217 protein-coding genes, 1 tRNA gene and 6 pseudogenes (2 of these 224 only partly in view) are annotated in these 223,866 nt (G+C 71.2%); 97 read left to right on the top strand and 127 right to left on the bottom strand.

Features of this window, described 5'->3' with window-relative positions; genetic code table 11:
- The 4 genes from OCT49_RS17095 to OCT49_RS17080 all read right to left on the bottom strand — a co-directional run.
- A protein-coding gene (locus OCT49_RS17095; protein ID WP_283852760.1) for an FtsW/RodA/SpoVE family cell cycle protein crosses the window boundary here: on the bottom strand, window positions 1-123 show its 5' portion. It extends 1,278 nt beyond the left edge of the window; 123 of the gene's 1,401 nt are visible here — the first part of the coding sequence; it begins with the start codon at window positions 121-123; the stop codon falls past the left edge of the window.
- 22 nt (window positions 124-145) lie between these two features.
- Entirely contained in the window at window positions 146-1,657 is a 1,512-nt protein-coding gene (locus tag OCT49_RS17090; protein WP_283852759.1) for a Stp1/IreP family PP2C-type Ser/Thr phosphatase, read from the bottom strand.
- A gap of 129 nt (window positions 1,658-1,786) precedes the next feature.
- Entirely contained in the window at window positions 1,787-2,302 is a 516-nt protein-coding gene (locus OCT49_RS17085; RefSeq protein ID WP_283852758.1) for an FHA domain-containing protein FhaB/FipA, read from the bottom strand.
- Between the two features lie 10 nt (window positions 2,303-2,312).
- The gene (locus OCT49_RS17080) at window positions 2,313-3,182 is read right to left on the bottom strand and encodes an FHA domain-containing protein (protein WP_283852757.1); all 870 of its coding nucleotides are present in this window, start codon (window positions 3,180-3,182) and stop codon (window positions 2,313-2,315) included.
- Between the two features lie 315 nt (window positions 3,183-3,497).
- Between OCT49_RS17080 and OCT49_RS17075 the strand changes: the two genes are divergently transcribed.
- The 4 genes from OCT49_RS17075 (at window position 3,498) to OCT49_RS17060 (ending at window position 7,142) form a co-directional block, all read left to right on the top strand.
- Window positions 3,498-3,580: transfer RNA gene (locus OCT49_RS17075), tRNA-Leu, on the top strand.
- 437 nt (window positions 3,581-4,017) lie between these two features.
- On the top strand, window positions 4,018-5,469 hold the full coding sequence (locus tag OCT49_RS17070; RefSeq protein WP_283852756.1) for a DUF2252 domain-containing protein: 1,452 nt from the start codon (window positions 4,018-4,020) through the stop codon (window positions 5,467-5,469).
- 187 nt (window positions 5,470-5,656) lie between these two features.
- Window positions 5,657-6,751: a J domain-containing protein gene (locus tag OCT49_RS17065; RefSeq protein ID WP_283852755.1), complete on the top strand. Its 1,095-nt coding sequence runs from the start codon at window positions 5,657-5,659 to the stop codon at window positions 6,749-6,751.
- A 46-nt stretch (window positions 6,752-6,797) separates the two neighbouring features.
- The gene (locus tag OCT49_RS17060) at window positions 6,798-7,142 is read left to right on the top strand and encodes a rhodanese-like domain-containing protein (protein WP_283852754.1); all 345 of its coding nucleotides are present in this window, start codon (window positions 6,798-6,800) and stop codon (window positions 7,140-7,142) included.
- 385 nt (window positions 7,143-7,527) lie between these two features.
- Here the strand turns inward: OCT49_RS17060 and OCT49_RS17055 are convergent, their stop codons facing one another.
- The 6 genes from OCT49_RS17055 to paaA form a co-directional block, all read right to left on the bottom strand.
- A complete protein-coding gene (locus OCT49_RS17055; protein ID WP_283855823.1) occupies window positions 7,528-8,715 on the bottom strand; it encodes an acyl-CoA dehydrogenase family protein in 1,188 nt (395 codons plus the stop codon).
- A gap of 110 nt (window positions 8,716-8,825) precedes the next feature.
- Window positions 8,826-9,884 carry a 2Fe-2S iron-sulfur cluster-binding protein gene (locus tag OCT49_RS17050; protein ID WP_283852753.1) on the bottom strand — a complete coding sequence of 353 codons (1,059 nt, stop codon included), beginning with the start codon at window positions 9,882-9,884 and terminating at the stop codon, window positions 8,826-8,828.
- Entirely contained in the window at window positions 9,885-10,391 is a 507-nt protein-coding gene (gene paaD, locus OCT49_RS17045) for a 1,2-phenylacetyl-CoA epoxidase subunit PaaD (protein ID WP_283852752.1), read from the bottom strand.
- Entirely contained in the window at window positions 10,385-11,086 is a 702-nt protein-coding gene (gene paaC, locus OCT49_RS17040; RefSeq protein WP_283852751.1) for a 1,2-phenylacetyl-CoA epoxidase subunit PaaC, read from the bottom strand. Before paaC ends, paaD begins: the two co-directional genes overlap by 7 nt.
- Window positions 11,083-11,373, bottom strand: a complete 291-nt coding sequence (paaB, locus tag OCT49_RS17035; protein ID WP_093548044.1) for a 1,2-phenylacetyl-CoA epoxidase subunit PaaB — start codon at window positions 11,371-11,373, stop codon at window positions 11,083-11,085. Before paaB ends, paaC begins: the two co-directional genes overlap by 4 nt.
- Window positions 11,370-12,401, bottom strand: a complete 1,032-nt coding sequence (gene paaA, locus OCT49_RS17030; RefSeq protein WP_283852750.1) for a 1,2-phenylacetyl-CoA epoxidase subunit PaaA — start codon at window positions 12,399-12,401, stop codon at window positions 11,370-11,372. Before paaA ends, paaB begins: the two co-directional genes overlap by 4 nt.
- A gap of 115 nt (window positions 12,402-12,516) precedes the next feature.
- Between paaA and OCT49_RS17025 the strand changes: the two genes are divergently transcribed.
- The 3 genes from OCT49_RS17025 (at window position 12,517) to OCT49_RS17015 (ending at window position 15,403) form a co-directional block, all read left to right on the top strand.
- Window positions 12,517-13,281, top strand: a complete 765-nt coding sequence (locus tag OCT49_RS17025) for a DUF5819 family protein (protein WP_283852749.1) — start codon at window positions 12,517-12,519, stop codon at window positions 13,279-13,281.
- Window positions 13,278-14,564 (top strand): HTTM domain-containing protein, encoded by a 1,287-nt coding sequence (locus OCT49_RS17020; protein WP_391725864.1) that lies wholly within the window; start codon window positions 13,278-13,280, stop codon window positions 14,562-14,564. Before OCT49_RS17025 ends, OCT49_RS17020 begins: the two co-directional genes overlap by 4 nt.
- Before the next feature lie 206 nt (window positions 14,565-14,770).
- Window positions 14,771-15,403, top strand: coding sequence for a TrmH family RNA methyltransferase (locus tag OCT49_RS17015; RefSeq protein ID WP_283855822.1), 633 nt, complete (start codon window positions 14,771-14,773; stop codon window positions 15,401-15,403).
- Between the two features lie 78 nt (window positions 15,404-15,481).
- Here OCT49_RS17015 and paaN read toward each other — a convergent pair whose 3' ends face one another.
- Complete coding sequence (gene paaN, locus OCT49_RS17010) at window positions 15,482-17,182, bottom strand: phenylacetic acid degradation protein PaaN (protein ID WP_283852747.1); 1,701 nt, start codon at window positions 17,180-17,182, stop codon at window positions 15,482-15,484.
- Between the two features lie 123 nt (window positions 17,183-17,305).
- Between paaN and OCT49_RS17005 the strand changes: the two genes are divergently transcribed.
- Window positions 17,306-17,899: a TetR/AcrR family transcriptional regulator gene (locus OCT49_RS17005; RefSeq protein WP_283852746.1), complete on the top strand. Its 594-nt coding sequence runs from the start codon at window positions 17,306-17,308 to the stop codon at window positions 17,897-17,899.
- 126 nt (window positions 17,900-18,025) lie between these two features.
- Here the strand turns inward: OCT49_RS17005 and OCT49_RS17000 are convergent, their stop codons facing one another.
- The gene (locus tag OCT49_RS17000) at window positions 18,026-18,532 is read right to left on the bottom strand and encodes an Lrp/AsnC family transcriptional regulator (protein ID WP_502963474.1); all 507 of its coding nucleotides are present in this window, start codon (window positions 18,530-18,532) and stop codon (window positions 18,026-18,028) included.
- A 264-nt stretch (window positions 18,533-18,796) separates the two neighbouring features.
- Here OCT49_RS17000 and pdhA (OCT49_RS16995) point away from each other — a divergent pair, with 264 nt between their 5' ends.
- The 7 genes from pdhA (OCT49_RS16995) to OCT49_RS16965 all read left to right on the top strand — a co-directional run bounded on the left by pdhA (OCT49_RS16995) (window position 18,797) and on the right by OCT49_RS16965 (window position 27,956).
- Window positions 18,797-19,960: a pyruvate dehydrogenase (acetyl-transferring) E1 component subunit alpha gene (pdhA, locus tag OCT49_RS16995; protein ID WP_283852744.1), complete on the top strand. Its 1,164-nt coding sequence runs from the start codon at window positions 18,797-18,799 to the stop codon at window positions 19,958-19,960.
- Entirely contained in the window at window positions 19,957-20,988 is a 1,032-nt protein-coding gene (locus tag OCT49_RS16990) for an alpha-ketoacid dehydrogenase subunit beta (RefSeq protein ID WP_283852743.1), read from the top strand. Before pdhA (OCT49_RS16995) ends, OCT49_RS16990 begins: the two co-directional genes overlap by 4 nt.
- Window positions 20,988-22,502, top strand: coding sequence for a dihydrolipoamide acetyltransferase family protein (locus tag OCT49_RS16985; RefSeq protein ID WP_283852742.1), 1,515 nt, complete (start codon window positions 20,988-20,990; stop codon window positions 22,500-22,502). Before OCT49_RS16990 ends, OCT49_RS16985 begins: the two co-directional genes overlap by 1 nt.
- 233 nt (window positions 22,503-22,735) lie before the next feature.
- Window positions 22,736-23,605 carry an NTP transferase domain-containing protein gene (locus tag OCT49_RS16980; RefSeq protein WP_283852741.1) on the top strand — a complete coding sequence of 290 codons (870 nt, stop codon included), beginning with the start codon at window positions 22,736-22,738 and terminating at the stop codon, window positions 23,603-23,605.
- 410 nt (window positions 23,606-24,015) lie between these two features.
- On the top strand, window positions 24,016-25,752 hold the full coding sequence (locus OCT49_RS16975; RefSeq protein ID WP_502963473.1) for a molybdopterin molybdotransferase MoeA: 1,737 nt from the start codon (window positions 24,016-24,018) through the stop codon (window positions 25,750-25,752).
- Window positions 25,710-26,846, top strand: coding sequence for a potassium channel family protein (locus OCT49_RS16970; protein ID WP_283852739.1), 1,137 nt, complete (start codon window positions 25,710-25,712; stop codon window positions 26,844-26,846). The genes OCT49_RS16975 and OCT49_RS16970 overlap by 43 nt, the downstream gene beginning before the upstream one ends.
- A gap of 123 nt (window positions 26,847-26,969) precedes the next feature.
- Complete coding sequence (locus tag OCT49_RS16965; protein WP_283852738.1) at window positions 26,970-27,956, top strand: NAD(P)H-quinone oxidoreductase; 987 nt, start codon at window positions 26,970-26,972, stop codon at window positions 27,954-27,956.
- 268 nt (window positions 27,957-28,224) lie between these two features.
- Here the strand turns inward: OCT49_RS16965 and OCT49_RS16960 are convergent, their stop codons facing one another.
- The 6 genes from OCT49_RS16960 to OCT49_RS16935 all read right to left on the bottom strand — a co-directional run bounded on the left by OCT49_RS16960 (window position 28,225) and on the right by OCT49_RS16935 (window position 36,075).
- Entirely contained in the window at window positions 28,225-28,773 is a 549-nt protein-coding gene (locus OCT49_RS16960; RefSeq protein ID WP_283852737.1) for a bacterial proteasome activator family protein, read from the bottom strand.
- 111 nt (window positions 28,774-28,884) lie between these two features.
- A complete protein-coding gene (locus OCT49_RS16955; RefSeq protein WP_283852736.1) occupies window positions 28,885-31,737 on the bottom strand; it encodes an FtsX-like permease family protein in 2,853 nt (950 codons plus the stop codon).
- Window positions 31,734-32,558, bottom strand: coding sequence for an ABC transporter ATP-binding protein (locus tag OCT49_RS16950; RefSeq protein WP_283852735.1), 825 nt, complete (start codon window positions 32,556-32,558; stop codon window positions 31,734-31,736). Before OCT49_RS16950 ends, OCT49_RS16955 begins: the two co-directional genes overlap by 4 nt.
- A 193-nt stretch (window positions 32,559-32,751) precedes the next feature.
- A complete protein-coding gene (locus OCT49_RS16945) occupies window positions 32,752-33,366 on the bottom strand; it encodes a PadR family transcriptional regulator (protein WP_283852734.1) in 615 nt (204 codons plus the stop codon).
- Window positions 33,367-33,483: 117 nt separating this feature from the next.
- Entirely contained in the window at window positions 33,484-34,359 is an 876-nt protein-coding gene (locus tag OCT49_RS16940; RefSeq protein WP_283852733.1) for a hypothetical protein, read from the bottom strand.
- 69 nt (window positions 34,360-34,428) lie between these two features.
- Entirely contained in the window at window positions 34,429-36,075 is a 1,647-nt protein-coding gene (locus OCT49_RS16935; RefSeq protein ID WP_283852732.1) for a protein kinase domain-containing protein, read from the bottom strand.
- A gap of 356 nt (window positions 36,076-36,431) precedes the next feature.
- Between OCT49_RS16935 and OCT49_RS16930 the strand changes: the two genes are divergently transcribed.
- On the top strand, window positions 36,432-38,066 hold the full coding sequence (locus OCT49_RS16930) for a protein kinase domain-containing protein (RefSeq protein ID WP_283852731.1): 1,635 nt from the start codon (window positions 36,432-36,434) through the stop codon (window positions 38,064-38,066).
- A 122-nt stretch (window positions 38,067-38,188) separates the two neighbouring features.
- Here OCT49_RS16930 and OCT49_RS16925 read toward each other — a convergent pair whose 3' ends face one another.
- The 3 genes from OCT49_RS16925 to OCT49_RS16915 form a co-directional block, all read right to left on the bottom strand.
- Window positions 38,189-39,190: a phosphotransferase gene (locus tag OCT49_RS16925; protein WP_283852730.1), complete on the bottom strand. Its 1,002-nt coding sequence runs from the start codon at window positions 39,188-39,190 to the stop codon at window positions 38,189-38,191.
- A 111-nt stretch (window positions 39,191-39,301) separates the two neighbouring features.
- Complete coding sequence (locus OCT49_RS16920; RefSeq protein ID WP_283852729.1) at window positions 39,302-39,829, bottom strand: PNPOx family protein; 528 nt, start codon at window positions 39,827-39,829, stop codon at window positions 39,302-39,304.
- Window positions 39,830-39,924: 95 nt separating this feature from the next.
- On the bottom strand, window positions 39,925-40,584 hold the full coding sequence (locus OCT49_RS16915) for a response regulator (protein WP_283855821.1): 660 nt from the start codon (window positions 40,582-40,584) through the stop codon (window positions 39,925-39,927).
- 340 nt (window positions 40,585-40,924) lie between these two features.
- On the opposite strand from OCT49_RS16915, the gene pdhA (OCT49_RS16910) reads away from it, so the two are divergent.
- The 8 genes from pdhA (OCT49_RS16910) to OCT49_RS16875 all read left to right on the top strand — a co-directional run bounded on the left by pdhA (OCT49_RS16910) (window position 40,925) and on the right by OCT49_RS16875 (window position 47,456).
- Window positions 40,925-42,265: a pyruvate dehydrogenase (acetyl-transferring) E1 component subunit alpha gene (gene pdhA / locus OCT49_RS16910; protein WP_283852728.1), complete on the top strand. Its 1,341-nt coding sequence runs from the start codon at window positions 40,925-40,927 to the stop codon at window positions 42,263-42,265.
- Between the two features lie 6 nt (window positions 42,266-42,271).
- Window positions 42,272-43,252 (top strand): alpha-ketoacid dehydrogenase subunit beta, encoded by a 981-nt coding sequence (locus OCT49_RS16905; RefSeq protein WP_283852727.1) that lies wholly within the window; start codon window positions 42,272-42,274, stop codon window positions 43,250-43,252.
- A gap of 10 nt (window positions 43,253-43,262) precedes the next feature.
- Window positions 43,263-44,774, top strand: coding sequence for a dihydrolipoamide acetyltransferase family protein (locus tag OCT49_RS16900; protein ID WP_283852726.1), 1,512 nt, complete (start codon window positions 43,263-43,265; stop codon window positions 44,772-44,774).
- Window positions 44,775-45,026: 252 nt separating this feature from the next.
- On the top strand, window positions 45,027-45,233 hold the full coding sequence (locus OCT49_RS16895; RefSeq protein ID WP_283852725.1) for a hypothetical protein: 207 nt from the start codon (window positions 45,027-45,029) through the stop codon (window positions 45,231-45,233).
- The gene (locus tag OCT49_RS16890) at window positions 45,217-45,741 is read left to right on the top strand and encodes a DUF6879 family protein (RefSeq protein ID WP_283852724.1); all 525 of its coding nucleotides are present in this window, start codon (window positions 45,217-45,219) and stop codon (window positions 45,739-45,741) included. The genes OCT49_RS16895 and OCT49_RS16890 overlap by 17 nt, the downstream gene beginning before the upstream one ends.
- Complete coding sequence (locus OCT49_RS16885; RefSeq protein WP_283852723.1) at window positions 45,725-46,561, top strand: Scr1 family TA system antitoxin-like transcriptional regulator; 837 nt, start codon at window positions 45,725-45,727, stop codon at window positions 46,559-46,561. The genes OCT49_RS16890 and OCT49_RS16885 overlap by 17 nt, the downstream gene beginning before the upstream one ends.
- A 142-nt stretch (window positions 46,562-46,703) precedes the next feature.
- A complete protein-coding gene (locus OCT49_RS16880) occupies window positions 46,704-46,934 on the top strand; it encodes a DUF397 domain-containing protein (RefSeq protein ID WP_283852722.1) in 231 nt (76 codons plus the stop codon).
- Between the two features lie 54 nt (window positions 46,935-46,988).
- The gene (locus tag OCT49_RS16875) at window positions 46,989-47,456 is read left to right on the top strand and encodes a hypothetical protein (protein ID WP_283852721.1); all 468 of its coding nucleotides are present in this window, start codon (window positions 46,989-46,991) and stop codon (window positions 47,454-47,456) included.
- Window positions 47,457-47,513: 57 nt separating this feature from the next.
- Here the strand turns inward: OCT49_RS16875 and OCT49_RS16870 are convergent, their stop codons facing one another.
- The gene (locus tag OCT49_RS16870) at window positions 47,514-48,026 is read right to left on the bottom strand and encodes an ATP-binding protein (RefSeq protein ID WP_283852720.1); all 513 of its coding nucleotides are present in this window, start codon (window positions 48,024-48,026) and stop codon (window positions 47,514-47,516) included.
- 243 nt (window positions 48,027-48,269) lie between these two features.
- Here OCT49_RS16870 and OCT49_RS16865 point away from each other — a divergent pair, with 243 nt between their 5' ends.
- Both OCT49_RS16865 and OCT49_RS16860 read left to right on the top strand, forming a co-directional pair.
- On the top strand, window positions 48,270-49,157 hold the full coding sequence (locus tag OCT49_RS16865; protein ID WP_283852719.1) for a helix-turn-helix domain-containing protein: 888 nt from the start codon (window positions 48,270-48,272) through the stop codon (window positions 49,155-49,157).
- Complete coding sequence (locus OCT49_RS16860) at window positions 49,154-49,336, top strand: DUF397 domain-containing protein (RefSeq protein ID WP_283852718.1); 183 nt, start codon at window positions 49,154-49,156, stop codon at window positions 49,334-49,336. The genes OCT49_RS16865 and OCT49_RS16860 overlap by 4 nt, the downstream gene beginning before the upstream one ends.
- A gap of 420 nt (window positions 49,337-49,756) precedes the next feature.
- Here the strand turns inward: OCT49_RS16860 and OCT49_RS16855 are convergent, their stop codons facing one another.
- Window positions 49,757-50,152 (bottom strand): hypothetical protein, encoded by a 396-nt coding sequence (locus OCT49_RS16855; protein WP_283852717.1) that lies wholly within the window; start codon window positions 50,150-50,152, stop codon window positions 49,757-49,759.
- 562 nt (window positions 50,153-50,714) lie between these two features.
- On the opposite strand from OCT49_RS16855, the gene OCT49_RS16850 reads away from it, so the two are divergent.
- From OCT49_RS16850 to OCT49_RS16830, 5 genes are all read left to right on the top strand, one after another.
- Window positions 50,715-51,470, top strand: a complete 756-nt coding sequence (locus OCT49_RS16850) for a DUF6879 family protein (RefSeq protein WP_283852716.1) — start codon at window positions 50,715-50,717, stop codon at window positions 51,468-51,470.
- Window positions 51,471-51,531: 61 nt separating this feature from the next.
- On the top strand, window positions 51,532-51,897 hold the full coding sequence (locus OCT49_RS16845) for a Scr1 family TA system antitoxin-like transcriptional regulator (protein WP_502963472.1): 366 nt from the start codon (window positions 51,532-51,534) through the stop codon (window positions 51,895-51,897).
- Between the two features lie 243 nt (window positions 51,898-52,140).
- Window positions 52,141-53,073 (top strand): class I SAM-dependent methyltransferase, encoded by a 933-nt coding sequence (locus OCT49_RS16840; RefSeq protein ID WP_283852715.1) that lies wholly within the window; start codon window positions 52,141-52,143, stop codon window positions 53,071-53,073.
- A gap of 120 nt (window positions 53,074-53,193) precedes the next feature.
- Complete coding sequence (locus tag OCT49_RS16835; RefSeq protein WP_283852714.1) at window positions 53,194-53,583, top strand: VOC family protein; 390 nt, start codon at window positions 53,194-53,196, stop codon at window positions 53,581-53,583.
- Between the two features lie 63 nt (window positions 53,584-53,646).
- Complete coding sequence (locus tag OCT49_RS16830; RefSeq protein ID WP_283852713.1) at window positions 53,647-54,279, top strand: hypothetical protein; 633 nt, start codon at window positions 53,647-53,649, stop codon at window positions 54,277-54,279.
- 64 nt (window positions 54,280-54,343) lie between these two features.
- Here OCT49_RS16830 and OCT49_RS16825 read toward each other — a convergent pair whose 3' ends face one another.
- On the bottom strand, window positions 54,344-55,243 hold the full coding sequence (locus OCT49_RS16825) for a D-alanyl-D-alanine carboxypeptidase family protein (RefSeq protein ID WP_283852712.1): 900 nt from the start codon (window positions 55,241-55,243) through the stop codon (window positions 54,344-54,346).
- Window positions 55,244-55,519: 276 nt separating this feature from the next.
- Between OCT49_RS16825 and OCT49_RS16820 the strand changes: the two genes are divergently transcribed.
- Both OCT49_RS16820 and OCT49_RS16815 read left to right on the top strand, forming a co-directional pair.
- Window positions 55,520-56,251 carry a GntR family transcriptional regulator gene (locus OCT49_RS16820; RefSeq protein ID WP_283852711.1) on the top strand — a complete coding sequence of 244 codons (732 nt, stop codon included), beginning with the start codon at window positions 55,520-55,522 and terminating at the stop codon, window positions 56,249-56,251.
- Window positions 56,248-57,558, top strand: coding sequence for an MFS transporter (locus tag OCT49_RS16815; RefSeq protein WP_283852710.1), 1,311 nt, complete (start codon window positions 56,248-56,250; stop codon window positions 57,556-57,558). The genes OCT49_RS16820 and OCT49_RS16815 overlap by 4 nt, the downstream gene beginning before the upstream one ends.
- Before the next feature lie 96 nt (window positions 57,559-57,654).
- Here the strand turns inward: OCT49_RS16815 and OCT49_RS16810 are convergent, their stop codons facing one another.
- A complete protein-coding gene (locus OCT49_RS16810) occupies window positions 57,655-58,479 on the bottom strand; it encodes a maleylpyruvate isomerase family mycothiol-dependent enzyme (protein ID WP_283852709.1) in 825 nt (274 codons plus the stop codon).
- Between the two features lie 172 nt (window positions 58,480-58,651).
- Between OCT49_RS16810 and OCT49_RS16805 the strand changes: the two genes are divergently transcribed.
- On the top strand, window positions 58,652-59,446 hold the full coding sequence (locus OCT49_RS16805) for a carbon-nitrogen family hydrolase (RefSeq protein WP_283852708.1): 795 nt from the start codon (window positions 58,652-58,654) through the stop codon (window positions 59,444-59,446).
- Between the two features lie 151 nt (window positions 59,447-59,597).
- On the opposite strand, the gene OCT49_RS16800 is transcribed toward OCT49_RS16805, so the two are convergent.
- Window positions 59,598-60,089: an LURP-one-related/scramblase family protein gene (locus OCT49_RS16800; protein ID WP_283852707.1), complete on the bottom strand. Its 492-nt coding sequence runs from the start codon at window positions 60,087-60,089 to the stop codon at window positions 59,598-59,600.
- A gap of 82 nt (window positions 60,090-60,171) precedes the next feature.
- Here OCT49_RS16800 and OCT49_RS16795 point away from each other — a divergent pair, with 82 nt between their 5' ends.
- Window positions 60,172-61,998 (top strand): NHL domain-containing thioredoxin family protein, encoded by a 1,827-nt coding sequence (locus OCT49_RS16795; protein ID WP_283852706.1) that lies wholly within the window; start codon window positions 60,172-60,174, stop codon window positions 61,996-61,998.
- Window positions 61,999-62,478: 480 nt separating this feature from the next.
- Here the strand turns inward: OCT49_RS16795 and OCT49_RS16790 are convergent, their stop codons facing one another.
- The 5 genes from OCT49_RS16790 to OCT49_RS16770 all read right to left on the bottom strand — a co-directional run bounded on the left by OCT49_RS16790 (window position 62,479) and on the right by OCT49_RS16770 (window position 70,482).
- Complete coding sequence (locus tag OCT49_RS16790; protein WP_283852705.1) at window positions 62,479-65,484, bottom strand: AfsR/SARP family transcriptional regulator; 3,006 nt, start codon at window positions 65,482-65,484, stop codon at window positions 62,479-62,481.
- A gap of 228 nt (window positions 65,485-65,712) precedes the next feature.
- The gene (locus OCT49_RS16785) at window positions 65,713-67,011 is read right to left on the bottom strand and encodes a M18 family aminopeptidase (protein WP_283852704.1); all 1,299 of its coding nucleotides are present in this window, start codon (window positions 67,009-67,011) and stop codon (window positions 65,713-65,715) included.
- Between the two features lie 127 nt (window positions 67,012-67,138).
- Entirely contained in the window at window positions 67,139-67,783 is a 645-nt protein-coding gene (locus tag OCT49_RS16780) for a hypothetical protein (protein WP_283852703.1), read from the bottom strand.
- 142 nt (window positions 67,784-67,925) lie between these two features.
- On the bottom strand, window positions 67,926-68,549 hold the full coding sequence (locus OCT49_RS16775; RefSeq protein WP_283852702.1) for a Uma2 family endonuclease: 624 nt from the start codon (window positions 68,547-68,549) through the stop codon (window positions 67,926-67,928).
- A gap of 106 nt (window positions 68,550-68,655) precedes the next feature.
- Window positions 68,656-70,482: an acyl-CoA dehydrogenase gene (locus OCT49_RS16770; protein ID WP_283852701.1), complete on the bottom strand. Its 1,827-nt coding sequence runs from the start codon at window positions 70,480-70,482 to the stop codon at window positions 68,656-68,658.
- 172 nt (window positions 70,483-70,654) lie between these two features.
- Here OCT49_RS16770 and OCT49_RS16765 point away from each other — a divergent pair, with 172 nt between their 5' ends.
- The 3 genes from OCT49_RS16765 (at window position 70,655) to OCT49_RS16755 (ending at window position 73,652) form a co-directional block, all read left to right on the top strand.
- A complete protein-coding gene (locus tag OCT49_RS16765; protein ID WP_148836880.1) occupies window positions 70,655-71,095 on the top strand; it encodes an SseB family protein in 441 nt (146 codons plus the stop codon).
- Between the two features lie 261 nt (window positions 71,096-71,356).
- The gene (locus OCT49_RS16760) at window positions 71,357-72,313 is read left to right on the top strand and encodes a pirin family protein (protein ID WP_283852700.1); all 957 of its coding nucleotides are present in this window, start codon (window positions 71,357-71,359) and stop codon (window positions 72,311-72,313) included.
- A 193-nt stretch (window positions 72,314-72,506) separates the two neighbouring features.
- Window positions 72,507-73,652, top strand: coding sequence for an AI-2E family transporter (locus OCT49_RS16755; protein WP_283852699.1), 1,146 nt, complete (start codon window positions 72,507-72,509; stop codon window positions 73,650-73,652).
- Between the two features lie 87 nt (window positions 73,653-73,739).
- Here OCT49_RS16755 and OCT49_RS16750 read toward each other — a convergent pair whose 3' ends face one another.
- A complete protein-coding gene (locus tag OCT49_RS16750) occupies window positions 73,740-75,896 on the bottom strand; it encodes an ATP-binding SpoIIE family protein phosphatase (RefSeq protein ID WP_283852698.1) in 2,157 nt (718 codons plus the stop codon).
- 274 nt (window positions 75,897-76,170) lie between these two features.
- Here OCT49_RS16750 and aspS point away from each other — a divergent pair, with 274 nt between their 5' ends.
- Window positions 76,171-77,994 carry an aspartate--tRNA ligase gene (aspS, locus tag OCT49_RS16745; RefSeq protein ID WP_283852697.1) on the top strand — a complete coding sequence of 608 codons (1,824 nt, stop codon included), beginning with the start codon at window positions 76,171-76,173 and terminating at the stop codon, window positions 77,992-77,994.
- A gap of 169 nt (window positions 77,995-78,163) precedes the next feature.
- Here aspS and OCT49_RS16740 read toward each other — a convergent pair whose 3' ends face one another.
- Both OCT49_RS16740 and OCT49_RS16735 read right to left on the bottom strand, forming a co-directional pair.
- Window positions 78,164-78,634 (bottom strand): hypothetical protein, encoded by a 471-nt coding sequence (locus tag OCT49_RS16740; RefSeq protein ID WP_283852696.1) that lies wholly within the window; start codon window positions 78,632-78,634, stop codon window positions 78,164-78,166.
- Window positions 78,635-78,677: 43 nt separating this feature from the next.
- Window positions 78,678-79,853 (bottom strand): amidase domain-containing protein, encoded by a 1,176-nt coding sequence (locus OCT49_RS16735; RefSeq protein WP_283852695.1) that lies wholly within the window; start codon window positions 79,851-79,853, stop codon window positions 78,678-78,680.
- Between the two features lie 530 nt (window positions 79,854-80,383).
- Between OCT49_RS16735 and OCT49_RS16730 the strand changes: the two genes are divergently transcribed.
- Both OCT49_RS16730 and OCT49_RS16725 read left to right on the top strand, forming a co-directional pair.
- The gene (locus OCT49_RS16730; RefSeq protein WP_502963471.1) at window positions 80,384-81,208 is read left to right on the top strand and encodes a L,D-transpeptidase family protein; all 825 of its coding nucleotides are present in this window, start codon (window positions 80,384-80,386) and stop codon (window positions 81,206-81,208) included.
- Between the two features lie 66 nt (window positions 81,209-81,274).
- Window positions 81,275-81,856, top strand: a complete 582-nt coding sequence (locus tag OCT49_RS16725; protein WP_283852693.1) for a Uma2 family endonuclease — start codon at window positions 81,275-81,277, stop codon at window positions 81,854-81,856.
- 69 nt (window positions 81,857-81,925) lie between these two features.
- On the opposite strand, the gene metG is transcribed toward OCT49_RS16725, so the two are convergent.
- Complete coding sequence (metG, locus tag OCT49_RS16720) at window positions 81,926-83,530, bottom strand: methionine--tRNA ligase (RefSeq protein WP_283852692.1); 1,605 nt, start codon at window positions 83,528-83,530, stop codon at window positions 81,926-81,928.
- A gap of 148 nt (window positions 83,531-83,678) precedes the next feature.
- On the opposite strand from metG, the gene OCT49_RS16715 reads away from it, so the two are divergent.
- Complete coding sequence (locus OCT49_RS16715) at window positions 83,679-84,332, top strand: response regulator transcription factor (protein ID WP_283855820.1); 654 nt, start codon at window positions 83,679-83,681, stop codon at window positions 84,330-84,332.
- Complete coding sequence (locus OCT49_RS16710) at window positions 84,329-85,543, top strand: sensor histidine kinase (RefSeq protein ID WP_283852691.1); 1,215 nt, start codon at window positions 84,329-84,331, stop codon at window positions 85,541-85,543. The genes OCT49_RS16715 and OCT49_RS16710 overlap by 4 nt, the downstream gene beginning before the upstream one ends.
- Here OCT49_RS16710 and OCT49_RS16705 read toward each other — a convergent pair.
- Entirely contained in the window at window positions 85,477-87,150 is a 1,674-nt protein-coding gene (locus tag OCT49_RS16705; RefSeq protein ID WP_283852690.1) for a VWA domain-containing protein, read from the bottom strand. The two genes, OCT49_RS16710 and OCT49_RS16705, sit on opposite strands and share 67 nt — an antisense overlap.
- Before the next feature lie 428 nt (window positions 87,151-87,578).
- Here OCT49_RS16705 and OCT49_RS16700 point away from each other — a divergent pair, with 428 nt between their 5' ends.
- Together OCT49_RS16700 and OCT49_RS16695 are read left to right on the top strand one after the other, a co-directional pair.
- On the top strand, window positions 87,579-89,180 hold the full coding sequence (locus tag OCT49_RS16700; RefSeq protein WP_283852689.1) for a hypothetical protein: 1,602 nt from the start codon (window positions 87,579-87,581) through the stop codon (window positions 89,178-89,180).
- Between the two features lie 103 nt (window positions 89,181-89,283).
- Window positions 89,284-89,685, top strand: a complete 402-nt coding sequence (locus OCT49_RS16695) for an RNA-binding S4 domain-containing protein (RefSeq protein ID WP_283852688.1) — start codon at window positions 89,284-89,286, stop codon at window positions 89,683-89,685.
- 138 nt (window positions 89,686-89,823) lie between these two features.
- On the opposite strand, the gene OCT49_RS16690 is transcribed toward OCT49_RS16695, so the two are convergent.
- From OCT49_RS16690 to OCT49_RS16680, 3 genes are all read right to left on the bottom strand, one after another.
- Window positions 89,824-90,075 (bottom strand): DUF2630 family protein, encoded by a 252-nt coding sequence (locus OCT49_RS16690; protein ID WP_283852687.1) that lies wholly within the window; start codon window positions 90,073-90,075, stop codon window positions 89,824-89,826.
- Window positions 90,076-90,144: 69 nt separating this feature from the next.
- Window positions 90,145-91,092, bottom strand: coding sequence for an NADP-dependent oxidoreductase (locus tag OCT49_RS16685; protein WP_283852686.1), 948 nt, complete (start codon window positions 91,090-91,092; stop codon window positions 90,145-90,147).
- Between the two features lie 302 nt (window positions 91,093-91,394).
- Entirely contained in the window at window positions 91,395-92,306 is a 912-nt protein-coding gene (locus tag OCT49_RS16680) for a hypothetical protein (RefSeq protein WP_283852685.1), read from the bottom strand.
- A 119-nt stretch (window positions 92,307-92,425) separates the two neighbouring features.
- Between OCT49_RS16680 and OCT49_RS16675 the strand changes: the two genes are divergently transcribed.
- A complete protein-coding gene (locus tag OCT49_RS16675) occupies window positions 92,426-92,839 on the top strand; it encodes a hypothetical protein (RefSeq protein ID WP_283852684.1) in 414 nt (137 codons plus the stop codon).
- A 77-nt stretch (window positions 92,840-92,916) separates the two neighbouring features.
- On the opposite strand, the gene OCT49_RS16670 is transcribed toward OCT49_RS16675, so the two are convergent.
- Together OCT49_RS16670 and OCT49_RS16665 are read right to left on the bottom strand one after the other, a co-directional pair.
- Window positions 92,917-93,558: a hypothetical protein gene (locus OCT49_RS16670; protein WP_283852683.1), complete on the bottom strand. Its 642-nt coding sequence runs from the start codon at window positions 93,556-93,558 to the stop codon at window positions 92,917-92,919.
- Entirely contained in the window at window positions 93,555-93,956 is a 402-nt protein-coding gene (locus tag OCT49_RS16665; protein WP_283852682.1) for a hypothetical protein, read from the bottom strand. The genes OCT49_RS16670 and OCT49_RS16665 overlap by 4 nt, the downstream gene beginning before the upstream one ends.
- Window positions 93,957-94,329: 373 nt before the next feature.
- Between OCT49_RS16665 and OCT49_RS16660 the strand changes: the two genes are divergently transcribed.
- The 3 genes from OCT49_RS16660 to OCT49_RS16650 are packed head-to-tail and all read left to right on the top strand — an operon-like array spanning window position 94,330 to window position 99,499.
- Window positions 94,330-98,181 (top strand): CHAT domain-containing protein, encoded by a 3,852-nt coding sequence (locus OCT49_RS16660; protein ID WP_283852681.1) that lies wholly within the window; start codon window positions 94,330-94,332, stop codon window positions 98,179-98,181.
- Window positions 98,178-98,840 carry a hypothetical protein gene (locus OCT49_RS16655; RefSeq protein WP_283852680.1) on the top strand — a complete coding sequence of 221 codons (663 nt, stop codon included), beginning with the start codon at window positions 98,178-98,180 and terminating at the stop codon, window positions 98,838-98,840. The genes OCT49_RS16660 and OCT49_RS16655 overlap by 4 nt, the downstream gene beginning before the upstream one ends.
- A complete protein-coding gene (locus tag OCT49_RS16650; protein ID WP_283852679.1) occupies window positions 98,840-99,499 on the top strand; it encodes an RES family NAD+ phosphorylase in 660 nt (219 codons plus the stop codon). Before OCT49_RS16655 ends, OCT49_RS16650 begins: the two co-directional genes overlap by 1 nt.
- Window positions 99,500-99,520: 21 nt before the next feature.
- Here the strand turns inward: OCT49_RS16650 and OCT49_RS16645 are convergent, their stop codons facing one another.
- From OCT49_RS16645 to OCT49_RS16630, 4 genes are read right to left on the bottom strand one after another with little or no spacing between them, the layout of a single operon-like run.
- The gene (locus OCT49_RS16645) at window positions 99,521-100,150 is read right to left on the bottom strand and encodes an FHA domain-containing protein (protein ID WP_283852678.1); all 630 of its coding nucleotides are present in this window, start codon (window positions 100,148-100,150) and stop codon (window positions 99,521-99,523) included.
- Window positions 100,147-102,333: an AAA family ATPase gene (locus OCT49_RS16640; RefSeq protein ID WP_283852677.1), complete on the bottom strand. Its 2,187-nt coding sequence runs from the start codon at window positions 102,331-102,333 to the stop codon at window positions 100,147-100,149. Before OCT49_RS16640 ends, OCT49_RS16645 begins: the two co-directional genes overlap by 4 nt.
- A gap of 55 nt (window positions 102,334-102,388) precedes the next feature.
- Window positions 102,389-104,062, bottom strand: a complete 1,674-nt coding sequence (locus tag OCT49_RS16635; RefSeq protein ID WP_283852676.1) for a hypothetical protein — start codon at window positions 104,060-104,062, stop codon at window positions 102,389-102,391.
- Window positions 104,059-106,455, bottom strand: a complete 2,397-nt coding sequence (locus tag OCT49_RS16630) for a protein kinase domain-containing protein (protein WP_283852675.1) — start codon at window positions 106,453-106,455, stop codon at window positions 104,059-104,061. Before OCT49_RS16630 ends, OCT49_RS16635 begins: the two co-directional genes overlap by 4 nt.
- A gap of 104 nt (window positions 106,456-106,559) precedes the next feature.
- Here OCT49_RS16630 and OCT49_RS16625 point away from each other — a divergent pair, with 104 nt between their 5' ends.
- Window positions 106,560-107,888: a macro domain-containing protein gene (locus OCT49_RS16625; RefSeq protein ID WP_283852674.1), complete on the top strand. Its 1,329-nt coding sequence runs from the start codon at window positions 106,560-106,562 to the stop codon at window positions 107,886-107,888.
- On the opposite strand, the gene OCT49_RS16620 is transcribed toward OCT49_RS16625, so the two are convergent.
- Window positions 107,863-108,567 carry a 4Fe-4S single cluster domain-containing protein gene (locus OCT49_RS16620; RefSeq protein ID WP_283852673.1) on the bottom strand — a complete coding sequence of 235 codons (705 nt, stop codon included), beginning with the start codon at window positions 108,565-108,567 and terminating at the stop codon, window positions 107,863-107,865. The two genes, OCT49_RS16625 and OCT49_RS16620, sit on opposite strands and share 26 nt — an antisense overlap.
- 497 nt (window positions 108,568-109,064) lie before the next feature.
- On the opposite strand from OCT49_RS16620, the gene OCT49_RS16615 reads away from it, so the two are divergent.
- From OCT49_RS16615 to OCT49_RS16605, 3 genes are read left to right on the top strand one after another with little or no spacing between them, the layout of a single operon-like run.
- On the top strand, window positions 109,065-109,787 hold the full coding sequence (locus tag OCT49_RS16615; protein WP_283852672.1) for a hypothetical protein: 723 nt from the start codon (window positions 109,065-109,067) through the stop codon (window positions 109,785-109,787).
- Window positions 109,784-110,788, top strand: a complete 1,005-nt coding sequence (locus OCT49_RS16610; protein WP_283852671.1) for a hypothetical protein — start codon at window positions 109,784-109,786, stop codon at window positions 110,786-110,788. The genes OCT49_RS16615 and OCT49_RS16610 overlap by 4 nt, the downstream gene beginning before the upstream one ends.
- Entirely contained in the window at window positions 110,763-112,517 is a 1,755-nt protein-coding gene (locus tag OCT49_RS16605) for a hypothetical protein (protein ID WP_283852670.1), read from the top strand. Before OCT49_RS16610 ends, OCT49_RS16605 begins: the two co-directional genes overlap by 26 nt.
- Before the next feature lie 107 nt (window positions 112,518-112,624).
- On the opposite strand, the gene OCT49_RS16600 is transcribed toward OCT49_RS16605, so the two are convergent.
- The 3 genes from OCT49_RS16600 to OCT49_RS16590 all read right to left on the bottom strand — a co-directional run bounded on the left by OCT49_RS16600 (window position 112,625) and on the right by OCT49_RS16590 (window position 115,035).
- Window positions 112,625-113,050, bottom strand: a complete 426-nt coding sequence (locus tag OCT49_RS16600) for a universal stress protein (protein ID WP_148831992.1) — start codon at window positions 113,048-113,050, stop codon at window positions 112,625-112,627.
- A gap of 216 nt (window positions 113,051-113,266) precedes the next feature.
- A complete protein-coding gene (locus OCT49_RS16595) occupies window positions 113,267-113,938 on the bottom strand; it encodes an FMN reductase (RefSeq protein ID WP_283852669.1) in 672 nt (223 codons plus the stop codon).
- Between the two features lie 5 nt (window positions 113,939-113,943).
- Complete coding sequence (locus OCT49_RS16590; protein ID WP_283852668.1) at window positions 113,944-115,035, bottom strand: LLM class flavin-dependent oxidoreductase; 1,092 nt, start codon at window positions 115,033-115,035, stop codon at window positions 113,944-113,946.
- Between the two features lie 176 nt (window positions 115,036-115,211).
- Here OCT49_RS16590 and OCT49_RS16585 point away from each other — a divergent pair, with 176 nt between their 5' ends.
- Window positions 115,212-115,352, top strand: a complete 141-nt coding sequence (locus OCT49_RS16585) for a DUF6126 family protein (protein WP_283852667.1) — start codon at window positions 115,212-115,214, stop codon at window positions 115,350-115,352.
- A 246-nt stretch (window positions 115,353-115,598) separates the two neighbouring features.
- Window positions 115,599-116,738 (top strand): Fic family protein, encoded by a 1,140-nt coding sequence (locus OCT49_RS16580; protein WP_283852666.1) that lies wholly within the window; start codon window positions 115,599-115,601, stop codon window positions 116,736-116,738.
- Between the two features lie 340 nt (window positions 116,739-117,078).
- On the opposite strand, the gene OCT49_RS16575 is transcribed toward OCT49_RS16580, so the two are convergent.
- A complete protein-coding gene (locus OCT49_RS16575) occupies window positions 117,079-117,285 on the bottom strand; it encodes a DUF397 domain-containing protein (protein WP_283852665.1) in 207 nt (68 codons plus the stop codon).
- Window positions 117,282-118,160, bottom strand: a complete 879-nt coding sequence (locus OCT49_RS16570; RefSeq protein WP_283852664.1) for a DUF5753 domain-containing protein — start codon at window positions 118,158-118,160, stop codon at window positions 117,282-117,284. Before OCT49_RS16570 ends, OCT49_RS16575 begins: the two co-directional genes overlap by 4 nt.
- A gap of 523 nt (window positions 118,161-118,683) precedes the next feature.
- On the opposite strand from OCT49_RS16570, the gene OCT49_RS16565 reads away from it, so the two are divergent.
- Both OCT49_RS16565 and trpS read left to right on the top strand, forming a co-directional pair.
- Complete coding sequence (locus OCT49_RS16565; RefSeq protein ID WP_283852663.1) at window positions 118,684-119,097, top strand: ATP-binding protein; 414 nt, start codon at window positions 118,684-118,686, stop codon at window positions 119,095-119,097.
- Between the two features lie 178 nt (window positions 119,098-119,275).
- Window positions 119,276-120,328 (top strand): tryptophan--tRNA ligase, encoded by a 1,053-nt coding sequence (trpS, locus tag OCT49_RS16560; RefSeq protein WP_283852662.1) that lies wholly within the window; start codon window positions 119,276-119,278, stop codon window positions 120,326-120,328.
- A gap of 144 nt (window positions 120,329-120,472) precedes the next feature.
- Here the strand turns inward: trpS and OCT49_RS16555 are convergent, their stop codons facing one another.
- Entirely contained in the window at window positions 120,473-121,051 is a 579-nt protein-coding gene (locus tag OCT49_RS16555; protein ID WP_283852661.1) for a 3'-5' exonuclease, read from the bottom strand.
- Between the two features lie 287 nt (window positions 121,052-121,338).
- Here OCT49_RS16555 and OCT49_RS16550 point away from each other — a divergent pair, with 287 nt between their 5' ends.
- The gene (locus OCT49_RS16550) at window positions 121,339-121,950 is read left to right on the top strand and encodes a beta/gamma crystallin family protein (protein ID WP_283852660.1); all 612 of its coding nucleotides are present in this window, start codon (window positions 121,339-121,341) and stop codon (window positions 121,948-121,950) included.
- A gap of 99 nt (window positions 121,951-122,049) precedes the next feature.
- On the opposite strand, the gene OCT49_RS16545 is transcribed toward OCT49_RS16550, so the two are convergent.
- The 5 genes from OCT49_RS16545 to OCT49_RS16525 all read right to left on the bottom strand — a co-directional run bounded on the left by OCT49_RS16545 (window position 122,050) and on the right by OCT49_RS16525 (window position 133,968).
- On the bottom strand, window positions 122,050-123,384 hold the full coding sequence (locus OCT49_RS16545; protein ID WP_283852659.1) for a hypothetical protein: 1,335 nt from the start codon (window positions 123,382-123,384) through the stop codon (window positions 122,050-122,052).
- Window positions 123,385-123,618: 234 nt separating this feature from the next.
- Window positions 123,619-125,616 (bottom strand): NAD-binding protein, encoded by a 1,998-nt coding sequence (locus tag OCT49_RS16540; protein ID WP_283852658.1) that lies wholly within the window; start codon window positions 125,614-125,616, stop codon window positions 123,619-123,621.
- A gap of 51 nt (window positions 125,617-125,667) precedes the next feature.
- Window positions 125,668-130,764, bottom strand: coding sequence for a DNA repair ATPase (locus tag OCT49_RS16535; RefSeq protein ID WP_283852657.1), 5,097 nt, complete (start codon window positions 130,762-130,764; stop codon window positions 125,668-125,670).
- Window positions 130,765-130,945: 181 nt separating this feature from the next.
- The gene (locus OCT49_RS16530; protein WP_283852656.1) at window positions 130,946-133,156 is read right to left on the bottom strand and encodes a flotillin family protein; all 2,211 of its coding nucleotides are present in this window, start codon (window positions 133,154-133,156) and stop codon (window positions 130,946-130,948) included.
- A gap of 131 nt (window positions 133,157-133,287) precedes the next feature.
- Window positions 133,288-133,968: a hypothetical protein gene (locus OCT49_RS16525; protein WP_283852655.1), complete on the bottom strand. Its 681-nt coding sequence runs from the start codon at window positions 133,966-133,968 to the stop codon at window positions 133,288-133,290.
- A gap of 264 nt (window positions 133,969-134,232) precedes the next feature.
- On the opposite strand from OCT49_RS16525, the gene OCT49_RS16520 reads away from it, so the two are divergent.
- Window positions 134,233-135,303 carry a PucR family transcriptional regulator gene (locus OCT49_RS16520; RefSeq protein ID WP_283852654.1) on the top strand — a complete coding sequence of 357 codons (1,071 nt, stop codon included), beginning with the start codon at window positions 134,233-134,235 and terminating at the stop codon, window positions 135,301-135,303.
- A 363-nt stretch (window positions 135,304-135,666) separates the two neighbouring features.
- Here the strand turns inward: OCT49_RS16520 and OCT49_RS16515 are convergent, their stop codons facing one another.
- The 6 genes from OCT49_RS16515 to OCT49_RS16490 form a co-directional block, all read right to left on the bottom strand.
- A complete protein-coding gene (locus tag OCT49_RS16515; protein WP_283852653.1) occupies window positions 135,667-136,122 on the bottom strand; it encodes a tellurite resistance TerB family protein in 456 nt (151 codons plus the stop codon).
- A 255-nt stretch (window positions 136,123-136,377) separates the two neighbouring features.
- Window positions 136,378-137,682 (bottom strand): cation:proton antiporter, encoded by a 1,305-nt coding sequence (locus tag OCT49_RS16510; RefSeq protein WP_283852652.1) that lies wholly within the window; start codon window positions 137,680-137,682, stop codon window positions 136,378-136,380.
- Between the two features lie 2 nt (window positions 137,683-137,684).
- Window positions 137,685-138,155, bottom strand: a complete 471-nt coding sequence (locus OCT49_RS16505; protein WP_283852651.1) for a cation:proton antiporter regulatory subunit — start codon at window positions 138,153-138,155, stop codon at window positions 137,685-137,687.
- A gap of 302 nt (window positions 138,156-138,457) precedes the next feature.
- A complete protein-coding gene (locus tag OCT49_RS16500; protein ID WP_283855819.1) occupies window positions 138,458-139,924 on the bottom strand; it encodes a flotillin family protein in 1,467 nt (488 codons plus the stop codon).
- Between the two features lie 158 nt (window positions 139,925-140,082).
- Window positions 140,083-140,592 (bottom strand): NfeD C-terminal domain-containing protein, encoded by a 510-nt coding sequence (locus OCT49_RS16495; RefSeq protein ID WP_283852650.1) that lies wholly within the window; start codon window positions 140,590-140,592, stop codon window positions 140,083-140,085.
- A gap of 106 nt (window positions 140,593-140,698) precedes the next feature.
- Window positions 140,699-141,184 carry a peroxiredoxin gene (locus tag OCT49_RS16490; RefSeq protein WP_283852649.1) on the bottom strand — a complete coding sequence of 162 codons (486 nt, stop codon included), beginning with the start codon at window positions 141,182-141,184 and terminating at the stop codon, window positions 140,699-140,701.
- A gap of 289 nt (window positions 141,185-141,473) precedes the next feature.
- Between OCT49_RS16490 and OCT49_RS16485 the strand changes: the two genes are divergently transcribed.
- The 3 genes from OCT49_RS16485 (at window position 141,474) to OCT49_RS16475 (ending at window position 144,545) form a co-directional block, all read left to right on the top strand.
- Entirely contained in the window at window positions 141,474-142,286 is an 813-nt protein-coding gene (locus OCT49_RS16485; RefSeq protein WP_283852648.1) for an alpha/beta fold hydrolase, read from the top strand.
- Window positions 142,287-142,380: 94 nt separating this feature from the next.
- A complete protein-coding gene (locus OCT49_RS16480) occupies window positions 142,381-142,653 on the top strand; it encodes a DUF1876 domain-containing protein (RefSeq protein ID WP_283852647.1) in 273 nt (90 codons plus the stop codon).
- 188 nt (window positions 142,654-142,841) lie between these two features.
- Entirely contained in the window at window positions 142,842-144,545 is a 1,704-nt protein-coding gene (locus tag OCT49_RS16475) for a SpoIIE family protein phosphatase (RefSeq protein WP_283852646.1), read from the top strand.
- 86 nt (window positions 144,546-144,631) lie between these two features.
- Here the strand turns inward: OCT49_RS16475 and OCT49_RS16470 are convergent, their stop codons facing one another.
- Genes OCT49_RS16470 through OCT49_RS16455 form a run of 4 tightly spaced genes read right to left on the bottom strand, consistent with a single transcriptional unit; the run spans window position 144,632 to window position 147,974 of the window.
- Window positions 144,632-145,480: a GNAT family N-acetyltransferase gene (locus tag OCT49_RS16470; RefSeq protein WP_283852645.1), complete on the bottom strand. Its 849-nt coding sequence runs from the start codon at window positions 145,478-145,480 to the stop codon at window positions 144,632-144,634.
- 47 nt (window positions 145,481-145,527) lie between these two features.
- A complete protein-coding gene (locus tag OCT49_RS16465; RefSeq protein WP_283852644.1) occupies window positions 145,528-146,841 on the bottom strand; it encodes an MAB_1171c family putative transporter in 1,314 nt (437 codons plus the stop codon).
- A 51-nt stretch (window positions 146,842-146,892) separates the two neighbouring features.
- The gene (locus tag OCT49_RS16460) at window positions 146,893-147,507 is read right to left on the bottom strand and encodes a toxin (RefSeq protein ID WP_283852643.1); all 615 of its coding nucleotides are present in this window, start codon (window positions 147,505-147,507) and stop codon (window positions 146,893-146,895) included.
- A gap of 8 nt (window positions 147,508-147,515) precedes the next feature.
- Complete coding sequence (locus OCT49_RS16455; protein ID WP_283852642.1) at window positions 147,516-147,974, bottom strand: hypothetical protein; 459 nt, start codon at window positions 147,972-147,974, stop codon at window positions 147,516-147,518.
- 835 nt (window positions 147,975-148,809) lie between these two features.
- Between OCT49_RS16455 and OCT49_RS16450 the strand changes: the two genes are divergently transcribed.
- Both OCT49_RS16450 and OCT49_RS16445 read left to right on the top strand, forming a co-directional pair.
- Window positions 148,810-149,361, top strand: a complete 552-nt coding sequence (locus OCT49_RS16450) for a VOC family protein (protein WP_283852641.1) — start codon at window positions 148,810-148,812, stop codon at window positions 149,359-149,361.
- Window positions 149,354-150,193: a MerR family transcriptional regulator gene (locus OCT49_RS16445; protein ID WP_283852640.1), complete on the top strand. Its 840-nt coding sequence runs from the start codon at window positions 149,354-149,356 to the stop codon at window positions 150,191-150,193. Before OCT49_RS16450 ends, OCT49_RS16445 begins: the two co-directional genes overlap by 8 nt.
- Before the next feature lie 194 nt (window positions 150,194-150,387).
- Here the strand turns inward: OCT49_RS16445 and OCT49_RS16440 are convergent, their stop codons facing one another.
- From OCT49_RS16440 to OCT49_RS16430, 3 genes are all read right to left on the bottom strand, one after another.
- The gene (locus OCT49_RS16440) at window positions 150,388-150,960 is read right to left on the bottom strand and encodes a GNAT family N-acetyltransferase (RefSeq protein ID WP_283852639.1); all 573 of its coding nucleotides are present in this window, start codon (window positions 150,958-150,960) and stop codon (window positions 150,388-150,390) included.
- Between the two features lie 218 nt (window positions 150,961-151,178).
- On the bottom strand, window positions 151,179-152,123 hold the full coding sequence (locus OCT49_RS16435; protein WP_283852638.1) for an alpha/beta fold hydrolase: 945 nt from the start codon (window positions 152,121-152,123) through the stop codon (window positions 151,179-151,181).
- A complete protein-coding gene (locus tag OCT49_RS16430) occupies window positions 152,120-152,830 on the bottom strand; it encodes a TetR/AcrR family transcriptional regulator (protein WP_283852637.1) in 711 nt (236 codons plus the stop codon). Before OCT49_RS16430 ends, OCT49_RS16435 begins: the two co-directional genes overlap by 4 nt.
- A gap of 47 nt (window positions 152,831-152,877) precedes the next feature.
- Between OCT49_RS16430 and OCT49_RS16425 the strand changes: the two genes are divergently transcribed.
- Both OCT49_RS16425 and OCT49_RS16420 read left to right on the top strand, forming a co-directional pair.
- Window positions 152,878-154,299, top strand: a complete 1,422-nt coding sequence (locus OCT49_RS16425; protein WP_283852636.1) for an amidase — start codon at window positions 152,878-152,880, stop codon at window positions 154,297-154,299.
- A 449-nt stretch (window positions 154,300-154,748) separates the two neighbouring features.
- Window positions 154,749-155,708: a MarR family transcriptional regulator gene (locus tag OCT49_RS16420; protein WP_283852635.1), complete on the top strand. Its 960-nt coding sequence runs from the start codon at window positions 154,749-154,751 to the stop codon at window positions 155,706-155,708.
- A 137-nt stretch (window positions 155,709-155,845) separates the two neighbouring features.
- Here the strand turns inward: OCT49_RS16420 and OCT49_RS16415 are convergent, their stop codons facing one another.
- Window positions 155,846-156,196 (bottom strand): winged helix-turn-helix transcriptional regulator, encoded by a 351-nt coding sequence (locus OCT49_RS16415; protein WP_283852634.1) that lies wholly within the window; start codon window positions 156,194-156,196, stop codon window positions 155,846-155,848.
- Between the two features lie 79 nt (window positions 156,197-156,275).
- On the opposite strand from OCT49_RS16415, the gene OCT49_RS16410 reads away from it, so the two are divergent.
- Complete coding sequence (locus OCT49_RS16410) at window positions 156,276-157,181, top strand: NAD(P)-dependent oxidoreductase (RefSeq protein ID WP_502963470.1); 906 nt, start codon at window positions 156,276-156,278, stop codon at window positions 157,179-157,181.
- Between the two features lie 163 nt (window positions 157,182-157,344).
- Here OCT49_RS16410 and OCT49_RS16405 read toward each other — a convergent pair whose 3' ends face one another.
- A complete protein-coding gene (locus tag OCT49_RS16405) occupies window positions 157,345-158,016 on the bottom strand; it encodes a hypothetical protein (protein ID WP_283852632.1) in 672 nt (223 codons plus the stop codon).
- Between the two features lie 498 nt (window positions 158,017-158,514).
- On the opposite strand from OCT49_RS16405, the gene OCT49_RS16400 reads away from it, so the two are divergent.
- Together OCT49_RS16400 and OCT49_RS16395 are read left to right on the top strand one after the other, a co-directional pair.
- Window positions 158,515-159,021, top strand: coding sequence for a DUF6624 domain-containing protein (locus tag OCT49_RS16400; protein ID WP_283852631.1), 507 nt, complete (start codon window positions 158,515-158,517; stop codon window positions 159,019-159,021).
- Between the two features lie 264 nt (window positions 159,022-159,285).
- A complete protein-coding gene (locus tag OCT49_RS16395) occupies window positions 159,286-159,888 on the top strand; it encodes a GNAT family N-acetyltransferase (RefSeq protein ID WP_283855818.1) in 603 nt (200 codons plus the stop codon).
- 253 nt (window positions 159,889-160,141) lie between these two features.
- Here OCT49_RS16395 and OCT49_RS16390 read toward each other — a convergent pair whose 3' ends face one another.
- Window positions 160,142-160,726: a DinB family protein gene (locus tag OCT49_RS16390; protein WP_283852630.1), complete on the bottom strand. Its 585-nt coding sequence runs from the start codon at window positions 160,724-160,726 to the stop codon at window positions 160,142-160,144.
- Between the two features lie 69 nt (window positions 160,727-160,795).
- Window positions 160,796-161,230, bottom strand: coding sequence for a redox-sensitive transcriptional activator SoxR (soxR, locus tag OCT49_RS16385; protein ID WP_283855817.1), 435 nt, complete (start codon window positions 161,228-161,230; stop codon window positions 160,796-160,798).
- A gap of 73 nt (window positions 161,231-161,303) precedes the next feature.
- Here soxR and OCT49_RS16380 point away from each other — a divergent pair, with 73 nt between their 5' ends.
- Window positions 161,304-162,740 (top strand): MFS transporter, encoded by a 1,437-nt coding sequence (locus OCT49_RS16380; RefSeq protein ID WP_283852629.1) that lies wholly within the window; start codon window positions 161,304-161,306, stop codon window positions 162,738-162,740.
- 399 nt (window positions 162,741-163,139) lie between these two features.
- A complete protein-coding gene (locus OCT49_RS16375) occupies window positions 163,140-163,505 on the top strand; it encodes a hypothetical protein (protein ID WP_283852628.1) in 366 nt (121 codons plus the stop codon).
- An 85-nt stretch (window positions 163,506-163,590) separates the two neighbouring features.
- Here the strand turns inward: OCT49_RS16375 and OCT49_RS16370 are convergent, their stop codons facing one another.
- The 3 genes from OCT49_RS16370 to OCT49_RS16360 form a co-directional block, all read right to left on the bottom strand.
- Window positions 163,591-163,785, bottom strand: coding sequence for a DUF397 domain-containing protein (locus OCT49_RS16370; protein WP_283852627.1), 195 nt, complete (start codon window positions 163,783-163,785; stop codon window positions 163,591-163,593).
- A 196-nt stretch (window positions 163,786-163,981) separates the two neighbouring features.
- On the bottom strand, window positions 163,982-164,194 hold the full coding sequence (locus OCT49_RS16365; protein WP_283852626.1) for a DUF397 domain-containing protein: 213 nt from the start codon (window positions 164,192-164,194) through the stop codon (window positions 163,982-163,984).
- A complete protein-coding gene (locus OCT49_RS16360) occupies window positions 164,194-165,030 on the bottom strand; it encodes a helix-turn-helix domain-containing protein (RefSeq protein WP_283852625.1) in 837 nt (278 codons plus the stop codon). Before OCT49_RS16360 ends, OCT49_RS16365 begins: the two co-directional genes overlap by 1 nt.
- 107 nt (window positions 165,031-165,137) lie before the next feature.
- Here OCT49_RS16360 and OCT49_RS16355 point away from each other — a divergent pair, with 107 nt between their 5' ends.
- Window positions 165,138-165,398, top strand: coding sequence for a hypothetical protein (locus tag OCT49_RS16355; protein ID WP_283852624.1), 261 nt, complete (start codon window positions 165,138-165,140; stop codon window positions 165,396-165,398).
- Between the two features lie 2 nt (window positions 165,399-165,400).
- Complete coding sequence (locus OCT49_RS16350; protein WP_283852623.1) at window positions 165,401-165,790, top strand: hypothetical protein; 390 nt, start codon at window positions 165,401-165,403, stop codon at window positions 165,788-165,790.
- 237 nt (window positions 165,791-166,027) lie between these two features.
- Here OCT49_RS16350 and crcB (OCT49_RS16345) read toward each other — a convergent pair whose 3' ends face one another.
- The 16 genes and pseudogenes from crcB (OCT49_RS16345) to OCT49_RS16270 all read right to left on the bottom strand — a co-directional run bounded on the left by crcB (OCT49_RS16345) (window position 166,028) and on the right by OCT49_RS16270 (window position 181,225).
- Window positions 166,028-166,402: a fluoride efflux transporter CrcB gene (gene crcB / locus OCT49_RS16345; protein ID WP_283852622.1), complete on the bottom strand. Its 375-nt coding sequence runs from the start codon at window positions 166,400-166,402 to the stop codon at window positions 166,028-166,030.
- Entirely contained in the window at window positions 166,399-166,845 is a 447-nt protein-coding gene (locus tag OCT49_RS16340) for a DUF190 domain-containing protein (protein WP_283852621.1), read from the bottom strand. Before OCT49_RS16340 ends, crcB (OCT49_RS16345) begins: the two co-directional genes overlap by 4 nt.
- Entirely contained in the window at window positions 166,842-167,252 is a 411-nt protein-coding gene (gene crcB, locus OCT49_RS16335) for a fluoride efflux transporter CrcB (protein WP_283852620.1), read from the bottom strand. Before crcB (OCT49_RS16335) ends, OCT49_RS16340 begins: the two co-directional genes overlap by 4 nt.
- Before the next feature lie 134 nt (window positions 167,253-167,386).
- Window positions 167,387-168,013: pseudogene (locus OCT49_RS16330) on the bottom strand (phosphoribosyltransferase); the annotation flags it as partial.
- Between the two features lie 141 nt (window positions 168,014-168,154).
- On the bottom strand, window positions 168,155-168,952 hold the full coding sequence (locus tag OCT49_RS16325; protein ID WP_283852619.1) for a VOC family protein: 798 nt from the start codon (window positions 168,950-168,952) through the stop codon (window positions 168,155-168,157).
- A gap of 112 nt (window positions 168,953-169,064) precedes the next feature.
- Window positions 169,065-169,829 (bottom strand): response regulator transcription factor, encoded by a 765-nt coding sequence (locus OCT49_RS16320; protein WP_283852618.1) that lies wholly within the window; start codon window positions 169,827-169,829, stop codon window positions 169,065-169,067.
- Complete coding sequence (locus OCT49_RS16315; RefSeq protein ID WP_283852617.1) at window positions 169,826-171,127, bottom strand: sensor histidine kinase; 1,302 nt, start codon at window positions 171,125-171,127, stop codon at window positions 169,826-169,828. Before OCT49_RS16315 ends, OCT49_RS16320 begins: the two co-directional genes overlap by 4 nt.
- A gap of 111 nt (window positions 171,128-171,238) precedes the next feature.
- Entirely contained in the window at window positions 171,239-173,470 is a 2,232-nt protein-coding gene (locus tag OCT49_RS16310; protein WP_283852616.1) for an MMPL family transporter, read from the bottom strand.
- A 435-nt stretch (window positions 173,471-173,905) separates the two neighbouring features.
- A complete protein-coding gene (locus OCT49_RS16305; protein ID WP_283852615.1) occupies window positions 173,906-174,538 on the bottom strand; it encodes a CAP domain-containing protein in 633 nt (210 codons plus the stop codon).
- Window positions 174,539-174,965: 427 nt separating this feature from the next.
- Entirely contained in the window at window positions 174,966-175,781 is an 816-nt protein-coding gene (locus OCT49_RS16300) for an enoyl-CoA hydratase/isomerase family protein (RefSeq protein ID WP_283852614.1), read from the bottom strand.
- Window positions 175,778-176,908, bottom strand: coding sequence for a cytochrome P450 (locus OCT49_RS16295; protein ID WP_283855816.1), 1,131 nt, complete (start codon window positions 176,906-176,908; stop codon window positions 175,778-175,780). The genes OCT49_RS16300 and OCT49_RS16295 overlap by 4 nt, the downstream gene beginning before the upstream one ends.
- 338 nt (window positions 176,909-177,246) lie before the next feature.
- Window positions 177,247-178,638, bottom strand: coding sequence for a cytochrome P450 (locus OCT49_RS16290; protein ID WP_283852613.1), 1,392 nt, complete (start codon window positions 178,636-178,638; stop codon window positions 177,247-177,249).
- A 134-nt stretch (window positions 178,639-178,772) separates the two neighbouring features.
- Entirely contained in the window at window positions 178,773-179,363 is a 591-nt protein-coding gene (locus OCT49_RS16285; protein WP_283852612.1) for a GTP-binding protein, read from the bottom strand.
- Window positions 179,338-179,712: a DUF742 domain-containing protein gene (locus OCT49_RS16280; protein ID WP_283852611.1), complete on the bottom strand. Its 375-nt coding sequence runs from the start codon at window positions 179,710-179,712 to the stop codon at window positions 179,338-179,340. Before OCT49_RS16280 ends, OCT49_RS16285 begins: the two co-directional genes overlap by 26 nt.
- Entirely contained in the window at window positions 179,709-180,119 is a 411-nt protein-coding gene (locus tag OCT49_RS16275; RefSeq protein WP_283852610.1) for a roadblock/LC7 domain-containing protein, read from the bottom strand. Before OCT49_RS16275 ends, OCT49_RS16280 begins: the two co-directional genes overlap by 4 nt.
- Window positions 180,116-181,225, bottom strand: a complete 1,110-nt coding sequence (locus OCT49_RS16270; protein WP_283852609.1) for an ATP-binding protein — start codon at window positions 181,223-181,225, stop codon at window positions 180,116-180,118. The genes OCT49_RS16275 and OCT49_RS16270 overlap by 4 nt, the downstream gene beginning before the upstream one ends.
- On the opposite strand from OCT49_RS16270, the gene OCT49_RS16265 reads away from it, so the two are divergent.
- Both OCT49_RS16265 and OCT49_RS16260 read left to right on the top strand, forming a co-directional pair.
- Window positions 181,226-181,417: a hypothetical protein gene (locus OCT49_RS16265; protein WP_283852608.1), complete on the top strand. Its 192-nt coding sequence runs from the start codon at window positions 181,226-181,228 to the stop codon at window positions 181,415-181,417. It abuts the gene before it with no gap.
- Between the two features lie 511 nt (window positions 181,418-181,928).
- Window positions 181,929-184,076: a bifunctional serine/threonine-protein kinase/transporter substrate-binding domain-containing protein gene (locus tag OCT49_RS16260; protein WP_283852607.1), complete on the top strand. Its 2,148-nt coding sequence runs from the start codon at window positions 181,929-181,931 to the stop codon at window positions 184,074-184,076.
- Between the two features lie 60 nt (window positions 184,077-184,136).
- Here OCT49_RS16260 and OCT49_RS16255 read toward each other — a convergent pair whose 3' ends face one another.
- Window positions 184,137-184,808 (bottom strand): TetR/AcrR family transcriptional regulator, encoded by a 672-nt coding sequence (locus OCT49_RS16255; RefSeq protein WP_283852606.1) that lies wholly within the window; start codon window positions 184,806-184,808, stop codon window positions 184,137-184,139.
- Window positions 184,809-184,963: 155 nt separating this feature from the next.
- Between OCT49_RS16255 and OCT49_RS16250 the strand changes: the two genes are divergently transcribed.
- The 6 genes from OCT49_RS16250 to OCT49_RS16225 all read left to right on the top strand — a co-directional run bounded on the left by OCT49_RS16250 (window position 184,964) and on the right by OCT49_RS16225 (window position 190,446).
- Entirely contained in the window at window positions 184,964-185,923 is a 960-nt protein-coding gene (locus OCT49_RS16250; RefSeq protein WP_283852605.1) for an alpha/beta fold hydrolase, read from the top strand.
- A gap of 130 nt (window positions 185,924-186,053) precedes the next feature.
- Window positions 186,054-186,383, top strand: coding sequence for an SCO4225 family membrane protein (locus tag OCT49_RS16245; protein WP_283852604.1), 330 nt, complete (start codon window positions 186,054-186,056; stop codon window positions 186,381-186,383).
- A gap of 241 nt (window positions 186,384-186,624) precedes the next feature.
- Window positions 186,625-187,404: a polysaccharide deacetylase family protein gene (locus tag OCT49_RS16240; protein WP_283852603.1), complete on the top strand. Its 780-nt coding sequence runs from the start codon at window positions 186,625-186,627 to the stop codon at window positions 187,402-187,404.
- A 133-nt stretch (window positions 187,405-187,537) separates the two neighbouring features.
- The gene (locus OCT49_RS16235; protein ID WP_283852602.1) at window positions 187,538-188,134 is read left to right on the top strand and encodes a hypothetical protein; all 597 of its coding nucleotides are present in this window, start codon (window positions 187,538-187,540) and stop codon (window positions 188,132-188,134) included.
- Between the two features lie 194 nt (window positions 188,135-188,328).
- Entirely contained in the window at window positions 188,329-188,628 is a 300-nt protein-coding gene (locus OCT49_RS16230; protein WP_283852601.1) for a hypothetical protein, read from the top strand.
- Between the two features lie 1,218 nt (window positions 188,629-189,846).
- Window positions 189,847-190,446, top strand: coding sequence for a hypothetical protein (locus OCT49_RS16225; protein WP_283852600.1), 600 nt, complete (start codon window positions 189,847-189,849; stop codon window positions 190,444-190,446).
- A gap of 390 nt (window positions 190,447-190,836) precedes the next feature.
- Here OCT49_RS16225 and OCT49_RS16220 read toward each other — a convergent pair whose 3' ends face one another.
- The 6 genes and pseudogenes from OCT49_RS16220 to OCT49_RS16195 form a co-directional block, all read right to left on the bottom strand.
- Window positions 190,837-191,055 carry a hypothetical protein gene (locus OCT49_RS16220; protein ID WP_283852599.1) on the bottom strand — a complete coding sequence of 73 codons (219 nt, stop codon included), beginning with the start codon at window positions 191,053-191,055 and terminating at the stop codon, window positions 190,837-190,839.
- 112 nt (window positions 191,056-191,167) lie between these two features.
- Window positions 191,168-191,827, bottom strand: coding sequence for an SMI1/KNR4 family protein (locus OCT49_RS16215; RefSeq protein WP_283852598.1), 660 nt, complete (start codon window positions 191,825-191,827; stop codon window positions 191,168-191,170).
- 362 nt (window positions 191,828-192,189) lie between these two features.
- Window positions 192,190-192,860, bottom strand: a pseudogene (locus tag OCT49_RS16210) (nucleotidyl transferase AbiEii/AbiGii toxin family protein).
- On the bottom strand, window positions 192,857-193,204 hold the full coding sequence (locus tag OCT49_RS16205; RefSeq protein ID WP_283852597.1) for a transcriptional regulator: 348 nt from the start codon (window positions 193,202-193,204) through the stop codon (window positions 192,857-192,859). Before OCT49_RS16205 ends, OCT49_RS16210 begins: the two are co-directional and overlap by 4 nt.
- A 363-nt stretch (window positions 193,205-193,567) precedes the next feature.
- Entirely contained in the window at window positions 193,568-193,969 is a 402-nt protein-coding gene (locus OCT49_RS16200) for a DNA-binding protein (RefSeq protein WP_283852596.1), read from the bottom strand.
- The gene (locus OCT49_RS16195) at window positions 193,966-194,214 is read right to left on the bottom strand and encodes a type II toxin-antitoxin system CcdA family antitoxin (RefSeq protein ID WP_283852595.1); all 249 of its coding nucleotides are present in this window, start codon (window positions 194,212-194,214) and stop codon (window positions 193,966-193,968) included. Before OCT49_RS16195 ends, OCT49_RS16200 begins: the two co-directional genes overlap by 4 nt.
- Window positions 194,215-194,749: 535 nt before the next feature.
- On the opposite strand from OCT49_RS16195, the gene OCT49_RS16190 reads away from it, so the two are divergent.
- Window positions 194,750-195,199, top strand: coding sequence for a helix-turn-helix domain-containing protein (locus tag OCT49_RS16190; RefSeq protein ID WP_283852594.1), 450 nt, complete (start codon window positions 194,750-194,752; stop codon window positions 195,197-195,199).
- A 20-nt stretch (window positions 195,200-195,219) separates the two neighbouring features.
- Entirely contained in the window at window positions 195,220-195,816 is a 597-nt protein-coding gene (locus OCT49_RS16185; RefSeq protein ID WP_283852593.1) for a VapC50 family PIN domain-containing toxin, read from the top strand.
- Between the two features lie 417 nt (window positions 195,817-196,233).
- Here the strand turns inward: OCT49_RS16185 and OCT49_RS39835 are convergent.
- Window positions 196,234-196,436 (bottom strand): annotated as a pseudogene (locus tag OCT49_RS39835) (cold-shock protein).
- A gap of 44 nt (window positions 196,437-196,480) precedes the next feature.
- Window positions 196,481-196,819: a MerR family transcriptional regulator gene (locus tag OCT49_RS16175; RefSeq protein ID WP_283852591.1), complete on the bottom strand. Its 339-nt coding sequence runs from the start codon at window positions 196,817-196,819 to the stop codon at window positions 196,481-196,483.
- A 913-nt stretch (window positions 196,820-197,732) separates the two neighbouring features.
- Between OCT49_RS16175 and OCT49_RS16170 the strand changes: the two genes are divergently transcribed.
- On the top strand, window positions 197,733-198,092 hold the full coding sequence (locus tag OCT49_RS16170) for a GvpU-like protein (RefSeq protein WP_283852590.1): 360 nt from the start codon (window positions 197,733-197,735) through the stop codon (window positions 198,090-198,092).
- A 113-nt stretch (window positions 198,093-198,205) separates the two neighbouring features.
- Here the strand turns inward: OCT49_RS16170 and OCT49_RS16165 are convergent, their stop codons facing one another.
- The 7 genes from OCT49_RS16165 to OCT49_RS16135 all read right to left on the bottom strand — a co-directional run bounded on the left by OCT49_RS16165 (window position 198,206) and on the right by OCT49_RS16135 (window position 203,521).
- Window positions 198,206-198,526 (bottom strand): SCO5918 family protein, encoded by a 321-nt coding sequence (locus tag OCT49_RS16165; protein WP_283852589.1) that lies wholly within the window; start codon window positions 198,524-198,526, stop codon window positions 198,206-198,208.
- Between the two features lie 57 nt (window positions 198,527-198,583).
- Window positions 198,584-198,937: a CBS domain-containing protein gene (locus OCT49_RS16160; RefSeq protein WP_283852588.1), complete on the bottom strand. Its 354-nt coding sequence runs from the start codon at window positions 198,935-198,937 to the stop codon at window positions 198,584-198,586.
- A 90-nt stretch (window positions 198,938-199,027) separates the two neighbouring features.
- On the bottom strand, window positions 199,028-200,533 hold the full coding sequence (locus OCT49_RS16155) for a DEAD/DEAH box helicase (protein WP_283852587.1): 1,506 nt from the start codon (window positions 200,531-200,533) through the stop codon (window positions 199,028-199,030).
- A 280-nt stretch (window positions 200,534-200,813) separates the two neighbouring features.
- A complete protein-coding gene (locus tag OCT49_RS16150; RefSeq protein ID WP_030323642.1) occupies window positions 200,814-201,017 on the bottom strand; it encodes a cold-shock protein in 204 nt (67 codons plus the stop codon).
- Window positions 201,018-201,861: 844 nt separating this feature from the next.
- Window positions 201,862-202,077 (bottom strand): DUF6243 family protein, encoded by a 216-nt coding sequence (locus OCT49_RS16145; RefSeq protein ID WP_283852586.1) that lies wholly within the window; start codon window positions 202,075-202,077, stop codon window positions 201,862-201,864.
- A gap of 203 nt (window positions 202,078-202,280) precedes the next feature.
- Window positions 202,281-202,679: a hypothetical protein gene (locus tag OCT49_RS16140; RefSeq protein WP_283852585.1), complete on the bottom strand. Its 399-nt coding sequence runs from the start codon at window positions 202,677-202,679 to the stop codon at window positions 202,281-202,283.
- Window positions 202,676-203,521 carry an IS5 family transposase gene (locus OCT49_RS16135; protein WP_283849872.1) on the bottom strand — a complete coding sequence of 282 codons (846 nt, stop codon included), beginning with the start codon at window positions 203,519-203,521 and terminating at the stop codon, window positions 202,676-202,678. The genes OCT49_RS16140 and OCT49_RS16135 overlap by 4 nt, the downstream gene beginning before the upstream one ends.
- A gap of 539 nt (window positions 203,522-204,060) precedes the next feature.
- On the opposite strand from OCT49_RS16135, the gene OCT49_RS16130 reads away from it, so the two are divergent.
- The gene (locus OCT49_RS16130; RefSeq protein ID WP_283852584.1) at window positions 204,061-204,483 is read left to right on the top strand and encodes an STAS domain-containing protein; all 423 of its coding nucleotides are present in this window, start codon (window positions 204,061-204,063) and stop codon (window positions 204,481-204,483) included.
- A gap of 463 nt (window positions 204,484-204,946) precedes the next feature.
- On the opposite strand, the gene OCT49_RS16125 is transcribed toward OCT49_RS16130, so the two are convergent.
- The 6 genes from OCT49_RS16125 to OCT49_RS16100 form a co-directional block, all read right to left on the bottom strand.
- Window positions 204,947-205,219: a hypothetical protein gene (locus tag OCT49_RS16125; RefSeq protein ID WP_283852583.1), complete on the bottom strand. Its 273-nt coding sequence runs from the start codon at window positions 205,217-205,219 to the stop codon at window positions 204,947-204,949.
- 36 nt (window positions 205,220-205,255) lie between these two features.
- On the bottom strand, window positions 205,256-205,522 hold the full coding sequence (locus OCT49_RS16120) for a hypothetical protein (protein ID WP_283852582.1): 267 nt from the start codon (window positions 205,520-205,522) through the stop codon (window positions 205,256-205,258).
- 106 nt (window positions 205,523-205,628) lie between these two features.
- Window positions 205,629-205,838 carry a hypothetical protein gene (locus tag OCT49_RS16115; RefSeq protein WP_283852581.1) on the bottom strand — a complete coding sequence of 70 codons (210 nt, stop codon included), beginning with the start codon at window positions 205,836-205,838 and terminating at the stop codon, window positions 205,629-205,631.
- A 4-nt stretch (window positions 205,839-205,842) separates the two neighbouring features.
- Complete coding sequence (locus OCT49_RS16110) at window positions 205,843-206,397, bottom strand: DUF5994 family protein (protein WP_283852580.1); 555 nt, start codon at window positions 206,395-206,397, stop codon at window positions 205,843-205,845.
- Window positions 206,398-206,613: 216 nt separating this feature from the next.
- Entirely contained in the window at window positions 206,614-207,822 is a 1,209-nt protein-coding gene (locus OCT49_RS16105) for a PP2C family protein-serine/threonine phosphatase (RefSeq protein ID WP_283852579.1), read from the bottom strand.
- Window positions 207,823-207,959: 137 nt separating this feature from the next.
- Entirely contained in the window at window positions 207,960-208,232 is a 273-nt protein-coding gene (locus tag OCT49_RS16100) for a hypothetical protein (RefSeq protein ID WP_283852578.1), read from the bottom strand.
- Window positions 208,233-208,479: 247 nt separating this feature from the next.
- Between OCT49_RS16100 and OCT49_RS16095 the strand changes: the two genes are divergently transcribed.
- The 3 genes and pseudogenes from OCT49_RS16095 (at window position 208,480) to trhA (ending at window position 210,847) form a co-directional block, all read left to right on the top strand.
- Window positions 208,480-208,992, top strand: a complete 513-nt coding sequence (locus OCT49_RS16095) for a DUF5994 family protein (protein ID WP_148836363.1) — start codon at window positions 208,480-208,482, stop codon at window positions 208,990-208,992.
- A gap of 255 nt (window positions 208,993-209,247) precedes the next feature.
- A pseudogene (locus tag OCT49_RS16090) lies at window positions 209,248-209,466 on the top strand (helix-turn-helix domain-containing protein); the annotation flags it as partial.
- A 595-nt stretch (window positions 209,467-210,061) separates the two neighbouring features.
- Window positions 210,062-210,847 carry a PAQR family membrane homeostasis protein TrhA gene (trhA, locus tag OCT49_RS16085; protein WP_502963384.1) on the top strand — a complete coding sequence of 262 codons (786 nt, stop codon included), beginning with the start codon at window positions 210,062-210,064 and terminating at the stop codon, window positions 210,845-210,847.
- Window positions 210,848-210,918: 71 nt separating this feature from the next.
- Here the strand turns inward: trhA and OCT49_RS16080 are convergent, their stop codons facing one another.
- From OCT49_RS16080 to OCT49_RS16050, 6 genes are all read right to left on the bottom strand, one after another.
- On the bottom strand, window positions 210,919-211,095 hold the full coding sequence (locus OCT49_RS16080) for a hypothetical protein (RefSeq protein ID WP_283852576.1): 177 nt from the start codon (window positions 211,093-211,095) through the stop codon (window positions 210,919-210,921).
- Between the two features lie 78 nt (window positions 211,096-211,173).
- Entirely contained in the window at window positions 211,174-211,329 is a 156-nt protein-coding gene (locus OCT49_RS16075; protein ID WP_283852575.1) for a DUF6131 family protein, read from the bottom strand.
- A 202-nt stretch (window positions 211,330-211,531) separates the two neighbouring features.
- Complete coding sequence (gene amaP / locus OCT49_RS16070; protein ID WP_283852574.1) at window positions 211,532-212,128, bottom strand: alkaline shock response membrane anchor protein AmaP; 597 nt, start codon at window positions 212,126-212,128, stop codon at window positions 211,532-211,534.
- 11 nt (window positions 212,129-212,139) lie between these two features.
- Window positions 212,140-212,808, bottom strand: a complete 669-nt coding sequence (locus OCT49_RS16065; protein ID WP_283852573.1) for a DUF6286 domain-containing protein — start codon at window positions 212,806-212,808, stop codon at window positions 212,140-212,142.
- A 421-nt stretch (window positions 212,809-213,229) separates the two neighbouring features.
- The gene (locus OCT49_RS16055; RefSeq protein WP_283852571.1) at window positions 213,230-213,457 is read right to left on the bottom strand and encodes a hypothetical protein; all 228 of its coding nucleotides are present in this window, start codon (window positions 213,455-213,457) and stop codon (window positions 213,230-213,232) included.
- A 36-nt stretch (window positions 213,458-213,493) separates the two neighbouring features.
- On the bottom strand, window positions 213,494-213,925 hold the full coding sequence (locus OCT49_RS16050) for an Asp23/Gls24 family envelope stress response protein (protein WP_283852570.1): 432 nt from the start codon (window positions 213,923-213,925) through the stop codon (window positions 213,494-213,496).
- A 97-nt stretch (window positions 213,926-214,022) separates the two neighbouring features.
- Here OCT49_RS16050 and OCT49_RS16045 point away from each other — a divergent pair, with 97 nt between their 5' ends.
- Both OCT49_RS16045 and OCT49_RS16040 read left to right on the top strand, forming a co-directional pair.
- The gene (locus OCT49_RS16045; protein WP_283852569.1) at window positions 214,023-214,799 is read left to right on the top strand and encodes a hypothetical protein; all 777 of its coding nucleotides are present in this window, start codon (window positions 214,023-214,025) and stop codon (window positions 214,797-214,799) included.
- 208 nt (window positions 214,800-215,007) lie between these two features.
- The gene (locus tag OCT49_RS16040; RefSeq protein ID WP_283852568.1) at window positions 215,008-215,652 is read left to right on the top strand and encodes a GAP family protein; all 645 of its coding nucleotides are present in this window, start codon (window positions 215,008-215,010) and stop codon (window positions 215,650-215,652) included.
- Between the two features lie 91 nt (window positions 215,653-215,743).
- On the opposite strand, the gene OCT49_RS16035 is transcribed toward OCT49_RS16040, so the two are convergent.
- Complete coding sequence (locus OCT49_RS16035) at window positions 215,744-216,790, bottom strand: DUF1254 domain-containing protein (protein WP_283852567.1); 1,047 nt, start codon at window positions 216,788-216,790, stop codon at window positions 215,744-215,746.
- 14 nt (window positions 216,791-216,804) lie between these two features.
- Between OCT49_RS16035 and OCT49_RS16030 the strand changes: the two are divergent.
- Window positions 216,805-217,041: pseudogene (locus tag OCT49_RS16030) on the top strand (tyrosine-type recombinase/integrase); the annotation flags it as partial.
- Window positions 217,042-217,089: 48 nt separating this feature from the next.
- On the opposite strand, the gene OCT49_RS16025 reads toward OCT49_RS16030, so the two are convergent.
- From OCT49_RS16025 to OCT49_RS16015, 3 genes are all read right to left on the bottom strand, one after another.
- Window positions 217,090-217,584 (bottom strand): zinc finger domain-containing protein, encoded by a 495-nt coding sequence (locus OCT49_RS16025; RefSeq protein WP_283852566.1) that lies wholly within the window; start codon window positions 217,582-217,584, stop codon window positions 217,090-217,092.
- Window positions 217,585-217,612: 28 nt separating this feature from the next.
- Entirely contained in the window at window positions 217,613-218,233 is a 621-nt protein-coding gene (locus OCT49_RS16020) for a hypothetical protein (protein ID WP_283852565.1), read from the bottom strand.
- A 625-nt stretch (window positions 218,234-218,858) separates the two neighbouring features.
- A complete protein-coding gene (locus tag OCT49_RS16015; protein WP_283852564.1) occupies window positions 218,859-219,494 on the bottom strand; it encodes a hypothetical protein in 636 nt (211 codons plus the stop codon).
- A gap of 594 nt (window positions 219,495-220,088) precedes the next feature.
- On the opposite strand from OCT49_RS16015, the gene OCT49_RS16010 reads away from it, so the two are divergent.
- Both OCT49_RS16010 and OCT49_RS16005 read left to right on the top strand, forming a co-directional pair.
- A complete protein-coding gene (locus tag OCT49_RS16010) occupies window positions 220,089-220,490 on the top strand; it encodes a hypothetical protein (RefSeq protein WP_283852563.1) in 402 nt (133 codons plus the stop codon).
- 82 nt (window positions 220,491-220,572) lie between these two features.
- On the top strand, window positions 220,573-221,031 hold the full coding sequence (locus OCT49_RS16005) for a hypothetical protein (protein WP_283852562.1): 459 nt from the start codon (window positions 220,573-220,575) through the stop codon (window positions 221,029-221,031).
- Between the two features lie 73 nt (window positions 221,032-221,104).
- Here the strand turns inward: OCT49_RS16005 and OCT49_RS16000 are convergent, their stop codons facing one another.
- Window positions 221,105-221,542 carry a hypothetical protein gene (locus tag OCT49_RS16000; RefSeq protein ID WP_283852561.1) on the bottom strand — a complete coding sequence of 146 codons (438 nt, stop codon included), beginning with the start codon at window positions 221,540-221,542 and terminating at the stop codon, window positions 221,105-221,107.
- Window positions 221,543-221,753: 211 nt separating this feature from the next.
- Here OCT49_RS16000 and OCT49_RS15995 point away from each other — a divergent pair, with 211 nt between their 5' ends.
- Both OCT49_RS15995 and OCT49_RS15990 read left to right on the top strand, forming a co-directional pair.
- On the top strand, window positions 221,754-222,245 hold the full coding sequence (locus tag OCT49_RS15995; protein ID WP_283852560.1) for a terminase large subunit domain-containing protein: 492 nt from the start codon (window positions 221,754-221,756) through the stop codon (window positions 222,243-222,245).
- A gap of 15 nt (window positions 222,246-222,260) precedes the next feature.
- The gene (locus tag OCT49_RS15990; RefSeq protein ID WP_283852559.1) at window positions 222,261-222,656 is read left to right on the top strand and encodes a terminase large subunit domain-containing protein; all 396 of its coding nucleotides are present in this window, start codon (window positions 222,261-222,263) and stop codon (window positions 222,654-222,656) included.
- Window positions 222,657-222,676: 20 nt separating this feature from the next.
- Here OCT49_RS15990 and OCT49_RS15985 read toward each other — a convergent pair whose 3' ends face one another.
- Window positions 222,677-223,105 (bottom strand): hypothetical protein, encoded by a 429-nt coding sequence (locus tag OCT49_RS15985; RefSeq protein ID WP_257543544.1) that lies wholly within the window; start codon window positions 223,103-223,105, stop codon window positions 222,677-222,679.
- A 61-nt stretch (window positions 223,106-223,166) separates the two neighbouring features.
- On the opposite strand from OCT49_RS15985, the pseudogene OCT49_RS15980 reads away from it, so the two are divergent.
- A pseudogene (locus tag OCT49_RS15980) lies at window positions 223,167-223,541 on the top strand (tyrosine-type recombinase/integrase); the annotation flags it as partial.
- Between the two features lie 307 nt (window positions 223,542-223,848).
- Window positions 223,849-223,866, top strand: partial view of an IS5 family transposase gene (locus OCT49_RS15975; RefSeq protein ID WP_283852558.1) — the 5' end (the start) only. It continues 822 nt past the right edge of the window; only the first 18 of its 840 coding nucleotides appear in the window; it begins with the start codon at window positions 223,849-223,851; the stop codon falls past the right edge of the window.

Raw genomic sequence — 223,866 nt, 5'->3', positions numbered from 1 at the left:
CCCGACGTTGGCGTAGGCGAAGACCGAGATGGCGACGGCGAAGCCCACCATCATCAGCTCGGTGTTGCGGCGGCTCGGCGCGTCGATCGCGCCGATCGTGGTCGTGTTGGTGACAACGCTCATGGTGCTGAAGGCCCCCTACGGCTTACTGCTTACCGCACTGCGGGACCAGCTTTTTCTCTTCCTCCGAGAGGCTGGGACCAGGAGCGGGAGTTTTGGTCGGCTTGGTCTTGTCGGTTTCGGACGTCTTGGCGCCACCGGAGGTCTTGGTGGCGTCCGAGTCCGTGCCCACGGCCTGGCCCTCGTCCGATCTGGCCTTCTCGGCGGCACGTCGCTCGGCGTTCTTCCGGCAGGCGGACGCCTGGACGGAGAGCTCGTCGATCTTCTCGCGGGCGGAGGCGAGGTTGCCTTCGGCGATGGTCGCCTCGACCTGCTTGCGCTGGTAGGACGGGAGGTACTTGAGTTCGATCTCGGGGTGGTCCTTCTCCACCTTCGAGAGCGAGATCCAGCCCAGTTCCTGGCTGATGCCGCGGAACAGCGCGACGTGGTCGTTCTTCGCGCCGACGTAGAACTGGTTCTGGGTCCAGCGGTAGCCGCCGTAGAGGCCGCCACCGACGACGGCGAGCGCCAGCACGGTGTAGAGGGACCTCTTGAGCCACTTGCGGCCGCCGCCGGGCTTCACGAAGTCGTCGTCGGTGTACGCGTCGAAGGAACCGTCCGGCATCCCGCCGTAACCGATGTCGTCACCGCTTCCGGGCGGGCCGAAGCCTCCGGCGGGCGGCGGGACGGGGCGGCCGAGGCCGGCCGCGCGGCCGGCCGGGGTCTGCATGGCGGCCGTGCTCTCGGCGGCGGTCATCTGCGCGGCCTGGTTCTCGGCGACCGCGCCGACGACGACCGGGGTGTCGTTGAGCTGCGCGGCCAGGGTGTCGTTGCTGTCGACGTCGAGGACGTCCGCGACGATGCAGGTGATGTTGTCCGGTCCGCCGCCGCGCAGGGCGAGTTGGATCAGTTCCTGGATGGTCTCCTGGGGGCCCTGGTAGCTGGCGAGGGTCTCCTCCATCGTCTGGTGGGAGACGACGCCGGAGAGCCCGTCGGAGCAGATCAGGTAGCGGTCACCGACCCGGACCTCGCGGATGGAGAGGTCGGGTTCGACGTGATCGCCGCTGCCCAGGGCGCGCATCAGGAGGGCGCGCTGCGGGTGGGTGGTGGCTTCTTCCTCGGTGATCCGGCCCTCGTCGACCAACCGCTGCACCCAGGTGTGGTCCTGGGTGATCTGGGTGAGCACGCCGTCGCGCAGCAGGTACGCGCGGGAGTCGCCGACGTGGACGAGGCCGAGGCGCTGACCGGTCCAGAGCAGGGCGGTGAGCGTGGTGCCCATGCCCTCCAGCTGGGGGTCCTCCTCGACCATCATGCGCAGCTGGTCGTTGGCCCGCTGGACCGCCGTACCGAGCGAGGTCAGGATGTCGGAGCCCGGGACGTCGTCGTCGAGCTGGACGAGGGTGGAGATCACCTCGGAGCTGGCGACCTCGCCGGCCGCCTGGCCGCCCATGCCGTCGGCGATGGCCAGAAGGCGCGGACCGGCGTAGCCGGAGTCCTCGTTGCCCTCCCGGATCATGCCTTTGTGCGATCCGGCGGCGAAGCGCAGGGAAAGACTCATGCGCACCTCTCCCGTCGGCTCGGGGTACAGCCGGTCTCGAGCCACACTGCCCACCCTCCGGTCGGGAGCCGGGCGGGGTCCGATGACCGTACCGCCGCGGCTCGCTCGCTCCGCTCGCTCATTGTCGTACTACTTCCGCAGCTCGATGACGGTCTTGCCGATTCGGATCGGCGCGCCCAGCGGAACAGGCGTCGGGGTGGTGAGACGGGTCCGGTCGAGATACGTGCCGTTGGTGGACCCGAGATCCTCGACGATCCACTGGCCGTCACGGTCGGGGTAGATCCTGGCATGCCTGCTGGACGCGTAGTCGTCGTCCAGCACGATCGTCGAATCGTGCGCCCGGCCCAGCGTGATGGTCTGCCCCTGGAGCGCCACCGTGGTGCCGGTGAGGTTGCCCTCGGAGACGACCAGCTTTGTGGGTGCCCCCCGGCGCTGGCGGCCGGACTGTTGACGCTGCTGCGGCGGTGCCGCGGCGTTCTGGCGCTGCTGTGGCGGTCGTGCGTCGTTCGCGGTGCGGCGTGAGCCGCGCTGTGTGACACGTGTTCCGAACAGATCACTGCGGATGACCTGGACGGCCACGATCACGAACAGCCACAGAACAGCCAGGAAACCTAGCCGCATGACCGTCAGGGTCAGCTCTGACATTGCCCCCGCTTCACCCTTCGGCTTGCCGGTAAACGATGGTGGTGCTGCCCACGACGATCCGCGAGCCGTCGCGGAGCGTAGCGCGGGTGGTGTGCTGCCCGTCTACCACGATGCCGTTGGTAGACCCGAGATCCTGGATCGTCGAGGGCGTTCCGGTCCGGATCTCACAGTGCCGACGCGATACGCCGGGGTCGTCGATCCGCACGTCGGCGTCGGTGCTGCGTCCCAGCACCAGCGTCGGGCGGGAGATCTGATGGCGGTTGCCGTTGATCTCGATCCAGCGTCGCACCTGCGCGTTGGGCAGGGGGCTGGGACCGGCCGGCGGGTGCCGGTCGGCGCTGGGCCTGCCCGCGCCCGGCGGCGGGGCCGCGGGCATGGGCGGGGCGGAGGTGGGCGGATAGCCGTAGCCGCCGCCGGGAGGTTGCGGGGACCGTCCCGGGCCGGGGTAGGGGGGCTGGCCGGGCTGGCCCTGCGCTCCCTGTCGGCTCTGGGGGTCCTGTGAGGAACTCGACGCCAGGGTGCGGCTGCGCACCCGGTAGAGCCCGGTGTCGAGGTCGTCGGCCTTCTCCAGGTGGACCTTGATGGGGCCCATGAAGGTGTACCGCTGCTGCTTGGCGTAGTCGCGGACCAGGCCGGAGAGCTCGTCGCCCAACTGACCGGAGTACGGGCTGAGTCGCTCGTAGTCGGGAGTGCTGAGCTCGACGATGAAGTCATTGGGGACGACTGTCCGCTCGCGGTTCCAGATCGTTGCGTTGTTGTCGCACTCGCGCTGGAGGGCTCCCGCGATCTCGACCGGCTGGACCTCGGACTTGAAGACCTTGGCGAAGGTGCCGTTGACCAGACCTTCGAGACGCTGCTCGAAACGCTTCATGACTCCCATGGGGCACCTCCTCCGTCGTAGTCGTCCCTGTACTGCTTACTGATCGTATCCACGCGTCGGGAAATCGGCTGGTTCCCCTTGTCTGCCCTGTGGATGAGTGTCACCTCTCACACGGATCGTAGAGGCGGCCTCCTCACAGTGTCCCGCACCCCGGGCACATACAGGAGGAGTGGGGGCGACCGCTCGGCGTTCCCGTTGCCCTCCTGGCGGTCGGCGAAACAACGGATGTGAATCCACCCTGTCCAGCGTGCTAATCTTCCGGATGTCGCCAGGCGATCGCACCAAACGGTGGGAGAGCCCGGAAACACCACTCTTGCGCGAGTGGCGGAACGGCAGACGCGCTGGCTTCAGGTGCCAGTGTCCTTAGGGACGTGGGGGTTCAAATCCCCCCTCGCGCACAAGGGAGAAGCCCCCCAGACCAACGGTCTGGGGGGCTTCTTCGTTCCCGGTCTCCATTGTTTCTGTTTCACGTGAAACGTCGGGTTCGGCGGGTGCTGGGTGGCTGTGAGGCTCAACAGGGCTTACGGGGTTTGTGGGGGTGTTCGTGGTCGGGGCGCCCGCCGAGTCGAAGCGGTGGAAGGCCGCCGCGGTTGCGATTGCGGTCTTGGCCGATCCGGGGCGGGCGACGAGGAAGAGACTGAGGTCGAGGCCGAGGAAGAGGAAGAGGCCGAGGAGGTCCCCTGTGTCTGACCAGGGCGGATGGTTGCCCACCGGTCGCGGATCAGGTTTTCCACAGGGGCAGACGGGTTTCGGCCCACGGAGATACCTTCGTCGGAATTGATCTGCGACAGGGCGAAGGGCCGGGAGCGCAGGGGAGCGGGGGAGGCTGCGCACCATGGGTGAAATCGAAGCGATCGTGCCGGTTCAGCGGGCCGCGGAGGGTGACCCGCGCATTCCGGGCGTGCCCGGATTCGCGCGGAGGGGGACCGGGGCGGGCGGGGGCGCGGCACGGTCGCCGCGGAAGGAGGGCAAGGCCCTGCGGGCGAGGGTGCCGAGGGCCTCGCACGCCTTCCTGGACCTTCCGGCCGGGCGACCCGACGCGGTGCGGGCGGTGGAGGAGTCGAGCAGGGGCAGGGTGGCGGCTCTCACTCCGATCCGGGTGGGCCGGATGGCGGCCACCCCCTTCGCCTTTCTGCGCGGGTCGGCCGGGCTGATGGCCCATGACCTGGTGGGCACTGCGGTCAGCGGGGTGGGCGCCCAGCTCTGCGGTGACGCCCACGCGGCCAATTTCGGGCTGTACGGCGATGCGCGCGGCAGCCTGGTCATCGATCTGAACGACTTCGACGAGACCGTGTTCGGCCCGTGGGAGTGGGACCTCAAGCGGCTCGCCACCTCGCTGGTGCTCGCGGGGCGCGAAGCGGGGGCGGACGAGGAGACCTGCCGGCGGGGGGCGTACGACACGGTGGGGGCGTACCGGCGGACGATGCGGCTGCTGGCCAAGCTGCCCGCGCTCGACGCCTGGAACGCCATTGCGGACGAGGAACTCGTCTCGCACACGGACGCCAGGGACCTCCTCGGGACCCTGGAGCGGGTTTCGGAGAAGGCCCGCAACAACACCAGCGCCCGTTTCGCGGCCAAGTCGACCGAGGACTCGGAGGACGGCGGGCGTCGCTTCGTGGACGCGCCGCCGGTGCTGCGGAGGGTGCCGGACGAGGAAGCCGCAGCGGTCGCGGCGGCGCTCGGGGACTACCTGGGCACGGTCTCCGAGGACCGTGTGCCGCTCCTCGCCCGGTACGCGATCCACGACGTGGCGTTCCGGGTGGTCGGCACCGGAAGCGTCGGTACCCGGTCGTACGTGGTGCTGCTGCTCGACCATCGTGGGGAGCCCCTGGTGCTTCAGGTGAAGGAGGCGCGGCCCTCCGTGCTGGCGCCGTACCTGCCGACTGTCGGGTTCGAGGTGCCGGAGGTGGCCCACGAGGGGCGCCGGGTGGTGCTCGGGCAGAAGCGGATGCAGGTCGTCAGCGACATCCTGCTGGGCTGGACGACCGTGGACGGCCGCCCGTTCCAGGTGAGGCAGTTCAGGAACCGCAAGGGCAGCGTCGACCCGGCGGCGCTGGCGGCCGACCAGGTCGACGACTACGGCCGGATGACCGGTGCGCTGCTGGCCCGCGCCCATGCGCACAGCGCGGATCCCCGGCTGATTGCTGGTTACTGCGGCAAGAGCGAGGAGCTGGACGAGGCCGTGGCGGCGTTCGCGGTGACCTACGCGGACCGTACGGAGGCGGACCACACGGAGCTGGTTCAGGCCATAGGTTCGGGGCGAATAGCGGCCGAGCTGGGCGTCTGAGAGGGCCGGGGCACCCGGCGACGGCCCGCGCGGGGCGCCGGGGGCGTCCGGTGGCGCGGTGGACGGCGCCCGGAACGTTCTGCGGCAGGTCCGAGGAGTGGCCGGGGCGGCAGCGGTTGCGTGTTCGAGGAGCGTGGAAGCCGACCACGTGTCCTCCGGGCGCGGCCCGTGGCCATACGCTGGACGGGTGACCCACGAAGCCGCCGGAGTGCCGACCACCCGGAACGACGATGACCGGCAGGACAACGACCGGCAGGACGGGCGGCATGCCCGGCACGAGGAGCACGTTTTGGACGAGCCGATCGAGGAGCAGGGCCGGCCGGACGGTTCCGGTTCGGGACCCGGTGCCGAGGACGGTACGGGCCCGGCGACGGGCGGCACCGGCGCCCTCGGCGGGGCGCCCGACGGGGTGGCTGCGGACACTGCTGGAGAGGCCGGGGCCGCAGGCGGCGACGGCCGGACCGGTGACGCCGCTGCCGACGGGGGCGTGGGCGACGCCGCTGCGGAGGAACGGCCCGAGGCCCGGCTCGCGAGGGCGGTCCGGGTGGCGGAGCAGGCGCTGATCGAGTTCGAGATCGCGGTGGAGACCTTCCGGGTCGAGGTCGAGAACTTCTCCCGGCTGCACCACCAGAAGCTCGGCCCCATGTACACCCGCCTCGACGAGCTCGACGCGCAGATCGCGGAGGCCCGCGCCGCCAGGACGGGCGACCCGGAGGACATCCGCAAGGCGCAGGAGGCGCGGGCGGTCGTGATGCCGATGCCCGGTGTCGACGAGCTGTTCCACGACTGGATCGACTCGGACGGGCTGTCCCCCGAGGCGGCGGCGATGCTGACCGAGCAGCCGGTGCGGCCGCCCAAGCGGGTCAGGCCGACCGAGGAGGCGCGCAGGCTCTACCGCGACCTGGCCCGCAAGGCCCACCCGGACCTGGCGCAGGACGAGACGGAGCGGGCCCGCAGGGACGAGTTCATCGCCCGGGTGAACGCCGCTTACGGGCGTGGGGACGAGGCCCTCCTGAGGGAGCTGGCGCAGGAGTGGGAGGCGGGCCCCGCACTGCCGGAGACGGAGCTCGGCGAGAGCGAGGAGCTCTACGCCCGGCTGAACTGGCTGACCCAGCGCAAGGAGCTGCTCACCGTGCTCGCGCAGGAACTGGAGGAGAGCGCGATCGGCGCCATGCTGCGGATGGCGCCCGACGACCCGGACCGGCTGCTCGACGAGATCGCCGAGCAGTTGCTGGGCGAGGTCGCGCAGCGCGAGGCCGAGCTGGCGGGCCTGGTGCAGTAGCGTTCCCGGTGACCCTGGAGCGTACGTACGAGAGAAGGCATGACCCATGAATTTCGCCCCGCTGCCCTCGGTGGACGTCGCGGCGGTTCCGGCGGACGGCTTCGTGCTGGACGTCCGGGAGGACAACGAGTGGGCGGCCGGACACGTCGAAGGCGCCCTGCACATCCCGATGAGCGACTTCGTGGCCCGCTACGGCGAGCTGGCCGAAGCGGTCGCCGACGGTCGGCGCGTGCATGTGATGTGCCGGGTCGGTGGCCGGTCCGCCCAGGTCACCCAGTACCTGGTGCGGCAGGGCGTCGACGCCGTGAACATCGACGGCGGCATGCTCGCCTGGGACGGTGCCGGACGCCCGATGGTTGCCGACGGCGAAAGCCCGGCCTTCGTGCTCTGAACCGGCCTGTCCGGCCCGTTCGGCTCGCTCGGCCCGTTCGGCTCGCTCGGCCTGTCCGGCTCGCTCGGCCTGTCCGGCTCGCTCGGCCTGTCCGGCCCGCTCGGCCTGTCCGGCTCGCTCGGCCTGTCCGGCTCGCTCGGCCTGTCCGGCTCGCTCGGCCTGTCCGGCCCGCTCGGCCTGTCCGGCCCGCTCGGCCCGTTCGGCTTGCTCGACCTGTCCGATCGGGGCGGGCATGCGGTGCCGGGGCGACGCCGGACCGGTCGGTCTTGCGGGCCCGCACGGCTTTCCGGGGCTTGCTCGGCCTTCGGGCCTGCTCGGCGTCGGACTGGTCGGCCTTCCTGGGCCGCGCGGCCGGGCGTACGTCGTCGGGGTGGGGGCGCGGGCGTCAGTCGAGGAGGTGCGCGGCCAGCAGGTCGCCCAGGGCCTCCTCGTGGGCCGCTGCGGGGCCGAGGGACAGTTCGATCTGCTTCGCCCAGGCGTGGAAGCGGTGCAGCGAGTAGTCCGTGTCCGCGCCGAAACCGCCGTGCAGATGCTGTGCCGTCTGCACGACCCGGCGGATGCCGTCCGATGCCCAGATCTTCGCCACGGCGATGTCGCCCTCGGCGGGCAGGGCCCCGTCGGTGCCGGTGGAGATCCGCCAGGCCGCCTGCCAGAGCGTCACCTCCATGGCCCGCAGGTCGATGTACCGGTCCGCGGCCTGCACGGCGACGGCCTGGAACGTCGCGATCGGGAAGCCGAACTGCTCGCGTTTTCCGGTGTATTCGCTCGTCATGGCGAGCACGGCCTCGCCCAGCCCCAGCGCGAGCGCGCATGTTCCGGTGGTGAGGAGGGCCCGTAGCCACTCCCAGGCCCCGGCACCGTCGATCAGCGCGCGCCGGTCGACCCGCACCGACCGCAGCCGGACCTCGGCGAACCGCTCACCGTTGGTGGAGACCTGCTCGGCCAGGCCGACGCCGTCCTGGTCCGGCCGGATCAGGGCGACCACGGCCCGTCCCTCGCCGGTGTGCGCCGGGACGGCGATCCAGTCGGCCACCTGCGCCCACGGCACCGCCGACTGCACCCCGTCGAGCACCCACCCCGAAGCGGCGTTGTCGGCATCCCCGGAGACCCCGTCCGATAGGTGGTCCTTCGTGGTCGTCTCCCGGCGTGCGGTGACGGCGAGTTCGGCCGGATCGTGGCCCGAGCGGCCGTTGGCCCCGACGGTGAGCACCAGCTCGCCCCGGCCCACCAGGGGCAGCAGCTCGGCGGCCAGGCCGGGGTCTCCGTACCGCTGGAGCGTCATGGCGACCGCGCACGTCTCCAGCAGCGGCACCCGGGCGAGCACCCTGGCGGATTCGCGCAGCACCAGGCAGAGCGCGATGGGGTCGAGTCCGGCCCCGCCGTGCCGCGGCTCCAGGGTCAGGCCCAGCAGGTCGCCGACGGCGAGTTCGGCCCACAGCGGCCGGTCGATGTCCTCGGCCACCGCACCCGGTGTGAGCGCGGGGCTGGGCACTCGGTCGGGGGCGGCACCCGAGAAGACTGCTCGCGCCGCCTCCGTGGCCGCCTGCTGTTCCTCGGTGAAGGTGAAGTCCACTGTCCTGCCTCCCGCGAACCGCTGCTCTCGTACCCAGATCTGACGGCCCGTCAAGATAGAACAGGTTCTACGAGAAGGGAACAGGGATGAGAGAGGGGGGTAGCAGGCGGTCAGCGGTCGAAGTCGAGTTCCACCTCCGGGGTCATCGGATGCGACTGGCACGCCAGCACGTAACCCGCCTCCGTCTCGTCCGGCTCCAGCGCGAAATTCCGGTCCATCCGGACCTCGCCCGAGACCAGGAAGGCCCGGCAGGTTCCGCACACCCCGCCCTTGCAGGCGTACGGGGCGTCGGCACGGCTGCGCAGCACGGTCTCCAGCAGCGATTCGCCCTTCTCCACCGGCCAGGTGCCACAGCGGCCGTCCAGGGTCGCGGTGAGTCGGCTGTGGGCCGGTGATTCGGTCCGGGTGCGGGCGGGTTCGCCCGGGGCGTCGTCCACATGGAAGATCTCCTGGTGGATGCGGGCCCGGTCGACGCCCAGGTCGCGCAGCGCCCGGTCCGCGGCCTGGATCAGCCCGAACGGGCCACAGAGGTACCAGCCGTCCACCTCGGTCACCGCAAGCAGCGCGGGCAGCAGTTCGGTGAGACGGTCCCGGTCCAGCCGGCCGGAGGGGAGACCGGCCTGCTGCTCCTCCCGGGAGAGCACTGTGATCAGCTGGAACCGGTCCGGGTAGCGGTCCTTGAGGTCGGCGACCTCGTCCAGGAACATCGTGGAAGCGGCCGTCCGGTCGCTGCGGATCAGGCAGAACCGGGCATCCGGCTCCCGCGCCAGCAGTGTGGCCGCGATGGACAGGACCGGTGTGATCCCGCTGCCCCCGACGATCGCCGCGAAGCGCCCGGGGCGGGGCGTGAGCACGAAGCGGCCCATCGGAGGCATCGCCTCGACCACGTGGCCGACGGCGAGTTCCTTCAGCGCGTACGTGGAGAACGCGCCGCCGTCGACCAGCCGGATGCCCACGCGCAGCACCGGATCGTCCGGCGCCTCGGTGGCGGGGGAGCAGATCGAGTACGAGCGGCGGATCTCCTCGCCGTCGACCGTGTGGCGCACGTTGAGGTGCTGGCCGGGCCGGTGGCGGAAGGTCTCGCGCAGCTCGGGCGGTACGGCGAGCGTGACGGCCACCGAATCGTCCGTGAGCCGTTCGATCGCGCGGACCCGGAGCGGATGGAACATCTACAACTCCTTGAAGTGGTCGAACGGTTCGCGGCACGTCACGCAGCGGCGCAGTGCCTTGCACGCGGTGGAGGAGAACCGGCTCAGCAGTTCCGTGTCGGTCGAGCCGCAGTGCGGGCAGCGCACCGAGAGCGTGAGCGGCACCGGGCCGCCCGCGGAGGCCGCGGCATCGTGCGGGCGAGGGGGTGCGATGCCGAACTCGACCAGTTTGCGCCGCCCCTCCGCGCTGATGTCGTCCGTGGACCAGGCCGGTGAGAGCACGGTGACCACGGAGACCTCCGGTATGCCGTGGTCGTGCAGCACCCGTTCGATGTCGGCGGACATGGCCTCGATGGCGGGGCAGCCGGTGTAGGTCGGGGTGAGGCGCACGGTGACCCTGCCCGGGCCCAGGACGTCCACGCCCCGGAGCACACCCAGCTCGTCCAGCGTCAGCACGGGCAGCTCGGGGTCGGGCACGGAGCCCGCGAGCCGGTGCAGCTCCTCCTCCAGGAGCGTTTCGGTCACCATGACGCCCCCGGGTGGCTGCGGTGCAGGTGCTGCATCTCGGCGAGCATCCGGCCGAAGGGCTCGGTGTGGATGCCCTGGCGTCCCGCGCCTGCCGTCCATGCCCCGGCCTGGGGGCCGGTCGGCAGGGTCAGCGTGGCCCGCTCCAGGACCGCGGTGACGGACTCCAGCCAGCCGCTGTGCAGCGACTGCCAGTCGACCTCCACGCCCTCGACGGGCTGGAACAGCTCGCCGGTGAACCGCCACAGGGCGTCCGCGGCGCCCTGCATCCGCTCGTGGCTCACATCCGTCCCGTCGCCGAGCCGCAGCGTCCAGTGCTCGGAGTGGTCCTGGTGGTACGCGACCTCCTTGACGGCCTTCGCCGCCAGACCGGCGAACGGGCCGCCGCCCGCCGCCAGCTGCTCGTACAGCAGTCGCTGGTAGGTGGAGAAGTAGAGCTGGCGGGCGATGGTGTGGGCGAAGTCGCCGTTCGGCTGCTCGACCAGCTGGACGTTGCGGAAGGCGCGTTCCTCGCGCAGATAGGCCAGCTCGTCCTCGTCCCCGACGAGGGAGAGCAGCACCCGGGCCTGCCCCAGCAGGTCCAGGGCGATGTTGGCCAGGGCCACCTCTTCTTCCAGTACCGGGGCGTGACCCGCCCACTCCCCCAGCCGGTGCGAGAGCACCAGCGCGTCGTCGCCCAGGGCGAGGGCCGCGGTCACAGGTGCTTCACCCCTTCCGGGATCTCGTAGAACGTGGGGTGCCGGTACGGCTTGTCGCCGGCCGGCTCGAAGAAGGAGTCCTTCTCGTCCGGTGAGGAGGCCGTGACCTGCGCGGACGGGACCACCCAGATGGAGACGCCCTCGGAGCGGCGGGTGTACAGATCGCGGGCGTTGCGCAGGGCCATTTCCGCGTCCGGGGCGTGCAGGCTGCCCGCGTGGGTGTGGGAGAGCCCGCGGCGCGAGCGCACGAACACCTCCCACAGGGGCCATTCGGTCGAGCTGCTCATGCTGTCGCCTCCCCGTTCCGTACGGTCGCGGTCCGCGCCGTCGTGTGTGCTGTCGAGTGCTTCTCGGCGTAGGCGGCCGCCGCGTCACGGACCCAGGCGCCCTCCTCGTGCGCCCGGCGGCGCTGGCCGAGGCGCTGCTCGTTGCACGGGCCGTTGCCCTTGAGGACCTCCTGGAACTCCTTCCAGTCGATCGCGCCGAAGTCGTGCTGTCCGCGCTCCTCGTTCCACCGGAGGTCGGCGTCCGGGAGGGTGAGCCCCAGTGTCTCGGCCTGGGGGACGCAAATGTCCACGAAGCGCTGCCGCAGCTCGTCGTTGGAGTGGCGCTTGATCTTCCAGGCCATCGACTGTGCGGAGTGGGCCGAGGCGTCGTCCGGCGGGCCGAACATCATCAGGGACGGCCACCACCAGCGGTTCACCGCGTCCTGCGCCATCTCGTGCTGCGCCGGGGTGCCGCGGCTGAGGGCGAGCAGCAGCTCGTACCCCTGGCGCTGGTGGAAGGACTCCTCTTTGCAGATGCGGACCATCGCGCGGGCGTACGGGCCGTAGGAGCAGCGGCACAGCGGCACCTGGTTGGTGATCGCCGCACCGTCCACGAGCCAGCCGATGGCGCCGACGTCCGCCCAGGTCAGCGTCGGGTAATTGAAGATCGACGAGTACCTCTGGCGGCCCGCGTGGAGCTTGTCGAGCAGCTCCTCGCGGCTGGTGCCGAGAGTCTCCGCGGCGCTGTAGAGGTAGAGGCCGTGCCCCGCCTCGTCCTGCACCTTGGCCATCAGGATGGCCTTGCGGCGCAGCGAGGGTGCCCGCGAGATCCAGTTGGCCTCCGGCTGCATCCCGATGATCTCGGAATGGGCGTGCTGGGCCATTTGCCTGACCAGCGAGGCGCGGTACGCCTCGGGCATCCAGTCGCGCGGCTCGATGCGCTCGTCCGCCGCCACCGCGGCGTCGAACGCTGCCGCCAGGGCCTCGTCCGCCCCCTCGGGGCCGCCCGCTCCCGCCTGCGCCGCCTGGTCCGCAGTCACTGCCGCCATCCCGGACTCCCTACCGACCGATCGTTCGGTTCATCGTCTTCAATGGTGAGTCGGCGGCCCGTAGGGTGTCAACCCTGTGGATAACTGGCCGGGGAGCGACGGGGATCGGGGCGGGATGGATTCGTACGACGACAGGGGCGCCGGGAGCGGTGACGGCGACGCCGGGCCGGGGACGATACGGCTTGAAAACGCCCCTTCCGCCGTTGCCGAGGGGGCGGCGGGGACGAGCCCCCGCGGCGGGATGGCGGCCCTGTCACTTCCGTACCAGATCGTGGCCGCGATCGTGCTGTCGGTGATCGGGCTGGTCGCCTGCACCCATCTGGTGATGGTGTTCCTGCACGTCGCGCCCTCGAACACGCTGACCAAGCGGCACGGTGAAGCGGTCGACGACTGGGTCTACCCCGAGTTCGAGCAGAACTGGAAGCTCTTCGCCCCGAACCCGCTCCAGCAGAACATCGCCGTGCACGTCCGCGCAGAGATAGCGGGTGCCGACGGCCGCCGCACCACTCCCTGGATGAGTCTTTCCGGCGAGGACGGCAAGGCGATCCGCGGCAACCTCCTCCCCAGCCACATCCATCAGAACGAACTGCGCCGCGGCTGGGACTTCTACCTCAACTCCCACGACAACGAGAACCGGGCCAACGGCCTTCGTGGCCGGCTGTCCGAGCAGTACATCCGCCGCATCGCGATGCTGCGCCTGAGCGAGCACGACTACGGCGGCACCGTAGAGCGCATCCAGATCCGCTCCGAGACGCGGTCCGTCGCGGCACCCGGATGGAGCGAGGAGAAGATCAGCACGAAGCCGTCCTACCGGGTGCTGCCCTGGTGGAACGTCACCGCCGCCGACCTTCCCGCGGACGCCGAGGGGGCGGACAAGTGAGCACGCTTTCCTTCGACCGCAAGGTCGCCCGCGCCGTCCAGCGCATTACCTCCTCGGCCTTCGGCCCCTACCAGAGCGCCGTCATCCGGATCGGTTTCTCGGCGACCTATCTGCTCTTCCTGCTGCGCGAGCTGCCGCACCGCCACGAGATGTACGGCCCCGACGCCCCGTGGCGCTGGGACATGGCGCAGCAGCTCATATCCGGAAACCAGGCCTTCACCGCTCTCATGTGGTCGGACAGTGCGGTCTGGTTCGAGATCGTCTACGCGATCGCGCTGCTCTCGGCGGCGCTGCTGATGGTCGGCTGGCACACACGGGCCATGTCGGTCCTCTTCATGGCAGGGGTGCTCTCCCTGCAGAACCGCAGCATCTTCATGGGGGACGGCGGCGACAACGTCATCCACCTGATGGCGATCTATCTGGTGCTCACGCGCTGTGGACGGGTCTGGTCGCTGGACGCCCGGCGTGCGGCGCGGGCGGCCCGTGCGGCGGAGGCGGAGGAAGCGGAGGGAGCGGCGCGGGGAACGGGCGTGGAAGCCGATGTTCCGCGGCGCCGGGTGCGGGGGAACGTGGCCGGCCCGGTCCTCTGGGCGGTGCTCGGCGTGGTGCTGATCGCGGCCAGTGCGACGGACGGGCTCGGCGGTACCTGGTGGCTGCCCACGCTCCTGTGGATCCTGTGGATCGGCGAGGGCGCCTGGTGGGCCGTGAACCGCTACGCCCCGCGGAGCCAGACGCGCATCCTGCTCGACGTCATCGCCAACCTCGCCCACAACGCGACCCTCGTCGTGATCATGGCCGAGGTCTGCCTCATCTACGCCACGGCCGGCTGGTACAAGATCCAGGGCTCGCGCTGGCAGGACGGCACGGCGCTCTACTACCCGCTCAAGCTCGACTACTTCACGCCGTGGCCCGCGCTGTCGGACCTCCTCGCCTCCAACGGCGTGATGGTGATGGTGATCACGTACGGCACCGTCATCGTCCAGGTCGCGTTCCCCTTCACCCTGTTCAACCGACGGGTCAAGAACGTCCTGATCGTCGCCATGATCTGCGAGCACGCGGGCATCGCCCTGCTGCTCGGGCTGCCCTTCTTCTCGATGGCGATGATCGCCGCCGACTCGGTCTTCCTGCCGACCGTCTTCCTGGTCTGGCTGGGCGGCCGGGTGACCCTCGTGCGGAAGCTGCTGTTCTCGCGCGGTGACGGGGTGCCGGAACAGCGGCGGGCCGCCGAGGACGAGGAGGCCCCGCAGCGCAGCGGCGACGGGGGCCATACGCTCGTCGGGTGAGCAGCAGCAGTGAGAGCGGCAGTACCGGCCGTACCGGTGACGCGTCCGCAACGGTGGCGGGACGGGCTCCTCGGACGGGGCCCGTTCCCCCGGCAGGCCCTGTCCCCCAGGCAGACCTTGTCCCCCCGGCGGATCGGGCTTCCTCGTCGGAGAGCGTTCTGTCGGAGAGCGTTCCGGCAGGGGAGCACGGACCGTCCGTGGAGCCGATGCAGTACGACGACGGATTCGGGACGGAAGTGGGCGTCGGACCGCACCCGCTGCCCTGGCCCTCGGACGAGCGGTACGACCCCGAGCTGCTCGCCCACGGCGACCGGCGCAACGTGGGCGACGCCTATCGGTACTGGACCCGGGAGGCGATCGTCGCCGATCTGGATCTGCGGCGGCACGACTTCCACGTGGCGGTCGAGAACTGGGGCCACGACTTCAACATCGGTTCGGTGGTGCGCACCGCGAACGCCTTCCTGGCCAAGGAGATCCACATCGTGGGCCGACGGCGCTGGAACCGGCGGGGTGCGATGGTCACCGATCGCTACCAGCACGTGCGGCACCACCCCGACACGGAGTCGCTGACTGCGTGGGCGAAGGCCGAGGGGCTGCCGATCATCGGGATCGACAACCTGCCGGGGGCGGTGCCGCTGGAGCGGACCGAGCTGCCGCGGCGCTGTGTGCTGCTCTTCGGGCAGGAGGGCCCCGGACTGACCGAGGAGGCCCGCAGGCATGCGGCGATGGTGTGCTCCATCGCGCAGTTCGGGTCCACCCGGTCGATCAACGCGGGGGCCGCGGCCGCCATCGCCATGCACGCATGGGTGCAGCGGTACGCGGAGATCCCGGAAGGCTGAGGACCGGCCGCCGGGCGAGCGCGGCGGGCCGGGGAGGCGTGGGTTGTCCGGGCCGGACGGCCCACGCCTCCCCGGTGGTCACGCCTGGCGGCGGACCTCCACCATGCGGAAGCGGTTGGCGACGAAGGCTGCGTCGCACAGCGCCGCGTTCGCCGCCGGGTTGCCGCCCGAGCCATGGAAGTCGGAGAAGGCCGCGGTCTGGTTGACGTACACACCGCCGGTCAGGTTCAGCGACAGCTGGGCCGACTCGTCCAGGCAGACGTCCACCACCGCGCTCTCCACCTCCGGCGAGGTGGTGTACGCGCCGACCGTCATCGCGCCCTTGTCCCGGACCGTGCGGCGGAGCAGGTCCAGGGCGTCGGAGGTCGAGTCGACCGCCACCGCGAAGGCGACCGGCCCGAAGCACTCCGACAGGAAGTGCTCCTCGTCGTCCGGCTTGGCGGCGTCCAGCTTGACGACGACGGGGGTGCGGACCACGGCGTCGGGGAATTCCGGATTGGCCACCTCGCGGGAGGCCAGGGCGACCTCGCCCCGGTCCGGAGCGGCCTCCAGGCGTGCCTTCACGTCCGGGTTGACCAGGGCGCCGAGCAGCGCGTTCGCCCTGGCGTCGTCGCCGAGCAGGCCGGTCACCGCACCGGCGAGGTCGGCCACCACCTCGTCGTACGACTTGTCGCCGGCGTCGGTGGTGATGCCCTCCCGGGGGATCAGCAGGTTCTGCGGGGTCGTGCACATCTGGCCGCTGTACAGGGAGAGCGAGAACGCCAGGTTGGACAGCATGCCGCGGTAGTCGTCCGTGGAGTCGACGACGATCGTGTTGACCCCGGCCTTCTCCGTGTAGACCTGGGCCTGTCGGGCGTTGGTCTCCAGCCAGTCGCCGAACGCGGTGGAGCCGGTGTAGTCGATGATCTTGACCTCGGGGCGGAGCGCGAGGGTCTTCGCGATGCCCTCGCCCGGCCGCTCGGTCGCCAGCGCGACCAGGTTGGGGTCGAAGCCCGCCTCGGCGAGCACCTCACGGGCCAGCTGCACCGTGAGCGCGAGCGGCAGCACGGCGCGCGGGTGCGGCTTGACCAGGACGGGATTGCCGGTGGCCAGGGAGGCGAAGAGGCCGGGGTAGCCGTTCCACGTGGGGAAGGTGTTGCAACCGATCAGCAGCGAGACGCCGCGCGGTGCCGCGGTGAACGACTTGTGCAGCTCGAGCGGGTCGCGCTTGCCCTGGGGCTTGGACCAGTCGGCGCTTCCCGGCGTGCGCACCTGCTCCTCGTAGGCGTACGCCACGGCTTCGAGGCCGCGGTCCTGGGCGTGCGGGCCGCCCGCCTGGAACGCCATCATGAAGGCCTGGCCGCTGGTGTGCATCACGGCGTGACCGAACTCGTGGGTCCGGGCGCTGATCCGGGCGAGGATCTCCAGACAGAGCAGGGCCCGGGTCTCGGGTCCCGCCTCCCGCCAGGCGCCCATCCCCGCACGCATCGCCGGCAGCAGGACGTCCGGGTCGGCGTGCGGATATTCCACGCCCAGCTCCGGCCCGTACGGAGAGACCTCCCCGCCCGTCCAGCCGTCGGTGCCGGGCTGGCCGAGGTCGAGCCGGGTGTTCAGCACGGCGTCGAAGGCGGCCTTGCCCTCGGCGGGGCCCAGGCTGCCGGGCGCACCGCCCTCGCCGTACGCCTTCGGATGCTCGGGGTGCGGGGACCAGTAGGCGCGCGTGCGGATCGCGTCGAGGGCCCGGTCGAGCGTGGGTCGGTGCTTGTCGGAGAGCAGTTGCGGGGAGAGCTCGGCGGCCATGACGGACCAACTCCTCGTCGAGCTGGGCAGGGACGGACGGACAGAGTTAGAGTAACCGAACGATCGGTCGGGACAAGGGGGCCCGCCAAACCTGTGGACAACTCGTAGGGGAGGATCGCGGACATGACCACGGCCAAGCGGGACACGTACACCCCGGAGACCCTGCTCACCGTCGCCGTCCGTGTCTTCAACGAGCGCGGCTACGACGGCACGTCCATGGAGCATCTCTCCAAGGCGGCGGGCATTTCCAAGTCGTCCATCTACCACCATGTCGCGGGCAAGGAAGAACTGCTGCGGCGGGCGGTCAGCCGGGCGCTGGACGGGCTCTTCGGGATTCTGGACGAGCCGGGAGCGACGCGGGGGCGGGCGATCGAGCGGGTCGAGTACGTCACCCGCCGCACCGTCGACGTGCTGATAGCCGAACTTCCCTACGTCACGCTGCTGCTGCGCGTACGGGGCAACACGAATACGGAACGCTGGGCGATGGAGCGGCGGCGCGAGTTCGACCAGCGGGTGACCGAGCTGCTCAAGGCCGCGGTCGCGGACGGCGACCTCCGTTCCGACGTGGACATACGGCTGGTGACCCGGCTGCTCTTCGGAATGGTCAACTCGCTGGTGGAGTGGTACCGCCCGCTGCCGGACGGCGGGGTCGACGGCGAGCGGCTGGCGGACACGCTGGTCCGGGTGGCTTTCGAGGGCATGCGCTCCAGCCGTTGAGCCACTGACCGTCGAGTCGTTGAACCATCGGCCGCCGAATGGCTCGCTCCCGACGGTCGGGGGCAGGGTTTTCCGGTCGAGCGGGCCCCGGATTTTTCCGGCCGGGCGGGGCCGAGAACGCGCGCTTCAGGTGAGTTCGGTGGGCCTGTCCGGGCCCGGTGCCAGGTCCGTCTCCTCGAACACCAGGAGCGTGCGGGTCGAGAGCACCTCCGGGATGGCCTGGATCTTGGTGAGGACCAGCTCGCGCAGTGACCTGTTGTCCGGGGTGTGCACCAGCAGGAGCACGTCGAAGTCGCCGCTGACCAGCGCTATGTGGGTCGCCCCGGGCAGCGCCTGGAGCTGCTCGCGCACGGTGCGCCAGGAATTCTGGACGATCTTGAGCGTGATGTACGCGGAGGCGCCCTGACCGGCCCGCTCGTGGTCCACGCGCGCGCTGAAACCACGGATCACGCCGTCGTCGAGGAGCCGGTTGATCCGGGCGTAGGCGTTGGCCCGCGATACATGGACGCGGTCGGCCACCGAACGGATCGAGGCGCGTCCGTCCGTCTGGAGCAGTCGCAGGATGTCGCGGTCGATGGCGTCGAGCGGGCGGGCGGGGAGGGGGCGGCCGGGATCCTCTCCCCAGGCGGCCATTTGTTCAGCTGACATGTGCCCGTGCCTCCCCGTCCTGGACGACCTGCCTCTATCCCAGGTTGTGGAGAACCGTTTGTCCACAGGCTGGAGGTGCCTGTAGCCAAAATGCGCTCGCGACCGAACAATCGGTAGGTGAGGAACGCCGCATCGGCGCCTCGGACAGCGCTCGACATTTCGATGTATTTCGACACCCCTCGGCACCGGGCCATCCCTCGGTGCCGACAGACGCCGCTCGAAACCCCTCGATGCCAGGAGGTGCTTGTCATGACGGTCCAAGAGCTGCCCGGCGCGGCTGCTTACCGGCCCGCGCCGCCCCCGGCCTGGAAGCCGCTCACCGATCCTGCGCCGCTGCTCCCGGACCCCGAGCCGTACCGCGTGCTCGGTACGGACGCCGTGGCGGACGCCGATCCCGAGCTGCTTCTGCGCCTCTACGCGGAGCTGGTCCGCGGCCGGAGGTACAACGCGCAGGCCACCGCGCTCACCAAGCAGGGCCGGCTCGCCGTCTACCCGTCGAGCACGGGCCAGGAGGCCTGCGAGATAGCGGCCGCCCTGGTGCTGGAGGAGCGGGACTGGCTCTTTCCCAGCTACCGCGACACCCTCGCGGCGGTGGCGCGGGGGCTGGACCCGGTCGAGGCGCTGACGCTGCTGCGCGGTGACCGGCACACGGGTTACGACCCGCGGGCGCACCGCATCGCCCCGCTCTGCACTCCCCTGGCCACCCAGTTGCCGCACGCGGTGGGGCTGGCGCACGCGGCCCGGCTCAAGGGCGACGACGTGGTGGCGCTGGCCATGGTCGGCGACGGCGGCACCAGCGAGGGCGATTTCCACGAGGCGCTGAACTTCGCCGCGGTCTGGCGGGCCCCGGTGGTCTTTCTCGTACAGAACAACGGCTTCGCGATCTCCGTACCGCTGGCGAAGCAGACGGCCGCGCCGTCCCTGGCGCACAAGGCCGTGGGATACGGGATGCCGGGCCGTCTGGTGGACGGCAACGACGCGCCCGCCGTGCACCAGGTGCTCGGCGAGGCGGTGGCGCGGGCCCGGCGCGGGGAGGGCCCGACGCTCGTCGAGGCGGTGACCTACCGCATGGACGCTCATACGAACGCCGATGACGCCACGCGCTACCGCGTCGAGAGCGAGGTGGAGGCGTGGCGCGAGCACGACCCGATCCGGATCCTGGAGCGGGAGCTGACCGGGCGGGGGCTGCTCGGTGACGAGGGGATCGAGGAGGCGCGGGAGGCCGCGGACCGGATGGCGGCCGCCCTGCGCGAGCGGATGAACGCCGACCCGGTGCTGAACCCGATGGACCTGTTCGCCCACGTCTACGAGGAACAGACCGCGCAACTCCGGGAACAGGCCGCCCGGTTGCGCGTCGAACTGGACGCGGAGCAGGACCAGCACGGCGACGAGGACGTGGAGGAGCGGCGATGACGACGGCGGCGGCTGCCACCGGGGAGCGGACGGCGAGGACCAAGCCCGCCACGATGGCCCAGGCCCTCGGACGGGCGCTGCGCGACTCGATGGCGCAGGACCCGACGGTGCATGTGCTCGGCGAGGACGTGGGTGCGCTCGGCGGGGTCTTCCGGATCACCGACGGCCTGGCGAAGGAATTCGGCGAGGACCGCTGCACGGATACCCCGCTGGCCGAGGCGGGCATCCTCGGCACGGCGGTCGGCATGGCGATGTACGGGCTGCGACCCGTGGTGGAGATGCAGTTCGACGCCTTCGCCTACCCGGCTTTCGAGCAGCTCATCAGCCATGTCGCGAAGATGCGGAACCGGACGGCCGGCGCCATGCCGCTGCCGATCACGGTGCGGGTGCCGTACGGCGGCGGGATCGGCGGGGTGGAGCACCACAGCGACTCCTCCGAGGCGTACTACATGGCGACGCCCGGCCTCCACGTCGTCACGCCCGCCACGGTCGAGGACGCGTACGGGCTGCTGAGGGCGTCGATCGCCTCCGACGACCCGGTGGTGTTCATGGAGCCGAAGCGGCTCTACTGGTCGAAGGCCGACTGGTCGCCCGAGGCTCCGGTGGCCGTGGAACCGATCGGCCGGGCCGTGGTCCGCCGGACCGGGCGCAGCGCCACGCTGATCACGTACGGACCTTCGCTGCCCGTCTGCATGGAGGCCGCGGAAGCGGCCGTCGAGGAGGGCTGGGACCTCGAAGTCGTCGATCTGCGCTCCCTGGTGCCGTTCGACGACGAGACCGTCGCCACTTCCGTGCGGCGCACGGGGCGTGCGGTCGTCGTCCACGAGTCCTCCGGGTTCGGCGGGCCGGGCGGTGAGATAGCGGCCCGGATCACGGAGCGCTGCTTCCACCACCTGGAGGCGCCGGTGCTGCGCGTCGCCGGTTTCGACATCCCGTATCCGCCGCCGATGCAGGAGAAGCACCATCTCCCGGGTGTGGACCGGGTGCTGGACGCGGTCGCCCGCTTGCAGTGGGAGGCGGAGAGCTGATGGCCCAGGTACTCGAATTCAAGCTGCCGGACCTCGGTGAGGGGCTCACCGAGGCGGAGATCGTGCGCTGGCTGGTGGAGGTCGGCGACGTCGTCGCCATCGACCAGCCGGTCGTCGAGGTCGAGACGGCCAAGGCGATGGTGGAGGTGCCGTGTCCGTACGGAGGTGTGGTCACGGCGCGGTTCGGCGAGGAAGGGGCCGAACTCCCGGTCGGGGCACCGCTGCTGACGGTCGCGGTGGGGTCGCCGCAGGAGACGGGACGCGGTGCTGGTCGGGACGCCGGCTCTGGTGCTGGAGCCGAAGCCGGAGCTGATTCCGGTTCCGGTGGTGGGGGCGGTGCGGGCTCCGGTGCTGGTACTCGGGCTGGTGCTGGGGTTGGTTCCGGTTCTGGGGCGGCGGAGTCGTCAGGCAATGTGCTGGTCGGGTACGGGACGGGCGCGCCGGTGGCACGTCGGCGGCGGGTCCGCCCCGAGGCGTCGGTGGCACGGGTGTCCGCGGAGGTGACGGCCGGGGCCGCCGCTCCGGCTCCAGCTCCGGTCGCGGAGTCGGGCCCGGTGGCGGTCGTTTCCCCTCCGGTGCGGAAGCTGGCGCGGCAGCACGGTCTTGACCTGCGGAAACTGGCGGGTTCCGGGCCGGACGGGCTGATCCTGCGGGCCGATGTGGAGGCCGCGATCAGGATGCTGGAAGAGTCGGCCACGCCTTCGTCGACTGCGGTTCCGGCTGGAGGTCCGGCTGCGGTTCCTGCGGCGGGAACGGCGACGGCGGCGTCGGCTTCGGCGCAGCCGTCGGGGGCGCGCGGGGTCGTGAGCGCGGGCGCGGAGCGGATTCCGTTGCGCGGTGTGCGGGGCGCGGTCGCCGACAAGCTGGCGCGCAGTCGGCGGGAGATCCCCGACGCCACGTGCTGGGTCGATGCCGATGCCACCGAACTGATGGCGGCCAGAGCCGCGATGAACGGCGCCGGTGGACCGGCGGCCGGTCCCAAGGTGTCCGTGCTCGCCCTGCTGGCGCGCATCTGCACCGCCGCGCTGGCCCGGTTCCCCGAGCTCAACTCCACCGTGGACCTGGAGGCGCGGGAGATCGTGCGGCTGCCGGAGGTCCACCTCGGGTTCGCGGCCCAGACCGATCGCGGGCTGGTGGTCCCCGTCGTGCGGGACGCGCATGTCCGGAACGCGGAGTCGATCGGGGCCGAGATCGCCCGGCTGACGGAGGCGGCACGAGCCGGGCGGCTGACCCCGGCGGAGCTGACCGGCGGCACGTTCACGCTGAACAACTACGGGGTGTTCGGGGTCGACGGATCGACCCCGATCATCAACCACCCCGAGGCGGCGATGCTGGGGGTCGGCCGGATCGTGCCCAAGCCCTGGGTGCACGGGGGCGAGCTGGCCGTACGCCAGGTCGTCCAGCTCTCGCTGACCTTCGACCACCGGGTCTGCGACGGCGGCACGGCCGGCGGGTTCCTCCGCTACATAGCCGACTGCGTGGAACAACCGGCTGTACTGCTGCGCACGTTGTAGGCGGAAACAGCCGCGGGACCCGTCTCCTCCGCGTCTGTTTCCTCCACGCCCGTTTGCTCGGGGCCTGCGTTCCCCGTGACACGTCCGGGTTTCCCGCGCAGGGTTCGTGTTTCCCGCGCAGGGTTCGTGTTCTCCGTGCTGCGTTCGTGTTCCCCGCGTCCGTGTTCCGGCGGGCCCACCGGAACACGGACGCGGGGGAACGGCGCGGGAGCGCGGCCCGCATACTCGGACGCATGACCGCCTATGACGCCATCGTCCTTGCCGGAGGGGCCGCCGAGCGGCTCGGCGGCGCCGACAAGCCGGGAGTCCGGGTTGGTGGCCGTGCGCTGCTCGACCGGGTGCTCTCGGCCTGCGCCGACGCCTCGACGACAGTCGTGGTGGGCGGGCGTCGGCCCACTGCACGGGCGGTGACCTGGACGTACGAAGTGCCGCGGGGCGGTGGACCGTTGGCCGCGCTCGACGCCGGGGTCCGGCTGACCACGGCGGAGTGGGTTCTCGTGCTCTCCGCCGATCTGCCGTTCCTGGAGGCCGACACCGTCGGAGCGCTGTTGGCGGCCGCGGAGGACGGGCGGCGCGAGGGAGCCCTGTGCGTCGACCAGGACGGGCGTGACCAGCCGCTCGTCGCCGTCTACGGTGCCGAACCGCTGCGCCGCGAGCTCGCGCTGATCGCCACCGAGCACGGGGGACTGTCCGGACTCCCGTTGCGCCTGCTGACGCACGAACTCGATCTCGCGCGGGTGGAGGGCGACCCCCTGGCCTCTTTCGACTGCGACACCTGGAAGGACATCGCGTCGGCCCGGGCACGCATCAGAGAGCATGGGGTCGTGCTGGACGAATGGATCACCGCAGTCAAGGACGAACTCGGCATCGAACTCGACGTCGACACCGATGTCCTGCTCGACCTCGCCCGTGACGCCGCCCACGGCGTCGCCCGGCCTGCCGCGCCGCTGACAACCTTTCTGGTCGGCTACGCGGCGGCGAAGGCGAGTCAGGACAGGAACGGGGCCGGGGACGGGGACGGTGCCGTGGAGGCGGTGGCCGAAGCCGCGCGGAAGGCCGCCGCGCTTGCCCGCCGCTGGGCGGACGAGAACGAGACGCAATGACGACTCGCGACAGCGGGGCGGGTGCCTGGTGGCCGGCAGCGGACCACGCGTCTGTTCCCGGGGCCGTCCACGCTTCTGCCTCCGGGGCCGGACCCGCCTTTGACCCCGGTTCCGATCCCGGTTGGGTCCCCGGCCCGGCCCCCGATCCGGCTTCGGAGGAGGAAAGGGCTGTCGAGGAGGCTCTCGCCCTGGTCAGGCGCCGGACGGCCGAGGAGCTCCGTCCGGTGGGCCGACCTCACCCCGAGACGCGCCTCGACCTCACGGTTTCCCGATTCCCGGAACGCCCGGAACGCCCGGAAGGTCAGGATTGCCGGGATCAGTCGGATTCCCCGAACAGGCCGAGCCTCTCGGACGGGTCCGCCCCTTCGAACGGGGTGGATTCCTCGGACAGCGCGGACTCCTCGGGTGGGGTGGATCTTCCGGGGCGATCGGATTCGTCGAACCGGTTGGACCCGGCGGGCCCGGACCCGGATCCAGGGCCGGGGGTGTGTTCGGGGTCCCGGTCGGGCGGGTCGGTGCCGGTGAGCGGAGGCGGCGCCGGCCGGGCCCCGGGGCGTGACCGGCACGAGAGGCCGGTCCCTTGGCGGGAGGCGCGTGCGCTCGCGGCCCGGGCCGGGCGCGGGGCGGCTGTACGGACGACCGATCGGCTCGGGCTCGACCGGGCACTCGGCCACGTACTCGCCGAGCCGCTCGTCGCGCTCACCGATCTGCCGTCCTTCGATACTTCCGCGATGGACGGCTGGGTCGTTTCCGGGCCGGGACCGTGGACCATCCGCGAGGCTCCCGTGACCAGGGAAGGGGAGGGAGCAGGGGCGGGCGAGAAGGAGGCCGGGGCCGGTTCGGCGTCGGGGGCGGGTCCGGGCCGAAAGCCGGGCATTCTCGCCGGGCGGAGTGCTCCCGCCCCGCTGCCCGACGGGGATGCCGTGCGGATCGCCACCGGGGCCCGTATCCCGGTGAACGCCAACGCCGTGATCCGTAGCGAACACGCGCGCGTGGACGAGGCCAAGGGGTTGCTTCACGCGACGCGTTCGGTCGTCCCCGGGCAGGACATCAGGCCGCGCGGGCAGGAATGCCGTTGCGGGGACCGGCTCATGCCCGCCGGGGCCGTGGTCACCCCCGTCGTTCTCGGTCTGGCCGCGGCGGCCGGGTACGACACGCTCGTCGTGGCGCCCCGGCCCCGGGTCGACGTCCTCGTCCTCGGTGACGAACTGCTGACCGAGGGGCTGCCGCACGAGGGCCTGATCCGTGACGCACTCGGCCCGATGATCGGTCCCTGGCTGCGCGCGCTGGGCGCCGAGGTGGCCGACCCGCAGCGGCTCGGCGATGACGCCGAGGCCCTGCGACATGCTCTGACCAGCACGGATGTCGATCTGGTCATCACCACCGGGGGCACGGCCGCGGGCCCGGTCGATCATGTCCACCCGGTGCTTGCCGAGATCGGGGCAGAGTTGCTGGTCGACGGGGTCGCCGTCCGCCCCGGTCACCCGATGCTCCTGGCCGGGCTCAGGAAACCGGGGCAGGCGCCGGGGCCGGTGCCGACGCCGGGTCCGGGGGCCCGTGAGGGAGACGGGAAACCGGAGGCTCGTGCGACGGGCGAGAGAGCAGGCGAGAAGGCGGGTGAGAAGGCAGGCGAGGGGAGGGCGTACCTTGTCGGGCTGCCGGGCAATCCGCTGGCCGCCGTCTCCGCGCTCCTCACCCTCGCCGCTCCGCTGCTGCACGGGCTGGCGGGTCGAATGCCGGAACCGGCGCGCCGGGCCGTCGTGCGGGACGCGGTGCAGGGGCATCCGCATGACACCCGGCTGGTGCCCGTCGCCCGCCGCAGCGCCGGGCCCGCGACGCCCGCCGCCGGCTTCACCGACGTACCGGGTGGCGGACGCGGCTCCGCGGGCAGAACGGGCAGCGGATACGGTGGCGGCTCGGGAACCGGTGGCGGATACGGCAGGGGCGGAATGGGAACCGGGAACGGCGGTGGCGGCGAGTACGTCGTACCACTGCACTACAACGGTCCGGCGATGCTTCGCGGGATCGTCGCTGCCGACGGTCTGGCCGTCGTACCGCCCGGCGGGGTACGGTCCGGCACCGAGGTGGAAATCCTCGACCTGCCGTGGGCCCCGGCGCTGCCGTGGACGGAAGGGCGTTTCACGTGAAACTTCCCGGCCACGATGCGATGGCCAGGCGTGCCGACGAGAAGGCTCTGCCCACGCGGGTGCTGCTTCCGAGACGTGTCGTCGACGGACCGGCCCGGCAGGTCGCCAAGCGGCTGCTGATGGCGCTGCTGGTGCTCGCCGTGACCGTGCTGATCGTCTGGATGGACCGCGAGGGCTATCACGACGCCGCCGACGACAAGGTCGATCTGCTGGACGCGGTGTACTACGCGACAGTCACGCTCTCCACCACCGGTTACGGCGACATCACCCCGTACGGGGACGGCGCCCGGCTCACCAATGTGCTGCTCGTGACACCGCTGCGGGTGCTCTTCCTGATCATTCTGGTCGGCACCACTCTTGAGGTCCTCACGGAACGGACCCGGGAGGATTTTCGGCTGAAGCGTTGGAGAACCAACTTGCGTGACCACACCGTCGTCGTCGGCTTCGGGACGAAGGGCCGTTCGGCCATCCAGACCCTGCGCGCCACCGGCCTGAAGAAGGAACAGATCGTCATCGTCGACCCGGCGTCCAAGGTGATCGAGGTCGCCAACGCCGAAGGGTTCGTGGGTGTGATCGGCGATGCGACGCGCAGCGACGTCCTGTTGAGGGCGGAGCTCCAGAAGGCGCGTCAGATCATCATCGCCACCCAGCGCGACGACACGGCGGTGCTGGTGGCGCTGACGGCCCGGCAGCTCAACCGCGGCGCGAAGATCGTCGCCGCGGTGCGCGAGGAGGAGAACGCGCCGTTGCTCCGGCAGTCCGGGGCCGATGCCGTGATCACCAGCGCCAGCGCGGCGGGCCGGCTGCTGGGTCTCTCCGTCCTCAGCCCCAGCGCGGGCACGGTGATGGAGGACCTGATCCAGCAGGGCAGCGGGCTCGATCTCGTCGAACGGCCGGTGATAAAGGCCGAGGTGGGCAAGAGCGTCCGGGAGACGGACGACCTGGTGGTCAGCGTTCTGCGGGGGCACCGGCTGCTCGGTTACGACGATCCGGCGGCCAGTCCGTTGCAGTTGACGGACCGTTTGATCACCATCGTGCGCGCCGTGAACGACCTGCCGCCGGACAAGCAGCCTCCGACCATGTCGCGTTCGTAGCCGGAGCGGTTTTCCTCGGCGCGGTTCGGTTCGAGGCGGGCCGGTTCGGGGTGGCGTGGTTCGTCTCGGCGTGGTTCGGTTCGGTTTCGTGGTCCGTCCGGGGGCACGGGTAGCCTCGCGGCCATGTATGCGATCACGATCCCCGAACCCGGCGGCCCCGAGGCACTCGTGTGGGCCGAGGTGCCCGATCCGGTGGCCGGTGAGGGCGAGGTCCTCGTCGATGTCGTGTCCAGTGCGGTCAATCGCGCCGACGTGCTGCAACGGCAGGGCTTCTACAACCCGCCGCCCGGGGCGTCCCCGTACCCCGGGCTGGAGTGCGCGGGCCGTGTTTCGGCGGTCGGGCCCGGCGTCACCGGCTGGTCGGTCGGGGACCAGGTCTGCGCGTTGCTCGCGGGCGGCGGATACGCGGAGAAGGTGGCCGTGCCCGCCGGGCAGCTGCTGCCCGTACCGGAGGGGATCGACCCGGTCCTGGCCGCGGCGCTGCCCGAGGTGACCGCCACGGTCTGGTCGAACGTCTTCATGGTGGCCCACCTGCGTCCCGGCGAGACGCTGCTGGTGCACGGCGGGTCCAGCGGCATCGGCACGATGGCGATCCAGCTCGCCAAGGCCGTGGGGGCCAGGGTCGCGGTGACCGCCGGGGGGCCGGAGAAGCTGGCGCGCTGCGCGGAGCTCGGGGCCGACATCCTGATCGACTACCGGGAGCAGGACTTCGTCGAGGAGCTGCGCAAGGCCACGGACGGGGCCGGCGCGGACGTCATCCTCGACATCGTCGGCGCGAAGTACCTGGACCGGAACGTGAAGGCGCTCGCCGTCAACGGCAGGCTGGCCGTCATCGGCCTCCAGGGGGGCGTCAAGGGCGAGCTGAATCTGGGTGCCCTGCTCAACAAGCGGGCCGCCATCACCGCGACCTCGCTGCGCGGCCGTCCGCTCGCCGAGAAGGCCGCCATCGTCGCCGCGGTGCGCGAGCACGTGTGGCCGCTGATCGCCGACGGCATCGTCCGGCCGGTCGTGGACCGCACGCTGCCGCTGCCGGAGGCCGCCGAGGCCCATCGGGTGCTGGAGTCGAGCGCCCACGTCGGAAAGGTGCTGCTGCGGGCACCCGTGGGCTGAGCAGCGGACCGGGGTCCGGCCGGTACCGGGGTCCGGTCGGTACCGGTGCCGGTGTCTGGTCGCGGTACCGGGCAGAGGTGCGGCTGATTCACCGCCGAGGCCCGGCGCGCAGGTCATGGACCAGGTGCGCCGGGCCTCGGCGATGTGGTGCGGTGCGTTGCGCTGATTTGCGCTGATTTGCTGTCGGCTGTGGGGCTTGGGGCTCGTGGGGCCGGGAAGCGGTTCTGCGTCCGGCCCGGTGACCGTAGGCGCGGTCAGCGGCGGGGGATCAGAGGTACGGGCCCGAGCGCAGGGCGCCGTGCGGATCCCCGCTGCCGTCCTCGTCCTCGTGGACGCTGCCCGGCGGAAGGGCGCGGCGCATCTGCTCCAGCTGGGCCCGCGCCGCCATCTGCTGGGCGAACAGCGTCGTCTGGATGCCGTGGAACAGACCCTCCAGCCAGCCGACCAGCTGGGCCTGGGCGATCCGCAGCTCCGCCTCGGAGGGCACGGACTCGTCGGTGAACGGCAGGGAGAGCCGTTCCAGCTCCTCCACCAGCTCCGGCGCGAGGCCGTCCTCCAGCTCCTTCACGGAACCGGCGTGGATCTCCTTGAGCCTGACCCGGCTCGCCTCGTCGAGAGGAGCCGCCCTGACCTCCTCCAGGAGCTGCTTGATCATGCTGCCGATGCGCATGACCTTCGCGGGCTGTTCGACCATCTCCGTCACCGGGACCTCACGCGATTCGTCGTCAGTGCCACCGCCGCCGATCGCCATGCCGTCCTGCCCCACCACGAGGACTTGGGGGTGCTCCTGCGACCGTTCATTCCTCGGCATCTCCATGGCGACATTGTCTCGCACACCTGCCGCACAACACCTTGGTGCCCCCGAGAACGGTTGATCCACCGTTCGCGGGGGGCACCGGATCGGCCGGTCGCGCCGTCATCCGTACGGTTACCCGGCCCGGCGGGCCAGGGCGAGGCGCGAGCGGGTGAACGCCATCGCGAGCAGTCCGGCCAGCAGCGGAACCCCCACGACGAGCAGGCCGATGGTGCTCCAGGGCAGCACGATCGGGGTGTACGCCGACTCCATGGGCTCCGCGCGCATTGTCCTCAGCGCCTCGCGCAGGTCGACGAGGCGCAGTGCCACCGCGGGCACCAGCCCCGCCAGCGTGCCGAGCACCACCCCCGTGAGCGCCACCACCATGCACTGGAAGCCGGACAGCTTCCGCCGTACGCCCGGGGGTGCGCCCACCGCGCTGAGCGTGGTGAGATCCGCCTCGGCGTCCGCCTTGGCGAGGCCCGTCGTGATCGACGCGGCACCCAGGGTCACCATCCCGGCGAGCAGGACGAGAACCACCATCATGGTGTCCTCCGTCCCGTAGGGGCCCGATTCGCCCTGCACCCAGAGGCCGCCGCCGGCCTGGTCGATCGCGGCGCGCGCCCGCTGGAGCTCGGCGCTCGTCGGTGGGTGGGCGGCGGTGTACACGCTTCCGGCGGGCGAGGTGTGCAGGCCGAGCCGTTCCGCTGTCTTCTGCGGCATGATCATGCTGACCCCGGGGGTGGCCGCGTACTTCTCGGGCGCCACGTACACCTTCAGCTTCGTCGTGGTGGTCCGGGGCTTGTCCGGGTGCTGCGCCGCCCGGTTCTTCTTGTCCTTCTCGCTGTACCGGTGGACCGCCTTGATGGTGACCTCGCCGTTCTTCGCGTACGTCTTGTTGAGCAGCACCGGGGTGCCCGCGGCCAGGGCCTCGGTGGCGGCGGGGTCGGCGAACTTCGCGTAGACGTCGAGCAGGGTCTCGTCCGCGACGACGATGTTGCTCATGTCGGAGTTGAAGATGCCCGACGGCATGAGGCGGGTCAGGCAGGCCGGGGAGCGCATCAGTTCCTTGTGCTCGTCGGCGGAGAGCCGGGCGGCGAGCGCCTTGGCGCCCTTGCCGGTGAGCGGGCAGGCGTGGTCCTTCCCGGCAGGTACGACCATTTCGAGCGAGCCGCAGCTTTCGGACTTGTAGACGTTGCAGTCGCTGCCCGCCCAGACCCGCCGGTAGTCGGCGCGCTTGCCGGTGACGGCCAGGCTCCGTTCCACGGCGGGCCGGGCCCGCCGGAGCCGTTCGGCGACATCGGCCCCGGAGGAGTAGGAGGAGGACAGGAGGATGGTGCCCTGCGTCATCGCGGGAACGTAGTCGAACTCGTTCTCGGCCTTGGTGCTGGACATGTACGTGGCGACGGCCACCGATCCCGCGACGGCCGCCATCACGGCCGCGACCGCCGGAGCCGTACGGCCGCGGTTGCGGGCCGCGTCGCGCAGCGCCATCCGGGGCGAGAGCGGTAGCCGTCGGCCGACCCGGCCGAGGAGGCCGACGAGCACCGGGATGCAGGCGAGCAGCCCGAGCTCGGCGACTATCGAACCGCCGGCGACCAGTCCCGAGTCGCCGGTGGTGCCGCCGTGGACGGCGACGACGGTGCCGATGGCCAGGACGCAGCAGCCCAGGATCGGCAGGATCCGGGAGGAGCGGCGGACGCCGCGACGGCCGGTGAGCGATTCGAGCACGGACTGCCGGCTCGCCACGATCGCCGGGGCGAACGCCGCCAGGAGTCCGGTGACCAGGCCGAACGCCGCGATGCCCAGCAGTTCCACGGGCCGCAGTTCGAGGGAGAAGAAGCGGTGTCCGACCAGGTCCTCGAGTATCGGGCGGAACACCGCTGTGAGCCCGATTCCGGCCACCGTGCCGGTCACCGCCCCGACCCCGCCGAGGACGAGACCCCCGCCGAGCACCACGGCCCGGACATGGCGCCGGTCCCCGCCGCAGGTGCCGAGGAGACCGAGCTGACGGCGGGAGCGGCGCGCCCCGACCGCGAAGGCGGGCCCGGCGAGCAGCACGATCTCCAGGATCGCCATGGCGACCACGGTGACGAGTGCGACGCTCAGCTCGTCGGAACCGCTCGCGTACGACTGGTAGCCCTTCTTGGCCAGCGGAACCTCGGAGTCCGGCGGCGGGTCGAGCACGACCTGACGGGACTTGACGAGAACACCCGACTTGTTGGCCCGGAGGACGTCCGGCCAGGTCACTCCCGCCCCTTCGGGGGCCTCGACCAGCCACTGCACGGGGCGTTCGTTCGGCGGAAGCACCTTCTTGTCGTGCTCGGCCCTGGTCTTCCACGGGGCGAGGACCGCTCCGGGATCGGCGTACAGTGCCTTGGTCTTCAGCGCGTCCGGCTTCTCGACGACGCCGGTGATCCGGTACTTCCTGCCGGAGTTGCGCACGGTGGTGGTCGAGCCGACGTCCAGCCCGGTCGACTCCAGGAACGGCTCGGTGGCGGCGACTTCGCCCGCGCCGTGCGGGTAGGAGCCGCGTACGAGGTCGACCATGCCGCGGACCATCTTGTCCGAGGTCCGGATCTCGAAGATGTCGGTGCTGGTGATGCCGTACGCGGTGGTGACGTCCGCCGGGGCGGACCGGATGTCGAGCGCCCGCGAACCCTTGGGGAACGTGGTGCTGATGTCGATCGCCGGGCTGTTCTCGTCCGGGACCGCCTCCTCGTCGACCGCCACATACATGTCGCCGTCGGGCAGCTGCTCGATGGGGCCGTTCCGCGGGTCCCTGAAGAGGGCGTCGGCGGAGCCCAGATCGGCCGTCAGCTGTTCGGCCGTGGTCGGAGCCGCGCTGCGGTACGTCACGTCGAGCGCGGTGACGCCGAGCACCGGTACGGCGATCATCGCGACCACCAGCGCGCTGCGGCCCTTGGCCCGCAACGCGTCGCGCCGGGCTATCCGGAGGGCCGCGCGCCAGCCCGTGAAGACGCTCACTCGGCGGTCCCGGTGATTCCGGTGGGGCCAGTGGTGCCTGCGGCTCCAGGGGCTCCGACGGTGAGCAGCGAGTCGGCGTCGGCGGTGAACGACTGGTCGACGATCGAGCCGTCCCGGAGGAACACGACCCGGTCGGCCCAGGCCGCGTACCGCGGCTCATGGGTCACCATCACCCCGGCCGCGCCCTGGTCGCAGCGGCTGCGCAGCAGGGCGAGCACCGCTTCGCCGGTCTCGGAGTCGAGGGCCCCGGTCGGTTCGTCGGCGAGCACCAGACGCCGGTCCCCCACCAGCGCACGGGCGATCGCGACCCGCTGCTGCTGGCCGCCGGACATCTCGTCCGGGAACCGCTCGGCGATCTCCAGGAGCCCCATCTCCTCCAGCGCCGCCCGCGCCTCCTTGCGGGCCTTGCGGACGGAGACGCCGTCGAGTTCGCGCGGCAGGGCGATGTTCTCGGCGGCGGTGAGGGCGGGGATGAGGTTGTAGTCCTGGAAGACGTAGCCGACGCTGCGGCGGCGCAGGGCGGCGACGTCCTTTCGGCCGAGGGCGGCGAGGTCCTGGCCCTCGATGATCACCTGGCCGCCGGTCGCGGTGTCGAGGCCGCCCGCGATGGTCAGCAGGGTCGACTTGCCGGAGCCCGAGGGGCCCATCACGGCGACGAATTCACCGGCGTGCACGCGGAGGTCGATGCCGCGCAGGGCGTGCACCTCGGCGATGCCGGAGCCGTGGGTGCGGGTGAGCGCCCGGAGTTCGAGCACCGGGGTGCCGGCCGACGGCGGTGAACCGGCGGGTGCTGCGGATCGGGACGGGGCGTGTGAGGACATGGCGGGTGGTTCCCCCCTGGGAACGGGTGTGTGGTCACGGGCGACGGGGTGACGGGGCCGCGACGGGCCGGCGGGCCGGCTTGTGGGGCGGGCCGGTGGTGCGCGGCCCGCGGCCCGCGGTTCGCGGCCTACGGTTCGTGGCCTGCGGCTCGTGCGGCTCGTGTGGCTCGTGATGCGCGATGCGCGGTACGCGTCAGCGTCGGCTGCGCGCCCGGCCGGTACGGGACGTGGCGCGGCCGGGGGTACGGACCTCGGGCTCCGGCTCCGTGGCGGCGGCCTCGGCGAGCCGGACCAGCCGGGTCTCGCAGTGGTCCAGCCAGCGGGCCTCGGCCTCCGCCTGGAAGATCATCTGCTCCAGCACGAGCAGCCAGGCGACCTCGTCGCGGTTGGACGGGACGGAGTTGAGCGACTGGGCCTTGAGCCGGGTGTAGTCCTGCATCGCCTTCAGGGTGTGGCGGCGCTGGGACTGGATGACGGCGCGGATGTCCACCCCGGGCGCGCCGACCGCCATCGCGAGCTTGATGGCCAGCTCGTCCCGGGGCGGGTTGCTGCGGTCGACGGGCGTCTCGAACCAGTTCCGCAGTTCGGTGCGTCCGTCGTCGGTGATCGCGTAGAGGGCGTGCCCCCGGTCGTCCTCCTCGTCCTGGACGACCAGGCCGTCACGCTCCAGCCGGCCCAGCGTCGTGTACACCTGTCCGACGTTGAGCGGCCAGGTGGAGCCGGTGCGCGATTCGAATTCGGTGCGGAGCTGGGAGCCGTACCGGGGGCCCCGCTCCAGGAGGGCCAGCAGCCCGTGGCGGATCGACATACTCAGTATGTATACCGAGTATGTTGTTCGATGCAAACCTCCGCCGGGAGGCCCGAGGCCGATCGGAGGGTTCAGGCGGGGGCCCGGGCACAGGGCTTGGACGGGCTCGGGCGGGGGTCAGTTCGAGCGGCGCATGCGGAACGCCAGGAAGGCCAGCCCCAGCCCGATCAGGGCGATTCCCATGCCGAGCGACACCTGTTTCACCTGGCTGACGGTCGGCGCGTCCAGGGCCTGCTGCGGGGGCCCCTCCGTCCCGGTGGGCGCGATCTCCACGGGGGTGGCGGCGGGCACCGGCTCCGGAACGGTCACCGGGGTCCGCTCCTCGGGCGGATCGAGCAGGCCGTCCGCGTGCGCGAGCTCCCACGGCGAGAACGGCCGTCCGGGCCGCAACCGCCCCTGCCCGGCCTCGCGCCCGGCCAGCGGGGACTGCGCGTCGGGAGGCGAGGACGCCTTGCCGGAGACGGCCCCCTCCCCGTCCCCGGCCCCGGCCCCGGAGGGTGAGGCGGAGGCGGGCGAGGAGGTGGGTGAGGAGCCTGGTGCCGGGGCGCCCGGAGGCGCGGGCGTGGGCGGTCGGCCCCCCGGGGGAACGGAGGCCACCGCGCCCGAAGACGCACCCGAAGCCGCACCCGAAGCCGCACCCGGCGGTGCACCCGAAGGAGTGGCGCCTCCTTCGGCCTCTCCCTCGCCGGTCTTCCCTCCAGCCCCCTCGTCCGGCACGCCGTCCGGCTCCTTCCCCGCCTCCTCGCCCGCCGGTTCGACGCCGGGTGCACCGGAGGATGCGGCGGAGGCGGGCCCGGCCGAGGCGGTCGCGGGCGGAGCGGGCGGCGTGGCCGGTGCGCTGAACGGACCCGGGGGTATGGCGGACGGGTGCTGGTCGGCCCGCGTCGCGCCCGCCGCAGCCCCCAGCGCCGCGCCCGCCGTCAGTACCAGGCAGGCCACGCACCGGGTGGGATGCGCGGGCAGAAGTCCTGAGGGCAGAAGTCCTGGAGACATGGGCACAGCGTCACATGTGACGGCGTGCCCGGCATTTTGGATGCAGCTGCCCAAGTCGGGCAGCCCGCCTCAGGCCGGGTCGCCCGTCGCGACACGCAGTTCGAAGTGGGCGCCCTGCTTCGGCACGGCGGTGCCGGACGACGGGAACTGGTTGACGACCTGGTCCTCCGCGTAGGTGTTCCCCGGTTCCTTGACCACCTTGATGGTCCAGCCGGCCGCGTCCGCGCAGGCCCGGGCGGAGAGGATGTCCTTGTACACGAAGCTGGGAGCGTCGACCTTGTTCGGGTCGTCGTTGTTCTCCATGGCGTCCGTGCACTTCTCGGTGTCCATCGTCCGGTTCCGCTCCGGCGGCTTGTGCTCGCCCGCGGCCGTCGACTTGTTCGGATCCGGGTCCTTCTCGCCCTTGCCGTTCAGCGAGAGCACCGTGATCAGCCCGCCGATCGCGACCAGGGAGACCACTATCGCGCCCACGAGCACCGGCATGTTCCGCTTCGAGCCGCTGCCGCCCGAGCCGGACTGCGGCTGGGTCCGGGTCTGCGGGGAGACGGTGTAGGGCGGCGGGGTCTGGTGGGCCGGGGCCTGGCCCTGGTACGGCTGGGGCGACTGCGGGTAGCCGTAGGACGGCGCCGGGGTGGGGGCCGGGGTCGTCGGCCCGTACGGGCCCGGCTGGGCGCCCGACGGGTACGGGCCCGGCTGGTACGGCGTCTGGACGCTCTGGGGCGTGGCGCCGGACTGGTCGACCGGGGGGAAGACCGCGGAGCCGACGCCCGAACCGCTGTTCGCCGGGGCGCCGCCGCCCGCGACGATCATCGGCGCGCCCGTGGTGCCGCCCGCGTTCAGCACGCGGGCGATCTCGTCCTGCATCGCCGCCGCGCTCGGGAAGCGCTCGTTCGGGTTCTTCTTCAGCGCACGGGCGACGAGCGCGTCCATCGCCGGCGTGATCGACCGGTTGATCGTGGAGGGCGCGACCGGTTCCTCCTGGACGTGCGCGTACGCGATCGCGAGCGGCGAGTCCGCGTCGAAGGGGAGCCGCCCGGTCAGCAGCTGGAACAGCATGATGCCGACCGAGTACAGGTCGGAGCGGGCGTCCACGCCGCGCCCCAGGGCCTGCTCGGGGGAGAGGTACTGCGGGGTGCCGACGACCATGCCGGTCTGCGTCATCGACGTGACGCCCGACTGCATGGCGCGGGCGATGCCGAAGTCCATGACCTTCACGACGCCGCGCTTGGTCACCATCACGTTGCCGGGCTTGATGTCGCGGTGGACCAGGCCCATCTCGTGGCTGGTGTCCAGCGCGGCCAGGACGTCGGCCGTCACCTTCAGCGCCCGGTCGGCCGGCATCGCGCCGTGGTTGCGGACGTCCGCCTGGAGCACGGAGCCGAGCGGCTGGCCCTCGACGTACTCCATGACGATGTACGGCATCAGCGCGCCGCCGAGCTCGTCCTCGCCGGTGTCGAAGACCGAGACGATGTTGGTGTGCTGCAGTTTTGCGACAGCCTGGGCCTCGCGCCGGAAGCGTTCGCGGAAGGACTGCTCGCGGCCCAGTTCCGTGTGCAGGGTCTTGATCGCGACCTGGCGGTCCAGCGCGGTGTCGTACGCCAGGTACACGGACGCCATTCCGCCCTCGCCGAGCAGATCGCGCAGCTGGTAGCGGCCGCCGGCGACCGAACCGCCCGCATAGCGACCCTGAGCGCCGTGTGCGCCGTCCTGGCTCATGACTTGCTTCCCCCTCGGCGCGACTGACGCGATCATCCCTATTTACGCGCCAAGTCTGCCCCAGGGGTACGACACGTCAAGCCAGGTGCCCGTTCCGTGACCCTACGCACAAGAAGCGTCTCGGAAGCGTTACAGGAACAACATGGATTTCCTGCGGAAGGCGCGCCGGGCGGTCGGATGACGCGCCCCTGTCGGCCACGGGGTGCCCGGTGGAGGCTGTAGCGTGGCGTGGCAATGCAGCTGGGGCCTTCCGGTTCGGATCGCACCGGTCCCGCGGGACCGGTGCGATCCGAACCGGAAGGCCCCAGACACCGTGAGCACCGCGGACGCGCGGACAGATACGACGGCGAGGACTGATGGCACCCGATTCCGAAGCAAACGGCGGCGGAGTTTCGGATGGCACCGACTCCTGGGGCGTCGATGGCGTCGTCGGTGACGGCCGCTACCGGATGACCCACCGCCTCGGCCGGGGCGGCATGGCGGAGGTCTTCGCGGCCGAGGACGTCCGGCTCGGCCGCACGGTCGCGGTCAAGCTCCTGCGCTCCGACCTGGCGGAGGACCCGGTCTCCAAGGCCCGGTTCACGCGCGAGGCGCAGTCCGTGGCGGGCCTGAACCACCATGCGATCGTCGCCGTGTACGACTCCGGCGAGGACGTGGTGGGCGGGCAGACCGTCCCCTACATCGTGATGGAGCTGGTCGAGGGCCGCACCATCCGTGATCTGCTGATCAGCGCCGAGGCCCCGCCGCCCGAGCAGGCGCTGATCATCGTCTCGGGGGTGCTGGAGGCCCTCGCGTACTCGCACCAGCACGGCATCGTCCACCGCGACATCAAGCCCGCCAACGTGATCATCACCAACTCGGGCGCGGTCAAGGTGATGGACTTCGGCATCGCGCGGGCCCTGCACGGCGCGCAGTCGACGATGACCCAGACCGGCATGGTCATGGGCACGCCGCAGTACCTCTCCCCCGAGCAGGCGCTGGGCAAGGCCGTCGACCACCGTTCCGACCTCTACGCCACCGGCTGTCTGCTGTACGAGCTCCTGGCGCTGCGGCCCCCCTTCACGGGCGAGACGCCGCTCTCCGTCGTGTACCAGCACGTCCAGGACACCCCGGTCCCGCCCTCCGAGGTGCTGGACTCGGTGCCGCCGGAGCTGGACGGGCTGGTCATGCGCTCGCTCGCGAAGGACCCGGACGACCGGTTCCAGAGCGCCGAGGAGATGCGCGGCCTCGTCCAGTACGGCCTGCAGATGCTCCAGGTGCAGGGCGGCCACACGCACACGTGGAACACCGGCCCGGTCGCGATGCACGAGGGTGGCCACACCCCGCCCGCCGGCGTCACCGGCACGATGGCGATGGGGCACCCGCCGCACCACGGGGACACCTCGCAGGGCCCGATCCTGCCGCCGATGAACCCCGACGACGGCGGTTACGAGGGCGGCCAGCGCGGTGCCGGCGGCGGCCGCGGCAAGCTGTGGTTGTTCGTCGTGCTCGCGCTGATCGCGATCGGCACGGGCGTCGCCCTCGCGCTCAATGCGGCGGACAACAGCGGTACGAAGAAGAAGGAGCCGCCGGTGACGAACTCCGAGTCGCCGTCCCCGACGAAGGACTCCTCCGAGCCGACCGACGAGGAGACCGAGGAGAACGAGGTGCCGGAGAACTCCACCGGCAACCAGGAGAACAACACCCCGTCGAAGCCCTACTACCCGCCCACCACCCCGAGCCAGACGTACGAGCCGCCGAGCACGGGACCCTCCACGCCGGGCACGGGCAGTGGCGGTACGGGCGCCAACAACGGCGGTACGGGTACGGACGACGGAGGCACCGGCACCGACGACGGCGGTACGGGTACGGACGACGGAGGCACCGGCACCGACGACGGCGGTACGGGTACGGACACCGGAGGCACCGGAGAGTCGACCGGGGCCACCACGGGCGCCACCACCACCGGCACCTCGGCCGCGGCCGGCGCCGCGGGGAGCACCGGCCAGTGACCTGAACGACCCGACGGGCCCGGGGCCCGGACCGACACTTTCCGGTCCGGGCCCCGGGCCGTTCCGGTTCCGGTTCCGAAACCGGTTCCGGAACCGGAGCCGAAACCAAAAGGGCCCCGGGCTCACCCCGTGAACGCCTCGCGCACCGCTTCGTACTCGCGCGTCCACCAGACCGCCAGGGCCGACACCGCGGGGAACTGCGGGTCGGCCCTCCGGTCGTGCAGGCAGTACCGCCAGCGCAGTATCCAGAAGTCGTTGAGCCGCTCCCACCACACCCGGTGCACCGCGGCGGCCAGTTCCGCCGCCCCGGCCCCGGCCGCCCGCCGGTAGGCCCGCGCGTACGCCCGCACCTTCTCCAGCTCCAGCCTTCCGGCCGGGAGCACGAAGAAGATCGCCGCCGCCCGCACCGCCTCCTCCGCGCGCGGCTGGATGCCCAGCCGGTCCCAGTCGAGGATCGCGACCGGCTCCGTGCCCCGGTACAGGACGTTCAGCGGGTGGAAGTCGCCGTGCACCCAGCCCGTCGCCGGGACGTCGGGCGTGGGCGGTCTGCGGTCGGCGTGCTGCTCCAGCAGGATGCGCCGCTCCAGGAGGCGGTGCTCGGCCAGTTCGTCGAAGGCGTCCCGGGGTCGCCGCCGGCGCGCGGCGGCCAGCAGCTCGTCGATCAGCGTGAACGTTTCCACGGGGTCGGGGCTGTGGTGGCCGCCGGTCCGGTACGCGGGGCCGGCGCCCTCCTCCATGACCTGTTCGAGCCCGGTGTGCACGGCCCCCAGCAGGGATCCGAGCCGCTCCGACTGGGCGGTGGTCAGCTGGGCGCCCGCCCGGTGCAGCCCGTCCACCCAGGGGTGCAGGGCGTAGCACCGGCCGCCGATCTCCGTGACCGTCCCGCCCTCGGTGTCCGCCACGGGCGGGGCCACGGGCACGCCGAGCGACTGGAGGCGCTGGGTGGCGCGGTGCTGGCGGACGATCGTGGCGCGGTCGCCGGTGGTGTCGTCGAGGTGGTGCTTGAGGAAGAAGGAGCCGCGGGTGGTGGAGACGCGGTACCCGTGGTTGAGCAGCCCCTGGGTGACGGGTTTGCAGGTCAGGGGCTCGCCCGCGTCCGGGTACCGGCGCAGTACCTCGTCCACCGGCGGGACCGGGCGCCCCGGTCGGTGGGGCGTGGACGGGTGCGGCAGTTCGCCGGCCGGCGGAGCGGAAGAGAGGGTGACAGATGAGCGCGGCACTCACCAAATGTTAGATCACACTGCGTGGCGCTTCGGTTCACTTGCGTGAAAGCCCAGAGTGTGCACAGAGGCGAAGTGCGGGTCGATCCTGAGGTACGCCGGGGCGAAGGGCTCGCCGTTCACCCGGGCCGGGGCCGTGCCGAAGAGCTCCTGCTGCTCGGCCGTCGGGCGCACGACCCGGGCGGGCCCGGTGAACTGCACGGCCCACAGGTCGCCGCCGCCCACCACCTCGCCGTTCTCCGTCCCCGGGACCATGGTCTCCATCCCCGGGACCACGGTCCTCGCCGCGCCGTCGTCCACTCCCGGGAGCATGCTCCCCGTCCCCGGGACCACCGTGTTGAAGTTGTCCGCGCCGTACGTCACGACCGTCCCGTCACAGGAGTCGTGGTAGCGGAAACCGCCGTGCAGCCGCAGGAACACCCGGCCGTCGATCACGACGTGGCGCGCCACCACCAGAAACGGAAGGGCCCGCATGCTCGTGGCCAGCCGGCCGTACGGGACGCGGTCGAGCAGTTCGATCGCCTGGAGTTCCTCGGAGGACATGGCCTCCACTCTCCGTCACCGGGCGAGAGGGCCGACAGAGGCTGCGGCCCCGGTTGGGCCGGGACCAAAGTCCCGCCCCGCTGCGGGTCTGCCGGTCAGCGTTTCTGCGCCTGCAGCCTGGCCACGTACGCGGCGGCCTGCGAGCGCCTTTCCATGCCGAGCTTGGAGAGCAGGCTGGAGACATAGTTCTTGATCGTCTTCTCGGCGAGGTGCAGCCGCTCGCCGATCACCCGGTTCGTCAGCCCCTCGCCGATCAGGTCGAGGATCTTGCGCTCCTGGTCGGTGAGGGAGGCGAGCTTGTCGTCGTCCCGGTCCTTCTTCCCCTCGCGCAGCCGCTCCAGGACCCGGGCGGTCGCCACCGGGTCCAGCAGCGACTTCCCGGCCGCCACGTCCCGTACCGCGTTCAGCAGTTCGTTGCCCCTGATCGCCTTCAGCACGTACCCCGAGGCACCCGCCATGATCGCGTCGAACAGGGCCTCGTCGTCGGCGTACGAGGTGAGCATCAGGCACTTGATGTTCGCGTCCTGGGAGCGGATCTCCCGGCACACCTCCACGCCGCTCCCGTCCGGCAGCCGTACGTCGAGCACCGCCACGTCCGGCCGGGTCGCCGGGATGCGCACCAGGGCGTCCGCCGCCGTGCCGGCCTCGCCGACGACCTCGATGTCGTCCTCGACCGAGAGCAATTCATGGACTCCCCGCCGGACGACTTCATGGTCGTCCAGCAGGAAAACAGTGATTTTTCCTTGTTCGCGCACAAAACGCAGTCTCACACACTCACCCCTTCCCTGCCGCCGAACGGCGGGATAACGTGCGGTTGTTCCGGTGACCTGCGGGGCCGTTACCTAGGCTGTGACCAGCGAGAGTTCCCGACTTTTTCGATTTACTTGGAAATCCAAGCAAAATCGCAGGTCAGATGGGGTTTCGCAGTTATGCGTCGCACTGGGTAACGTGCTTTTGGCAGGACGCTCGCCGGGGCACCTGTCACGCCTGTTCCCGAACCGAGCGGCACCCACCCCGTGCACGGGTACGGAGTCAGGCGAGCCGCACTGGTTTCCCGGCAGACCCCGGGGGCCGGACCGACGGAGGAGCACGCACGTGACCGTGGAGAGCACTGCCGCGCGCACACCGCGACGCAGCAGCAAGCGGACCAGCGCAGCGGAGACGACCGCGAAAGCATCCGCGAAGGCGCCTGTGGGGACGCCCGCGAAGAAGCCGGTGAGCACGCCGGCGAAGAAGTCCGCGAAAGCACCCGCGAAGAGGACCGCCGCGAAGAAGGCCGTTGCGAAGACGACCACCGCGAAAACGGCAGCCGCGAAGACGACCGCTGCGAAAACGGCCGCGAAGGCGCCGCAGCGTTCCGAGCCCGAGCTCGTCCAGCTGCTGACGCCCGAGGGCGAGCGCGTCGAGCACCCGGACTACTCGGTCGACCTGACCGACGACGAGCTGCGCGGTCTGTACCGGGACATGGTCCTGACCCGCCGCTTCGACGCCGAGGCCACCGCGCTGCAGCGCCAGGGCGAGCTGGGCCTGTGGGCCTCGCTGCTCGGCCAGGAGGCCGCCCAGATCGGTTCCGGCCGGGCCCTGCACGACGACGACTACGTCTTCCCGACGTACCGGGAGCACGGCGTCGCCTGGTGCCGGGGGGTCGACCCGACCAACCTGCTCGGGATGTTCCGCGGGGTGAACCACGGCGGATGGGACCCGAACAGCAACAACTTCCACCTGTACACGATCGTCATCGGTTCGCAGACCCTGCACGCCACCGGCTACGCCATGGGCGTCGCCAAGGACGGCGCGGACTCGGCCGTGATCGCGTACTTCGGCGACGGCGCCTCCAGCCAGGGCGACGTGGCCGAGTCGTTCACCTTCTCCGCGGTCTACAACGCCCCGGTCGTCTTCTTCTGCCAGAACAACCAGTGGGCGATCTCCGAGCCGACCGAGAAGCAGACCCGCGTCCCGCTCTACCAGCGCGCGCAGGGCTTCGGCTTCCCCGGCGTCCGGGTCGACGGCAACGACGTACTCGCCTGCCTGGCGGTCACCAGGTCGGCGCTGGAGCGGGCCCGCAGGGGCGAGGGGCCCACCCTCGTCGAGGCGTTCACCTACCGGATGGGCGCGCACACCACCTCCGACGACCCGACGAAGTACCGGAGGGACGAGGAGCGGGCCGCCTGGGAGGCGAAGGACCCGATCCTGCGGCTGCGCACGTACCTGGAGAAGCAGGGCGCCGCCGACGAGGCGTTCTTCACCGCCCTGGACGAGGAGAGCGAGACCCTCGGCAAGCGGGTGCGCGAAGTGGTGCGGGCGATGCCCGACCCGGACCCGATCGCGATCTTCGACAATGTCTACGCAGACGGCAACCCGCTGGTCGACGAGGAACGCGCCCAGTTCGCCGCGTACCAGGCATCGTTCGCCGACTCCGCCGAGAAGGGCAAGTAAGCAGCCATGGCCATGGAAAAGATGTCCATCGCGAAGGCGCTCAACGAGTCGCTGCGCAAGGCCCTCGACACCGACCCCAAGGTCCTCATCATGGGTGAGGACGTCGGCAAGCTGGGCGGGGTCTTCCGGATCACCGACGGGCTCCAGAAGGACTTCGGCGAGGACCGGGTGATCGACACCCCGCTCGCCGAGTCCGGCATCGTCGGCACGGCGATCGGCCTGGCCCTGCGCGGCTACCGGCCGGTCGTGGAGATCCAGTTCGACGGCTTCGTCTTCCCCGCGTACGACCAGATCGTCACCCAGCTCGCGAAGATGCACGCCCGCGCGCTCGGCAAGATCAAGCTGCCCGTCGTCGTCCGCATCCCCTACGGCGGCGGCATCGGCGCGGTCGAGCACCACAGCGAGTCGCCCGAGGCCCTGTTCGCGCACGTCGCGGGCCTGAAGGTGGTCTCGCCCTCGAACGCGAGCGACGCCTACTGGATGATGCAGCAGGCCGTCCAGAGCGACGACCCGGTGATCTTCTTCGAGCCGAAGCGGCGCTACTGGGACAAGGGCGAGGTCCAGACCGATGCCATTCCCGGCCCGCTGCACAAGGCGTCGGTGGTGCGCACCGGCTCCGATCTGACGCTCGCCGCCTACGGGCCGATGGTGAAGGTCTGCCTCGCGGCGGCCGAGGCCGCCCAGGAGGAGGGCAAGTCGGTCGAGGTCCTGGACCTGCGTTCGGTGTCGCCGATCGACTTCGACACCATCCAGTCCTCGGTGGAGCGGACCGGCCGGCTCGTGGTGGTCCACGAGGCCCCGGTGTTCTACGGTTCCGGCGCGGAGATCGCCGCCCGGATCACCGAGCGGTGCTTCTACCACCTGGAGGCGCCGGTGCTGAGGGTCGGCGGCTACCACGCCCCGTACCCGCCGGCGCGGCTGGAGGACGAGTACCTGCCGGGTCTCGACCGTGTGCTCGACGCCGTCGACCGTTCGCTGGCGTACTGAGGACTGGGACGTGACAACGATGACCGACACTTCCAACGCTGCCCGCTTCCGTGAGTTCAAGATGCCCGACGTGGGCGAGGGACTCACCGAGGCGGAGATCCTCAAGTGGTACGTCCAGCCCGGCGACACCGTCACCGACGGTCAGGTCGTGTGCGAGGTCGAGACCGCGAAGGCGGCCGTGGAGCTGCCGATCCCGTTCGACGGGGTGGTGCACGAGCTGCGCTTCCCCGAGGGCACGACGGTCGACGTCGGCCAGGTGATCATCGCGGTGGACGTGGCCCCGGGGAGCGATGACGCGGCCCCGGCCGAGGCTCCCGCGTCGGCCGCGACGGCTCCCGCGCCTTCTGCCCCGGCCGTTGAGGCCCCCGCCCCGGCCGCCGAGGCTCCTGCCTTGGTCGCCGAGGCCGAACCGGAGCCCGAGGCTCCCAAGGGTCGTCAGCCCGTCCTGGTGGGTTACGGCGTGGCCGAGACCTCCACGAAGCGCCGGGCCCGCAAGGGCGCGCCCGCCTCCGTGCCGGCCGCCGTCGCGGCGATCCAGGGCGAGATGAACGGTCACGGCGCCGCGCTCGCGGCCCCGAAGCACCGTCCGCTGGCCAAGCCGCCGGTGCGCAAGCTGGCCAAGGACCTGGGCATCGACCTGGCGACCGTGGTCCCGACCGGCAAGGACGGGATCATCACCCGCGAGGACGTGCACGCCGCGGTGGCGCCCGCCCCCGCGCAGCCCTCCGTCCCCGCCCAGGCCCCGGCCGCCCCGGTCTCCGCCCCCGCCGCCCAGGCCCCGGCCGCCGAAGCCCCGGCCGCCGAGGCCGTCGTGGCGGACGCCCGCGAGACCCGTGTCCCGGTCAAGGGCGTGCGGAAGGCCATCGCGCAGGCGATGGTGGGCAGCGCCTTCACGGCCCCGCACGTCACCGAGTTCGTCACCGTCGACGTGACGCGCACGATGAAGCTGGTCGCGGAGCTCAAGGAGGACAAGGACATGGCGGGGGTGCGGGTCAACCCGCTCCTGATCATCGCCAAGGCCCTCCTGGTCGCGATCAAGCGGAACCCGGAGATCAACGCCGCCTGGGACGAGGCCAACCAGGAGATCGTCCAGAAGCACTACGTGAACCTGGGCATCGCCGCGGCCACCCCGCGCGGCCTGATCGTGCCGAACATCAAGGACGCGCACGCCATGACCCTGCCGCAGCTCGCGGCGGCCCTGGGCGAGCTGGTCTCCACGGCCCGGGACGGAAAGACGTCCCCGGCCGCGATGGCGGGCGGCACGGTGACGATCACCAACGTCGGCGTCTTCGGCGTCGACACGGGCACCCCGATCCTGAACCCGGGCGAGTCCGCGATCCTCGCGGTCGGCGCGATCAAGCTCCAGCCGTGGGTCCACAAGGGCAAGGTGAAGCCGCGTCAGGTCACCACGCTGGCCCTGTCGTTCGACCACCGCCTGGTCGACGGCGAGCTCGGCTCCAAGGTCCTGGCCGACGTCGCCGCGATCCTGGAACAGCCCAAGCGCCTGATCACCTGGGCGTGACCGTTCCGGTAGCAGTACGTGCATGAGGTGGGCCCGCGCGAAGTTCGCGCGGGCCCACCGGCGTACGGGAACCGGTGTACGGAACCGGTACGGCCGATCGCGGGTGTCCGCCGCAGACGCGCGTGGTCGGCCGCCATGATCTTTATGCGAGTACGCGCATAAGGCGCGTCTGTGCGTGGACGCCCCTTCCACCCCGTCATAGCGTCATGGCGACCGGCCCGCAGGGGGCCAGGGCAAGGGGGCTCGACAGCCATGGCACGCGAGGAACTGACCCGGCTCACCGGCAACGGAAACGGCACCTGCGGCGACGAGGACTGCCCGAACGTCTACCGGACGCCGAGCGGCACACTGGTCGTCCAGGGAAGCGTCTCCAAGGCGTTCGCACCACCATCCGGAGAGGCACTGGTGGAGATTCCGGAAGAAGTGCTGAAGGAGGCCGCACGTGCTCTTGGATGGTGAGGAGTGGCGTCGGCGGTTCGCGGAGATCGAACGTGAAGCATGGCGGCTCGAAACATTGCCGCAGTACCTCGTGGCACATGAGGCGGAAGAGTTCGCGGCCTTCCGCGAGGGCCGACCGCTCACGCCGTACTCGAATTCCGCGTACACGGAGCGCGTCTCCCGCCAGCATTCCGAGGGAAAGCGGAACGGGCGGGTGCACATCGTGACGCAGCCGCTCTCCGACTACTTGCGATTCGAGTTCACCCGCTACTACGAGGCGCACAGTCGGGCGGGGGACGACATTCGGATTCTCGACGTGACGAACCGGTCCAACCCTCTGGAAAATGTTCAGGACTTCTGGATGTTCGACCGCGCGGAAGTCGTTCTCATGAACTACGGGGCGGACGGAAGGCAGCTCAGTCGCGAGGTTTTCGAGGGTGATGTTTCCTCGTTCGTCGAATACCAGCGGGTCGCGATAGCCGAGTCGGTCCCCTTCGAGGAGTACGTGAACGGTGGCCTTCGAGCCTGACCGGCTTGACCGGTCCGGTCCGGAACTGGCGGTCAGGCTCAAGGAGCTGCGCAAGCAAGCCGGGCTCTCGGGAGCCCGGCTTGCTGTGCGTTGCAATATCTCCCAGTCGAAGATCAGCAGGATCGAAGGAAACAAGATCCGGCCGTCCCTGGTGGACGTCGAGCAGATCCTGACGGGAATCGGAGCCTCCCCCGCCATCACGGCTGAAGTGATGGCCGTGGCTCGACTGGCCCAGACGGAATGGCAGGGCCGGAGAGCACTGCATCGAAAAGGGCTGGACAAGAAACAGGTCGAGCTGGCCGGCCTCGAAGCTGTGACCAGCGAGTTCCGGCACTTCCTGCTGTCCATGAACACGGGCTTGCTGGCCACGCCGGAATACATCAGGGAGAGCATCGCCCACGCTCCACCGGCACAACAGGTGAAGGCGGTCGGCATGAAGATGGAGCGGCAGGCTGTGCTGTTCGACCGCACCAAGCGCTTCACTTTCCTCCTCACCGAGCAAGCCGTCAGATATCCGCTGCTGCCACCGGACGCGATGGCCATGCAGATCGACCGGTTGGCCTCCCTTTCCCTGCAAGTGAATATTCGTGTTGGTGTACTGCCCATGCGAGTGAGGTTCAGCAACACCCCATTGAGTACGTTCACTATTTACGATGATCGCCTGGCGACCATCGAGACGGATCTGGGCGCGGCCGTGTTCCGGAATCCCAGAGACATCCGTTCGCTCCTCGACCGCTTCGCCGGTTACGAGACGCATGCCCTCTTCGGGGACGATGCGCGAGTGCTATTGACCGAGTGGGCGTGGTCATTCCGTCGGTGAACTTTATTCGGCAACGCGAATAAAGCTGGAGATGCGTCATCGGCAGTCCGAGGATGTATTCATGCCGATCGAGTCCGAGTATCACGGGCGGAAGGAGATCGGTATCCCTGCTCCATCATCGGCCACGCAGAAAGGCACACTCATGCCCGGAACGGACCTGTACAGCCTGCCCGTCGACGAAGCCATGTTCCTCAAGGCGTGCGGGGGCAACACGCACCCGGACGGCGAGTCCTGCGCCACGCTGGCGAAGATCGGCCCCGACGCGTGGGCGCTGGGGGACAGCAAGCGGCCCGGTGCGGAGCCGCTGAGGTTCACCACTGCCGAGCTGAACGCGGCCGGCATCGATCCGGCCCGCTTCACGATCTCGGCCTGATGGGCCATTCACCGGCCATGGGGCCGTCTTCAACTGCTCCGTACAGGAGGGCGGTTGCACTACCACGGCTATCTATGGGTCGGCGCCAAGCAGCGCTTCGACGATGAGGCGTTGAGGCGGCCTCCCCACCCCGATACGCCTCCGGCAGGCGGTAAGCCGGAGTTGGTTCAGCGGCACAAGGAAGTGACGGCGGAGTTTCCCGTCGTGGACCTCCCGCCGCTCGAAACGGCGTACTGGCTGATCAAGCCCAGGAAGCTGGTGCACGGAACCTGGGAACAGCCGGAGGGCGCGGCGCAATGGTTCATGGAACGGCTCACCGAGTACGCGCCTCGGTTCGTCTCCGATTCGGACCGTGACGGTAAGCGATTGGCGATACTGGCCAACTCGGCTTCCGGCCGCCTCGGTTGGGGCGGTGATGTGTCGCACGGGTTCTACCTGGAGCGGCCTTCGTTCCTGTCCCTGGCTCTGGTCTGCTGTTCTTCGAATCGAGCGATGCCGGGACTGGGGTGCCCGGTGCGGTAGGCCCTTTCGGTGGAGTGGGCCCGGTCCGTGCCGGGCCCACTCCACCGACCTCCAGGATCACCTGGGGGTTACTTCGGTACGTGCATGAGGTGGGCCCGCGCGAAGCTCGCGCGGGCCCACCGGCGCGTCCGGCCCCCGCCGCAGGGTGAGTTCGGCGAACACGGTCTTGCCGACGGTGCGCGACTCGACGCCCCACCGGTCGGCGATCGACGCCACGATCAGAAGCCCCCGGCCGTAGCACTCCTCGCTCGTTGCCGCGCGCAGAACCGGCAGCCGTTCGCCCCACGGATCGCTGACCGCGACCCGGAGCGTGGTCGCGGTGAGAACGAGCCGCACCCGGAGGAGCCGCCCCCGGACGACGCCGTGCAGTAACGCATTGGTCGCCAACTCGCTGACCAGCAAAGCCGCGTCCCCGGCCAGCCCCGGATACCCCCACTCCCGCACCAGCCGCGCGGTGCGCCGCCGGGAGAAGGAGACGCGGTCGGCGGTCGGGGCGAAGTCGAGCCGGTCCTCGCGGAGGACGGGTTCGAGGGCGGGTTCGGGGACGGAGTTCTGTTCGGCTGCGGTCATGGGCGCGTGCCTCCGTGGGTGCGGGCGGTGGCGATGCCGTGCCTGCGGGGCGCCGATTTTGGGCGCGGAGCAGGGCGGTGCACTTCCGCCAGGTCCTGTTTGCCGTTCGGTGAGCGACTGGACACCGAACGTAGTGACTCTCATGTGGCGGCACAACCAACTTGGAGATATTTATCTCCAACGGGTGATTGTGGCTGTCTGGTCGCGCCGTGCAGACTGGGCGCGTACAGGAGGTGCTGAACGGTGTCGAAAGCGCGTGTGGGGTTGGGGAACCGCGTTTCTACGGTTCTGGCGCGGCAGTTGGGTGGTCAGCTGCTGACCTTCCGGGAGGCCGCAGGGCTGAATCAGACGCAGGCGGCGGCCGTTCTCAGCGCCCAGGCGGCCAAGATCGCCAAGATGGAACACGGATGGGTTCCGGTCCGGGACCCGGATGTCGCAGCGCTCTGCCGGGCGTATGACGTCGATGATCCGCAAGTGGTCGAGGGGTTGCTCCGGCTGGCCAGACTGGACCGGGAGCGACGCAAGGCGAAGGGCTGGTGGACGACTTCACTCAATCCGGGAAGCCTGCGCGAGTACGTTGCGATGGAGGATGTTGCGCTCAGAGTGCGCACCTGGCAACTTGCCTTGATCCCCGGCTTGTTCCAGACGCCCGAGTATGTGAGAGCCCTTGCGGTGGCGGCTGTTTCGCCCGACAGGATCGACGAGGTCGAGCGTATCGTTGATGTGCGTGCGCACCGTCAGCGCCGCCTGCAGGGTGAGAAGCCCCTGCGTGTGCACGCAGTGATCTGGGAAGCCGCATTGCGTCAGATGATCGGTGGCTCTCAGGTCATGGGAGGGCAGCTGGAGCATCTGTGCCGACTCGCGGAGCAGCCCAACATCGACGTGCAGGTGCTTCCCTTCCGGGCGGAGGTGAATCCCTGCAGCGGAGGCCCCTTCAACATTCTCTCGTTCGCGGAGGAGGACGCCGTGGACGTGGTGCACATGGACGGGCTGCGCACCACCAACTGGGTGGAGGGAGCGGAAGAGAGCATGGCGTACTCCGAGCTGTTCGCGCGCACCTGCGCCATGAGCCTGTCGCCGTACGATTCGGTGCGGTTCATCGCGAGCATCGCCAAAGGGATGAGTAAATGATTGCGTTCTGCTTCAGGAAGTCCAGTTACAGCGAAGCGCATGGTGAGTGCATAGAAGTGGCTGCCAACGTCCCCGGAGTGGTCGCCGTCCGCGACTCCAAGCACCCCGCCGGCCCCGTCATCGTCCTCGGCCCCGCCGCCTGGGACGCCTTCCGGGCCGGGCTGGTACGGGCGGAGTGACCTGGGCGGCGAACAGCCTTCCAGTGGCGAGGCGCCTGGCCAACGCGTGAGTTGTCACCAGGAAGTGAGGTGCTTGGACTCGCACAGGGGTCAGTCCGTCGGCGCGTCCTGCCCGGCCAGGAGGCGCAGGGCTTTCTGATCGGTGTCCGCCGAGGTCCCGTTGAGGCGGTGAACCACCACCCATCGTCCTTGGCAGAGGTGCGATACGCGCGCAAGGCGGGTGGCGGATGGCCTGCTGCGTCTGCACATGGCCAGCGACGAGATCTCCGGCGTGGATCGCGGCGGACCTGCGTCCGGGCGGCGCGCCGACCGGGCTTCTTGCGGTCCTGCCCGCCCTGTTCGGCGAGGAGTGGCGTTCGTCCGATGCCCCGGACGACCCGCACTGTCGATGTCCGGTGGATCCGACCGGCTGGTGACCGCTCATTCGGAGAGGTGCGGTCGGACGAGCGGGGCGGTTCCCAGGACGAGTGCGGCGAAGACGATCAGGCGCTGGAGGCCGGGCTGGTCGGCGAGGCCGCTGTGCTGGATGCCGTGGACCGCGTACCAGTTGGCGGCGGTGTCGGTCGCCATGATGGCGCAGGCGAGGTCGACTCCTCGGCGTCTGCCGAGGATCAGGAGTACGGCGGCGAGCGTGTCGAACAGCGCCAGCGATGACCAGTAGAGGTTCAGCCACCCCGGCGCCCACTCATACGGGCGCAGACCGTGGCTGAAGAGGTCGACGGTGTGGGAGGAAGCGCCGACGAGGAGCAGGAGGGCGGCGATGACGCAGACGAGTACGACCGTCCAGCGCGGCGCATGGCGCATCCATCCGATCATGCGAGGGATCGTGCCACCCGCGGCCCCGGCCGACCAGGCAGGGGGAACGCGGCCCGGGGCGACTCGAGGCCGGCTTCTCAGGCGACCGCGCGTACCAGCAGCGTGCCGATGTGTCCCGGTTGCGGGGCGTCCAGGACCCGTGCGTCGGCCGTGGCGTGTTGCACGGGCCGAAAGGGCCGCCCCTGTCCTTCGGGGGGCCGAGGACGGAGCCGTGCCCCGGGCAGGTGCAGCGGTGGACGAGTACGAGCCCCGTGGCGAAGGGCAACGGCACGTCCTGTGTCCGACGGCACTCCTGATGCAGGTCCGCGTACCCGGTCCGGAGGGCGAGGGCACATTCCGGAGACATTGCTGCGATGCCGGTCGCACGTCGTGATGTGGCCATGAACGGGACGGTATGGAAGGAGAGTTACTGGTCATGATGCAGTGTTCTCGAATGTTCTCCGGTTCCGGCTCAATGTTCTCGTGCGGTCGCATGCGAGGCGGCGTACTTGCGGCGCGGGTGAGGCAGAGTTGGTGATGTTCGTGGCCAGCAGGGCCACATACGAACGATCGGGAGACGACCGTGGCACGACGACTCCGCTTCAACGGCACCGACAGCAAGAACGGAGGCTGTCCCGCCGTGCACGAAGATCTCGACTCCGGCGAGATCGTCATCCAGGGGGCGCCACTCACCGACCCCGAGGACATCGCCCAGCTTCAGCACCTCGGGCCGGGGGACGCCGCAGTGGTGGTGCCGCGTGAACTCCTCGTTCATCACGGTCCCAAGGAGGTCGCCCACGTACCCGTACTGATCGGTCTGGAAGAGTTCGGGCGCCTCTTCGAGACTTTCGAGCACTCGGCCTGGCACCTGGAGACCCGGCGGGGCTACGCGTCGGACCGGGAAGACCCTGGGTACGCGGAGTTCCTCGCGACCGGCTCGGTGCCGTACGACCTCGACAGCGAGTGGTGCGTGAACATCCGCCGACAGACGACTGACGGAAAGTACGTGGGGCGCGTGCGTGTCGTCGACAGCCCGCCGACCGAGGGACAGCTGTTCCTGCTCGGGTATTCGGCGTGCAACGTGGCCACGGGCGAGGACGTGCGGAACCTGTGGCGCGAGGACGCGGAGCGGCTCCGGCTGCCCGCTGAAGACTTCTGGATCTTCGACAGCCGATTGGTGGCCGTGCTGCGCTTCGACGACGCGGACGTCTTCCATGACGTGGAGGTCATCACGGAACCTGCCGAAGTCCTGCGGTACTGCCAGGTCCGCGACGCCGCGATGCACGGGGCTTCTCCCCACGCCGAGTTCGTCGCACGGCTCGGTGCCGACGCCGCCTGATAGGCACTGACGAGCGGAACCGGTGAGCACAGACTTTCAGCAAGCCAGGGAGGCGTTCGGGCTGCGCCTGAGAGAGCTCAGGCTTGTCAGCATCGGGAAGCGCCGGCTCACCGCGTTGATCTGTCCGCCGTCGGTGCCGGCCGCCCAGCTCGACCGCCTGGTGGGAGTCATCGGGCTGGACACGGTGGAGCTGGGGATCATCCCGTTGTCCGTTTCGCTCGGGATTCTTCCTGCCACCGCGTTCTGGATCTACGACGACCGGCAGGTCATTGTCGAGAACTGGCACGCGGAGTTGTGGGTCGACGACGAGTCGAGCGTCAGCACACATCTGCGTACCTGGGAGACGCTGAAGAAGTCCGCCGTGTACGGCGCCGACGCGCAGAACCTCATCGGCGGCGTACGCCAGACCCTGCCGTCCCGGTTCTGATCACCGGCCCGACAGCCGGGCGGGGGCGCGGCAGCCGGGACAACTCGTCGGAACAGGGCGGGCAGTGTCCGATACGGCACTGGTCCGGCGCCGTGCGGAGAACCGTCAGGGATACGAGGGCCGATCCGGGAAAGGATCAGCGGCGTCCTGAGTGCGATCGCCTCCGGTCGAACATCGAACAGTGCTTGCGGAACCTGTGGTTCCTCCTTCTCGGCCGTCCCACCGATCGAAAGGTCCCCCACCTTGCGCACGCAGCCCCCGAACACCGTGTCCGAACCCTCTCCCACCCTGCTGGAACGATTACCCGTTCTGCGCCGCGGGCTCGACCGGCTGGAACGCAGACCCACCGCGTTCGGTCTGGTCATGTGGGCCTTCGGGCTGGCCAAACCGGTGTTCCTGGACCATGTGGTGAGACCCGAGCCGCGCGCCGAACTCGGCGCCGTGCGCGAGCTCCTGGAGAAGAGCCGGGAGCGTTACGCCGAGCATCTCACCGGCTTTATGGAGTACGCCGACCAGCTGGCCGCGATCCCCATGGAAGGGGTGGAGAAGGCGTCCACCGCCTACTGGGGCAACACCTGGCTGCCCCCGCTGGACGCGGCCGCGCTCTACGGATTCCTCGCCACGGAGAAGCCGGCCCGCTACCTGGAGGTCGGCTCCGGGAACTCCACCAAGTTCGCCCGCCGGGCCATCCAGGACCTCGGCCTGAGCACCCGTATCACGTCCATCGACCCGGAGCCCCGGGCCCATGTCGACCACCTCTGCGACGAGGTGGTCCGTGTCCCGCTCCAGGACGCCGACCTCGGCGTCTTCGCCGAACTGGAGCCGGGGGACGTCCTCTTCGTCGACGGTTCGCACCGGCTCCAGATGGGCTCCGACGTCATGGTGTTCTTCTTCGAGCTGCTGCCCCGCCTCAAGCCGGGGGTGCTCGTCCAGGTCCACGACATCATGCTCCCGGCGGACTATCCGGAGTCCTGGCGCTGGCGCCTGTACTCGGAGCAGTACCTCCTGGCCGCGCTGCTCACCGCCGCGCCGGAGCGCTTCGACGTCCAGCTGCCGAACGCCTTCGTCCACGCCGACCCCGAGCTGCGGAGGATCCTCGACCCGCTCTGGCGCCGGCTCGGCGTGACCAGGCACTTCCACCCGGCCTCCTTCTGGTGGCGGCACGAGGGCTGGTGAGCCTTCGGGCCTCCGGGACGGCCGGACGGTCGGCCCGGAGGCCCGAAGGGGGGCTTGTCGGCCAATCTGCGTGCTGTAAGCGGGAATTGGGCTGTTGAGGTGCGCTGTTAGGGTGGCCGGATGTCTTCGGTCAAGAAGTTTCAGGTCACCTTCGACTGTGCGAATACCGAGCGGGTCGCCCGTTTCTGGTGCGAGGTGCTGGGGTACTCCCTGACGCTGCCTTCCGAGGGGGAGGGCTCGTGGGCCGTGTGTTCCGACCCGACGGGCGAGGGCCCGCGGATGTACTTCCAGCAGGTGCCCGAGGGCAAGGTCGCCAAGAACCGGGTGCATCTCGACGTGCGGGTCGGCACCGGGCTCGTGGGCGATGAGCGGCTGGCCGTCCTGGAGGCCGAACGCGATCGGCTGGTCGCGCTCGGGGCGGTGTGCACGAAGGTGCTGTATGCCGACGAGGAGAACGAGTCGTGCATCAACATGCAGGACGTCGAGGGCAACGAGTTCTGTCTCGACTGAGCGTCGTCGACCGGGGCCCCTCGGGGCGGCGGGGGTGTCAGCGCCGCCTGCCATGCTGCACGCATGGCATCTCCCGGCTCCCGTACGAAGACGACCGAGGTGTGGTTGCTGCCCGAGGACGAGCGGGACGTCGGGCGGCGCATCGGTGAGGTGCTGCCCCGGGCCGGGTGGCTGTGCAGCCATCCGGGCCCGAAGGGGCTTCATCAGGTGCACCTGCACCCATCGCTCGGGGAGGCCCTGGACTGCGGCGGCTGTCAGGCGTTCCTGCTGCTGCCGGAGGGGGGCCGGGGGCCCGAGGGCGTCCAGGTTGCCGAGGGGGCCGTTGCCGGTCCCGCCCTCACCCACTCCGCCGTGCTGCAGCTCCTGTGCTCGCGCCGGTTCCGGGACGACGAGGGCGAGGCCATCGAGGCCGGCCGCCTCGCGGTGCGCTGGTACGAACCGGAGGTCGGGCCGGAACGGCACCGGCTCCTGACCGACCAGACGCGCCTGGCCTGGCAGGCCCTCCGGTCGGCGACCCGTCCGGCGCCCGTCGAGACCCCGGACGGCCGCCGGGTTTCCGGCCTGCGGATCGGCTCCGCCGCGTACGACCTCGTGGCCGGTACCGGGATGGCGCTGACCAGGGGAGGCTCCCAGCGCCTGCGACTGGTCGCAGGGCGCATCGCCGGCGGTGGGCGGGGCGCGTCGGCCGCCGGGTGACCGCGCGCACGAGAGAGGGGGCCCGCGTGACGCGGACCCCCTTCGTCGGTGCTGCCGGACCGGGCTACTTCTTGAAGGAGTAGTCCATGATCTTCTTCATGTCCGCGGAACGGTTGGCCGCGCTCGTGGAGGCGAGCACCGTGCCGACGATGGTCTTGCTGCCGCGGGTCGCGGCGAAGACCAGGCAGTACTTGGCCGTCGGGCCGGAGCCGGTCTTGATGCCGATCGCACCGCTGTAGCTGCTGAGCATGGTGTTGGTGTTGGTCCACGACATGTAGCGGTAGCCGCCGGACTTCGTGGTGACCTTCTGCTTGGTCGACTTGGTCTTGACGATCGAGCGGAAGGTGGAGTTCTTCATCGCGTTGCCGGCGAGCTTCGTCAGGTCGCGCGGCGTCGAGTAGTTCGAGCCGTTCCCTATGCCGTCGAACGAGTCGAAGCGGGTGTTCTTCAGCCCGAGGGACTTGGCCTGGGCGTTCATCTTGCCGATGAACGACTTCACGCGGGCCGCGCGGGTGGTGCCGGAACCGAACTTGTCGGCCAGCGCGTAGGCGGCGTCGCAGCCGGACGGCAGCATCAGGCCGTACAGGAGCTGGCGGACGGTGACCTTGTCACCCACGATGAGGCGGGCCGACGAGGCGCCCTTGGAGACGATGTAGTCGCTGTACGCCTTCTGGATCGTGACCTTGGAATCCAGGTTCAGGTTCTTCTGCGACAGCACCACCTTGGCCGTCATGATCTTGGTGGTGGAGCCGGTGGAACGACGGGTGTCCGCGCCCTTGGCGAACAGGGACTTCGCGGTGCCGTTGTTCATCGTGTAACCGCCGGCGGCGGTGATCTTCGGGGTGGGCGGCGTGGCGGCCTGCGCCGAGGAGGCGAACACGCCGCTCGCGATGACGGCACCCGCGGTCAGGGCCACGGTGGCGGAGGCGGTGACGCGGTTTATGCCCTTGATGCCGATTTTCAACTGAAAGCTCCAAATGCCCCTTGAATGCGGCCGCATGAAGGTGCCGCTCGGTGATGAGACTCATGAGGTCGGGGGATGGATGTGCTGATTCCTGGGGCAATTTCGGGCTGTGGGTGATTTCCGGCCGGGGGTCTCGGGCTGGGGGTCGGTCGGGGTGCCGGGTGGGGACGACCGGGGTCTCGGCCGGGGCGCCGGCCGGAGTGCCGGGCGACTCCCGGCCGGTCCGCATCCTGGACAGGTTTCCTCATGTACGCATGTTGTATCTATGCTGTGCGCATGCCTGCCGCGCCCTCGACCGTGAAGCCCTCCGGGAAGTCCACCGAAAAGACCGTCGCGAAGACCGTGACCAAGACGGCCGCGAAGGCGGTCGTGAAGCGGCCGCCCGCCGCCGAGCGCGTCTACGCCCACATCAAGGAGGCGGTCCTGGACCGCCGTTACGAGGGCGGCACGCTCCTCACCGAGGGCGATCTCGCCGAGGCCGTCGGCGTCTCCCGCACCCCGGTGCGCGAGGCGTTGCTGCGGCTGGAGGTCGAGGGGCTGATCAAGCTGTACCCGAAGAAGGGCGCCCTGGTGCTTGCCGTCTCCGCCCAGGAGATCGCGGACGTGGTGGAGACCCGGCTGCTCGTGGAGGAGTTCGCGGCCCGCAAGGCCGTGCCCGCCTCCCCGCGGCTGATCGCCCGGCTGGAGGAGCTCCTGGAGGAGCAGCGGCTGCTGGCCGAGGCCGGGGACCTGGCCGAGGTGTCCGTGAAGGACCGCTGCTTCCACGCCGAGATCGTGCGCAACGCGGGCAACGAGATCCTCTCGCGCCTCTACGACCAGCTGCGCGACCGGCAGCTGCGGATGGGCGTCGCCGTGATGGAGGCGCATCCGGACCGGATCGCCGCCAACATCACCGAGCACGGCGAGCTGCTGGAGGCGATCAGGGCCGGTGACGCGGAGGGCGCCGCGCAGGTCGTGCGCCACCATGTCGGCCGGGTCAAGGTGCTGATCAGGGGTGAGGACCGGTGAGTTCCGCCGCCGCTCCCACCCTGTCCCTGCCCGGTGATCCCCCCGGCGGCCGACGTGCCGTGCGGGTCTGGGGCATCGGCGTCGCCGTCTACTTCGTCGCCATCATCTTCCGCACCAGCCTGGGCGTCGCCGGGCTCGACGCCGCCGACCGGTTCCACGTCAACGCCTCCGCCCTCGCCACCTTCTCCATCCTCCAGCTGCTCGTCTACGCGGGCATGCAGATACCCGTCGGCCTGATGGTCGACCGCCTCGGCACCAAGAAGGTCCTCACCCTGGGGGCCGTCCTGTTCACCCTCGGGCAGCTCGGCTTCGCGCTGTCCCCCTCGTACGGCATGGCGCTGGCCTCCAGGGCGCTGCTGGGCTGCGGCGACGCGATGACGTTCATCAGCGTGCTGAGGCTCGGGGCGCGCTGGTTCCCGGCCCGGCGCGGCCCGCTGATCGGGCAGATCGCGGCGCTCTTCGGGATGGCGGGCAACCTCGTCTCGACGCTCCTGATCGCGCGGTCCCTGCACGGGCTCGGCTGGACCACCACCTTCGTCGGCAGCTCGATGGCCGGCGTCGTCGTCCTCGTACTCCTGATGCTGTTCCTGAAGGACCACCCCGAGGGCCACGAGCCGCCGCCCGTCGAGCGGGCGGGTGCCGCCTATGTGCGCGGGCAGATCGCGGACGCCTGGCGGGAGCCCGGTACCCGGCTCGGCATGTGGGTGCACTTCACCACGCAGTTCCCGGCGATGGTGTTCCTGCTGCTGTGGGGGCTGCCGTTCCTGGTCGAGGCTCAGGGGCTGAGCCGGTCGGCCGCCGGTGAGCTGCTCACCCTGGTGGTGCTCTCCAACATGGCGTTCGGGCTGGTCTACGGGCAGATCGTGGCCCGTCACCACGCCGCCCGCGCCCCGCTGGCCCTGGGCACGGTCGCGGTCACGGCGCTGCTCTGGGCCTCGGCCGTCTTCTTCCCGGCCGACCGGGCGCCGATGTGGCTGCTGATCGTCCTGTGCGTGGTGCTCGGCGCGTGCGGCCCGGCCTCGATGATCGGCTTCGACTTCGCCCGGCCCGCCAACCCTCCGGAGCGGCAGGGCACCGCATCGGGCATCGTCAACATGGGCGGCTTCATCGCCTCGATGACCACGCTCTTCGCCATCGGCGTCCTGCTCGACGCGACCGGCGACAACTACCGGATCGCGTTCTCCTCGGTCTTCGTGCTGGAGGCGATCGGCGTCGTCCAGATCCTGCGACTGCGCTCCAGGGCCGCGCACCGGGAGCGGGAGCACCACGTGATCAGCCGCGTGGAGGCCGTGCACGTGCCGGTGTGAGGCCCCGCGCCCGGGCCCGGTTCGACTGGCGGCGCCCGTCCTCGCGCGGCGGGCGCCGCCGATCACCGATCACAGCTCACCGCACCGCGGAGCGCCTCACGGGGTGACGGCGAAGTTCCGCAGGATCGCTTCCGCCAGGTCCTGGTCGCCCTCGATCTTGAGCCGGTCGGCGACCGCGCCCGGCCGCACCCGCCCGCAGGCGAGACGGAAGTACGTCTCCCAGTCCATCGCCAGCGTCACCGCGGGGCCGAGCGAGGGCGAGCCGTCCACCGAACCGCGGCCCTCCGCGTCGACCCTGACGGTGCGCAGGAACTCCAGCGGCCCGCTCACATCGAGCACGATCGCCGTGTGGGGCGGGGCCCCGGCGTCCTTGGCGACCACCTTCGGCAGCGCTTCGAGCAGGACGTCCCGGACGACGGTGGCGCCGGGGGAGTCCAGGTTGCCGGGCCGGACCAGCGCCGTCCGCAGGTCCTGCTCGTGCACCCAGACGTCGAAGACCCGCATCCGCAGTGCCAGTTCGAGGGTCTGCTCGGCGCCCAGCGGGGCCCGGACCATGGTCTCGGGGGCACGTGTCTCGTTGCGCAGCTGACGCGCGCGGCGAATGATCGTGTATTCCAGCTCGGAGGTCATCTCCGGCGCGGTGTGGTGGCGCCGCACATCGACCTGCATCTCCATGTAGCGGGCGAAGTCGCTCTGCACGTGGTAGAGGTCGCGGGGCAGGGAGTGGATCGGGCGCGGGTCGCCGAGCTGCTCGCACTCCATGCCGATGATGTGCGAGACGACATCGCGCACCGACCAGGCGGGGCACGGTGTTCTGCGGTTCCACTCCCCCTCGGGGAGCGACTTCACCAGCTCGGCTATCGACTCGATGGAGTGGGTCCAGGCATCGGCATAGGTCTGGAGGCTGGGATGGACGGTCACGGGACCCCTCGTGCGGTTCTGCGGTGCATGGGCTGGAGTGCTGGGCGCGGGCGGCGGCGGACTGCGTGGGAGGTTCGATCGCTAAGTTACGCTGCGATCAGGCACCCCGGCAGTGCTTTCGTGTGACGATCGTAGGCCGTGTTGACGGCTTGAACGCCAGGACGGTGGTAGTGTGCGCGCCTCCCTCATCCAGATCGCAGTAGACCCGGACGAATCCGTCGACTCCCGCAGACGGCGGGCGGCTTCGCTGGTCGCCTCCCGCCGCGGCGCGGATCTGGTGGTCCTTCCCGAGCTCTGGCCGGTCGGTGCCTTCTCGTACACCGAGTTCGAGAAGGAGGCCGAGCCGCTCCGGGGCCCCACCCACGACATCATGGCGAAGGCCGCCGCCGACGCCGGGATCTGGCTGCACGCCGGCTCCGTCGTCGAGCGGGCCCCCGACGGCACCCTCTACAACACCTCGCTCGTCCTCACCCCCGAGGGCGAGCTGGCCGCCGCGTACCGCAAGGTGCACCGCTTCGGCTTCGACAAGGGCGAGGCGGTCATGATGGGCGCCGGCGACGAGCTGGTCACGGTCGCCCTGCCGCAGACCGTGCTCGGCCTCGCCACCTGCTACGACCTGCGCTTTCCCGAGCTGTTCCGGGGCCTGGTGGACGCGGGCGCCCAGACACTGGTCGTCGCCGCGGGCTGGCCCGAGCGCCGCCGCGCCCACTGGACGCTGCTGGCCCGCGCCCGCGCGGTGGAGAACCAGTCGTACGTCCTGGCCGTCGGCTGCGCGGGCACCCACGCCGGTATCGAGCAGGCCGGGCACAGCATCGTCGTCGACCCCTGGGGCGAGGTGCTCGCGGAGGCGGGCGCGGACGAGGAGGTGCTCGACGTGGAGTTCGACCCGGGGGCGGTGGCGGAGACCCGTGAGCAGTTCCCGGCCCTCAAGGACCGCCGCCCGGGCCTGGGATCTGCCCGTCCCTGACCCCGCCCGCTTCCGGGAAGTGCCTTGCCCTGAGCGCCTCTTCGGGCCGTTTCACGTGAAACCGGCCGGGTCCGGGCACCGCGAATCGGGCGGGCACTGCGAAATCGGTCAGGCACCGTGAACCGGCCGAGCACCGCGAGATCGGCCGGATTCAGCCGTCGCGTTCCTTGTCCGCGAGGACGATGACGCAGATCGCCACGGCGAGGAGCAGCGCCGCGTCCGCGTCCTCGCGCACGATGTCGATCCCGTAGGTGTCCCGGACGGTCAGCCACCGCCGGGAGATCTGGGCCAGCAGCTCCCCGTCGTACTCGATGGCGAACTCGCGGTCCAGGATCCTGCCGCTGACGTCGAGCACGGTGCCGTCCGCCAGCGTCACCCGGTAGTGGTTGCGCAGCAGCGACAGCCGTTTGCGCCTGATCTCGGCGAGCTGTTCGCCGTCGCGCTCGACGACCATCGTGTCGCGCAGGCTGAGCAGCTTCTGCCGGCTCCGGACCAGGACCCGGCCCGAGGCGTCCTTCAGCTCGAAGGTGTCCCGCAGCCGCATGGCCTTGCCGTCGACGAGGAAGACCTTGCGGCCGTCCGCGTCCTCGATCCAGTAGTCGTCACCGACGGCGAAGAGCCGTTCGCGCACCAGGAATCTCATGGGCCACAGGTTCCCCCAGGAACCCCCGGAAGGCCCGGACCCTCCGGAATGCGCGCGGGCCGCGGTGATGTTGACTGTCCACATGGCAACACGTGCGCGCGTCAGGGCCCCCGAACTGGTCGGCAAGGGCGGCTGGCTCAATACGGGCGACCAGCAGTACACCCTCGCCGACCTGCGAGGACGCATCGTGATCCTGGACTTTTGGACCTTCTGCTGTGTGAACTGCCTGCATGTGCTCGACGAGCTGCGCGAGCTGGAGGAGAAGCACCGCGACACCGTCGTGATCATCGGTGTGCACTCGCCGAAGTTCGTCCACGAGGCCGAGCACCGGGCCGTCGTGGACGCCGTCGAGCGGTACGGGGTGCACCACCCGGTCCTCGACGACCCGGAGCTGGCCACCTGGAAGCAGTACGCCGTACGGGCCTGGCCGACGCTCGTCGTCATCGACCCCGAGGGCTACGTCGTCGCCCAGCACGCGGGTGAGGGCCATGCGCACGCCATCGAGAAGCTGGTGGAGGAGCTGGAGGCCGAGCACGGCGCGAAGGGCACGCTGCGTCGCGGCGACGGTCCGTACGTCGCGCCCGAGCCGGTCGCCACGCACCTGCGCTTCCCCGGCAAGGCGCTGCTCCTGCCCGACGGCGGCTTCCTCGTCTCCGACACCACCCGCCACCGTCTGGTCGAGACCGGGCCGGACGGCGAAACGGTGCGCCGGCACATCGGGACGGGGAACCGGGGGCTCGTCGACGGCGGGCCCGACGGGGCCCGGTTCTCCGAGCCGCAGGGCCTCGCCGCGCTGCCCGACGGGCGGATCGTGGTCGCCGACACGGTCAACCACGCCCTGCGCGCCCTCGACCCCGCCACCGGCGGGACCACGACCCTCGCGGGCACCGGCCGCCAGTGGTGGCAGGGCTCGCCCACGTCCGGCCCGGCCCGTGAGGTCGATCTCTCCTCCCCCTGGGACGTCGCCTGGTTCGCGGACCGGCTGTGGATCGCCATGGCGGGCGTGCACCAGCTGTGGACGTACGACCCCGGAACGGGGACGGTGCGGGCCGAGGCGGGTACGACCAACGAGGGGCTGGTCGACGGACCGGCCGCCGAGGCGTGGTTCGCCCAGCCGTCCGGGCTCGCCGTGTCCGCCGACGGGACCAGGCTCTGGGTCGCCGACTCGGAGACGTCCGCCCTCCGGTACGTGGAGCGCGACGGCACCGGCTTCGCCGTCCGTACGGCGGTCGGCACCGGGCTCTTCGACTTCGGGCACCGCGACGGCGCCGCCGGACAGGCCCTGCTCCAGCACCCGCTGGGGGTGACCGCGCTGCCCGACGGGTCCGTGGCGGTCTGCGACACGTACAACCACGCGCTGCGGCGCTACGACCCCGTGGGCGACGAGGTCACCACACTGGCCACGGATCTGCGCGAGCCCAGCGACGCCGTGCTGGTCGACGGCGACCTCGTCGTCGTCGAGTCCGCCCGGCACCGGCTGACCCGGCTGCGCCTGCCCGAGGAGGCCGTACGCGTCGCCGACCGGGCGCACCGCACGCAGCGCGCGGCCACCGAGATCGCCCCGGGCACGCTCCGGCTCGACGTGGTCTTCCAGGCCCCCGCCGGGCAGAAGCTGGACACCCGGTACGGCCCCTCGACCCGGCTGCTGGTCTCGGCGACCCCGCCCGATCTGCTGGCCGGCGGCGCGGGGGCCGGCACCGACCTGTTCCGCGACCTGGTCCTCGCCGACGGCGTCACCGAGGGCGTGCTGCACGTGTCGGCGATGGCGGCCTCCTGCGACGACGACCCGGCCAACGAGTACCCGGCCTGCCACGTCCACCAGCAGGACTGGGGGGTTCCGGTTCGGGTGGGTGCCGGGGGAGCGCCCCGGCTGCCGCTGGTGCTGGCGGGAATGGACGAACAGGCCTGAGCCGCCGGGCCTGAGGGCTGAAACGCTGGGATGCCGGGCCGGGGACGCCGGGCCTGAAGCACGGGGATGCCGGGGTCGGGTTCCGGTAGGGCGGGCGGGGCTTCCGGACCGGCAGGTTCGGGTCCTGCCGGCCCGGACCCCACCCCCCGGGTGACCGGACCCCACCCCCCGGCGCGATCCGGCTCCGGTGGTCCCGACCGGCAGTTCGGGGTCTGCCGGTCGGAACCTGTTCCGTCGGGACCCGCTGGGTCGGGCCCGACAGCTCCGAGGCCGTCCGCGCCGATTCTGGGCGCCGCCGCTCACGTTCCGCTGTCGTAATACTGACGTTCCGCTGATGTCCGGGCCCGGCCGCACCAGGGCCGACGCATGATCCACGGCGCACCGGGCGCGGGGCACGGTACACGGTCCACGGCCCCCGGGGCGCGCGGGGGCGCGGAACCATCCGTGCGCGGGAGGCCGGATCCCCCGCGCACGCGCGGGTCACCTGTCGTCGGTGAGCCGGTGGAGGGCCTCCTCGTACCGCTTGCGGTACTCCGGTCGCGCCGTCACCCGCAGCAGCGCTTCGAGGGCCCGGACCGCGCCCTCGTCGTAACCGGTGCGCTCCGCCTCCCCGGCCGCCCGGTCCAGCAGCTGGATGCCCTCCTCCTCCGAACCGAGCGCCAGATGGGCCTCGCCGCTGGTGGTCAGCAGCAGCACCCGGCGGGCGACCTCCTCGTGCTCGGGGCCGAGGCCGAGCGCGGTCCGGGCGGATGCCAGGGCGTCCAGCGGCAGGTTCGCCGTGAGCTGCATCCGGGCCAGGTGCTGGAGGGCGAGCATCTCGGTGTGCGCGTCCTGTTCCGCACGGGCCAGCGCGACGGCCTGCTCGCAGTTCTCCAGCGCCGTGTCCAGCTCCCCCTGCTCGGCCTGGACGGCGGCCAGGTTGATCAGCGCGGTCGCCTCGCCGAGCCGGTCGCCGGACTGCCGGGCGAGGCCGGGCGAACGCTCCAGCAGGGCGATCGCCTCGGCGGTCCTGCCCTCCTCGGTCAGCACCCAGCCCAGCAGGTTGAGCACCCGCGACTCGGCGTACGGGTCGGCGTGGGCGCGGGCGGAGTCCAGTGCCAGTTCCAGCAGCGGGGACCAGTTGTCCCGCACCCGCCAGACCACCTGCGGCCACTGGAGCAGGACGATCCGCCACGCCCGGTCGTGGAATCCGGCGTTCCGGGCAGCGACGGCGGCCAGCGCCAGATCGTCGCGCTCGGTGGCCAGCCAGTGCATGGCCGTCGCCCGGTCGGCGAAGTCCCGCACGGCGGCGGGGCGGTGGTAGTCGTCCGGCAGGACGAAGCAGGGCTCGTCGCCGGGTTCGGCCGTGTCGGCGGCGGCCAGCGCGGTGGCGATGTAGTGGTCGAGGACGCCGATGAGGGCCTCGGGCCCGCTCGTGGGGTCCATGCCGCGGGCGTAGAGGCGCACCAGGTCGTGCAGCCCCCAGCGGCCGGGGGCCGTCTCGGCGACGAGGTGGGCGGTGGCGAGCCGCTCCAGCGCCGCCGCGGCGGCGACCGGGTCGGTTCCGGCGAGCGCGGCGGCCGTGTACGGGTCGAAGTGGCTGCCCGGGTGGTGGCCGAGCCGGGCGAGCTGGTGGACGGCGTCCTGCGGCAGCTGCTGCACGGTCAGCCGCAGCGCGGCCGAGACGCCGGTGTCGTCCACGTCGAGGTACGTCAGCCGGCTGCGCTCGTCGGCCAGTTCGTCGGCGAGGCCGGCCAGGGTCCGGGTCGGGCGCCCCGCCAGCCGGGCCGCGGTGACCCGCAGCGCGAGCGGCAGCCCCCCGCAGAGTTCGGCGAGCCGGCGGGCCGCGACCGGTTCGGCCAGGACCCGGTCCTCGCCGAGCACACCGGCGAGCAGGGCGGTGCCGTCCGGCGGTTCGAGGACGTCGAGCGGTACGGGACGGGCGGCGTCCGAGGCGATGAGGCCCTCCAGCCGGTGCCGGCTGGTGACCAGGGTGACGCAGTCGCTGCCGCCCGGCAGCAGCGGCCGGACGGCGGCGGAGTCGCGGGCGTTGTCGAGGACGACGAGCAGCCGGCGCCCGTCGGTCAGCGAGCGGAAGAGCGCCGCCGCGGCGGCGACGGACTCCGGGACGCGGCGCGGTGCGACCCCGAGCGCCAGCAGGAACTCGCGCAGCACCTCGATGGCCGCGGGCTCGCCGGTGTCGCTGAACCCGCGCAGATCGGCGAAGAGCCGTCCGTCCGGGAAGGCGGCGGAGTTGCGGTGCGCCCACTGCACGGCCATCGCGGTCTTCCCCACCCCGGCCGGTCCGGTGACCAGGCAGACGGGTGCCTCGCCCGCCGCGGCCCGGGTCAGCGCGGCCAGCTCGGCGGTCCGGCCCTGGAAGCCGCGGGGTGCGCGGGGCAGCAGGTCGGTGGGGTGCGGGGCGCCGCCGAGGGGCGACAGCGGGAGGGGCCGGGCCGCCGCGGGCGCGCGGACGGCGGCCGTGTCACCGCCCGCGTCGGAGCCCATCCCGGAACCCGCTCCGGAACACGTGTCACCGGCCGGCCGGGCCGTCGAACCGGCGACCGTGCCCGCCACCGCCCCGGCCCCGGAGGCTGGAACGCCGGCCGAGGGAACGGCCGCCGGGCCCGCCGCGGTCCCGGCTCCGGACGCGTCGGCCGCAGTACCGCCCCCGGCACGGAGGCCGGGGCCGGGGCCGCCGTTCGTCCGGGCCGGGCCGGGCGCCGCACCCCGGCCGTCGGGCGCGTTCCGTGCGGTGCCCGGCCCCGGGTCGCCGCGCAGGATCAGCGCGTACGCGTCGGCCAGCTCGTGCCCCGGGTCGATGCCCAGCTCGTCGGCGAGCAGCCGCCGCGTGCGGTGGAACCAGTCCAGCGCCTCGGACTGGCGCCCCGCCCGGTACAGCGCCGTCATCAGCCCCGCCGCCAGCGACTCCCGCATCGGGTGCGTGACCGCTTCGGCCCGCAGCACCGACGCGGCCCGGTTGTGCTCCCCCAGCTCCGAGTAGGCGCGCGCCAGCTGCTCGACCGTGGCCAGCCGCGACTCCTCCAGCGAGTGCGCGGCGGCCTGGAGCGGCGGCCCGGCGAACGCGCCGCTGAGCGCGGGGCCCTGCCACAGGGACAGCGCCTCCTTGAACATCAGCACGGCGTCGGCGGGGTTGCGCTGTCCCCGCGCCAGCGTCAGCAGCTCCTCGAACCGCTGCGCGTCCAGCAGGGTCTCCGGCAGCCGCAGCACGTACGCGTCGCCGAGGGTGACCAGCTCCACCCCGTACGCCTCCGCGTCCGCGCCGACCAGGAGGGCGCGCAGCCGGGAGACGTGTCCCTGAATGACGCTGCGGGCGTGCAGCGGCGGCTCGTCGGCCCACAGGGAGCCCGTCAGCCTCGCCATGGAGACGGGGGTGTTCGCGGACAGCAGCAGCGCGGCGAGCAGGCTGCGGCGCTTGGCGGGGCCGAGGGGGAGGGGCCCGGTGTGCGTGTCGACGGAGACGGTGCCGAGCAGCCGGAACTCCACGGGCGGCTTTCCTTCCGGGCCGGACGCGCCCATGGCCGGGCAGCGGGAAAGTCCCAGGATATCGGGGCTCCGAGGGGCTCACCGAGAGCACCCGCAGCCCACAGCCGCCCGCAGCCGCCTGGAGCCCGCAGCCGCCCGCCGCCCGCAGCCGACGGGCAGGGCGACGGGGCAGCGGGCGGCGGAACTCGACTCAGGCGTCGAAACCCGACTCGGGCGGCGGGGCGGGGATCAGCCCGTCAGGAACGCCGCCATCGCGTTGGCCAGCAGGTACGGGTCGTCCGAACCGCACAGCTCACGGGCGCTGTGCATGGACAGGATCGCGACCCCGATGTCCACCGTCTGGATGCCGTGCCGGGCGGCGGTGATCGGGCCGATCGTGGTGCCGCACGGCATCGAGTTGTTGGAGACGAACGTCTGCCACGGCACGTCCGCCTTCCGGCACGCCTCCGCGAACACGGCCCGGCCGCTGCCGTCGGTCGCGTACCGCATGTTGACGTTGACCTTGAGGATCGGTCCGCCGTTGACCACCGGGTGGTGGGTCGGGTCGTGGCGCTCGGCGTAGTTGGGGTGGACCGCGTGACCGGTGTCGGAGGAGAGGCAGACGGTCCCGGCGAAGGCCCGCGCCCGGTCCTCGTACGCGCCGCCGCGTGCGAAGACGGAACGCTCCAGAACCGTGCCGAGCAGCGGCCCGTCGGCGCCGGTGTCGGACTGCGAGCCGTTCTCCTCGTGGTCGAAGGCGGCCATGACCGGGATGTACGGGAGCTCGTCGTCCGGCTGCCCGGCGACGGCGGCGAGCGCGGCGGTCGCCGCGTGCACCGAGAGCAGGTTGTCCATCCTGGGCCCGGCCAGCAGCTCGCGGTCCCGGCCCAGGTAGGCGGGGGGTTCGACGGCGTGCGGCATCAGGTCCCAGCCGGTCACGTCCTCGGCGGCGACGCCCGCCTCCTCGGCGACGAACCGGATCAGGTCGCCCTCCGCCACCTCGCCCAGGCCCCAGATCGGCTGCATGTGCTTCTGCCGGTCCAGCTTCAGCCCGTCGGGGTTGGCCGACCGGTCCAGGTGCACGGCCAGCTGCGGCACGCGCAGCAGCGGCCGGTCGATGTTCACCAGTCGGTGGGTGCCGTCCCGCAGCGAGATCCGGCCGGCGAGGCCGAGGTCCCGGTCGAGCCAGGTGTTGAGCAGCGTCCCGCCGTAGATCTCCACGGCGACCTGCCGCCAGCCGTGCGCCCCGGTGTCGGGCAGCGGCTTGACCCGCAGGTTCGGCGAGTCGGTGTGCGCCCCGATGATCCGGAACGGGGTGTGCGCCCCGGCGCCCTCCGGTACGTACCAGGCCACGATCGCGCCGCCGCGCAGCACGTACTTCCCCCCGGTACTGCCGTCCCAGGCCGCGGTCTCCTCGACCTGCCGGAACCCCGCCTTCTCCAGGCGCCCGGCCGCGGTGGCCACGGCGTGGTACGGGGAGGGGGAGGCCATCAGGAAGGCCTGGAGATCGTCGGTGTGGCCGCGGTCGAAGCGGGGGGAGGAACTCATGTTCCTCACTGTAACGAGACCGGACCGGAGGGCTTCACTTCCGTCCCCGGAGGGCGTCCGCCCAATGGCCGTCCGATGTCCGGTCAGCGCCCCTTCACCGCCCACTCGCTTCCTGCTCGCTGCCCGCTCACTGCCCGGAGACCTTCGCGGAGGGTTTCTCCCCGTTCTGTGCCTGCTGCGCCCGCTCGGCGAACATGGTGGCGAACGCCTGGACCCGCTCGTCGGGGACGGTCTTCTTCCCCGGGGTGCCGGTGCTGATGCCCAGGACGGTCGTCCCGACCCGGAGCTGCGCGATCGTGGCCGGTCCGCCCAGGGTGCCGACGGCGGCGCGGTTGGCCTCCCGGTCGTCGCCGATGTCGCCCAGGTCCACCTTCCGGGCGTCCATGCCGACCCGGTCCCCGCCGTACCACTCGATCAGGACGTCGTGGGCGGCGGCTGCGGTCTTCTCGTCCTCGTAGGCGAGGACCCAGAAGTTCAGCGTGGTCCCGTCCGGCTTCCGCACGAAGGCCGAGGTGCCCCAGGACGTGACCGGGGCGCAGGCCGTCTTCCGCTTCTCCTTCGTGTCGGCCGTGCAGACCGGCGGCGGGAAATCGGCCACCGGTTTCTGGGCCTCGGGCTTCATGTAGTTCCGCCAGCCCGGTACGGCTTTCGCGTCCGGCAGCACGGAGGCGACCTGCTTCCGGTCGAGCGCCGCCGCCTCGGCGTCGTCCCCGCTACCGCAGCCCGCGAGCAGCAGCAGCGCCGCCCCGGCCGCCAGGAACCCCCGGCTCACCCGGTTCTCCCGTATCCCCCGACTCCCCCGGTTCTGCCGTATCCCCGCGAAACCCTTGCCACCCATGAGTGAACCCGCCCCCTCCGGCTGTTGGACGTCCGATAGTAGAGAGGAGGGCCGGTGCGGCGGGACGGCACCAGGTCTACAGCCGGTCGATGGCGGTCAGGTCGATGTCGATGTCGTACGGGACGGAGAGCTTCAGCCGGTCGCGGTGGACCCCGGTCGGGGCGTACGTCCCGCTCACCGCGTCGCACTCGTACGTCCACACCACGGGCCGGTCGTGCGCGCCGTCCATCTCGACCCGCCAGAAGTGCGGGATGCCCGCCGCCGCGTACTTGTGGGGCTTGGTGTCGCGGTCGCGGTCCTCGGAGTCGGGGGAGACCACCTCGACGGCGAGCAGGACGTCGGCGGCCTCGTAGCGGGTCTGGCGCTGGTCCTTGTCCGCCTCGGCCGTCACCACGACGAGGTCGGGTTCCGGGACATTGCGCCTGCCGAGCACGACGGCCATCTCCCGACGGACGCGCAGATCTTCCGGAACGTGACTGCGCAGCCCCTGTTCCAGCAGATACATCGCCAGCGTGTGGAACTTCCGCTGCGGACTCACGAAAACCAGACTCCCGTCGATCAGCTCTGCGTGCGGCGGGAGGTCGAGCGTGAAGAATTCGTCCACGGTCCAGCCGTCCGGCGGTGGGACCGGCCACGTGGAATCGTCGCGCCGCGACTGCGACGCTTCGGGCAGTGCCTCGGCGGTCATGGTTCCTCCCATGGACGGGATTCTGAGCCCTGCCGTCAGCGTACCCAGCTGATACGACAGCACCGCCACCCGAAAGCGTGTCCGGGTGGCGGCGCGTGTTGACGATCTTGAACGGCGGCTAGAAGGCGGCCTCGTCCAGCTCCATCAGCGAGTTGTCGACGGCTTCGGCGAGCGCGCGCTCGGTCGAGACGCCCGGCAGGACGTTCGCGGCGAAGAACTTCGCGGCGGCGATCTTGCCCCGGTAGAACGCGACGTCCTTGCCGGTCGCGGTCGGCAGCTTCTCGGCCGCGACGGCGGCGCCCTTGAGCAGCAGGTAGCCGACGACGACATCGCCGGAGGCCATCAGCAGGCGGGTGGTGTTGAGGCCCACCTTGTAGATGTTCTTGACGTCCTCGCCGGTCGCGGTGAGGTCGGTGATCATCGTGCCGACGATCGCCTCCAGGTCGACGGCCGCCTTGGCGAGCGAGTCCAGCGCACCGGCCAGCTCCTCGTTGCCCTGGGCGCCGGCGAGGAACTTCTTGATCTCCTCGGCGAGGGTGTTCAGCGAGGCGCCCTGGTCGCGGACGATCTTCCGGAAGAAGAAGTCCTGGCCCTGGATCGCGGTCGTGCCCTCGTACAGCGTGTCGATCTTGGCGTCACGGATGTACTGCTCGATCGGGTACTCCTGGAGGTACCCGGAGCCGCCGAAGGTCTGGAGCGACTGCGCCAGCTGCTCGTACGACTTCTCGGAGCCGTAGCCCTTCACGATCGGGAGCAGCAGGTCGTTGAGGCCGTGCAGCGCCTTCGCGTCCTCGCCCGCGGCCTCCTTCTCCTGGATCGCGTCCTGGACGGTGGCGGTGTACAGCACGAGGGAGCGCATGCCCTCCGCGTACGCCTTCTGCGTCATGAGGGAGCGGCGCACGTCGGGGTGGTGCGTGATGGTGACCTTGGGGGCGGTCTTGTCCATGAACTGCGACAGGTCCGTGCCCTGGACGCGCTCCTTGGCGTACTCCAGCGCGTTCAGGTAGCCGGTCGACAGGGTCGCGATCGCCTTCGTGCCGACCATCATGCGGGCGAACTCGATGATGCGGAACATCTGGCGGATGCCGTCGTGCTTGTCGCCGATCAGCCAGCCCTTGGCGGGGTGCTTGTCGCCGAAGGTCATCTCGCAGGTGTTGGACGCCTTGAGGCCCATCTTGTGCTCGACGTTGGTCGCGTACACGCCGTTGCGCTCGCCCAGCTCGCCGGTGGTCCAGTCGAACTCGAACTTCGGGACCAGGAAGAGGGAGAGGCCCTTCGTGCCGGGGCCGGCGCCCTCGGGGCGGGCCAGCACGTAGTGGAGGATGTTCTCGGACATGTCGTGCTCGCCCGAGGTGATGAAGCGCTTCACGCCCTCGATGTGCCAGGAGCCGTCCGCCTGCTCGACGGCCTTCGTGCGGCCCGCGCCGACGTCGGAACCGGCGTCCGGCTCGGTCAGCACCATCGTCGAGCCCCACTGCTTCTCGACGGCGATCTCGGCGATCTTCTTCTGCGCCTCGTTGCCCTCCTCGAAGAGGATGCCGGCGAACGCCGGGCCGGAGCAGTACATCCAGATGGCCGGGTTGGCGCCGAGCAGCAGCTCCGCGTAGCCCCAGATCAGGGAGCGCGGCGAGGTGGTGCCGCCGATCTCCTCGGGCAGGCCCAGACGCCAGTACTCGGAGTCCATGAACGCCTTGTACGACTTCTTGAAGGCCGCCGGGACCGGGGCGGTGTTGGTCTCCGGGTCGAAGACCGGCGGGTTGCGGTCGGCGTCCGCGAAGGACTCGGCCAGCTCGTTCTCCGCGAGGCGGGTGACCTCCTCGAGGATGCTCTTCGCCGTCTCGACGTCCATCTCGGCGAACGGACCGGTGCCGTACGTCTTGTCGCGACCGAGGACCTCGAAGAGGTTGAACTCGATGTCGCGGAGATTCGACTTGTAGTGCCCCATGGAAGGCTCCGTAATCAATAGCGGTGGCGCGCGGCGCCCCGGGGGTCGGGGTGCGGGCCGGACGGGCGACGAGCCGACGTGCGTATATCAGCTGACCTCTACGATGATGCTACCCGTCAGTAATAAGACGCAACCCCTCAAGGCCCCGATGTGTCCGATTACTCTTTGCGGCATGTACGGCTACGACCAGAACCCGGGCGCACAGCAGCAGATGGGTGGCGGCTACGGCGAGCAGCCGCTGTATCCGGAGCCCTCGCCGCCGTCCCTGGGGGACGCGGTGCGTGCCTTCACGACCGGCTCGCTGTCCGCCGAGGACTTCCAGCAGATCTTCGCGACGTCGAAGGTCTACTGCCCGCGCGGCGACAATCCCGGGTTCCTGGCGCTGCACAACACCCAGCAGCCGGTGATCCCGATGTTCACCACGCTCAAGGAGCTGCGGCGGTACGCGGGCAAGGAGTCCAAGTACTTCGTGATCACCGGCGCCGAGGTGATCGACCTGCTGCCGACCGGCTACGGCTTCGTCCTCGACATGGAGGGCGAGCACCGCATGGTCTTCGACGCGAAGGCCGTGGAGCAGATGGTCGACTTCGCGATGCGCCGCATGTACGGCTGACGCGCCGCCGCGCGTGCGGCTGACGGGGCGCCGCGCGTGCGGCTGACGGGGCGCCGCGCGTGCGGCTGGCGTGTTGCGTGTACGGCTGAGGCGTCGCGGGAGTGCGGTCGGCAGCCGAGTGGAATCGCCGAAAAACAGGGCCTGTACCGATCGGTACAGGCCCTTCTCGTCGTGCGCGGGGCGGTGCGGGAATGGATGGGGCCTTGCAAGATGTTCACTGTTCAACTAAATTGGGGGAAGACCAAGCCGGAGGTGGCTCCCATGCCCGCAGTGACTGTCGAAAACCCGCTGACCCTGCCCAAGGTGGTCGCCCCGGGCGACGCCACGGCCCGTCCCGTGCTCGCCGTCACCACGGCGCCGAGCGGGTTCGAGGGCGAGGGCTTCCCGGTTCGCCGTGCGTTCGCCGGGATCAACTACAAGTACCTCGACCCGTTCATCATGATGGACCAGATGGGCGAGGTGGAGTACGCGGCCGGCGAGCCGAAGGGAACGCCCTGGCACCCGCACCGCGGCTTCGAGACCGTCACGTACCTGATCGACGGGACCTTCGTCCACCAGGACTCCAACGGCGGCGGCGGCACCATCCGCAACGGCGACACCCAGTGGATGACCGCGGGCTCCGGCCTCCTGCACATCGAGGCCCCGCCGGAGTCCCTCGTGATGTCGGGCGGCCTCTTCCACGGCCTCCAGCTCTGGGTGAACCTGCCCCGGGCCGACAAGATGATGGCCCCCCGCTACCAGGACATCCGCGGGGGCCAGGTCCAGCTCCTCACCTCCCCGGACGGCGGCGCGCTGCTCCGCGTCATCGCCGGTGAGCTCGACGGGCACGAGGGCCCCGGCATCACCCACACCCCGATCACGATGATCCACGCCACCGTGCGCCCCGGCGCCGAGGTGACCCTGCCGTGGCGCGAGGACTTCAACGGACTCGCGTACGTGATGGCGGGCCGCGGCAGTGTCGGTGCGGAGCGCCGCCCCGTGCACATGGGGCAGACGGCGGTCTTCGGCGCCGGCTCCTCGCTGACCGTCCGCGCGGACGAGCAGCAGGACGGCAACACCCCGGACCTGGAGGTCGTGCTGCTCGGCGGCCGGCCGATCCGCGAGCCGATGGCGCACTACGGGCCGTTCGTGATGAACAGCCAGGCCGAGCTGAAGCAGGCGTTCGAGGACTTCCAGGCCGGCCGCCTCGGCACGGTGCCCGCCGTCCACGGCATGTGAGGTCCGTGGTTCGCAGTCGGTGGTCGGTGATTCGTGACGAGTGAGGGGCCGTCGGGCCGGGTGACGGGTCCGGCCCACGGTCCGCGGTGCCGGGCGTCCTCGACGGGGGCGCCCGGCACCGGCGTGTGACGGCCCGCCACCCGTACGGCTCCGCAGGCGGGACACGGCCCCCGCGCCGTGGTCGGCTGGGAGGGTGCAGACCGACAAACCCCTTCTGCCCGACGCGGCACGGCGCACGGCCGCCTGGTGCGTCGTCGCCCTGCTCGTCACCGGGGTCGCCGCAGTCGTCATCTGGCTGTGCATCATCCTCAAGACGGCGGTCACGCCGGTGCTGCTCGCGCTGCTCGGTACGGCGCTGCTCGGCCCGGTCGACCGCCGGCTGACCGCCGCCGGTCTGAAGCGTTCGCTGTCGGCGGGCCTCACCTGCGTCCTGCTCGTCGCGGTGGTCGGCGGCGCCGGGTACATCGTCGTCACCGCGCTCGTGGACACCGGCGACCAGATCGTCCGGTCGCTGAAGGACGCCGGTCAGTGGGTCATCGACCACTTCGGCATCGGCGAGAACACCGACGCGGACGACCTCGTGGCCAACGCCCGGAAGATCGTCGAGAAGTTCGGCGCGAGCGCGGCCGGCGGCATCCTCTCCGGGCTCAGCCTGGTCGGCTCGCTCGTCGCCACCAGTGTGCTCGCCCTCCTGCTGACCTTCTTCTTCCTGCGCGACTCCGACCGGGCCGCGAGCCTCGCCCACACGATCGCGCCGCGCGGCACGGGGGACCTGATCGAGGCCATGGGGCGGCGGGCCTTCGAGGCCGTCGAGGGCTTCATGCGCGGCACCACGTTCATCGCGCTGATCGACGCCGTGTGCATCACCGTCGGCCTGCTGATCCTGCAGGTGCCCGGCGCGGTGGGGCTGGGGGCACTGGTCTTCGTCGGCGCCTACATCCCCTACCTCGGGGCCTTCATCTCCGGCGCCGTCGCGGTCCTGGTCGCGCTCGCCGACCGGGGGCTGGTGATCGCGCTCTGGGCGCTGGGGGTGGTGCTCGCCGTGCAGGTGCTGGAGGGGCACGTGCTGCAGCCGGTGATCCAGAGCCGTACGGTCCAGATGCATCCCGCCATGGTCATGATCGCGATCACCGCGGGGGCCAGTGTGGCCGGGCTGCTGGGCATGCTGCTCGCGGTCCCGGTCTGCGCGGCGGCCTTCGGCGTCATCGGCGAGCTGCGCGGTGACCGCCCGGGGCCGCCGTCGGGCGCTCCGGGGAAGGACGGGACTTCCGGGGGCGGGCCGCCGGGGGACGGGACTTCCGGGGGCGGGGCCCTGCCCGGTGGTCCGTCCGTCGGTTGAGGTCGGGGCCCTGCCCGGCCGGGGGCGTCGGGAGTCAGGGAGGAGCCCGGGAGTCCGGTCGGGAGTCCCGGAGCCGGTGGGGCCGGCTCAGTTCTCGGGTACGGGTTCCGCCGCCCCCTCGGTCTCCGTCCCTCCTTCTGTCTCTGTCTCCGTCGTCCCTTCCGGTTTCGCTTCGTGCAGCTCGAACCAGATCGACTTCCCCGCGCCCCGCGGATCGACCCCCCACGTGTCGGCGAGCATCTCCATCAGGACCAGCCCCCGGCCGCTGGAGGCCATCTCGCCGGGCCGCCGCTTGTGCGGCAGTTCGTCGCTGCCGTCGGCCACCTCCACCCGCAGCCGCCGCTCGCCCTGCTCCCCCGTGGCCTGCGCGACCACCAGCGCGTCCCCGTCCGTGTGGACGAGGACGTTGGTGGCCATCTCGGAGATCATCAGCACGGCGGCGTCGACCTGCTCCGGGTCCGCCCAGTCGTGCAGCAGCTCCCGCAGCTGCTGCCGGGCCGCCGCGATCCGCTCCGGCTCGGCCTGCGCGATGGTCAGCGCGGTGCGCCGGGGCGCCGTCTGCCGGGCCGCTCCCTCGTCGCGCCGCAGCAGCAGCAACGCGATGTCGTCCTCCCGGCGGTCCGCCAGAGGGCCCGTCAGGTAGCGCGCGGCCGGCCCGTGCACGACCTGGAGGAGGGCGTCGGCGAGCTTCTCCAGGTCGGCCGTGTGCCGCTCCATGATCGGCCGCAGCCGCAACCAGCCGGAGAACATGTCGTGGCCGCCGGTCTCGATCAGCCCGTCCGTGCAGAGCATGATCGTTTCGCCGGGTTCCAGGGTGAGCCGGCTCGTCGGGTAGTCGGCGTCCGCCTCGACGCCGAGCGGCAGCCCGCCCTCGGTGCGGCGGATCACCGCGGTTCCGTCGGCGGTCGTCACCACGGGGTCGGGGTGCCCGGCCCGGGCGATGTCCAGGGTGCCGGTCTCCGGGTCGACCTCCGCGTACAGGCAGGTCGCGAAGCGCGGCCCGATCGCCTCCCCGTCCTCGTACGCGTCCGTGAGCCCGGACAGGAAGCGCGAGGCCCGGGAGAGCACCGCGTCCGGCCGGTGCCCCTCGGCGGCGTACGCGCGCAGGGCGATCCGCAGCTGCCCCATCAGCCCGGCGGCCCGCACGTCGTGGCCCTGGACGTCACCGATGACCAGGGCGATGCGGCCGTTCGGCAGCGGGATCATGTCGTACCAGTCGCCGCCGACCTGGAGTCCGCCGCCGGTCGGGATGTAGCGGGCGGCGACCGTCATGCCCGGGATCTCCGGGCCGAGGGAGGGCATCATCGAGCGCTGGAGCCCCAGCGACAGCTCCCGCTCGGTCTCGGCGACCCCGGCACGGGCCAGCGCCTGCGCGAGCATCCGGGCCACGGTCGTCAGCACGGACCGTTCGTCCGGCGAGAACGACACCGGGTGCCGGAACCCCGCCATCCAGGCACCCATGGTGCGCCCCGCCACGATCAGCGGCAGGAAGGCCCAGGACCGGCGCCCGAACCGGCTGGCGAGCGGCCAGGTGACCGGGTAGCGGCGGCGGTACTCCTCCGGCGAGGACAGGTAGATCGCCCGCCCCGTCCGTACCACCTCGGCGGCCGGGTAGTCCGTCTCCAGCGGCATGTCGTTGAACGGGTCCTCGTCGTCCACGCTGTGCCCGTGGTGCCCGGTGATCGTCAGCCGGTCGCCCGTGACGCCGAAGACCGCCAGGCCGTCCGGCGAGAACCCGGGCATGGAGAGCGAGGCGGCGACCCGCAGCACCTCCGCGGTGGACCGGGCCTCGGCCAGCGCCCGGCCCGCGTCCAGCAGGAACGCCTCGCGGGAGCGGCGCCAGTCGCCGGGGACGGGGGTGGGCGTTCCGGTGGTGCCGGGCTGCGGTTCGGTGACCTCCTGGAGGGTGCCGACCAGCACGTGGTGCGTGCCGTCCGCCTCCTCGGGCAGGATCGGCCGGGAACGGCTGCGCACGGTGCGCAGCACCCTGCCCCGGTCGTCCACGATCCGCAGCCGGGCCTCGGCGAGGGTGCCCTCGGCGAACGCGAGGCCCACCAGGCCGTGGATCTCGTTCCAGTCCACGGGGTGGAAGCGGGAACGCACCGCGGACTCGCGGAAGACACCGGCCGCCTCGGGCAGGTCGAGCAGCCGGGCGGCCTCCGCATCGAGCGTGACGGTCCCGGTTCCGCTGTCCCAGCGCCACAGGCCGGTCGCCGTCGCGGCCAGGACGTCCTCGGTGCGCATTGCCCCACTTTAAGAAGATCTGCTCCTCGAACGCCACTGTGGGCGGCCGCCCGGGGCCGGCCGCGGAGGATCGCGGGGCGGCCGCGGAGGTGGTCCGGAGGCCGGTCCGGAGGCCGGTGCGGGGCCGGTCCGCACGGCCTCTGGGCGGCCTTCGGGCGGCCCGTACTGCCCCGGACGATCTTGACCATGACAATGTCAATGAACCGGTGCGGGTGCGGGCGGTAGCCTGGGGAGGCTGAATCCACCCCGAATCGCGAAGACTGGATGAACGACGATGCATCGGTACAGGTCCCACACCTGCGGCGAGCTCCGCGCCTCTGACGTCGGCACCGACGTCCGGCTGAGCGGCTGGCTGCACAATCGCCGAGACCTGGGCGGCATCCTCTTCATCGATCTGCGCGACCACTACGGTCTGGTGCAGCTCGTGGCCCGCCCCGGCACCCCCGGCAACGAGGCGCTGGCGAAGCTCACCAAGGAGACCGTCGTACGGATCGACGGCAAGGTCTCCGCGCGCGGTGCCGACAACGTCAACCCCGAGCTCCCGACCGGTGAGATCGAGATCGAGGTCACCGAGGTCGAGGTGCTGGGCGAGGCCGCCCCGCTGCCCTTCACGATCAACACCGAGGACGGGGTCAACGAGGAGCGGCGCCTGGAGTACCGCTTCCTCGACCTGCGCCGCGAGCGCATGCACCGCAACATCATGCTGCGCTCGGCCGTCATCGCCGCCATCCGCTCCAAGATGGTGGCGCTCGGCTTCAACGAGATGGCGACCCCGATCCTCACCGCGACCTCTCCCGAGGGCGCCCGTGACTTCGTCGTCCCGTCCCGGCTGAACCCGGGCAAGTTCTACGCCCTGCCGCAGGCCCCGCAGCAGTTCAAGCAGCTGCTGATGATCTCCGGCTTCGACCGCTACTTCCAGATCGCGCCGTGCTTCCGCGACGAGGACGCCCGCGCGGACCGCTCGCCCGGCGAGTTCTACCAGCTCGACGTCGAGATGTCGTTCGTGGAGCAGGAAGACGTCTTCCAGCCGATCGAGAAGCTGATGACCGAGCTCTTCGAGGAGTTCGGCAACGGCCGCCACGTCACCTCGCCGTTCCCGCGCATCCCGTTCCGCGAGTCGATGCTGAAGTACGGCAACGACAAGCCCGACCTGCGCGCCAAGCTGGAGCTGGTCGACATCTCCGACGTCTTCGCCGACTCGGAGTTCAAGGCGTTCGCCGGCAAGCACGTCCGCGCCCTGCCGGTCCCGGACACCGCCGGCCAGTCCCGCAAGTTCTTCGACGGCCTCGGCGACTACGCCGTCCAGCACGGCGCCAAGGGCCTGGCCTGGGTCCGCGTCGGCGAGGACGGCACGCTGGCCGGTCCGATCGCCAAGTTCCTCACCGAGACCGACGTCAAGACCCTCACCGAGCGGCTGTCCCTCGTCCCCGGTCACGCCGTGTTCTTCGGCGCGGGCGAGTTCGACGAGGTCTCCAAGATCATGTCCGCCGTCCGCGTCGAGGCCGCCAAGCGCGCCGGCCACTTCGAGGAGGACGTCTTCCGGTTCTGCTGGATCGTCGACTTCCCGATGTACGAGAAGGACGAGGACACCGGCAAGATCGACTTCTCCCACAACCCCTTCTCGATGCCCCAGGGCGGCATGAAGGACCTGGAGGAGAAGGACCCGCTGGACATCCTCGCCTGGCAGTACGACATCGTCTGCAACGGCATCGAGCTGTCCTCCGGCGCCATCCGGAACCACGAGCCCGAGGTCATGCTCAAGGCGTTCGAGATCGCCGGTTACGACCGCGAGACCGTCGAGCAGGAGTTCGCGGGCATGCTCCGCGCCTTCCGCCTCGGCGCCCCGCCGCACGGTGGCATCGCCCCGGGCGTCGACCGCATCGTGATGCTGCTGGCCGACGAGCCCAACATCCGCGAGACCATCGCCTTCCCGCTCAACGGCAACGCCCAGGACCTGATGATGGGCGCCCCGACGGAGCTGGACGAGTCCCGCCTGCGCGAGCTGAACATCCAGCTCCGCAAGCCGGCCGCCGCCGCGACGGCGAAGGGCAAGGCGGACCCCAAGGACTCCGTGGCGCGGGACACCGGCGCCAAGTAAGCATCACCGGTTCCGTTTCGGTTCCACGTGAAACAGCCCCCGGCCCCCTCGGCCGGGGGCTGTTTCACCGTTCAGGCGGGCTGTCCCGGGTCGTGACCACCGACTGAGATCCCTGCCGACTCCGGGAAGGTCCGGAGAACGCGTCCACGCCTCCTCGTGGGTGCCGGGGTCAGCCGGACATGGACTTCGAGGGGCCGGTGCCGTCGGTCGGCTCACTCGTTCCGGCCGGCTTCTTTCCCCCTTGCTCCTGCGTCGGCGCCGGCAGAACGGTGAGGTACCACCTTCCGTCATCGCGGGTGATGGTGAGACTCTCGCGGTAGTCGGCGCCCTTGCTGTCCTTGGCGGTGATTTTCGCGGACCCGACGTCGGGGCCGAAGTCGTAGTCGATACGGATGTCCTCGACCTTGAGGCCGCGGCCGCCTTTTTCCTCGATGATCTTCCCGGCGTCCCGTTCGGCAGCCGGGCCGGTCGCACCGTCCAGCTTCAACAGGGCGTCCGTGTCACGTTCGTTGAGTGCGGTGATGTACGCCTCGACCGTCTCGCGGTCACCGCTCGTCTTCGGCTCGGAGCCGTCACCGCTGCACCCGGCCACGCCGAGCAGCGCGGCGAGGGCGACTCCGGCGAAGTAGCGCCTGTTCATGTGTCCCTCACAAGTGATTCGGCCTGGATGCCAGGCGGGGTCTTCAGGTCCGGTGCGCGTACCAGGCAGCGTTCGGGTGGTCGGCGAGCAGCTTGCGAAGGCTCTTGTTGTGGGTGTTTCCCGTGTGATACGTGAGGTATGGAGTGCCTTTGTAGAGTTTGGTGACGACCATGGTGTGATCGATGATGTCGTCCTTCCGGGGCTTCCAGTTGGCCTGGAGCACATCGGCGGAAACGAGCTTCCAGACGTTGTCGAGTGACTTGGTCCGTTTCGAGTGTTTCACCGCGAACCAGTACCAGTTCTCGGCGCCGGCCCACGTATAGCTGGTGGTCCAGGTGTGGCTTGCGTAGAACCACTTCTTGTTGTTCTTGCGGCTGGCGAAGCTACCGGAGGTCGCCTTCCAGCCGCCGGCCCGCATCACCTGGGAGATGAAATTCGTGCAGTCGTTCCCGTAGGTGCGGTAGTTGCTGTTCGGCTTCTTCCAGTACTTGTTGGCGTAGCGCACCATGGCGCTGTAGTTGTACGAGGCGGTCGCGGAAGCCTTGGCGGCAGGGACGATTCTCGGATCGACCGAGCCACTGGGCGGTTCGGTTGTCGCGGAGGGCGTGCCCTTGTCGCCTTCGTTCTCCGAATCCGGAGCCGGGGCGTCGACGGGGTCGGCGATCTGAGTGCTCGGCACGGGCCCGCCATCGACCTCCGCCCTGTCCTTTGCCAGCAGCCATGCACCGGACGTGTCCCGGGTGAACGTCAGCGTGTGGGGGACCGAGTACTCCTCGTACTCCGGAGCCCCGTCGGCGACCTCGGCCGCGGTGAACGGCAGACGGAGACGGCCGTTCTCGATGATGCGTGAGGTCGCGGAGCTCCCGTGGATTGTCGTGCCGAGCACGGTCACGTCGACCTCGGCGTGCGTGTAACCTCCGTCGGCCTTCTTGTAGGTGTTTCCTTTTCGGGCCAGCGCGGCGAGGTCGTGCTGCAGTTCTGCCCTCATCGGCCCCGTGGCCGCCGACAGGACGTCAGCCGGACGCAACCGCACCGGGTTCGTCGTCACCGCATCGGCGCGCTGCTGCAAGTAGCGCTCGGCCAACCGGGAGAGACGGTCTGAATCCGGTGGTGTCGAGGGGCGGGCCGCAGCATCCGCCGCCGCGACGGTGCCGACGGACAGCAGCGCTGTGGTCAATGCCGGGACGAGGATGCGTCTGTGTGACGTATGCATGCGCATGCTTCCCCCAAAGCTTGATGACTGGTCGTGATCAAGGATGCATTGGCATGAGGAAATGTTCGGCGCCTGCGGATGATCTGTCCGAAATTGGTGCTGAGGTTGCCTGATAAGACTTTCCGGGGATCGAGCGAGGGGCATGAAGTTGCTTTAGCAATCATTGTGACCTCGGGGGTGGTGGGCGTGGGCATGCTGGCGAGGGTGGCGTCCGCACCCGCACACGACTGCCCCGTGGCGCGCTGAGCACCTGCCACCTCGGATGGTTCTCCGTCGGGGAGGCCACGCTCCTCGACCCGGTGCTGGGCGAGCCTCCGGCCCTTTGTGGAACGGAAAGGCCCGGGAACCTACACGCAAGCGACCGCCGGAGGACCCTTCGGCGCGCGGAAACGGCGGCCGGTACAGCCGTATGGCCCTCGTGCGGATTCGCGCTCGTGCGACGCGACGTTAACTGGGTTCGGCAGCACGAGGCGTGACGGGGAGGCCGCCGGGGCTGTCCCCCACCCATGACCGACCGCTGAGGAGTTCCCGTGTCCGTGTACCGACCGTCGGCCGTCCGGCGTCCCCCGTACGCCGTCCACCTCGGCGCCTGTGCTGCCGCGTTGCTGCTGCTCACGGCCTGCGGCAACTCCTCCGACACCGCCGCCGCCCCCGACGGCCCCGCCGCCGGGGCGAGTGCCACGGCGTCCAGCGGTGTCGCGGGCCCGCAGGGCGACGGGGTACGGAAACGGGCCGCCCCCGGGCCGCGCGCGCCGATCGTCCGGCCGCGCGAGATCCCCGCGCTGGGGCCGAGAACCCGGGCCTCGATCCCGGCGGACGCCAAGCAGGTGCTCGTCGTCACCGGGGAGGACTACGACTCCAGCCGGTCCAGCGCGGTCCTCTACAGCCGCGACAACCCGGCTCTCGGCTGGCAGCCCGTCACGTCCCGCTGGCCGGCCCACAACGCCCTGAACGGCTGGACCGACGAACACCGGGAGGGCGACCTCCGTTCCCCGGTCGGCGTCTATGGGCTGACGTACGGGGGCGGCCTGCTCGATCCGCCCGAGACGGCGTTCCCCTACCACCAGGACCCGTTGTTCTCGGTGAGCGGCGAGGGGTTCGAGGGCGAGTCGCTCGAAGGGTCCTTCGACTACGTCGTCGCCGTCGACTACAACCGCGTCCCCGGCGTCACCCCCCTGGACCCGGAGCGTCCGCTCGGCCAGGAGCGCGGCGGCGGCATCTGGATCCACGTCGACCACGGCGGCCCGACCCAGGGCTGCATCTCGCTCCCCGAGGACCGGATGCGGGAACTCCTGAGCAGCCTCGACCCGGCGAAGAAGCCCGTCGTCGTGATGGGCGACGCGGAGGCCCTGGAGCGGTGAACCGGGAACGGGCCGGGAGGCGGGCCCGTACGCTGGACATGACCCGTTTCCCTTCAGGAGGCAGTGATGGCCGTGGTTGAGGAGAGTGTGCTGACCCAGGAGGTCTTCGAGGACCTCGCCCGCCACGCCATACGCGCGGAAGAAGCGCTGCGTCTGGAGTTCGTGAACGGGAAAATGGGGGTCAAGGCAGTGCCGGACGGGGACCACGGGCGGATCATTGCCTGGCTGACGCAGATCTGTATGCAGTCGGGGCCGGGCAATTGGCTCTTTGCCGGGCAGGGGCTGCGCATCGAGACGTACCGCAGGGGCAACGCTCGTCCGGATGGAGTGCTCGCTCCGCTCGACACCTTCGTCGGCCAGGGCGAATGGGCCGACCCCGCCGGTGTCCTGATGGTCGTCGAGGTCACCTCGTACGACGAGGACACCGACCGCCGGGACCGGGTCGAGAAGCCGCGCGCGTACGCCGAGACCGGCATTCCCGTCTACCTGCTCATCGACCGCGACACCTGTGAGGTCAAGGTGCACTCGCAGCCCGACGGGGTGCGGTACGAGCAGGTGGTGACCGTGCCCTACGGGAAGACCGTCGAGCTGCCCGACCCGGTGGGCATCGAGCTGGACACCGAACCCTTGAAGAGCTGGGCCCGCTGACCCGGACACCCGAAAGGGCCGGCCCCCGCACCTGCGGGGGCCGGCCCTTCGTCGTGCGTGCGGGGCCGCTTACGCGGGCTTCTCCTCCAGGCGGGGGAAGAGCACCGCGCCCTTCGTCACCGTCGCGCCCGCCGGGAGACGGCCCCAGGTGCCGGCGTCCTGCACGCGCTGGTCGGCCAGCGCGCCCAGGGACGACTCGGCGCCGAGGGAGTCCCACAGCTTCTGCGAGGTCTCCGGCATCACGGCGTTCAGCAGGACCGCGACACCGCGCAGCGACTCGGCGGCCGTGTAGAGGATCGTCGCGAGGCGGGCCCGGCCCTCGGGGGAGTCGTCCTTGGCGACCTTCCAGGGCTCCTGCTCCGTGATGTAGCCGTTGACCTGCTTCACGAAGTCGAAGATCGCCAGGATGCCGGCCTGGAAGTCCAGCTCCTCGCCGATCTTCCGGTCGGCGGTGGCGACGGCCTTCGCCAGCCCCTCCTGGACCGCCTTCTCGGCGTCGCCCGCTGCGGTGGCCTCCGGGAGCGCCCCGTCGAAGTACTTGCCGACCATGGCGGCGACGCGGGAGGCGAGGTTGCCGTAGTCGTTGGCCAGCTCGGAGGTGTAGCGGGCGGAGAAGTCCTCCCAGGAGAACGAGCCGTCGCTGCCGAACGCGATGGCGCGCAGGAAGTACCAGCGGTAGGCGTCCACGCCGAAGTGCGAGGTCAGGTCCTGCGGCTTGATGCCCGTCAGGTTCGACTTCGACATCTTCTCGCCGCCGACCATCAGCCAGCCGTTGGCCGCGACCCTGCCGGGCAGCGGCAGGCCCTGCGCCATCAGCATCGCGGGCCAGATCACCGCGTGGAAGCGGAGGATGTCCTTGCCGACCAGGTGCACGTTCGCGGGGAAGGTTCCGTCGAACTTGGCCTGGTCGGAGCCGTAGCCGACCGCCGTGGCGTAGTTCAGCAGGGCGTCGACCCACACGTAGATGACGTGCTTCTCGTCCCACGGCACGGGGACGCCCCAGTCGAAGGTCGAACGGGAGATGGAGAGGTCCTGGAGGCCCTGCTTGACGAAGTTCACGACCTCGTTGCGGGCGGACTCGGGCTGGATGAAGTCAGGGTTGTTCGCGTAGAACTCCATCAGCTTCGGGCCGTAGGAGCTCAGCTTGAAGAAGTAGTTCTCCTCCTTGAGGATCTCCACCGGCTTCTTGTGGATCGGGCACAGCTTGACGCCGTCCTCGTCCTCGATCAGATCGCCGGGGAGCTTGTACTCCTCGCAGCCCACGCAGTACGGGCCCTCGTAGCCGCCCTTGTAGATCTCACCCTTGTCGTACAGGTCCTGCACGAACTCCTGCACCCGGTCGGTGTGGCGCTTCTCCGTCGTACGGATGAAGTCGTCGTTCGCGATGCCCAGGTGCTCCCAGAGGGGCTTCCACGCCTCCTCCACGAGCTTGTCGCACCACTCCTGCGGGGTGACGCCGTTCGCCTCGGCAGTGCGCATGATCTTCTGACCGTGCTCGTCCGTGCCGGTGAGGTACCACACCTTCTCGCCGCGCTGGCGGTGCCAGCGCGTGAGCACGTCGCCTGCGACGGTCGTGTAGGCGTGGCCCAGGTGAGGAGCGTCGTTGACGTAGTAGATGGGAGTCGAGACGTAGTACGCCGTCGCCCCCTGCTTCTCGGATCCAGTGGCCGCCATGGTCGAAATCCTAACGGCCTGCGGGAGATCGATTCACACCGATAAACCCGGTCACGGGTGCGGAGACCTTTGCGAAACATGCCTTCCCGTAGCAAAGACGCATCCTGGGAGGGAGTGGACGCGCATGCACGAGGCAGGGGACATCACGATGCGGGTACTGGTCGCCGAGGACGAGGAGATCCTGGCGGAGCTGGTCGCCACCGGGCTGCGGCGCGCGGGTTTCGCCGTCGACACGGTGTACAGCGGTGACGCCGCCCTCGCCTACCTGGGGCTGCACGACTACGACGTCGTCGTCCTCGACCGCGATCTGCCGCGGGTGCACGGCGACGACGTGGCGCGGCGGCTCGTCGCCTCCGGCTCCCGGACCAGGATCCTGATGCTCACCGCCGCCGGTTCCATGGAGGACCGGGTCGCCGGGCTCGACCTCGGCGCCGACGACTACCTGGGCAAGCCGTTCGAGTTCCCCGAGCTGGTGTCGCGGGTACGGGCGCTGCGCCGCCGCAGCGCCCGCCCCGTGCCGCCGCAGCTGGAACGGCACGGCATCCGGCTCGACACCGTGCGGCGCACCGCCTCCCGGGAGGGGCGGGAGCTGGACCTCTCGCCGAAGGAGTTCTCGGTGCTCCAGCTGCTGATGGAGGCCGACGGCGGGGCAGTCAGCGCGGAGGAGCTGCTGGAACGGGCCTGGGACGCCAACGCCGACCCGTTCACCGGCGCGGTCCGCGTCTGCATGAGCAAGCTGCGCGGGAAGCTCGGGGAACCGGCCGTGATCCGTACGGTGCAGGGTGTGGGGTACGCGCTGTGAAGTGGCTCTCGGGGGCGCCGCACTCCAGGATCCGGGCCCGTATCGCGCTGGTGTACGGCGGGGTGTTCCTGATCCTGGGCGCGGCGCTGCTCACCACCGTCAACCTGGCCTCCCGGGCCGGCACGGACTCCCGGGCGCGTGACATCGCCCGCACCGCGGTCGTGGTCCAGCCCGGCTACGCGGTGAACGGTCCGCTGATCACCCGGCGCCGTCTCGGCCCGCCCACCGTCTACGACCTCACCGACAACGTCAGCGACGCGGCCGGGGACCAGCTGCTCGTGTGGTCCGTGGCCTCGCTGCTCGTCATGACGGCGTGCGCGGTCGGCGTGGGCTGGTGGACGGCGGGGCGGGTGCTGCGCCCGGTGCACGCCATGACCGCGAAGGCGCGGCGGCTCTCCGAGCACAATCTGCACGAGCGGATCGCGTCCAGCGGCCCGGACGACGAGCTGAAGGAGCTGGGCGACACGCTCGACGCGTTGCTGGCCCGGCTGGAGAAGGCGTTCGACAGCCAGCGGAGGTTCATCGCCAACGCCTCCCACGAGCTGCGGACCCCGCTCGCCACCCAGCGGGCCGCGATCCAGATCGGGCTGGACGACCCGTCCCCGGAGGATCTCGTACGGACCCGGCAGACGCTCCTGGACAACAACCGGCGCAGCGAGCGGCTCATCGAGGGGCTGCTGGTGCTGGCGCGCAGCGAGCGCGGGCTCGCGGAGGGCGAACGGGAGCCGGTGGACCTGGCGCACGTGGTGGCGGAGGAGACCGCCCGGCATCCGGGGGTGCGGGTCGGGGCCGGAGCCCGCGCGATGGTCCGGGGCAACCGGCTGCTGCTCGCGCAGCTGGTGGCGAACCTGCTGGCCAACGCCGTCACCTACAACGTGCCCGACGGGTCGGTGGACGTGTCGCTGACGGTGGACGGCGACGGGGCGCTGCTGGAGGTGCGCAACACCGGGCCGGTGGTGGACGCGGCGGACATCCCGGGGCTGTTCGAACCGTTCCGGCGGGGCGAGGGCCGGGACCGGATGGGGCGCGGTTCCGGCCTCGGCCTGTCGATCGTGCGGTCCATCGCACTGGCGCACGACGGTACGGTCACGGCGGTGCCGGGCCCCGGGGGCGGGCTCGCCGTGACCGTACGACTGCCGGTGGATCAGGCGTCGGGCGCCGGCTCGCGGTCGGCGAGCCAGGCGGGGAGCGCGGCGAGCACCTCGCGGTAGAACGTGCTGTCCGCGACCTCGCGGGGAGCGGGGCCGGCGTGGAAGAACCCGGCGTTCGGGGCGTCCAGCTTCCGCAGGAAGTCGAAGCCCTTGGCGTCCTGCTCGCCGAACGCGACGAACTGGAAGAACAGCGGCAGCCGGGCCGCGTCGGCCAGCGCCTGCCGGGCGGGCTGCTTGGCGTCCGGCGGGCCGTCCGTCTGGAAGATCACCAGGGCGGGACCGGTGGCCCCGGAGCCCTCGTAGTGGGCGACGACCTCCTCGACGGCGGCCTGGTAGTTCGTACGGCCGAGGCGGCCGAGGCCCGCGTTCAGTTCGTCGATCCGGCCCTCGTGGTCGGTGAGCCCGACGGTGGCGGTGCCGTCGATCTCCGTCGAGAAGAAGACGACGGGGACGGTCGCGTCCTCGTCGAGGTGCGCGGCGAGCGCCACGGTGCGGTCGCCCAGGTGCTGGGCGCTGCCGTCCTTGTAGAACGGCCGCATGGAGCCGGAGCGGTCGAGGACCAGGTAGACGGTGGCGCGCAGCCCGGTCAGCCCGTGCGCCTTGAGCCCGGCCTGGGCGGCCTTGTACGGGGCGACGAGGCCGGGGGCGCGCGACTTGACCCGGGCGAGGGAGAGGGCGGGCTTGGGGGCGGGGGCCGGGGTTTCGGCCACCGGAGTTTCGGTGGTCGGTGCCGGGGTGGGGGGTTCGGCGGCCGGGGTTTCGGGGGCAGGTTCGGGCTCGGGGGTGGAGGCTTCGGCGGCCGGGGCGGGCTCGGGGGCCGTGGGGGCCTCGGGCTCGGTGGTCCCGGCGGGCTCGGTGGCGGGCTCGGGTTCGGCCGCGAGGGGTTCGGTGGCGACGGGCTCGGGCTTGGCCGCGGAGGGCTCGGGTTCGGTGGGGGTTTCGGCCACCGGGGCGGACTCGACGACGGGCTCGACGGGCTCGACGGGCTTCGCCTCGGGCTCGGGCGTGGTCTCGACCTCGGGCCGGGTGGTTTCGGTGGCGGTCTCGGCCACCGGGGTCGGCTCGGGCTGTACGGGCGTCGCCTCGGGCTCGGGCTCGGGCGTGGTCTCGGGCTCGACCTCGGCCTTGACGGGAGCCTCGGGCTCGGTGGCCTTCGGCTCGGTGGCCTCGGTGGCCTCGGTGACCTCTGCCTCGGCGGGCTTCGGCTGGGATTCCGGCTGGGGTTCCGGTTCCGGTTCCGGTTCCGGCTTCGACTCCGCGACCGGTTCAGGTTCGGGTTCGGCCTTCGGTTCGGCCGTCCTCTCCTCCGGGGCCGAGCCCTGGGCCGGGACCGTGCGGGCGGAGGGCTTGTCGAAGGCGGCCGCCACCAGGTCCGAGGCCAGGCCGGTGCTGCTGTCGCTCTCGGTGGAGGGGGGTGAGGCGGGAGCCGGGATCGTGGCCCGGGCGGCCGGGGCGGGGTCGCTCACCGGGGCCGTCGCCGCTTCCGGCTCGTCCGCCGGTTCCGTGACCGGTTCCGCGACGGATTCCGCGGCGGGCTTCGACTCCGCGACCGGCTCCGCATCCGCGGGCGCGGTGCGTTCGGTCTGGGGCGGGACCGTGGCCGTCGGTGCGTCCTGCTCCGCGCGGTCACGGCCGAACACCTTGCGCAGCAAGCTCCGAATGCCCATGGGCGAGGCCTTTCGCGTGAGTTGGGTGCGATAAATGTCCGACCTGTGGGAATTGATCCCTGGCCAGGGCGGATACGTAAGGTTAGCGGCCGGATCAGGCCCTTCTTCGTCGGCACGGCCCGCCCTGGGGAAAACCGATGCGCGAACGATCGGCGAACGATTTCCCGCCAGGCCCTGGACGAGTCTCCGCCGGGTCGTGTGCGCATGTCGTGCGGGCCTGATGTGTTTCCGTTCAAATGTGCTGACAAAGCCCTGAATTGCCTTGTTAGCGTGAGCGGCCGGTGCACTTGACGTGAAGTCAGGTGCACCGTTGTCCGTTATTCGCCAGCACTGCCAAGAAGGGCCTTCACATGGGGAAACCCTCTCGTCGAACACGCCTTGGGGTCTGTGCCGTCGCGACCGGCGCACTGATTTCCGTACTCGCTCCGATGGCCGGTGCCACCGCCGTTCCGGCGGACTCCCGGCCGTCCGTCGCACGGGCGGCGGACGATCCCGTACCGGGCAACGAGGACATGCCGGACGACGGCTTCGACAACGAGCACGAGGGCGAGCAGGACGACTTCGCCGGGACGGGGACCGGAACCGCTCCGGCCGTCCCGAGGGAGTCGCTCGCCGCAGCCCCCGTTCCCGGCCGGGCCGCCGACTTCAAGTTGGCGAAAGGCAATGATATTTCCGGTCTTGTCGCGAAATTGGACGCCGGGCTGCCCAAGCAGGGGCTCACCGCGTTGATGGAGCAGGCCAACCGGCCCGCCGGCTGGGGGAGCGACTGCGGGACCACCGGTATCTACGGACCCGACCTGACCGCCGCCCCCCGCGTCTGCTGGAAGAACGACGACGCCACCTCCTCGGAATGGGTCCCGCAGGCCATCACCGGTGTGTCGGACGCGCAGGAGGACGAGGACTGGGGCACGTCCAACGCCGAGCCGATCGCCGTGGCCAGTTACGACGCGGAGAACCCGGGCCGCAGCGACTACCTCTCGGGCAAGGACAACTGCCTGCTGAGCTCGGCGGGGGACGCCTGCAACGAGAAGGGCATCCGGGTCAGCTTCTTCAACCAGGCCACCAAGACGTACCGCCACGTGCTGCTGGTCTGGCCGTACATGAACTCCAAGGACCACATCTCCTTCGACGCGCTGCACGCGCGCGAGGGCAAGTGCGTCGGCGAGGTGACCTCCTCCTGCGCCGCCCAGAACGGCATCCACGCCGGGGGCATGGTCTGGTACGGCAACTACCTGTACGTCGCCGACACCGCCAACGGCATGCGGGTCTTCGACCTGCGCAAGATCATGGACCTCGACCCGGACAACAAGGCCGACGTCGACGACCCCACGCCGGACGGCCTGACCAGCAACGTCACGGACAAGAAGAGGGTCGGCCGGCAGAACAACGTCTGGTACGGCTACGGCTACCGCTACGTCATGCCGCAGGTCGCCACGCTGAAGTTCACCACGGCGAAGAACGGCGGCAGCACCAGCAAGAACCAGTGTTACGCCACCGGGCGCCCGAAGGCCTCGTACATCTCGCTGGACCGCACCGGCACCGACCACATGGTCCTCGGCGAGTACTGCAACACCAACAACGGCGGCACGAGCCCCGGCCGGGTCGGCACGTACCCGATGGCCGATCTGGTGGCCGCGGTCGAGGGCGCCACCGGCACGACCGCCTCCGCCGACCTGGCCCACGGGCTGCCGACCGGCGGCACGTTCAACGGCGAGGCGCTGTGGCACAAGATCCAGGGCGTCATGCGGTACGAGGGCAAGTGGTACTTCCACCGCAGCAACGGCTACGACAACGGGCGGCTGCTCCAGGCCGCGCCGGGCACGGTCGGCGGGGTCGACCAGCTCGTCGGCAACACGAAGGTCCTGCAGTCGTCGTTCGGTCCCGAGGACCTCTACCTCGCGCACGGGCGCGGCGACGGCTTCGCGCCGAAGCTGTGGTCGCTGAGCGAGCACGCGCCGAGCAAGTGCGGGGTGTGCAAGCGCGAGCTGTACGGCTACAGCATGTCCGACGTCATCAGCAGCTTCGGCTGAGGCAGGGGGTCTGAAACCCGGGGCCGGGGACGGGAGACGGGGCGGGCCGGCGAACGATCCGGCCCGCCCCGTCGCGCGCCGCACTCGCACTACAGTCGGACCCATGGTTTCCGGTGAGGCGCCGCAGGCGGAGGGCAGCGTTCGGGTCGATGTCTGGATCTGGTCGGTCCGGCTGACGAAGACCCGTTCGCAGGCCACTGCCGCCTGCCGCGCGGGTCATGTGAAGGTCGCCGGTGAGCGCGCCAAGCCCGCCCAGACGGTGCGTGTCGGCGACGAGGTGCGGCTCCGGCACGCGGGCCGGGACCGGATCGTGGTCGTGGCGAAGATCGTGAAGAAGCGGGTCGGTCCGCCGGTGGCGGTGGAGTGCTTCGTCGACAACAGCCCGCCCCCGCCGCCGCGCGAGGTGGCGATCCAGGTTCCGGTACGGGACCGGGGCGCGGGGCGGCCGACGAAGCGGGACCGGCGCGAGATGGAACGGCTGCGGGGCAGCGGCCCCGCGGGCTGACCGCGGACCGGGCCGCCGCCCGCCCCGGTCCGCTCAGCAGCCAGGGGGTGGGCGCGCACCCGAGTCCGCCCTCCGGTCTCCGGTCTCTGCCCCGCCCCCGCCCCCGTTCCGGTCAATGCGTTCCTCCGGGTTCCACGTTCAGCTTTGGTAGCCCTCGACCTCGTCGGCCGGCCGGACCCTTGCGGTGGAGGGGTCCTCGCCGGACGCGCGCAGGGCGCGGCGCTGTCGCAGCAGGTCCCAGCACTGATCGAGCCGGACCTCCACGGCGTGCAGCCGGGCCTTCTCGTCCGGGCCGAGGCCCGACTCCCGCACGGAGCGGTCGCGGAGCTCGCGTTCCTCGGAGACGAGATCGCCGATGTCGTCGATGATGTCGTGTTCCCGGTCGTCCATGGCCTCTCCTTCGGGACGGGAGTACGGGGACGGGGGTAGGGACGGGAGCGGTCGGGGCCGGGCAGGGGCTCAGAGCACGATGACGGTCTTGCCGCGTGCGCCGCCCGTCCGGTTCCGGTCGAGGGCCTGCGGGGCCTTCTCCAGCGGGAGTTCGATGTCGATGGGCACGCGCAGGACGCCCTCGGCGGCGCCCGCCGCCAGCACGTCGAGCAGGACCGGGGTGGGTTCGAGCCGGAAGTCGACGCCGGTCACGCCCGGGGGCAGGGCGGCCCCGGCGGCGACGCCGTGCGGGGTGAGGGCGATGCCGCCGTCGCGCACCCGCGCGGCATGGGCGGCGAAGGCGTCCGGTGTGGTGGAGACCAGGTCGACGAGCGCGTCGACGCCGTCCGGGCAGGTCTCGCGCACGGCTTCGTCGAGGGGGTGGTCGGTGACGTCGATGGTGGTGGTGGCGCCCAGGGCGGCCATCCGCTCGTGCTCGGCGCCGCGCACGGCGGCGATCACATGGATGTCGCGGGCCGACGCGAGCTGGGTCAGATAGCTGCCGACGCCGCCCGCGGCCCCGATGACCAGCAGGCTCTCGTGGCCGCGGAGCGCCGCGGCCTCCAGGATCTGGGCGGCGGCCATCCCGGCGGACGGCAGGGCGGCCGCGGCCCGGAGGGGGAGGCCGGGCGGGACGAGGGCGATCGCGGAGTCCTGCGGCACGGACACGTAGTCGCAGTACGTGCCGCCGCCGGACGCGGCCCCGGCGATCCGGCCGAAGACCTGGTCGCCGACCCGGAAGCGGTTGTCGCCGGGGCCGATCATGTCCACCCGGCCGGCGAAGTCCACGCCGACGACCAGGGGGAAGACGCGGGAGGCGGCGGGGGCCCCGGGGGAGCCCCGCACGGTCTGCCAGTCGCAGGGGTTGAGTGCGGCGTACTCGATCCTGACCCGTACCTCACCGGCACCCGGCTCGGGCTTGGGCATCTCCACCAGCGCGGGGTCGGCCCGGAACGCGTCGACGGCTATGGCTCGCATGCGGAAGACCTCTCAGTCGTCCCCGATCCGGCAGTCATGGGAACCATTGTTTTTCGGCCCGCCCGGCCCCGCACGTCGAGCCCGCCCACACCCGCGTTCCGGGCCCGCCTGCTCCCGCACGTCGAGCCCGCCCGGCCGCTCCCGGGCCTTCACGGTCAGCCCTGCTCCCCCGGTCGTCCCGGCTTTTCCGGTCCTCCCGGTCCTCCCGGTCCTCCCGGTCCTCCCGGTCCTCCCGGTCCTCCCGGTCCTCCCGGTCCTCCCGGTCCTCCCGGTCCTCCCGGTCCTCCCGGTCCTCCCGGTCCTCAGGGTCCTCCGGGCCCTCCCTGTCGCGGGCCGGGGCGGTGGCGGGCGGTCAGGATCCGGGCGAGCACCGCGCACACCGCCACCGCGAGCCCGGCGGCGCACACGATCCACACCGTCGTGCGCAGCGAGGCGGTCAACGCGTCGTACACCGCCGCCGCCCCGTCCGCCTCGCCGTCGGGCACCTCGGACAGCACCCGGCCGCGGGCGACCGCGAGCACCGCGCGCAGCACGAGCGCCCCGAGCGCGAAGCCCAGCCCGGCCACCGCCGCGGCCGAGAGCGCGGCGGCCCCGGAGCGCCGGTGCCCCGGCCCGCCGCCGCGCGCCCAGGCCGCGGCCACGGCCAGGACGGCGAGCACGAGCGTGCCCACGGCGGGGAGGACGCCGCCGGCCCGCAGCAGCCGGAAGGACCGGCGCAACTGGTCGGCGCGGTCGGCGGGGACGAGCGTGATGTCGGTGTGCTGGACGGGGATCAGGTCGGCGAACGGCACCCCGTTGTCCACCAGGTTCTGCCGGATCTGCGCGGTCACGGGCGCCAGGTCAATGGTCACGGCCTCCCCGGTGTCGCCGTCCAGGGCGGCGGTGAGGGCCTCGTGGGCGGTGCGGTTGGCGGCGTTCCACGCGGTCCGGAAGGCGTCGGTGGTGGTGAACGACAGCACCGCCCGGTGCAGGAAGTCCCGCACGGTGGGCTGGAGCGGTCCGGCGTCGATCCGCTTCATCGCCCCGTCGGTGATGAGGTCGCTGACGGTCTCGCGCACCTCGGGGTCGGAGGCGAGCGGCGCGACCGCCTCGACGTAGCGGTCGGTGTCGTCGATCTCCAGGCCGACCCAGGCGGACAGGGCACCGACCGGCACGAGGACGGCCAGGACCACCACCAGTACCACCGAGAGGGCCGTCGCCAGGTGCGTCCGCATCCCTCCAGGGAATCGCGTGCGCGGGCGCCGCGCCCCGGCCCGTACGCCATCCGAGTTGCCGGGCGGCCCGGCCGGGTGTGCCCTGGAGGGAACGAGGGCGACGGAAGGAGATCTCCGCCATGGCCACACACACGGCGATGCCGGCCCGCGGACGGAGGGCGCACGCGCGCGGGCGCAGCGTGCTCTCCTGGGCCATTCCCGTCACGCTGGGCGCGGCGTACGGCCTCTACGCGTCCTTCATCCTCCGCAACAACGGCGCGAGCGGCTTCCGGCAGTTCTGGTACGGCCTGATCACCGCGGTGGTCCTCGCGGTGCTCTGCTACGGGCTGGGCCGGATCCAGCGCAGGCTGCTGCCCCTGGTGCGGGCGGTGGCCTACGGCGCGCTGACGGCGGCGGCGATCGGCCTGCTGGTCGGCCTGACCGATTCGAGCGTGCTGCGTTCCTCGGCGCTCGGGCTCTCGGTGGGGCTGGGGATGTTCGTCAGTGCGTTCTACATCTTCTACACCCACGAGGACACCCGGCCCGTCGGATGAGCGCGGGCGCCGCGCGCGTACCGCCGTCCGGTGCCTTCCGTCAGGTGCCTCCGTCAGGTGTCCTCGCCGCCCCGCTGTCAGCCGCCCGCCGGCAGCGGGGCGCAGGACGTCACGGCGCGCACCGCGGTGGCCCGGCCGAGGTCCGCGGTGACCCGGCCGGCGTCGGTCCTGAGCGTCATCCTGCCCCCGGCGGTGCGCAGCGGCTCCCCGCAGACCGTGCCGTCGGGGGTGGTGACCGAGACGCGCGGTCCCTCCTTCGGCGGCCCGTACCAGGTGATCCCCACGGCCGCGGTGAGCAGCGCGGCACAGCAGAGGGTGAGCGGCACGCCCCGGGCGAGGGCCCGGGCGGCGCGCAGGGCCTCGGTGTGGTCCGCGGCGACGTGGTCGAGCCGGAGCGCGTCGGTGCCGCCCGGGGCCGCCGGCCGGCCGTGGGCGGCGCGCAGCAGGGACAGGCCGCCCGCGGCGCCGCACAGGAGCGCGAGGAGCAGCACGGCGCCGACGGCGGCGGCGTACGGGGCGGCGAGCGAGCCGATGTCGCTGCGGCCCCGGAGGAGGCCGAACCCGACGAGTCCGGCCAGGAGCGCGGCGAGGCCGTTGCGCCAGGCCAGCGCCGATTCCCGGACCCGGGACAGCTCCCGGCGCAGCAGGGCGCGGTGGTGGCGGGCCGCGAGCCGGTCGGCCGGGGTCCCGGCCGGTCCCGGTGCGGCGCGCCAGGTCATCGCCGCTCCCTCTCCAGCAGGATGTTCCAGTACGCCCCGCAGCCCTCCTCGTCGCCGGGCCGGCCCGGGTGCTCGGTCCGGCAGACGCAGAGCACCGGCACCGGCACGAGCCTCGTGCCGGTGTGCCCGGACCGGACGACGCGCGGCGCGGACCGGACGACGGAACGGGTCCAGGTGTAGACCGTCGCGCAGTGGCAGCGCGGGCAGGTGCCGGTCAGGACGGCCCCGTCCCCGGTGGACTCGACGAGCAGGCCCGCGGTGTACGCGGCGGGGTAGCCGGGCTCCGTGACCTCCTCGTACGGGAGGGCGGACGCCCGTCTCGTACGGGCGGGGCTCGTCGGGGAGGCCGGCGGAGGAGCCGGCGGGGGGTTTCGTGCGGGCGGGGCGGGCTCGGGCATGAGGCGTCTCCCATGGGCGGGGCGGGGCGGCGGCAGACGTCGGTGGCGGATGGCGGTGGCGGACGCCGATGACGGACGTCGGTGGCGCGCGTCCGGTTTTCGATGCTGCCAGAGGGCCGGGCCGTGTTCCGGCCCGGCGGCCCCGGGGCGGGGCGCCGCAGGTGGCGCGGCGGTGTCCCGGCTCCGCCTGGCCCCTGAATCACCGCTGGTCAAAGGGGTGTTGTCCGGTTTCCGGTTGTTTGTGGGACGTATTCCGGCGGCTGCCGCGAAACGGCCCTGACGGCCGACGGTCCTGGGCATCATGTCCGCAACAGGGCCTCGTGCCGACTCGGGGGCACCGTGACCGTCCGAACGGGCGGTGGAGGGAGGGGCGTTGAACGACATCGACGACACCGGCGACAGCCGCGACGCCGGTCTGCGGGAGCGGGTGGCCGATGCGGTCCGGCGGTCGGAGGGAGCACGGTCACTGCCCGCCGGTTACGCCGTGCCGGCCGGTCCGCAGGGGGCGGAGCGCGACGTGCTGATGTCCGAACTCCGTTCTCTGGTAGCGGAGTTGGAGCAGGACCTGCCGGACGATCCGCTGCGGCAGGAGGCGACGGCCCGGCTGGGCGCGCTGACCGGCTCGCGGTGGGCGGCCGACGGGGAGGAGGCCGACCGGCACGAGGCGATACGCCTGCTGCGCGCGGCCCGCGCGTCCGGCCTCCTCGCACCGGACGACCGGCTGGGGGCCGCGCGCGAACTCGTCGTCCTGCTGCTGGGGCCCACGGTGCGCACCCCTCCGGGCCACTTCGACAACGCGATCGGCCTGGACGGGTTCTCGCTGCTGATGCAGGTGGGCAAGCCCGCGAGCCTCGGCGGCGCCGGCGTCATCGAGGCCCTTCCCGAGATCCGGCGGCTGGCGGAGGAGATCGGTGAGCAGGGCGGTGGGATTCCGCCCGGCACGCTCCAGGGTCTCTCGATGATGAGCGAGTACGCCGCGGCGCTGAACGGGGGCGACGTCCAGGGCCTGATGGCCATGTGCGAGAGCATGCTTTCCGGCGATCTCGGCCCGCCGATGCCCCCCGGCCCGCTGGGCTCCGTCGTGCAGACGCTGCTGCCCCTGGTGAAACTCGAGGCCCAGAGGACGGACGGGGGACCGAAGGGGAAACCGGCTCCTACGGACGGGAAACCGGACACTGCGGAAGAGGAACCGGTTTCTGCGGACGAGGAGCCGGCCGATGATCCGGCCGTTTCCGGGGGCCCGGGGGCGGATCAGAGGCGTCCGTCGGCCCTGTCGGCAGCGGACCCGGCCTCGGCCGTCTCCGTCCTGTCGGCACCGGACCCGGACGACAACCTGCGCGACGCCCTGGCCCTGCTCGCCGAGATGAACCGGCCGGGCGTGCTCGCGCGGGACGAGTTCACCGAGCTGCTGACCAGGCTGGGCGACCCCGGGCAGGGGGCGAATCCCGGTGATCAGGTCCTGTCCGCGCTCGGCGCGATGGGGCTCGGGATGCGCACCGGCCGCCCGGAGGAGTTCCAGAAGGCGCTGCGGCTGATCCGCGAGGCCGCGACGGCCGCGGGCCCGGACGACGACAAGATGGCCTGGATGGTGCGGGGCATGCTGCCCGGTGTCCTGGTCGGGGCCATGACGGTCGGCGGGAGCCTCCAGGACCTGGCGGAGGCGGAGGCGCTCCTGGAGGAGCTCCTGACGCCCGACGAGGGGACATGGGCCGGTTCCCCGCCCGAACTTCCGGGCCTGAAGGAGACATTGATGATCAATCAGTGTCTGCGGGTCCACATGAGGGCGGTCGAGGCCGAGGACGCGGAGACGCTCGAGGCCCTGGTGGGGGACCTGCTCGACATCCTGGACACCTGCGACGACAGCGAGTGGTCGTTCCTCCCGCTCTACGAACTGGGCGTGGTCCACCTCTCCCTCGCCGCGCTCACCGGCAGCGTCGACTCGCTGCGCAGCGCGGTGCACTACCAGGAACAGGCGCTGACGCGCCCGGACGTGCCGCTGCTGGCGCAGCCGATGCTCGACATGAGCTGGGCGCCGTTGCTGACCCTCAGCTCCTTCCTCGAACCCTCCGTCGAACGCATCCGGGAAGGCGTCCGGCGCACCCGGACGGCCCTGGAGGGCGTGCCCGTCATGGCCGACCAGCGGGCCCGGGCACGGAGCGCGATCGGGCTGGCTCTCGACGCGGTGTACGGCATGACCGGCGACCCGGCCGTTCTGGACGAGATGATCACCGAGCTGGAGTGCACCGGGGAGGAGCTGGAGGCGGCGAGCGGGGGGTCGGCAGCCGCCGTGGGCTGGCAGCTGGCCGACGCGTACGGGCGGCGCGCGGGAAACGGGGGGAACGACCTGGTCAGGGCGGTCGAGTGCGCCCGGCAGTCGCTGCGCACCACCGCCGACGACGTGCTGCTCCAGCAGGGCGTCCAGCACGGCCTCCAGGTCGCCCGGACCGGTGCCAGCCGTGCGCTGGCCGCCGCCGGCTGGGCGGTCCGCGCCGGGCGGCCCGCGGACGCGGTGGCCTGCCTGGAGGAGGGCCGGGCCCTGGTCCTCGGTGCTGCCGCGGCCTCCGCCACGGTCGCCGACCGGCTGGCGGAGCGCGGCGAGCACGAACTGGCCGGCCAGTGGCGCCGGGAGGCCGCCCGGGGAAGCACCGGCGCCCGTGCGGGAGGCAGCCGGTCGGAGCTGGCGGAGGTCGTGCTCGGCGAGTCGTTCGGCACCCCGGAACTGCCGAGCGCCCTGCGCCGCCGGGCCCTGGAACTGCTGCGCCCCGCCGGCGGGGAGGACGCCCCCGGGCGGATTCCCGACGCGTCCGAGCTGGTCGCCGCCGTCGGGCGGGCGGGGACCGACGCGCTGGTGTACCTGCTGCCGGGGCAGGGGGACGCGGACGGCGCGGCCGTGCTCCTGGCACCGGGGCGCGACCCGTGGACGCTGCCGCTGCCCGGTCTGTCGGCCGGGGGCCGGGCCCCGCTCGACGGCTATCTGGACGCCGCCGCCCGGCACGCCACCGCCCGGCGCGGGCAGCAGCGCTGGGAGGTCGCGCTGGACGAACTGTGCGCCTGGGCGGGCGAGGCCGTGATGGGGCCCGTCCTGGACGAACTCGGGCTGTGGGAAAGGGGACTCGCGGAGTCCGGCCTGACGGGCGGGGGCCCGGCGGAGCCCGTGCCGAACCCCGCGCCGGAGCCGGAGCCGGAGCCGGGGCCGGGGCCGGGGCCGGAGCCGGTCAGGCTGACCCTGATCGCCTGCGGGAACCTCGGTGTGGTGCCCTGGCAGGCGGCCCTGCTCACGGTGCCCCCGGCGGCCACGTCGGCCCCGGCCTCGGCATCGGCACCGGACGGGCGCCCCGTCACGGTCCGGGCGTGCGAGGTGGCCGTCCTCTCGTACACCGCGTCCGGCCGGGAGTTCGTCCGGTCCGTGGGCCGGGAGCGGCTGCCGGCCGACCTGGGGCAGGCCCTGGTGTGCGTACCGGGCTGGGACCTGGACGGGGCCGAGGACGAGGTGCTGGCCCTGGCCGAAACGTACTACCCGGGCGCCGCCCTGTACGGAAGCCTGATGACCGGCGAACCGGCCCCGGAGCCGCCCGAGGGAACCCCCGAAACGGTGCTGGCGCTGCTGGGCGCGGTCCCCGGCCGGGACGGTGCCGACCGCGTCGCCCTCGTCCACCTGGCCTGCCACGGGATGGCCGGGCCCGACCCTGCGGCCTCCGCCCTGGAGCTGGACCCTGCCGAGGAGACCGAACCGGAGTCGGGCCGGCTCACGGTCACCGCGCTGCTCGACGCCCTGTCCACCCGCGCGGAGGACGGGGGCGGCCCGCTGGTCGTGCTCAGCGCCTGCGAGACCGACCTCAGCACCCGCGACCACGACGAGGCGCTGACGCTGAGCACGGCCCTGGCGCACCGGCTGGCCGCCGACGTGGTGGGTTCCCGCTGGACCGTTCCGGACGTGGCCTCCTCGGTGCTGATGACCGTCTTCCACGACCGGCTCGACGCCGGGCTGGCCCCGCCGGACGCGCTGCGGGCCGCCCAGCGCTGGATGCTGGCACCGCCCGGCAGCCGACCGCCGGTGCGCGGTCTGACGCCCGAACTCCTCCGTGCGGCAGAGGAGTTGGACCTTTCGGTGCCGTTCGCCTGGGCCGCCTTCATCCACCAGGGCAATCCCGGACCGGCGGCCGTCCGGGCCGGTGGGCCGGGCGGGAAGGAGCCCGTACCAGTGAGAGGAGAAACCCGGAGATGACCCCCGACGCGTTCCTCGCCCTGCTCCACACCCACTGGCCGATGACCCTCGCCGCCCTCGACGGCGACCGGCGGGCACGGCTGCGCGACGGTCTGCGCGATCTCGCGGGGGCCGGTGACCGCAAGTCCGTCGAACGGGCCCTGCGCACTCTGCGGCAGCAACTGCGGGCCCTGCCCTTCGACCACCCGGTGGCCCGGGAGCTGAAGGTCACGGTCCGCTACGCGCCGGCCCCGGCGGCCCCGACCGTCGACCGGGCCCTGCTCGGCGAACTCCTCGACGTGTTCGCCGACCCCCCGCCCGACCCCGGGGAACTGCTCCGGACCGCCCACGAACGGCTGTGGCGGACCCCGGCCCTGGACCCGGCGGAACTCGCCCCGGAAGCCGCGGACGACCCCGCGTCCGCCGGTCTCATCAGGCTGAGCCGCTCCGGGGCCGGGGACCGTTACCCCCGCTTCCAGTTCGTGCCCGGCACAGCCGAGACGCGGCCGGTGGTGCGCCGCGTCAACCACATCCTGATGGCCGACAAGGACCCCTGGGGCGCCGCGGACTGGTGGCTCGGCGGCAACGGCCGCCTGGCGGGCGTCCCGGCCGAACTCATCGACACCGTTCCCGACGAGGACCTGACACGGGCCGCCCTCGAACTGGTGGGGGGCCGCTGATGGACCGGGTACCGCCCACCGGCGTCACCATGCGGCCCCTGCTGCGCGTCCTGCCCGAGGGCACCGAGCTCTGGCGCTGCCACGAGCACGCGTACGGCCCGGCGTCGTTCAACCCCAACACCGCCCACCCGTACTTCGGCGGCAACCGTTTCGACGCCACGGAACAGGACCCCTACCCCTTCCTCTACGCCGCGCTCGACCCGGTCACCGCCCTCTGCGAAGTCCTGCTGCGCTCAGTCGACTTCGCGGACCGCACGGCGGTGCGGCTGGTCCCGTGGGCGCAGGCGTCCCGGTACACGCTCTCGATGCTGCGCACCACCCGTGAGCTGTCGCTCGTCGAGCTGACGACGGCCGAGGGCCTGGCCGCCGTCTGGCAGGACTCCTGGCTGGTGGACTCCGAGGCCGCCGATTACCCGAAGACCCGGTACTGGGTGCGGCTGATGCGCGAGCACGCCGCCGAGGTGCACGGCCTGGTCTGGGAGTCGAAGCGGTGCCGGCCCAGGAGCGCGCTGCAACTCTTCGGCGACCGCTGCGGGGAGGAGCCGCTGGCCGCCGATCCGGAGGGCGGGCTGCGGCTCGACTCCCCCGAGGGCGTGGCCGAGGCGAACCGTCTGCTCAACCCGCTCCGGGCGGTCGTCTCGTCGCCGTGGCCGCCCTGAGGTCCCGTCACGGTACGGGGGTCAGCAGGGCCCGTCCCCCGTGATGCGTACGGTGCAGCCGACCCGGAGGCCCAGCCGGACGCGGTCCCCGTGCCGCAGCCGGTGCCGCTCGCCGGGCAGGAGGTGACCGTCGTTCACCCAGGTGCCGTTCAGGGTGCCGTCGGTCTCCTCGGCGACCCAGACCGTGCCGTCGGGGTCGACGGTCACACTGGCGTGCCGGCGGGACACCGTGGCCAGGTCCTTGAGCGCACCGGCCGAGGCGGGGGCCCAGTCCGCGTCCCGGCCCAGGCGCAGCGGTTCCCCGGGGCGCACGGGCAGGGACAGGGCCAGGGTGTCGAAGTGCAGCACCACGCGGGCACCGACCGGCACCGCACCCCCGTTCCCATTTTCGTCCCCGCCCCCGCCCCCGCCCCCGTTCCCGATCGGGGCCAGGCAGCGCGGACAGCGCGAGGTCCCGGACGGCACGAGGGCCGCGCAGCCGGGGCAGCGCACACCGGGACCGGCGGTGTCCGGGGGCGGCGGTGCCAGGACCGGCCCGCGCACCTCCTCCTCCGAGACGGTCACCCAGTCGTCGTCCCACTCGTCGTCCCACTCGTCGGAGCCGTCCCGGCGGTCCCGGTCTCCCCCGGCGTCCCCGAGCGGCGTGGTCACCGCTGTCCCGGTACGAAGGCGGAGGAGGCGGAGGACGCGGGAGACGCGAGGGAGGCGGGGGAGGCGTCGGTGCGGATCTCCACCAGGCCGTCGGCGCGTTCGTGGATCTCCTGCACCGAGACGGTCCAGCCCGCGCCGATCGCCGGGTCGGCGAACAGGACCCGGGCCAGCGGGTTGATCAGGTGGGTCTCCAGCGCCATGCCGATGCCCCGGCCGCCGTTCCACTGGTCGTGCGTGCAGTACTCGGTCAGCTGGGCCCGCGCGTGCGGGGAGAGTTCGAGCGAGATGTCGTGCTCGGCCAGCAGCTGGCGCCGGATGTTGTCGATCTGGAGCCGCATGATCCGTTCGGCCACCTCGCCGGAGATGAAGTCGAAGACCACCACGTTGCCGCCGAGCCGGTTCATCAGCTCGGGCCGGCCGATGACGTGCTCGAAGTGGCGCTTCACGTTCAGCCGCACGGTCCGGGCCAGTTCCCGGTACGGGGTTCCCGGGCGGACGATCCACTCCCGCTCATCGGTCTGCGGATCGGTGCGCTGCACCCCCAGGTTGGAGGTGAAGATCAGCACGCACTCGCTGAAGTACGTGGTGACGCCCTGCCCGTCGGTGAGCCTGCCGTCCTCCAGCACCTGGAGGAACTTGTCGAGGACCCCCTTGTCGGCCTTCTCGATCTCGTCGAACAGGATCACCCGGAACGGATTGGCGCGCACCGCGGTCGTCAGCTCCCCGCCCGCCTCGTACCCCACGTATCCGGGCGGGGCGCCCACCAGCCGGTCCGCCGAGTGCGAGGCGGAGAACTCGCTCATGTCGAAGCGCAGATACGCCTGGTCGCTGTCGAACAGCACCGAGGCGACGGCCTTGGCCAGCTCGGTCTTGCCGGTGCCGGTGGGGCCCGCGAAGAACAGCACGCCGCGCGGCCGGTGCCCCGGGCTGGTGGCCTGGGCGCCCGAGAGCCCCATCGCGGCCCGTTTGAGGATGTCCAGCGTCATGGAGACGGCCGCCTCCTGACCGAGCACCCGTTCCGGCACGGTGCGCTCGCCCTCGATGATCCGCTGCCGGATCTCGTCGCGCCGCCACGGGTTCTTCTCCACCCCCAGCCGGTACATCCGCACCGCGTCGGGCATGGCGTCGAACGGGATGCCCCGGGCGACGGCCAGTTCGAGGGACTGCCGCATGGCCCGCAGCGGCAGCCCGACACTGGCCCGGGCGAAGGCGTCCACCGGGTCCTTTCCGGTCGCCCCGCCGCCGGTGCGCGGCCCGTCGCCGTCCCCGTCCGAGGGCCCCCACCGGTCCCCGCCCGGCCCGGGGTGCTCGTGGCGCAGGAGCGCGGCCATCCGCCGGCGTTCGTCGGCGTCCGGGTCGGGCACCGCGATGGTGCGGATGCGTTCGCTGCCGGAGACCAGCCAGTTCGGCAGGTCGCGTTCGCCCTCGGCGAGCCAGATGACCGGGTTGAACAGCGGCGCGGCGCCGGTGCTCACGGACGACGGCGGCACGCCCGGCGGCAGCGGGACGGGCCTGGCCTGCTCGGCGAGTTCCAGGCAGGACACGAAGAAGTCGCGTTCGGACTCGGTGAGCCGGGTGACGTCGGTGGTGAGCCGGGCGGCGTGCTCGATGAGCAGGACGACCCGGAGGGGCTCCAGCGGACGGCCGTTGCCGTGACCGGCGCGCCGGTGCTCGGCCCAGCCCGTCACGATGCCGCGGAGCTGCGGCTCCATCTCCATCAGGACCGGCGGGCGGTGCCGGTCCCGGCCGCCGGACTGCTGCGTGACGCGCAGCAGTTCCTCGACCATCAGCTGTTCGGGGCCCGGCACGACGCGGAAGCCCCGGATCTGGTCGTAGCGGATCAGCGCCTGGTACCCCAGTCTGCGCAGGGCGTTCCACACGACCTCGGCCAGCGGGTGGTGGGCGTCCCGGGACCGGCGGTGCACCAGGTGGAGGTCCTGGATGTTGCCGTGCAGGACGTACTGGGAATGCACGCCCAGGGTGCTCGTGAGCTCCTCGACGAACAGCGGCACCGTGCGTTCCGGGGGCTCGGGGCGTTCCGGACGCTCCGGACGTTCCGGGGCGTGCTCCGTCGCGTCGTTCCGGCCCTTGACCAGTCGTGGGCCGTGGCCCGGCCGGTGCGTGCGGTCCCCGTGGGACCGGGTGTCCTCGGTGCCGTGGATGTCCACGCCGTTCCTCCGCATCCTCGTCCTCGACCTCAGTTCTCGGCCTCGTTCTTGTTCGTGTGCACGGCGTCCGTCAGCGGTCGCCGGTCGGTGCCGTGCGGTGCCGGGGCCGGGGATCGTCCCTGGAATCCCTGGAATCCCTGGCGTTTTTGCTGTCCCGGCTGTTCCTGGCATCCCTGTCGCCGACGGTGTCCTCGTCGAGCACGAGGACACCGTCCTCGCCCCGGGTGCCGGGCACCGTGCCGCTCTCCTCCAGTACGAAGTCCAGTGCGACGCCGAGCTGTTGGGTGATCTCCCGCAGCCGGTCCAGGTGACCGCCGGCCCCGCGGCACCGTTCGTCGTCCAGGGCGAGCGCGTCGGCGTCGCGGGCCCCGGGCCGTTCGCGGCGCATGGTCGCCACCCGGGCCCGCTCCCCGTCCAGGACGATCCGCAGCCAGTGCTCGTCGCCCCAGCCGGGCGGGGTCCAGTCGAGGCGGACGAGCCGCTCGCGCGGGTGCGCCGAGTCGGCGGCAGGGGCATCGCAGCGGTCCGTTCCCAGGACCGCGATCCGCAGCATCCGCTCGACGTACCGGCGTTCCAGCTCCGCCAGCCGTTCCGCCACCCGCTCGTCCACCTGCCGCTGCTCGTGGGGTTCCAGCCGGCGGCCCTCGTCGAGCACCCGGCGCAGCAGCGCGGTCTCGGCCGGGGCGGGCGGCAGCGGGTCGGTGTCCTGCGGGGCGGTGGTCTCCAGGAAGTGGAGCTGGGCGGCGGCCCGTTCCTCGGCGTACCGGCGGGCCCGTACGGCGCGGTTGGTGTCGGCGACGAAGCGGCGTGCCTCGCGCAGATGGGTGCGGGCCTTGAGCGGGCGGGTCGCGGCGGCGGCGATCGCGTGCCGCACCGCAGCGGTGGCCGGTGCGGCGTCCTCGGCGGTGGCGGCCACGTCGAGCCGGGCGAGCAGCTCGGCCCCGATCCGTACGGCGTCCTCGTGCCGCAGCTCCTCCGCGCCGGGCGGCTGCGGAAGGGCCTCGTCCGCCCGGCGCGCCACGGCGGGGTCGGCGTCCCGCGCGGTGTCCGGCCGCGACCGGTGCTCGTCCAGCACCGCGGCGCGCCGGGCCCGCAGTTCACGCTGCCAGGCGTCGTCCTCCTGCTGGGCGAAGGGGGGCGGGGTGGACCGCAGCACCCAGTCGGCGTGCGCGGCCTCGGCCCGGCGCGTCCGCTCCTCCAGCACCGCCAGCTCCTCGCGCAGCCGGGCCAGGGGCGTGCCCACCGGGTCGAGGGGGCCGGGGAGGCCGGGGCGCGGCGGCCGGGGCGCGCCGGGCGGGGCCGTGCGCGCGGCCCGCCGCACCCGGGCGAGCAGCGCCGCCCGGCGCGCGTTCGCCCGTGCGGCGGCGAAGGCGGCGGCCTCCCACTGCCGGGCGGCGGTGGCCTCCACCTCCTGCCGGTGTTCGAGGCAGGCCTGTTCCTCGGCGGCCCGTACGGCCGCCGCCGCGAGCACCTGGGTGGTGACGAGGGCGGCCCGGCCGGCCAGCAGCGCCCCGCTGAGCGCGCCCAGGGCGACGGCCGCCGGGGCGAGGAGTTCCTGCAGCCCCTGGGCCGCCGCGTCGGTCAGGTGCCCGGCGGCCTGCTGGGCGGCGTCCGCGACCCCCGGCACATGGGCGATGTCGGGGTGCGCCAGGGTCTGGACGTGCGAGGCGAGGCCGTCGGCCGGTGCGTAGCCCACCCCGGGCATCACCTCGGTGATCGACGGCAGGGCGATCCCGACGCTCATCGGCGTCCTCCCCGGTTTCCGTTCCGGTTTCCGGTACGGGGTCCGTTCCGGGGGCCGTTACGGTTCACGGCCTGCGCGGCGCGCAGCCGGTTCAGTTCCAGGCGCCAGGAGACCGCGCGGTACACCGTCCAGACGGTGAGGGCCACGACGGTGCCGACCGGCCAGGCCCAGGGGGCGGCGGTGACGGAGTGGACGCCCAGGGCCACCACCGCGGCCAGCAGCGCGGCCGACGGCAGCAGGGTGCGCAGGCCGCGGGACCGGGCGAACCGGGCGGGCCGTTCCGACGCGGCGATCAGCCGCCCGGCGAGCGACCGCCGGGGGTGGTAGTGGGGCGGCCCGATGAACGCCGCGGCGGACAGTTCCAGGGCGAACACCGCGGCCGCCGCGGGCAGGGCCAGCGCCCAGCCGAGCACGACCGCCTCCTGATCGGCCCACCCGACGACGTCGGCGAGGCCGATCAGGAACCCCCACGGCACGGTGGCCAGCGCGGCGCCGAGCAGCGCCCAGCCCAGCGTCGGCGGACGCTCCATCCGCCGTATCCAGGCCAGGACGGCGTCCTGGTCGGCGGCCAGCAGCCGGGCGGCCTCCGCCTCGGCCAGCTCCCGGTGGCGCGCCTCGGCCTCGGCGGTGGCGACGCCGGCCAGCAGCCGTGCGACGAGCAGGCGCGGGGCGTCGTCCGGGTCGGCGACGAGCCGGGTGTACCAGTCGACGGGTACGGCCATGGCGGCCCGTGCCGCCTTGACGTCCCGGGTCAGTTCCGCCGTGCACCGGCCCGGCTCGTGGGCCAGGCGCAGCAGCAGCGCGTCGACGGTGCGGTCGCGGCGCAGCCGGGCGCGCGCGGCGCCGCGGTCACGGGGCCCGCGCGCCAGGATCTCGTCCGTCAACGGCCGCCAGGCGGACCGGTGTTCCTTCCACCGCCGGTGCACCTCGTCGAGTCCGGCGCCGCCCGGACGTTCGGCGAGCAGGGGCAGCAGCTCGTGGCGCAGCAGCTCGTCCAGCAGGGCGTGGGCCTCGGCGTCGCCGTTCATGACCGCCGCGGTCAGTTCCCGGATGCCCAGGGTGTCCAGGCGCTGCCCGTGGTGGGAGACCTCCAGCCGCGGGCCCAGCCAGTTGATCAGCCGGGTGGTGGTCCGGGCGTCCGGCGGTTCGGCGAGTTCCGCGCGCAGGGCGACGAGCCGTTCGTTCTCCTCGGTGTCGCGGTCGGGCGATCCGATGAACTGGCCCAGCCACTCGACCAGTTCGGCCCGCCGGGCCCGGCGGGACAGCAGCCGGCCGGTGGCCACGCGGTTGACGTCCAGGAGGCGGGCCAGCTCCTCGGCGCCGGTGACCTCCCGGCCCATGAAGGGGAAGGGGCGCAGGGTGCGCCGGGGCGGCAGGTCGTGCGGGGCGGCGCCGGACGTGCGGGGCGCGACCGGCGGGGACTCCCCGCGCAGCCAGGCCGCCACCTGCTCGCCGCCCCAGCGGTTCTCCGGAGCGCGGGTGAGCAGGCCCTGGCAGAGCATCAGCAGCCGGGGGTCGGTCACCAGGGGGAGTTCGGGGTCGTGGGTGGCGACCTCGGTCAGGACCTCCTCGTCGCCCCGGAAGTCGATCGGGTGGCTGCCGCCGGCCAGTTCGGCCACGACCATGCCGAGCGACCACCAGTCGACGGCGGGGGTCACGGCCTGCCGGTGCGGGGCCGCCTCCGGCGCGAGGTAGAGCGGTTTGCCCACCCAGCCGCGCCGGCGCGGCCGGTCGCGCTGCGGTTCGTGCACCGCCGCGCCGAAGTCGATCAGCACCAGTTCGGGGCGGTCCTCGTTCTGGATGCGCACCATGATGTTGTCGGGCGTGACGTCGCGGTGCACGATGTCCCGCGCGTGTACGGCGACCAGCGCCGCGTGGAGCTGCTCCACGACGGCCCGGACCAGGGCGGGCGGCAGCGGCCCGGGGTGGTCGGCGAGGTAGCGGGCGAGGTCGGTCTCGCCGTACGAGAGGGTCAGGTCGTAGGGGTGGCCGTCGGCGGTCCCGCTCTCCAGCAGCCGGGCGACCGACCCACCGAGCCCACCGGGCCCGTCCGGCCCGTCCGGCCCGTCCGGTTCGTCCGGTCCGCCCGGTCCGCCCCGCTCCTCGGCCAGGATGCGGCGGACGCCGGGGTCGGGGCCGAACCGGTGGTGGTACCACTTCAGCACGAGGGGCACGTCGGCCGGCGCGTGCCGGGCCTCCCGGTCCTTGACCCGCAGCACCACGGCCTGGGACGGGCGGCGGACGTCACTCAGCACCTGGGTCAGGTCGAAGCGCCCGCCCAGCGAGGCCGGCACCCGGTCCAGCCCCCTGCGGGTCTCCGCGTCCCGCGGATCGTGGTGGCCGGTCCCGGTCTCGTCGACATCCATTTCGGTGGGCGGCGGCGGAACAGTCATGCGACATGCCTTCCGGTGACGGTGACGGTGACGGCGACGGACGGCCGGACAAGGTTGTTGAAAGGCGCTCCCGCAGGCGGACGGGCGGGCATATCGTGTCGGGCATGAGCCAGGAGACCCAGCCCTCCTCGTCCGCTCCCGAGCCCCTCGAACCCACGCCTCCGAAGGCCCCGCCCGCCCCCGGTCCGGGGCGTCCTGACGAGCCGTCCCGCGGGCGTCCCGACGAGCGGTCCCGTGAGAGCCTCGACGAGCGGTCCCGGGCCGGAGGGCGCCCCCTCCCGCCGCTGCCCGGCGCCGAACGGCTGGCCGCGGAGCTGCGGGCGCTGCGCCGGCCCGGTCTGTCCGGCCTGCGCACCCTGCGGCCCGAGGCCCTGATCAGGGTGGCCGTCGCGGCGGGCCTGTGCGGGGGGTTCGACGACGAGGCCGCCGGGGTGGAGACGCTGCTGAAGGCCGGGGTGCGGCACCTCGGTGGGAACACCCTGTCCGCCGACGGCACCCGCGGCGATCCGCTCGCCAGGGCGGCGGCCCACACCTTCGGACTGCTGCCGGACCGGCGGGGCGTACCGGGCCAGGACCGTCGCAGGGCCGCGGCGGCCGTCTACGGCGTCACGCCCGAACGCTTCCGCAAGAGCCAGGAGCGGGAGGTGATCGCGGAACTGGCGCTGGCGGTACTGGCGGTGGCCCGGAAGTCCGCCGCCGGACCGCCCCCGGAGCTCCCCGCGGTCCCGGCCGGGCCGATGGGCGGCACCCTGCCCGTGCGGTCGCCGGAGCCGGTGCCCGACCCGCCGACCCGGCTGACCGGACCGCCGCTGCCGGCCGCCGCCGCGCACCGCATCACCGTGCACGTCGCGTCCATCGAACTGCTGCGGGACATCGACATCCTGGTGTCCTCGGAGAACATCTACCTGGAGATGTCCAAGACCTTCCGCTCCACCGTGTCCGGCTCGCTGCGCCGGGCCGCCGCGATACGCGACGAGAGCGGCGAGACGGTCGACGACGTCCTCGTCCGGGAACTGGTCGAGTGGATGCGGGCCCACGGCCGGGCCGGGCTCCCGGTGCGCCCCGGCACCGTCGTGCCGACCTCGCCGGGCGCCCTCGCCGAGCGCGGTGTGCGCCGCATCCACCACGCGGCCGTGGCCGCGCCGACCAGCGACGGCCACGGCTACCGGGTCGATCCGCACGTCCTCGCGGAGGCGGTCTCGGCCAGCTTCCGGCTGGCCCGCGCGGAACGCGACAGGTTCGACCCGCCGCTCTCCTCCCTCTGCTTTCCGCTGCTCGGCGCGGGGCACGGGCTGCCGCCGGAGAAGGCGGCGCGCTGGCTGTGCTGGGCCGTCCGCGAGGAGTTGAGCCGCGACCCGTCCTGGACGGTGCACCTGGTGGCCCAGCGCCCCGAACTGGCGAAGCTGCTCACGGTCGCCAGCTCCGCTCCCTGAGTCGTAGCCCACGTCCCTTCAACCACCTTTCCCAACGGGGTAGTTCACCTCGTCGCGGTACGCCGTGGAGCCGTACGACGGGAGGCCCGGCCGGTTCGCCGGGCGCCCGCCCGGACTCCACGACGACCTGTACCGCCGGTCCGTCCGCTTCCCGGTCCAGGTGCGGCGCGTACCGGATCCGGCCGAGGCCGGTACGGGGCGTCAGCCGCTGGTTCGCGGAGCCGCGCCACACCAGCCCGGTCGGTTCGGCGACCCGGAACCGGCCGGTCACCACGGCGTCCGCGGACGCCAGGGCGGCGCGCCGGGCGGCGTCCAGCTCGGACTCCTCGTAGCCGGTGTAGACCAGCAGGTCGGCGGGAAGCCCGTCACCGGTCGCGCCGGGGCGGGTCAGCCCGGACCGCAGCCGGGCGGCGCCCCGGAGCAGCTCCGCCAGGGCCGCGGGCTGGGCGAGCGGTTCCCCGCCGCTCACCGTCAGACCTGCGGCGCCTTGGGCCAGCGCGTCCCGCCACAGCCCCAACAGCCTTTCCACGTCCATGGGTTCACCGCCCCGCGGGTCCCAGGTGTGCCGCGACATGCAGCCGGGGCAGGCCAGCGGGCAGCCCTGCAGCCAGATGCCGAGGCGCCGGCCCGGTCCCAGCGTTTCCAGCGGGAAGTGCGTCCCGCCGACTTCGACCCGCATCGGCCCTCCCCTTTCCCGCCGACTTCGACCCGCATCGGCCCTCCCCCTCCCGCCGGGCGGAGCCGGGAACACCGTTGGGCACCCGGCGGATGCCGTCGGACGCCGGCGGGCACCCGGCGGATGCCGCCGGGCGCCGACGGCGTCCCCCGTCAACGAGTATCCGGCGGCCGGGCCGGGCGCGGCGCATTTCTCCCGGTTGTTCTCCGGGCGTTTCCGGGTGCCGTCCGGTTGTTTTCCGGGCCCGTTCCGGACGCATTCCGGGAAATGCCCGCAGGGCCGAATGCGCAGGTGAAAGGCCGGTAATTTCTATTGTCCGGCCAGTTGCGGTCCGTTCCCCCGAGTCGGCTTCGGGGCTCTTCCGGCGATGCGCCGGAAGGCGCGGAACGGTGGGAGCGACGACCGGGCCGTGCCGTTCGGAAGGGGCCGCCGCAGCGGGCCCGGACGGAGGAAAAGGGCGGTCGTCGGGAGGCGGTCGCGCGGGGGAAGGGGATTCCGCCATGAGAGCCGACACGAATGGTTTCATCAGTTCGGCCCGGTATGCCTGGCACCACCGGGTCACGGCAATTCACGACCGACATCAGGGCCGCAGGGACGCGCCCGGCCTCCGGGACCGGATCGCCGCGCTGCCGCACCCGGACGACCTGCCGCACGACGTCACCGACCAGTTCCCGGAGCTGCTGACCCCGCACGTGCAGGGCATCCGGGCGAGCGCGTCGCGCGGGGCCGACCGGCTGCGCGCGCGGCTGCTGCACGAGGAGCGCGAACTGTGCGCGCGGATCCACTCCGAGTCGGTACGGGTGGCCACCCGGTACGAGGAGCTGCGGGAGCCCGCGCCGGCCGCCCTCGCCCGGTACGGCGAACTCATCGGGGTGTGGCGGGCCTCGGCGGGGGTGTGCCGGTCCCGGGCCGCGGTCCTGACCCACGAGGCGAACCAGCGGCTCGCCCGTTACTGGACGGCCGTCCTGACGAGTCTTCACCCGCTGCCGGGGGAGGGGGAGCTCCCGTCGTGCGGCCCGCACTGGCTGCCCGGCCGGGTCGTTCTCGACGCGTCCTGGCAGCACACCGACGACTGGCTGCGGGGGGACGGCGGGGTGTGGCCCTCCCCGGCCCCGGACCGGGCCGGCCACCCGGTGACCCGCGCACTGGCCGTCCTCGACGCCCAGCCCGTACGGGGGGCCGGGAACGGCGCCCCGGCGGGGGCGGGACGGGGGCACGGATGACCCGCCCGGACCCGGCCGCCGCCCCGGTGCGCGCCGCACGAGGGCCGGTGACCGCCGACGCCTTCCAGGAGACCGCGAACCCCCGCACGAACACGGAGAGAGCCATGAACGTGCCCCATCCGCCCGGTCGTCCGCCCGTTGCCGCCATATCGCCGCCACGCCGGTCCGGCCGCTTCCGGCGTACCGGCGGTTTCCGGCGTACCGGCGGTTTCCTGCGTACCGGTGGTTTCCCGCACACCGCCCGCCCCCCGAACACCGCCCGCTTCCGGCGTACCGCCCGCGCCCTGGCGCTCGCGGCGTCGCTCGCGGTGTCGTTCGCGGCCGTCACCGGCTGCACCGCTTCCGCCGAGGCCGACGCCCCCCGCACGCCGTGCGGGCTGGTCATCGACGGATCGGGCTCCGGGGCGGCCGGCGGCCGGGGCTTCGACGCCGAGGCCAAGCTCAAGTCCACCCTGGTCCCCTTCCTGACCGACCGGGACTGCGGCACCCTCGCGTTCGCGCCGGTGACCCGTTCGTCGCAGACCTCCTCCTGCCGGGTCGGGGACGTCGACCTCGACCCGCCGGCCGACGAGACCACCGACCGCGACCGCCTGCGCAGGTCGGCGCGGATCCTGGCGGTCCGGGGCGCGCTCACCATGCTCGAGTGCGCCCGTACCCAGGGTGGTTCGGACGTGCTCGGTGCCCTGGCGCGGATCGGTGAGGCCATGCCGTCCGGCGAGGAGACGCCGAGCCTGCTGGTGGTGAGCGACTTCGAGCAGGCCGACAAGGAGTTCACGCTCCGGGTGAGCGAGATCGCGACGGACGAGAGCCGCGAACGGGCCGTCGACACCCTGCTCGGCGCCAGGGGCGTGCCGGGGATCGCCGGGATGGACGTCTACCCCGTCGGCTACGGCATGCGCCACGACGCCAGGCCGAGCGAGTACCGGCCGTTCGACGCGTTCTGGTCCGAGATCCTGAGCAGGAGGGCGAAGGCGCATGTCCACGACGACTACCGGAAGTGACCCCGGGGAGCCGCGCCGGCGGCGGGCCAGGGTTCCGGGGCCGCTGCGCGGGAGGGACGGGCGCCGGGGCGCGGACCGCCGGGTCACCGCCCCGGACGAGGGGCCCGAGCGCCGCCCGCTGGTCCTCACGGACCGGGAGCAGCGGCGGCTGATCGAGCAGGCCCGCAGGCGCGGGGCCAAGGAGGCCGTGAGCAGGAAGCGGCTCCTGGTGCGCGGCCGGACCGTCCGGTCGGGGGCGTTCGACCCCTGGGTGCTGGGCAGTGCGGGCCGGGCGTCCTACTTCGCCGAACTCGCCTCCGTGCGCGACACGCTCCGGGCACAGCTGTGGGAGCAGGCGGCGGACCGGGAGGAGCGGGAGCTGCTGCGGGACGCGCGCGCCAGGTCGGACGTGGAGGCGGCCGAGGTGGAGAGCCGCCTCCAGGACGAGCTGCTGCGGGAGGCCGACGAGCAGGTCCGGTCCTCCTGGCGCCAGTTGAACCGGCTCGCGGCCCGTGCGGTGCGGTGGGACCGGTTCCGCGACGGGGTCCGGGAGCGGGTCGAACGCCGTTGGATCCGGGCCCGGTTCCCGGACGCGGAGTTCCCCGGCGACGGCGACGGCGACGGCAACGACGGCTACGGCGACGACGGCGACGAGGGGGCCGCCCGCCGGACGGCGGACCCGGCCGGGCGGGACGGGCGCGATCCCGCGACCGGACCCGTACCCGGCCCCGCACCCGCACCCGCGCCGGTGCCGGACGACGGTGCGGCCGACGACGACTGGCAGTCGCTCGATCCCGCCGGGGACACGGACCCCGGCCGGCCCGTCCACGGCCGGGGTGCCGCCCCGCTGGGGGAGCGGGGGCCGGAGCTCCTCGGCGGCGTGGTCCCGCCGCCCGACCAGGAACCGGGCTGGGAGGGCATGCCGACACGTCCGGGCCTGCCCGCCTGGCTGACCTGGGCCATGCTCCTGGCCATCGCGGCGGTCGAGATACCGATCTACTGGGTCGCCTTCCAGCCCTTCCACGGCACGGGCAGCAACGAGAGCGACTTCCTGTCCGGCACCCTGGCGATCTCCACCGCCGTGCTGATGGTGCTGCTGCCGCACCTGGCGGGGCGGACCCTGCGCAACCGGGCGGCGACCGGTTCCCTCAGGGCCGCCGCCCTTCCGGCGCTGGCCCTGCTGGGGGTCTGGGGGTTCTCCGGCTGGGCCCTGGGCGACCTGCGGGCCAGGCTGGTGCTCAGGCGCCCCGACTCCCTCGAGACGCCGCCGGACATCGGCGAGTTCGAGGGCGCGGGGGACCTCGCCGAACAGCAGACGCTGGTGGACAGCCTCCATCTGGCCCCGCACACCATCACCTGGATGTTCGTGGCGCTGCTCTTCCTCTCCGGCGGCATCGGCTTCCTGCTGGGGCTGCTCAGGGAGCACCCCTACCTGGACGCGTACCGGTCGGCCCTGGAGCGCCGGGCCGAGCGGGTCAGGCAGCGGGAGGAGGCCCGGATCGCCGCCGACCGCGCCCGCTCGCTCACCGAGACGGCGCAGGAGCGGGCGGACCGGCGCAGGGAGGCGGTGGACGCCCGGGTGCGGGCCACCGAGGAGCTGTACGAGGCGGCGGCCCACGCTTTCCTGGAGGGGGTGGTGGAGCGGTCGAGCGATCCCGCGGTGACCGAGGCGGCGATGAAGCTCTCCCGGACCTGGCCCTTGCTGCCGAAGCCCTCCTCGCCACCGCCTCCGGTCCGCCGGAACGCCTGAGCGCGCACCGGCGGGTACGGAGAAGGGGGCTGCCCTGCACCGACGGAGTCGGCCGGGCAGCCCCCTTCCCGCGTCACGTCACGTCACGCGTCGCATCCCGCGTTGCGTCACGCGTCGCGCACGACTGTCACCGGGCAGGTCGCGTGCTGGGTGACGTGCAGGCTGACCGAGCCGAGCAGGGTCGCCTTGAAGCCGCTGTAGCCGCGCGCGCCGACGACCAGCAGGTTCGCGCCCTTTGACCGGTCCAGCAGGGCCTGGGCCGGGTTGCCGATCACGATGATCTTGCTGATCGCCGCCGCGCCCTCGGCCCCCAGGGCCTCCTCCAGCGCCTCGTTGAGGGACACGGTCGCCAGGGCCTGCGGGTCGAAGTCCTCCGGCATGCCCGGCATCATCGACGCCCAGCTCGTCGCGGGGTACTCCCAGCTGTTGACGGCCTCCACCGTGTCACCGGTCAGCTCCGCCTGGCGCACGGCCCAGTGCAGTGCCTTGATCGACGACTCGGAGCCGTCAACGCCCACCACGATCCTGCCCATCACTGCCTCCAGCTCGGTTCGGCTCAGTGCGCAGAGGCGTCGTACGGAAAGAAAGTCGCACGACGCATCTTTCGCCCCAACTCTAATCAAACCGGGCGGGGCTGCCGGGGGCGGGGTCCTGCGGCCGGTCCGGTCGGGTCACCGGTCCGGCCGGGAGGGGCCCGGCCGGACAGCACGAGGCACGGGCCCGGCACTGCCCGGCCGCGAGGGACGCGGTCAGTCCAGGCGGAGGTCGGCGAGCTGCTGCTCGAAGGGCACGACCTCGTCGTCGAGCCCGGGCGTCCGCGACGCCCCGGAGCGGGCCCGGCCGCCCGTGATCATGGCCGCGAGCTCGCCGCCCGCCCGCCGGATGCGGGACGGCAGGCCGTCGGTGTACTCGTCGCCGGACGAGCCCCAGTCCTCCGACGCCGCGTACACGGACGTCGGGGCGACGGTGGCCCGCAGGTAGGCGAAGAGCGGGCGCATCGCGTGTTCCAGGACCAGCGAGTGGCGGGCGGTGCCGCCGGTCGCCGCGACGACGACGGGCTTGCCGGTCAGCGCCGTGTGGTCGATCAGGTCGAAGAACGACTTGAACAGTCCGCTGTACGAGGCGGTGAAGACGGGCGAGACGGCGATCAGGCCGTCCGCCTGCGTCACCTCCTTGACCGCCTCGTCCAGGGCGGCCGGCGGGAAGCCGGTCACCAGGTGGTTGGCGATGTCGACGGCCAGGTCGCGCAGCTCGATCACGCGGATCTCGACGGCGCGGTCCTGCTCGGTCAGCAGCCGCTCGCGGGCGGCGCCGGCCAGCCGCTCGGCCAGCAGCCGGGTGGAGGAGGGGCTGCTCAGGCCCGCCGACACGGCGACGATCCGCAGCGGCTCGGTGACGAACGCGGTGGGCTCGGTGGACACGGTGGTCAGACCTCCTTCGTGGCGGTGCGGGCGGCGGCGACCGCCGGGTGTACGGGGGCGGCGTCCGGGACTCCGGCCGGCCGCAGGGCGGCGAACTCCTTGCGCAGCACCGGGACGACCTCCTCGCCCAGGATGTCGAGCTGCTCCAGGACCGTCTTCAGCGGCAGTCCCGCGTGGTCCATCAGGAACAGCTGGCGCTGGTAGTCGCCGACGGCGTCCCGGAAGGACAGGGTCCGCTCGATGACCTCCTGCGGGGAGCCGACGGTCAGCGGCGTCTGCCGGGAGAAGTCCTCCAGGGAGGGGCCGTGCCCGTAGACCGGCGCGTTGTCGAAGTACGGGCGGAACTCCCGTACCGCGTCCTGCGAGTTCTTCCGCATGAACACCTGGCCGCCGAGGCCGACGATGGCCTGCTCGGCGGTGCCGTGCCCGTAGTGGGCGTAGCGCTGCCGGTACAGGTTCACCATCTTCTTCGTGTGCTCGATGGGCCAGAAGATGTTGTTGTGGAAGAAGCCGTCGCCGTAGTACGCGGCCTGCTCGGCGATCTCCGGCGAGCGGATCGAGCCGTGCCAGACGAACGGCGGGACGCCGTCCAGCGGGCGCGGGGTCGCGGTGAAGGACTGCAGCGGCGTGCGGAACTTGCCCTCCCAGTCGACGACGTCCTCGCGCCACAGCTTGTGCAGCAGGGCGTAGTTCTCGATGGCGAGCGGGATGCCCTGGCGGATGTCCTTGCCGAACCAGGGGTAGACCGGTCCGGTGTTGCCGCGGCCCATCATCAGGTCGACGCGGCCGTCCGCGAGGTGCTGGAGCGTCGCGTAGTCCTCGGCGATCTTCACCGGGTCGTTGGTGGTGATCAGCGTGGTGGACGTGGAGAGGGTCAGCTTCTCGGTGCGGGCGGCGATGTAGCCGAGCGTGGTGGTCGGGGAGGACGGGACGAACGGCGGGTTGTGGTGCTCACCGGTCGCGAAGACGTCCAGGCCGACCTCCTCGGCCTTCTGCGCGATGGCGAGCGTGGCCTTGATCCGCTCGTTCTCGGTCGGGGTCCTGCCGGTCGTCGGGTCGGTGGTGACGTCTCCGACGGTGAAGATGCCGAACTCCATGGCCCGCCTCCAGAAACCTAGTTTGGTTGAACGTTGAACTATGTGGACGCATCCTACAACGGAGCGCCCCCCTGACCTATTCCACGGTCCGCGGAGGGGTTCCGCCCGCGCGTACCCTGGTCGGTGCGCGCGGGCCGAGGAGACAGGACCCGGACCCGGACGGAGGCGGCGGAACTGTGGGCGAGAGCAGCGGCGGGAGTGAGCGCTGGAAGGAGCGCGGCGTCGCGCTGCGCGTCTTCGTGTACGTCTTCGCCACGCACCTCTTCGCGGGCTTCGTCTGGATCCTGTTCTACGTCGGAGAGCACGCCAAGAAGTGAGCCGGGCGGAACGGGGCGGGTCCGCGGCCGGATCGACGACGACCCGCCTGTATTCGGCTCCCCTGGCCCCGCTGGGGCATGTTCCTGCGGATCGACGGGGGCGGGGTCCACTGCGTCGGTTCGGGCTGCGACACCTGCGGGACGACCCTGTGCCTGCTTGCCCGGCCGTCCGGGAACTCGCCACCGCCGAACGCTTCTGGAGAGGCGCATCGGACAGGAATGATAGTTTCTGGGTATCATTCCATCATGTTGTATGGGATGCCACGCCTGGATTCGGCCGACCTTCAGGTCCTGGAGCAGATCGACGGTCTGCGCGAACAACTGCGGCACGCGGTGCAGCAGGTTCCGATGAAGTGGACCCTTGACCTGCGCAAGGCTCTGACGGCCAGTGCCATCGCGGCGTCGAACACGATCGAGGGCTACGGGGTCGATGCCGTGGACGTCGCCGACTTGATGGACGGCGAGCGCGAGGTCGAGGCCAGTGACGAGAACAAGGCGGAGACACTGGCCTACCAGCAGGCCATGACGTATATCCAGTCACTGCACGATGTGATCGATTTCCGCTACAGCAAGGAACTCCTCAACAGCCTGCACTGGATGCTCCAGGGGCATCATCACCCCCGCAAGCTCGCCGGGCAGTGGCGCAGGACCTCGATCCGGATCACCGCACCGGGCGACGAGCTCGCCACCGATTACGAAGGCCCCGATCAGGAGCAGGTTCCCGGGCTCATGAGCGAGCTGGTGGACTGGCTCAACGAAGGCGACCTGGGCAGTCATGTGCTGCTCCGGGCCGCCATGGCGCATCTGAACCTGGTGAAGATCCATCCCTGGTCCGACGGCAACGGCCGCATGTCCCGTTCGCTGCAGACCCTCCTCATCGCGCGCGGCGGTGTTCTCGCCCCCGAATTCTCCTCGATCGAGGAGTGGCTGGGCATGCCGGGCAACACCTGGGAGTACTACAAGGTGCTGCGAGAGGTCGGCGGGCCGGTCTGGTCACCGGAGCGCGACACCCTGCCCTGGATCAAGTTCAACCTGCTCGCCCACCACCAGCAGACCCAACGGGTGCAACGCCGTGTCGACCGTTCCAACGACTGCTGGGTGCAGCTGATGGAGGAGACGGGTACACACGGCGTCACGGAGCGGCAGGTCACCGCGCTGCACGAGGTGGCCATGGCCGGCCGGGTGCGGCGCAGCCGGTACGAGAAGGCCGAAGCGCTCAACACGCAGCAGGCCACGCGGGATCTGCAGGCACTCACCAAGGCACAGTTGCTGACGGCCGTGGGCCGGACGAAGGGCCGCCACTACATCGCGGGACCACGGTTCCCGGAGCGGGTGCTGGCCACGGCACGTCGGCATCACACCATCAGCAACCCGTACGCCACATGATCTCGCGGGCCGCAGACCACGGTCCCAGAGGCATGGTCCCAGGGTTCGCCCGTGGACGGGTCCAAGCCCGCGTCCTGACGTCGTTTCTGCTCACACCAGTTGATGAATGAAGAACCTCTCGGCAGGACGACGCTGATCGTCTCCTCCCCGAAGCTCGACGGTGATCGATGCGTCTTCGACCAGCTCCTGGCCCGGGACCCGGACGCGTAGCCGTTGCAGGCCCGGTCGGAGTCCGGCGACGCGTGGTCGGAGGACGTATCGCCTCTGTCAGCTGTTGCCGGTGATCTTCTCGACCTTGCCGTACGGCCTGGCCCCCGTCCGCCGTGCGGACCGGGATCGATCAGGCGTCAGCGGAGAATGCGTCTGTCTTCACCGCGTCAAGAAATGCAGACCAGGGGCCGGAACCGAGGTGCAGGAGAGGTCCGGCGAGTCCCTTGCTGTCCCGGATGGCGCGGCCACCGTGGGCGGTTTCGGCTATCTCCAGGCAATCGCCCTGCTGATCCGAGTAGGACGATTTGCTGAACGTAGAGGTGATCTCGGGGGTCATGATGCCTCTTCCGTAGGCTGCTCTGCGTTGCGGAGGAACTGCCGAATGCGCCCGGCGCTCTCCTGCGGGGACATGGCTGCTGAGCGTAGTTGGTCGAAGACGTTGGCGTAGAGGGCCAAGTCTTCCGGCGCCTCGACCACGGATGTGTTGGCCACGTTTCGCACGGCAATCGCCTCCACATTCGGCTCCACCCCGAATGAAAAGGCCACGAAGGGGCCGGACATCCCGGCGACCTTGCTGGCGGCAGCCGGGAGCATCTGGACGGTGACGTTCTGCCGCTGTCCGATTTCGAGAAGTCTCAGCCACTGACCGGTGCCGATGGCGGGGTTGTCAGCGAGGGCGGTGATGGCGGGCTCCCAGATAATGGCTGTGAAGTGCGTTCCGCCCGCTTCGATTCTCTTTTGCCGCTCCTGCCGCACCTTGACCAATTGATCGACTCGGTCGGGTGAGATGAACGTCGGCCCGGAGGTGATCACGGAACGCGCGTACTCCGCCGTCTGCAAGAGCCCGGGGATGAGAGCAGGCTCCCACGACCGGATGTTGGTGGAGTCGTTTTCGAGCGTGATGTGGTCCGCGTAGTCGGGCCGTACGGTCTCTTGGTAGTCGAGCCACCACCCGCGTTCATTGCTCGCGCGGGCCCAGCGTTCCAGCCGTTCCCGCTCCCCGGGGTCCCGGACGTCGAAACGGTCGAGAAGCGTACGGACCTCCAAGGCCGAAGCCGACACCAGGCCGCTCTCCATGCGACTCACCTTGCTGACCGACTTCATGATTGCCTCGGCCGCGGCGGCCTGGTCGAGCCCTGCCGCTTCGCGGTGGCGTTTCAGTGCCGTTCCAAGTCGTCGACTTCGAACGGTGGGCCTCCCACCTGCGGGCATCCCGACTCCCTTCAACGTCCGTCATGGTGTGCCGATTTGAGTGGAAGCAGAGTCACGTCCACCCGGCACACTCGAAAGTCGCAAATTTGCGAGCGTGGCGCTTGCGGTAGTGATTCGAACACGCCTAGCGTGGTTGCGTCACGCAGCGCACACGACAGTGTGCACTGTGTGGATCGCTGTGTGGCAGCAAGGACCCCCGCGACCGTGGCACCGGTCCGGGGGCGTGGCCAACGCTTGCAAAGGAGCGTCGGCGTGGTGGATTTTATCGTCCGATTCCTCGGATCACTCCGGTGTTCCTCAACCCGACGGCCGGGCGGGGAGTGGCAGTGCGGTGAGTTTGAACGGCCCTGCTTCCCCGCCCCTCAACGGATCCAACTGAAGGCGGTTCAAGCCGAGATCGCTCGATCGGCGCGCGTCGAGAACGGGTTCCGCCGGGAGTGGCGGCGGGTGTGGTGGCTGGCTCGGCGAGGGAACGAGGCGGGGCCGATCCCGGTTCTCGGTGGGGCGGTGGGGCGGTGGGGCGATGAGCGGGACGGCGGACCGTACCGTCGTACTGCGTTGGAGCCGGCATCCGCGTTGTGTGTCACTGGCCCGGGCGGAATTGCGTACCGCGCTCGCGGGCTGGGGGCTCTCGGAGTGGGAGGGGTCCGCGGTGCTCGTGCTCTCCGAGTTGCTGACCAACGCCGGGCAGCACGCCCGGGTCGCGCCGGGGCGGGAGATCGAGACCCGGTTCCGGCCGCTGGGCGACGGGGTGCGGATCGAGGCGCACGATGCCTCGGACGCGCCGCCCAAGGTGCGCGAGCCGGAGCCCGGAGCGTGTGGCGGGCGGGGGCTGGTACTGGTGGATGCGCTGGCGGACCGGTGGGGGTACGGGGCACGGCGCGGGCCCGGAAAGGTCGTGTGGGCAGAGTTCGGTTCGGTTAGGCTCGCCCCATGACCTCCGTACCGTGCCGAAACTGGTGGCGCTCCTTCTAGGAGCGGCCACCTCCCCCTCTGCACGGAATCAGGGCCGTTCGATATGGACGGCCCTTCTTTCTGCCCTCGTACGGGTACGGATGCCGGTGATCACGGCGGGCCGTCCTCCACGCAACCAGCACTCGCGAGGAGAGAAACCCATGAGCAGCACCGTCACCACCGCATCGACCGAGCAGCGCGTCGCCGGGCTGGAGGCGCGGATCCGGCAGGCCCCGGAGAAGTTCCGGGTGATGACCGGGGACCGGCCCACCGGGCCGCTGCACCTCGGGCACTACTTCGGCACCCTCCACAACCGCGTCCGGCTCCAGGAGCTCGGGGTGGACGTCTTCGTGATCATCGCCGACTACCAGGTGCTCACCGACCGGGACGTCGCCGACCGGCTCGGCGAGTACATGGAGGGGATGCTGCTGGACTACCTGGCCGCCGGGATCGACCCGGAACGCTCGACGGTCTTCAACCACAGCGCCGTGCCCGCGCTCAACCAGCTGATGCTGCCGTTCCTGAGCCTGGTCTCCGTCGCGGAGCTGAACCGCAATCCCACCGTCAAGGACGAGATCGCGCACTCCCGGCAGTCGGCCGTCAGCGGGCTGATGTTCACGTACCCCGTGCACCAGGCCGCCGACATCCTGTTCTGCAAGGGGAACCTGGTGCCGGTCGGGCAGGACCAGCTGCCGCACCTCGAAGTGACCCGGACCGTCGCCCGCCGCTTCAACGAGCGGTACGGGGCGGTGTTCCCCGAACCGGACGCACTGCTCTCCACCGCGCCCCTGCTCCTCGGCACCGACGGCACCAAGATGAGCAAGAGCCGGGGAAACTCCATCGCGCTCGGCGCCACCGCGGACGAGACGGCCCGGCTGGTCAAGGGCGCGAAGACGGATGCCGAGCGGCACATCACGTACGACCCCGAGAACCGGCCCGGGGTGTCGTCGCTCGTGCTGCTGGCGGCGCTCTGCCTGGACCGCGACCCGCACGCGGTGGCGGAGGAGATCGGCGGGGGCGGCGCCGCGGCCCTCAAGCGGACGGTGACCGAGGCCGTCAACGCCAGGATGGCGCCGATCCGGGCCCGGCGGGCGGAGTACGCGCGCGACATGGGGTACGTGCGGTCGGTGCTCCGGGCCGGGAACGAGCGCGCCCGCGAGATCGCCGGGGCGACGCTGGACGAGGTGCGCGGGGCCATGGGCGGCATGCTCTGACCCGGGGCGTGGCGGGGGCCGGGGCGTGCCGAGGGGCTGGAGCGTGCCGGGGGCCGGGGAGTGCCGGAGGTCCGGGGGTGTGGCGGGCGGGTGCCCCGGCCGGTGCCCCGGACGGTGCTTTCACGGGGTGCCCCGGCCGGCCCGTCAGGTGGTGGGCTCATCCGGCCAGGCGCCCCGGGCCGCGAGGTCCAGGATCAGGGCCGCGATGTTCCAGGCGTCGTCCGCGCCGCTGTGGTGGCGGCCCTCCAGGGGGAGGCCCGCGATCTCCAGGGCCCGGGCCATGCCGGGGCGCTTGCGCAGTCCGTGGGCGGCGGTGAAGGGGAGCTTGGCGTTGGTGTGGCGGTGGCCGAACGGGTACCGGGTGCCGGTGGCCCGGCACTGGCGGGTGAACTGGTTGCGGTCGTAGTCGCCCCAGCTGGCCCACGGCCGTGTCCCGGCCCGGTGCTTGGCCGCCAGTAGCCGGCAGGCGTCGGCGAAGGGGAGGCCCGTGCTCACCTCCGCCTGGGTGAGGCCGGTCAGCTCCGTGCAGAACGCGCTGACGGTGGACCGGGCCGGGCGGACCAGGATCCGGTGGCGTGCCACCCTCTCCGCCGACCGCAGGTCGACGACCGTCAGCCCGATCTCGATGATCTCGCTGACCGCCCCGGGCGGCGGTTGTCCGTCCCAGCAGGTCGCCTCGATGTCGATGACGTTCAGGAGTTCCGGTTCCGGTCCTGTTTCCATGGGATGAGGGTAGGGACCGGGGATGCGGTCCGGCACCGGGATTTCCCGGGCCACCCGGGCCCTCGTGGCTCAGCGGCAGGGCGACGAGCCACGCCTGCGCAGCAGTTCGGCCCGGCCCCGGCGGGCTTGTGTGCCTGATGGGCTTCGGCGGGCGGACATCGCGCAGGTACCAGGCAACCTTCCGCGCATGTGCTCCCTCTTCCGTGCCGACAGGATCGCCTGGTGAACGGCCTTACCGGGTTGGGTGGTTGGGCCCTCGCCCTGCTGGAACGAGGAGAAGCATGAGCATGAGAGTGAGAACCGGTGTGACCGGGCTGGCGGCTGCTGCCTGTGCGGGCGTCCTCCTGGCGCCGACCCCGGCCGGTGCGGCCCCGGTCCCGACCCCCGAAGCCGCTGGGTCCAAGACCGGTTCCTACTGCGTCGTCAAGGTCAGTGAGGGGAAGACCACCTGCTACGACACCTTCCGTGAGTACATGGCCGTGTTGAGCGGCGGCCGGATCACCGACGCCCCGGCCCCGGAGAAGGCGGCCACGGACAAGAAGTTCCAGGCCCGGATGAACAAGACTCTCAACGGCCCCGTCACGACGATGGGCGAATACACCGGCGCCCAGCTTTACGAGCACGGCCACTTCGGTGGGCGTGCCATCGGATACGCGCTCAGCGAGCCGTGCAAGAACGACGGCAAGTGGGACGCCGAGATGACCAACCTCGACGACATGAACTTCGACGACATGACCAGTTCCGTGCAGACGTGGAACAACTGCTACATCGTGCTTTATTCGAGCGCCAATTTCAAAGGGATCAGCAATACCTATGACTGGGCGGACTGGGTCGGCGAAGCGATGAACGACCAGGCCACCTCTTTCCGGCTGAAGGCCCGCGGCGAGGCCATCCGCTGAGGTTGTTCCGGGGCTCGGGGCCCCGGCTGTCGGCGGTGGGCGCAACCGGGCCTCCGGTCGCGCCCACCCGCGTTCGGGCGGGATGTCCGCGCGGTGAGGTCAGCGACGGGGGTGGAAGACGAACTGCCGCCCCTGCCCCTTGCCTTCCGCGAGCTTCAGTACGAACCCTCCGGTGTCCGCCAGCAGCAGGGAGGGGATCTCGGTGCCCTGGGGCAGCGGCTTGACCTGCCCGGTGTCGAGTGCGACGGTGACCGGCTTTTCGGATTCCCCGTCCGCCCGGGAATAACCGTATGCGGTGCCGTCGGCCACGGACGTCAGACGGATGGGATCCGCGTCGCCGCCCTCGTAGAAGCAGCGTGCCTTGCCCTGTTCGAGGTCCACGGCGACGCTGTCCGAAACGACATGGCGACCGTCGGGCGACAGGACGGCTTTGCGGCGCTCGCCGGACGACTCCGATGCGCACAGTGTGGACGCCACCAGTTTCCCGGACTTCAGGTCGTGCACGGCCGTCACCGATTGATTTCCGTACCCGTTCTCGGGGAACCAGGTGGACAGGACGTGACCGCCGAGGACTTCCGTCACCCGGCCGCTCTTGTACTTGCTGTTGTGTATTTTGCTGCCCGGGGGAACGGCGTCGCCGGAGTGCCAGGCGCCGGGGACACCGAAGCCACCGTGGACCGGGAGTTGCACGACCGGACCGTCCGGGGAGAGCGCTTCCACCGGGCCCTTGCAGGGCTGGAGGTCGTCCTCACCGCAAGGAAGTTCCAGCTCTTCGTACTTCGTGACGCGGCCCTTCGACAGGTCGATCGCCGTAGTGCGGTCCGCGCCCGGTCTGCTGTCCTCCCAGAGGACCAGGAGCCCGTTCCCGCCGTCGACGACCCTCGGTTTGTCATGGGAAGGCATCGGTATCGAGAAGGTGCGGGCCGGAGAGATCTCCTTCCCGGAGGAGTCCGCCGGGTAGAGGAGGAGGGAGAACGTGTCGTCCTCCGTGAAGGAGGGCGCCCACGCCCAGACGGCGATGTACTCGCGGTCGTCCTGGTCCACGACGAGGAGCTGCGGGAGGTGCGACGAGTCCGGGGCCACGTTCTTGCCCGGGGCCGGAGGCTGCCACGGCTGACTGCTCCAGCGCAGCGCGCCGGTGGCGGCCTCACGGGCCTCGACGACGTATTTCTCGCCTTTCTTCTGGAGGAAGGCGACGACGCCCGCCTTGGACGCGGCCTCCACCGGCAGTTCCGTTTCGTCCCCGTCCGGCCAGCTGATGTTCTGCTGCCAGCCCTTGGACGTGTCGAACTCCTTCGGCGCCTTCACCGCCGGTTTCGGGGACTTCGCGGCGCTCGGTGTGGAGTCGTTCCCCGCGCTGTCGCCGCCTCCGCTGCAGGCTGCCAGCATCCCGGCCGCCATCACCGTGACGACGGCCTTCTTCACGGACTTCATCTGCCCCCCTCCGGCAGGGAGGTACCCATGATCCGGTCCCCCCACAAGATCACCAAAGATTCTTATAGCACGCCTCTGCGCAGCGCCATGTCGAGGGGCCGGGCTCGGCGACGACGCTTGCCGCATCGCCGGCGCTCCGTGCGCCACCGGGATCGTGTTCGTCGCGCACCACCGTGGCCGTGTTCTCCGGGGCCACCGGGCGCGGTCGCCGCTGCTGCGCCCGGCGCCGGGCGTTCACCTCGGTGCCATGTTCCTTCGCCTGCGCAGCAGTTCGGCCAGGCCGCGGCGGGTCGCGGCGATCACCACGCGGTCCTGGGGGCGCAGCACGTACCCGGGGTGCAGGTCCCACACCAGGCCGGACGGGCGGTCCGGGGGGACGGGGGAGGGGGTGGCCAGGTCCGGGAGGCGGTCCTCGGGCGGGGTGGCGTCCAGGGCGAGGACCCGCCAGGCACCGGCCCGGAACGCCTGCTCCACCGTGCGGCCCTCCAGTTGCGGATGGCCCGCCACCTCTATCGCCGCGAACAGCATCACCTTCCGCTCGACCGGGATGGCGCCCAGGATCTGGCGTCCCATCATGGCGACCGCGAAGGACGGGGCGGCCAGGTGGGAGACGGACCGGGACCGGGTCACGGCCTGCGGGTGGGCGGTGCGCAGGGTGCGGTAGACGGCGGTGGCGAACTCGTCGTCGTACAGGCGCAGCGCCACGCGCAGGTCGTGCTTGACCGAGCGGGCGTACAGCGCGGCCTCCAGGTTGGTGGTGTCGGCGCTGGTCAGGGCGAGGAGTGCGCGGGCGCGCTGGATCTTCGCCGCCTCCAGGACGCCCTCCTGGGTGACGTCGCCCAGGACCACCGGCACGTGCAGTCGCCGGGCCACGGCGATGCCGCGCGCGTCCGGGTCGTCCTCCACGCACACCACCGGGATGTTGAGCTCGCGCAGCCGGACGAGGACCCGCGTACCGATCTTGCCGAGGCCGAGCAGCACCACGTGGTTGGACAGGCCGCGCGGCGGGCGGCGCAGGGACGACGCCGTGCGGATCGAGCCGAACGCCTCCAGCACGGCCGCCACGAGCAGCGGCAGCAGCATCAACCCGGCGACCCCGGACAGGAGTTGGATGAGCTGGCGGGCCGTCGGTTCGCCGGTCGCCGGGTCGCCCATCGCGAACAGGTCGAGCAGGGTGAGGTACGCGGCGTGCAGCGGGTCGTCGCCGGTGGTGAGCGTCGAGGCGACGGCGAGGCCCACCACGGCCAGGCCGACGCCCAGCGCCGACCAGCGCAGCCGCCGCGAGAAGACCTGGCTCAGCGGGGCCCCGCGGCCGCCCATCCGGGTCGGCGGTCCGGACGGGCCCGCCTGGCTGATCGCCTCCAGGACCACCGTGCCCCGGTCCGTGGCGTCGGACAACTGCCGGTCGTCCGGCAGGAGTTGGGGGCCCTCGGCGCCGCTGCTGTCGGATCCCTCGGTGCCCGCCGGGTCATGGGTGGTGGAGGAGAGCAGGGCCAGGGTGCACAGGCCGGGGTCGGCGATCTGTCCCTCGCCGGGCGGGGTGCGTTCGGCGGCGCGCAGCAGCAGACCCTCCGCCTGGATGACCTTGCTGGAGCCGGTGAGGACGGTCGCGGCGAGGGCGGGGGCCGCGGTGTCGGCGTCGGACAGGACGGTGGTGGAGGCGTCCAGGGCGGCCTGGTCCAGGCCGGGGGTGGCGAGGGCGGCGGCCTGGTCGAGCAGGGCCTCCAGGTGCTGGCCCAGCTTGCGGTTGTAGAGCCGGATGACCAGCCGGAGGCGGGGGTTGATGCGGCGGGCGGTCAGTGCGGCACGGATGTTGCGCTCGTCGTCCTCGTAGACCAGCGCCAGCGCGGCGGCCGATCCGACGCCCGCCTCCTCCAGCACCTCGTCGGACGGCTCCGCCGCCTCCGTGATGCGGACGGCCTCGACACCGGCGTTGGTGTCGTCCCCGAGGGCGGCGGCCCCGCCGGTGCCGGTGCCGGCACCGCCGGTCCGGTTCATCGCCGAGGACATCCGGCCGAACAGCGCCGCCGCCATGCTCCGCCCGGTCAGCGGAAGTTCGGGCCTGCGGTCGTCGCGGCCGGGCGGCAGGACGAGGGTGACCCGCTCCCCGTACACGTAGCGCAGCTCGACGGCGAGCCGCCGGGCCAGCGCGTCGTCGCCGCAGACGACCATGTGTCCGCCGAACGGGGAACGTTGGGGCTGCTGCGGAAACTGGGTCACGTGTCCCAGCATGCCTTGCTCCTCTCCTCCGTGGGTGACCGCCGGGTGTCGGACGAGCAGCCGTCAGCGGTTTTCCGGCGGCGGTTCGGCATGCGGCGATTCGGCATGCGGCGGCTCGGTACGCGGCGCCGCGTACCGAGCCTGCGGGTTGGTGAGCAGGTGGCGCGGGTCGGCGACCCGGACGATGGCCGATTCGACCGCCGCGATCCGGTCCGCGAGCAGGCCCAGCGCGGCGACGGCCCGGGTCATCGGGTCGCCGTCCGGGCCGCCGAGCGCCTGCGTGCGCACGTAGGAGGCGGTGATCTCCGACCAGCGCGCGGACTGTTCGGCGGTGAGCCGGCCGCGCAGTGCGGCCAGTTTGAGCAGGTTCGACTCGGCGCCCGAGGTCAGGGTCTGGGCCTCGCCCGCGTAGTGGTCGTCGATGACGGCGTCGAGCTCCGCCGCGTTCATCACCGGGACGATCCGCGCCGCGATCTTGTTCATGTCGCGGTAGGAGCCCTGGAGCCGGAACGGTGGTTCGGTGCGGGTGGCGTCCGTCTGCGCCGCCGACGCGATGTACGCGGCGTTCACGGCCAGCACCGTCTCCCGGGCGGTCAGCAGATGGCGCAGGACGGCGACGATCCGTTCCACGTCGGCGGGCGGGTAGGGGTGTTCGAGCCGGTCCGCGCGCGCCGAGGGAACGTCGGAGGCCAGCCGTACGAACAGGGCGAGGTCCTCGCGGGAGCGCCCGGCGAGCGGGGCGAGCACCGGGTTGGCGGTCAGCGCGTTCTCCACGAAGCTCAGCGCGAAGACGTCCTCGCGCCCGCTCAGCACCTCGCCGAGGTTCCAGACGTCGGCCCGGTTGGCGAGCATGTCGGGGATGCGGAACCTGGCTCCCGACTCCGTGTACGGGTTGCCCGCCATGCACACCGCGAACCGCTTGCCCCGCAGGTCGTGGCTGCGCGGTTCGCCGTCCCGTACGCCCTCGATGCGGCGGGTGGCGTCGCAGAGCGGGATGAACTTCTGGAGCAGTTCGGGCGAGGTGTGCTGGATGTCGTCGAGGTAGAGCAGGGTGTTGTTGCCGGACTCCAGCGCGAAGTTGATCTTCTCGATCTCCTGGCGGGCGGTCGCGGTGCGGGCCTGGGCCGGGTCGAGCGAGGTCACGTCGTGGCCGAGGTTGGGTCCGCTGATCTTGACGAGGACCAGGCCGAGCCGGTCGGCGACGTACTCCATCAGCGTCGTCTTGCCGTAGCCGGGCGGCGAGACGAGCAGCAGCAGGCCCTGCGAGTCGGTGCGCCGGTCCGCGTCGGCGGTGCCGATCTGCTTGGCGAGGCTGTCGCCGATCAGCGGCAGGTACACCTCGTCCAGCAGCCGGTTGCGGACGAACGCCGACATGACGCGCGGCCGGAGGTCGTCCAGCCGCAGCCGGGACCGCTCGGCGTCCACCAGGGCGGTGCGTCGGCGCTGGTAGGCGCGGAAGCCGGGGACGACCCGGGCACGGAACTCGGCGGTACGGGCCAGGAGTTCGTCGATGCGGACGGTCAGCGTGCCCCGGTCGATGCGCGGATGGGTGCCGAGCAGGCCGTCCACCCGCTCGGTGAGCGGGGCCTCGCACTCGTACCGCTCGAGCACCGGTTCCGGGCACAGCTCCACGGCGACCGACTCCGCCAAATCCCCCGGATCGAGTCGAGTGCCGCTCGCGGCGGCGTACGAGGTGAGCCAGCCCTCGACAAGTTGGCGACGGGCGGGGAGGTCGTCGGCGAGGGCGGCCAGGTCCTCGTCGTAGGCCGAAGTACCGGTCGTACGGCGGAACTTGTCCAGGAACGTGCGGACGGTGGCGCTGGTGACGAAACCGGCCGGGCCACTTGTCAATTCTTCGAAGAGGTATTCGGCGACGGCCGCCGGGTCGACCGCCCCGGTGCCTTCGGGCCCGGAGCCGTCGGACGCGGTGTCGCCGCTGCCGGGGCCGTCCTTTCCGGTGCTGTCGTCCCGAACCGCAAGGGTGGCCCAGGAGTTGTCGGAGCGGATGACGTCCGCCCACTCCCGCTGGAGGGCGGCGACGGCCGGGGCGAGGCCGAACGTGTCGCGGGCGCGGGCGAGCGAGACCGCCCGCCGGGTCCACGAGGCGCGCCGGCTCCCGTCCGTGCCGTACGCCCAGAAGAGTTGCGCCGCCGCGCGCACGGCGGGCGGCCGGCGCAGCAGACCGGCCGCGGGGTACAGGCGCAGCAGGGCGGCGAGGATCGCGGTGGCGTCCTCGTCGTGGACCCCGCGCTGATGGCCCTCGTCGTACGCGGCGGCGGCCGACTCCCGTACCAGCGCGGCGAGTTCGTCCGGGGACAGGGCGGCCAGGGCGTCCGCGCCCCGTTCGGCCAGGAGCCGGGCCGCCAGGTGTTCGCCCCGGTAGACGTGCGGGGACTCGGAGGGGAGGGTCTGCTCCCAGTACGGGCGGGTCTCCTCGAACCCCGGGTCGGTGACCGGCGCCCGGTAGTCGGTGCCGGTGAGCGCGAACGCGAGCCGGTCCCCGTGCGGGACGAGCGTGAGGTCGAAGGGCTGGGTGTTCACCGCGAACCGGTGCCGGCCCAGCCGGATCGTGGCGCCGCCGTCCGCGTACAGCTCGCTGCGGTCGCGCAGGGCCCGGCCGGCCTCCTGGCGGGCGGCCAGCAGCTGCCCGTCGAGTTCCTCCGCGCGCACCGGGTCGCCGAGTTCCCGCAGCTCGTCCGCGGTGCGGCGGATCTTGGCGACCATCGGGTCGGAGGCGAAGTAGGTGTGGACGGCGTCCGGGTCGGGCAGGGCCGACACCCGTCGGGAGACCGTCTCCAGGATGCGGGCCGCGGAGTCGGCCAGCCGCTCCGCCCGCCGGGCGCGGGCGTCCTGGAGGGTCTGCTTGCGGGCCGAGAACGCCTCGTGGACCTCGGCCCGCCGCTCGGCCAGCTCGGTGAGGAAGTCGTCGAACTCGGCGAACCGGGACTCCAGGTCCTCCAGCCGCACGAGCAGCCGGGCGAGCTGGTCGTCGCAGGCGTCCGGGGTGTCGGCGGCGGCGATCGCCCCCGTGACGGCCTGCCCGAGCAGCGCGAACTCGGCGGCGAACTCGGCCCGGCCCTCGTGGTCGAGCAGTTCGCGACGGCGCGCGTCGAGCGTGGCGCGGGCCCGGTTGACCCCGCCGAGCACCTCCGCGATCCGCTCCAGGATGGAGGTCCGGACCGTGGCGTCGCCGATGTCGAGCCCGGCGACGACGTCCGTGACGGTGCCGAGCCCCTCCGTCGTCTCCGTCAGCCGGTCGCCGAGCGCCGCCGTGTCCGCGACGGTGGCGAGCGCGGACGCCTCGGCGGTGAGGCGGGCGATGTCCTCGTGGTAGCCGGCGAAGGCGTCGTCCCGGGAGAGGAAGGAGACGGCGCGCCGGGCCACCGCCTCGATGTCGGCGGCGGTGTCGGCGGAGAGTTCCGCGATGCGTTCGGTGTCCGCGTACCGCATCTCGGCGAGGGTCGACACATGGCCGTGGGCGCGGCGCAGTTCGGTGAGTCGTTCCACCCATTCGGCGGCCGTGCGCGGGACCTCGCCGCGGCTGCGGCGGACGAGCGCGGTGATGTGTTCGGTGGCCTCGGTCAGCGCGTCGGCGGCCTGCCGGGTCAGCTCCCGCACCGTCTCGAACTCGGTCAGCACCTGCTCGGCGGTGGCCCTGAGTTCAGCCAACGGCTCGGCGAGCGTGCCGAGTTCGGGGTCGGTGAGCCAGTGGTAGCGGTCGGTGGCGCGGACGCAGTCCGCGACCAGCCGGGCGTACACGGCGGCGGTCGGGGTGGTCTCGGTGGCGCCGTGGGCGAGGGCCAGGCAGTCGGAGATGCCGCGCACCAGATCGGCGTTGCCGACCCGGGCCAGCGGCCCGTCGGCGGCGGGGCGGGAGGCGGCGTGGGTGTCGGAGACGTACGGGGTGTGCCAGCGCTGCACCTGGTGGACCCGGGCCGGTTCGTCGCCGGTGGCGGTGGTGCGCAGCAGGACGAGCGTGCCGTCGTCGAGCAGGGCGTGGCCGCGGCCCTGGAGTGGGGTGGCGACCTCCTGCCGGATCAGGTTGTACGGCAGGAGCAGGCTGCGGCCGTCGTCGGGGGAGCGGAAGACGTACAGGACGTCCTCGCCGTTCGGGGAGCGGACCGCGCCCTCGAAGACCGGGGCGGAGAGCGGCTCGGCGATGTCGAAGGTCTTGGCGGTGCCGGTGGTGAGGTAGTAGCCGCCGGGGAAGATGATGCCCTGGTCCTCCGGCAGCCGGTGGCAGGCCGGGCCGATGCCGTCCAGCCGCAGCACGGTGCCGAGCAGGGTGTTGAAGACCAGGTGCCGCCAGGTCTCCTCGTTGTACGGGCGGACCCGGAGCAGGACCAGCGGGCCGATCGTGGCGTGCTCCACCTCGGCGTCGGCGAGGGACTGGAGGGGTTCGGTGACCGGTTCCTCGTAGATGCCGTGCGGGGTGTCGGTGTCGTTCTCCGTCTTGACGGTGAGGGTGCCGCCGAGCGTGTCGACGAACAGCACGGCCTGCGCGCCGTCGCCGTCGCCGCCCACCGCGATGTGCGGGTGCCGGCCCGGTACGTGCGACTCGCGGCCCGCGACGGTCCAGGTGAAGTCGTGCGACGGCGGGAAGACGTGGTCGCGGTCGCCGCGCGCGTCGAGGAAGGCGCCCGGCGAACCGTCCGCGGCGAGCGCCCAGCGCAGCACCCGGATGCCGTCCGCGCTCTCGCCGGTGCGGAAGACCGCGAGCAGCTTCCCGTCCACCCGGCGCAGCCGCAGCAGCCGGGCGTCGCGGTAGTAGCGGTGCAGGGCGGTGAACTCGCGGACGAAGTCCTCGTCGGCCGGCGGCCCGCCCGGCACGGGGGCGTCCAGCTCGGGCCCGTACAGGGTGAGTACGTCGGACACCTCGGCGGTGCCGGTCGCGCCCGGCCCCCGTTCGAAGCCGAACAGCAGCCGGCCGCCGACGGCCACCAGGTCGCGGGGGACCGACGCCTGCTCGGTGCGGATCTGCTCGGTGCCGGTGAGCCGGAGCTCGGTCGAGCCGAACTCCTCGGTGCGCCGGGCGTTGAGCGCCTCGGCGCAGCGGGCCAGTTCGGCGGCCCGGTCGCCCAGCCGGCGGCGCAGCACGTCGTACGTTCCCGCGTCCACGGGGCCGCCGGTGGGCGTCTCGGTCGTGGTGTCGGTGTCCATCCGTGCGGCTCTTTCTGCGAGGTACGAGAGGTGTGCGGGGCGGGTGAGGCGTGAGAGGGGCGCGGGGCGGGTGGTTCCAGACGGTTCCATACGGTTCCGTACGGTTCCGGACGGTTCTCTACGGGGTGGTCCGGCCCGGGGCCTGTGCGGTGGGCCCCGGGCCGGACCGGTCGGGTGGTCGTTACGGGGCGACCGGTGTCCCGTTGTGGGCCGCGGGCACCGTGGCCGCGTCACCCGCCGCCGAAGCCTCGGCCGGTACGGAGGTCCCGGCCGACGACGACGCTGCCTTGACGAGCGCGGACGCGTCACCCGCCGCCAGCGCCCCGGTCACCGCGGAGACCGGCGCATCGGCGAGGCCCAACTCCCGGGCTGCGGTCAGCAGTTGCTGCACCTGTCCCGGCGCGACGCCGGCCCCCGGGGCCCGCATCATCCGGGTCAGCAGCGCCGACACCGTCAGGTTGCGGACGTCGCCCGTGGAGACCGAGCCGACCATCCGGGTCAGGTCCTCGGTGAACGACGAGGTGCCGTTCAGCCACGGGCCGGCGAGGGCCTTCGCCGTGTCCGAGTTCTCCACGAACCCGTCGAGTCCCTTGCCCATCGAGACGGCCGAGACCAGCCGGTCGAAGAAGACCGACTCCCCGCCGACGATGTCGATGTCGGCGTTCTCCAGGCCGGTGGCCAGCACCGTCGCCTGGGCCTCGGCCACCTGCCGCTGCACGTCGAGCGCGGCCAGCCGGATCTCCTTCTCCGCGGCGAGCCGCAGCCGGTACTCCTCGTGGCCGCGCGAGGCGTCGTCCAGCGCCGCCATCGCGGCGGCCTTCTCGGTGAGGCCCGCGGCCTCGGCCTTCAGCTTCTCGCCGATCATCGCGGCGTCGGCCACCGCCTGGGCCTGCGTGCCCTCCGCCTCGGCGAGGGCCTTGAGCCGGGCGCCCTCCGCCTCGGCCTTCAGCCGGGCGGACGTGGCCTCGGCCTCGGCGAGACCGGCCTTCTCGATGACGTCGGCCTCCGCCTCCCGGACCTGGACCTCCGCGAGGCCGGGTGCGGCGGACTCCGCCTGGATGCCCTCGGCCAGCCGCAGCTTGGCCTGCGCGTCCAGGTCGGCGGTCTTCAGCCGGGCCTCGGCGAGCGTCAGCTGCTCGGCGGCCAGGTGGGCGGCCGCGGCCTCGGCGGCCTCGGCGGCCTTGATGTCCTTGACCAGCTTCTCCTGGGCCTCCGCCTCGGCGGCGATGATGACCGACCTGCGGGTGCGCTCCGACTCCTCGACGGCCCGCAGCGTCTTGATGGACTCCTCCTGCTCGGCGACCGTGCGGTCCACGGCGATCCGCTCGCGGATCACGTCGGCGACCTCGCGGCGCTCGGCCTCGACCTCCTTCGTCGCGGCGATCCGGTCGAGTTCGGTCTGCCGCTCGCGCCCGATGACCTCCAGCAGGCGGTCCTTCTCGATCCGCTCGTTCTCCACCGCGATGACCCGCTCGCGGTTCTTCTGCGCGACGGCGATCTCCCGGGCCTGGTTCTCGCGCTGGATGCCGAGCTGCTCCTCGGTGCGGATGAACGCGGCCTGCGCGCCGAGCCGCTCCTCCTCCTGGACCTTGGCCGTGGCGGCCTCCTCGCGGGCCCGCAGCGTCTCGACCTCGCGGCGCTGCTTGATCTCGGCCTCGGCCTGCCGGCGCTCCAGCTCCAGGATGGTCTCGCGGGCGTCGACGTCCTGCCGGGTGATCTCCTTCTCCTCGGTGCGCTGGAACTCGTTGGTGCGCACGTGCTCGATCGCCGTCAGCTCGGTGATCTTGCGGATGCCCTGTGCGTCCAGGATGTTCGCGCCGTCGAGCTGCGTCATCGGCGTCTGCTCGAGGAAGTCGATCGCGGCGTCGTCGAGGTGGTAGCCGTTCAGGTCCGTCCCGATGACCCGGATGATCCGGTCCCGGAACTCTTCGCGCTTGGTGTACAGGTCGACGAAGTCCAGCTGCTTGCCGACGGTCTTCAGCGCCTCGGAGAACTTCGCGGCGAAGAATTCCTGGATCGCGACCTTGTCGCTGGCCCGCTCCGTGCCGATGGCCTGGGCGACCTTGATGACGTCCTCGACGGTCTTGTTGACCCGGACGAAGAACGTGATGTGGATGTCGGCGCGGATGTTGTCCTGGCAGATCAGCCCCTCGCGCCCGGTGCGGCGGATCTCGATGGTCTTCACCGAGATGTCCATGCTCTCGGCCTTGTGGAGCACCGGCAGGACGACGGCCCCGGTGAAGGTGACGTCGACCTTCTTGGTCTTGGAGATGATCAGCGCCTTGCCCTGCTCCACCTTGCGGAAGAGCCGGGTGATGACGAAGAGCAGGGCGACGGCGATGAGCAGGACGACGGCTACGAGCACGCCGAAGCCCAAGGTGATGGCATCCATGACAGTCCTTGGCGGCTGGTGATGAAGAAAGTGGAGCGGCGGGGCCGGCGGCGCGGCGGGGCGCCGGGCGGCTCACCGTGCGGCGGGCACGACGGGACTCGGCGGGTGGTGCCGGGAGGGGTCCGGTCGGGTCAGCCGGTGCGGCGTGGGGTGCGGCGCGCGCCCGTGCGCTGCGCCGTGCGTGGTCGCGGTGGCGGCGGCGGTCCCGGGTCCAGGGCCTTGTCGTACGCCGAGACCCAGAAGAACTCTCCCGCGTCGTCGTACGCGTACAGCAGTCCCGCACTGCCCGCGGTGAGGGCCGCGCCGTCCGCCGGTCCGGCCAGTCTGACCTGGACGACGGCGGTGGATCCGTCGGCCGCCACGACCTCGGCCTGGCCGAAGTCGGAGCTGACGGAGCCGGTGCGGATGGTGCAGACCCGGCCGAGGAAGTCCTGCCGCGAGGGCGGGGGCTCGTCCGGGAAGCGTCGGCGGAAGCAGCGCACGAAGCCCCGTGTGGCGATCCAGCCGATCAGCAGCGCCCCGGCGAACACGGCGCAGGCGAATCCGGCCCGAGCGAGGCCGGTGGTGCCGCTGCGGTGCATCAGGACGGCGCCGGTGAGGCTGGTGAACCAGCCGACGACGACCATCACGGACACCGTGACGGTGACCGGCACCCCGCCGATCCCGGCGAGGTCGGTGTCGAGGTCCCCGTCGAAGGAGTGGTGATCGGCGGCCCCGGCCAGCACCAGGAGCCAGAAGAAGACGACGACGATCAGGGCGGCTCCGAACGGAACGGCCGGAAAGGAAGTTGCCGCGCTCAAGAACTCCCGCATCGGTCCTCCCCCTGCTCTTCCGGTTCGGGCGGGGGGTGATCCCGGCTGTCGTGGGCAGCGCGAAGCGGCGCCGCGGCAGCCGGGATTTCCCCCGTTTTCCCCCGTATTTCCCCCGTGTGGTGCTGAAGGGATCGTGTCATTCGGGGGGCCGGTGTCGCACTGCCGGAGTCCGGCAATCTTTACTCGTCCTTGATGCCGGGCACCGGCATCACCCGATATGCGTTGAGTGGTTGTCGAAGTCGCGTCCGAACTGGAGGAGAGCGCGTGGCGGAGCCGGAGATTCCCGAGGAGTGCCTGGGGGACTACGTCCAGATCCTGGCCAATGCCGCCGCCACCGGCCGCCGTCTCACCAGGGACGAACTGGACGACCGCCGCCGACTGGGCCGGGAGGCCGCCGAGGCCGGGTACCAGCTGCGGGCCCTGGTCGGCATGCACCTCGCGGCGACCCGCACCTCCTGGCCGCTGGGCGCCACCGCCGACGCGGCGGTCACCGAATCGGTGCTGACCGTGGTCGAGCAGGCCGTCGACGCCTTCGCCGAGGGCTTCGAGCGGGCCCAGCGGCTGACGGTGCGACGGGAGGAGGCGGCGCGCCGCGAGTTCATCGACGACCTGTTGTACGGGCGCAGCGACCTGGGGCGGCTCGCCGAGCGGGCCACCCGGTTCGGGCTGCGGCTCTCGCGCGCCCACGCGGTCGCGGTGGCCACGGGCCCGGAGGCGTACACGGAGACCGACTCCGTGCCGCGCACGGTCGAGGCGGCGCTGCTCACCCGGTTCAGCGGCCGGAAGATCCTGATCACGACGAAGGACGGGCGGCTGGTCTGCATCGCGCCGGGCAGCCAGCCCGACGTCCTGCGGTACTTCGCCAAGCAGGCGCACGCGGCGACGGACGGCGGCCGGGTCGCGATCGGCCGCCCGCACAAGGGCCCCGGCGGCGTCGTCCACTCCTACGACGAGGCGCTCGACGCCCTCGACCTCGCGGACCGGATGGACCTGGAGGATCCGGTGCTGTACGCGGCGGACCTGCTGGTCTACCCGGTGCTGACCCGCGACCGGCAGGCGATGGCGGATCTGGTGCGCAACGAGCTGGGCCCGCTCCAGCAGGCCCGCGGCGGCGCCGTGCCCCTGCTGAAGACGCTCGCCGTCTACTTCGACGCGGGCTGCGTGGCCGCCGAGACGGCCCGCCGACTCTCGCTGAGCGTCCGGGCGCTCACCTACCGACTGGAGCGAATACACCAGCTGACCGGGTCCGACCCGTCCGACCCGATGCACCGCTACACCTTGCAGACGGCGGTCATCGGGGCCCGGCTGCTGGACTGGCCCGCCAAGGAACTGTGACGACGCCCGCCAGGGAGCGGGGAGCGGGGACGACGGAGGACTGACCCGCCAAGGAACTGTGACGGCGGGGCGGGGAGCGGGCCCCGGTGCTCCGGCGCCCGCCGGGGAAGCGGGCGCCGGGCCGGGGGGTGAGCGGCCGGGGGTGCGCAGGGGGGTTGGGCACCCCCGGCCTGCCGGGCACGGACCGGTGGTCGGTCGGTCCGCGGGGGTCCCGGCGGTTCGGGGGACCGGTGTCGGCCGGTCCGTGGGCGGCCCCGGCCTTCCGGCCGGAGCCGGGTGGAGGCAGGGGGCCGGGCGCCGCACGGGCGCCGGAGGGTGTACGGCCCCGGAGGGCGTACGGGCCGCCGGTCGCGGGTGGGGGTCCTACAGGTCGAACTCGTGCGGCGGGAGGTCGAGCGCGAAGCACGCCTCCCGCACGACGGCCTGCTCCGACTTGTCGAAGTCGCCGTCGGCGCCGCCGATGACGATGCCGATCTGGATGACGGCGCGCGCCTCGGCCGGCTTCTTCTTCGCCTTGGCGATCTCCTGGAGCACGCTGACCTTGCCGAAGGCGAAGTCGGCCGTGAGCTTGTTCACGTAGTCGTCGAAGCGGCGCTGGAGGTCGGCCGCGGGGAAGTTCCGCAGGACGTCGTTGCTGGTGATCAGGGCGGCGACGCGCTGGCGCTCGGACGGGTCGATGGAACCGTCGGCGGCGGCGACCAGGGCGCACATGGCCATGCTCGCGTCGCGGAACGCCCCGCTCTTGAGGTCGTTCTTCTTCGCTTCCAACTGCGACTGCATCGACGAAGCGGATTCCTTGATCCGATCCCACAGTGCCATGACGTCTCCATACGTTGCGTGTGTTGCCGGAGTGGGTTCCAATTCTACAGATGTGTAGAAGTTAGCAGCAGGGGCGTCCCCCGCGTGCCGGAACCGGTGTGCGCGGGGCGGGCCGATGGGCCCGCCCGGCCCCGTCCGGAGGCATCCGGACAACGAACCGCCCCGCGACGGAGTGCCCGCACGGCGGCGGACATGCGGGTGGGGGCACGACCTGCTCGGTCGTGCCCCCACCCGTGGCCCGTACGGTGCCCGGCCTCAGTCCGTGGACGAGGCGAGCTGCTTGTTCCCGGGCTGCTCTTCCACCGGCTGTTCCTCCGCGGCTTCCGCGGCCTGTGCGGCCGGCTCCCGCGTGGCGGGTACCGGAGGGGTTGCGGGGCCGCCGCCCTTGCAGGTGTTGTCCTCCCGGCCGCGCCACGCCTGGACGCGGGCCGCGATCGGCTGGGTCCAGCGGGCGGTGAGCGGTCCGACGATGACGAGGATGAGGACGTACGCGGTGGCGATGGGGCCGATGCGGGGCTCGGTCGCCACGGCCAGACCGGCGATGACGATGGAGAACTCGCCGCGCGCGACGAGCGTGCCGCCGGCCCGCCACCGCCCGCGCTCGCCGATCCCGGCGCGCCGGGCCGCGTACCAGCCGGTTCCGATCTTGGTGAAGACGGTCACGACGGCCAGCAGCGCCGCCGGCAGCAGCACCGGCGGGATCTCGGCCGGGTCGGTGGAGAGCCCGAAGAAGACGAAGAAGACGGCGGCGAACAGGTCCCGCAGCGGGGTCAGCAGCTTGCGCGCGCCCTCGGCGACCTCACCGGAGAGCGCGATGCCGACCAGGAACGCGCCGACCGCGGCGGACACCTGGAGCTCCTGGGCCACACCGGCGACCAGGACGGTCAGGCCGAGGACCACCAGGAGCAGCATCTCCGGGTTGTCGGAGGACACGGCCCGGCTGATCAGCCGCCCGTGCCGCAGGGCCAGGTAGAGCACGAAACCGACGGTGCCGAGCGCGATGAGCAGCGCGACGCTGCCCCCGGCGAGGCCCACGCCCGCGAGCATCGCGGTGAGCAGCGGGAGGTAGACGGCCATCGACAGGTCCTCGATGACGAGGACGCCGAGGATGACGGGCGTCTCCCGGTTGCCGAGCCGTCCCAGGTCGGTGAGGACCTTCGCGATGACGCCGGACGAGGAGATCCAGGTGACCCCGGCCAGCGCGACGGCCCCCACGGGCCCCCAGCCGAGCAGCAGTGCCGCCACCGCTCCCGGCGTCGCGTTGAGCACGAAGTCCACGGCGCCGGACGGGTACTGGGTCTTGAGACTGGTGACCAGTTCCGATGCGCTGTACTCCAGTCCGAGCAGGAGCAGCAGCAGGATGACGCCGATCTCGGCGCCCACGGCGGTGAACTCCTCACTGGCCCCCAGCGGGAGGAGCCCGCCGTCGCCGAAGGCGAGGCCGGCCAGCAGGTAGAGCGGGATCGGCGAGAGGCCTATCCGTCCGGCGAATCGGCCGATGAGCCCGAGGCCCAGGATGACGGAGCCCAGCTCCACCAGCAGTGCGGTCGTGTCGTGCACGGTCAGCCCTCCGAGATGATGTCGGCGAGCGCGTCGACGCCCTCACGAGTGCCGACGACGACGAGTGTGTCCCCGATGGCCAGCCGGAACTCCGGGCCGGGCGACGGGTGTGCGCTGTGCGTCCGCAGGACGGCGACGATCGAGGCGCCGGTACGGGTCCGGGCCTTGGTGTCGGCGAGCAGCCGGCCGCCGTACGGGGAACGCTTCCCGAGCGGGATGTGCTCGGTGACCAGATCTATGCCCTCGGTCCGCACGGCGTCGATGGGTGCGGCGTCGATGAGATGGGCCAGCCCGGTGGCCTCCTGTGGCGTCAGGGGTACCGAGAGGAGGCATGAATCGGGGTCGTCCTGGTCGTAGAAGCCGATGAACCGCCGCCCGTCGTGGTGGACGACGACGGAGATGTGCTGGCCCGACTCGGTCGTGTAGTCGTACTGCACACCGACTCCCGGCAGCGTGGTGCGGTGGGTTCCCATGGCTTCCTCCCGAGAGGCGCGGCTGTTTTCGGACATGCTTGGTCATCTCTTTATCGGCGCATTACCTTATCCGGAGGCTTTCGCGGCTTTCGAGCCCCGCCACGGAACGAGACCCGACCGGACGGCACACCGCCCCGTCCCGTTCCATCCCGTTCCGTTCCGCGCCCCGGCCCCGTTCCGGCCCTGACATGAAGACCCCGGACACCCGGACACGAAGACACACCCGGACATGAAGACACCCGGACATGACGGTGCCCGGCCGGTGGAGCATCGGCCGGGCACCGTCATGGCGTGGGGCCGGATCAGTCGGTGATCTCGATCTTCCCGTCGGACGCGGCGCCCTTCGCGCCCTGCGCGGGCACCTCGGCCGGAGCGGCCGGGGCCGCCGGGGCGGACCCGGACTTGCCGGCCCTGAGGTTCTTCAGCAGCCCGGCGATGTCGACCCCCGTGGTGGAGCTGAGGAGCTCCATGCCCTGGGCGACGTTGTCCGTGACGGTGCGCGACAGCTGGCTCGCGCCGTCCGTCGAGATCACGGTCATCTTGTCCACGGCGCTCAGCGGCTCGGACGCCTTGGCGACGACCTGCGGCAGCACCTCGACCAGCATCTGGAGCACGGCCGCCTCGCCGTACCGCTCGAAGGCGTCCGCCTTCTTGTGCATGGCCTCGGCCTCGGCGGTGCCCCGTGCGGCGATGGCCGCGGCCTCCGCCTCACCCTCGATGCGCACGGCCTCGGCGAGGGCCGAACGCTGGAGCTTCTCGCCCTCACCGGTGAGCCGGGCGCGCTCGGCGTCCGCCTCGGCCTCCTTGACCTGGGCGATCCGGCGGGCCTCCGCCTCCTGCTCGGCCTGGTAGCGGGCGGCGTCGGCGGGCTTGCGGATCTTGGTGTCCAGCTCGCGGTCGGTCAGCGCGGCCTGCCGCTCCGCCACCTTCTCCTGCTCGCTGAGGATGTCCTGCTGGCGGGCGGCCTCGGCGAGCGGACCCGCCGCGTTGGCCTGGGCGGCGGCCTCGTCCGTCTGCGCCTTGATCTCGGCCTGCTTCAGGTAGAGGGTCCGCTGCGCGATCGCGATCTCCTCCTCCGCCTTGAGCCGGGCCTGCTCGGCCGCACGCCGGGCGACCGCCTCGGCGATGTCCGCCTCCTGCTTGGCGCGGGCGGCCTCCGGACGGCCGAGGTCCTCCAGGTACGAGCCCTCGGTGGTGATGTCCTGGATCTGGAAGGCGTCCAGGATCAGGCCCTGGCCGGAGAGGCTGGCCTCGGCCTCCTCCGCCACCTGGCTGGCGAACGCCGCCCGGTCGCGGATGATGTCCTCGACCGACATCCGGCCGACGATGGCGCGCAGCGCGCCGGAGAGCACTTCCTGGGTGAAGCGGACGATGCCGTCCTGCTGCTGGAGGAAGCGCTGGGCCGCGGCCCGGATCGTCTCCTCGCTGCCGCCCACCTTGACGATCGCGACGCCGTCCAGGTTGGACTTCACGCCGCGCAGGGTCACGGCGCCGCGCACGGCCACCGGGATCTGCCGGCTGGACAGGTCCAGGGTGAACTTCTGCTGGACGAACGGGATCACGAAGACGCCGCCGCCGACGACGACCTTCTGGCCGCTGTTGTCGATGCTGGTGCGGCCGGTCACCGGGTCCGTCGACTTCTTGCCGCGGCGGCCGGTGATGATGAACGCCTCGCTGGGCCCGGCGACCTTGTAGCGGGTGATGACGGCGAGCGCGAGGACCACCAGGAGTACGACGACTCCGATGACTGCGATCACGACTGGGCTCATGGACATGTCCCCCCTGCCTCCCTGCGGGGGCGGCAGTTCGATTCGGGCGGTGCGGACGCGGGTCGGCGCGGCGCATCGCGGGTGTATCGGTTGACCGGTCGGTGCGGGCGCGGTCCGGCGCGGTGCACCGAGGGTGTGTCGATCGGTCGGTGGACCGGTCAGCGCTCGACGGGACGGACCACGACGGAGGTGGTCGACAGCGCGGCCTCCACCCAGATCTCGGTGCCCCGTTCGACCGGGGTCGAACTCTTCGCGGCGAACTTCACGGTCTGGCCCCCGAGTCGCAGCAGGACCTCGCCATAGCCGTCGGCCGGGATGGCCGTGACGACCGAGCCCGACGTGCCGACCAGGTCGTCCCCACGGGGGGTGGCGTCGGTCTGGTCCCGCATCAGGACCCTGCTGAACTTCCAGGTCAGCAGGGCCGCGACGATTCCGGCCAGACCTCCGGCGACGATCGCGGCGACCGTGCCGAGTCCGGTGGTGCCGAGCACGATCGCTCCTCCGAAACCGAGCATCGAGAGAAATCCGGCGATGACCGGCAGGGACAGGAGGCCGTCGAAGAAGCCGCCCAGGGCGCCCCCGAAGAGACCTTCGAGGATCCCGTCGAAGATCAGGGACAGGACCAGCAGGGCGATTCCCGCGATGCCGAGACCGAGGAACAGGGTCACGCGGTCACCTCCCCCGAACTACCGACTCCCCCGGACGTTTCTGTCGAACTGGATGGATGGTCCCATACGGCACCCGCGGTGGACACTGCCGGAACCCGGCAGATTTCTACGGGGATTTGATGCCGGAAAGTTGCTCGGTCAGTGTGTCCAGGGACCGGTACGTGGCCCCGAGCAGCGCGACGTGCTTCCAGCGCAGCACCCCGTCGGGACCGATCAGGAAGACCGCGCGGCGCACCCCGATCCCCGGCGCGGCGACCCCGTAGGCCCGGGCGGTCTCCCGGTCGGTGTCCGCGAGCAGCGGCATCCGCAGCCCGTGCCCCCGGGCGAAGGACTCGTGGCTGTCCACACCCTGTGGACTGATTCCCCAGACCTCCGCGTCGAGCGCCTCGAATTCTTCCAGGCCCGAGGAGTACGAGCAGAGTTGCCTGGTGCACACGGCCGTGTTGTCGCCCGGGTAGAACGCGAGGACGACGGCCCGGCCGCGCGCGGCGGAGAGGCCGAAGTCGCGTCGTTCGAAGGCCCCTTCGGCGAGCACCCCGCCCGGCAGCGTGAAGTCCGGGGCGGGCAGCCCGAGTTGCGGTGACGATGCCACGTGTTCCTCCGTGGTCCGGTGCTGCACAGGTCTTCCGGTCCATGCTCTGTAGAGCGCGCCCGGCGCGGATTCGGTTCCCGCCCCGGGACCGGTTTCCGGCCCGGGTCCGTTCCCCGGTAGGGGTTCGTTCCCCGGCACGGTTCGTTGACACAGTCCGTTCCCCGGTACGGGACCGGTCTGCGGCCCGTGCTCGTTCCCCGGTACGGGACCGGCCTTCCGGTGCGGGACCGGTTCCCGCATCATCGCCGAAGGCGCACCGGGAAGGACCGAGGCGCACCAGGAGGTACACATGACAGGCCCCCGACCGCCGTCCGCGGCCGTGCTCCTGCTGCACGGCGGTGCGGAGACGGGCCTGGCCCCGCCGCCGCCCGGTCCGCTGAACCTGCCCGCCGTGCGGATGTTCCCCTTCGCCCGGGCCATCGCCTCGGCCGCGGGCGGCCCCGCCGCCGACGTCCTCGTACGCACCGCCCGTTACGCCCACCGCGGCTGGAACGGCTCCCGCGAGGACCCGCTCCACGACGCCGTGCGGGCGCTGGACGCGTTGCGCCGCGAGGCCGGGGAGGAGGTCCCGGTGGTCCTGGTCGGCCACTCGATGGGCGCCCGCGCGGCCCTCCGCGCCGCCGGTCATCCGCTGGTGCGCGCGGTGGTGGGCCTCGCCCCGTGGTGCCCGGCCGACGACCCGGTCGGCCAGCTCGCCGGCCGCGACGTGGTCCTGCTGCACAGCACCCGCGACCGGATCACCAGCCCCCGGGCCTCCCAGGACCTCACGGCCCGCGCCCGCCGGGCCGGGGCCCGCACCTGCCTGGTCGCGATCCGGGGCAGCGACCACGCGATGCTCCGGCGCGCCGGGGCGTGGCACGCGCTGACCGGCCGGATCGTCACCGGCCTGCTGGACCTGGGCCCGCTGCCCGGCCGGGTCGAGGCGGCGCTGCGGCTCCCGCCGGACGCCCCGGGAACCCGCGGCACCCTCGACCTGGACCGACTGGACCGACTGGACCGGCCGGACCCCCCGGTCCGGCCGGAGCGACCGGCCGGACCGGAACACCGACTCCACCCGGTCCACCCAGACCCACCCGTCCGCCCGGTTCGCCCGGAGGGGTGAGCCCCCGGGTACACATGCGTCCCCTCTGTCACGGGGGTGCCGCCGTGGTGCAGCCGCCGGGGAACGGGAGCACCCTGGTAGAGAGGTGATCGTCATGAGGACAACTGCCGGGTGGCACGTGGACATGGAATTCGAGGAGGATTCCCACCGGACCCGTGCGGCCGCCCTGGTGCGGCTTCCGGACGGCAACGAGGTGCGGGCCCACGGATATGCGAGCCGCCACCCCTCCGACAAGGACCAGCCCAGGGTCGGCGAGGAGATCGCGGGGGCCAGAGCCCTCAATGAGCTGGCGATGAAGATGCTGACGAAGGCGCACGACGAGATCGACGAGGCGTCCGGCCGTACCTCGCACCCGCTCACCGCCTGAGCGGTGCCGGGCGGCCCGTACACCCGGGGCCGGGCACGGGCCCGGCCCCGGGTGGTGTGCGGGGCCGCGGGGACGGCGGTGTACGGGAGCAGGGGGAAGCGGCCCGTTCAGCGGATGCGCGGCGGGACCCGGCGGCCGACGATGGAGGGCCGGGCAGCGGGTGGTCCGCGCCCGCCCAGGAGGTTGACGTGCAGGCCGATGCGTACGCCGGCGATCCGCCGTCGCCCCTCGGGCCCGAGGTGCTGGCGGCCCTGCTCGGCGGGACCACGGCCGGGGTGGGGGTGCTCGACACGGGGCTGCGCTTCCTCTACGTCAACCCGGCTCTCGAACGGATCAACGGCATCCCGGCCGCGGAACACATCGGGCGCACCGTCACCGAGCTCCTTCCGCTGGTCGACGTCGGCGAGGACATGATGCTGGCCGTGCTCGCCGACGGTAAGCCCCGCGAGATCACCTCCAGCGGGTTCACCCCGGCGACCGGCGGGTCCCGGCGGTACTGGCACGGGGCGTTCCACCGGCTGGAGAGCGACGGCCGGGTCGTGGGCCTGGCCGGGATCGTGCTGGAGGTCATGGCCTCCGACCAGGGGTGGCACGAGCTGGAACAGGCCCGGCGCCACCTGAACCTGCTCGACACCGCCGCCGCCCGGATCGGCACCACCCTCGACATGGACACCACCTGCGCCGAGCTCGCCGACCTCGTCGTGCCCGGGCTGGCGGACCTCGCGACGGTCGAGGTGTTCCCGCCGGACGTCGCCGCCCCGGTCCGCCCCGCCCCGCCCGGTGTGCTGCGGCTGCGCGTGGCGGCGCTGACCGCCGTGCCCGCCCTCCGCGATGAGCTGCGCGGGTTCGGGCTGATCGGCGAGTACATCGACTACCAGGAGGGCGCCGCCGTACAGCGTTGTCTGTCGGCCAACCTGCCGGTGGTGGAGAACCTCGTCGGCGACGAGCAGCTGCGGAGCTCCGCGCCCGCCCCGGAATGGGCCACCGCCTTCCGCGCCCTGGGGATGCACTCGGTGGTCATCGTGCCCGTAGCCGTGCGCGACGGGCCGCTGGGTGTCCTCGTCCTGATCCGGGCCGGGGACTCCCCGGCCTTCACCGACGAGGACGTGGTGGTCGCCCGGGAGCTGGCCGGCCGGGCTGCCGTGGACCTCGACCACGCCCGCCGGTACGCCCACGAGCACACCATCGCCCTGGAGCTCCAGCGTTCCCTGCTGTCCGAGCCGCGCCCGCCGCACCCGCACATCGAGATCGCCACCCGGTACCTGCCGGCCGACCGGAGCGTGCTGGTCGGCGGCGACTGGTTCGACGTCATCCCGCTGCGGGACGGGCGCCATCTGAAGGCGATGGGCGACGTGATGGGCCACGGGGTGGAGGCGGCCGTCGCGATGAGCCACTACCGCTCGCTGCTGCGGATGTTCGCCGACGACGAGTTGCCGCCGCACCGCATCCTGGAACGGCTGGACCGGATGGTCGAGCGGTCCGGCCTGGACCGGGCGGCGACCTGTCTGCTGGCCGTCGTCGACCGGTTCGGCGGGGCGTGCGAGATGGCGAGCGCCGGGCACCTGCCGCCGGTGCTGATCGACCCGCTGGCGGGCACCAGGCTGTGCGCCGAGATGGCGGTGGGGCCGCCGCTGGGCACCGGCTTCGGCGGCTACCGCTCGACGCTGGTGGAGTTCGGCCCCGGGTCGGTGCTGTTCCTGTACACCGACGGGCTGGTGGAGCGGCGCGGCGAGGACATCGACACCTCGCTCGCCCGCCTGGAGGACCTGACGATGCCCAGGAGCGGCAGCCTCGACGACCTGCTGGACGAGGTGCTCGAACGGTTCGGGCCGGGCGCCGAGGACGACATAGCGGTCCTGGCCTCGCGCACCCGCCCCCGCGCCCCCCTGTGATCCCGGAAACCGACACGGACACCGACACCGGCCCCGGAAACCGGCCCCGGAAACCGGAGAGAGCACCCGGATCGCCCCGCCCCGGCTCAGCCCAGTTCCAGGCTGGTGATGCCGAACAGCCCGTCGTGGTCGATGTCCGGCGCGGGGCCGGTGTACATCCGGGCGGTCTCGAACGACGGGGTGAGGCCCAGCTGTTCCGCCAGCCGCACGGCCGCCGGGTTGACGTCGGGCACGTCGATCGCCACCGGCGTGCCGGGGTCGGTCGCCGCCAGGGCGCCGACCAGGGCCCCGGCGACCTCGGGCGACTCGGCGTACACCGGGCCGATGCGGGACGAGGTGCGGCACGGGCGCAGCACGGCCAGCCCCCGCAGCTCCCCGTCCCGGACGGCGGCGAGCGAGGTGCGCCCGGGTCCGGCGATCCACGGGGCGAGGAAACCGTCCCGGGCGGCGGGGAAGAACCGGCGGTCGTAGTCGGCGAGCCGGTCGAAGGGGACGGCGCGGGCATCGACGAGGGCGGTGCCGGCCGGGGCGGGCAGTCCGGCCGGCGGCAGGCCCTCGTAGCGCATGTTCGTCCAGACCGGCCGGAAGCCGGACTTGCGGTAGTTGGGCTGCTGGGCCACCACCCCGTCGAGGCCGACGTTGCGCCCCTGCAACCGGGCCATGCCGGCCTGCCAGGTCTGCAACCCGTAGCCCTGGCCGCGCAGTTCGGGGCGGGTCAGGTAGAAGCCGAGGAAGCCGGAGCCGGTGCCGTAGCGGATTACGGAGATGCAGGAGACCGGTTCGCCGTCGAGCCGGCCGAACAGGAAGCCGCGCGGGTCGGCGGCGAAGAAGGCGTGGCGGTCGGTGAGGCCGGGATTCCAGCTCTCCTGGTGGGCCCATTCGGCCTGGAGGGTGAGGTCATCGGCGCTCGCGGTGGTGATCTCGAAGTTCGGCACGGGGCACCCGTACCCATCGGATGCCCCGTTCAACGGTGGTTTTTCCGTCATCCACCGGTGTGCGGCGGTTGTGCGGCACCGGCACTGGCGTCGGCACCGGCACCACGGGCACCGGCGCCGGTCGCGGCCTGCTCCAGCACCTGTGTCGCCCGGTCCGCCGTGACGGTCCGGTAGGCGGTGGCCACCCGCACCAGCCAGGCGACCTCGCCGTCCTGGTCGGTGGCGTGCTGGGTGTCCACCGCGGCGGCGGTCGTGGCGCCCGCGCCGTTGTTCCTGGCGGTGAGCGCGGCCTTGATCCAGTACGCCTCGGCGAGCGGGCCGGCCTTCTCCGTGTCCGTGGCGCCGTCCGCCGCGGCGGCGGCCTTCGCGGCCGGGAGCAGGGTGTCCGGGACGTAGTGGCGCAGCTTTTCGACCGCGTCCGCGATGTCGGCGGCCCAGCGGTCGATGCGCAGGTCGGCCGGGGTGTCGAAGCGGGTGAGTTCGCGGACCAGCGGGGCGGGCGGGTCGAAGGGCTGCTCGGGGAAGGCGGTCATCAACTCGTGCCAGAGGCCGTGCAGTTTGACCTGGGCCCGCCACAGCTTCGCGCGGCGCTGCCCCTTGCTGAAGGCGGGGATGGAGGCCCCCACGGCGAAGAAGGCGAACAGCACCACCTGCGCGGCCTCGGTGACCTCGTCGAAGTGCTGGGCGAAGGATTCGCTGGGGGTGTCCAGGACGCTGACCCACAGGAACAGGGTCCGGCTGACGGTGTAGCCGACCCCGATGAACATGGCGAACGTCATCATGCCGAGCCCCACCCGCAGATGGCGGAGCCGGGCCCCGGCGGTGGCCAGCGCCCACTGGTACGCGCAGACGGCGGAGGCGGCGCCCAAGTAGAGGTAGAACACGCTCATGTACAGCGTGGCCCCCCACTGACCGGCGTGGTCGGCGACGAAGCGGTCCGAGGGGACGGAGCGGTCGACGACGGTGAAGAACAGCACCGTCAGCAGGATCAGCGTGGCGATCGACGCCTTGGTCGCCACCTGCTGGATGGCGCGGGCGAACCGCACGTGGCGCGGGATGGTCCCGCCGTCGGGGTACTGGCCGTAGATGGCGACGATGTAGCTGAGGATGGCCAGGAGCGCGATGGTGGCCGTGTAGTGCTTGATCAGGACGGCGAGGTCGGTGACGGCGCTGTCGTTGAGCGCCAGGCGCACGGCCTGGGTCTTGGTCCACAGGGCGGCGGCGAAGCCCGCGTAGCAGCCCCACAGGGCCCGGCGGCGTTTGTCTTCTTCGTCGCCCCACAGGGCGGCGGGCATGCGCCAGACGGCGACGGCCGTCATCAGGACGGCTATGAGGTAGCCGGCGAGGTCGAGCGGGGTCACGGCGGGTCCTTGGGGGTGGGGTGGGGGCGAGGAGGACGGGGAGGCGCGGTGTCAGGAACGGCGGAACAGGCCGCGGCGGCGGCTGGCGACGGGGCGCGAGAGGGAGTTGGCCAGGCGCCCCACCATGTCGTCGCTCGACACGTCCCGGGCCATGCGGGGGATGAGGGAGGCGCCGAACTCGGCCATGCGCTCGTCGTGGGTGTCGTACTGCGCGCGGGCCTGCACGGTGCCGTCCCCCGACCGGATCGCGTGGGCGATGGTGTCGGCGACCGGGGGCGCGGGCGTGGGGGCGGGCGTGGGCCCACCGCCCAGGACCCGGGTGATCAGCGAGGTGTCGAAGACCGGCAGCAGTCGCCTGAGCTGTTCGGCGTCGAGGGAGGTGCCGTGGTCGAACCACTCGTGGCACAGCTCGTGCAGGATGACGTGCTGGGTCTGGTACTCGGTCGGACGGCGGCGGTAGAGCACGAAGCTCGTCCCGCCGGTCTTCAGCCGCAGCCCGCAGGCCGCGTTGACGCGGGCCAGCCGGTCGGGCATCTCGTGCAGCACGATGGTGCGGCCGCGGGCCGCCTCCATGTTCGCCACCAGTGCGTCGATGGAGAAGGGCGCGGGTATGGGGAGGTCGGCCAGCCCGGCCTCGCATTCCTTCCGCAGTTCGCGCATGGACATGTGGAGGTCTACCCCTCCGGTTCGCCGGGGGCGCCGCCGTCGGACGCGTCCTGCCTGCCCCGGGCGTCCTCCAGCAGGGAGAGGGCGAACTGCAGCAGCTCCGGCGGGAGCCCGTCCTCGTCGAGGCCCCGGCCGGCGACCCCGCTGATCTCCCCCGTGCGCCGCTTGGCGAGGAACTGGAGCCCGGCGACGACGTCGTCGACCACCTCGGACTCCTCCTTGAAGAACCGCCAGTCCACGCCGAAGCCCAGGCCGAGCGCCTTGAGGATGTCCTCGGACGGCTGCGTCACCTTCCCCGCGAGTATGTTGGAGAAGTAGCTGTGCGAGAGGGAACCGCCGCGTTCCTTGACCAGGTCGGCGAAGACCCGGCCCGAGACCTTCTGTCCGGGGAACGTCTTCTCGACCATGTACTCGACCTTTTGCTGCAGTGTCCGCAGCTCCGGCGTGCGTTCCTCGACGCTGTCCATCCGGCTCCCCACGTATCCGTTCCCCGCCCGACCAGCGGTGCTCGGTCGTCGTTTCGGTCAACGGGATTGCACTGTAACGAATCGTGTGACGGAGCCCCCGGTGTGGTGGGCGGTACGGGAACGGGCTTGCGTAAATACGCAACGTCACTGTTAACTCGAAAAAACACGGGCAGGGGACCGCGAGGGGAGTGTCCTGCCCGTGAAGTCGCCCTGCCCTGTGCGCAATTCCGTCGGACAAGTCGGACAAGGCGTGCATTTGTGGGCAGTTATGGGTGCAGCCCTTCACGACGGGGGATGCGTGAAGGGCTGCTCGTCCATTATGACCGTTGGTCAAGTCGGCATCAACTGACCTGCCGGTCAGCTGGATGCGTGTCGCCGCGCTCCGCCCCCGTCCGGGCCGTCCGCCCGCCACCCCGGACCGCGGGGTGGGGAGAGCCGCTCGCGCGCCCATTTCGGGCCGGTGGCGGTGTGCGGCCGGGCCGCCACGGCAACTGTGGGTACGTTCTCGTGGCCGTCGTCGGCCTTCCGTACGGTTGTGGTACCGACCGGATCGCGCCAGATATTGACCCGATGCAGTCGGTGGGCGTTTCGGCCCTCCGGCCGGATGCGCAGCTGCGGGCAACCGGCCGCGCGGCCGTAGGCGGTACGTGCAACCCGGCCCCCGGCCCCGGATCACGACCGGCCGGCCGCCAGGAAGACGCCGGGCCGGCCGACCGTCGGGAAGACGACCGGGGCCGGCCCCGGAAGCCCTCCGGCGGCCGACCAGCCGCCCTCGGGCGGCTTCGGAAAATTCCGGCTTGACCCTCACGTTGCGTGAGGCCGGAAGGTGGGGCCCATGAGCGACTACTACAACGCGTTCGAGATCAGCCCCGTACCCGCCCCCGGCCCGGACGCGGTTCCGCCGGAGCCGTTCCACGGCATCTACGGAATGCCCGCGTTCGCGACGATCCCCACGAACGACCTCGCGGCCTCGGTGGACTTCTGGGTCCGCGGGCTCGGATTCTTCGAACTGTTCAGCATCCCCGGCACACTCGTGCATCTGCGCCGGTGGGCGTTCCAGGACGTGCTCCTCGTCGCGGCGGAGAAGGAGAGCGTTCCGGAGCAGGCGCCCGCGATGGGCTTCAGCTTCGCGTGTGTGCTCGGCCAGATCGATTCCGTGATCGAGGGCTGCCGCGCGCTGCGCCCGGACTCGGTCGACGGCCCCCGGGACACGCCCTGGAACACGCGCGACGTGACGGTGATCACTCCCGAGAACGCCCGGATCGTCCTCACCGCGGCGAAGCCCTTCGATCCGGCGAGCCAGGAGGCACGGAACCTTGAAGCCATCGGGATCACTCCGCCGGACTCGGCCCACGACACGAATGACGACAATAAGGAGCATGCCTGACGCAGCTGAAACCGGAGCCGGAGCCGAGGCCGAGGCCGGTCCCGAGGCCGACGGCCTGACCGTCGGCCAGGTCTCGACGCGTCTGGGCGTGACCGTCCGCGCGCTGCACCACTGGGACGAGATCGGCCTGGCCCGCCCGTCGATGCGCACGGCCGCCGGATACCGGCTCTACACCGCCGGTGACCTGGAACGCCTGCACCGCATCGTGGTCTACCGCGAGGTCGGTCTCGGCCTGGACCGGATCCGGGACGTCCTGGACGACTCGACCGCTGACGTGCCGGGCGCGCTGCGTGCGCAGCGCGCCCAGGTCACCGAACGGATCGACCGCCTCCAGCGGCTCGGCGCCGGACTGGACCGGATGATCGAGGCCCATGAGCGCGGTCTGCTGCTGACCGTCGAGCAGCAGACCGCGATCTTCGGCCCCCGGTGGGACCCGGACGGGCCCGCCGAGGCCCGCCGCCGCTACGGGGACACGACGCAGTGGCGGCAGTACGCCGAACTCTCCGCCTCGCGCGGCCCGGAGGAGTGGCAGGCGGTCGCCGACGCCGTCGCCGGCCTCGACCGCGCCCTCGCGGACGCGATGGACGCCGGTGTGGCCCCCGGCAGCCCGGAGGCGAACCGGCTCGCCGAGCGGCACCGCGAGGTCTTCACCTCGTACTTCCCCCTCACCAGGCAGATGCAGGTCTGCCTGGGCCGCATGTACGAGGCCGATCCGGGATTCGCCGCCCACTACGACGGCATCCGGCCCGGCCTCGCCGCCTGGCTCCGGCAGATCATCGACGCGGACGCCCGCGCCCACGGCATCGACCCGGACACCGCGACCTGGCAGTGACCCGCCAGCGACCTGGCAGGAGGACGCGGGCTCCCGGGAACCCGCGCCCGTGGGGCGGAGGGCCGGTACGGAGACGGGCGGCGGCCTCATGGTCGGCACCCTCGGTCGACCACTGGTTCTCCGGGCCCCTGCTCCCCGTCGCGGACGGCTGACCGGCCGACCCCTGCCACCGACCGGCCGGAGAGGCGGGACGACTACCGGATACGGGCGTGCAGGTGCATGTCGTGCCAGCCATCCGCATGCAGCAGCGCGTCGCGGCGGACACCCTCCCGCGCGAATCCCGCGCGCTCCGCCGTCCGGCAGGACGCCGGGTTGGCCACCGAGTGCCCGAGTTCGAGGCGGTGGAAGCCGGCTTCGCCCAGGGCCCAGTCGGCTGCCGCAGCCACGGCGCGGGAGCAGACACCGGCGCCTCGTGCTGAGGGGACGGTCCAGTACGAGATCTCGGCCTGACCGCCCATCAGGATCAATGACGAGAGGGAGACCCGGGCGAGCAGTGTGTCGTGGTCGTCCACGACGGCCCAGTGCACGCCTCTTTCGTCCTGCCAGCCGCGCTGCCACTGGGTGATCCACTCCCGGGCCTCTTCCTCGGAATCGGCCCTCCGCAGGTGCCAGCGCTGAATTGCCGGGTCCTGGAATGCCTCCACCACGGCAGCGGCGTCCTTGAGCAGCCACGGCCTCAGCAGCAGCCCGCCCTCCGCGGGCAAGGACGGCTGGGAGGAAGCGGCGAGACAGCCGGCGGACATCAGCGGAGCGACCAGGCGGGGCATGGGCGCCATACTTGCAAACGCCCCCACCTCTGTCAGCGGATCGCCCCGGGGACCGGAAATGGGTACGGGCAGGTGCGGGCAGGCTCAACTCGGCGCGGAGTCCGCGGGCGGCACCGGCTACGGCTCGGAACTGCTCGCCATCGGCTTCCGGGAACGGAAGAGTTGACAGGATGCGGCCCTGAAGTGCCCTGTGACCCCTGCGGCGCCGCGCGTACCGCTCAGGTCAGTTCCCGCAGGAGCAGCTCCGGGTCCGCGAGCAGGAAGAGGTGGCCGCCGTCGGGGACGGTGCGCAGTTCGGCGTCCGGGATCTGGGCGTGGGCCCAACGGGCCACCTCGACGGGGACGTTGCCGTCCGCCTCGCCGTGCAGGAAGAGGGTCGGTACGGAGACCGAGCCCAGCGGGTCCGGCAGCGGACGGGCGTAGTCGGCGAGGTCGGTGACGGCCGCGTCCACGCCCTGGCGCTGTCCCTCGGCCGTGTCCAGGCCGGACAGCGCCCGAAAGGCGGGGGTGGTCATGATCAGCCGGTCGGAGCGGGGCCAGGCGTCGAGGTTCGGCTCGTTCCTGGCCTTCTTGAAGACGCCCTTCCCCGCAAGCATCTGCCGGGCGATCGCCGGGGCCCGGACGGCGATCAGGTTCAGCAGTTTGACCAGCGGGATCCGGCGCGCGTACGCCTCGCGGGGGGCTCCGGGAACGGCGGCGCAGGCGAGGATCAGTCGCGTCACCCGGTCGGGGAGCCGCTGGGCCGCCGAGAGCGCGTACCCGCCGCCGCCCGAGATCGCGACGAGCGGGGCCCGCTCGTGGCCGAGGTGGTCGAGCAGGGCCACGAAGTCGTCGTTCCAGCGGTGGAAGCCGCGACCGGGTACGGGGTCGGTCTCGCCGTACCCCGGACGGTCCGGGAAGACCAGGTGCAGGCCCGCGTTCGTCGCCGCCCGCCGCAGGGCGAGGCCCTCGTAGCGGCTGCCGGGGGTCCCGTGGAGCACGATCACGGGCGGGGCGGCGGGGTCGCCGTACGAGCAGTACGCGATACGGCGCCCGCCCGGGGCCGCCACGTGGTGCGTCTCGGGGAGTTCCGTATCCGCCAGTTCCGTCCCGGGCAGTTCCGTCCCGGGCAGTTCCGTCCCGGGCAGTTCCGTCTCCGCCGGGTCCGTCGGGGAGGGGGTCATCGCTGCTCCTCGGGGGATGCGGGGGATGCGGGGGATGCGTGGGGTGCGTGGGACACAGGGGCTGCGGCAGCGGCTGCGGATGCGGCTGCGGCGGCGGCGGCGATTCCACCGATGACGAAGTCGAGACCGAAGGCGAACCGGCGGTCGTAGTCGTGGTGTTCCGCGAACACCGACGCGGCCCGGCGTTCCGGTGGGAGCTGGTGCAGTTCCAGGTCGCCGCGACCGAGGCGGATCGCCACGTGGCCGGTGACGAAGTCGTGCAGGGCGCCGTACGCGTACGCGGCGGCCTCCTCGTCGAGCCCCGCACTGCGCAGCGCCGCCACGACCCGGTGCGCGGCGTCGTCGGCGCCGGGCCCGACCAGCGCGGCGCGGCGGTGCGCTTCAAGGACGACGGGGTGCCGCATGAGCAGGTCGTGGAGCGTGTTCGCGAACAGCCGGACGGTGCCGAGCCAGTCGTCCGGCCAGTCCACCGACCGGGTCGCCTCGCCGACGATCCGGGACACCAGCGCGTGCTGGAGCGCGTCGATGCCGCCCGTCGTGCGGTGGATCGCCATGGGCGACACGCCCAGCCGGTCGGCCAGTGCGCGGAAGCTCACGGCGTCGAGCCCCCGGTCGTCGGAGAGTTCGGTCGCCGCGTCCAGGATCGCGTCGAGCGTCACCGCCCGGGGGCGTCCGTTCTTCGGGTTGTTTGCCTTATCGACCACCATGCCCGCACCATATCGATACGCGTAACGAAACTTCAATGGGAGCGCGCATGACGGAGTTGCACGACCTCACGGCCCTGGAGCTGGCCGCCGCCTACGCACGCGGCGAAACGAGTCCCACCGAAGTCGTGGACCATCTGCTGACCCGGATCGGGGACGGCGACCGGGTGGGGGCGTTCACCACCGTGTCGGCCGACCGGGCCCGCGTCGCGGCGGCCGAGGCCGAACGGGTCCTGCGGTCGACGGACCGCGCCGGGCTGCCGCGCCTGTTCGGCGTTCCCACCGCGGTCAAGGACCTGGAGGCCACCGCGGGGGTACGCACCACGCTGGGTTCCGCGCTTTTCCGCGACTGGATTCCGGAGCACGACGACGAGATCGTCGAGGTCATGGCCGGGGCCGGGCTGATCAGCCTCGGCAAGACGACTGTTCCCGAGTTCGGGGCCGCCTGTTACACCGAGCCCGAGGTGGCCGCCCCGGCGCGCAGCCCGTTCGACCTCCGCCGCAGCGCGGCGGGCAGCAGCGGCGGGGCGGCGGCCGCGGTCGGGGCCCGGCTGGTACCGATCGCCCAGGGCAGTGACACCGCCGGTTCGGTGCGCTCGCCCGCGAGCGCCTGCGGGGTGGTCGGGCTCAAGCCCAGCCGCGGGCTCGTCACCGCGGGCCCGGCGGGCCACGACGGGATGGGGCTCTCCGTACGGGGGCCGATCGCCCGTACCGTGCGCGACACTGCGGCGTTCCTCGACGTCCTGGCCGGCCGCCCCGGGGCCGGTACCGTGCATCCGCCCCGGGCCGACCACGTCGACGGCTACGAGCGCGCGTGCGACGCACCCGTGCCGCGGCTCCGGATCGCGCTCGCCCAGGGCTCGGTCTCGGGCGGTCCCGTGGATCCCGAGGTCGCCGGGGCCGCGGAGCTCACCGCCCGCACGCTGGCCGGTCTCGGGCACGACGTGTTCGTCCGGGACCAGGCGCCGGACCCTGAGCTGACCGAGGGGTTCCGGGCGATGTTCACGGCACTGGTCGGGTCGAGGGTCATGGCCCTCGACGCGTCACATCTGCGGCCGATCGTCCGCCACCTCCGGTCCCGGGCACAGGAGTTCACCTCGGCCGAGCTGGCCGCCTCGATCGGTGTCGTCCAGGCCCGCGCCCGCGCCTGGGTGCTCGGCCACGCCGATGCGGACGTGGTCATCACCCCGACCGTGACGGGCCCGCCGGCGTTCGTCGGTCAGCTCCGCGACGACACGGACCCGGCGGCGGAACTGGCCGCGATGACCGCGTTCACCGGCAATACCGTCCTGGCGAACGCCACCGGCTTCCCGGCCATCAGCCTTCCGCTGGGCTGGAGTTCGCAGGGCCTGCCGCTCGGGGTCTCGCTGACGGCCGGCTGGGGGCGCGAGGATCTGCTGCTCGGTGTGTCGGCCTCGCTGGAGGAGGCCCTGCCGTGGTCCCACCGCTACGGCGAGCAGGCCGAGGCTTGAGCTTCGAGAGCCGGGAGCGGGGGGAGAGCGAGTTCCAGGGAAGGGCTGTTCACTCGTTCGGGGGTACGGGGGAGGGGGTCGGAGCCGGGGCTTGAGCTTCGGGATTCGGGAGCCGAAATTCGAGAGCCGGGATTCGAGCTGTGGTGTTCACGCGGTTGGTTTTATTGGGGGGTTGGGGAAACCCCCCTCCCCTCCCATACCCGTAACGATCAGCAAGTATGACTAGTTGTGACCGAGTTGCGGCGCAGAGTCGCGACTGTCTACGGTGCCGAATAGAACGACCCCGGACGCGATGTAGACAGCACCGGCCGGGGTCTGACCTCAAGATCGAACACCCATAGAAAGACGATCCCTTGGCTGCTTCAGACCATAGCTCCGCCCCGTGCTCTCCCGCATCCTCGCGTGCCCCCCAGAAGGCCCGTCCGGGCTACGGAAAGCGTTCCGTTCCGATGCAACGTCCGCCGCTCGAAAGCGATTTCGCCTTCCTGCCCGTGCGTGAGCGGCACATCGCCGGCTTCATCGACGCGTTGCCCGACGGCGCGGTGATGGACGTCAAGTCGCTGGCCAAGGTCCTGCCGCTGTACGGGCAGATGGCCGTGGGCAGTGCGCTGAAGGCCCTGAGCGTGGCCGGACACCTGAGGCGGGTCCGGGAACACAGCGACAAGGGCGACCAGGTACGCCCGGTCCGTTGGGTCACCCGGACCTACTGGTCGCGGATCGCCCGCGACAACGAGTGGTGGAACGCCTTCCTCAACGACGAAACCGAGCCCGAGCAGGCGTCCGAGCCCGAGCCCGTACCGGCGCCGGAGCCCGTGCCGGAGGCCGCGCCCGTGCCCGAGCCGGAGCCCGAGCCGGAGCCCGAGCCCGTACCGGCGTCGGTCCCCCAACAGCGCACCGAAGAGCCGCAGCCGCAGCCGGAAACCCGGCCGCAGTCGGAGTTAGAGCCGCAGCCGCATCCGGAATCCCGGCCGGCTCCGGAACCGGGGCCGGAAGCGGGGAGCGAGGAGCAGCGGCCTTCGAAGGCATACATGGCCCTGGCCCGGCTGGGCCGGGCCGATTCCCGGCTGGCGCTCTCGGCGGCGGACTGCGCGGAGCTGGAGTCGTTGGCGGCCGAGTGGTTCGAACGGGGTGTGGGCGCCGAGTACCTGACGGGTGCTCTGACCGCCGGACTCCCCGATGCCATCGGCTCACCCTTCGGCTTCGTACGCCGCCGCCTGCGCGACAAACTCCCGCCCCGCATGCCCGTCACCGCCACCAGGCCCGCATGGGAGGCACCGGTGCGCCGCAGGATGGTCGAGTGCACCGAATGCCGCGCCCCCGGCCGCCCCGAAGCGTTCCGCGACGGCCTCTGCAAACCCTGCCGCCAGCCCGGTCCCGCCTTCGGTCTCGACCCCGACCCTGTTTTCTGACCGCCACCGCCCCACCGGTACCGGCCTCTGAATACCCACTTTTTTGTGGGTACTTGTCGCCGTAACCACACCGGGAGAGCCTGGTGGTGACCGGGAACGGGAGCGGGAGCGGGAAGGAGGAGGACCGGGAACCGGGATCAGGACGCGGTGCGCTCGGTGGCGAGCCGGTCCAGATGACGATGGCCCCAGTGGGACAGCGGAGCCAGCGCCAGTGAGAGTTCGAGACCGGACTCGGTCAGCGAGTAGACGGTCTTCGGCGGCACCACGTCGTACACCTCGCGGTGGACGAGTCCGTCCGACTCCATCTCGCGCAGGGCCTGGGTCAGCACCTTCTCGCTGATCTCCGGGACCTTGCGGCGCAGCTCGCCGGGCCGGTGCGGACCGGCCTCCAGCAGCCACAGCAGCAACGTCTTCCACTTGCCCTCAATGACGGCGACGGCTGCGGCCACCCCGCAGACACCGGGGTCGTCGACCCGGACGCGTGTCATCCCTCTGCTCCTTCCCCCGCTGCTCCGATCTTGCTTTCCACCTCATGTACAAGGGAGTTCCGCCATGTCTTCTTCCACCATGCCTTCTTCCCCTCAGGTCACGTCCGGGGGTTCCGAGGCCGCCGTCACGGTGATCGGGCTCGGGCCGATGGGCCGTGCACTGGCAGGCGCGTTCGTGGCCGCCGGGGTGCGCACCACCGTGTGGAACCGCACCCCGGGCCGGGACCGCGAACTGGTCGAGCGGGGGGCGATCGGAGCCGCGAGCGCGTCGGAGGCGGTCGCGGCGAGTCCGCTGACCGTGGTGTGCCTGGTGAACTACGACGCCTCGGACGCGGTGCTGCGCCAGGACGCCGTCACGGCCGCGCTCAAGGGGCGCACCCTGGTGAACCTGACCGCCGACACCCCTCAGCGGGCCAGGGACACCGGGCGATGGGCCGGTGAGCACGGCATCCGCTACCTCGACGGCGCCATCATGACGCCGACGCCGACGATCGGCACGCCGGAGGCGGTCCTGATCTTCAGCGGCCCCGAGGAGCTCTACCGCGAGCACCGGGAGGTGCTCGACGCCCTGGGCGGCGGCCACACCCACCTGGGCGAGGAGATCGGCCGCGCCGCGGCCCACGACATCGCGCTGCTCGACATCTTCTGGACGTCGATGACCGGCTACATGCACGCGCTGGCCCTGGCGGGGGCGGAGGGCGTCTCGCCGCGTGAACTGGCCCCGTTCGCGCAGGGGATCGGCGCGATCCTGCCGGCGATCTTCCAGGGGACGGCCGACGACATCGAGGACGGCACCTACTCGGGCGAGGGCAATCCGCTGACCTCCGCGGTGTCGACGATGGCCCATGTCGTGCACGCGTCCGAGGCCCACGGCATCGACACGGGCGTGATGCGCGCCGCCGAGGGCCTGGCCCGCCGCGCCGTGGCGCTCGGCCACGGTGCGGACGGGTTCTCCCGGATCGCGGAGCTCCTGGCCCGCCGCTGAGGCGCGTACCGGACGTCACGGCGCGGCCTGGGGGCGCGTGCGTACGCGTGTGTACGTGTACGTGCGCGGGCGGTACGGTACGCCGCCCCCAGCGCCGTCCCCGGAAGCCGTAAGTAGCCGTCTGCGTACGGGAGTTACTGGCTGCGTCCGGGAGTACGGGCCGTCACCACTCGTCGTGGCCGATCACCCGGAAGCTGCCCACGACGCCGTTGTTGATGAACCCGCCGCCTTGGACGTTGGGCGTCGCGACGCCGTAGGTGCTGCCGTAGGGGCCGACCGTGGCGACCGGGGAGCCGCCGTCACAGGCGAACCCCCGAAAGACCTCGACCGCATGCCGGCTGTTGTTGTAGATGCTGAAGCTGGTCGATCCCAGTCCGCTGGCTGCGGAGACGCATCCTCCCGGGTAGGCGGGGTACTCCCGTTCGTTGAAGTAGATCTTCTCCTCCCGCTTCCCGCCGTACCCGCGGTCGTGCCCACCGCCCTCGTAGTCGCGCCCGCCCCGGTCGCCGCCCTCGTGGTCGCTTCCTCCACGGTCGGAACCCTCGTAGTCCCGTCCTCCGCGGTCGGAGCCTTCGTAGTCGCCGCCCTTGTCCCCCTTGTCGCCCTCCCCCTCCTTGTCGCCCTTGCTCTCCGTTCCGCCCTTGCTGCCGAGGGGGGCCGGTGCGGGAGCAGCCGACCGGGCGGGCGGGGCGGCGGCCCGGGGGGCGGGCTGCTCGGCCTGCTCGGCGGCCGGTTCGGCCTGGGCGAATCCGTCGGTCGAGGCATAGGTGATGCCGGTGGCGAGGATGGCTGTGCTGACTACGGCGGCCGCCACCGTGAAGGTACGCGAGGACATGTCACTTCTCTCCGTCTCAGAGATGCCGACCGGGCGGCCGACTTGCGGCGAACGTACCGACAGGTCACATACCTGTCATTTCGGGCAAGTCCAGGGTGTGACGCCACAGGACTGGTCGGGTACAAAGAGGGAATTCCCCGCATATCTGCACCGATGTTGCTGTGCCGCTGTGGATGCCGCTGCGTCAGGGGTCGGGTGCCCGGACCCCGGACGGGGCGTCACGCCGCCGGACGGGTGAGCTCGGCGGCCACGGCATCGAGGGCCCGGTCCGGGGCGGCCCGCTCGCAGGCCGGCCGACGGGGGCCGCGTCGGCATTGCACGTCCACCGCATGGACGGAGGCGGCGCGAACTGAAGCGTTTTGGTTTCGGGAGTAGATCCATTATCCCCATGCGGGAAGGCGCCTGTCACCGTTCTCCGGAATGATCTTTACGCCCGATTTGCGCCCCTAGGCTTGCGGGTGACGATTACAAACCCCCTACAGAACCTGGGAGTTGGAAGTGACGCACGATGTTGCCGCGCTGGCCGTGGAGCTGACGGACATGGCCGCGGCCGATCACCGGACCTCGGTCTGCGCGAACAGTGACGACCCCGCCGAGCAGCTGGCCTGGCGGCGGCTGACCGCCCGGCACGGTGACCGGCTGGGCGAGATCATGGACGAGTACGGCTGGCCGACGGCGGAAACGGTCGGCGAGGAAGCCGCGAGCGCGGCCTGGCTGATCGCCCAGCACGCCGACCGGCAGCTCGACATCCAGCGGCGCGCCCTCCACCTGATGCAGCAGGCGGTGTCGGCGGGCGCGGCCGGTGCGCGCGAGCTGGCCTTCCTGCGCGACCGCACGCTGGTCAACGAGGGCCGGAAGCAGATCTTCGGCACCCAGATCGCCGGAGTGAAGGACGGGGCGCCCGTTCCGTGGCCCTGCGAGGAGCCCGAGCGCATGGACGAACTCCGTGCGGAGGCCGGCATCGAGCCCTTCGACGAGTACGTCGCCAAGTTCGCGATGCACTGACGACCGGTGCCCGGCCGTGGCTGACCCGTTTCTCCGGTCCGTTTCTCCGATCCGTTTCTTCGGTCCGTTTCCGGGCCTTGAGCTTCGGGATTCGGGCGTCGGGATTCGGGCGTCGGGCTTCGGGATTCAGGCGTCGAGCGCCGGGGCGGCGGATCACCAGGGCGGAGGGCCGTCGCTTCTCGGGGCAGCAGTTGTGCAGGGCATAGGTGCCCGGTCAAATGCGTTGCCATGGCAGCAACCTGTCATCACACTCGTTTGGTGAACATGCCACAGCACCAGAATGCCCCTTCCGTACGTCCCATCACCGACGCCGATGTCCCCGCCGCGGTCGATACTCTCGCCCGGGCCTTCGCCGACTATCCCTACACGCGGTACGTGATCGCCGCAGACAATCACGGGGAGCGGATCCGAAGGTTTCAGGAGTTGTGCCTGACCCGCATCAGCATGGTGTACGGCCGTGTCTGGGTCGCTGACGAAGGGCGCGCCGTGGCTGCCTGGTCCATTCCCGGCCAGGATCCTTCGCCCGCCTTCGCCGAACTCGGGCCGATCTTCGAAGAACTCGGCGGCGACCGGGCTGCCGCGTCCGAGGCCGTGGACGCGGCTGTTGCCCCGTACCGGCCCCAGGAGCCGGGATGGTTCCTGGAAACCGTGGGAACCGCCCCCGAGGTCCAGGGGCAGGGCCTCGGCAGTGCGGTGCTGCTTCCCGGCATCGAGGAGGCCGAGCGCGCTGGGTATCCGGCGTTCCTGGAGACCTCCAGCGAGGCGAACGTGCGGTTCTACGAACGCCTCGGCTTCAAGGTCACCGCCGATGTCCAGCTCCCCGACAACAGCCTCCGCACGTGGTGCATGCGCAGGGACCCCCGCTGAGAGCCTGAGAATCCGACCGAGGGAGGCTGTGCCCGGGCCGCCTTGTCGCAGCCGTCGGGTGCGGGCGGGGCGTCACCACCAACGGCACCGGGCCGTACGGGTGACGGGGCAGGGCGTTCAACAACGCAAGATCATCCCGTGGCGGGTTTGTGCAGGTCCGGGTCATGCGCAGAAGGGTCGGAGGGGGCCTCGCCCCGGGCCCGAGTGCGTCCGGCGCCGTGCCGCACGACCCTCACGTCACGGGGGACAACCTCTACGCCTCGATCGCTGCGGCCGACCTGGCGGCCTGCTCGATCTTCGCGAAGTGGGCCGCGCGGGCTTCCTCGTCGATCTGCCCCTCGTGCTCGGCGCGCAGCCCGGTCCGGCCGTCGAGGCCCTCGCGCAGGATGTCGGCGTGCCCGATGTGCCGGGCGGACTCGACGAGGACATGGGCCATGACGGCGAACAGGTTCGTGTTGGGGCGGGGCTCCGACCACCACGGCACGTGGCCGGGGGCGTCGAGGGGAAGCTCGCTGATCGTCGCGTCCGAGTGTTCCCACGTGCGCCGGTAGAACCCGATGATCTGCTCGCGGGTCTCGTCCTCGGCCGCCCACAGATCGCTGCCGTCGTGGTCCTGCCACCGGGGCAGCGGTTCCGGGGAAGGGCGGTCGAAGACCTCGCCGAAGTACCTGGCCTCGACGGTGGCCACGTGCTTGACCAGGCCGAGGAGGTTGGTCCCGGTCGCGGTCAAAGGACGGCGGGCGTCGTATTCGGACAAGCCGTCGAGTTTCCAGAGCAGCGCCTCGCGGTCCCGCCGCAGTCTCCGGTGCAGGTTGTCCTTCGCGAAATCATCGATCATGCGGCACGAGCCTGCCATGGGCGGCCCGTGGCCTCAAGATCCCCTACGTGCTCCGCCACGACCGCCGGATCAGGTTCCATGGCCTCCTGGCAGTCGGCGGGGGCCGGGGCCTTCTGCGGAGAGGGTGTCGTCGGGGTTCAGGACGCGGCAGGTGTTCAAGGAAAGACAGCCGCAGCCGATGCAGCCGATGAGTTCTTCTTCGAGCTGTTCGAGTTCGCGGCGCCTGGCTTCCAGACGGTCGTGCCACCGTCGTGAAATCCTGCGCCAATCCGATTTGCCGGGCATGCGCTCCTCGGGGAGGGAGGCGAACAGCTCGGCGACCTCTGCCAGCGGGATTCCGAACCGGCGCGAGGCGACGATGATCCCGATCCTGCGCAGCATGTGCCGTGGGTAGCGCCGCTGGTTCCCGGACGTGCGTATCGACGAGATCAGTCCCTGGTCCTCGTAGAAGCGCACGGCGCTGGTGGCGATGCCGGCACGGCGTGCGACCTCGCCGATGGTCATCAGATCGGTGGGTGCGTGGCTCACGGTTCTCCTGCTTGACTTCAAGTTCACTTGAAGTTTTAGCGTGCACCGCATGACTTCCTCAGCGCAAGGGAACCAGCGCAAACCCGCGCCCGGCACCACGCCTCGGACCGGGTCCGGATGGGGCTCGCTCCTTTCGAAGAACCACCTCCCCGCGGTCACCGTCATGGCCGGCGGCGTCGGGCTGTACGCCATGAACCTCTACTTCACGGCGGCCCTCATGCCCTCGGTGGTCACCGAGATCGGCGGCGAGCGCTACTACGCCTGGGCGGCCACGGGATACCTCGTCACCGCGGTCATCGCCACGGTGCTCGTCAGCCGGATGCTCGGCGCACAAGGGGCCGCGCGCTCCTACTGCACCGCGTACCTCCTGTTCGCGGCGGGCACCGTGATCAGCGCGCTCAGCCCGACGATGGGGGTCTTCGTCGCCGGTCGTGCGGTGCAGGGACTCGGCGCGGGCCTGCTGACCGGACTCGGCTACGCCACGATCCGCAGCGTCCTGCCGCCCGCTCTCTGGACCCGTGGGACCGGGCTCGTGTCGGCGATGTTCGGCGTCGGTACGCTCGCCGGCCCGGCGCTCGGTGGCGTGTTCGCCGAAATCGGGGCCTGGCGGGCCGCTTTCGGTGTGCTTTCGGGCCTGGCGGTGGTGCTCTCCCTGGTGACCCTCCGCACCCTGCCCGTGGGGCGGCCGGAGAATCCGGTGAGCCACCCCGTGCCGGTGGCGTCGATCGTCACGCTCGCGTCGACAGCGGCGGTCCTGAGCGTCAGCTCCGCCCTCACGGGGGTCCTGGTGCCGCTGGTGGTCCTCGCCGGGCTGCTGTTGCTGATCCTGTTTCTCGTCGTGGACGCCCGAAACACCAACGGAGTGCTCCCGCGCCTGACCTACGCCCGCGGCAACAACCTCAAGTGGGCCTACCTCACCGTGGCGAGCCTGTGCGCGGGGGTGATGACGGAGAACTTCATTCCTCTCTTCGGACAGCAACTGGGCGGCCTCTCCCCCTTGTTGGCGGGACTGCTCGGCGCCGTCCTCTCGCTGGGCTGGGTCGTGGCCCAGTTGTTCAGCGCGAATGCGACGGAGGCCGGGGCCCGAAGGCTCGTACGCACGGGGCCCCTGTTCCTCACCGCCGGCCTCACGGCGTACGGCCTGCTCCAGGCCGAGGACGCCTCCGGCACGACCGTTGCGCTGTGGGCGGTCCTGCTGCTGATCGCGGGCGCCGGAATCGGTTGTGCGTTTCCCCACCTGTCGGTGGCGGCCATGAGCAGCGGCACCGACGAGGCCGAGGGCGCCAAGGCCGCGGCGGCCGTCAGCACCACCCAGCTGATTGCGTTCACCCTCACGTCGGCCGTCGCCGGCAACCTGCTCGCGCTGGGCGGCACGGACCCGCTCGTCTCGGCTCGCTGGCTCGTCCTCGGGATCGCCGTGATCACCTGCCTGGGGGTCCTGACGGCCACCCGGGCAGCCGCACGACGTACTGGCAGGACGCCTTGAGCCGGCCCGCGATCCAGGCCATGACCTGGCCGAACCTCACCCGCCGGCGGGCAGGGGCTGCGCCATGGCCTGCGGTCACCGCACGATCTTCAGGAGTCCACACAAACCCCCGATGGTCACGCGATGGCCGTACTCGGTCCCAGCCGGGCCTGCGACAAGATCACGAAGTCGGAATGGAGTATTAATCGGCTGACACTATTCGATGAGTGGCGCAAGTTCATCCGATTTTTTATCCGGTGGCAGCGGAGGATTTGGGGCACACATAAAGGTGGCAACCGGAATGCCGGGTACCCGTTGCCGACGCGTTGATAATGCGGAACAGTTGGGCCGGCAGTCGAGAAGGGGGAGACTGCGCCGATTCAACCGAGCGAGACCGAGCAAGGGGGAAATGGCATGAGGATGAAGAACGTAGTCCGGTCGACCGCAGGCCTGGCCGTCGCGTTGGGCACCGTGCTGGCGCTGGGGACGTCCCCGGCCTACGCGGCGGACAAGGGCATCGTTCTCAACGGCCGTGGCACCGCAACCTTCACGGACAACGGCGACAAGTTCACCGTGTGCGACACCAACGCGGATGGTCACGGTGTCCAGATGAGCCTGTACCGCGCCTCCGACAACAAGATCATGTGGACGATCAATGACGGGGGTGACAGCGGCTGCGACAGCAAGACGTACGACATCGTGGGTTCCACGCAGTACTACATGCACCTCTGTTGGAGCGTTCCCGGTGCCGCATGCGTGAAGTCTTCCAACTTCAGCGAGAGCTGACCGGCTCGTAGTTTTCAGCGGCTGAACTGTTCCCGCCCGCGGTAATCGACCGGGGGCGGGAACAGTGCTGAAGTGCCACCGGATTTCAGACGGTGCCGAATTCTCCGGTCTTGACGCCTGCCACGAAGGCGGCGAAGGACGCGGGGGAGGTGGCCAGCGCCGGGCCGTGCGGGGTTTTGGAGTCGCGGACGGCGGTCAGGTCGGTGGCGACCTCGATGCAGTTGCCGCCGTTGTCGCTGTACGAGGACTTGAACCAGCCAGAGGGCTTGGGCTCGGGCATCGCGGGCTCCTTTTTCGAGTGCGAGGTTGCTTCGCGTGCCAGGTGCCCTTCGGGGGTTCGGGGAAACCGGCTGTGGTTCGGACGGCCTGAACTCAATTGTTTTGAGCGGTAGTTGGGATGGGTTCAGGCAGCGAGAAGCCCCGGCGCGCGGTGTGCGACGGGGCTTCTCGGTTCGGATGCGCTGGACCTGCTGGGATCAGACAGTGCCGAACTCTCCGGCTTTGACGCCTGCCACGAAGGCGGCGAAGGACGCCGGCGAGGTGTTCAGCACCGGGCCGTGCGGGGTCTTGGAGTCGCGGACGGGGACGATGCCGTGCAGGGTGGCGAGGTTGGCAGCGACCTCGATGCAGTTGCCGCCGTTGTTGCTGTACGAAGACTTGAACCAGCGGGGGGAATCGGTCGTGGTCATCACAGGATGCCCTTTCGTGCCTCTTTGATCATGGCCACCGATGCTGCCTGGGACAGGGCTTCGGCCTGTAGTTGATGGTATGCCGTCAACAGGGTGAGCACGGAGGCCGTATCGCGCTCCAGGTGGCCTCGCATCTGGGACTCCGCGTATGCGATCACGGACATGTCCGACAGGGTCAGCAGGTTCATCGGTAGGTCGAACGTGCGGCGCTCTCCCATGTCGTACGGGGCGATCTGGAGCACCGTGTTCGGCTGCTCGGCGAACTCCAGCAGCCGGTCCAGCTGGGCGGCCATCACCTCGTCTCCGCCAACCCGCCTGCGGATGCAGCTCTCGTCCATCACCACCAGCATCATTGGAGGGCGGGGGCGTACCAGCGCGGCCTGGCGTTCCGCCAGGAACGAGACCCGCTCGGCTGCTTGCTCAGGGGTGATCGTCCCCCGTCGTACGGCGCTGTCCGCCAGTACCTGGGCGTACTCCGGGGTCTGCAACAGGCCCGGGATGATTCCGATTTCGTACAGCCGGATCTCCACCGCGCGCCCCTCGTACCCCACGTACTGCGGGAAGCCCTCCAGCAGTGAGCCGTGCCGGATCTCCCGGTACTGGCGTTCGAACGTGTCGGCTGTTTCCCCCGTCCCGAAAACCCGGTCGGCGCTGCGCGAAAACCGAAGAGTCGGCATCTTGCGGCCAGTTTCGACGGCCGAGACGTGGGTGCCGGAGTAACCCATGCGCTTGCCCAGCACCTCCTGCTTCCAGCCGCGAGCCTCGCGCGAGCTGCGAATACGGGCGCCGAAGGCCGCCTCCGGGCTGCTTTCGGGGTCCAGGTCCTTGCGGTTCAACGGCTGTCACCTGACTTTTCGTTCGCGCTCAACAAGTTGAAGCGCTCTGGACTGTGGGTCACGCTGATCCCCCTTGGTAGCGGAGCCGTTACGGAGAGGAGTCGGCGGTGTCCGAAGAGAATACTGCCGCGAGTCAGCAGGAACCCCCACAAGTCCCGCTTCTCGGCACGCTGTTGGTGGATACCGGCCACCGGAACCGGGCGGGTGAGTTCCGTGGGGTGTCCGGTCCGTACTGGTCGTTGCGGCCGGTCTGCGGCGGGACGGAGTGGGAGGCCGAGCCGGTGAACGTACGGGCTGCGGAGCCCATAGAGCGGCTGCGGGCCGAGACCGCCCGGTGCAATGCCCGGAGCGCGGGGCGGATCCTGTGAACGTGTCCTGGCAGCCCGGCAGTTACCGGTGCGAGGCCGTCGCCGAGGGGCTGGTGTACGGCACCGGGGAGACCGCGCGGTACATCCTCGGCGCCTTCCGGACCATTTCTCCCGTGCTCGCCCTGCGCTGGCTCGGCGGGCAGGCGTTATGGATCGTGGATCGGCTCGATCCCGACCCCGCCCGTTCCGCCTGGGTCCAGCCCTCCATGCGCCTCCCGGGAGCACCCGGCCCCGACCATTCCGTCGAGCTGCGTGCCTGGTACCAGGACCGTGACGGCCAGCGCGCCGCCCACGCGCACCTCAAGAACGGCAACCCGCTGCTCGTCGTCGTCCCCGACGGCGACTGCACGTACACCCTCTCCGTACGGCCCGGGACTCGTCCGGCCGGGTGAGGGGGCGCACCCGCTGTTGGGGTGGTGCAGGGGCGGGAACCGGCGTGGTGCCGGGCGCGGGGAGCGGACGGTTGCCTAGCGTCGGCGCCTGACGGACCGCTGTCGACGCGGAACGGGTTGAATCGCCCGGCGTCCGGTGACGGTTCCTCCTCAACGGCGTTCCCCTGCCATCGCCTCGCATTGCGGTGGCAGGGGACGCCGACCGTGCCGCGTCGCGCGCGCGGCGTACGCCGGTCCTCACTGCCAGAGCGCCTGCGCGAGCGAGACGCCGACGAACACCGCGCCCAGCCCCGCCACCACGCTCGCCAGCACGTTGGCCGCCGCGTAGAACCTGGCGCCCTCCTCGGCCAGCCGCAGCGTCTCGTAGCTGAACGTCGAGTACGTGGTGAGCGCCCCGCACAGCCCCGTACCGATCAGCAGCTGGACGTGCGAGGAGGCGGCACCGGCCGCCACCGCGCCGGTCAGCAGCCCCAGGATCAGCGAACCGCTCACATTGACCGCGAAGGTCCCCCAGGGGAAGACGCTGTCGTGCCGGGACTGCACCGCCCGGTCGGTCAGATAGCGCAGCGGCGCCCCGACCGACGCCCCGACGATCACCAACAGCCAGTTCACCGGGGCCGAGCCTGCTTTCCGTCCGGTTCTCCGTCGTGTTCTCCGGGCTGTGCCCGGTCGTCCGCGCCGAAACGTACGATCTCGCACGCGTCCAGGACCACCCGGCCGCCGTCCGCCACCAGTTCCGCGATCAGCGGCAGGAACGCGCGCACGCGCTCCTCCTCGTCCACGATCACCACCGCCACCGGCAGGTCCTCGCTCAGCGAGAGCAGCCGCTGGGTGTGGATCATCGACGAGGCGCCGAAGCCCTCGATCCCGCGGAGCACGCTCGCGCCCGCCAGGCCCGCGCGGTGGGCCCGGTGCACGATCTCCGTGAACACCGGCCTGTGGTGCCAGACGTCGGACTCGCCGACGAGGACCGTCAGGCGCAGGGCTCGTTCCGTGCGCGGCGCTCGTTCCGTGCGCGGCGCACTCGACGGGTTCGGTGCGTCCGGGGTCGTCATGCCTGCCTCCGGGCCAGGACGCGGCGGGTCGCCCACACCGCGCTCCACACCGCCGCGAGGGCCGCGAGCAGTGTCAGTCCCAAGTACGCCAGACCGGTGCGGACCCGACCGGCGTCGATCAGCCGCTCGATGTCCACCGCGTACGTGGAGAACGTGGTGAACCCGCCGAGCACACCCGTGCCGAAGAACGGCCGCACCAGCCGGTGCGCCGACCACGCCTCGCCGATCACCACCATGAACACGCCGATCACCGCGCATCCGACGACGTTCACGCCCAGCGTCGTCCAGGGGAAGCCGCCGGGGGCGGTGGGCCAGAGCAGACCCGCCCCGTACCGGGCGGACGCTCCCGACGCGCCGCCGAGCGCCACCACCGCGACGACGGGACCTTGGGGGTTCCGGGCTCCCATGGGCGTTCTTCTCCTGCCTGCTCCGGACACCAGGCTATCCGCCGCCACGGTCGCCGCCTCAGTCGTCGCTCTCGCCGGGATCGTTCTCGCCGGGGCCGTCAGTCGCTGCCGGGGGGTACGTGGCCGGGGTACCCGGCCTCCCTCAGCAGGGTGACGACCTCCTCGTCGGAGGTCTGCGAGAAGTCCCGGTACCACTCGCCGACGGCGTGGAACAGGCGCGGCACGGACAGGCACACCACCTCGTCCGCGCTGCGCCGCAGCCGTACCACCGCCTCCGGCGGGGCCACCGGGACGGCCGCCACCACCCGGGCCGGGTCCTGCGCCCGCACGACCTCGCAGGCGGCCTCGGCCGTGGCGCCGGTCGCGATGCCGTCGTCCACGACGATCACCGTCCGGCCGGCCAGCGGGATGCGCGGCCGGCCCGCGCGGTACATCTGCGCCCGCCGGGCCAGCTCGGCCGCCTCGACGCGTTCGACCGCCGCGAGATCCTGGCGCGCGGACCGCAGGCGGTCCACGATGTCCTCGTTGAGAACCCGCACCCCGCCCTCGCCGATGGCGCCGAACGCCACCTCCTCGTGGTGCGGCACACCGAGCTTGCGGACCACGATCACGTCGAGTTCGGCGCCGAGCGTCCGCGCCACCTGGAAGGCCACCGGGATTCCGCCGCGGGGCAGTCCCAGTACGACGGGGTTCTCCCGCTCCATGTGGCGGAGCGCCTCGGCCAGTTGCTCCCCCGCGTCCACACGGTCGGCGAACAGCACGAAAGGTCACCCCCAGCGATGGGAGGGCGGGCCGCATGTGCACGTGCCCCGCCTGCTTCCCCACTTCGAAAGAACCCCATGTGCGGCGCCCCCGCAACTCGGGCGGGCGGGGGAACGGGCGGGTCCGCCCGGTGGCTCCGCTCAGGACACCGGGGTCGTGCGGGGGATCTCGCCCCCGGTCGTGTCGATGTCGACGACGGAGAACACCGCGCCCTGCGGGTCGGTCAGTGCGGCGAACCGGCCGAACGGCATGGTCGTCGGGCCGAACCGGAGCACCCCGCCGAGGGCGGTGGCCCTCGCCACCGCCGCGTCGCAGTCCGCGACCGTGAAGTACACGTTCAGGAACGGCGACATCTCGGGCGGGAAGTCGTCGCCCATCCGCATCCGGCCCATGACCGTGCGGTCGCCCAGGTTGAACATCCGGAAGTCGAGGTGCTCGTCCTCCAGCTTCACCACGCTGTACGGGAAGACGGCGGGGAAGAAGGCGTCGGACTTCTCGGGGGTCCGGGTGAAGACTTCGGACCAGCAGTAGGCGCCGGGCACGCGCTGCGCCTCGAAGCCCTCGTGGGCGCCCGCCTGCCACACGCCGAACAGGACCCCGCCGGGGTCGCGGGCCAGCACCATCGTGCCGAAGCCGTCGACCCGCATGGGGTCCATCAGCGTCTCGCCGCCGTTCGCCCGGATCTTCCGGGCGGTGGCCTCGGCGTCGTCCGAGGCGAGGTAGAGGCACCAGCCCGCCGGGCCCTCCTGGCCGGGCATCGGGGGCACCACGGCGGCGACAGCCCTGCCGTCGGCGTACGCCTGCGTGTAGCTGCCGAACTCCGTCCTGGCCTCGCCGAACGTCCAGCCCAGCACCTCACCGTAGAAGCGCTTGGCCGCCTCGACATCGGGGAACATCGCGTCGGCCCAGCACGGTGCGCCCTCGGGTTGTGCGGCCATGGCCCTGACTCCTTCGCGCTCGGTGAATGTCCGATTTGTCACGCTAACCAGCCGGGCGCGGCTCCGCGCGGCTGCGGAGGGCGGGGCGGGCCGGAGGTCACCCGACAGGCTCTCAGGGGCGGCCCCGGGAGGAGCGGCGCCGCGGGGGCGGGCCGGACTCCTCCCGGTCCTGCGGGGAGTACGGGGGGTCTCCGGAGGGCTCCCGGTCCTGCGGCGGGTCCACCCGCACCAGGCCCGACTGGTAGGCCATGGCGACCAGTTGGGCCCGGTGGCGGGCGCCCAGCTTCGTCATCGCGCGCCCGATGTGCGTGCGCACGGTCAGCGGGCTGACGTGCATCCGCCCGGCGATCTCGTCGTTCGACAGGCCCTCGGCCGCCTGCGCCATCACCTCGCGTTCGCGGGCCGTCAGGACGTCCAGGGACTCGGGCGCGGCGACCCGGCCCTCGGGGCGGGCGAGATAGCGGGTGACCAGGGCCCGGGTGGCGGTGGGCGACAGCAGGGTGTCGCCCGCGGCCACCGTCCGGATGGCGTCCAGCAGCTCCTCGGGTCCGGCGTCCTTGCCGAGGAAGCCGCTCGCGCCCGCGCGCAGGGCCCGGGTCACGTACTCGTCGATCTCGAACGTGGTGAGGATCAGGATGCGGGTTCCGCCCAGCGCCTCGTCGCGGCAGATCTCCTCGGTCGCCGTGAGACCGTCCGTGCCGGGCATGCGGATGTCCATCACGACCACGTCCGGCACGGTGGCGAGGGCCTTCTCCACCGCCTCCCGGCCGTCCGCCGCGACGCCCACGACCTCCATGTCGTCGTTCGATTCGATCAGCAGCCGGAAGGTCCCGGCCAGCAGCGCCTGGTCGTCGGCCAGCAGCACCCGGATGGTCATCGCGCCGTCCTCTCCTCGTCGTCGGCCCCGGAAACTCCTCCGGACTCCGTTGTCTCCAGCGGGAGTTCCGTGGTCACCTCGAAGCCTCCGCCCGGCCGGTGCCCCGCGGCCAGTCGGCCACCGGCCGACAGGGCCCGCTCGCGCATGCCGATGAGGCCGTAGCCCGATGTGCTCGCCGGGCCCTCCGTGCCCGCCGGTGGCGGGGGCGGGGGCGGGGCGTGGCCGTCGTCGGAGACGGTGAGCGTGAGCAGCCGGCGCGCGTAACAGAGCCGGACCGAGGCCGACGTACCGCCCGAGTGCTTGGTGACGTTGGTCAGCGCCTCCTGCACGATCCGGTACGCGGTCAGGTCCGCGCCCGGCGGCAGCGGCCGGGCCTCGCCCTCCACGGCCACCGAAACGGCCAGCCCGGTCTGCTCGAACGAGGCGATCAGCTCCGGCAGCCGGGCCAGCCCGGGGGCGGGCTCCAGCGGGGTCTCCGGGTCGCCCTCGCGGCGCAGCAGGCCCACCGTGGCCTTGAGCTCGCGCAGTGCGGAGGAGGTGGTGCCGGCCAGCTGGTCGAGCGTCTTCTGCGCCTGGTCGGGCCTGCTGCGCAGCAGGTACGCGGCGGTGGCCGCCTGGGCGTGGGCGAGGGTGATGTGGTGCGCGACGATGTCGTGCAGCTCGCGGGCGATCCGGGTCCGCTCCTCGCCCACCCGCCGCCGCGCCTCCTCCTCGCGGGTGCGTTCGGCCAGCTCGGCGCGGGCCTCCACGGCCGCCAGGTGGTCGCGCCGGGTCCGTACCGACTCGCCGACGGCGCCCGCCAGCAGGACGCACGCGAGGGTGCCGACCTGGTCGGGCCGCAGCAGCGTGCCCTTGCCCAGGGCGAGGGAGAGGGAGAGGAGGACGACGGCCACCGCGGCCGTGTACACCGAGGTCGTGCGCAGGTCCGTGTGCAGGGCCAGGAGGTAGAGGGCCACCAGGGCGGCACCGGCGACGCTGGGGGTGGGGTCGAAGCCGATGCGGCTGCTCATGGCGCCCAGGAAGCCGCCGCACAGCGCCGTCACCACGACCACCGTGCGCGGGAACCGGCGCTGCCCCAGCAGCAGGACGACGGAGGGCACGAGGGCGGCGAGGGAGAAGCCGAGCGGCGGGAGGCGGACGATCCGGGCCTCGGTCAGGGTGCTGGAGAAGACCGCGAAGCCCCACAGCACCGCCGCTACCCCCGCGTCCACGGCCCGGGGGTGCCGCAGGACCCGCTGCCACCAGTCGGCGAACACGCGTCTCTTCCCGCTTCCTCTTCTGCTTCTGCTTCCGTCCATGGGTTCTTCCGCTTCCGCCCATGAGCTCGTGTCCATGGTCGCCGACCCGGCCGTCCTCCTGCCGTGCGGGCGGGAGGACGGCCGGGCCGGGACGTGGGTCACAGACGTGGGTCACACGCGCACGGGGCCGGAGGTGGGTTCCGCCGTCGGCGCGGGCACCTCGGCCTTGCCGGCGGCCAACGCCTCGCCCTCCACGTCCACCCGGGGCAGGACCCGCTCCAGCCACCCGGGCAGCCACCACGCCCGGTCGCCGAGCAGGGCGAGCACGGCCGGCACGATCGTCATCCGGACCACGAACGCGTCGAAGAGGACGGCCGTGGCGAGACCGACACCCATCATCTTGATCATCGGCTCGCTCATCCCGATGAACCCGGCGAACACCGCGATCATGATGACGGCCGCGGCGCCGACGACGCGGGCGCTGTGCCGGAACCCGGTGACGACCGCCGTGCCGGGCCGCTCCCCGTGGACGTACGCCTCGCGCATCCGGGTCACGAGAAAGACCTCGTAGTCCATGGCCAGCCCGAAGACCACACCGATCAGGAAGATCGGCATCATGCTCATCACCGGCCCGGTCTGCTCGACTCCGAGGGCGTCGGCGAGCCAGCCCCACTGGAAGACCGCGACGATCGTGCCGAAGGCCGCCGTCACGGAGAGCAGGAAGCCGAGCGCCGCCTTGAGCGGGACCAGCAGCGAGCGGAAGACGACCATCAGGAGCAGGAAGGCCAGGCCGACGACGAGCGCGAGGTAGGGGACCAGCGCGTCGGTGACCTTCTGCGACACGTCGATGTTCACCGCGGTCGTGCCGGTGACCAGCATCGTCGCGCCGGTCCCGGCCCGCAGGGCGCGCGCCTCGTCGCGGATGTCGCGGACGAGGTCGGTGGTCTCCTCGGAGCTGGGGCCGGTGGCGGGCACGGCGGTGAGCACCGCGGTGTCACCGGCCTCGTTGAAGGCGGGGGGCGTGGTGGCGACGACGCCGTCGGTGGCGGCGAGCCGCTTCGCGGCCCGCGCCGCGGCGGCCTTCGGGTCGTTCGAGTCCTTGAGGTCGACGACGACGGTGAGCGGCCCGTTGAAACCGGGGCCGAAGCCGTCGGCCAGGGCGTCGTAGGCGCGGCGCTGGGTGGTCGCGGTGGACTTCGCCTCGTCGCCCGGCATGCCGAGCTGGAGGTCGAGCGCCGGTACGGAGATCAGGCCGAGGCCGAGGACGCCGAGCACCATGACCGCGAGCGGCCGGCGGATCACGAGGCGGGCCCAGCGGGTGCCCGCGCCGGGCCGCTCGTCCCCGGCGTGCCGCGTGGGGCCGTCCTCGGCACGCCGTGCGGCCGGGGCGCGGCGGGCGGCGCGCGGCAGGACGGCCCGGCGGCAGAAGCCGAGCAGGGCGGGCAGCAGGGTGATCGCGACGAGGACGGCGATCACGACGGTGCTCGCCGCGGCGAGGCCCATGCTCGTGAGGATGGGGATGCCGACCACGGCCAGGCCCGCCAGGGCGATGACGACGGTGAGGCCGGCGAAGACGACCGCGGAGCCCGCCGTGCCCACGGCCCTGGCCACGGCCTCCTCGGCGTCGTGGCCCTCGGCGCGTTCGGTGCGGTAGCGGGAGACGATGAACAGGGCGTAGTCGATGCCGACCGCGAGCCCCAGCATCAGGGCGAGCGTGGTGGTCGTGCTGGACATCCCGATGGCGACGATCGAGGCCACGCCCACGCCGATGCCGACGAGCGCGGTGAGCAGCGGGAGGCCCGCCGCGGCGAGCGACCCGAAGGTGATGAGCAGGACGACCGCGGCGGCGGCCACCCCGACGAGCTCGGTCGTGCCGCCCAGCTCGCTCTCCGGGACCAGGGCCGTGCCACCGATCTCCACGGTCAGCCCGGCCTCCCGCCCGGCCTCCGCGGTGTGCTCCAGGGCCTCGGTGGTGGCGTCGGTGAGGTCGATGTTCGGTGCGTCGTAGGCGACGGTGGAGTACGCGGTCCGGCCGTCCTTGCTCACGGCCCCGGGCGTGCTGAACGGGTCGAGGGCGGCCTTGACCTGGTCCCCGGCCGCCACGTCGGCGACGATCCGCTCGACGGCCGACCGGTTCGCGCCCGCGGTGACCTTCTGCCCGTCGGGGGCGACGAAGACGATACGGGCCTCGGCGCCGTCCGAACTGCCGCCCGGGAAGCGCTGGTCCAGCAGGTCGAACGCCTTCTGCGACTCCGTTCCGGGCATCGAGAACCCGTCCTCGGCGGCGGTCGGCGCCTTGACCGCGGCGAACGCACAGGCGGCCAGGACCACCGCCCAGAGCAGGGCGACGAGCCTGCGTCTCCGGAAGGAGAAGCGGCCCAGCCGGTAGAGGAAGGTAGCCACGAAGCGGCGCTCCAGTCTGGATCGGGCGACAGAACGGCGGCGGATGTGCCGCGCTCCGGGCAGGCCCGTGGCCCGGCCGGAGTAATGCCTCGATCCTTCGTGAAGCGGGACGTCATCGTCGTCGTGCGCCCGCATGCACTCGTCCGTACTGTCGTTGCAGTACGCGACCGGCCCGGCCCTGCTCCCGGGGCAGGACGGAAGGGGCGCGCCGCACCATCCTCGGGGCGGGTGCGGCGTCGGCCTTCGTACGGTTCCGGCTTTCCGGGTGCGGCGGGGGGCTCCGTACGGTTCCGGCTTTCCGGGTCCGGCCCCGGCCTTCGTACGGTTCCGGCTTTCCAGTTCCGGCGGCGGGCTTCGCGCCCGGCCTCGGCCCGGCCTTCGTACGGTTCCGCGGGCGATCGTGGGGGGAACTCCCGTGGAACCGTACGGAGTCGGTCAGCGGGCCGTGCCGAAGTCCTGCGTCCAGTAGTCGCCGGGCCCGGCCAGGCCCACGCCGATCTCCTCGAAGGAGCAGTCGAGGATGTTGCTCCGGTGGCCGGGGCTGTCCATCCAGCCCGCCATGACGCTCTCGGGGGTGTCGTAGCCGTGGGCGACGTTCTCGCCGTACGCGCGCCACTCGTAGCCGGCGTCCGTGATCCGGTCGCCGGGCGTCGAGCCGTCGGAGCCGGTGTGGGACATGTTCCGGTGCGCGGCCATGTCCTCGCTGTGGGCTCGGGCGGCCTTCGTCAGCTCGGCGTCCAGGGTCAGCGGGGAGCAACCCGCCTTTTCGCGCTCGTCGTTGACGAGGGCCAGCACGCGGGCCGCGGCTTCGGTGGCCGGGGCGTCGGCGGTCGGGGTGCTTGTGGACGGCGTGCCCGTGGACGGCGCGGCGGGCTCCGGCGCGCTCGCGGGCTCGGCGTGGGCCCCCGGTGCGCCCCGGTGCGCGGTGTGGCGCCAGGAGGTCTCGGCGGCCGGCTTCCCCTGGGGGTCGAAACAGGCCATGGCGACGGAGGGGATTCCCACCGCGCCCACGGCCAGGACGCCGACGGCTATTCGTCGGTAGGGCCTCTTCCTGCGGTGCTTCCTCATGTGTGACCTCGCTCGGTGTCCGCGGGGCGGCCCCGTGCGGCCGGCCCGCGCAGCCTCCGCGCCCGGCTGTCGGGCGCCTTGCGGTCGTCATTGTTGGAAGGCCCCCGGAACGGGGCAACAAGCGGAACTACTACCTCCGCCCGTAGACCGGTCCGGCGCTTGAAACGGGAGCGCGGGCGTGCTGGTGGGGCGGATCGGGGCCCCGCCGGTCCCTGCCGCCCCGTCAGAACCGTTTCCGCGCTCGCGGAACGGCCGCGCCCGCCGGGCGGCACGAGGCACCGCCGGACCATGTACGGACATGGCCCCACCAAGGCGGACAAACAGCACCGTTCCGCCGGGGGCGCCGTCTACTAACCGGCGACCGGAACACCGGAAACCCCTGTGGCCGATGTCTCACCCGTGACCGCGGGGACGGACCGGACGGCGCCTACCGCCTCCGGGTGGCCGCGGCGACGGTGGCCATCAGCTCCGCGTCCAGCACGGTCGGATCGGCCAGCCTGGTGGGGGCCGCGTAGGAGTTCAGCAGGGCCTTGGTGACGCGCAGCGCGGCCTCGGGGCGGCGCACGACGGGTTTCGCCCACTCCATGACCGCCGCGTCGAGCCGGTCCTCGGGGACGACGCGCTGGAGGATCGACAGCGCGTGCGCCTCGGCGGCGTCGAAGGCGCGCCCGGTCAGGATGAGTTCGCGGGCGCGGGCGGCCCCGACCTCGTGGATCAGCCGGGGCAGCAGACCGCCCCAGGCGGTGGGCAGCCCGAGGGCCAGCTCCGGCAGCCGGAAACCGGCGTTCTCGGCGCCGACCCGCAGGTCGCAGGCGAGCGCCAGCGCCAGGCCCGCGCCGATCGCCTTCCCCTGGACCCGGGCGATGGTGACGGCCTGGCTGGTGGAGATCGCCTCGCAGACCCGGCGGGCCTTGTCGCCCGCGATCCGGATGCCCCGCCCGGTGGGGTCCTCGTCGAGCCAGTCGGCGAACTCGCCGCGGTCGCCGCCCAGGCAGAAGTCGTCCCCGGCCCCGCTCAGCACCAGCACCCGCACGTCGGGGTCCGGCACCGCCAGGACCGTCAGCAGCTCGTCGAGCATCGTCTCGGTGACCGCGTTGCCGGTGGCGGGGGAGTTCAGCCCGATGTGCAGGAGGGGGCCCTCGCGCCGGACGTCGAGGACACCCGGCCGCCGGCGGGGGGCGTGATGGGCGGTGGCGGGGTGGTGGGCCGTGGCGGGCCGGGGTCCGGTGAGGGAGGGCTTCATACCGCCACGCCCAGCGAGGTGACCCGGCGGAAGACCAGTCGGGGCGCGTAGACCGCGGGAGAGACGGTGCGCAGGGTGGGGAAACGCTTCAGCAGCTGGGTCAGCAGCGTGCGTGCCTCCATGCGGGCGAGGGCCGCGCCCAGGCAGTAGTGCACCCCGCCCCCGAAGGTGAGGTGGGTGCCGGTGCGCCGGATGTCGAAGGTGTCCGGGTTCTCGTTGCGCCGCGGGTCGTGGTTGGCGGCCCCGTACAGCACGTGCACCATGCTGTCCTTCGCGATCGGGACACCGGCCAGCACCGTGTCCTCGGCCGCGATCCGGGTGTTGATGTGGATCGGCGGGTCGTACCGCAGCACCTCGTCGACGGCGGAGTCGATGTGCCCGGGGTGCTCCGCGAGCCACTTCCACTGGCCCGGTTCCCTCAGCAGCAGCTCCACCATGGCCGACAGCAGCGTCGCGGTGGTCTCCAGCGAGGCGATGGTGACGAACATGGTGAGGCGGTAGAGGATCTCGTCCGCCCGCTCCCGGTCGGGCTCCCGCGCGTCCCAGGTGTGGATCCAGCCCGTCAGGACATCGTTTCCGGGCCGCTCCCGGCGCCTGCGCACCATCTCCGTGAAGTACGCGCGCAGCTGGACGGTCGCCTCGGCGGACACGGCCAGCTGCTCCTTGGTGGGCAGCAGTTCCTGGGCGTGCACCTGGTTGTGCGTGATCTCCAGGATGTGGGGGTAGTCCTCGGGAGGTATCCCCAGCCAGCTCCCGATGGTGCTGATCGGGAGCTGCTCGCTGACCGTGCTGACGAAGTCGGCCTCGCCCCAGCGCAGCTTGTCGGCCAGCTCGTCCAGGAGCCGGGTGACGTGCTCCTCGACCTGCGGGGTCAGCCGCTGGACGGTCGACCGGTCGAAGAGGTTGCCGAGGCTGCGGCGCTGACAGGTGTGCTCGGGGGCGTTGAGGCGGGAGAGGGTCTTGGTCATCTCCTGCGTCGCGACCGCCTCCCAGCGCTCGGTGTCCGCCTGCCGTTCCTGCCAGGCGAAGTCCGGCGCCAGCCAGTTGCGGCCGCGAAGCACCTCGCTGCACGTGTCGAAGCCGGTGGCGAAGTACGCGTCCCAGGGTGCACGCACCACATCGCCCATGGCGCGTAGCGAGGCCAGTACGGGGTAGGGATCCGCCTGTCCCTCCGGCGACCTGAGGCGTCGTAGGAGGGGTATGAGGGCCCGGCGGCCGTCACGGGGGCCGGTGGTGCCACCTATAGCGCTCACGCAGAGTTCCTTGACCTGGGCTCCTGGTTACCGGCAGAACCTACCCCTCCGCATGCGGCAACCATGCGCGGATCTCTGTTGCCCGTGTCACAACCGAACTCACGCCCGACCCCTTGTCATGTGCCGGGCGTGTCCTCGACTCCCTCCGGAAACCCTGCGTTCGATGGCGTGAAACCCTGGTTTGTACGGACAAGTCGTCCGCCCCGAACGGGTCAGGCGCGGAAGACGTCCAGGAAGGAACTCCACCAGCCCTTCGTCCGCTTCGACTGCCGGGCGGGGTCCGGGTACGGGGCGGGCGCCTCGCCCGGTACGGAGATCCGGGGCGAAACGGGCGCCTGCACCGCCGCCGTCCGGGCGCCGCGCGCCGGGCTCGGGCTGAACCTGACGGGCAGTGACACCAGCGCGCGGTGGAACGGACCCGGCCGCCACTCGACGCCGGAGGGCGACACGGCGAGGGTCAGATCGGGCACGGTGTTGAGGATCTTCTCGATCGCGGTGAGGGCGATGAGCTGCGCGGGGGACTTCGCCGGGCAGACGTGCGGACCCGCGCCCCAGGCCAGATGGGCGCCCTTGCTGAGGGTCTGGCGGGCGTCGGTGAGCGCGGGATCGCTGTTCGCGGCGGCGAAACTGATCAGTACGGGGGTCTCCGCCCGCAGCGTCGTACCGCCCAGGTCGACGTCCTGCACCGGGTAGTGCGTGGCGTAGTTGGCGATCGGCGGGTTGTTCCACAGCACGTCGTCGAGGGCGTCCTCGACCAGCATCCCGGTGCCCCGCCGCTGCCCGGCCCCGGTGTCGCTGGACAGCATGAGCAGCAGCGCGTTGCCGATCAGGTTGCGCTCCGGCTCGATGCCCGCGCCCATCAGCATGACGAGCTGGTCCTTCAGCTCCTCGTCCCGCAGCCCCGCCGGGTGCTGGATGAGCCAGGAGGTGATGTCCTCGCCGGGCTGGCGCCGCTTGAGCGCGACGAGTTCCATCAGGCACTCGGTCAGCTCGTCGTTGGCCCGCAGCACGTCCTCGCCGTCGAAGATGGCGGACATGCTGCGGGTCAGCCGGTCGCCGATGTCGCCGGGGCAGCCGAAGAGCTGGTTGAACAGCAGCAGCGGCAGCAACTTGGCGTACTCGCCCAGCAGGTCGGCGGTGCCGCGCTCGATGAACTGGTCGATGAGGTAGTCGGCGATGCGCTCCACGTCCCGGCTGAGCCGGGTGGTGTTGAGCCGGGCGAGGCTCTCGGTGACCGCCTTGCGCAGCCGGAGGTGCTCGGTGCCGTCCGTGAACAGGCAGTTGGGCCGGTACGCCATCATGGGCAGCACCGGGCTGTCGAGCGGTACGCGCCCCTCCCGCAGCGCGGCCCAGCGCCGCGCGTCCCGGGCGAAGAAGGACGGGTTCTGCAACACCCGGAGCGCGGCCTCGTGCTGCACGACCAGGGTGGCCTCCACCCCGGGGGCGAGCTCGATCGGGGCGGCGGGGCCGTGTGCCCGGAACGCGTCGTACACGCGCTGCGGGTCGGACGCGAACTCCGGCCCGTAGAGCGACGTCTGCCGCTCCCCGTGCATCGGGCACCCGGTGGGGGCGCCGTACGGGGTGGCTCCCGGCGACGAGTCCATATGTCATTCCTCGATGTGGGTCCGGGCCCTGCGGGGGCCGGACGGTGGACGGAAAACGGAGCCCGGACCCGCCCGTACCGGCGGGCGGCACGGGCGGTCGGGGGCTCCGGGCCGGCTCCCGCCGGCCGGGACCTTCAGGCCACGCGGGTCAGAAGGTGCTGGACCAGGGTGATCAGGGCCTGTGCGGACGACTTCTCGTCCCGGGCGTCGCAGTACACGACCGGGGTGTCCGGCAGCAGGTCCAGGGCCTCGCGCAGCTCGTCCTCGGCGTGCTGCGAGTACGGGTCGAAGCTGTTCACCGCGACCGCGTACTCCAGCCCGTACGACTCGATCAGGTCGATCACCGGGAAGGTGTCGGCGAGACGGGCCGGGTCGACGAGGAGCAGCGCGCCGAGCGAACCGCGCGCCATGTCCTCCCACAGCTCGACGAAGCGCTGCTGGCCGGGCGTGCCGAACAGGTACAGCACCAGCTCGTCGCTCAGCGTCAGACGCCCGAAGTCCAGCGCGACCGTGGTGGTCACCTTGTCGGGCGCGCCCCGCAGGTCGTCGATGTGGGCGCTCGCCTGCGTCATCCGCTCCTCGGTGCGCAGCGGAGTGATCTCGGAGAGGGTGCCGATGAGCGTCGTCTTGCCCACGGCGAAGTGTCCGACGACCAGGATCTTCGCCGCACGCCGCACCGCGTCCGGCACATAGATGCTCTCAGCCGAACCGGACGTGGAGTCCATGCAACACCTCTTCGAGGATCTTCCTGTCAACGAGCTGAGCCGGTGGCGGCGCCTTGCGGCGCATCAGATGACCCTGTTCCGCTAAGTCGTTCAGCAGCAGCCGGGCCACCCCGACCGGCTGGCCGAGATGGCCCGCCACCTCGGCCACCGACAGGTAACCGCCGGAGCACAGTTCCCAGATCGCCCGGACCTCCGGGCTCGCGTTGGCCGGCGGCTGCCGGTCCGGCGCGATGGTGACCAGGGTGACCAGGGAGAGGTCCCCCGCGTCGGGCAGACCGCGCCCGCCGGTGATCACGTAGGACCGGACGAACCCGCTGCTGACCGACTGTTCCTCGCCCGGCATCGTCATGCGTCGATTCCCGCCCCCGCGTTGTGGCGGGGAGGTGTGGTCATCGCCTTCCCCAGCGCCGTCACCTGCTGCTGCATGCGGAAGGACATGGCCTCCATGTCGACGTCGGCCGCGGCGGCGGCGGCCAGGTAGGCGCCGGAGCCCGCCGCGATCAGGAAGATCCAGCCGTGCTCGTACTCCAGCAGCGTCTGGCGCCAGCGGCCCGGGGTCCGGTCCCCGATGAAGGGGGCGACGGCCCGGCTCAGCGACTGCATGGAACTCATCGCGGCCGCCACGGTCTCCGCGTCGTCCCGGCCGATGTCACTGGAGCTGGCCAGCAGCAGGCCGTCGGCGGAGACGAGGATGGCGTGCCGGGCGCCGGGTACCTGGATCACATCGTTGAGTACCCAGGTCAGATCGGGGTTCACGGGAACTCGGGTCCTTCCGTCGTCGTCATGTCGCGCCCGGATCGCGTTCCGCGCTGGAACGCGCCCAGACGGGAAGCGGTCTCCTCACTGCTGCGCACCGGAGCCGGTTCGGCCGACGGCACCACCGAGACGGGGCTCTTGCGACGACGCTTGGGCAGGCCGCCGGCGGTGGTGGGCATCGCCCCGGCGGGCCCGCCGGGCCCGGCGGGCTGCGGGGTGGCGACCGGGTGGGAGGCCGGCGGGAACAGCGGGGTCGGGGACTGCGCGGGGGCCGAGTGGGCCGGTGCCGACTGCACGGGCACCTGGCGCCGGGGGAACGCGGCCACGTCCGCCTCGTGGTGGGCGGCGGCCGGGGGAGCGACGGGTACGTCGTTGGTGAGCAACTCGTCGGGCAACAGGACCACCGCGCGCACACCTCCGTAGGGGGACACGGAGTCCACCGAGACCCTGAAACCGTAGCGGGCGGCCAGCACGCCGGAGACGGCGAAGCCGAACTGCGGGGGAATGCCCAGACTGGAGACGCTGATCGCGGCCTGCGGCGCGAGGAGCGCGGCGGCCCGGTCCTTCTCCTCCTGCCCCATGCCGAGACCGGCGTCGTCGACGATGATGCAGACGCCCTTCGGCACCGCCTGGATGTTGATCTCCACCGGGGTGCCGGGGGCGGAGTAGTTGGTGGCGTTGGCCAGCAGCTCGGCGAGGACGACCGCGACGGGCTCCACGGCCTTGCTGACGACCGAGAAGTTCACCTGCCCGTTGATCCGCACCCGGTCGAACTGCCGGATACGGCCCTGGGCGCTGCGGGCCACGTCGAAGACCGAGGCGACGGTCTCCCGGCGCCCGAGCCAGCCGCCGCACAGCACCGCGATGCCCTGCGCGCGGCGCCCGAACTGGCTGTTGGCATGGTCGACGGCCATCAGGTCGGCGAGGATGCCGGGGTCGTCGCCGTGCTTCTTCTGGGCGTTCTCGATGACCACCTGCTGCTCGTCCGCGAGCCCCTGGAGGGTGCGCACGGCCGCCTTGAGGACGGCCTTGGTCTCCTCCTCGGCGTCCCGGCGGACCTCGGCCAGCTCGGAGGAGTGGCGGTGCGTCAAGGTGGTGTGGGCCATATGCAGTTCATCCCGATTGCGCTTCAACGCATCGCGGTCGGCCCGGAGTTCGGCGTTCTGTCTGCGCAGTCCGATATTGATCCTGCGAGCGCGCAGAACGGCACCCACGGCGATCAGCGCGACGACAACCAGTGCCCAGAAAAGTGGGCCCTGTGCAAATGTCATGAAACTCACTTCAAGTGCCATGGCTAGGGAAACGGCTCTGCGCTTCCTCGTGCGCCGCACATTCCGGGCTGGTCGAGCCCTTGCTTGCGCCACCCAAGGAAGGCCCCTCCGGATGTGTGGCCGAGGAATTCATTCCTCCTGGAATGCCCCCATATGCCGTCAGCCCACTGGAAGTAAGATGATCTTAACATCGGTCAGACGGTCAATTGTCAAGACCGACGCGCCAGTTGCACGCTTGTCTCCGAATGTTCACAACTGGTGGCGGTTTTTCCACGCCAGTGGTAAAGCGATCGGGGCTTCACGGGTGAACTGCCCGTGAAGCCCCGAGCCCCTTTCGCATTCCACGTGACATGCGCCACGTGACATGTGCCACGTTCCGGATGTGGTGTGGACACATGTCAGTGGTTCAGATGTCGTGCGTGCCGTGCCATGTGACAGGTGCGGCGGGTGGAGCGGGTGCGGACGGGGGGCCGGGCGGGGGCGCGAGTGGGTGCGGGATACTGCGGTACTCAATCGCCGTCGTGAGCAGGGGGGCTCTGTGCGACCGCTGTCGAAGCACGATCCGCAGCAGATCGGCCCGTTCCGGATCACCGGGCTGCTCGGGGGCGGCGGCATGGGACGGGTCTACCTCGGCCACTCGGCGGACGGGCGGGCGGTGGCGGTGAAGACCGCGCGCTCCGAACTGGCCGACGACCAGGGGTTCCGGACGCGCTTCGCCCGCGAGGTGGCCGCCGCCCGGCGGGTGAGCGGGCCGTTCGTGACCCCCGTCGTCGACGCCGCGCCGCACGACGACGTGCCCTGGATGGCGACCGACTACGTGCCGGGCGTCTCCCTGACCGACGCCGTGCGCGACGGCGGGCCGCTGCCCGGCCCCACGGTGCGGCTGCTGACGGCGGGCCTGCTGCACGCCCTGGCGGCGGTGCACGCGCAGGGCCTGGTCCACCGCGACCTCAAGCCGTCGAACATCCTGCTCACCGCCGAGGGCCCGCGCGTCATCGACTTCGGCATCGCGTACTCGGCCGCGGAGACGGCCCTGACGGCGACGGGCACCGCGCTCGGCACCCCCGGCTTCATGGCGCCCGAGCAGCTCGTCATGACGGGGCCCGAGGTCACGGGCGCGGCGGACGTGTTTGCGCTCGGCGGGGTGATCGTGTTCGCGGCCACGGGCGGCGGCCCGTACGGGAGCGCCGACCCGCAGGTCCTCATGTACCGCACCGTGCACGAGGAACCGCGGCTCGACGGCCTGCCGGACGGGCTGCGGGAACTGGCGGCGGACTGCCTGGCGAGGGAGCCGGGGCAGCGGCCCGCGCTGCCCGTGCTGATGAACCGGTCCGGCACCCCGGGCCCGTACGCCGACTGGCTGCCGGAACCCGTCTCCGTACGGCTGCGCGAACTGTCCGAGGGGCTGGAGCAGCTGTCCGGCCGGGGCGGCCCGACCCGGCCGCTCCTGCCCCCGGGCCCGCCGCGCGCTTCCGGCCCCTCGGGGCCCGCCGCCTCGGAGCCTTCGGGCCGCTCGGGCGAGCCGGGTGACTTGGGCGACTGGGGCCCCGTCGACGCCGTGCCCACCGCTGTCGTACCTGCCGACGCCGTGCCCACCGCTTTCGCGCCCACCGTTTCCGTGGCCAAGGGGGCCGCGACGCCGGCTTCCGTCCCTGCTCCGGCTCCCGTCCCTGCTCCGGCTCCGAGTCGGCGTCGTGTGCTCGCCGCGCTGGTCGGGGCCGGGGTCGTGGCGGGCGGCGGGGCACTGGGCTGGGCGCTGTGGCCGGACGGCATCGGGAACACGGGGAGCCGGGCGGGCGACACCAGTGGTTCCGCGGGAGGTTCGAAGTCCGGAGGTGCGCTGTCCGGAGGTGCGTCGTCCGAGGGTGCGTCGTCCGGTGGGAAGTCCGGGGAGAAGCCCCCGGGGGCCGTTCTGCCGGAGGAGATACGCGACAAGGGCGTCATCACCGTCGGTTCGGACCTCACCTATGCGCCCATGGAGTACATCGACCCCGACGGCAGGACCGTCGGGATGGACATCGACCTCGGGAACGCCCTCGGCCGTGAACTGGGCGTGCGGTTCGAGTTCAAGAGCACCAACTTCGCCTCCTTGCTGCCCGGCCTGGACGCGGGCCGGTTCGACCTGGTCATGTCGGCGATGACCGACACCAGGGACCGGCAGGAGGGGCGGACGGACGGCACCGGGAACAAGACCGGACGAGGCGTCGACATGATCGACTACTTCCGCCTCGGCCTCGGCCTCGTCGTCCGCAAGGGCAACCCGGAAGGCATCGAGGGTCCCGACGACCTGTCCGGCCGAACGGTCGCCGTCGAGCGCGGCGGCCCGGCCCGGGAATACGTGGAGGAGACGGCCCGAGGGAACGCGAGGATCCGGGAGTTCGATACGTTGAACGAACTCTGCGAGGAGGTGAGAAGGGGCCGGTCCGCGGTCGGCCTCGCCGACTTCCCCGTACTCGCCCACGCCGTCGCGACCCGGCCGGACGGCAGCACCCTCGAACTCCTCGGGGAACAACTCGACTCCGTTCTCTGCGGCATCGCGGTCGCCAAGTCCGGGACGGACCTGCGCGACGCCGTGCGGGAGGCCCTCGACCGCCTCATCGCGAACGGCGAGTACGCGAAGATCCTCAAGAAGTGGGGAATGGAACAGGGCGCGGTGCGGCGGGCGATCGTCAACGGGGGCAAGTAGGGGGAACGCAGGGCAGGCGGGAGGCGGGAGGCGGGAGGCGGGCAGGACGCCGGCCCCTGCTCACGCCCCCGGGGAACCGTCCTCCGGGGAGCCGGTCTCCGCGTATCCGTCCTCCGGGGAGCCGCCCTGTGGGGGCGTGAAGATGCGATCCAGGTGGTGGCGCAGCACCTCGGTGGCCGACTCCGGCCCCCGCTGGCCCACGAGGATGCTGATGCCCATGCCCGCCGTCATGGCGAGCAGGCCGACGGCCTCGACGCGCGGGTCCATGCCCCGGCCGGTCAGCCCCGCGTCCCGGGCCTTCTGCAGCAGCCCGGTCAGGGCGTCCTCGGCGGCGTCGGGGTTGTCGATGAAGGGCTGGGCGGCCAGCGCCTCGTCGGTCACGGACAGGATCGCGTACGCGCTGTAGAGGAGGTGGAAGGTCCGGCTCTCCTCGTCGGTCGGGAGGGAGGCCAGGAGCAGCGCCTCGGCGGTCGCGCGCGGGCCGGGGTCCGCGCCGCAGGCCCGGAGCCGCTCGCCCACCCGCGCGGTGAACCGGTCGGTCAGCTGCTGGAGCCCGTGCAGCAGCAGCTTCTCCTTGGTCCCGAAGTAGTACTGCACGAGCCGCAGCGAGACGTCGGCCTCGGCCGCGACGTCCCGCATGCCGACCGCGTGCAGCCCGCGCCGCCCGGCGACCCGGACGAGCGCCTCGGTGATCTGGCGGCGCCGTTCCTCGTGGTCCACGCGCTTCGGCATGTCTCGTGTCTCCACCCCTCGGTCGTGCCCGCGCTCCGGATGCCGGGGCCCCTTCATGATACCGCCGTATCAACATGATGGTACGGTCGTATCACTACCGCGAGGGACTGGTTCCCGGCGGTTCCCCAACGGGTCCTCAACGGAGGTGCCGCCCCATGCCCGAGAACACCACCCGCGCCCGCCGAGACATCGGCCGCTACGTCAACGACGCCCTGCGCGACCGGTACTTCGCCGCCTGCGACGCCGTCTACGCGCTCGGCGCGCCGGCCCGTTCCGAGACGGACGTCGAGACCTCCTTCGGCACCACGCACGTCTACCGCTACGGCTCCACCGACCCGGCCGTCGAGGCCCGCACCCCGGTCGTCCTGATCCACGGGTCCGGCGGCTGCTCCGCGCAGTGGTACCCCAACACCCGGGCGCTCGGTGCCGAGCGCCCCGTCTACGCCCTCGACACCCCCGGCGACCCCGGCCGCAGCGTGCACCGGGAACCCATGTGGCAGCCGGAGCGCGCCGCGCAGTGGATGGACGAGGCCCTCGACGCCCTCGGCCTGGACCGGGTCCACCTCGTCGGCTCCTCCTACGGCGGCTGGCTCGTCATCAACCAGGCCCACCTGCGCCCCGGAAGGCTCGCCTCCGTCACCGCCCTCGACCCGGGCGGCCTGGAGAAGGTCGGCCTGCGCTTCTTCGTCTGGATCTTCGCCAGCCTCTTCGCCACCTCCGCCCCCAAGGCCCTGCGCCCCCGACTGGCGGCCTGGCTGGAACAGCCGGTCCTCGTCGTGCCGGAACTGCGCGCGATGATCCGCTCCGGCGTACGGGCCTTCCGCATCCGACGCCCCTCCCCCCTCCCCCTGACCGACGAGCAACTGGCCACCATCCGGACGCCGTTCCACCTGGTCATGGGCAGGCGCAGCCTGCTGCTCCACCCCCGGCGCCAACTGGAACGCGTCCCGCGCCTGATCCCCGGCGCCCGGGCCGAGATCATCGCCGCCACCGGCCACGGCCCCCAGATCGACCACCCCGGCCTGGTCAACGCCCGCATGCTGGCCTTCCTGGCCGAGACCGACTCCCGCACCACCGATGCCGGGGGAGACCGGCCCGAACCCACGACCGCCTGACCGAACCGAATCGAACCGAACTTAACCGAACTGAACCGAACTGAACCGACTCGAATCCAGGTACGGATACTCACGACCGATTCATGATCTGCCAGGAGCATGGGAACACCACGACTCCAGGGGGGATCCAATGAACGTTCGTGCCTTGTACCGCCTGACCTTCGCCAACCCCGCTTCGGCCGTCTATCTGGGAATCGTCGGCGCGTCCGTCGTGTTCGAGGTGGCCGCCGTGCTGTTCTCGGACCCCGGAATGGCGGGGGTGTGGCCGTTCCTCCTCACCGCCCCCACCTCCCTGGTGACGGTGACGGTCGGTCAGGTGGTCTGGAACGACGCGTCGCCGGTCTGGTTCATGGCCGCCGGGGTCGCCTTCTCCGCCCTGCTCCAGTCGTTCGCCCTCGGATCGGTCCTGGAGACCCTGCGCGCCCGTCGCCGGGTGCTCGTCCGTCCGCGCCGTGGCTGAACCACGCCGTTTCCCGCCCGGCGAGCACCCGTACCACCTGAGGTGACTCGCCGCGCAGGGCAGGTCGCCGAGCTTCCTTCCCCCAGTGGGCCGATTCGTCGCGGGACCTCTGCGTTTGTCGCCGGTCCTCTGCGGATCCTTCCGCGATTTGTAACAGAGGCATCCCGCACGGACATTCGCCTGTCTTGAGGGGGGCAGGGCAGGCAGGGCATCGGCGGAAACGGCAAAGGGGCGGGCGGACGTGGCGAAGCACAAGGGAAAGAGCTGGCACAGCCGACTCCTCGCGGCGGCGCTGGGGGTCACGGCGCTGGCCGCCGCCACCTCGGTGTGGACCGCGCAGGCCGACACCACCGGAGTCCGGTCGCCGCAGGCGGGCGCCTCGGCGCCGGACGGGCGGTCCCAGGAGCAGGTCAGGAAGGTGGCGGCGGACATCGCGCACGCCTCGGAGCGCGGCCCCCGGGGCGTCAACATCACCATCGACGACGGCCCGGACCCGAACTGGACGCCGCAGGTGCTGCAGCTCCTGGAGGACAACGACGTGAAGGCCACGTTCTGCATGGTGGGCACGCAGGCCCAGGCGTACCCGGACCTGGTCAAGAAGGTCGTGGCGGCCGGACACCGGCTGTGCAACCACACGGTCTCGCACGACACCACCATGGACACCAAGTCCGAGGCGTACCAGGCCAAGCAGATCCTGGACGCCGAACGCATGATCACCAAGGCGTCCGGAGGCGTCCGGCCCCAGTACTACCGGGCCCCGGGCGGCGCCTTCACCCCGTACAGCCGGAAGCTCGCCGCGTCCCGGGGGATGCGACCGCTGGGCTGGAACGTCGACAGCAGGGACTTCGAGCGTCCCGGCGCGGCCACCATGGTGGCCACCGTCAAGCGCGAGATCACCAACGGGCCGACCGTCCTCTTCCACGACGCGGGAGGGGACCGCTCCCAGACCCTGGACGCCCTGCGCGAGGTCCTGCCCTGGCTGAGGCAGCAGGGGTACTCCTTCGGCTTCCCGGTGCGGTGAGCCGGGCCCGTACGCACGCACGCCTGGCCGGTCGGCCGCCCGGCCCATGTGCACCCCGCGCCTGTCCGCCCGCACCCCGGGCCCCGTCCCGGCTCAGGTACTCGTCCCCTCGGGAATGGAGCACGACGTCGCGATGAAGCGCAGAACCGGAAGAATCCTCCTGGCGGGACTGGGCCTGGCCGCCGCGGGCGGCGCCGTCACCGGCGCGGGCCTGCTGCACAACCGCCGCCCCGACCGCAGGGAACACCTCCACGTCACCCTCTTCAGCGAGCCCGGCTACCGGGGCCGCAACCAGACGCTGACCTGGACCGGCGGCGAACCCCTGGTCGTCCCGCTCAACCGGACCCGGCTGCCGCACATCGGCTCGATCAGGCTGGAGCGGCTCGTGTACCGCTTCCGCCCCGAGGTACGGCCGCCGAACGGGTACATCCTGTGGCACGCCCTCACCGAGCGCCTGGACCGCACCGACCCCGAGGCCGGCGTGTTCGGCTTCATCGCCGTGAACCAGATCGCCCGCATGTTCTCGATGGGCCTGTGGGAATCGGTCCCCGACCCCCAGGCCCGGTCCGGAGTCCGGCTCCGCACCGAACGCCCCGGCACCCCGCCCCTCACCCCCGACGCCCACCGGTGGCACGACGTCCTGGCCAACACCCCCGACCTCGGCCCCTGGAGCACCCGCACCCGCTACCTCGAACTGGGCTACCACCGCAGCCACATTCCCCGGGACTGACACACCCCCTGACCGACCGTCCCGGATGCCCTGGGGGAGGGGCAACCGGCCGTTCCGGCTTCCGCAGACGGACGGGGCCGGGACCGTGCGGCGGCGCAGTCGGCTGTTCGAGATTCCGCGCGCCGCCGGCCGGCCCCTGCCAGGCAGCTTCCAGCACACCAGCGTGGGGAGAGTGCAGGGCGCGGAAGGAAACGATGAGCCGACGCTCGCCGCTGGACCGAATTCCGGAAAATTCGATCGGCCTGAATTGTCCCTCTGGAATGTTCTTCCGGAGCCCCGTACGGATTACTCTTCGAGTCATCTCCCCACTCAAGATCCAGGTTCGTCCTGATGAATTTCCTGAAAATGTGCTTCCGTTGAAACATTTCCTGCGGATATCGGCCGGGGGCCTGGTCGGCGAATACGATGCGCAGAGGGTGCTGCGCGTCGGTAAGAAGCCGGTGCATAGGCGCAATGGTTCCACCCTCGAATTTCACCGGCTTGAAAATTGTTGAGGTGGGCGGGGTCGCGCCAGTGGCCCGTGAATGGTTTCTCGGCACCGGACCGGAGTACACCACTGATCGGTGTCCCCTTGGCCGTCCGGGTAGAGGTGCCGACCTGGAGGCATGGTCCTGTCCCCCTTTCTGGTCGTCCAGCTCCGTAATGCGTTCGTCGACCGCCGTGGGGTCCATCGGCTGCTGTTCCACACCACTTTGCGAAGAACCGGGTGCATCGCCATGGCCACCTGCACCGGAGCCGCCCGGGGCACCGTGGCTCCCGCTGCCCTCCTGACGGGGAGGCCCGCCCCGTCGCCGTCTCCACCCGTTGCGTCGGGTTCGCTGGAGGGGGGCGACTCCGCGCCTGCGGGCCGAGGCGCTCCGAGGAACCGGTGGCCTTGCGCCGGGGTCCGGTGCTCGCGCCCGCTCGCCGGATGGTTCGCCGCTTGGGAGAACCCACCCGGCACTCGGTCCCGCGTACGTTCCCGAGCCGCGGATACGCGCGCAGAGGTTGGTCCTCCCGACCGCTTCGCCCACCCCCACCGGCAGGCCGTGGCACACGTGGCAAGGAGCGCTGATCAGCACTCGACTCCCGGCACCGGAGGAGCCGGCGAGCCTCCGGGAACGGGGCAGTTCTCGCCGGACTCGTAGTTGGAGGGTGCGATGAGGCGGCCGTCGCTGTCCGGGTTGTCGGTGGCACGTACTAGCGTGCCCGCAGCGTTCCGTTGCTGTTCGCACATCTTGAGGAGCCACGATGCCAGGAGACACACCTGAGCTTCCCGCGAAGGATCTGCGTACCCTGACACCGGTGTACGCGGGCCTGCGCGGGAAGTCGTTCTCCTCGCCCCGGCGCTCGGCCGACCCTCGCGGGCGGGAGAGCGCGTCGGGGAGCGGGCTGCGGCACAGGGGGCTGTAAATGCGTCATCTGATTGCGTTGCCCCTCAGGATTACGGGCATCCCTCGGCTCGCGCGGTCCTTGCCCCGGATGTCCGACCGGCTTGGCCTCGGCGACCGGTATCGTCGCCGAGAACGGTGCCGAAGCGAGATGGTGCCTCTTGGGCGCCTCCGTAATTTCTCTATGAGTGCTGCGCTTCTCCGGTGATTCGGGAGGAATTGCTCGCAAGTCGGCCCGTGTCGCCGCAAGATGTGAAGCCATGCCTAATGGGAAGTGGCTGATCATTTCCGTGGTAGAGTTTCAATGAATTCACAGGACGCCGCGACTAAAAGGGGAATGGCGTGAACACCGAGAAGGTTACGGCTCGACGTCTTACGGCCGAGGAGATTTCGGGCTTGGGCCCCCAGGACGAAATCTTCGTCTCGGCAGGGACGGGCGACCTTCCTCTCGACTGCTATGCCCCGGCTTTTCTCACGGAGCCGGGCAAAAACTTCGAGGGAGGATCCTTCGCTGCGAGGACGGTTTTCGGTGAGGAGATTCACGTCCTCCCGGACAATGCCGAAGAGGCCGGGATCTGGATTGCCGACAAGGAGGGGGAGGAGATCGAGGTTCTCCAGAGTGCCGGCGTCCTCCTGAACCTTGCCCTCTTCGTGCCCAGCGGGAACAAGGAGTCCCTGGATTCGCTCTACTCCGCCGCGCGGGACGCGTTCGGTGCGGGGGTCGTTCAGCGCTGGAGCGAGGAAGTCGTCGCGGTGCCGGACGTCAAGGTCGACCTGTACGAGGAGCCGGCCCGGGCGCGGAAGAACACGAACAACCAGAACCGCGACCGCCGCGCCCTGGACATCTACCCGACCCGCGTGCGGTTCATGGAGCCCAGCGAGGGCTGGAAGTTCGTGGTCGAGCCGCACAAGGAGATCGTCGACGACACGCCGACGATCTGACCTGAGGGCAGCCCGGAGACCACGCCGGATGCCCGGGCCGACGCCCGGGCCCGCGTCCGGTGACGGATTCAAGAAGGCGTAACACCCGGCTGGTCAGTGGCTGTTGTCAGTAGTTCGGTCAGACGCTCGGCTGGATTTTTCCAGCCGAGTGTTCTGCGTTCTGGGTGGGCGTGGGCTGGATTCCACCTCGCGCTCCGAGCTTGGGAATCACCGTTGCCCGGTGGGATCGTCAGCTACCTGACCTGCTGAAACACTCTCAAGGTGGCTCATAGCGGCTCAAGTCGGTGATCCGGCCGTACTTGCCCCGACCGCTGTCCACCGCCCCCGAAGGGCACGGTCGGCTCAGCTTGAGCGGGCAGTTCTTCCCGACCAAGGAGTCGGGCGACATCCCTATTGCGTCGCGTCACAACTCTCGCAGCGGCTCACGGCCGCCCGCTCGATGTTGCCCTGGGTGGCGCGGAGCGGGCTGGAGGGCGCGAGACGGCGCCATGCTCCGGGCGAGGGGGCGAGCACCCAGCCGTAGCGGGGTGGCCGGATGTCGGCCGGGGTGATGTGCTGGCAGCCGGGAAGGTGGGCCTTGCCGCTGGCATGGATGATGATCGCAGCCATCGGCCAGTCGTCCCAGTCGCTCGTGGGTACGCTGCCGCGGGGCGCGTGCGGAGCACAGTCTGCGCAGTTGTGCATCTCATGACGTTCGCAGTACTGCATGGTCCTCACTCCGTCAGGTTTCGAGTCGTTGCTCGGTGCGCTCGAGCCAACTTCGGTACCAGGAGACGAAGTCATGCCCGGTCGGCTCGATGCCTCGGTCCATCGGCCTCAGATCCTCCCAGATGGCACCTCGGTGCGGACCCGTCATCACCAACAGCGATGCATAGCCGCATCCTTGCTCGCTGAGGAACACCGAGCCCGCCTCCTGCGCGTTGTACAACTCCTCGTAGCGCGCATCCCAGGCCGCGTACGCGCGGCGGAACTCCTCGTCGGTCGCAAAGGCCCCATTCTCGGGCTCCCGGGCCTCAAGTGCGGCGAGCTCACTTTGCAACGCCTCGGCCACGAAAGGCCGTCCGGCGAACTCGGCGGTGGTCGGCTGTGGGGAGAAGGCGAGCCCGATGCCGCGCCACTGCCACCCGCTGTCACCCAAGACCGGTGTCATCAGGCCGTAGTCGGGACCGGCTCCCCCTCCTCCGACATGAAGCAGGAAACTCCGATACTGCCCGGGCAGCCCCAAGCCCAGGTCCGCCTCCAGCGCCTGGAGTTGTTCCTCGCTCATGACCGGACTGAGGCGAAAGCCATGCCCCCGGGCCCCGAAGACTTCATCCGCTCCGGAGCGTTCGGAGAGTCGGAGCACCCGCTCCCGCACTCCCGTCCACGTGTCCTCACCCATGGGGGACACGCTAGTGCGACGCGCGCCGTACCGACCCGGCGCCTTCGGGCGGGGGGAATCTCTTCAGGCTCCGAGGCAGGGACAATGAGGCAAGGTCCCGGTCGCTGACCAGGGCCTTCGTCGTGGAGCGGGTGGCAAGAATCGAACTCGCGCTCCGAGCTTGGGAATCAGCGGTGCTTGGACTGGTGAATCCATCCTGACCTGCATGTTTGACCGGTCCAGTTGAGGTCGGCGAGGTTTTTGGGAGCCGTACTTGGCCGTTGCTGTCCGCTCCGAAGGGCACGGATGGGGGCACGACGGCCGAGGGGCGATCAGCCCTCTCGCGCACCGCAACCTGCAGCGCAGTCGGCATCGTCGGACCATCAATCCTCGTGCGGGGACTCAAGCTCGTGAAGTCGTTCCCCGATGTCGTCGGCCCAGGTCTGTGCCCACTGACGCAGCCCGGCGATCGCCTCCTCGTCGAGTCCGTAGGCGGCGAATTCCGTGTCGTCGATCCAGTCGGCTCCGCTCAGCCGAGCTTGGAGCTCGCTGAGGTCGAAGGAGCCCCGGGCGTGGCGCCGGCCGAGTTCTTCGAGTTCGACGGGGTTCCAACGGTCCGTGGCGGCCTGCACATCGATCAGGTCCCTGGCGAGTCCGCGGTCGGCCAGGGCACGGACCTTCGTGCCCACGACGTCTTCGAGGGACAGCACCAAGCCGTGCTCGGTGTGTACGGGTGGCCGCCAGAGTGCCTCTTTGAAGATGTCGACCTCGCACTCTTCATGGCTGGCGGGGTCGGTCACGATCAGGCGCGCGGACAGTGGTCTGCCTCCAGAGCTACTACGCCCCACCCGCGCTGTTCCAGTCCGGTACGCACGACGGTAGCGATGTCCTCCATGCGATCTGGGTTCTCGGTCGCGACATCGAGGTCCTGGCTGAGCCGGTCCACCAGGCCGTGCGCCTGGACCGCGTACCCGCCGGTGAGTGCGAGGGGGTACGCGCCGCCCACGGCGAGCACGTCTGCGAGCAAGCGGCGGTGCAGGTCGGTGAGGTTCACGCAGCGGCCCGCGCGCTGCCGCCCAGCTCGCCGAATGCGCTCTCCCAGACTTCACGCACATCTCGGCTGACCAATGTGCGCAGGGTGGGCCACAGGCCGACGAGAAGGTCCCGATCGAGGTACCGAACCAGGTCGTCGTGCTGCCCCTCGGCCAGGACGATGCGGTAGTAGCTCATCCGCAAGCGGGGCTGGTCGAGGTCGAAGGTGGTCAGCCCCGACCATGCAAGACGGAGCGGCAGATGTACGGAGCCGTGCCGGGGACCGGCGAGCTCGGAGAGCGCTGCGGGCAGGCGCCGGGCGAACTTGGCACGACGAAGATCGGAAAGGCCGGGCTGTGATGCCATACGTCGATTATCCAGAAAGAGTCAGCAGCGAGCCGCTTCGCCCGCAGGCAACGCTCCCGCGAGCACGAGGCGGGCCCGACCGACAGCTGCCCGCCGGCTGCGAAGCGGCCATGAAAGAAGCCCCCGGCCAGCGGCCGGGGGCTTCTTTCATGGAGCGGGTGATGAGAATCGAACTCGCGCTCCGAGCTTGGGAACCAATGCTTCCTAGGTTGCTGCAGGGGCTCTGACCTGCGATTTCGCATTGGTCAGATGGGCGGCTTCCGGTCTCTGGGAGCCGTATCTGACCGCTGTTGCCCGCTCTGCTGGGCACGGATGGGGCACGAGAGCCGGCAGTGCGACGCGTGCTCCGGGCGCACCGGCTGGTCAGAGGGGGACGATGCGGACCTGGCTGCCGCAGAGCTTGGTCATGTCATCGCTGTCGGACGTCAGCAGGGCAACGGGTTTCGGCTGGCGGAGCGCGACCTCGGCGACCGTGGCGTCAATGGCGTACTTGTGCCCGTGCAGTCCGGTGCCCTTGAGGAGCTCAGCCGCCGCTTTCGCCGTCTGCTCGGTGACCGGCTCCACCTTGATGCGGGACAGGGCCCAGTTCAGGCGAGGCATGTTGGTACGGGAGTGGGTTACTTCCACGATGGTGTTCGCCCCGATCACCAGGTCGGCTCCCATGTCGTGGAAGACCTGCAACATCGCGAGGAGCCTGCGGTCCTGCGTGATCCAGGCGGAGAGTCCTTCCGAGTCCAGGACGACGGTCTCGATGCGCTCGCTCACGCGGCATCCGCGTCCTTGGAGGAGCCGGCGGCACCGAAGATCTTCGAACGGGCGTCGGCGAGTTCCTCGTCGCTGAAGCCTCCGTGCTCTTCTTCATGCCGACGAAGGTCGTCGCCCAGAAGCTGGTGCCGGATCTGGCGGGCCACGGCTTCCGCCACGTAGCCGGAGATGTTGTCCGTGAGCTTGCGAAGCTCCGCCACCTGGTCGCTGGGAAGCGTGACGGTGATGCGGGTCGTTGAGGACATAAGTCAAGCATACTGAAGTATGCGGGATGTCGCTGTGCGGTATTCCGGCTGCTCGCGGGGCGAGCGTCGGTCTGGACCGGATGGTGCGAGCGGTCCGGGAAGGGCACGGGGGCAGCGGCAGAAAGGGTCAGGTGGTGCAGAGGTGGTGCGTGACGCTTAGGGGGGGGCTAGACAACGGAGAGAGCTCAGGTCGCTGGCCTGGGCTCCGTCAAGAGCGGGTGATGAGAATCGAACTCGCGCTCCGAGCTTGGGAATCACCCGGCACTCGGCCCTACATATGGCTTCTGACCTGCTCGGATGCCCGGCCCTGGGCCCCGTTCTCGCTGCCCCGTCCCGCCCCCTTGTTGCCCGCTGTTCACCGCCCCTACCGGCACGTTGTGGCACGGTCTCCAGGACGGTGTCGCGGGAGACGGCCGCTTGCAAGGGTGTCGCTCGGGGCGGTCGAGATACCTCTCCTCCATGGTTGCCCGCACAAGGCCCCATGGTTACAGTTATTTCAGATGGAGTCTCGCCGGGTCAGTGATTGGAGGCGGCCATGGCTCGTTCCAGTGTTCTCGCCCGTGCTGAGAAGGTCGAACCGGATCCCTCTCACCAGTGCGCGCTCGCCGCGACTGCCAGGATGGCGCCGGAGTCGGTCGAGGTTCTGGTGCGCACCCAGGATGGTGGCGAACTGGCATTGCCGAGGGAGCTGGTCCGTCTTCTCCTGGCCTCGGCCAGTGAGCTGTCCCGCGGGCACGCGGTGACGGTCCTGGCGTCCGAGGCGCAGCTGTCGCCTGCTGAGGCCGCTGAGCTTCTGGGCCTGTCCCGACCGTTCATCGCCCGCCTGCTCGACGCCGGCGACATCCCCTCGACGAATCTTCCCGGTAGCAGCCACCGTGTGGTTCGCCTTGCGGACGTGCTGGCATTCCAGCAGCGGCGTGAGCGCCGCAGGGAGGGGCGGCGCCAGATCGCCGAAGTCTTGGCGGACACCGGCCTGCCCGATTGATGTGGGCGTCACCGGCAGCAGTGAAGCAGGAAGAGGGGAGCGTGGCGGCGCGGGTCTTTGTGGGCACGAACGTCTTGTTTCCGTTTTCGGTGATGGACGTGATGCTGGCCCTCACCGAGGACTCGGTCCACGACATCGTGTGGTCCGAGCGGCTGCTCGCGGAGTGGGAGCGGGTCATCGTCCGGGAGGGAAGACGTTCGGCGGAGTCCGCTGCCGCAGTCGCCCAGGCCGTTCGACGCTTCTTCGCCGACTGCGAGATCCCGGCGGTGGCCTATGCGCACCTTGTCGATGAGATGCCGGGCGATGACCCCGACGATCGGCATCATGCGGCGGCAGCGGTGGCTGCAGGGGCGGACGCGCTGATCACGTGGAATCTCGCCGATTTCCCCGCCGGTGACTTGGCTGAGCGCGGAGTGCGGGTGATCGACCCGGATTCCTACTTGTGCGGGCTGTATGACGAGTTGCCGCATGAGGTGGTGGAGACAGTGGTCAGGCTTGCCCGAGAGAAGCGAAACCCGCCAGTGACGATTGCCGATGCCGTCGCCCGACTCGCGAAAGCCGGCTTGCCGCGCTTCGCGGACCTCCTGACACATCACCTCGGACATCGCGCGAGGTGATTGCGGGCGCGGATGGTGCGCAGGTGGTGCGTGATGGCTGGAAAGGTCTAGACAATGATGAAGGCCCTGGTCTCCGACCAGGGCCTTCATCGTGGAGCGGGTGACGAGAATCGAACTCGCGCTCTGAGCTTGGGAATCACCCGGCACTCGATGGCTCGCAGGGCTGCTGAACTGCGAGAACGTTCAATGAAGGTACTGTTCTGGCCGCCTCGGCGGATCCCTTGTTGCCCGCTGTTCACCGCCGCTACTGGCACGTTGTGGCACGCGGCGGTGCCAGGGGAGGAGGAGAAGCCCGTGCCAGTGCCGCCGTTTCCTGGTCGGCACCCCACGCGCCTACCTCCAAACCCCGCTGATGCCGTGAGCGACCCCTGGACCGGGTCGATCCGGGGGTCGCCGTAGGCCGCAGGGGCGGGGAGGTCAGGCCGGGTTGATGTTCCCCGCCTGTGGCCTTTCTGGCCCTGGGTGACGTCGAACGTCATGACCTGGGCCTTCTGGGCCTCACGGCAGTCCGAAGGGTTGATCGCCGAGTAGTGGGCGAAGACATCCGGGCCACTACGGTCCTGAGCGATGAAGCCGAAGTCCTTCCCCGCGGTGGACCGCTTCACAGTTCCCGTAGCCATGTCTCGTACCTTCCGGTCCGCCGGTGTCCGGCGGGCGCACCGCCTCAGTCCTCGGTCGGCGGCTTTGCCGCTTCGGCGGCGCGGCGGTACTCGGCGTTGATGCGTTGCGCCTCTTCGAGCTGGTCTTCCAGGACGACGATGCGACAGGCGGACTCGATGGACGTGCCCTGGTCGACCAGTTCGCGGGCGCGGGCGGCGATGCGCAGTTGATAGCGGGAGTAGCGGCGGTGTCCGCCCTCCGAGCGCAGGGGGGTGATCAGACGGGCTTCGCCGATGGCGCGGAGGAAGCCCTGGGTCGTGCCGAGCATCTCGGCGGCCCGGCCCATCGTGTAGGCGGGGTAGTCGTCGTCGTCAAGTCGGCCGTACGAGTCGTCTGCTGTCACTTGCACCTCTCTTGTGGAACGCATGGAGGGGCCCTGATGCCGTACGGCACCAGGGCCCCGAAGGAACTACTACACCACCTGCCGGTCCTGATACTGCTACTGCACCGGCATTCTGGGGCCGCGGACCCGACCTGGCTGCTGTCGGGATTGCGGGGATCGCGGTTGCTTGACCGGGGACCACCTCACTATCGATGTCCTGCGGTACCCGGGCTCATTGCTCCGGCCCGGGCGATCCTGATGGCGCTGGCTCCTCCGTTCTTCCCTCGGTGACTACCTACCATGGGGCACTGCGTACGGCTGCTGACGCGAACTGCTCAGCAGCCGGTGGCAGCGCCGCCCTCCGGCAGCCGGCTCCGTTGCCCTTCCTGCGTCTGCTCTGGCTTGGGACCCCACTGCCGAACTTCCCGGTGCGCACGTCCGCAGCCGACGCCTTCACCGAGGTACCGCTCAGTCACTTCACTGCGGGGTACTGCGAACTGCACTCGCGGGACCGCACCGTCCATGACAGTGGCCCCGCTCCGGCGGCCCCTCGCTGCGGGCCACCCGGTCCGGCTGTCAGTCCCGTCGCCGTCCTGCAACAACCCTGGCTTCGAAACTCCACTGCCGCACCGTCCTGCGAACTACATGCACTGCCGGCAGTTCTTCTCTGCCAGGCCCTGCTGTCTCTCTGGGTACGAGAGAAACCATAACCACGCCACCACTCAATGTCTACTCCGGCCAACAGAGATTTTTGCGTGTCTTGTGAGGAGATAATTGGCCCTGCCAGAGGCATCGGCCAGCCCGTGGTCAACCGGCTCGCCAGAGTGGCCGCGGTCACCTGCCGGGTCTCTTGGGGGAAGACAGCGACTGTCCGTCTTGCTCGGCAGCACGAACGGTCGGGGGACGGGACGACTCGTGAATAGGATCGGCTTTCATGTCGAAGCCTGACGAGCTGCTCGTTGACGTCGCCGCGCTGGTGGAGTCCGGGCACAGCAATCAGATGTCCCTGACCGTGGTTACCGGTGGTGCTGTCATCACCGGCCGGTTGGCGCCCGAAGCCGTGTGGCGGCAGCGGGTGGCGGAGGTCCTGACCGACTCGTCCCGCCTGAGCGAGTTCTCCGCCATGTTCACCGCGATGACGCGGGGGGAGGGGCCGCCCGCGTATCTGCACTTCCATATGGCGCGGATCCTCCAGGGCGCGGTGGGGATCCCGGAGACGGGTGGGATGTACCGCGTCTCGATCGCGGAGGTCAGTGCCTGGACCGTGGGCGACTTCAGCTACTCCGATCACTGACCTCGCGCCGCGCAGAGGAACTCACTGGTACGGGAGAGGGCCCGACCGGCGTGTGCCGGTCGGGCCCTCTTGGCCGTTCGGTTGTCAGCGTACGTTTCCCCTCAGCCGAACGATCAGGCGGTCGGAGGGCCCGCCGGGACGCCGAGCATCGCGGAGGCGCGCTGGTGCGGGCTGAGGGCGCGGGTGGGCGCGGTGGCCTGGGGGAGGCCGTGGCAGGTGAAGCCGAGCTTGGTCATGGCCCGGACGACTTCGTCGGCACTGAAGTCGCGGCGATCCTGGCGGGTGATGGCCTGGCCCACCTGCTTGACCGGGTAGGTGCGGCGGTCGATGATCACGGACTCGCCGACGACCTCCTCGGGCTTGATGTCCTTCATGGAGTCCAGGACGCCGTTCCTGGTGAGTTCGAACGGGAAGCGGGCGATGACACAGCGCACGATGCCTCACAGGGATCACGGAGAAGGGAAGGAAGTTGTTCCGCCGGGTGAGTCGGTTCAGAGGGCCAGGGCGGGGACGCCCGACGCGCCGACCTGCTCGTCCACGGCGGACGGGGTAGCGGGCCGACGGTGGTGCGTGGCGTGCTCGGCCACCATGGTGGCGGGCGAGGTGTGCGGCCCGCGGTCGCCGAGGATGTCGCGCAGCTGGAGCCGGTCCGTGTAGGCGGGGCTGTCGCGGACGGTGGTGAGCTGGGCCTGGGTGACCAGTCCGGTGCACAGTCCGTCGTTGTCGCAGACCCTCAGGTGTCCGGTCCTGTCGCTGGCCATGACGGACAGGGCCACCTCGACGGTCATGTCGTCGCAGACCTGCGGCCCGGCCGTGTTCATGGTGTCGAACGCCGCCTTGGACACGGAGGCGGCGTTCGACGAGGGGGCTGCAGCTGGATCAGTGTCACAACGTACCTCCTGCAGAGATGGGTCAGCTTCCGGATCACGCGGTGTTCAGGCCGCCGCGTCGAAGGCAGACTTCCGCCCGGTCGCACGCCGGGCAGCCGCAGCGGGGCTGCGTCGACCGCGGGAGGCCGTGCCGCGCTTGCGTTGCTCGGGTGTCGGCGCGGTGATCGTCACGGGGATGCCGGAGGGGGTCCGGGCGCCGGTGATCCGGCGGAGTGCCTCCTCGCCGGAGCGGACCTGGGTGGCCCGGGGCACGATGCCGGCGGCCGCCATGAGGCGCGTCATATCGCGGCGCTGGTTGTTGGTGACCAGGGTGACGACACTGCCGGACTCGCCGGCCCGCGCGGTACGGCCGCCGCGGTGGAGGTAGTCCTTGTGGTCGGTCGGCGGGTCCACGTTCACGACGAGGTCGAGATGGTCGACGTGGATGCCGCGTGCCGCGACGTTCGTCGCGACCAGGACGGTCACGTGCCCTGCCTTGAACTGGGCGAGAGTGCGGGTGCGCTGCGGCTGTGACTTACCTCCGTGCAGGGCGGCTGCCCGGACACCGCTGGCGAGGAGGTCCTGGGTGAGGCGGTCAACGGCGTGCTTGGTGTCCAGGAACATGATCACCCGGCCGTCGCGCGCCGCGATCTCCGTCGTCAACCTGTGCTTGTCGGCACCGTGCACGTGCAGGATGTGATGTTCCATCGTGGTGACCGCACCCTGGGAGGGATCCACGGAGTGGACGACGGGGTCGGCGAGGTAGCGACGGACCAGAAGGTCGACGTTACGGTCCAGGGTCGCGGAGAACAGCATGCGCTGGCCCTCGGGGCGGACCTGGTTCAGGAGCGCGGTGACCTGCGGCATGAAGCCCATGTCGGCCATCTGGTCGGCCTCGTCCAGGACGGTGATCGCGACCTGGTTCAGTCGGCAGTCGCCACGGTCGATGAGGTCCTTGAGGCGACCGGGGGTGGCCACGACGACTTCGGCGCCGCCCCGCAGCGCAGTCGCCTGCCGGCTGATCGACATCCCGCCGACGACGGTGGCCAGGCGCAGCTTCACAGCGCGGGCGTAAGGGGTGAGGGCATCGGTGACCTGCTGAGCGAGCTCCCGGGTGGGAACCAGAACCAGGGCCAGCGGCTGACGGGGCTCGGCGCGCTGCCCGGCGGTGCGGGCCAGCAGGGCCAGGCCGAAGGCGAGGGTCTTGCCGGAGCCGGTCCGGCCGCGGCCCAGGACGTCGCGACCCGCCAGAGAGTTCGGCAGCGTCGCGCCCTGGATCGGAAACGGCATGGTCACGCCCTGCGCGGTGAGGGTGGACAGCAGGCTCCTCGGCATGTCGAGGTCGCTGAACACGTCGACTGCGGGCAGCGCCGGAGTGGTCGTCTCCGGCAGGGCGAACTCTCCCTGCAGCGCGGCGGGCCGCCGGCCACCCGAACGGTTCGGACCTGCCGAACGGTTCGGGGTGGCCGAATCGAAGCGACTGCCCCGAATCGAACCAGCAGTGGAGTCGTACCCGAGGCCGCCGTTGCGGCGGGCACGGGAGAAACGGCTTTTCGTGCGGGTGGGGTTCATGCAGAACCTTCCTTGATGCGGCACGTATCAAGGAATTCCGCAGCGTAAGAGCAGTGCAGGGGAATCACAGGCACGGACCGAATGGAATGCGAACGTGGTCCACGGGAAATCCGTGTCGACGTAAGCAAAAAAGGAGGATGGCGTGCGAAAACGAATCCGGCGCATCGCCGGGCGCGTCTCCGAGGGGGGTGCGTTCCTCAATAGTGTGCTGCGGAAACGCGTGCAGCTGGGGCCCGCACCCCGAGGGATGCGGGCCCCAGCTACGAAATGTGCGTCAGCGTCAGGCGGAAACGATGTTCTCGGCCGTCGGGCCCTTCTGGCCCTGCGCGATGTCGAAGCTGACCTTCTGGCCTTCCTGCAGCTCGCGGAAGCCCTGGGCGGCGATGTTCGAGAAGTGGGCAAACACGTCAGGACCGCCACCGTCCTGCTCGATGAAGCCGAAACCCTTTTCCGCGTTGAACCACTTCACAGTGCCAGTAGCCATGTCATATCTCCTCTGGGCAGTACATCGGGATCCGCACTGTGCGGAAACCGTGTCGCCGCGATGATGCCCCGCCCGGAAAGTGACCGGAAATGCAAAGCGCTGCCCTGTGGCCTGAAGGCCGACCGGAGGCGCTTGAGTTTTTGGGTACCAAAACTGCAACCGAGTCCGACAGTAGCACGCCGCAGCGGATTGTGCGTGTCACATTTATTTCCCGTGTGCGCTGCGGCAGGAACTCTCCCGGTAAGGGCCGTTAAAGTCTGAGGCCGCCGACACAGGTATTCATTTGCCTCGGGCACGTCGCTGCCGGGCAGGAGAATGCTGCGTGCCATGTCGAACATGCCGCGCATGGACTTCACCGAGAGCTGTCGCTTCTCCGGGAGACTGATCGCGGCCTGCTTGCACGGCCGGCTACCGAGTCGCGGCCGTGCAAGCAGGCCCCATATCCCTGGCAGGCGAGCACGACGGAATCGGATTGCTGGGGACCAGAGTTCGAGGTTGGGCGGCACCATCGAGAGCAACAGGGGCCCAGATGCCCAGGTGCCGAGCGTTCCGTGCTGCGCAGCTTGTCGTAGGTCTCGACCTCCAGGTCGAAGCTGTACCAGCCCCGGATGACCCGCGGCCTCCGGGCGCACTTGAACTGAACTCCTGACCGGCATGTAACTCCTGACCGGCATGTAGGGGTACGCACCGGGCGCTCGGCTGAGACGCGGATGGCTGGCCGAAAAGCTGAGCAGGACCGGCCGCGCCCGGTACGGCGGCAGGGCCCCGGTACGGCAGCAGGGCCAGGACCGCGCGTCGTGGTTCTGGCCCTGCCCCCTGCGTGCCGACCTGCGGCGGCGGTGCGTCAGCTCTGTGCGATGCCGTCGCCCGTCTGTCCGGCGCCCTCGGCCGCGTCGGCCTTCTCGCGCATCTTGCGCACCAGCTCCGCCTTCCGGTCGGCGGCACCCTGGCGGTCGAGGTTGCGATGCGGACCGTTGTTCTGCCGTTCGGCGCGGGACAGCCTCTTGCGCTGGCCGCCGCCCATGCCCACGGGGTTGTTGATGTTCTTGCTCACGGTCATGGGTTCTCCCGGAATGATGTGAAGTGATCTAGGGATTCAACGGTGAGGGACGGGCACGGCGACGCCGAGAAACGTCGGCAGGCGCCCGGTCCAGGCAACAAACAAGGCCCTGGTCGCTGACCAGGGCCTTTAAGTGGGCGGTTCGTGAGTTGATGTCCGTTTCGAAGTGAGGCTTGGGGTAGGGGTGCTGGCCGCGGGGCCGGCTACTGCTGCCGGGCAAACCAGCCGGTGTCGGCTTCGGTGAGGATGCCGAGTTTGACTAGGCGCTTCAGCTTGGCCCGGGTGCCTTCGACGTTCTTCGGCAGCAGTTCATGGCCAAGGGCCTGGCAGACATCCTTGGCCCGCAGGGGGCCGGTCGCCTCGTTGAAGGCGGCGAGGATGCGCGGGTAGTCCGGGTGCTCTGGCAGTTCAGGCGGGGATGCAGGGAGCCGGTCGGCAAGGCCGGTGACGGTCTTGCGGGTGATCACGAGGTGCTCGAGGTGTGTCTCGGCTTCCCGTAGCCGGGTCTGCAGGTCGTCGATCTGCGTGCGCAGGTCGTCGGCCAGGGCCCGGGCGGCGTCTTCCTGCAGGTCCAGTGCCTCAAGGAGGGGGCGAATGTTCACGCGCTCACTGCCTCTTCGCGCCAGGTGGAGGTGCTCGTGCCGGTGAGACGGCGGATCATGACATGGGACATCGCCCAGTAGATGCGGGAGGCGGACGAGGCGGTGCGGTGCTCGTAGTCACGGACCAGTCGCCGGTGGAGTATCAGGATTCCGTAGGTCTGCTCGACCCTCCACCGCTTCGGCTGCGGCAGGAATCCCCGGTATCCGGGCTCGCGTTCGACGATCTCGACGTCGATGCCCAGGGCGGCGCCGTGTTCGACGACCTGGTTCTTGAAGCCCTGGTCGACCAGGGCTTTGCGGACGGTGTCGCCGGTGTGCTCGGCGACCTGGTCCAGTAGGACGATGCCCGCGGTGTTGTCGTGGGTGTTCGCGGCGAGGACGACGACCGCGATGACCAGGCCGAGGACGTCCACGGCCACGCCGCGCTTGCGGCCCGGCACCCGCTTGGCCGGATCGTAGCCGGTCGTGGCGGCGGGGACCCCGACGGCCGCGTGGACACTCTGGGTGTCCAGTACCACCAGGGTCGGGTCCTCTAATCGTCGGGCGCGTTCACGGACCTGACAGCGCAGGAGTTCATGGATGACCTGGTCGGTTCCGTCGTCCCGCCAGGCGGCGAAGTAGTAGTACGTCGCGCTCTTCTGCGGCAGGTCGTGCGGGAGGTAGGCCCATTGGCAGCCGGTCCGCCCCTGGTAGAGGATCGCGTTCACGATCTCCCGCATGTCGTAAGCGCCCTGATGACCGCTGACCGAGCGGTGCCGGTCCTTCCATGCGGTGATCACCGGCTCGATCAACGACCACTGCTCGTCCGATAAGTCGCTGGGGTACGGCTTGCGTTCACTCATCCCGCCAACCCCAGCAGACCCCGCACCACGGACCCACGGGTTCCGCCCCCACCCCACTCCATCTGGCGACCACAGAACGACTCAAAGACTCACGAACCGCCCACTAACAAAGAGCGGGTGACGAGAATCGAACTCGCGCTCTGAGCTTGGGAATCACCGACGTCTTGGCCGCCCATATGGCCTCTGACCTGCGGACAATTCTCTTCGCAGGGTGTTCCGACGGGTTCCGCCCGCACCCGTGGTGACCGCTGTTCACCGCCTTGAAGGGCACGGATGGGGCACGTGACAGGTCTCCTGTCGAAGTCCACGGTCATCGAAGTCTCCAGTCGGCAGGATGCCCGGGGAGACGCTTCCCCTCACAGCCGGTCCCACTCGGCGCGGTCCCGGCGATCCCGGAGGACAGCGGTCGCGTCGTAGGCGTCCGTCTGCCTCGTTCGGGTGGAATCTTTCCCCCTTGCCGGGGATCGGTGCTGGTCACATGGGGTGAAAGGGGCGCGTGGCTCGTTCCCCGGCCCCGGGCGGGAGGCGTTGATGGGGACGTGAGTACTTCAAGCGCCGGACCGATACTGTCCGCCGCTCCCGCCACCCCTGCTCCTCCTGTCGTGCACGACTCGGGCGCGGACACCGCGCCCGGCGTCATAGTCGTCGACTCCTGCACCACCCTCGGCACCACCCTGGTCCTCCGCCTCGCCGGAGAGATCGACCACTTCAGCGCCGCCCCGCTGCGGGCACTGCTGGCCTCGGCGGCCGAAGACGGCTGCACCGGCCTTGTCCTGGACACCTCCCGGGTCACCTTCTGCGACTCCGGCTTCCTGGCCGTCCTCGACTGGTGGCCCCGGCAGGGGCGCCGCCTCAGACTCGCGAACCGCTCCCGGGCCGTTCAGCACCTTCTGAACGCCGCTGCACCAGCACGACGGCAGCGGGCCCATGCCGGCTCCCTGACGGCGGTGGGCCGGTCATGACGTTCGTACTCCTGGCCTGCGTCCCGATGCTCGCAGCGGTTCTCCTTGCGCACGGGGAACCGCGCGAACCAAGGCGCCGCCGTCACGCCCCACCTCCGCGGCCCGCACCTCGCAGGACTCTGATCCACTGCCGCCTGGCGCCGCCGCTCCTCTGCGCCATGCGATAGACGACGGAAGGGGTTGGGGCCCGCGACAGCGCGCGGGCCCCAACGGCGGATCTCCGGGCTGGTGCTGACTGGCGTCGCGAGGGACGACGGGCGCCGACGTACCGGCCGGTGCCACGTCCGAGACGCCGGGTGCGCGGGCCTGGCGGCGGTCGTCACAACGGCCCCGGCGCATTCACTCCGTCGGGGCCGCCCTTCCGGATCGTCACACGTGAGCGTGCTCGATCCGTGTTCAATCGTACGACTTCTCGGCCGGGCGGGCCGGGTCGGGCAAGAGCGGGCCGTCGGAGTGGTCCGGCTCAGCCGCGCTCTTGTTCTTCGGCCTCCATACGGCGGATTCCCTGGTGGGTGAGGGAGACCATCGCGGGTGTGTTGCCCGGTTCCCAGTCGACGGTGATCAGGCCCTCGCCGGCGAGGTAGGCGCAGGCGGCGGCCAGGTCTTCCTCCGGGATACGCAGGTCGTTGCGCAGCTTCCGTCCCGTGATGCCGAGGAGCCGGTTGCCTTCGGTGGCTTCGTAGAGGGCGGTCAGGACCCGCTCGCGGTAGAGCTGTCGCTCGTGGAGTGTGGCCATGACCAGGGCCTTTCGTCGTGTGAAGTCCGATTCCGCTCAGACTTCGTCGACGTGGGTGCCGGTGCGAGGGGACGACCTGCTGGTGGTGAGCCAGGAGCGGGCGGGCTCTGCGGCGGTTTCGGTGTCGACGGTGAGGTGGAGCCGGGTGCCGCCGTCGAGGGCGGGGTAGCTGCGCTGTTCCGTCCCGGCGAACGAGCGGCGGATCACCTCGGCGACCGCGCGGGCGGCTTCGGGGGTGGCGGCGACGATGCGGATCTCGGCCTGTCCGGCCGAGGGCAGGGCCGCGGTGTCGGTGCGGTACAAGGGGCGTGGTCCCTTCACGGGCGAGCGAGAGACCGGCGGGTGGGTTGTCCCGGGTGTCGGGTGCCCCACCCGCGGCCTTCGGTCGGAGGAGTGGTCTCTGGAGCGGTCAGGGCCAGGTGCCCATGGCCCTGCGGCGGGCGGCTTGCTCTGTCGGCGTGCGGGGGCTGTGACCGGGCGGTCGGCAGATGGCCGGGAAGGGGTCGCTGTAGTGGCGGGCGGCGATGCGTGCGTCGTGCTGGGCGTTGAGCCGGTGGACGAGGCGCGTGCCGAGCGTGATCAGCACAGCGGCGGCCGCGAGCGCGATCAGGGTCTCCATGTCGTCACCACCGCGTGTTCTTCGGCAGCGGAATCATCCGCGCGCCGACGACCGGGTGCCGGAGGGGCGGCAGGGCGGCCCCTCCGTCCGTCTCCCAGGCGTCCTCGCCGCTGCGGGCGTCGCGCATGCGGCGGCCGGTCGCGGCTTCGCCGGACATCAGGACACCAGCGGTGAGAACGCTGCCGGGGACCGCGGCGGCCGCCATGAGCCGGGTGGCTGCGGCGGGTTCGGTCTCGGGCGGTATCACCAGCAGGTCGACGCGGCCGACGGTGTAGGAGAGCAGGATCATCTTGTCGGGATCCTGCTCGGTGAACCAGCCGACGTGCACGGTGTGCCCGGTGGCAGGAACCTTGTGCGGGACGACGGGCCAGCGGGTGGGGTTCACCGTGACCCGTGTGATGCGTCCGAAGTGCTCTTCCAGCGCGTCGACCAGGGGCGGAAGCTCAGCGGCGAGGTCACGCGAGCGAGGCCACCAGGCGCCGTCCAGGAGACCGGCGAGTGTGGTCTTCGGCGTCAGCGAAAGGCGCGGCGAATGCGAGGGTGCGAGGGTGGTGGTCATGATCGCGGACCCGTCTCCGGGCCGCCCTGCAGGGCGGCCCAGTGTCTTGATCGCCGGAAACGACGTCCGCTTGGGAGCGGGTGTTCGAGTTACTCCCGGTACCTTCAGCCTACTCCGCGCCGGGGCGGACGAGTGGTGTCCGTCCAGCCGATTTCCCGGGCCGGAAGCATCCGCCCGGTCGACGCCGGTGACCTCACCTCGCGTCACGTCCCTTCGTCACCCGCGCCACTCGACCAGGAGGAGCGTGGCGTCGTCCGAAGTGGCCTCGCCGCGTGCCCGCTTGAGGGTGTGGGACAGGTCCCGTGCCACCGCGTGTACCTCCCGGTCCGCCCTGTCCAGCTGATTCACCCAGTTGATCAGCTGGTCCTCGCCGAACTCCTCCTGCCCGCTCTCGTGTTCCTCGATCAGACCGTCGGTGAAGCAGAGGATCCGGTCCCCGGGTTCGAGCGCCACTTCGCTGACCTGAGGCTGGTCTCCGCCGAAGCCGACGGGGAGGGTGGTGGGGCTGTCGAGGCGGCGTACGACGCGGTGCTCGCGGATCAGCAGGGGGGCGGGGTGCCCGGCGTTCACCCACTGGAGGCGGCCGGTGTCGGTGTCGAGCCGCAGCATCTGCGCGGTGACGAAGTGGTCGGGGGCGAACTGCTCGGCGACGGCCCGGTCCATGAAGAGGTAGATCTCGGAGAGTTCGACGCTGGTGCGGCGGGCGTGCCGGTACGAGCCGATGGCGACGGTCGCCATGGTCGCCGCGTCGAGGCCGTGGCCCATGGCGTCGATCATGGCGAGGTGGAGGACGTCGCCGTTCAGGGCGTAGTCGAAGCTGTCGCCGGCCACGTCGTAGGCGGGTTCCAGGACTCCGGCGACCGCGACGCGGGGCATCGTCATGGCGAGCGGGGGCAGGAGGGACCACTGGATCTCGGCGGCGACGCTCATCGGTTCGCCGCGGCGGGTGCGGAAGAAGAGGTCGGTGTAGCCGTTCTTGGTCTGCAGCGTGGCGGCGGCCAGGGCGGCGAGCCTGCGCAGGATGCGGCGGGCGTCGTCGTCGACCGCGTCCAGGGTGACGGCCAGGACGCCGGCCTGGTCGCCGCCGTCCAGCAGCGGGACGTGGACCCGCACTCCGTCGGCCAGCGACACCTCGACCGGGCGCGAGGTGAGGAAGCACCGGCCGGCCGCCGAACCGTCGATCGGCACGGGATCGCCGCCCTCCAGCCCGCCCCCGGCCAGGGGGACCAGATTCCGCTGCCCGTAGTCCTGGAGCAGGATCCGCACCTCGCGGCCCCCCATCCGGGCCACCGCGTCGGCGAGGGCGGATCCCACCCGGTCGGGCGGCAGCCCGTGGGCGTGGTCCAGGAGCCCGCCCACCAGCATCTCCCCGAAGCTCTCCGAGCGGTCGGGGTCCCGGTTGTCCTCGTGGCGTCCGACGGTCATCCGGGGCCTCCAGGCGGGCAGCGGGGCGACGCCCTGGTCCGGTGCCGGGGGCGGATCCGTCGGCATCGCGGTGCGGCTTCCAGGATGCTCCGCGGCGACCGGGGCCGCCACGCGCCCCGACGGCGCCGGCCGCCCGGTCAGGGTTCCTGGGAGTGGGGCCCGGTGCCGCTCGGGGGCCTGCTGGTGGCCAGCCAGGACCGGGCCGGTTCGGCGGTGTGGGCGGTGTCGACGGTGAGGTGGAGGCGGGTCCCTCCGCCGGGGGCGGGGTAGCTGCGCTGCTCGTCACCGGCGAAGCAGTGACGGAGGACGTCGGCCACCATCCGGGCGGCGTCCGGTGTGGCGGCGACGATGCGGACTTCGGCGTACCCCGGCGGCGGCAGGGCTTCTGCCTCTGACTCATTGCGGTCCAAGGCGGCACCGTCCTTTCCACCGGAGGTCCGCCCGCAAACGACCGGAGCGGGGCGGGCATGCCTCCGTACGTCCACGGTACGTCCGAAGCCACCGGCGCCGTTCGGTTCACCGGCGGGGAGCGGCGCGTTCGCGCTGCCTCCCGGAGTACGGTGAAAGAACGGGGCCGCGCCCCGCCCGCTGGCCCGGCGTCCGCCGTGGCACCGGTCCGGGCGGCAGCGGCATCACCCGTGGACGGGCGGACCGATCATGACCGACGCAGGCATTCCCCCCACGCCTCCGCGCCTCCTGCCGGACGAGGTCCACCGGGCCGTCGGACCGGGCACCGCGCTGCTCCGGCTGGAGACGACAGGATCCCGGCAGAGCCTCCTCGACGGCGCGTGGTGGCCGCGCTCGCGTGACGTCAAGCGGGAGATCCCGCCGCTGGTCACCGCCCTGACCGAGCACCTCGGGCCCATCACCAGGGTCGGCCTGGACGCCTCCGCCTGGAACGGCATCCCGACCCGCCTGGTCGTCGACGAGCGGGTCGTACACCTCGACTCGTTCCCCGTCGGTGATGACACCATCCTGATCACCCGAGGCGACAACGACCATTTTTCCCTCATGGTCGTTCCGCCGGACACGACGCCCGAGGCCGCCCGCACGGCCATGGCCCGTGCCGTCCATTCCGGCAACGTCACCCAGGCCGCCGAGATCCTCCTCGCCGCGCTCTCCCACCCCGCGGCCCCACCGGACGGGGACGCCAACCGCCGGAGCGGGTGAGGCGGACCATGGCGCGGTAGAGGGCGGTGGGTGCGGGGGCGTCGGGGCGGATGGCGCTTGCCCGGGATCGGGCGGCGGTACTGAGCCTTTTCCGACCTGATGGTGCCGGCCGCGTGCTGGACGGATCTGCGGAACGACGAAGCTCGTGGTGGACGGGTTCTCGACCGAGATCGCTCGCAGCCACCAGGAGCTTCGCGTGCTTGTCCACCCTTCCCCGAGCTCTCGGCTTCGCTCGAGCGGGGGAGGTCCCATTCGATCGGCCTGTCCAGTCGCACCCTGCGGTGCCCGACCGGACGACTTGCTGTCCGGCGAGGGGAGATCGGGCCCCGGTGGCGGCGCTTCACCGCCGACCGTCAGGCTCTCCTCGCCCCGGCCCATCTGCGACGCGGTGACACCTGCGCCCGGCTCGCCGCCGGGTTCGGTATCGGCATCGCGACCGCGTACCGCTGCATACGCGAGGCCGTCGAAGCACTCACCGAGGCCGGCCTCACGTGCTGGGCCGACAAGGCGTACCAGGGTGCCGGCGGGCTGGACCGGATGGTGCAGACCGCCCGGGAAAGAGCACGCGAGCAGCAACAGAAAGGGGCAGGTGGTGCAGAGGTGGTGCGTGATGTTTAGAGAGGCCTAGCCAACAGAGAGAGCCCAGGCCGATGACCTGGGCTCTCTCTCAAGAGCGGGTGACGGGAATCGAACTCGCGCTCTGAGCTTGGGAATCACCGACGCCGACGCCGATCATAAGGTGTCTGACCTGTGAAACCGCCCCTTCTCGCGGCTCTCTTCGGTGATCCGGAGATACCCGTGTTGGCCGCTGTTCACCGTTCCGAAGGGCATGGATGGGGCACGGCGCCAAGGGGCCTCGGCCGCAGAGCCGAGGTGCCTTCATGGACGCGCCCGGCCGCGGTGTCGATTCCCGGGCGGCGGCGGTGGAGCCCGTGAACGAACTGTCGGCGGGTCAGGCGGACCATGGCGCGGTAGGGGGTGGCGTCCGGGGCTCCCGTCACGGTCAGGTTCCTAGTATGTGCGCATGGCCGCCCGTGATACCCAGCAGTCCGATTCGGGAGGGGAAGCAGTGTCCCGAGACGACGCCGAAGCCCGCAGTGTCTTTTCCCCACCGACGGTCAAGGGACGCGACTCGACCGGCCTTTCCTCGGGGTCGCAACGAGACGGGGCCGCCGAGGACTCCCGCCCGGTGGCCGACCTGGTCGAGCGGGCGGTCGATCCGGTGGACCCGATCAAGCCGAGGCTGCGCGGCTGGCTTCACGCCGGCATAGTCCCCGCATCGCTGGCAGCGGGCATCGTCCTCATCTGCCTGGCAGGGACGCCACAGGCCGTGCTGGCCTGCACCGTGTACTCCGTCACGGCCTGGCTGCTGTTCGGGACGAGCGCCGTCTACCACCTCGGTACCTGGGGACCGCTTGGTGAGGCCGTTCTGCGCCGCCTCGATCACGCCAACATCTTCCTGATCATCGCCGGCACGTGCACCCCGCTCGCCGTGCTCCTGCTCTCCCCGGACCAGTGGTCCGTCCTGCTGTGGATCGTGTGGACGGGCGCGCTGGTCGGCATCGTGTTCCGTGCCCTGTGGGTCGGAGCTCCCCGCTGGCTGTACACGCCCTGCTACCTGGCTCTGGGCTGGGCGCCCGTGCGCTACCTGCCCGACTTCCTGCACAGCGGCGGGGTGGCCGTGGCCTGTCTGATCGTGACCGGCGGGCTTCTCTACAGCGCGGGTGCGGTCGTCTACGCCCTCCAGCGTCCCAACCCCTCACCCCGCTGGTTCGGCTTCCACGAGGTTTTCCACGCGCTGACAGTGGCAGCCTTCGCCGCCCATTACAACGCCATCCTTCTTGCCGCTCACTGAGCGGTCGAGGTGCGGGCCGCCTCACCCACTCGCCGGCCGTCCGGAGGGCCGCGCGAGGTCGGCCCCCACCGTCAGAACGCGGTGGGCCTGCCTCGGCGCGAGCGCAGTATCGAGCGCACCAGCAGGTACAGCACGGCGACGACGAGAAGCAGTACCCCGGTGGAGAGCAGGTACAGCATTCCGTCCACGACAGCGCCGATGACGATCAGTGCGATGGCGCTGCTGAGCAGAATCAGGAAGAGGACCATCGCGCTACGCCTCCCTGCGGCAGGACGGCCTGGTGAAGACTCGACCACGGGTGCTGCGTCGGCTCGGGGCCGAGCCGCCTACCAGTAATGACGGCGTCCGCCGACCCCGTGACCGACCGCCCCGAGAATCCACAGGATGACCCCGATCACGACCAGGACGATCCCGATCGTCCACAAGATGGAAATGCCGGCCACGAACCCGATGACGAGCAGGATGACCCCGAGAATGATCATGGCGACCTCCGGCCTTGCAAGTACCGCAACTCCAGAGTAGGCGCAACCCGCCGAGGTGGCCTGTCAGGCTGTCACGCTCCTGTCCTTCCAGCGGGCATGGACAGAAGCCGTTTGATCGGCAAGCCGATCAGGTGCGATGTGACGGCCGTGGCGACTGGGAGCCGGCGGGTGGGATTCCGTCCCTGGATACGGCGCAGAATTCTCAGTCGACCCGATGGGCGCGGTGACGGACTTCCCGGAGGCTTACCTCCGACGGGAGACGGTCCAGGCCTGCCGAGTCCCCTGCGTGTGCGAGCGTGCCCCGGTCGAGTCGGTCCAGGATCCGCTCCGGTGCCGCGTGGGGCTCCAGCCACAGCCGCACTCGTGCGACCGGGGCGGTACGCCGGCCCCCCAGGCGCACCCGTGCCCGTGCGACTCCGTCCAAGGTTTGTGCCTCTTTCTCGATCACGTCCTCCAGGGCGCGGCCGTCGAGTCGGGCTGCCGTACCGTCCTGGCTGTCGACGAGGACCTGGTGCAGCCGGTCTTTGCGCAGCAGTGTCCAGAGCCACCACAGCAGCAGCACCAGCAACGCGGCGAGCGCCGTGATGACGGTCGGCCACCACCAGCCCTCCGCCCGCCACCGTAGGCGTCCCTCGTTGCCCAGGACGACATCGGCCGGGCCGCGAAAGGGCCACCAGCCCGGCACGTCGAAACCCCATAGGCGCTGCAGATCCAGACTGCCCAGTAGCACGCCGCCGCCCAGAGCGAACAACCCGAGGCCGAGCAGCCCCAGCAGCACCCGGTTCACTGTCTTGATCATCGGGATCAGCGTCAGCCTTTCTTCGGGCGTCGGACGTGGACGGTCAGCGAGGGTCGTCGAGCGAGACCCAGGGCCGCCACGGCTTCGCCCAGCGCGGCATCGAGGTCGGCACGGACCTCGTCGAGATCGCGGAAGTGCACCTGCGCCCGGGCTTTGATCTTCCGGCGACCGACATCGACACGAGCCGACTCCACGCCGGACACCCGTACGGCCCGGTCACGCAGGATCAGGGCCACCGCCCGGCGGTCGAGACCGGCGTGGACCTCGCCTGTCCCTCGGGTGCCGGTGGGCTGCCGCATGGGAAGCAGACTGCGCCGTCCCGGTGTCACCGCCAGCAGGACGAGGCACAGGCCGAGGGCCATCGCCACCGCGGCCCCGACGATCATCCAGACGTCGTCCAGCGGCCGCGTGGCCAGCTCATCCGCGAGCCGGCGTCGCCAGCCCATCCCGGGCCGGCCTGCCCGCACGGAGATCACGTCGTACAGGAGCAGCCCGACGGCTGCGAGGGACAGCAGAGCCACGATGACCGCAGGAACCCGCCGCGCGGACCAGAAACGACGCGGCGATGAGCGGGCTGCCGATATCGCGCCGGTGTCCGGGTGCCCTGCGGAGGAACCCGTCTTCGCGGGCTCCGAGGGAAGGTCGCCGTCGCCGGGCCGCCGCCCCGTGTGCGCGCTCATCTCACCCTCTCCCGTTCTGTCCGCCGCGAGTGAGCCGAGTGCAGCCTCGCGACGGCCACCACGAGGTCGGACACCTCCACCCCGGCCCATGCCGCGACTCGGTCGGTGACCTCTCGGCGCACCGCCGCGCACTGCGCCCCGATGTCCGACGGATAGCCCAGTTCCACGGCGATGCGCATCCGCGCCTGCCCGAGCGCCGGTCGGCTCCCGGCAGGACCGCCTGCCCTCTCCGGTGCCCCCCGCACCACCGCCGTCACGTGCGGTGTGCGGTGGCCAGGAGGCACGTGACCGGTCGGCTCGGAGAAACGACTCAGCGCCTCACGCGCCACCTGGGCAGCGATCTTCGCAACGACCCGGTCGGCGACTGAGGCCGCACCCCGCTCCCGGCGGGGCACAGCCGGGCGCCTTTCGGCTTCCCTGGTCACTGCCGCCAGTCTCTCCGTGCCCGGCGCTGGTCGTCACGAGTACGTTGCTGATCGTCCCGGCGGCGTACGAAGTCACCGGGTTCGAGATCGCCTTCCGCCAAACGCCCGACCACGAGTCCGACAACACCCAGCACCAGCACCAGCAGGAAGGCCCAGAAGCCACCGAAGTACGCGGCGAAACCCAGCGCCATTCCGGCGGCCAAACCCACCACGGATCTGCTCATCACACGCTCCTTCACCCGGTGGCCGACTCCGTCCGGCTACTGGAGCCGCTGCCGCTCCTCCCCCTCGTCCTCCTCGTCGGGCAGCTTCACATCACCGACCATGATGTTGACTTCCACGACTTCCCGACCCGCCATCCGCTCCACCGCGGAGATCACGTTCTCCCGCACCGCCGCGGCCACGTCCGTGATCGAGACGCCGTAGTCGACGACGAGTTCCAGGTCGATGGCCGTCTGCACCTCTCCGACCTCGACGCTGACCCCGCGGGTGACGGACTTGCCACTACCGGCGCCAGGCATCCGCTCCCGCATGGATCCCATCGAGCGCGCGAACCCGCTGCCCAGGGCATGGACGCCGCGCACGTCCCGTGCCGCCATCCCGGCGATCTTCTCCACCACCACATCGGCAATGGATGTCCGGCCACGAGAACCGGGCTCGCCGCCGTACTTTGCGCCGGTGTGCTCAGTCATCAGGCACTCCTCCCTCGAGAAGTCAGCCGTGCATCCCTTATTCGAATTATATTCGCCATAGGTCGTTTTATCCGGTTGTCGTGAGTCGAGGGAGAGGGTGGAAGAGGTGAAGACCGAGGCGTTGATGCAGTCAGTACGCGGTCGGCTCGGCCTGGGTCGACTGCTGCCGCTCGGAGGACCGGACGACGGCACGTGGATCACCGAACAGGCGGCCGTCCGGGCTCTCTGGCTCAAGGCAGCCGGGGTTCCCGGCGTTCGACTGGAGAGCATGCGCATCGGACCGGTCCCGCACGAACCCGTGCTCGAATCGGCCGTTCGCCCGCCTGCCGGCGCGCTCCCGCCCGGCCCGCTCAGGATCGAGGCGGCCTTCACCGGATCCGTGACACTGCCCGTGCCTCAGGCCGCCGAAAAGTTGAGGACGACCCTGCTCGAGGCAGCCGACGAAGAACTCGGCCTGAGCGCTGTGACAGCCGATCTGCGCGTCACGGATCTCCACGAGGACGCGGAGGCAGACGGAGGATCGCAGACCGCGGAGAACGTCATGACGCTCCCGTCCCAAAATGCGCCCACGCGAAGCTCGGCCCCCGCGACCGAGACAGAATCCCTGCGGGGGCCGATTGGAGAGCTGGCCGACATCGCGTCGGCCGTGCCGGGCGTCGCGCACCTCACCACCCCACTGGGCGGCCACCCCGTCAGGGTGACGCAACAGGACGATCCGTCCACCCGACACATTCAGATCCAGCTCGCGGTCGTACCCGGCCGCCATCCCCTGGAAGTCGCCCGGGCCGTCCGGGACGCCGTGACCGACGCGGCCACGAGTGACGTCCGGGTCCCGACAACCGCTGCCGTTCTCATCACCGAAACCGCGGCGTAGCCGGGCCTCGCCGAAGCCGAGGCAGGCATAAGCCGGCGATGCATTTCCCAAACGGACCGGCAGGGCTTCACGGGCGTGGCCTGTTTGACCCGCCAGGCCGCCATCTGCACAGTCGGGATGCGGCCCCGTGGCAGCGCCGCATTCCTCTGTCGGCCGGTCCCCAGTCCATGGGGGCGGACGGCCCTGACGCCCAGGAGCGACTGGTCCGATGGTCCTCGACCTGGTGGTGATCGGTACGGCCATCACCCTGGGGCCCTTGCACAACAGCGCCTTCATCCTGCTGCTCTCCTTGCGCCGCGGCGTCCGTAAGGGCCTGGCCTTCCTGTTGTCGTGGCTGGCCAACCTGATCACCGTGATCGCCGTCGTGGTGCTGCTGACGGGCGGACAGCCCCCGGCCCGTCACAGCGCGCCCTCGACCGCCGCGCTTACCGCGAAGCTCGCCATCGGTCTGGCACTGGTGCTGTACGGGGCGTACCGGCGGCACCGGCCGCCCCGCCCGCACGGCCCACCGCGCTGGGCCGCCCGGATCGACGACGCCTCCTGGGTTACGGCAGCCGGTCTGGCGTGGCTGCTGCAGCCCTGGGGACTCGTCGGCGCCGGTGCCGCGACGGCCTTTGAGTCGAACCTCTCCACCGCCGGCGACTGGCTCGCGCTGACCGGCTACTGCCTGCTGGCCACCCTCAGCCTCATCGGCATGGAGACGTATGCGGCATGGGCACCTGCGGCCGCGGAAGCCCGGCTGAATGCCTTGCGGAACTGGCTGAGCCGGCACCAGGAGCAGCTGATTGTCACGCTCTCCCTGCTCGCCGGCCTCTGGCTGACGGCCGCGAGCATTTACGAGCTGGTCGACTGAAGCAGGCGGGCCCCAGTTGCGATCCCCCCTCGTTCGGCTCGATGGCGCTCGACAAGGAGCCTCTCGGGGGAGGTACCGGGGCCCGCAGGATTCAGCTGGTGCGTTGAAGTGCCGGCGGGGTCCAGCCGACGGTGAAGGCGGGCTGTTGGGGCCGGTACAGGCGCAGGAAGACATTGAAGCTGCCCGCAGGCGCGGGGAGCCAGTTGTGCTTGCGGTCGGGCCCCGGGTTCTCGTGCTGGACGTGGATGTCCAGGGAGCCGTCGGGGTTGGTCCGCATGCCGCTGCGGTCGCCGATCGCGTACCGGTTCAGCGGGTTGTCGGCGGAGAGCTGACGTTCGTTCATCATCGTGAGGGACCAGCAGCCGTCGACGGGCGGGGTCTTCCCGGCCTCGAAGTGCAGTACGCAGGTGTGGGCACCGTCGAGGGGCCGGCCTTCGACGTCGGTGGTGGCGTGCGGGTACAGGGCGTCGGCGTCGAGGTCGGCTCCGTATCCGAAGTGGGTGATGACCGCGCGCTTGGTGTAGTCGGTGCCGTAATCCCCCAGGCCGCGGTGCACGGTCCAGCCGCCGGCGTTCGCGGACTCCGCCTGCGCGAGCAGTTCGCGCAGGGCCGCCGGGCCGCGCCGCGTGCCCGTGTTCAGGGCGGAGAGTTCCTCGGCGGACAGGTCGTCCAGGCTCGCGCCGGGTGCGATGCCGAGTTTGGCGAGGCGGCCCAGGAGCGGGGCGTCGGCGGGATCGGGCGGGTTGTCGACCATCATCCGGTTGAGAAGGGTGAAGTAGCCGCGGCCGCCGAGCGCGTGGACCTGGTCGACGGGCGCCGTCGTGACGTCGGCGCCGGCGGGGACGGGGACGTCGGTGGGCGGGGAGTAGTCGTCGGGATCGCCGGTCCACCGCGACAGCGGGATCAGCCGCGTGGCGTCCCGGAGCTTGTTCACGGCCGGGAAGTCCGACGGGCCGCTGGTCGCGTACCGGCCGATGATCCAGTTCACGGCGGTGCGCGACTTCAGTAGGGTCAGGCCGGCGGGGGCCGCTCCGGACCAGGACGGTCCGGCGATCAGGAACGGCCCGGCGGACGAGCCGTGCTCGCGCTGGCCGACGACGGCGCAGACGTCGGACCAGGCGTCCGGGATGGGGACCATCCAGAAGCGGTCGGCGAAGGGGGTTCACCTTCTACGACCTCCGGCGCACCGGTCACACGCTTTCGACCCGGTCGGGGGCCACGCTCAAGGACACGATGGTTCGCGCCGGACAGTCCTCGGAGAAGGCCGCGATGATCTACCAGCACTCCGACGACGCCCGCCAGCAGGAGGTCGCCGGAGGCATCGATGCCAAGGTCCGCGCGGCTCGACGAGCAACCATCGAGTCGCCTCCCACTGCTCGGGAAGCCTGAACTCGGAGGGCTGGGACGTCATCGCACATCCCAGCCCTCCGACGTTCTTCAGCGAAGACCGTAAGCGCGGAGGTAGGGCAGTTCAGCGTCAGTGGCTCGTAGGAAGTGGGGCTCCTTCTTGGGCCTGCCGCCGGCTGTCTGGCAGGCGACTCCGACCGGGGCTCCGCAATCGCGGCACTCCCAGTCCAGGGCCTCGGCAAGCCCCTGTTCCTTGATCTCGTCCAGCACTGCTGTGCGTTGCTTCCGCCACGCCTCCCCATCGGCGCGCGGAGGGTGCAGCGACTTCTGGAGCTTGAACGAGCGCCGGCGTTCCGGGTCGGCGAGCGGGCCCGACAGAGGCTTGATGAAGACGGCTGCCTCGGCCGAGCTTTCGTTTTCCTCCAGGTCGTTGACCCGCTGCCCCAAGTGGCGTTCGAAGTCGGCCAATGTCGCTTCGGGGTGTGTTCCGGAGAAACTCAGGGTCTCCAAGTGGAAGGCGCGAAGAAAGCCAAGAGTGCGTTGCGCCTTGTGGTTGGTGAACTCGCCCATCTGGTACCGGTTCATCCTCTCGATTCGACGGCGGGGTGTGATCTCAGAGGTAACTTGCAAATGCCGTTTCCAGACGGCCGACGGCTTCGTCGTGAGTGCTCAGATACGGCTGCATCACCCACACGTCCTCGCGGAAGGGCTCGAACCCCAGTGACTGCCAGGTGCGTTGGATCACGGCCTCCTCCCGAGCCTCCCGCTCGGTGTCGTCCCGTTCGCTGACAGGGATGTCGATCGGGTACGGATGTGTCGCCACGAGCGCCGCTTGGCCCGCCACCCAGCGGAGCAGCCGGCCGATCAACAACCGGCCGACCCCGCCCAACCCGCGCCATGCCGGTGCGATCCGAACCCGGTCGATGATGACGATCTGGTCGCCGCTTACCAGGCCCTCCTCCAGGTCGGGGTGCAGGCCGATTTCCCCCGCCTCCTCGAAGAGCGGCATGAAGTGCGCGTAGTCGGCGTCGCGGGCGTCCAGCGACACGTAGATGCTTCCGACGCGCCACAGGTCCACTGTGAGACCGGACATCGAGAGGATCGTCAGCTCTTGGCCCTCGCCATGGGGCGACTGAGCCAGCGATACGCCAGGGACCAGGAGCCGCGCATTGTCGGCCTCGGTCTCCTCGTCGTCCGGCTCCCACAGGGGCAGGACAGCGCGGCAGAGCGCCATTCCAGTGTTGCGGGATCGTCGTGGGCATCGGATGCGACCAGGGAAGCGGACGAGTCGAAACGTAACTCCAGACGGTTCAGGTATGTCAGGAGGTCCGCCCCGGAGGGTGCGGCGTCGGTCATAAGGCCACACGCTAGCCACGCGGCCGGCCTCGGATGGGGCGGTTCCCGATATAGGTGGTCATCCTCTCGGCAGCCGCTTCGGCACAGGTGGGGCGAGATGGTGCGCCGCGTGCCCTCCGAGCTGGGCATTTTCGCGAGATAGGGCACGCGGAGGGCACGGCAGCCCTCGAGAGGTTTAGACAATGGCGAAGGCCCTGGTCTCCGACCAGGGCCTTCATCATGGAGCGGGTGACGAGAATCGAACTCGCGCTCTGAGCTTGGGAATCACCCGGCACTTCGACCCATGAATAGCCTCTGACCTGCGGCGATGTCTATCTTGGGATGCTCGCGGCCAGCTCCCGTGAAGCCCCTAATGACCGCTGCTTACCGCCCCTACTGGCACGTTGTGGCACGACCCTAGGCCCGATGGGAGGGATCGGTTCACCCGTGCAGATTTCTGGGCCAGGATGACTCGGAACCGGATGGAGGCACAGTCGGACCCCAGGGTCTCGTCAGTCGGCCCGTCACGGGGTACGAGGCCCATTCGGGCTCACCATGCGTGAGAGGAGGGAGGACGCGGGCAGCGAGAGAGCCGCGGCGGAATGCTCGTCAGCCCCCGTCGCACCCCTCTGCTCCTTCGCCAAACCGTCGATCTGGGCCAAGAGATTTATGGTCGGAGTCCATCTGGCCAGGAGATCCATCAGGTCGGGCAGAGAAGCAGCGTAGGTGGTGAGTACGGATCCGTAGGTGTTGCCCGTCAGCACGATGACGAAGCGGGGCACACGCGAGTGCCTCTCGTACACGACCAAGTTCAGCGGCACGTGACGGTCGTGGGCGTAGCGGCTGTCGACCTTGTCCGCGAATCCGTCTGCGGCCAGCCAAGGATCGAATTCCGCCGCGCGGAGATCGTCATAGAAGTCGCCGGTGCCCGCGTCCGGTACGGGATCGTAAGCCAGGTCGACCCACTCACCGCAGGAGTACATCTGTTCATGTGCCCCAAGCCTGGTTCCGTTCCGGACCGGATTCTGGGTCTGCCCGAACTGAACCTGACCACCCATGATCACAGGGCCGTGGAAGGTACCGCCGCTGGCCTCGTTGTTGATTTGAGATGCCGTACTTTGCCGCCGGGGGTTGCCGGCTGCGCGGTGCTCTTCCACCACTCCACTTCCGTTCGCATCGTTCGAGACGACTATCGTGCATCAGGAGTGTCGGGGCGCGTGCGCGATTCGCCGCAAGATGTGAGGGACGCGACGGACCAGGCAGGGTGGCGGTACGCAGTCCCACACCATGCCGTCGCGGCGGGCATCGTGGTGAGCCCGATCCGTCTACTTGCGATCCGGCTTCTCAGTCCCGCGGGTCATGTGGAAGGTGAGGTTGGAGAAGTCGCGGCCTTGGATCACCGGACCGTTCTGCGTACCTTCCGAGACGCTGTTGTACACCTCGCCACCGGCTGCCTGTGCCCTCTGCCACCACTCTTCGAGGCGGACGCGGAATTTTTTGTGTAGAGCCGCCCGTACGTGAAGGGCTGTCACAAGTGCCTGCGCCCGGTTCAGATCGGTGCTGTCTCCCTGTAGCGCGGCGAGCTCCAGTTCGCCGGAGCTGGCCCGGGGCGGCCCATTCCCAGCCGGCTCCGGAACCGTCCTGCGCTGGAACGGGCGTCGCACCAAGGCAGCCAGCCCTGCCCAAGCTTGGCGGCCGACCTCACTTCCCGCGCTCCCTGCCAGTGCTGCCGAAACAGGAAGGTCGGACGACCTATGGCCAGGGACTTTCCCGCCTCCATGCGGATCGCCGACATCGATCCGCTGTGGGTCTACGCCGTCAAACACGAGGTCGCCGAGATCTTCAAGGCCGCCTTCACACATCGCCAGACGCAACCTAGAAGCACCACCGGCGCCCCGCAATCAAGCGGGACGATGGCGGGCACCTCGGCACTGCCCCGGCTCGTAACGACGTCCTCGACGGTCCGATCCGTGTCGACCGTCCTCGACTCCGGGCTGATGCGTATCCACCGCCCATGCACCGGGCTGCTCGACGAGCTACCGGGCTACGCATGGGACCCCGCAGCATCCGACCGCGACGAGGACCAGCCGATCAAGCGTGACGACCACAGCGCCGACGCGCTGCGCTACGTCGTGCACTCCAATGCGCACGAGTGACGCCACCGGCTCACCACATCCACCGATGCCGGGGAACTGGGATAGTCCGCCCCGTCCGGGCCCTCCACAAGAGCACGGAGCAGTGGACCCAGCCGAACAGGGAGATCAGCCCAAACAGAATACCCAAGGCGCCAACGAGCGCAGCGGAGGGGAACATGCGCAAATGCCCCAGCGCCACGGCCAGACCCTCAACCAACAGCAACCACAAGTTCCAACGTCGCTTCCTGTGAATGACCCTGACGTAATCTTCAAACCTGCGCTGCTCTGCCGCCTCTTTGGCGGTCTCTTCATCGAGGATGCGCCGCTGACGTTCGCTCCAACGTCGTTGCGTCTCCACTGCCTCCGGGTCCACCGGCGCAGCGGGCGAAGTGAACACAACGTCGCCGTGAATAGCACCGGACTGCACGACGTGGCCCCCGACGCTTCCACTCAACTCGTTGCGTATGGACGGCTGTTCGCTCATGAGGCGGAAGATACGCGCTTGACGCACGAGATCACCATCGAAGCGGCCGATGCCAATGCCCGTGAACACACTTGGTGACCGCCCCCTTCGCCGTTCCGGAGAGCGGCGTACCGTGGCCGTCGCCGGCGTGGGTCCCGTACTGCCGCCAGGCTCAGGTCTGACCGAAAGGCGTCCCGAAGCTCAGCGAGCCCACGTTGCCAGCCTGAATCACTGGGCCGTGCTGCACGCCCCCGCTGATCGTGTTATGGACATCCGCGACCTGTTGATCACCCTTTGGGGGCGCCAAGTCAGCAATCAGTGACCGCAGTTCGGCAGCCGCGGCCGGATTTGCCAGCAAAGTGCGCCGCAATCGTGTACGCCACTCCGCCTGGACGTCCAAGGCGGTCTGTTCGTCGCTGGCCTCCATTGCCGCCGCCAGTTCTCCGCGCGAGGTCTCCAGCTCCCCCTCGATCACGTCTTCCTCACCACCACCGCGACGCGAGAAGAACGACACCATCCGGTCACGAGCTTGTGCCCAGGAGTCCACCGCCATCTGCTGAACCAATGTCGTAGCGCCTGCGGCAGCAAGTGCCACCAACTCCGCTTCCATCGAACCACCTTTGCAGCATCTGAGGCAGCCACCGTACCCCCTGACACTCGACGACCACAGCGTCGACGCCCTGTGCTACGCCGTCCATGCCACGGCACACGATTGGCGCCACCTGCTCGCCCATCAGCTATGCAGGATTGGCCTCTTGTACTTTCCTGGTTTCGTCCCAGAACCTCGGCAACCGTTCGTACAACCCCTCTCGAAAGCGCTCGTGGTTCGACCGTCCAGCCTGCTGGAGATCAAAACCTGCAGCGCGTACCAGCTCGATGAGTGGCTCGCCGGTGTGCCGGACGAGCCGACGCCGCAAACGCAGTGGTACCTCGCTGTGACCGGGTATGAGCAGGCGCACGTCGCTGCACTGCTCGGCGGGAACCGGCTGGTTGTGCACCGTGTCGCCCTGCGTTCGTGGCACATCCGGCTCGACGACAACCCGAGCCTCTCCGCGGCCTACATCGACGCGCTGCGGGCCGAGTACGTCGGACTCTGGCGCCGCCGGATGATCGAGGGCACCTGGGTGATCGCCGAGGGCGCGGTCTACGACATGTTCGACGAGCAGCGGCACGTCGTCGACGAACTGCCGCCGATGCGCCGGGGCTGGGTTGCCATCGACTACGGAACCGCGAACCAGTTCTCGGCGATCCTGTACGGTCTCGGCGCCAACGACCGGCTGTACGCGGTCAACGAGTGGCGCCCCAACTCGTGAGCCGCACACCGACAGATGACCGACGCGCAGTTCAGCCGCGCCGTGAGCGCACGGCTCGACGAGCAGCAGGTCGTTCCCGAGCGGACGTTTATTGACCCGTCCGCGACGAGCTTTTCCACTCAGTTGTGGACAGACAGGCATCCCGTCGTCGCCCTTGCGAACAACGAGGTGCTCAACGGCATCCGCAGCGTGTCGACCGCGCTCGGCTCGGGGCTGTTGCGCGTACATCACTCATGCCGGGGACTCCTCGACGAGCTGCCCGGTTACGCCTGGCCAGAAGAGGCCACAGCACGCGGCGAGGACAAGCCGATCAAGTGCCACGACCACTCCTGCGACGGGCTGCGGTACGTGATCCACTCGACTGCGCACGTGTGGCGGCAAGTGTCAGACGTATTGAAGGACAGCGGTTGATCAGCTGCTCAATCCGGGACTCAGCGGTAGCGTCGAAGAGCCAACCAGTGCTTCGCCAGGAATCCGAAACCGATCACCACGTCGAACCACCCAATCGACGCCCACATCACTCGCGTGCTGTCGCCCCCGGATCCGTGACCACCGACAACCAGGAACAGGCCGAAAAGGATCCATACGACAGACCCGTAGATTCCACGACGTGCCTTCTTGAGGAATCTCTGTCTTTGAAACTGAGACTGGGCGTAGCGTGCTGCACGTTCTGCATCTTCGGCGTCCAGGATTCGTTTCGTGCGTGCCGACCAGCGAGCACGTAACTCTGCCTCCTCTGGGCTCGGCGTAGCAGGCAGGATCACATTGCCGTTGATGGATCCAGCCTGGACCACGGGCCCGTTGACATGGCCGCTCACGCCGTTACTTACGTTGTTGGTGACGTCCCGTCCCTCTCCCATGTTCCAGAAGGTACGGGAGGGCGCCACCACTCTCAATCGACTCATGTTGATCCATGCCTGGCTCGCTTGGTACGCGGAGAAGACCCCGGGCGGGTTGTTGTCCGTGGGCGAGCGGGGCAAGCCTTTCCGTCGTTCGACCTTCGGCCGGGAGTGGCGCAAGGCCCGTAGCGTGGTCGGACTGCCGGCCGATGTCCGGTTCTACGATCTTCGTCACACCGGACACACCCTGACCACCCGATTGGGCGCGACGCTCAAGGACACGGTGGTGCTGTCGGCCAGTCCACGGAGAGGGCCGCGCTCATCTATCAGCACTCGGACACCGAGCGCCAACGTGAGGTCGCTTCCGGGCTCGACTCCCTGATGCAGGTCGAACGTCGGAAGGCTGCGGCCAAGGCCGATCCAGGCATCGGGCACGGAGCGGGCACGAGACACCTAGACAGGTCTAGACAACAAACAGGCCCAAGTCGCTGACTTGGGCTTTCGTTGTGAAGCGGGTGACGAGAATCGAACTCGCGCTCTGAGAGGGCGTTTACGTATGTTTATTCCGGAAAGCCGCTTTCGCCACTGCCTCTTTTCTTCAATTTTAGGAAATATGCGAACTTCACCGCATCCCGCCACACAGGGCCTGCCGTCCGTTTCGCTCACTTCTGCTGCCGGGATTCCGTCTGGTTTGAAGATATGACAGAACCTCCTGGTAGTCAGAGGAACGGCAGCTTCCGGCCCTCCCGTGTCAAAGCTGCGGCGTGAGCCAGCCGAAGCCG

It is taken from the genome of Streptomyces sp. ML-6, from assembly GCF_030116705.1.
GTDB lineage: Bacteria > Actinomycetota > Actinomycetes > Streptomycetales > Streptomycetaceae > Streptomyces.
Note: the sequence above shows the minus strand (reverse complement) of the source record. Positions and strands in the feature narration are given on the sequence as shown.

Coding starts and splice junctions, on each gene's coding strand:
- OCT49_RS16325 (WP_283852619.1), bottom strand. CDS start 168,952: ATGGCCGCACAACCCGAGGGCGCACCGTGCTGGGCCGACGCGATGTTC.
- amaP (WP_283852574.1), bottom strand. CDS start 212,128: ATGATCAAGACAGTGAACCGGGTGCTGCTGGGGCTGCTCGGCCTCGGG.
- OCT49_RS16905 (WP_283852727.1), top strand. CDS start 42,272: ATGGCCATGGAAAAGATGTCCATCGCGAAGGCGCTCAACGAGTCGCTG.
- OCT49_RS16985 (WP_283852742.1), top strand. CDS start 20,988: ATGGCCCAGGTACTCGAATTCAAGCTGCCGGACCTCGGTGAGGGGCTC.
- OCT49_RS16550 (WP_283852660.1), top strand. CDS start 121,339: ATGAGAGTGAGAACCGGTGTGACCGGGCTGGCGGCTGCTGCCTGTGCG.
- OCT49_RS17005 (WP_283852746.1), top strand. CDS start 17,306: ATGACCACGGCCAAGCGGGACACGTACACCCCGGAGACCCTGCTCACC.
- OCT49_RS16375 (WP_283852628.1), top strand. CDS start 163,140: ATGAAGAACGTAGTCCGGTCGACCGCAGGCCTGGCCGTCGCGTTGGGC.
- OCT49_RS16095 (WP_148836363.1), top strand. CDS start 208,480: ATGACCGACGCAGGCATTCCCCCCACGCCTCCGCGCCTCCTGCCGGAC.
- OCT49_RS16065 (WP_283852573.1), bottom strand. CDS start 212,808: ATGAGCGCGCACACGGGGCGGCGGCCCGGCGACGGCGACCTTCCCTCG.
- OCT49_RS16785 (WP_283852704.1), bottom strand. CDS start 67,011: ATGAGTTCCTCCCCCCGCTTCGACCGCGGCCACACCGACGATCTCCAG.
- OCT49_RS16830 (WP_283852713.1), top strand. CDS start 53,647: ATGGCATCTCCCGGCTCCCGTACGAAGACGACCGAGGTGTGGTTGCTG.
- OCT49_RS16445 (WP_283852640.1), top strand. CDS start 149,354: ATGCCTGACGCAGCTGAAACCGGAGCCGGAGCCGAGGCCGAGGCCGGT.
- OCT49_RS16320 (WP_283852618.1), bottom strand. CDS start 169,829: ATGACCATCCGGGTGCTGCTGGCCGACGACCAGGCGCTGCTGGCCGGG.
- OCT49_RS16680 (WP_283852685.1), bottom strand. CDS start 92,306: ATGCGGACGCACCTGGCGACGGCCCTCTCGGTGGTACTGGTGGTGGTC.
- OCT49_RS16215 (WP_283852598.1), bottom strand. CDS start 191,827: ATGGGTGAGGACACGTGGACGGGAGTGCGGGAGCGGGTGCTCCGACTC.
- soxR (WP_283855817.1), bottom strand. CDS start 161,230: ATGACCATCGGCGAGGTCGCACGCCGTGCCGGCATCGCCACCAGCGCC.
- OCT49_RS16715 (WP_283855820.1), top strand. CDS start 83,679: ATGCGGGTACTGGTCGCCGAGGACGAGGAGATCCTGGCGGAGCTGGTC.
- OCT49_RS16390 (WP_283852630.1), bottom strand. CDS start 160,726: ATGATCGATGATTTCGCGAAGGACAACCTGCACCGGAGACTGCGGCGG.
- OCT49_RS16590 (WP_283852668.1), bottom strand. CDS start 115,035: ATGGAGTTCGGCATCTTCACCGTCGGAGACGTCACCACCGACCCGACG.
- OCT49_RS16835 (WP_283852714.1), top strand. CDS start 53,194: ATGTCTTCGGTCAAGAAGTTTCAGGTCACCTTCGACTGTGCGAATACC.
- OCT49_RS16655 (WP_283852680.1), top strand. CDS start 98,178: ATGACCCCCGACGCGTTCCTCGCCCTGCTCCACACCCACTGGCCGATG.
- OCT49_RS16775 (WP_283852702.1), bottom strand. CDS start 68,549: ATGGGAGGAACCATGACCGCCGAGGCACTGCCCGAAGCGTCGCAGTCG.
- OCT49_RS16255 (WP_283852606.1), bottom strand. CDS start 184,808: ATGCCGAAGCGCGTGGACCACGAGGAACGGCGCCGCCAGATCACCGAG.
- OCT49_RS16155 (WP_283852587.1), bottom strand. CDS start 200,533: ATGAACCCCACCCGCACGAAAAGCCGTTTCTCCCGTGCCCGCCGCAAC.
- OCT49_RS16020 (WP_283852565.1), bottom strand. CDS start 218,233: ATGGCGCTCTGCCGCGCTGTCCTGCCCCTGTGGGAGCCGGACGACGAG.
- OCT49_RS16770 (WP_283852701.1), bottom strand. CDS start 70,482: ATGGGGCACTACAAGTCGAATCTCCGCGACATCGAGTTCAACCTCTTC.
- OCT49_RS16405 (WP_283852632.1), bottom strand. CDS start 158,016: ATGTCCTCGCGTACCTTCACGGTGGCGGCCGCCGTAGTCAGCACAGCC.
- crcB (WP_283852620.1), bottom strand. CDS start 167,252: ATGGGAGCCCGGAACCCCCAAGGTCCCGTCGTCGCGGTGGTGGCGCTC.
- OCT49_RS15990 (WP_283852559.1), top strand. CDS start 222,261: ATGACCGACGCGCAGTTCAGCCGCGCCGTGAGCGCACGGCTCGACGAG.
- OCT49_RS16125 (WP_283852583.1), bottom strand. CDS start 205,219: ATGGCCACACTCCACGAGCGACAGCTCTACCGCGAGCGGGTCCTGACC.
- OCT49_RS16990 (WP_283852743.1), top strand. CDS start 19,957: ATGACGACGGCGGCGGCTGCCACCGGGGAGCGGACGGCGAGGACCAAG.
- OCT49_RS16575 (WP_283852665.1), bottom strand. CDS start 117,285: ATGACCCCCGAGATCACCTCTACGTTCAGCAAATCGTCCTACTCGGAT.
- trpS (WP_283852662.1), top strand. CDS start 119,276: ATGAGCAGCACCGTCACCACCGCATCGACCGAGCAGCGCGTCGCCGGG.
- OCT49_RS16010 (WP_283852563.1), top strand. CDS start 220,089: ATGGCCAGGGACTTTCCCGCCTCCATGCGGATCGCCGACATCGATCCG.
- OCT49_RS16650 (WP_283852679.1), top strand. CDS start 98,840: ATGGACCGGGTACCGCCCACCGGCGTCACCATGCGGCCCCTGCTGCGC.
- OCT49_RS16300 (WP_283852614.1), bottom strand. CDS start 175,781: ATGAAGCCCTCCCTCACCGGACCCCGGCCCGCCACGGCCCACCACCCC.
- OCT49_RS16245 (WP_283852604.1), top strand. CDS start 186,054: ATGAACGTTCGTGCCTTGTACCGCCTGACCTTCGCCAACCCCGCTTCG.
- OCT49_RS16515 (WP_283852653.1), bottom strand. CDS start 136,122: ATGGCACTGTGGGATCGGATCAAGGAATCCGCTTCGTCGATGCAGTCG.
- OCT49_RS16965 (WP_283852738.1), top strand. CDS start 26,970: ATGTATGCGATCACGATCCCCGAACCCGGCGGCCCCGAGGCACTCGTG.
- OCT49_RS16535 (WP_283852657.1), bottom strand. CDS start 130,764: ATGGACACCGACACCACGACCGAGACGCCCACCGGCGGCCCCGTGGAC.
- OCT49_RS16950 (WP_283852735.1), bottom strand. CDS start 32,558: ATGTCCTCACACGCCCCGTCCCGATCCGCAGCACCCGCCGGTTCACCG.
- OCT49_RS17050 (WP_283852753.1), bottom strand. CDS start 9,884: ATGTTCCATCCGCTCCGGGTCCGCGCGATCGAACGGCTCACGGACGAT.
- OCT49_RS16555 (WP_283852661.1), bottom strand. CDS start 121,051: ATGGAAACAGGACCGGAACCGGAACTCCTGAACGTCATCGACATCGAG.
- OCT49_RS16695 (WP_283852688.1), top strand. CDS start 89,284: ATGGTTTCCGGTGAGGCGCCGCAGGCGGAGGGCAGCGTTCGGGTCGAT.
- OCT49_RS16615 (WP_283852672.1), top strand. CDS start 109,065: ATGAGAGCCGACACGAATGGTTTCATCAGTTCGGCCCGGTATGCCTGG.
- OCT49_RS17015 (WP_283855822.1), top strand. CDS start 14,771: ATGCAGTACGACGACGGATTCGGGACGGAAGTGGGCGTCGGACCGCAC.
- OCT49_RS16540 (WP_283852658.1), bottom strand. CDS start 125,616: ATGCTGGGACACGTGACCCAGTTTCCGCAGCAGCCCCAACGTTCCCCG.
- OCT49_RS16940 (WP_283852733.1), bottom strand. CDS start 34,359: ATGTCTCCAGGACTTCTGCCCTCAGGACTTCTGCCCGCGCATCCCACC.
- OCT49_RS16235 (WP_283852602.1), top strand. CDS start 187,538: ATGAAGCGCAGAACCGGAAGAATCCTCCTGGCGGGACTGGGCCTGGCC.
- paaB (WP_093548044.1), bottom strand. CDS start 11,373: ATGAGCAGCTCGACCGAATGGCCCCTGTGGGAGGTGTTCGTGCGCTCG.
- OCT49_RS16525 (WP_283852655.1), bottom strand. CDS start 133,968: ATGCGGGAGTTCTTGAGCGCGGCAACTTCCTTTCCGGCCGTTCCGTTC.
- OCT49_RS17090 (WP_283852759.1), bottom strand. CDS start 1,657: ATGAGTCTTTCCCTGCGCTTCGCCGCCGGATCGCACAAAGGCATGATC.
- OCT49_RS16735 (WP_283852695.1), bottom strand. CDS start 79,853: ATGCGCATGCATACGTCACACAGACGCATCCTCGTCCCGGCATTGACC.
- OCT49_RS16880 (WP_283852722.1), top strand. CDS start 46,704: ATGCCCGGAACGGACCTGTACAGCCTGCCCGTCGACGAAGCCATGTTC.
- OCT49_RS16190 (WP_283852594.1), top strand. CDS start 194,750: ATGGCTCGTTCCAGTGTTCTCGCCCGTGCTGAGAAGGTCGAACCGGAT.
- OCT49_RS16505 (WP_283852651.1), bottom strand. CDS start 138,155: ATGGGAACCCACCGCACCACGCTGCCGGGAGTCGGTGTGCAGTACGAC.
- OCT49_RS16565 (WP_283852663.1), top strand. CDS start 118,684: ATGAGCGGGACGGCGGACCGTACCGTCGTACTGCGTTGGAGCCGGCAT.
- paaN (WP_283852747.1), bottom strand. CDS start 17,182: ATGGCCGCCGAGCTCTCCCCGCAACTGCTCTCCGACAAGCACCGACCC.
- OCT49_RS16135 (WP_283849872.1), bottom strand. CDS start 203,521: ATGAGTGAACGCAAGCCGTACCCCAGCGACTTATCGGACGAGCAGTGG.
- OCT49_RS16055 (WP_283852571.1), bottom strand. CDS start 213,457: ATGAGCAGATCCGTGGTGGGTTTGGCCGCCGGAATGGCGCTGGGTTTC.
- pdhA (WP_283852744.1), top strand. CDS start 18,797: ATGACGGTCCAAGAGCTGCCCGGCGCGGCTGCTTACCGGCCCGCGCCG.
- OCT49_RS16580 (WP_283852666.1), top strand. CDS start 115,599: ATGTTGTATGGGATGCCACGCCTGGATTCGGCCGACCTTCAGGTCCTG.
- OCT49_RS17085 (WP_283852758.1), bottom strand. CDS start 2,302: ATGTCAGAGCTGACCCTGACGGTCATGCGGCTAGGTTTCCTGGCTGTT.
- OCT49_RS16685 (WP_283852686.1), bottom strand. CDS start 91,092: ATGCGAGCCATAGCCGTCGACGCGTTCCGGGCCGACCCCGCGCTGGTG.
- OCT49_RS16250 (WP_283852605.1), top strand. CDS start 184,964: ATGCCCGAGAACACCACCCGCGCCCGCCGAGACATCGGCCGCTACGTC.
- OCT49_RS16460 (WP_283852643.1), bottom strand. CDS start 147,507: ATGTCCATGCGCGAACTGCGGAAGGAATGCGAGGCCGGGCTGGCCGAC.
- OCT49_RS16480 (WP_283852647.1), top strand. CDS start 142,381: ATGAGGACAACTGCCGGGTGGCACGTGGACATGGAATTCGAGGAGGAT.
- OCT49_RS16380 (WP_283852629.1), top strand. CDS start 161,304: ATGACTTCCTCAGCGCAAGGGAACCAGCGCAAACCCGCGCCCGGCACC.
- OCT49_RS16570 (WP_283852664.1), bottom strand. CDS start 118,160: ATGCCCGCAGGTGGGAGGCCCACCGTTCGAAGTCGACGACTTGGAACG.
- OCT49_RS16080 (WP_283852576.1), bottom strand. CDS start 211,095: ATGGTCCTCTTCCTGATTCTGCTCAGCAGCGCCATCGCACTGATCGTC.
- OCT49_RS16000 (WP_283852561.1), bottom strand. CDS start 221,542: ATGGAAGCGGAGTTGGTGGCACTTGCTGCCGCAGGCGCTACGACATTG.
- OCT49_RS16150 (WP_030323642.1), bottom strand. CDS start 201,017: ATGGCTACTGGCACTGTGAAGTGGTTCAACGCGGAAAAGGGTTTCGGC.
- OCT49_RS16170 (WP_283852590.1), top strand. CDS start 197,733: ATGTCGAAGCCTGACGAGCTGCTCGTTGACGTCGCCGCGCTGGTGGAG.
- OCT49_RS16110 (WP_283852580.1), bottom strand. CDS start 206,397: ATGACCACCACCCTCGCACCCTCGCATTCGCCGCGCCTTTCGCTGACG.
- OCT49_RS16610 (WP_283852671.1), top strand. CDS start 109,784: ATGACCCGCCCGGACCCGGCCGCCGCCCCGGTGCGCGCCGCACGAGGG.
- OCT49_RS16370 (WP_283852627.1), bottom strand. CDS start 163,785: ATGCCCGAGCCCAAGCCCTCTGGCTGGTTCAAGTCCTCGTACAGCGAC.
- OCT49_RS16105 (WP_283852579.1), bottom strand. CDS start 207,822: ATGACCGTCGGACGCCACGAGGACAACCGGGACCCCGACCGCTCGGAG.
- OCT49_RS16410 (WP_502963470.1), top strand. CDS start 156,276: ATGCCTTCTTCCCCTCAGGTCACGTCCGGGGGTTCCGAGGCCGCCGTC.
- aspS (WP_283852697.1), top strand. CDS start 76,171: ATGCATCGGTACAGGTCCCACACCTGCGGCGAGCTCCGCGCCTCTGAC.
- metG (WP_283852692.1), bottom strand. CDS start 83,530: ATGGCGGCCACTGGATCCGAGAAGCAGGGGGCGACGGCGTACTACGTC.
- OCT49_RS16025 (WP_283852566.1), bottom strand. CDS start 217,584: ATGAACCGGTACCAGATGGGCGAGTTCACCAACCACAAGGCGCAACGC.
- OCT49_RS17070 (WP_283852756.1), top strand. CDS start 4,018: ATGGGTGAAATCGAAGCGATCGTGCCGGTTCAGCGGGCCGCGGAGGGT.
- OCT49_RS16290 (WP_283852613.1), bottom strand. CDS start 178,638: ATGGACTCGTCGCCGGGAGCCACCCCGTACGGCGCCCCCACCGGGTGC.
- OCT49_RS16295 (WP_283855816.1), bottom strand. CDS start 176,908: ATGGGCGATGTGGTGCGTGCACCCTGGGACGCGTACTTCGCCACCGGC.
- OCT49_RS16980 (WP_283852741.1), top strand. CDS start 22,736: ATGACCGCCTATGACGCCATCGTCCTTGCCGGAGGGGCCGCCGAGCGG.
- OCT49_RS16795 (WP_283852706.1), top strand. CDS start 60,172: ATGGCAACACGTGCGCGCGTCAGGGCCCCCGAACTGGTCGGCAAGGGC.
- OCT49_RS15985 (WP_257543544.1), bottom strand. CDS start 223,105: ATGGGAGAGGGACGGGACGTCACCAACAACGTAAGTAACGGCGTGAGC.
- OCT49_RS16800 (WP_283852707.1), bottom strand. CDS start 60,089: ATGAGATTCCTGGTGCGCGAACGGCTCTTCGCCGTCGGTGACGACTAC.
- OCT49_RS16820 (WP_283852711.1), top strand. CDS start 55,520: ATGCCTGCCGCGCCCTCGACCGTGAAGCCCTCCGGGAAGTCCACCGAA.
- OCT49_RS16725 (WP_283852693.1), top strand. CDS start 81,275: ATGGCCGTGGTTGAGGAGAGTGTGCTGACCCAGGAGGTCTTCGAGGAC.
- OCT49_RS16600 (WP_148831992.1), bottom strand. CDS start 113,050: ATGGGCAGGATCGTGGTGGGCGTTGACGGCTCCGAGTCGTCGATCAAG.
- OCT49_RS16340 (WP_283852621.1), bottom strand. CDS start 166,845: ATGACGACCCCGGACGCACCGAACCCGTCGAGTGCGCCGCGCACGGAA.
- OCT49_RS16420 (WP_283852635.1), top strand. CDS start 154,749: ATGCAACGTCCGCCGCTCGAAAGCGATTTCGCCTTCCTGCCCGTGCGT.
- OCT49_RS16500 (WP_283855819.1), bottom strand. CDS start 139,924: ATGAGCCCAGTCGTGATCGCAGTCATCGGAGTCGTCGTACTCCTGGTG.
- OCT49_RS16115 (WP_283852581.1), bottom strand. CDS start 205,838: ATGGAGACCCTGATCGCGCTCGCGGCCGCCGCTGTGCTGATCACGCTC.
- OCT49_RS16430 (WP_283852637.1), bottom strand. CDS start 152,830: ATGGTGGTCGATAAGGCAAACAACCCGAAGAACGGACGCCCCCGGGCG.
- OCT49_RS16690 (WP_283852687.1), bottom strand. CDS start 90,075: ATGGACGACCGGGAACACGACATCATCGACGACATCGGCGATCTCGTC.
- OCT49_RS16705 (WP_283852690.1), bottom strand. CDS start 87,150: ATGGGCATTCGGAGCTTGCTGCGCAAGGTGTTCGGCCGTGACCGCGCG.
- OCT49_RS16440 (WP_283852639.1), bottom strand. CDS start 150,960: ATGCCCCGCCTGGTCGCTCCGCTGATGTCCGCCGGCTGTCTCGCCGCT.
- OCT49_RS16670 (WP_283852683.1), bottom strand. CDS start 93,558: ATGACCTGGCGCGCCGCACCGGGACCGGCCGGGACCCCGGCCGACCGG.
- OCT49_RS16605 (WP_283852670.1), top strand. CDS start 110,763: ATGTCCACGACGACTACCGGAAGTGACCCCGGGGAGCCGCGCCGGCGG.
- OCT49_RS16760 (WP_283852700.1), top strand. CDS start 71,357: ATGCCCGCAGTGACTGTCGAAAACCCGCTGACCCTGCCCAAGGTGGTC.
- OCT49_RS16960 (WP_283852737.1), bottom strand. CDS start 28,773: ATGGAGATGCCGAGGAATGAACGGTCGCAGGAGCACCCCCAAGTCCTC.
- OCT49_RS16630 (WP_283852675.1), bottom strand. CDS start 106,455: ATGACTGTTCCGCCGCCGCCCACCGAAATGGATGTCGACGAGACCGGG.
- OCT49_RS16700 (WP_283852689.1), top strand. CDS start 87,579: ATGGCCGGTGCCACCGCCGTTCCGGCGGACTCCCGGCCGTCCGTCGCA.
- OCT49_RS16750 (WP_283852698.1), bottom strand. CDS start 75,896: ATGCGCACCGAGGACGTCCTGGCCGCGACGGCGACCGGCCTGTGGCGC.
- OCT49_RS16450 (WP_283852641.1), top strand. CDS start 148,810: ATGAGCGACTACTACAACGCGTTCGAGATCAGCCCCGTACCCGCCCCC.
- OCT49_RS16945 (WP_283852734.1), bottom strand. CDS start 33,366: ATGTCGATCCGCCACGGGCTGCTGGCCCTCCTGGAGCGGGGCCCCCGG.
- OCT49_RS16675 (WP_283852684.1), top strand. CDS start 92,426: ATGGCCACACACACGGCGATGCCGGCCCGCGGACGGAGGGCGCACGCG.
- OCT49_RS16635 (WP_283852676.1), bottom strand. CDS start 104,062: ATGAGCGTCGGGATCGCCCTGCCGTCGATCACCGAGGTGATGCCCGGG.
- OCT49_RS16930 (WP_283852731.1), top strand. CDS start 36,432: ATGGCACCCGATTCCGAAGCAAACGGCGGCGGAGTTTCGGATGGCACC.
- OCT49_RS16530 (WP_283852656.1), bottom strand. CDS start 133,156: ATGGATGCCATCACCTTGGGCTTCGGCGTGCTCGTAGCCGTCGTCCTG.
- OCT49_RS16040 (WP_283852568.1), top strand. CDS start 215,008: ATGGTCCTCGACCTGGTGGTGATCGGTACGGCCATCACCCTGGGGCCC.
- OCT49_RS16195 (WP_283852595.1), bottom strand. CDS start 194,214: ATGTCCTCAACGACCCGCATCACCGTCACGCTTCCCAGCGACCAGGTG.
- OCT49_RS17000 (WP_502963474.1), bottom strand. CDS start 18,532: ATGGCCGCCTGGGGAGAGGATCCCGGCCGCCCCCTCCCCGCCCGCCCG.
- OCT49_RS16270 (WP_283852609.1), bottom strand. CDS start 181,225: ATGGCCCACACCACCTTGACGCACCGCCACTCCTCCGAGCTGGCCGAG.
- OCT49_RS16425 (WP_283852636.1), top strand. CDS start 152,878: ATGACGGAGTTGCACGACCTCACGGCCCTGGAGCTGGCCGCCGCCTAC.
- OCT49_RS16935 (WP_283852732.1), bottom strand. CDS start 36,075: ATGAGCCAGGACGGCGCACACGGCGCTCAGGGTCGCTATGCGGGCGGT.
- OCT49_RS16050 (WP_283852570.1), bottom strand. CDS start 213,925: ATGACTGAGCACACCGGCGCAAAGTACGGCGGCGAGCCCGGTTCTCGT.
- OCT49_RS17060 (WP_283852754.1), top strand. CDS start 6,798: ATGAATTTCGCCCCGCTGCCCTCGGTGGACGTCGCGGCGGTTCCGGCG.
- OCT49_RS16640 (WP_283852677.1), bottom strand. CDS start 102,333: ATGCGGAGGAACGGCGTGGACATCCACGGCACCGAGGACACCCGGTCC.
- paaA (WP_283852750.1), bottom strand. CDS start 12,401: ATGGCGGCAGTGACTGCGGACCAGGCGGCGCAGGCGGGAGCGGGCGGC.
- OCT49_RS16285 (WP_283852612.1), bottom strand. CDS start 179,363: ATGGACTCCACGTCCGGTTCGGCTGAGAGCATCTATGTGCCGGACGCG.
- OCT49_RS16265 (WP_283852608.1), top strand. CDS start 181,226: ATGCAGTTCATCCCGATTGCGCTTCAACGCATCGCGGTCGGCCCGGAG.
- OCT49_RS16075 (WP_283852575.1), bottom strand. CDS start 211,329: ATGATCATTCTCGGGGTCATCCTGCTCGTCATCGGGTTCGTGGCCGGC.
- OCT49_RS17025 (WP_283852749.1), top strand. CDS start 12,517: ATGGATTCGTACGACGACAGGGGCGCCGGGAGCGGTGACGGCGACGCC.
- OCT49_RS16485 (WP_283852648.1), top strand. CDS start 141,474: ATGACAGGCCCCCGACCGCCGTCCGCGGCCGTGCTCCTGCTGCACGGC.
- OCT49_RS16920 (WP_283852729.1), bottom strand. CDS start 39,829: ATGTCCTCCGAGGAACTCCAGGCGATCGAACTGCTCGACCGCGTCCCG.
- OCT49_RS16895 (WP_283852725.1), top strand. CDS start 45,027: ATGGCACGCGAGGAACTGACCCGGCTCACCGGCAACGGAAACGGCACC.
- OCT49_RS16395 (WP_283855818.1), top strand. CDS start 159,286: ATGCCACAGCACCAGAATGCCCCTTCCGTACGTCCCATCACCGACGCC.
- OCT49_RS16740 (WP_283852696.1), bottom strand. CDS start 78,634: ATGAACAGGCGCTACTTCGCCGGAGTCGCCCTCGCCGCGCTGCTCGGC.
- OCT49_RS16860 (WP_283852718.1), top strand. CDS start 49,154: ATGATTGCGTTCTGCTTCAGGAAGTCCAGTTACAGCGAAGCGCATGGT.
- OCT49_RS16145 (WP_283852586.1), bottom strand. CDS start 202,077: ATGACCGTGAGCAAGAACATCAACAACCCCGTGGGCATGGGCGGCGGC.
- OCT49_RS16435 (WP_283852638.1), bottom strand. CDS start 152,123: ATGACCCCCTCCCCGACGGACCCGGCGGAGACGGAACTGCCCGGGACG.
- OCT49_RS16455 (WP_283852642.1), bottom strand. CDS start 147,974: ATGGACAGCGTCGAGGAACGCACGCCGGAGCTGCGGACACTGCAGCAA.
- OCT49_RS16205 (WP_283852597.1), bottom strand. CDS start 193,204: ATGGCATCACAGCCCGGCCTTTCCGATCTTCGTCGTGCCAAGTTCGCC.
- OCT49_RS16415 (WP_283852634.1), bottom strand. CDS start 156,196: ATGACACGCGTCCGGGTCGACGACCCCGGTGTCTGCGGGGTGGCCGCA.
- OCT49_RS16855 (WP_283852717.1), bottom strand. CDS start 50,152: ATGATCGGATGGATGCGCCATGCGCCGCGCTGGACGGTCGTACTCGTC.
- OCT49_RS16280 (WP_283852611.1), bottom strand. CDS start 179,712: ATGACGATGCCGGGCGAGGAACAGTCGGTCAGCAGCGGGTTCGTCCGG.
- OCT49_RS16230 (WP_283852601.1), top strand. CDS start 188,329: ATGAGCCGACGCTCGCCGCTGGACCGAATTCCGGAAAATTCGATCGGC.
- OCT49_RS17080 (WP_283852757.1), bottom strand. CDS start 3,182: ATGGGAGTCATGAAGCGTTTCGAGCAGCGTCTCGAAGGTCTGGTCAAC.
- OCT49_RS16220 (WP_283852599.1), bottom strand. CDS start 191,055: ATGGCTGCGATCATCATCCATGCCAGCGGCAAGGCCCACCTTCCCGGC.
- OCT49_RS16625 (WP_283852674.1), top strand. CDS start 106,560: ATGAGCCAGGAGACCCAGCCCTCCTCGTCCGCTCCCGAGCCCCTCGAA.
- OCT49_RS16035 (WP_283852567.1), bottom strand. CDS start 216,790: ATGGTCCCCATCCCGGACGCCTGGTCCGACGTCTGCGCCGTCGTCGGC.
- OCT49_RS16765 (WP_148836880.1), top strand. CDS start 70,655: ATGTACGGCTACGACCAGAACCCGGGCGCACAGCAGCAGATGGGTGGC.
- OCT49_RS16620 (WP_283852673.1), bottom strand. CDS start 108,567: ATGCGGGTCGAAGTCGGCGGGACGCACTTCCCGCTGGAAACGCTGGGA.
- OCT49_RS16665 (WP_283852682.1), bottom strand. CDS start 93,956: ATGCCCGAGCCCGCCCCGCCCGCACGAAACCCCCCGCCGGCTCCTCCG.
- OCT49_RS16545 (WP_283852659.1), bottom strand. CDS start 123,384: ATGAAGTCCGTGAAGAAGGCCGTCGTCACGGTGATGGCGGCCGGGATG.
- paaD (WP_283852752.1), bottom strand. CDS start 10,391: ATGGTGACCGAAACGCTCCTGGAGGAGGAGCTGCACCGGCTCGCGGGC.
- OCT49_RS16315 (WP_283852617.1), bottom strand. CDS start 171,127: ATGGACGGAAGCAGAAGCAGAAGAGGAAGCGGGAAGAGACGCGTGTTC.
- OCT49_RS16365 (WP_283852626.1), bottom strand. CDS start 164,194: ATGACCACGACCGATTCCCCCCGCTGGTTCAAGTCTTCGTACAGCAAC.
- OCT49_RS16870 (WP_283852720.1), bottom strand. CDS start 48,026: ATGACCGCAGCCGAACAGAACTCCGTCCCCGAACCCGCCCTCGAACCC.
- OCT49_RS16305 (WP_283852615.1), bottom strand. CDS start 174,538: ATGAGGAAGCACCGCAGGAAGAGGCCCTACCGACGAATAGCCGTCGGC.